At 43.4% G+C, this 230,686-nt stretch carries 180 protein-coding genes and 1 tRNA gene (1 of these 181 cut by a window edge); 123 read left to right on the top strand and 58 right to left on the bottom strand.

Features of this window, described 5'->3' with window-relative positions:
* The 4 genes in view from ABIE26_RS11170 to ABIE26_RS11155 are tightly spaced (at most 25 nt apart) and all read left to right on the top strand, a layout consistent with a single transcriptional unit that may run on beyond the window.
* Positions 1 to 3,064 carry the 3' portion of a SusC/RagA family TonB-linked outer membrane protein gene (locus ABIE26_RS11170; RefSeq protein WP_354375633.1) on the top strand. Its footprint begins 551 nt before the window's first position, so only the last 3,064 of its 3,615 coding nucleotides appear in the window; its start codon lies beyond the left edge, outside the window; the stop codon is at positions 3,062 to 3,064.
* 4 nt (positions 3,065 to 3,068) lie between these two features.
* The gene (locus ABIE26_RS11165) at positions 3,069 to 4,550 is read left to right on the top strand and encodes a RagB/SusD family nutrient uptake outer membrane protein (protein WP_310143031.1); all 1,482 of its coding nucleotides are present in this window, start codon (positions 3,069 to 3,071) and stop codon (positions 4,548 to 4,550) included.
* A 25-nt stretch (positions 4,551 to 4,575) separates the two neighbouring features.
* The gene (locus tag ABIE26_RS11160; protein ID WP_310143034.1) at positions 4,576 to 6,123 is read left to right on the top strand and encodes a TlpA disulfide reductase family protein; all 1,548 of its coding nucleotides are present in this window, start codon (positions 4,576 to 4,578) and stop codon (positions 6,121 to 6,123) included.
* A 10-nt stretch (positions 6,124 to 6,133) separates the two neighbouring features.
* Positions 6,134 to 8,065, top strand: coding sequence for a protein-disulfide reductase DsbD domain-containing protein (locus ABIE26_RS11155; protein WP_310143037.1), 1,932 nt, complete (start codon positions 6,134 to 6,136; stop codon positions 8,063 to 8,065).
* Positions 8,066 to 8,106: 41 nt separating this feature from the next.
* Here the strand turns inward: ABIE26_RS11155 and ABIE26_RS11150 are convergent, their stop codons facing one another.
* The 4 genes from ABIE26_RS11150 to ABIE26_RS11135 all read right to left on the bottom strand — a co-directional run bounded on the left by ABIE26_RS11150 (position 8,107) and on the right by ABIE26_RS11135 (position 13,454).
* The gene (locus ABIE26_RS11150; RefSeq protein WP_310143039.1) at positions 8,107 to 9,273 is read right to left on the bottom strand and encodes a PepSY-associated TM helix domain-containing protein; all 1,167 of its coding nucleotides are present in this window, start codon (positions 9,271 to 9,273) and stop codon (positions 8,107 to 8,109) included.
* Positions 9,274 to 9,279: 6 nt separating this feature from the next.
* Positions 9,280 to 11,751 carry a TonB-dependent receptor gene (locus ABIE26_RS11145; RefSeq protein ID WP_310143041.1) on the bottom strand — a complete coding sequence of 824 codons (2,472 nt, stop codon included), beginning with the start codon at positions 11,749 to 11,751 and terminating at the stop codon, positions 9,280 to 9,282.
* Positions 11,752 to 11,979: 228 nt separating this feature from the next.
* On the bottom strand, positions 11,980 to 12,726 hold the full coding sequence (locus tag ABIE26_RS11140) for a phosphatase PAP2 family protein (RefSeq protein ID WP_310143044.1): 747 nt from the start codon (positions 12,724 to 12,726) through the stop codon (positions 11,980 to 11,982).
* 266 nt (positions 12,727 to 12,992) lie between these two features.
* Positions 12,993 to 13,454, bottom strand: a complete 462-nt coding sequence (locus ABIE26_RS11135) for an SRPBCC family protein (protein WP_310143046.1) — start codon at positions 13,452 to 13,454, stop codon at positions 12,993 to 12,995.
* A 197-nt stretch (positions 13,455 to 13,651) separates the two neighbouring features.
* Here ABIE26_RS11135 and ABIE26_RS11130 point away from each other — a divergent pair, with 197 nt between their 5' ends.
* The 6 genes from ABIE26_RS11130 to ABIE26_RS11105 all read left to right on the top strand — a co-directional run bounded on the left by ABIE26_RS11130 (position 13,652) and on the right by ABIE26_RS11105 (position 17,615).
* The gene (locus tag ABIE26_RS11130; protein WP_310143049.1) at positions 13,652 to 13,993 is read left to right on the top strand and encodes a hypothetical protein; all 342 of its coding nucleotides are present in this window, start codon (positions 13,652 to 13,654) and stop codon (positions 13,991 to 13,993) included.
* Between the two features lie 75 nt (positions 13,994 to 14,068).
* Complete coding sequence (locus ABIE26_RS11125) at positions 14,069 to 14,662, top strand: GDSL-type esterase/lipase family protein (RefSeq protein WP_310143052.1); 594 nt, start codon at positions 14,069 to 14,071, stop codon at positions 14,660 to 14,662.
* 42 nt (positions 14,663 to 14,704) lie between these two features.
* Entirely contained in the window at positions 14,705 to 15,433 is a 729-nt protein-coding gene (locus ABIE26_RS11120; protein WP_310143054.1) for an esterase family protein, read from the top strand.
* Positions 15,434 to 15,476: 43 nt separating this feature from the next.
* On the top strand, positions 15,477 to 16,262 hold the full coding sequence (locus ABIE26_RS11115; RefSeq protein WP_310143057.1) for a polysaccharide deacetylase family protein: 786 nt from the start codon (positions 15,477 to 15,479) through the stop codon (positions 16,260 to 16,262).
* 67 nt (positions 16,263 to 16,329) lie between these two features.
* Entirely contained in the window at positions 16,330 to 16,770 is a 441-nt protein-coding gene (locus tag ABIE26_RS11110; RefSeq protein WP_310143059.1) for a hypothetical protein, read from the top strand.
* 158 nt (positions 16,771 to 16,928) lie between these two features.
* On the top strand, positions 16,929 to 17,615 hold the full coding sequence (locus ABIE26_RS11105) for a substrate-binding periplasmic protein (RefSeq protein WP_310143061.1): 687 nt from the start codon (positions 16,929 to 16,931) through the stop codon (positions 17,613 to 17,615).
* Here ABIE26_RS11105 and ABIE26_RS11100 read toward each other — a convergent pair.
* Positions 17,612 to 18,043: a hypothetical protein gene (locus ABIE26_RS11100; protein ID WP_310143064.1), complete on the bottom strand. Its 432-nt coding sequence runs from the start codon at positions 18,041 to 18,043 to the stop codon at positions 17,612 to 17,614. The genes ABIE26_RS11105 and ABIE26_RS11100 overlap by 4 nt on opposite strands.
* 284 nt (positions 18,044 to 18,327) lie before the next feature.
* Here ABIE26_RS11100 and sucD point away from each other — a divergent pair, with 284 nt between their 5' ends.
* From sucD to ABIE26_RS11050, 10 genes are all read left to right on the top strand, one after another.
* A complete protein-coding gene (sucD, locus tag ABIE26_RS11095) occupies positions 18,328 to 19,200 on the top strand; it encodes a succinate--CoA ligase subunit alpha (RefSeq protein WP_310143066.1) in 873 nt (290 codons plus the stop codon).
* Positions 19,201 to 19,367: 167 nt separating this feature from the next.
* Positions 19,368 to 19,862: a methionine-R-sulfoxide reductase gene (locus ABIE26_RS11090; protein ID WP_310143070.1), complete on the top strand. Its 495-nt coding sequence runs from the start codon at positions 19,368 to 19,370 to the stop codon at positions 19,860 to 19,862.
* Between the two features lie 109 nt (positions 19,863 to 19,971).
* A complete protein-coding gene (locus ABIE26_RS11085) occupies positions 19,972 to 20,409 on the top strand; it encodes a septal ring lytic transglycosylase RlpA family protein (protein ID WP_310143072.1) in 438 nt (145 codons plus the stop codon).
* Between the two features lie 385 nt (positions 20,410 to 20,794).
* Positions 20,795 to 21,769, top strand: a complete 975-nt coding sequence (locus tag ABIE26_RS11080; RefSeq protein ID WP_310143075.1) for a ribonucleoside-diphosphate reductase small subunit — start codon at positions 20,795 to 20,797, stop codon at positions 21,767 to 21,769.
* A gap of 134 nt (positions 21,770 to 21,903) precedes the next feature.
* Complete coding sequence (locus ABIE26_RS11075) at positions 21,904 to 24,282, top strand: ribonucleoside-diphosphate reductase subunit alpha (protein ID WP_310143076.1); 2,379 nt, start codon at positions 21,904 to 21,906, stop codon at positions 24,280 to 24,282.
* A gap of 98 nt (positions 24,283 to 24,380) precedes the next feature.
* The gene (locus ABIE26_RS11070; RefSeq protein ID WP_310143077.1) at positions 24,381 to 24,584 is read left to right on the top strand and encodes a cysteine-rich CWC family protein; all 204 of its coding nucleotides are present in this window, start codon (positions 24,381 to 24,383) and stop codon (positions 24,582 to 24,584) included.
* A gap of 47 nt (positions 24,585 to 24,631) precedes the next feature.
* Positions 24,632 to 25,507 (top strand): carbon-nitrogen hydrolase, encoded by an 876-nt coding sequence (locus ABIE26_RS11065; protein ID WP_310143079.1) that lies wholly within the window; start codon positions 24,632 to 24,634, stop codon positions 25,505 to 25,507.
* Between the two features lie 10 nt (positions 25,508 to 25,517).
* Positions 25,518 to 26,600: an agmatine deiminase family protein gene (locus ABIE26_RS11060; RefSeq protein ID WP_310143413.1), complete on the top strand. Its 1,083-nt coding sequence runs from the start codon at positions 25,518 to 25,520 to the stop codon at positions 26,598 to 26,600.
* Positions 26,601 to 26,624: 24 nt separating this feature from the next.
* Positions 26,625 to 27,368 carry a 3-oxoacyl-[acyl-carrier-protein] reductase gene (gene fabG, locus ABIE26_RS11055; RefSeq protein WP_310143081.1) on the top strand — a complete coding sequence of 248 codons (744 nt, stop codon included), beginning with the start codon at positions 26,625 to 26,627 and terminating at the stop codon, positions 27,366 to 27,368.
* 256 nt (positions 27,369 to 27,624) lie between these two features.
* Complete coding sequence (locus ABIE26_RS11050) at positions 27,625 to 28,929, top strand: DUF4998 domain-containing protein (RefSeq protein ID WP_310143082.1); 1,305 nt, start codon at positions 27,625 to 27,627, stop codon at positions 28,927 to 28,929.
* Positions 28,930 to 29,059: 130 nt separating this feature from the next.
* Here the strand turns inward: ABIE26_RS11050 and ABIE26_RS11045 are convergent, their stop codons facing one another.
* From ABIE26_RS11045 to ABIE26_RS11015, 7 genes are all read right to left on the bottom strand, one after another.
* Complete coding sequence (locus ABIE26_RS11045; RefSeq protein ID WP_310143084.1) at positions 29,060 to 31,342, bottom strand: TlpA family protein disulfide reductase; 2,283 nt, start codon at positions 31,340 to 31,342, stop codon at positions 29,060 to 29,062.
* 64 nt (positions 31,343 to 31,406) lie between these two features.
* Complete coding sequence (locus ABIE26_RS11040; RefSeq protein WP_310143086.1) at positions 31,407 to 32,651, bottom strand: M14 family zinc carboxypeptidase; 1,245 nt, start codon at positions 32,649 to 32,651, stop codon at positions 31,407 to 31,409.
* Between the two features lie 10 nt (positions 32,652 to 32,661).
* Positions 32,662 to 33,900, bottom strand: coding sequence for a M14-type cytosolic carboxypeptidase (locus tag ABIE26_RS11035; RefSeq protein WP_310143087.1), 1,239 nt, complete (start codon positions 33,898 to 33,900; stop codon positions 32,662 to 32,664).
* A gap of 24 nt (positions 33,901 to 33,924) precedes the next feature.
* Positions 33,925 to 34,695: an alpha/beta hydrolase gene (locus ABIE26_RS11030; RefSeq protein WP_310143091.1), complete on the bottom strand. Its 771-nt coding sequence runs from the start codon at positions 34,693 to 34,695 to the stop codon at positions 33,925 to 33,927.
* Positions 34,696 to 34,772: 77 nt separating this feature from the next.
* Entirely contained in the window at positions 34,773 to 35,360 is a 588-nt protein-coding gene (locus ABIE26_RS11025; RefSeq protein WP_310143092.1) for a Crp/Fnr family transcriptional regulator, read from the bottom strand.
* A 285-nt stretch (positions 35,361 to 35,645) separates the two neighbouring features.
* Positions 35,646 to 35,987 (bottom strand): hypothetical protein, encoded by a 342-nt coding sequence (locus ABIE26_RS11020; protein WP_310143093.1) that lies wholly within the window; start codon positions 35,985 to 35,987, stop codon positions 35,646 to 35,648.
* Positions 35,988 to 36,166: 179 nt separating this feature from the next.
* Entirely contained in the window at positions 36,167 to 36,901 is a 735-nt protein-coding gene (locus ABIE26_RS11015; protein ID WP_310143094.1) for a L,D-transpeptidase family protein, read from the bottom strand.
* A gap of 81 nt (positions 36,902 to 36,982) precedes the next feature.
* Here ABIE26_RS11015 and ABIE26_RS11010 point away from each other — a divergent pair, with 81 nt between their 5' ends.
* Positions 36,983 to 39,067, top strand: coding sequence for a hypothetical protein (locus ABIE26_RS11010; protein ID WP_310143096.1), 2,085 nt, complete (start codon positions 36,983 to 36,985; stop codon positions 39,065 to 39,067).
* A 12-nt stretch (positions 39,068 to 39,079) separates the two neighbouring features.
* Positions 39,080 to 39,691, top strand: coding sequence for a trimeric intracellular cation channel family protein (locus ABIE26_RS11005; protein WP_310143098.1), 612 nt, complete (start codon positions 39,080 to 39,082; stop codon positions 39,689 to 39,691).
* Here ABIE26_RS11005 and ABIE26_RS11000 read toward each other — a convergent pair.
* From ABIE26_RS11000 to carA, 7 genes are all read right to left on the bottom strand, one after another.
* The gene (locus ABIE26_RS11000; RefSeq protein WP_310143101.1) at positions 39,688 to 39,987 is read right to left on the bottom strand and encodes an FtsB family cell division protein; all 300 of its coding nucleotides are present in this window, start codon (positions 39,985 to 39,987) and stop codon (positions 39,688 to 39,690) included. The two genes, ABIE26_RS11005 and ABIE26_RS11000, sit on opposite strands and share 4 nt — an antisense overlap.
* 20 nt (positions 39,988 to 40,007) lie before the next feature.
* Positions 40,008 to 40,199 carry a hypothetical protein gene (locus ABIE26_RS10995; protein ID WP_310143103.1) on the bottom strand — a complete coding sequence of 64 codons (192 nt, stop codon included), beginning with the start codon at positions 40,197 to 40,199 and terminating at the stop codon, positions 40,008 to 40,010.
* A gap of 84 nt (positions 40,200 to 40,283) precedes the next feature.
* Complete coding sequence (eno, locus tag ABIE26_RS10990) at positions 40,284 to 41,579, bottom strand: phosphopyruvate hydratase (protein WP_084237568.1); 1,296 nt, start codon at positions 41,577 to 41,579, stop codon at positions 40,284 to 40,286.
* A gap of 148 nt (positions 41,580 to 41,727) precedes the next feature.
* Positions 41,728 to 42,420, bottom strand: a complete 693-nt coding sequence (gene aqpZ, locus ABIE26_RS10985) for an aquaporin Z (protein WP_310143106.1) — start codon at positions 42,418 to 42,420, stop codon at positions 41,728 to 41,730.
* A gap of 89 nt (positions 42,421 to 42,509) precedes the next feature.
* Positions 42,510 to 43,601 (bottom strand): ABC transporter permease, encoded by a 1,092-nt coding sequence (locus tag ABIE26_RS10980; RefSeq protein WP_310143108.1) that lies wholly within the window; start codon positions 43,599 to 43,601, stop codon positions 42,510 to 42,512.
* Between the two features lie 7 nt (positions 43,602 to 43,608).
* The gene (locus ABIE26_RS10975) at positions 43,609 to 44,379 is read right to left on the bottom strand and encodes an ABC transporter ATP-binding protein (RefSeq protein WP_310143111.1); all 771 of its coding nucleotides are present in this window, start codon (positions 44,377 to 44,379) and stop codon (positions 43,609 to 43,611) included.
* A gap of 97 nt (positions 44,380 to 44,476) precedes the next feature.
* Positions 44,477 to 45,589 (bottom strand): glutamine-hydrolyzing carbamoyl-phosphate synthase small subunit, encoded by a 1,113-nt coding sequence (gene carA, locus ABIE26_RS10970; protein ID WP_310143112.1) that lies wholly within the window; start codon positions 45,587 to 45,589, stop codon positions 44,477 to 44,479.
* Between the two features lie 20 nt (positions 45,590 to 45,609).
* Here carA and ABIE26_RS10965 point away from each other — a divergent pair, with 20 nt between their 5' ends.
* The 13 genes from ABIE26_RS10965 (at position 45,610) to ABIE26_RS10905 (ending at position 62,588) form a co-directional block, all read left to right on the top strand.
* A complete protein-coding gene (locus ABIE26_RS10965; RefSeq protein WP_310143114.1) occupies positions 45,610 to 45,777 on the top strand; it encodes a hypothetical protein in 168 nt (55 codons plus the stop codon).
* A gap of 96 nt (positions 45,778 to 45,873) precedes the next feature.
* Complete coding sequence (gene panB, locus ABIE26_RS10960; protein WP_310143115.1) at positions 45,874 to 46,689, top strand: 3-methyl-2-oxobutanoate hydroxymethyltransferase; 816 nt, start codon at positions 45,874 to 45,876, stop codon at positions 46,687 to 46,689.
* Positions 46,689 to 47,375 (top strand): RluA family pseudouridine synthase, encoded by a 687-nt coding sequence (locus tag ABIE26_RS10955; protein WP_310143117.1) that lies wholly within the window; start codon positions 46,689 to 46,691, stop codon positions 47,373 to 47,375. The genes panB and ABIE26_RS10955 overlap by 1 nt, the downstream gene beginning before the upstream one ends.
* Before the next feature lie 106 nt (positions 47,376 to 47,481).
* Complete coding sequence (locus ABIE26_RS10950; RefSeq protein WP_310143120.1) at positions 47,482 to 48,102, top strand: RNA polymerase sigma factor; 621 nt, start codon at positions 47,482 to 47,484, stop codon at positions 48,100 to 48,102.
* A gap of 160 nt (positions 48,103 to 48,262) precedes the next feature.
* Complete coding sequence (locus ABIE26_RS10945) at positions 48,263 to 49,453, top strand: FecR family protein (RefSeq protein WP_310143123.1); 1,191 nt, start codon at positions 48,263 to 48,265, stop codon at positions 49,451 to 49,453.
* Positions 49,454 to 49,646: 193 nt separating this feature from the next.
* Positions 49,647 to 53,042, top strand: coding sequence for a SusC/RagA family TonB-linked outer membrane protein (locus tag ABIE26_RS10940; protein WP_310143126.1), 3,396 nt, complete (start codon positions 49,647 to 49,649; stop codon positions 53,040 to 53,042).
* Between the two features lie 10 nt (positions 53,043 to 53,052).
* Positions 53,053 to 54,975: a RagB/SusD family nutrient uptake outer membrane protein gene (locus tag ABIE26_RS10935; RefSeq protein ID WP_310143128.1), complete on the top strand. Its 1,923-nt coding sequence runs from the start codon at positions 53,053 to 53,055 to the stop codon at positions 54,973 to 54,975.
* Between the two features lie 17 nt (positions 54,976 to 54,992).
* A complete protein-coding gene (locus ABIE26_RS10930) occupies positions 54,993 to 56,234 on the top strand; it encodes a DUF4959 domain-containing protein (RefSeq protein WP_310143131.1) in 1,242 nt (413 codons plus the stop codon).
* Positions 56,235 to 56,258: 24 nt separating this feature from the next.
* Positions 56,259 to 57,500, top strand: a complete 1,242-nt coding sequence (locus ABIE26_RS10925; protein WP_310143133.1) for a DUF4998 domain-containing protein — start codon at positions 56,259 to 56,261, stop codon at positions 57,498 to 57,500.
* Between the two features lie 95 nt (positions 57,501 to 57,595).
* Positions 57,596 to 59,272: a glycoside hydrolase family 28 protein gene (locus tag ABIE26_RS10920; RefSeq protein ID WP_310143135.1), complete on the top strand. Its 1,677-nt coding sequence runs from the start codon at positions 57,596 to 57,598 to the stop codon at positions 59,270 to 59,272.
* 29 nt (positions 59,273 to 59,301) lie between these two features.
* Positions 59,302 to 59,778: a hypothetical protein gene (locus tag ABIE26_RS10915; RefSeq protein WP_310143139.1), complete on the top strand. Its 477-nt coding sequence runs from the start codon at positions 59,302 to 59,304 to the stop codon at positions 59,776 to 59,778.
* Between the two features lie 55 nt (positions 59,779 to 59,833).
* The gene (locus ABIE26_RS10910) at positions 59,834 to 60,340 is read left to right on the top strand and encodes a hypothetical protein (protein ID WP_310143141.1); all 507 of its coding nucleotides are present in this window, start codon (positions 59,834 to 59,836) and stop codon (positions 60,338 to 60,340) included.
* On the top strand, positions 60,330 to 62,588 hold the full coding sequence (locus ABIE26_RS10905) for a carboxypeptidase-like regulatory domain-containing protein (RefSeq protein ID WP_310143143.1): 2,259 nt from the start codon (positions 60,330 to 60,332) through the stop codon (positions 62,586 to 62,588). Before ABIE26_RS10910 ends, ABIE26_RS10905 begins: the two co-directional genes overlap by 11 nt.
* A 4-nt stretch (positions 62,589 to 62,592) precedes the next feature.
* On the opposite strand, the gene ABIE26_RS10900 is transcribed toward ABIE26_RS10905, so the two are convergent.
* The 13 genes from ABIE26_RS10900 to ABIE26_RS10840 all read right to left on the bottom strand — a co-directional run bounded on the left by ABIE26_RS10900 (position 62,593) and on the right by ABIE26_RS10840 (position 78,666).
* A complete protein-coding gene (locus tag ABIE26_RS10900) occupies positions 62,593 to 63,084 on the bottom strand; it encodes a hypothetical protein (protein ID WP_310143146.1) in 492 nt (163 codons plus the stop codon).
* Between the two features lie 33 nt (positions 63,085 to 63,117).
* Positions 63,118 to 63,960: a bifunctional helix-turn-helix domain-containing protein/methylated-DNA--[protein]-cysteine S-methyltransferase gene (locus ABIE26_RS10895; protein WP_310143147.1), complete on the bottom strand. Its 843-nt coding sequence runs from the start codon at positions 63,958 to 63,960 to the stop codon at positions 63,118 to 63,120.
* A gap of 207 nt (positions 63,961 to 64,167) precedes the next feature.
* The gene (locus tag ABIE26_RS10890; RefSeq protein WP_310143149.1) at positions 64,168 to 66,483 is read right to left on the bottom strand and encodes a hypothetical protein; all 2,316 of its coding nucleotides are present in this window, start codon (positions 66,481 to 66,483) and stop codon (positions 64,168 to 64,170) included.
* Positions 66,413 to 67,459: a hypothetical protein gene (locus tag ABIE26_RS10885; protein WP_310143151.1), complete on the bottom strand. Its 1,047-nt coding sequence runs from the start codon at positions 67,457 to 67,459 to the stop codon at positions 66,413 to 66,415. Before ABIE26_RS10885 ends, ABIE26_RS10890 begins: the two co-directional genes overlap by 71 nt.
* Before the next feature lie 77 nt (positions 67,460 to 67,536).
* A complete protein-coding gene (locus ABIE26_RS10880) occupies positions 67,537 to 68,148 on the bottom strand; it encodes an ExbD/TolR family protein (protein WP_310143154.1) in 612 nt (203 codons plus the stop codon).
* 36 nt (positions 68,149 to 68,184) lie between these two features.
* Complete coding sequence (locus ABIE26_RS10875; RefSeq protein WP_310143156.1) at positions 68,185 to 68,763, bottom strand: NAD(P)H-dependent oxidoreductase; 579 nt, start codon at positions 68,761 to 68,763, stop codon at positions 68,185 to 68,187.
* 68 nt (positions 68,764 to 68,831) lie between these two features.
* Positions 68,832 to 69,398, bottom strand: a complete 567-nt coding sequence (locus ABIE26_RS10870) for a Crp/Fnr family transcriptional regulator (RefSeq protein ID WP_310143159.1) — start codon at positions 69,396 to 69,398, stop codon at positions 68,832 to 68,834.
* A 71-nt stretch (positions 69,399 to 69,469) separates the two neighbouring features.
* Positions 69,470 to 70,669 carry a TlpA disulfide reductase family protein gene (locus ABIE26_RS10865; RefSeq protein ID WP_310143162.1) on the bottom strand — a complete coding sequence of 400 codons (1,200 nt, stop codon included), beginning with the start codon at positions 70,667 to 70,669 and terminating at the stop codon, positions 69,470 to 69,472.
* A gap of 22 nt (positions 70,670 to 70,691) precedes the next feature.
* Positions 70,692 to 71,615 carry a DUF4465 domain-containing protein gene (locus tag ABIE26_RS10860; RefSeq protein ID WP_310143165.1) on the bottom strand — a complete coding sequence of 308 codons (924 nt, stop codon included), beginning with the start codon at positions 71,613 to 71,615 and terminating at the stop codon, positions 70,692 to 70,694.
* 7 nt (positions 71,616 to 71,622) lie between these two features.
* Complete coding sequence (locus ABIE26_RS10855) at positions 71,623 to 73,104, bottom strand: RagB/SusD family nutrient uptake outer membrane protein (protein WP_310143166.1); 1,482 nt, start codon at positions 73,102 to 73,104, stop codon at positions 71,623 to 71,625.
* 29 nt (positions 73,105 to 73,133) lie between these two features.
* The gene (locus tag ABIE26_RS10850; RefSeq protein WP_310143167.1) at positions 73,134 to 76,529 is read right to left on the bottom strand and encodes a SusC/RagA family TonB-linked outer membrane protein; all 3,396 of its coding nucleotides are present in this window, start codon (positions 76,527 to 76,529) and stop codon (positions 73,134 to 73,136) included.
* 314 nt (positions 76,530 to 76,843) lie between these two features.
* A complete protein-coding gene (locus ABIE26_RS10845) occupies positions 76,844 to 77,410 on the bottom strand; it encodes an RNA polymerase sigma factor (RefSeq protein WP_310143169.1) in 567 nt (188 codons plus the stop codon).
* Between the two features lie 56 nt (positions 77,411 to 77,466).
* Positions 77,467 to 78,666, bottom strand: a complete 1,200-nt coding sequence (locus ABIE26_RS10840) for a FecR domain-containing protein (RefSeq protein WP_310143172.1) — start codon at positions 78,664 to 78,666, stop codon at positions 77,467 to 77,469.
* Between the two features lie 187 nt (positions 78,667 to 78,853).
* Here ABIE26_RS10840 and ABIE26_RS10835 point away from each other — a divergent pair, with 187 nt between their 5' ends.
* The 8 genes from ABIE26_RS10835 (at position 78,854) to ABIE26_RS10800 (ending at position 91,084) form a co-directional block, all read left to right on the top strand.
* Positions 78,854 to 79,441: an HPP family protein gene (locus tag ABIE26_RS10835; protein ID WP_310143175.1), complete on the top strand. Its 588-nt coding sequence runs from the start codon at positions 78,854 to 78,856 to the stop codon at positions 79,439 to 79,441.
* 104 nt (positions 79,442 to 79,545) lie between these two features.
* On the top strand, positions 79,546 to 80,124 hold the full coding sequence (locus ABIE26_RS10830; RefSeq protein ID WP_310143178.1) for an RNA polymerase sigma-70 factor: 579 nt from the start codon (positions 79,546 to 79,548) through the stop codon (positions 80,122 to 80,124).
* 79 nt (positions 80,125 to 80,203) lie between these two features.
* Complete coding sequence (locus ABIE26_RS10825) at positions 80,204 to 81,343, top strand: FecR family protein (RefSeq protein WP_310143182.1); 1,140 nt, start codon at positions 80,204 to 80,206, stop codon at positions 81,341 to 81,343.
* Positions 81,344 to 81,571: 228 nt separating this feature from the next.
* On the top strand, positions 81,572 to 84,967 hold the full coding sequence (locus ABIE26_RS10820) for a SusC/RagA family TonB-linked outer membrane protein (protein WP_310143185.1): 3,396 nt from the start codon (positions 81,572 to 81,574) through the stop codon (positions 84,965 to 84,967).
* 17 nt (positions 84,968 to 84,984) lie between these two features.
* On the top strand, positions 84,985 to 86,421 hold the full coding sequence (locus ABIE26_RS10815; RefSeq protein ID WP_310143186.1) for a SusD/RagB family nutrient-binding outer membrane lipoprotein: 1,437 nt from the start codon (positions 84,985 to 84,987) through the stop codon (positions 86,419 to 86,421).
* Between the two features lie 12 nt (positions 86,422 to 86,433).
* Positions 86,434 to 87,720, top strand: a complete 1,287-nt coding sequence (locus tag ABIE26_RS10810) for a DUF5689 domain-containing protein (RefSeq protein WP_310143188.1) — start codon at positions 86,434 to 86,436, stop codon at positions 87,718 to 87,720.
* 12 nt (positions 87,721 to 87,732) lie between these two features.
* Positions 87,733 to 89,058 carry an IPT/TIG domain-containing protein gene (locus ABIE26_RS10805; protein WP_310143190.1) on the top strand — a complete coding sequence of 442 codons (1,326 nt, stop codon included), beginning with the start codon at positions 87,733 to 87,735 and terminating at the stop codon, positions 89,056 to 89,058.
* A 10-nt stretch (positions 89,059 to 89,068) separates the two neighbouring features.
* The gene (locus ABIE26_RS10800; protein ID WP_310143192.1) at positions 89,069 to 91,084 is read left to right on the top strand and encodes a TIM barrel protein; all 2,016 of its coding nucleotides are present in this window, start codon (positions 89,069 to 89,071) and stop codon (positions 91,082 to 91,084) included.
* Here the strand turns inward: ABIE26_RS10800 and ABIE26_RS10795 are convergent.
* Genes ABIE26_RS10795 through ABIE26_RS10780 form a run of 4 tightly spaced genes read right to left on the bottom strand, consistent with a single transcriptional unit; the run spans position 91,081 to position 95,036 of the window.
* Positions 91,081 to 91,827 carry a ThuA domain-containing protein gene (locus ABIE26_RS10795; protein ID WP_310143194.1) on the bottom strand — a complete coding sequence of 249 codons (747 nt, stop codon included), beginning with the start codon at positions 91,825 to 91,827 and terminating at the stop codon, positions 91,081 to 91,083. The two genes, ABIE26_RS10800 and ABIE26_RS10795, sit on opposite strands and share 4 nt — an antisense overlap.
* Positions 91,828 to 91,831: 4 nt before the next feature.
* Positions 91,832 to 92,212: a hypothetical protein gene (locus tag ABIE26_RS10790; protein WP_310143197.1), complete on the bottom strand. Its 381-nt coding sequence runs from the start codon at positions 92,210 to 92,212 to the stop codon at positions 91,832 to 91,834.
* 12 nt (positions 92,213 to 92,224) lie between these two features.
* On the bottom strand, positions 92,225 to 92,944 hold the full coding sequence (locus ABIE26_RS10785) for a serine hydrolase domain-containing protein (RefSeq protein ID WP_310143198.1): 720 nt from the start codon (positions 92,942 to 92,944) through the stop codon (positions 92,225 to 92,227).
* A 25-nt stretch (positions 92,945 to 92,969) separates the two neighbouring features.
* Positions 92,970 to 95,036 (bottom strand): TonB-dependent receptor, encoded by a 2,067-nt coding sequence (locus ABIE26_RS10780; protein ID WP_310143200.1) that lies wholly within the window; start codon positions 95,034 to 95,036, stop codon positions 92,970 to 92,972.
* A gap of 414 nt (positions 95,037 to 95,450) precedes the next feature.
* Between ABIE26_RS10780 and ABIE26_RS10775 the strand changes: the two genes are divergently transcribed.
* From ABIE26_RS10775 to ABIE26_RS10760, 4 genes are all read left to right on the top strand, one after another.
* A complete protein-coding gene (locus ABIE26_RS10775) occupies positions 95,451 to 95,846 on the top strand; it encodes a lipocalin family protein (RefSeq protein ID WP_084237533.1) in 396 nt (131 codons plus the stop codon).
* A gap of 186 nt (positions 95,847 to 96,032) precedes the next feature.
* A complete protein-coding gene (locus ABIE26_RS10770; RefSeq protein ID WP_310143204.1) occupies positions 96,033 to 97,214 on the top strand; it encodes a chloride channel protein in 1,182 nt (393 codons plus the stop codon).
* Between the two features lie 36 nt (positions 97,215 to 97,250).
* Positions 97,251 to 100,061, top strand: a complete 2,811-nt coding sequence (leuS, locus tag ABIE26_RS10765) for a leucine--tRNA ligase (protein WP_310143205.1) — start codon at positions 97,251 to 97,253, stop codon at positions 100,059 to 100,061.
* A gap of 228 nt (positions 100,062 to 100,289) precedes the next feature.
* Positions 100,290 to 102,731, top strand: coding sequence for an outer membrane beta-barrel family protein (locus ABIE26_RS10760; RefSeq protein WP_310143207.1), 2,442 nt, complete (start codon positions 100,290 to 100,292; stop codon positions 102,729 to 102,731).
* A gap of 3 nt (positions 102,732 to 102,734) precedes the next feature.
* Here the strand turns inward: ABIE26_RS10760 and ABIE26_RS10755 are convergent, their stop codons facing one another.
* Complete coding sequence (locus ABIE26_RS10755; protein WP_310143209.1) at positions 102,735 to 104,411, bottom strand: ABC transporter substrate-binding protein; 1,677 nt, start codon at positions 104,409 to 104,411, stop codon at positions 102,735 to 102,737.
* Here ABIE26_RS10755 and ABIE26_RS10750 point away from each other — a divergent pair, their 5' ends adjacent.
* On the top strand, positions 104,412 to 104,870 hold the full coding sequence (locus tag ABIE26_RS10750; protein WP_310143211.1) for a hypothetical protein: 459 nt from the start codon (positions 104,412 to 104,414) through the stop codon (positions 104,868 to 104,870). It abuts the gene before it with no gap.
* Here the strand turns inward: ABIE26_RS10750 and ABIE26_RS10745 are convergent.
* Entirely contained in the window at positions 104,857 to 105,378 is a 522-nt protein-coding gene (locus ABIE26_RS10745) for an NADPH-dependent FMN reductase (RefSeq protein ID WP_310143213.1), read from the bottom strand. The genes ABIE26_RS10750 and ABIE26_RS10745 overlap by 14 nt on opposite strands.
* 182 nt (positions 105,379 to 105,560) lie before the next feature.
* Between ABIE26_RS10745 and ABIE26_RS10740 the strand changes: the two genes are divergently transcribed.
* Genes ABIE26_RS10740 through lepB form a run of 5 tightly spaced genes read left to right on the top strand, consistent with a single transcriptional unit; the run spans position 105,561 to position 109,872 of the window.
* Positions 105,561 to 106,364, top strand: coding sequence for a ParA family protein (locus tag ABIE26_RS10740; RefSeq protein WP_310143215.1), 804 nt, complete (start codon positions 105,561 to 105,563; stop codon positions 106,362 to 106,364).
* Between the two features lie 10 nt (positions 106,365 to 106,374).
* Positions 106,375 to 107,295, top strand: a complete 921-nt coding sequence (locus tag ABIE26_RS10735) for a ParB/RepB/Spo0J family partition protein (protein ID WP_310143220.1) — start codon at positions 106,375 to 106,377, stop codon at positions 107,293 to 107,295.
* Entirely contained in the window at positions 107,295 to 107,906 is a 612-nt protein-coding gene (locus tag ABIE26_RS10730; RefSeq protein ID WP_310143223.1) for a DUF5683 domain-containing protein, read from the top strand. Before ABIE26_RS10735 ends, ABIE26_RS10730 begins: the two co-directional genes overlap by 1 nt.
* Before the next feature lie 10 nt (positions 107,907 to 107,916).
* A complete protein-coding gene (gene dapB / locus ABIE26_RS10725) occupies positions 107,917 to 108,657 on the top strand; it encodes a 4-hydroxy-tetrahydrodipicolinate reductase (RefSeq protein ID WP_310143225.1) in 741 nt (246 codons plus the stop codon).
* Between the two features lie 6 nt (positions 108,658 to 108,663).
* Complete coding sequence (gene lepB, locus ABIE26_RS10720) at positions 108,664 to 109,872, top strand: signal peptidase I (protein ID WP_310143227.1); 1,209 nt, start codon at positions 108,664 to 108,666, stop codon at positions 109,870 to 109,872.
* Here the strand turns inward: lepB and ABIE26_RS10715 are convergent.
* From ABIE26_RS10715 to rpmB, 7 genes are all read right to left on the bottom strand, one after another.
* The gene (locus ABIE26_RS10715; protein WP_310143230.1) at positions 109,869 to 110,954 is read right to left on the bottom strand and encodes an Ldh family oxidoreductase; all 1,086 of its coding nucleotides are present in this window, start codon (positions 110,952 to 110,954) and stop codon (positions 109,869 to 109,871) included. The two genes, lepB and ABIE26_RS10715, sit on opposite strands and share 4 nt — an antisense overlap.
* A 5-nt stretch (positions 110,955 to 110,959) precedes the next feature.
* Positions 110,960 to 112,546, bottom strand: a complete 1,587-nt coding sequence (bshC, locus tag ABIE26_RS10710; RefSeq protein WP_310143232.1) for a bacillithiol biosynthesis cysteine-adding enzyme BshC — start codon at positions 112,544 to 112,546, stop codon at positions 110,960 to 110,962.
* 46 nt (positions 112,547 to 112,592) lie between these two features.
* Entirely contained in the window at positions 112,593 to 113,927 is a 1,335-nt protein-coding gene (gene rimO / locus ABIE26_RS10705; RefSeq protein ID WP_310143234.1) for a 30S ribosomal protein S12 methylthiotransferase RimO, read from the bottom strand.
* 4 nt (positions 113,928 to 113,931) lie between these two features.
* The gene (gene ftsY / locus ABIE26_RS10700; protein ID WP_310143238.1) at positions 113,932 to 114,894 is read right to left on the bottom strand and encodes a signal recognition particle-docking protein FtsY; all 963 of its coding nucleotides are present in this window, start codon (positions 114,892 to 114,894) and stop codon (positions 113,932 to 113,934) included.
* Positions 114,895 to 114,966: 72 nt separating this feature from the next.
* Positions 114,967 to 115,125, bottom strand: coding sequence for a DUF4295 domain-containing protein (locus ABIE26_RS10695; protein ID WP_084237517.1), 159 nt, complete (start codon positions 115,123 to 115,125; stop codon positions 114,967 to 114,969).
* A 36-nt stretch (positions 115,126 to 115,161) separates the two neighbouring features.
* The gene (gene rpmG / locus ABIE26_RS10690; protein ID WP_015809322.1) at positions 115,162 to 115,344 is read right to left on the bottom strand and encodes a 50S ribosomal protein L33; all 183 of its coding nucleotides are present in this window, start codon (positions 115,342 to 115,344) and stop codon (positions 115,162 to 115,164) included.
* A gap of 40 nt (positions 115,345 to 115,384) precedes the next feature.
* A complete protein-coding gene (gene rpmB, locus ABIE26_RS10685) occupies positions 115,385 to 115,618 on the bottom strand; it encodes a 50S ribosomal protein L28 (RefSeq protein WP_084237516.1) in 234 nt (77 codons plus the stop codon).
* A gap of 376 nt (positions 115,619 to 115,994) precedes the next feature.
* Between rpmB and ABIE26_RS10680 the strand changes: the two genes are divergently transcribed.
* The gene (locus tag ABIE26_RS10680; RefSeq protein WP_310143256.1) at positions 115,995 to 116,435 is read left to right on the top strand and encodes a hypothetical protein; all 441 of its coding nucleotides are present in this window, start codon (positions 115,995 to 115,997) and stop codon (positions 116,433 to 116,435) included.
* A gap of 176 nt (positions 116,436 to 116,611) precedes the next feature.
* Positions 116,612 to 118,510 (top strand): acetate--CoA ligase, encoded by a 1,899-nt coding sequence (gene acs / locus ABIE26_RS10675; protein WP_310143259.1) that lies wholly within the window; start codon positions 116,612 to 116,614, stop codon positions 118,508 to 118,510.
* 42 nt (positions 118,511 to 118,552) lie between these two features.
* Here acs and ABIE26_RS10670 read toward each other — a convergent pair whose 3' ends face one another.
* Positions 118,553 to 120,964: a hypothetical protein gene (locus ABIE26_RS10670; RefSeq protein ID WP_310143261.1), complete on the bottom strand. Its 2,412-nt coding sequence runs from the start codon at positions 120,962 to 120,964 to the stop codon at positions 118,553 to 118,555.
* A 108-nt stretch (positions 120,965 to 121,072) separates the two neighbouring features.
* Positions 121,073 to 124,006, bottom strand: coding sequence for a M16 family metallopeptidase (locus tag ABIE26_RS10665; protein ID WP_310143264.1), 2,934 nt, complete (start codon positions 124,004 to 124,006; stop codon positions 121,073 to 121,075).
* A 211-nt stretch (positions 124,007 to 124,217) separates the two neighbouring features.
* Here ABIE26_RS10665 and surE point away from each other — a divergent pair, with 211 nt between their 5' ends.
* The 3 genes from surE to lpxB are packed head-to-tail and all read left to right on the top strand — an operon-like array spanning position 124,218 to position 126,451.
* A complete protein-coding gene (gene surE / locus ABIE26_RS10660; RefSeq protein ID WP_310143267.1) occupies positions 124,218 to 125,063 on the top strand; it encodes a 5'/3'-nucleotidase SurE in 846 nt (281 codons plus the stop codon).
* 2 nt (positions 125,064 to 125,065) lie between these two features.
* On the top strand, positions 125,066 to 125,341 hold the full coding sequence (locus tag ABIE26_RS10655; protein WP_310143269.1) for a stationary phase survival protein SurE: 276 nt from the start codon (positions 125,066 to 125,068) through the stop codon (positions 125,339 to 125,341).
* Complete coding sequence (gene lpxB / locus ABIE26_RS10650) at positions 125,342 to 126,451, top strand: lipid-A-disaccharide synthase (protein ID WP_310143271.1); 1,110 nt, start codon at positions 125,342 to 125,344, stop codon at positions 126,449 to 126,451.
* Here the strand turns inward: lpxB and ABIE26_RS10645 are convergent.
* Both ABIE26_RS10645 and ABIE26_RS10640 read right to left on the bottom strand, forming a co-directional pair.
* Positions 126,448 to 127,023: an acyl-CoA thioesterase gene (locus ABIE26_RS10645; protein WP_310143274.1), complete on the bottom strand. Its 576-nt coding sequence runs from the start codon at positions 127,021 to 127,023 to the stop codon at positions 126,448 to 126,450. The two genes, lpxB and ABIE26_RS10645, sit on opposite strands and share 4 nt — an antisense overlap.
* A 19-nt stretch (positions 127,024 to 127,042) precedes the next feature.
* Complete coding sequence (locus tag ABIE26_RS10640) at positions 127,043 to 128,665, bottom strand: Na+/H+ antiporter (RefSeq protein WP_310143276.1); 1,623 nt, start codon at positions 128,663 to 128,665, stop codon at positions 127,043 to 127,045.
* A gap of 131 nt (positions 128,666 to 128,796) precedes the next feature.
* On the opposite strand from ABIE26_RS10640, the gene ABIE26_RS10635 reads away from it, so the two are divergent.
* The 4 genes from ABIE26_RS10635 to ABIE26_RS10620 all read left to right on the top strand — a co-directional run bounded on the left by ABIE26_RS10635 (position 128,797) and on the right by ABIE26_RS10620 (position 135,041).
* Positions 128,797 to 129,195: a hypothetical protein gene (locus ABIE26_RS10635; RefSeq protein WP_310143278.1), complete on the top strand. Its 399-nt coding sequence runs from the start codon at positions 128,797 to 128,799 to the stop codon at positions 129,193 to 129,195.
* Positions 129,196 to 129,316: 121 nt separating this feature from the next.
* A complete protein-coding gene (locus ABIE26_RS10630) occupies positions 129,317 to 130,399 on the top strand; it encodes an efflux RND transporter periplasmic adaptor subunit (RefSeq protein WP_310143279.1) in 1,083 nt (360 codons plus the stop codon).
* A gap of 21 nt (positions 130,400 to 130,420) precedes the next feature.
* On the top strand, positions 130,421 to 133,612 hold the full coding sequence (locus ABIE26_RS10625) for an efflux RND transporter permease subunit (RefSeq protein WP_310143280.1): 3,192 nt from the start codon (positions 130,421 to 130,423) through the stop codon (positions 133,610 to 133,612).
* Positions 133,584 to 135,041 (top strand): TolC family protein, encoded by a 1,458-nt coding sequence (locus ABIE26_RS10620; protein WP_310143281.1) that lies wholly within the window; start codon positions 133,584 to 133,586, stop codon positions 135,039 to 135,041. Before ABIE26_RS10625 ends, ABIE26_RS10620 begins: the two co-directional genes overlap by 29 nt.
* A 59-nt stretch (positions 135,042 to 135,100) precedes the next feature.
* Here ABIE26_RS10620 and ABIE26_RS10615 read toward each other — a convergent pair whose 3' ends face one another.
* Both ABIE26_RS10615 and ABIE26_RS10610 read right to left on the bottom strand, forming a co-directional pair.
* The gene (locus ABIE26_RS10615; RefSeq protein WP_084237500.1) at positions 135,101 to 135,460 is read right to left on the bottom strand and encodes a response regulator transcription factor; all 360 of its coding nucleotides are present in this window, start codon (positions 135,458 to 135,460) and stop codon (positions 135,101 to 135,103) included.
* A gap of 70 nt (positions 135,461 to 135,530) precedes the next feature.
* Positions 135,531 to 136,841: a DUF3887 domain-containing protein gene (locus tag ABIE26_RS10610; RefSeq protein ID WP_310143283.1), complete on the bottom strand. Its 1,311-nt coding sequence runs from the start codon at positions 136,839 to 136,841 to the stop codon at positions 135,531 to 135,533.
* A 100-nt stretch (positions 136,842 to 136,941) separates the two neighbouring features.
* On the opposite strand from ABIE26_RS10610, the gene ABIE26_RS10605 reads away from it, so the two are divergent.
* Positions 136,942 to 137,015 (top strand) — tRNA-Ala (locus ABIE26_RS10605).
* 63 nt (positions 137,016 to 137,078) lie between these two features.
* Here ABIE26_RS10605 and ABIE26_RS10600 read toward each other — a convergent pair.
* Positions 137,079 to 137,846: a DeoR/GlpR family DNA-binding transcription regulator gene (locus ABIE26_RS10600; RefSeq protein ID WP_310143285.1), complete on the bottom strand. Its 768-nt coding sequence runs from the start codon at positions 137,844 to 137,846 to the stop codon at positions 137,079 to 137,081.
* Positions 137,847 to 138,123: 277 nt separating this feature from the next.
* On the opposite strand from ABIE26_RS10600, the gene ABIE26_RS10595 reads away from it, so the two are divergent.
* From ABIE26_RS10595 to ABIE26_RS10435, 33 genes are all read left to right on the top strand, one after another.
* On the top strand, positions 138,124 to 139,410 hold the full coding sequence (locus ABIE26_RS10595; RefSeq protein ID WP_310143286.1) for an MFS transporter: 1,287 nt from the start codon (positions 138,124 to 138,126) through the stop codon (positions 139,408 to 139,410).
* Between the two features lie 47 nt (positions 139,411 to 139,457).
* Positions 139,458 to 140,417, top strand: coding sequence for a 2-hydroxyacid dehydrogenase (locus ABIE26_RS10590; protein ID WP_310143287.1), 960 nt, complete (start codon positions 139,458 to 139,460; stop codon positions 140,415 to 140,417).
* 24 nt (positions 140,418 to 140,441) lie between these two features.
* Positions 140,442 to 141,890: an FGGY-family carbohydrate kinase gene (locus tag ABIE26_RS10585; RefSeq protein WP_310143288.1), complete on the top strand. Its 1,449-nt coding sequence runs from the start codon at positions 140,442 to 140,444 to the stop codon at positions 141,888 to 141,890.
* The gene (locus tag ABIE26_RS10580; protein WP_310143289.1) at positions 141,848 to 143,347 is read left to right on the top strand and encodes an FGGY-family carbohydrate kinase; all 1,500 of its coding nucleotides are present in this window, start codon (positions 141,848 to 141,850) and stop codon (positions 143,345 to 143,347) included. The genes ABIE26_RS10585 and ABIE26_RS10580 overlap by 43 nt, the downstream gene beginning before the upstream one ends.
* The gene (locus tag ABIE26_RS10575; protein ID WP_310143290.1) at positions 143,340 to 143,939 is read left to right on the top strand and encodes a histidine phosphatase family protein; all 600 of its coding nucleotides are present in this window, start codon (positions 143,340 to 143,342) and stop codon (positions 143,937 to 143,939) included. The genes ABIE26_RS10580 and ABIE26_RS10575 overlap by 8 nt, the downstream gene beginning before the upstream one ends.
* 296 nt (positions 143,940 to 144,235) lie before the next feature.
* Entirely contained in the window at positions 144,236 to 144,616 is a 381-nt protein-coding gene (locus ABIE26_RS10570; RefSeq protein ID WP_310143291.1) for a hypothetical protein, read from the top strand.
* A 76-nt stretch (positions 144,617 to 144,692) separates the two neighbouring features.
* Positions 144,693 to 149,021 carry a CusA/CzcA family heavy metal efflux RND transporter gene (locus ABIE26_RS10565; protein WP_310143293.1) on the top strand — a complete coding sequence of 1,443 codons (4,329 nt, stop codon included), beginning with the start codon at positions 144,693 to 144,695 and terminating at the stop codon, positions 149,019 to 149,021.
* A gap of 3 nt (positions 149,022 to 149,024) precedes the next feature.
* Positions 149,025 to 150,167 (top strand): efflux RND transporter periplasmic adaptor subunit, encoded by a 1,143-nt coding sequence (locus ABIE26_RS10560; RefSeq protein ID WP_310143294.1) that lies wholly within the window; start codon positions 149,025 to 149,027, stop codon positions 150,165 to 150,167.
* A 121-nt stretch (positions 150,168 to 150,288) separates the two neighbouring features.
* Positions 150,289 to 151,008, top strand: a complete 720-nt coding sequence (locus ABIE26_RS10555) for an NUMOD1 domain-containing DNA-binding protein (RefSeq protein WP_310143296.1) — start codon at positions 150,289 to 150,291, stop codon at positions 151,006 to 151,008.
* 68 nt (positions 151,009 to 151,076) lie between these two features.
* Positions 151,077 to 151,766 (top strand): DUF4377 domain-containing protein, encoded by a 690-nt coding sequence (locus ABIE26_RS10550; RefSeq protein WP_310143297.1) that lies wholly within the window; start codon positions 151,077 to 151,079, stop codon positions 151,764 to 151,766.
* Positions 151,767 to 152,046: 280 nt separating this feature from the next.
* A complete protein-coding gene (locus tag ABIE26_RS10545; RefSeq protein WP_310143298.1) occupies positions 152,047 to 155,145 on the top strand; it encodes a SusC/RagA family TonB-linked outer membrane protein in 3,099 nt (1,032 codons plus the stop codon).
* A 23-nt stretch (positions 155,146 to 155,168) separates the two neighbouring features.
* On the top strand, positions 155,169 to 156,740 hold the full coding sequence (locus ABIE26_RS10540) for a RagB/SusD family nutrient uptake outer membrane protein (RefSeq protein WP_310143300.1): 1,572 nt from the start codon (positions 155,169 to 155,171) through the stop codon (positions 156,738 to 156,740).
* 41 nt (positions 156,741 to 156,781) lie between these two features.
* The gene (locus ABIE26_RS10535; RefSeq protein ID WP_310143302.1) at positions 156,782 to 158,266 is read left to right on the top strand and encodes a glycosyl hydrolase family 39; all 1,485 of its coding nucleotides are present in this window, start codon (positions 156,782 to 156,784) and stop codon (positions 158,264 to 158,266) included.
* Between the two features lies 1 nt (position 158,267).
* Complete coding sequence (gene rhaM, locus ABIE26_RS10530) at positions 158,268 to 158,582, top strand: L-rhamnose mutarotase (protein WP_310143303.1); 315 nt, start codon at positions 158,268 to 158,270, stop codon at positions 158,580 to 158,582.
* A gap of 90 nt (positions 158,583 to 158,672) precedes the next feature.
* Positions 158,673 to 159,245 (top strand): RNA polymerase sigma-70 factor, encoded by a 573-nt coding sequence (locus ABIE26_RS10525; RefSeq protein ID WP_310143304.1) that lies wholly within the window; start codon positions 158,673 to 158,675, stop codon positions 159,243 to 159,245.
* Between the two features lie 107 nt (positions 159,246 to 159,352).
* Complete coding sequence (locus ABIE26_RS10520) at positions 159,353 to 160,480, top strand: FecR family protein (protein WP_310143306.1); 1,128 nt, start codon at positions 159,353 to 159,355, stop codon at positions 160,478 to 160,480.
* A gap of 157 nt (positions 160,481 to 160,637) precedes the next feature.
* On the top strand, positions 160,638 to 164,195 hold the full coding sequence (locus ABIE26_RS10515; RefSeq protein WP_310143307.1) for a TonB-dependent receptor: 3,558 nt from the start codon (positions 160,638 to 160,640) through the stop codon (positions 164,193 to 164,195).
* Positions 164,196 to 164,229: 34 nt separating this feature from the next.
* Positions 164,230 to 165,666 (top strand): RagB/SusD family nutrient uptake outer membrane protein, encoded by a 1,437-nt coding sequence (locus tag ABIE26_RS10510; RefSeq protein ID WP_310143309.1) that lies wholly within the window; start codon positions 164,230 to 164,232, stop codon positions 165,664 to 165,666.
* A 57-nt stretch (positions 165,667 to 165,723) separates the two neighbouring features.
* Positions 165,724 to 166,977, top strand: coding sequence for a TlpA disulfide reductase family protein (locus ABIE26_RS10505; protein WP_310143311.1), 1,254 nt, complete (start codon positions 165,724 to 165,726; stop codon positions 166,975 to 166,977).
* A gap of 13 nt (positions 166,978 to 166,990) precedes the next feature.
* On the top strand, positions 166,991 to 168,079 hold the full coding sequence (locus ABIE26_RS10500) for a TlpA disulfide reductase family protein (RefSeq protein ID WP_310143312.1): 1,089 nt from the start codon (positions 166,991 to 166,993) through the stop codon (positions 168,077 to 168,079).
* An 87-nt stretch (positions 168,080 to 168,166) separates the two neighbouring features.
* The gene (locus ABIE26_RS10495; RefSeq protein WP_310143313.1) at positions 168,167 to 169,243 is read left to right on the top strand and encodes a TlpA disulfide reductase family protein; all 1,077 of its coding nucleotides are present in this window, start codon (positions 168,167 to 168,169) and stop codon (positions 169,241 to 169,243) included.
* Positions 169,244 to 169,245: 2 nt separating this feature from the next.
* A complete protein-coding gene (locus tag ABIE26_RS10490; protein ID WP_310143315.1) occupies positions 169,246 to 170,337 on the top strand; it encodes a TlpA disulfide reductase family protein in 1,092 nt (363 codons plus the stop codon).
* Between the two features lie 96 nt (positions 170,338 to 170,433).
* Entirely contained in the window at positions 170,434 to 171,162 is a 729-nt protein-coding gene (locus ABIE26_RS10485) for a LytR/AlgR family response regulator transcription factor (protein ID WP_310143317.1), read from the top strand.
* 116 nt (positions 171,163 to 171,278) lie between these two features.
* On the top strand, positions 171,279 to 172,862 hold the full coding sequence (locus ABIE26_RS10480; RefSeq protein ID WP_310143319.1) for a cysteine peptidase family C39 domain-containing protein: 1,584 nt from the start codon (positions 171,279 to 171,281) through the stop codon (positions 172,860 to 172,862).
* Positions 172,863 to 172,993: 131 nt separating this feature from the next.
* Positions 172,994 to 173,224: a hypothetical protein gene (locus tag ABIE26_RS10475; RefSeq protein WP_310143320.1), complete on the top strand. Its 231-nt coding sequence runs from the start codon at positions 172,994 to 172,996 to the stop codon at positions 173,222 to 173,224.
* Between the two features lie 59 nt (positions 173,225 to 173,283).
* The gene (locus ABIE26_RS10470; RefSeq protein ID WP_310143322.1) at positions 173,284 to 174,483 is read left to right on the top strand and encodes a TlpA disulfide reductase family protein; all 1,200 of its coding nucleotides are present in this window, start codon (positions 173,284 to 173,286) and stop codon (positions 174,481 to 174,483) included.
* A 61-nt stretch (positions 174,484 to 174,544) separates the two neighbouring features.
* Positions 174,545 to 174,997, top strand: coding sequence for a protein-disulfide reductase DsbD domain-containing protein (locus tag ABIE26_RS10465; protein WP_310143323.1), 453 nt, complete (start codon positions 174,545 to 174,547; stop codon positions 174,995 to 174,997).
* Positions 174,998 to 175,154: 157 nt separating this feature from the next.
* Positions 175,155 to 176,372 (top strand): TlpA disulfide reductase family protein, encoded by a 1,218-nt coding sequence (locus ABIE26_RS10460; RefSeq protein ID WP_310143324.1) that lies wholly within the window; start codon positions 175,155 to 175,157, stop codon positions 176,370 to 176,372.
* Positions 176,373 to 176,510: 138 nt separating this feature from the next.
* Positions 176,511 to 177,086 carry an RNA polymerase sigma-70 factor gene (locus ABIE26_RS10455; RefSeq protein ID WP_310143326.1) on the top strand — a complete coding sequence of 192 codons (576 nt, stop codon included), beginning with the start codon at positions 176,511 to 176,513 and terminating at the stop codon, positions 177,084 to 177,086.
* A 62-nt stretch (positions 177,087 to 177,148) separates the two neighbouring features.
* Entirely contained in the window at positions 177,149 to 178,276 is a 1,128-nt protein-coding gene (locus ABIE26_RS10450) for a FecR family protein (protein WP_310143329.1), read from the top strand.
* 79 nt (positions 178,277 to 178,355) lie between these two features.
* Positions 178,356 to 179,861, top strand: coding sequence for a hypothetical protein (locus tag ABIE26_RS10445; protein ID WP_310143332.1), 1,506 nt, complete (start codon positions 178,356 to 178,358; stop codon positions 179,859 to 179,861).
* Entirely contained in the window at positions 179,861 to 180,361 is a 501-nt protein-coding gene (locus ABIE26_RS10440) for a protein-disulfide reductase DsbD domain-containing protein (protein WP_310143334.1), read from the top strand. Before ABIE26_RS10445 ends, ABIE26_RS10440 begins: the two co-directional genes overlap by 1 nt.
* Before the next feature lie 91 nt (positions 180,362 to 180,452).
* A complete protein-coding gene (locus ABIE26_RS10435; protein WP_310143335.1) occupies positions 180,453 to 181,175 on the top strand; it encodes an AAA family ATPase in 723 nt (240 codons plus the stop codon).
* Between the two features lie 423 nt (positions 181,176 to 181,598).
* Here the strand turns inward: ABIE26_RS10435 and ABIE26_RS10430 are convergent, their stop codons facing one another.
* Positions 181,599 to 182,618: a hypothetical protein gene (locus ABIE26_RS10430; protein ID WP_310143338.1), complete on the bottom strand. Its 1,020-nt coding sequence runs from the start codon at positions 182,616 to 182,618 to the stop codon at positions 181,599 to 181,601.
* 300 nt (positions 182,619 to 182,918) lie between these two features.
* Between ABIE26_RS10430 and ABIE26_RS10425 the strand changes: the two genes are divergently transcribed.
* From ABIE26_RS10425 to ABIE26_RS10340, 18 genes are all read left to right on the top strand, one after another.
* The gene (locus ABIE26_RS10425) at positions 182,919 to 183,749 is read left to right on the top strand and encodes a biotin/lipoyl-containing protein (RefSeq protein WP_310143340.1); all 831 of its coding nucleotides are present in this window, start codon (positions 182,919 to 182,921) and stop codon (positions 183,747 to 183,749) included.
* A gap of 98 nt (positions 183,750 to 183,847) precedes the next feature.
* Positions 183,848 to 184,429 carry an RNA polymerase sigma factor gene (locus ABIE26_RS10420; protein WP_310143343.1) on the top strand — a complete coding sequence of 194 codons (582 nt, stop codon included), beginning with the start codon at positions 183,848 to 183,850 and terminating at the stop codon, positions 184,427 to 184,429.
* Positions 184,430 to 184,507: 78 nt separating this feature from the next.
* The gene (locus ABIE26_RS10415; RefSeq protein WP_354375577.1) at positions 184,508 to 185,665 is read left to right on the top strand and encodes a FecR family protein; all 1,158 of its coding nucleotides are present in this window, start codon (positions 184,508 to 184,510) and stop codon (positions 185,663 to 185,665) included.
* A gap of 124 nt (positions 185,666 to 185,789) precedes the next feature.
* Positions 185,790 to 189,467 carry a SusC/RagA family TonB-linked outer membrane protein gene (locus tag ABIE26_RS10410; protein WP_310143346.1) on the top strand — a complete coding sequence of 1,226 codons (3,678 nt, stop codon included), beginning with the start codon at positions 185,790 to 185,792 and terminating at the stop codon, positions 189,465 to 189,467.
* Between the two features lie 11 nt (positions 189,468 to 189,478).
* Positions 189,479 to 191,062 (top strand): RagB/SusD family nutrient uptake outer membrane protein, encoded by a 1,584-nt coding sequence (locus tag ABIE26_RS10405; protein WP_310143347.1) that lies wholly within the window; start codon positions 189,479 to 189,481, stop codon positions 191,060 to 191,062.
* A 10-nt stretch (positions 191,063 to 191,072) separates the two neighbouring features.
* Positions 191,073 to 191,996, top strand: coding sequence for a hypothetical protein (locus ABIE26_RS10400; RefSeq protein ID WP_310143349.1), 924 nt, complete (start codon positions 191,073 to 191,075; stop codon positions 191,994 to 191,996).
* Positions 191,997 to 192,054: 58 nt separating this feature from the next.
* Positions 192,055 to 193,401: a TlpA family protein disulfide reductase gene (locus ABIE26_RS10395; protein WP_310143351.1), complete on the top strand. Its 1,347-nt coding sequence runs from the start codon at positions 192,055 to 192,057 to the stop codon at positions 193,399 to 193,401.
* 93 nt (positions 193,402 to 193,494) lie between these two features.
* A complete protein-coding gene (locus tag ABIE26_RS10390) occupies positions 193,495 to 194,586 on the top strand; it encodes a thioredoxin family protein (RefSeq protein WP_310143353.1) in 1,092 nt (363 codons plus the stop codon).
* A gap of 6 nt (positions 194,587 to 194,592) precedes the next feature.
* Positions 194,593 to 195,492 (top strand): S1 family peptidase, encoded by a 900-nt coding sequence (locus ABIE26_RS10385; RefSeq protein ID WP_310143354.1) that lies wholly within the window; start codon positions 194,593 to 194,595, stop codon positions 195,490 to 195,492.
* Between the two features lie 147 nt (positions 195,493 to 195,639).
* On the top strand, positions 195,640 to 196,239 hold the full coding sequence (locus ABIE26_RS10380) for an RNA polymerase sigma factor (RefSeq protein ID WP_310143355.1): 600 nt from the start codon (positions 195,640 to 195,642) through the stop codon (positions 196,237 to 196,239).
* A 102-nt stretch (positions 196,240 to 196,341) separates the two neighbouring features.
* Positions 196,342 to 197,502 (top strand): FecR family protein, encoded by a 1,161-nt coding sequence (locus ABIE26_RS10375; RefSeq protein ID WP_310143356.1) that lies wholly within the window; start codon positions 196,342 to 196,344, stop codon positions 197,500 to 197,502.
* A 227-nt stretch (positions 197,503 to 197,729) separates the two neighbouring features.
* Positions 197,730 to 201,281, top strand: a complete 3,552-nt coding sequence (locus ABIE26_RS10370) for a SusC/RagA family TonB-linked outer membrane protein (RefSeq protein ID WP_310143358.1) — start codon at positions 197,730 to 197,732, stop codon at positions 201,279 to 201,281.
* Between the two features lie 8 nt (positions 201,282 to 201,289).
* Positions 201,290 to 202,804, top strand: coding sequence for a RagB/SusD family nutrient uptake outer membrane protein (locus tag ABIE26_RS10365; protein ID WP_310143361.1), 1,515 nt, complete (start codon positions 201,290 to 201,292; stop codon positions 202,802 to 202,804).
* A 25-nt stretch (positions 202,805 to 202,829) separates the two neighbouring features.
* Positions 202,830 to 203,768: a hypothetical protein gene (locus tag ABIE26_RS10360; RefSeq protein WP_310143364.1), complete on the top strand. Its 939-nt coding sequence runs from the start codon at positions 202,830 to 202,832 to the stop codon at positions 203,766 to 203,768.
* 16 nt (positions 203,769 to 203,784) lie between these two features.
* The gene (locus ABIE26_RS10355) at positions 203,785 to 206,229 is read left to right on the top strand and encodes a zinc-dependent metalloprotease (RefSeq protein WP_310143366.1); all 2,445 of its coding nucleotides are present in this window, start codon (positions 203,785 to 203,787) and stop codon (positions 206,227 to 206,229) included.
* A 6-nt stretch (positions 206,230 to 206,235) separates the two neighbouring features.
* Positions 206,236 to 208,641, top strand: coding sequence for a zinc-dependent metalloprotease (locus ABIE26_RS10350; protein ID WP_310143367.1), 2,406 nt, complete (start codon positions 206,236 to 206,238; stop codon positions 208,639 to 208,641).
* Positions 208,642 to 208,645: 4 nt separating this feature from the next.
* Positions 208,646 to 209,767 carry a thioredoxin family protein gene (locus ABIE26_RS10345; protein WP_310143368.1) on the top strand — a complete coding sequence of 374 codons (1,122 nt, stop codon included), beginning with the start codon at positions 208,646 to 208,648 and terminating at the stop codon, positions 209,765 to 209,767.
* On the top strand, positions 209,760 to 211,967 hold the full coding sequence (locus tag ABIE26_RS10340; protein WP_310143369.1) for a S9 family peptidase: 2,208 nt from the start codon (positions 209,760 to 209,762) through the stop codon (positions 211,965 to 211,967). The genes ABIE26_RS10345 and ABIE26_RS10340 overlap by 8 nt, the downstream gene beginning before the upstream one ends.
* A 307-nt stretch (positions 211,968 to 212,274) precedes the next feature.
* On the opposite strand, the gene ABIE26_RS10335 is transcribed toward ABIE26_RS10340, so the two are convergent.
* Positions 212,275 to 212,928: a hypothetical protein gene (locus ABIE26_RS10335; RefSeq protein WP_310143370.1), complete on the bottom strand. Its 654-nt coding sequence runs from the start codon at positions 212,926 to 212,928 to the stop codon at positions 212,275 to 212,277.
* A 299-nt stretch (positions 212,929 to 213,227) separates the two neighbouring features.
* Here ABIE26_RS10335 and ABIE26_RS10330 point away from each other — a divergent pair, with 299 nt between their 5' ends.
* Together ABIE26_RS10330 and ABIE26_RS10325 are read left to right on the top strand one after the other, a co-directional pair.
* Positions 213,228 to 213,419 carry a hypothetical protein gene (locus tag ABIE26_RS10330; protein WP_310143372.1) on the top strand — a complete coding sequence of 64 codons (192 nt, stop codon included), beginning with the start codon at positions 213,228 to 213,230 and terminating at the stop codon, positions 213,417 to 213,419.
* A gap of 508 nt (positions 213,420 to 213,927) precedes the next feature.
* Positions 213,928 to 214,932 (top strand): hypothetical protein, encoded by a 1,005-nt coding sequence (locus tag ABIE26_RS10325; RefSeq protein ID WP_310143374.1) that lies wholly within the window; start codon positions 213,928 to 213,930, stop codon positions 214,930 to 214,932.
* Between the two features lie 23 nt (positions 214,933 to 214,955).
* Here ABIE26_RS10325 and ABIE26_RS10320 read toward each other — a convergent pair whose 3' ends face one another.
* Positions 214,956 to 216,095, bottom strand: coding sequence for a hypothetical protein (locus tag ABIE26_RS10320; RefSeq protein WP_310143376.1), 1,140 nt, complete (start codon positions 216,093 to 216,095; stop codon positions 214,956 to 214,958).
* Positions 216,096 to 216,246: 151 nt separating this feature from the next.
* On the opposite strand from ABIE26_RS10320, the gene ABIE26_RS10315 reads away from it, so the two are divergent.
* From ABIE26_RS10315 to ABIE26_RS10285, 7 genes are all read left to right on the top strand, one after another.
* On the top strand, positions 216,247 to 216,783 hold the full coding sequence (locus tag ABIE26_RS10315; RefSeq protein WP_310143378.1) for a GNAT family N-acetyltransferase: 537 nt from the start codon (positions 216,247 to 216,249) through the stop codon (positions 216,781 to 216,783).
* Positions 216,784 to 216,969: 186 nt separating this feature from the next.
* Positions 216,970 to 217,590 carry an RNA polymerase sigma factor gene (locus ABIE26_RS10310; protein WP_310143382.1) on the top strand — a complete coding sequence of 207 codons (621 nt, stop codon included), beginning with the start codon at positions 216,970 to 216,972 and terminating at the stop codon, positions 217,588 to 217,590.
* 52 nt (positions 217,591 to 217,642) lie between these two features.
* Positions 217,643 to 218,551 carry a FecR family protein gene (locus ABIE26_RS10305; RefSeq protein ID WP_310143385.1) on the top strand — a complete coding sequence of 303 codons (909 nt, stop codon included), beginning with the start codon at positions 217,643 to 217,645 and terminating at the stop codon, positions 218,549 to 218,551.
* 181 nt (positions 218,552 to 218,732) lie between these two features.
* Positions 218,733 to 221,867 (top strand): TonB-dependent receptor domain-containing protein, encoded by a 3,135-nt coding sequence (locus ABIE26_RS10300; protein ID WP_310143387.1) that lies wholly within the window; start codon positions 218,733 to 218,735, stop codon positions 221,865 to 221,867.
* Between the two features lie 8 nt (positions 221,868 to 221,875).
* A complete protein-coding gene (locus ABIE26_RS10295) occupies positions 221,876 to 223,309 on the top strand; it encodes a hypothetical protein (protein ID WP_310143388.1) in 1,434 nt (477 codons plus the stop codon).
* Between the two features lie 21 nt (positions 223,310 to 223,330).
* Positions 223,331 to 224,911 carry a calcineurin-like phosphoesterase family protein gene (locus ABIE26_RS10290; protein WP_310143391.1) on the top strand — a complete coding sequence of 527 codons (1,581 nt, stop codon included), beginning with the start codon at positions 223,331 to 223,333 and terminating at the stop codon, positions 224,909 to 224,911.
* Positions 224,911 to 226,254 (top strand): alkaline phosphatase family protein, encoded by a 1,344-nt coding sequence (locus tag ABIE26_RS10285; RefSeq protein WP_310143392.1) that lies wholly within the window; start codon positions 224,911 to 224,913, stop codon positions 226,252 to 226,254. Before ABIE26_RS10290 ends, ABIE26_RS10285 begins: the two co-directional genes overlap by 1 nt.
* Before the next feature lie 175 nt (positions 226,255 to 226,429).
* Here ABIE26_RS10285 and ABIE26_RS10280 read toward each other — a convergent pair whose 3' ends face one another.
* The 3 genes from ABIE26_RS10280 to ABIE26_RS10270 form a co-directional block, all read right to left on the bottom strand.
* On the bottom strand, positions 226,430 to 227,761 hold the full coding sequence (locus tag ABIE26_RS10280; protein ID WP_310143393.1) for a ComEC/Rec2 family competence protein: 1,332 nt from the start codon (positions 227,759 to 227,761) through the stop codon (positions 226,430 to 226,432).
* Between the two features lie 176 nt (positions 227,762 to 227,937).
* On the bottom strand, positions 227,938 to 228,894 hold the full coding sequence (locus ABIE26_RS10275; RefSeq protein ID WP_310143396.1) for a hypothetical protein: 957 nt from the start codon (positions 228,892 to 228,894) through the stop codon (positions 227,938 to 227,940).
* A gap of 207 nt (positions 228,895 to 229,101) precedes the next feature.
* Positions 229,102 to 230,259, bottom strand: coding sequence for a serine hydrolase domain-containing protein (locus ABIE26_RS10270; RefSeq protein ID WP_310143397.1), 1,158 nt, complete (start codon positions 230,257 to 230,259; stop codon positions 229,102 to 229,104).
* Positions 230,260 to 230,686: the final 427 nt, after the last annotated feature.

Raw genomic sequence — 230,686 nt, 5'->3', positions numbered from 1 at the left:
TTTTTTGGGTTACAAAACGCAGGAATATACTGTTGGGCAATCCAGAAATGTGACCATCAAAATGGAAGTCGGGACTTCCGACCTGGAGGAGGTGGCCGTGGTAAGCACAGGCTACCAGAGTTTGCCTAAAGAACGCGCTACTGGTGCTTTTAGCCAGGTTGACCGCGCAGCATTAGATCGTCGCCCGGTTTCTAATCTGTCTTCTGCCCTGCAAGGAATGGTAGCCGGTATGCAGGGCAAAGAAAACGAGGATGGCAGCATGAATTTCCTGATCCGTGGCAATGCTTCTTTATACGCCGACTCAAAACCTTTAATTGTGGTAGACGGTTTTCCCATTTCTTCAAGCGATTTTTCAGATATCAATCCGAATGATGTGGAATCCGTAACGGTTTTAAAAGATGCTGCTGCTGCATCTATTTGGGGGGCGCGTTCTGCAAATGGGGTTATTGTGGTGACCACCAAAAGGCTGAAAGCAAACAGTAAATTAAGGGTGGATGTAAATGCATTTACAAGGATATCCAACAGGGTTGACCTTGATCAGGTGCTTACCCAGGCCAATTCTGCAGACCATATTGCCTACGAGCGCAAGGCTTTTGACAACAAATGGGAGTTTTTCCCTTACGCGGGTTCTTTCTATTATGATGTATTGAATTCCCTTACACTGGCCCAGGAGTTATTGTATGCCAACAGGTATGGGAAAATGGATGCTGCTACCATGAATGCGGGACTGGATAGGTTAAGCACCATCAGCAACAGGCAACAGGTTCAGGACCTTTTAATGCAAAGGGCTGTTTTAAGCCAGTATAACCTGAATTTGCAAACAGGTACAGACCGTTCCAAAACCTACGCTTCTGTGATGTATGAAAAAGACAAGGGTTCCTATAAAAAGAACGACTACGATAGGTTTAACCTGAATTTCAACAATGATTTTAAACTGACTAATTTTCTGAGTTTCAACTTCGGGGCCAATCTTCAGTATAAAAAACAGCAAACCAGTGGTGCCACTATAGCGGAAATTGAGGGTTTGTCTCCTTATGAAGTACTTTTGAATCCGGATGGCAGTTATGGTACCAACTTAAAAGGATACAACCGGGAATTGCTGGGTACAATCCCGGCAGGTATCTTCCCGTATTCCGATTGGTCTTATAATCTTTTACAGGAAGTAAAGGGCCGAAACCTGAGTAGCGAGAATCTGAACGCAAGGGTTCAGGCGGGGCTTAACCTTAAGCTCATTAAAGGTTTGACTTTTGATGCCAAGTTCCAGTACGAACGGTCAAAGCTGGAATACAAGGATTATTATGATGAAAGTACCTTTTACGTGAGGAGCCTTGTGAACAGCATGACCGAGTACGATAATGATACCAAAGCCATCGGTAAATCCTATATTCCAAAAGGCGGTATTCTGAAACCAAGGAGCTTCAGCACCTATGATCCATCTGCAGATGTCAGTACATCTGATCTGGAAAGTTACCTGGTCAGGAACCAGCTTAATTTTGAGAAAAACCTGGGAGAAAAGCACAACATTTCCGCTATTGCCGGTATGGAATTGTCTAAATATACGACTACAACAAAGGCCAACCCATATGTTTATGGTTATTATCCGGACAAGCTGCAGTCTACTTTACCGCCATATGGTTATGGCAGTTCCCTTGATCAGCTTTCGGACTTTCTGGGAGGGGCACGTTCAACTACAGTTCCGGGTGGAGATTCAAGATTTGGATGGGGACGAGACAAGTACGTTTCTTTTTACAGCAATGCCTCTTATACCTACGACAACAAATATACCCTTAGCGGAAGCGTGAGAAGTGACGCCTCAAATTTCATAACAGATGACCCAAAATTGCGCTGGTCGCCATTATGGTCGGTAGGCGCAAAATGGAACCTGAAAAATGAAAGTTTCATAGACAATATTGCTGCTGTTGACCGCCTGGAGTTAAGGCTTACTTATGGTAAAAACGGAAACGTAGAAAAATCAACCTCTACTAAAGCCCTGTTAAGAGTAGGTGCCAGTCCAAACATAAATACAGGAACCATTACGGCAAGCATTTCCAGCAAAGGTAATCCTACACTGCGCTGGGAACGCACAACCACGACCAATCTGGGTATTGATTTTGCCTTGTTCAACAGCAGAATTTTCGGATCCATAGATTTATACAATAAGGTAGGGGAAGGTATCATAGGCAATATAGCCTTGCCATCTTATACAGGAACCACCACCCAAAGATTTAACAATGCCGGGATTAACAACAAAGGTATTGAGCTGACTTTGGGCGCAAACGTGAATATACCGAATACCCCGGTCCGTTATACCACATCCCTGACTTATGCCTACAACCGCAACAGGGTTACGAGTTTGTATAACCCTGGCTTGTATGTAGTGGATTACCTGGATCCTACACAATTTGTAGAGGGACGTCCGGTAAATGCTGTTTACTCGCTTACCTATAAGGGAATGGAAAATGGAATACCCCAGGTAGCTGGTCCAAACGGTGCTTCCTATTCTTTCAATGACGTGCAGTTGGTATACTATACACTGGGCTCTTTCCTGAACGAAAACAACTATGAGGGAACAGCTGTACCTCCGCATACTTTAGGCTGGGTAAATAACATTGAAGTTGCTGATTTTACACTGACGGCTATATTTAATGGGACATTTGGGGGCGTTTACCGCAATCCTACATTTAATTATTCATCAGGCTTGGTGGGTTCGGATAAAACATCTGTAAATAAATTTGTTCGCGATGTACTTACCGGCAGCCCGGATATTCCTGGCTTTGCAAGACAAAATGAGACCCAGCTTTATTTATGGGACCGTTATGTGCCTTATCTGAGCGGCCTGGTAGAAAGTTCATCCTATATAGAGTGCAAGGAACTTACACTGGGCTATACACTGGCCAGCAGATTAGCTAAAGCGATACAGGTAAGTAGTATTAAAGTTTTTGCACAAACCAGGAATCCGGGACTGATCTGGAAAGCCAACAGCAAGGGCTACAATCCTGATTGGCTTCCAGGTACAAACCGCCCTTTGCAAACCTATACATTTGGTGTAAACCTTCAATTTTAATGTTATGAAATTACTACAATCTTCATTTATACTTATGGCTGTGATCTCGCTGGCAGGATGTAAAAAATACCTTTCCGAGGAGCCTACAAAGCAAACCAGCATTCAAACTGTAGATCAGCTCGAAGCACTGGTAAACAATGCAGGAATATTTTCCGATGAAAATAATGCTACTGCGGCATATTCTACAGATGATTGTGAGATTACCAAAGAACTGTTTTCGAAAAACCCGGATGCGTTTGGCAACGACCTGCTTCAATACTATGTTTTTGGGGTAGAGGGAGTGGCCAATCAGTCTTCGGATCAGCTTTGGTCTGGTGAGTATGAAAAAATATTTGCCGCCAACCTTATCCTGGAGAACATTGACAAGGTAAAAGGCAGCGATGCCATCCGGAACCGGGTGAAAGCAGACGCCCATTTCATCCGGGCTTATTCCAACTGGGTACTGGTAAATAATTATTGTGCGCCTTATAGCCCGGCCAATCTGGGCAGCATGGGCCTGCCCCTGAAAAAGACGGTGGATTATGAAGAGTCCGGAAAGCGTGCAACATTGGGAGAGACCTATGATTTTATTCTGTCCGATATTGCTGAGGCCCAGAAAACAGCACCCGACGATGTAGCCTCACGACTGACCTGGCGGGCTAGCCAGAAAGCCATTTCTGCTTTTCTGAGCCGTTTTTATTTGTTTATTGGCGATTATGACAAGAGTCTGGCTGAAGCAGATAAAGCGCTTGCTTCGGCAAGTCGAAAACTGGTTGATTACAATACTCTGGCCGCAGGAAATCCGGAAACCTATCCTGTTGGCAATTCAATTGTTACGTTAAATTACCTGGAGACTAACGACTGGAATTCTTATAACGGTTCCAAATACCTGTACTGGGACGAATCTTATTATACAAGATATGTTTATAACCCCAACCAATGGTACGTGCCGAGTGCTGCCTTGCTTGCTTTGTACGACAAACAAAGTGACCTCCGGTATAAAGGTTTCATGATTCCGAATGGCGGTTTAAGAATGTCGGTAAGCGATCCTGCTACTTTCAGGTATACCGTTTTTTATGATGGGGCCAACCTTCCGGAAGGGCTTACGGTAGCGGAAGTATTGCTGAATAAAGCAGAGGTACTGGCACGTAAAGGTGACCTGACGGCAATGGATGCGGTGAACAGGATCAGGATGAAGCGTATGGTTACCGGTCAGTATACACCCTTAACGGCTGCAGGCAGAGACGATGCTATCAGGAAGGTGCTGGAAGAGCGTAGAAGAGAGCTGCCGTTTGTGATGCGCTGGTACGATATCCGCAGGTTCAGTGTAAACGATTATCCGGGAGATGACATTGCGGTAACCCGCGACTTCTTTAATGTAGGTACGGCCAGTGTAGATGTGAACTCGCCCAAAACGTACACACTCAATGCGAAAAGGTACCTGGTCCCGATTACAAATTTAGACATCAGGGCCAGCAAAGGACAGCTTGTCCAGAACCCTTACTAAATAAGACAACCTAAAAAATATAATTATGATTTTCTATAACATAAAACTTCGGGCGTTTGCAGCTGCGTTTACGATGCTGCTCAGCACCGGCCTTTTACAAAGCTATGCCCAGCACAAGGAAGCTGCGCAATTGGCCAGCCCCGCGAAACTGGCAAAATTAAAAGCAGCAGTTGAAGCTGCACCCAATAAATTAAGTGCCCACGACGCTTACCTGAAGGCTGCGGGGGCAGATAACCCTAAAGTGATTGCCCAATATGCGGCCTGGATGAAGAAATATCCAAAGTTGGCTACGGTGCCTTATGCAATTGCAAAAGCCTACCTGGATGAGGAAAGTCCTAAAGCCAAGCCTTACCTGTTAAAGGCTGTAGCTATTGACCCTAAATTTACAGAGGCCTGGGGCGGATTATGGATTGACGGGGAACGCTGGGGCGATTTTACGGTATCGCGTGGTTACCTGGCCAAAGCAGCAGCTTCAGATCCTTCAAATGCCCAGTATGCTTTTTATTATGCCTCTTCTTTTGATGGGATAGATGAAACAAAATGGAAAGAAATGAGCCTGGATGTAGCCAAACGTTTTCCCAATGACGAACGTGGTGCCCAGTCCTTGTACTGGCTGGCAGAACGTTCAAAGCGCAGCGCTGATAAGATGAAGTATTTTGAATTGCTGCACAACAGCTTTGCGCCGGGTAAGTTCAACTGGTCAGCGGGAGGTATGTTCTCCTACTTTAACATTCTGCTTTCAGAAAATCCGGAAAAAGCATTGGAACTGGCCCGGGAAATGGTAAAAACTGAAAAAGAAGAGAAAAAGGAATGGCCCGGTATGGTATTGCAGGCGCAGGCGGTGGCCAAAGCAAAAGTGCTTATGGACGAGAAAAAGGGCGCTGAGGCTTTCGCTGAACTGAAACAATTAAAAATGCCCAGGTACTCATCGTTTAAAACAGACCTGGAGTTGTTGAAAGCACAGGCAAATGATATCGCGGGCAATACAGCCGCTGCTTACGACAGCCTGATTGTGGTTTTTGCAAAAAGCCCATCTGCTGCATTAAGAACCGCAATAGGAAACTATGGCAATAAATTGGGAAAGAATACAACACAAACAGATGCTGATATCTGGGGGCGGTTAAATGCCAACGCACAAATTGCGACCCCATTTAATGGCTTAAAACGTTATCTGAGCCCGGGGACAGCCTCCCTTTCTGATTACAAAGGTAAAGTGGTGCTGCTAACCTACTGGTTTCCTGGCTGTGGACCATGCCGCGGAGAGTTTCCGCACTTTGAAAATGTGGTACGCAAATTTAAAGGCCAGAACCTGGAATACCTGGGCATCAACATTGTGTCTCAGCAGAACGACTATGTAGTGCCCTTTGTGAAGAGCAGCGGTTATAGTTTTACACCGCTGGAAGAGGTAGAAGGACGTGCAAAAGGAAATCTGGATAACCGCGATGCAGCGCCGATGAATTTCCTGATCGACAAGGAAGGTCGCCTGATCTTCTCGAATTTCAGGACGGATGGCAATAATGAAGAGGATCTGGAATTGATGATCAATTTATTACTCAACCCTAAACAAGCATAAACCATTACCGATGAAAAGAATAATATTTCAGATTGCACCGTTGCTTATGGCAGTATGCTGTTTTGTGCCTGTAATGGCTCAAAAAACTACTGGTTTAAACAAAGTCAGCGTTTTATATGTTGGTGGCTCCGCCAATTGGGAAAATGATGTTTTCAAAACCCCTGAAGATAAGGCAAAGGATGTGCTTCGACGTACAGCTTCATTTGAAGCCATGCTCAAACAATATTTCAGCAATGTAAAAGTAGTAGATGCCAAGGATTATAAACAGGAGATGTCCAATGCTTATGATGTAACGGTTATAGATGGCACCCCTAAACCAATAGCAGAGAAACAACTCATCAAAGATGCAAAGGGCAATGTCACCAAATACATTCCTCCTGCATACCTTACAGAAAGTTTTAACCGGCCTGTTGTTTTTATAGGCGAAACCGGGGAAAAGCTGGGCCGTACCATAGGCGTAAAAATGGATTGGTACTGCCTGTGCCTGGATGCTTATGCGCATAGTTTCCGCAAAGAGCATCCCATCTTTAAAGGGCCATTTCCGGTAAAAATGACCATTGAACAGAAGCCTACACCTGAAGATGCCTTTCATTATGCCTATTATTCTGATAAGCCTCTGCCCAAATTGCTGCCGATGTGGCGTGTGCAGACTAAAGGCTATGTAACCGATGAAGGTTTTAGAATAGGTATGGTTTCCAGACCATGGGGCTTTGAAGACTCTCCGGATGCGGAATCCATTTCAAGCGGAGTATGTGCCAAGACACTGGATGCTGTAGCTCTTGGCAGACATGGGAACTTCTTTCATTGGGGATTCGCGGCATCACCGGAATACATGTCGCCGGAGGCACAAAGTGTATTGGCAAATGCCATTGTCTACATCTCCGGGTTTAAGGACAAAGGCATTATTGCCCGCAAATATCAGGACAGGCGTGCCACCAAGGAATATCTGAAAGAGGTAAAATACCTGGCAACAAAAGAAGCATACGATAGTTTCGCAGAAATGGATGTTACGTTTAATCAGCAAATGCTGGCAGAAAAGAAGAAAGCAGAAGAAAAAAAGGCCAGGAATGAGAAGCTGAGCGAACGTGAAGAACAGAGCCTGAGTTACGAGACACAGCCAAAGCAGTCTTTCGAGGATTTTTTAAAAAGATATCAGAAAGACCTGTTTGATAAATTTGGCACCAATACCGCTGCTTACCTCAAATATTACGACGAAAACAAGGATTACTTTTATGCAGAGGATGCAATGTATGTGATGACGGTAGACGAAGATGTAAAAAGCCTGGGTATTCCCAATACAGATAAACGTTTACTGGAAAAATGCATCGCTATGCTGGAAAAAGGGCAGGATACAGAAAAGGCCAAACGTATTCTGGACCGCTATACCTTACTGGATTATAAAACAGCAGGAGAATGGAGAAACTGGTATGAAAAAAACAAAAGCAGGATTTTCTTTACTGAAACCGGAGGTTACTATTTTATGGTAAATAGTTACGATAAGAATACCGAGGGTAACAATTATAAAAAGAAACAGACCGAGGTATCTTATCAGCATATCAAACCGGCAGCAACAGACGACACCAATGCAGTAAGTGTGGCTGCGGGTATAGTAGAAAAGGGTGCAAATAAAGAAGTTGTGGTTAAAGTCAGGATTCATCCTGGCTACCACATCTATGCTTTTGTAGCAGATGTTGATCCATACATCCAAACTTCGTTAAAAATAAATCTTCCCGAAGGCTATACCAAGGTAGGCGATTTGAAAAAGCCTTCATTTAAGTACTTCAGCAATAGCGGCACCACTATCTATGAAGATGAGATCATGTTCAGGCAGGAGATCAGTGGCAGTGGAAAAGGAGAGCTGAGCTGTGCCATTTCTTACCAATGCTGCGATGCGCACATTTGCTTTCCTCCTGTTGATAAGGAATACAAAATGCAGTTATAGCGTGCAAATGAATTTACTTCTTTAGCGCCAAAAAAAATATACTATTTTACGTTGGTTCTTCCTTTTTTAGTCCTGTTTATCCACATGATCACTCCTGTAATTGGAAAGCTAAGGGTTACCAGGGCCAGAATGAAATTTATAATTTTAGTTGGCATGCCAAACAATTCACCGGTATGTATTGGTTTTATGTAAGATCGTATGCGCTGGCCTAGGTTTTTATCTGTAAATTTGAGCTGTCCGATTACAGCACCCGAATATTGGTCCACAAAATAGGTTTCCGATTTATTGTCCATACTGCCTTTTGGAAGCACATTTACAGCATAGATCCCCACTGAATCTTTTGGCGTACGTATATTATAGAATTCAACTGCCTTAAGGTCTATCATTTGTATTGCCTGGCCCATTGAAATTGCCTTTCTGCCCGGCTGATAAACAGAGGAAGGGGGTTCAGGACTTTCCATGCTGCTACCTGTGAGTGTGAAGATACCTTTATTAACCCAGTTAAATGCCATAACCAATCCAGTAAATATGATGACCAATAAAAATAACGAAGTGTAAAAACCCGTAACAATATGAAGATCATGATTAAGCCTTTTAAAACTACCATCAGTTTTAAACTTCAACCGCTGTATCAGTATTTTTTTGTTCTTGGGCCACCACAATACGATTCCTGTAAGGGTAATGATCAGGAAGGATAAAGTAGATAAACCAATTATAGTTTTACCAATACTGTTTTGCCCTCCCAGCAGAAATCTGTGGAGCATTTCCACTTTAAAGAAGAAAGATTCGCGCTTGTTGTATACGTCCAGCACCTGCCCGGTATATGGATTGATGTAAACGAAAAGGCCAGGCTTCCCTCCGCCTTTGGCTTTTTTTTCGTTTCCTTTTACGGCTTCTTTATCCCGTTGAGGGCCCATTCCCTTTTTTTCAGAAAGTACCATTGCAAATTCAACTGATCTTCGAGGGTCCGTGAATACCTTTACAGCGGAAAGTTTAGCTTTAGGTATGTTATCTTGCTTTAACTTTTTTAATAGGGTTTCAAGAGGCAATCTTTCATCCCCTGGTATTACTTCGTATCTTTTTGAATTGACCATATGGTCCAGTTCATCTTCGAAAACCATGATAGCCCCGGTTGCACAAGATAACATAATAACCAGGCCGGCAGCAAGGGCCAGATACAGATGGACATTTCGCAGAAAGATTTTCATACAGAATTAAAACTTGTAAGTTAAAGTTGTACTGAACTGCCTTGGTGCAATGGGGTTCACGCTGTAGTTTTCGTGAATAAAGTAATTTAATTCGTTGCTAATGTTCGATACTTTGCCCAGTATGCTGAATTTTTTATAAGTATAACCGGCAGATAAATCAAAGGTAGTAAAACCCTTTACAGGAATAATACCGCTTGACGATCCGGCTTTATTTGTGTTTCTTCCGCCATTACGGTCGCCGGTATAGAACGCCGATGCACCCAGTTTCAGTCCTTTTACAACGCCGTTCTGCACGGTATAAAATAAACTGGCATTAGCTGTGTTTTTGGTTGTTCCCACCAGGCGTTCACCTTCTACAATTCCGCTAACAGTTGTTGTTGCATTGGGGTTGGCAGGAGTAGGTGTAGGTATCACAGTAAGCGGCAGGGTCTCTGTATAGCGCATATAATTGTAACTATATCCGGCAATAAAGTTTAAGCCTTCTACAATTGTAGCCGTGATGTCTACCTCCACACCATCGCTTTGTGTTTTTCCTGTGAATTCTTTCAGGTTAGCATCGGCATTGCTGGAACCATCGGCTTTAAACAAAGCCTGCTGAGCAAACCTGTCGTTCCTGATTTGGTAAGCGGTTACATTAACAGATAACTTACCATCCATAAAATCATTCTTTATGCCGGCTTCATACTGATCGATGATAGAAGGGCCCATAGGCGCGTTTGTTGCGATATCTATGCCACTATTGGATGTGAAATTATTAGCATAGCTGGCATAAATTGAAGTGGATTTAAGGGGCTGATAAATTAAACCAAACTTTGGTGAGAAGGCCTTGTCAATTTTTAAGGCTGTAGTCCCTTTTGTTTCCTCTTGTGTAGCTAAGGTATTGATGGTGGTTACCGGGGTTTTCTGGAAGGTCCATCTGATCCCTGCCAAAACCTTAAATTTGTCTGTAAGACTGATCAAATCCTGTGCAAAACCACCAAACCTATATACAATGGCTTCCGTATTGGTAAGCAATGTAGTTTCTGGCTTTATAAAATTTGAAGATTTATTAAAGCTTGCGGGATCAAGCAGGTTTACCTGATCGTAATATTTTGTACTGCCTCCTAATAAGTTCGGATTGGTAAAACCACCTGTGATGATTTTCGACTGGTCGCCATCTCCACCAATTAAAAGCTGATGGCTGATGCCAAATGTTTTAAGATTTCCGGTTAAGTTAACCTGTTCATTGTAAGTTAGTTCTCTTGTTCTTGAACGCGTAAGTGCGCGGTTCCAGCTGCCATCGGTTGTAAACGGACGCTCGGATGAGAAATAATCGCGGATATAAGATTGAACTCCTGCAGTTACATTCAGTTTCCAGTTGTCGCTAAACTTCCGGTTTAAAACAGCTTGTAAAGTTCCGGTATTGGTTTTATTATAGGCCCAGGCAGTATTTACAAATGCATTCCGGCCAAGCGGCGAAACGGCATTGCCAACGGTACCGATTCCAAAATCTGGCGTAAAATTACTTTTAAGGTAATCGGCCTGTATCAGGATGTCCGTTTTTTCGCTGATTTTATACAATAGTGATGGATTAACATAAATTCTGTTGGATTGTACATGGTCCCTATAGCTGCCTGCTTTTTCATACGAACCAATCATTCGGTATGCTATGTTTTCAGAGAGGGGGCCATATACGTCAAATATCGGTTTATACATGTCATAGCTGCCTACACGCATAGATACCTCACCACCAGATTCGAATTTAGGTTTTTTTGTGACCATATTTACCACTGCCCCTCCTGTAACCCCACCATACAGCAATGCAGCACTACCTTTAAGCACTTCTACAGATTCGAGCGTACTGGCCTCAGGTATGCCACCTATAGAGGTTCTTGCCCCATTTTTAAATACATTATTGGCCCCAAGACTGTAGCCACGGGCATAAAAATTTTCACCTACGGAACCGCGGTTGGCGCCCATGGCAACACCGTTTACGTTTTTCATTACATCGCCTAAGCGATTAGCCTGTTGATCTGCTATGATCTGTGTGCCTATCACCTGTACTGCCTGGGGCAGATCGCGGGGGGCAATGGCCGTTTTACCAAGGCTAGCAGGCTTCTGATTCGGACTTTTGTAACCACTGATGGCCACTTCATCCAGTTGTGCTGAACTTTCAGACAGTATAAATTCTACGCTGGCGGTTTCGTTTTCAGTTACTGTTACTTTTTGCGATTGCACTTGTAAGCCTACAAATGAGGTTTTCAAAGTATAGGTGCCGTTTCTTAAATTGTTGAAGGAGAAAGTACCATCTTCGTCAGACAATGCTTTTCTGTTATTCTCCACAATAATAATGCTTACATAGGCTGCAGGCTTGCCATCATTGGACCTTACTTTTCCTTTAATACTTCCCCTTGCAGGAGCTGATGCCAGCTGCGCAGTAACAGATTGATTAAAAATGAGGGTAATACATAAAATTGTTGCAGCGTATAAATACTTCATCGGCTTTATTTAGATTAATTCCAGCGGCCGCAAATGTAATACGAGATATTTATATCGCAAAATTTATTTAGAATAAGTTTAAATAGTTTGCATCGGGAATTCCAGGTTTACTACAACTTATAGCTATGAAGTTTTGCGCCGGATGTGCGGATAAATCTGCGTCACCAGTTCTGGCTAATGGGAAGGCTTGGCCAAAAGCTGCAGAATTTTTCTGCCCGGTGGCTGAGGTTAGAAGGTACCATTAAACGAAAGGCTAAAACTACCTTGCTGATAAGAAGGCACAAGGCTGTAATGCTGCTCCCCCTTGCCCAAAACCAACCTTTTTAATTTTGGATAAAAGATATAAGCCAGTTTGGCAGACAGCATTCCAAATCCTGCTCCGGCGACTACGTCACTTAGCCAGTGCTTATTGTTATACATCCTTAATACCCCCGTTGCTGTAGCTACTGTATAGCCGGCATATCCGTACCAGGGTGATACATCTTTGTATTCCTGGTTTAAAAATTCAGCAGCTGCAAATGCATTTGCGGTATGCCCGGAAGGAAATGAGTTAAACCCGGAGTTATTAGGCCGCAGTCTGTGGGTCCAGCTTTTTAGGCCAGATACAGTACCTCCCATAATTGCTGTGGACAATAAATAGATGCCTGTTGCATCGGCCAAGTTGTTTTTGCCTTTTATACCGGCAAGGTGCAGGCCATATACAGCAAGTGCCGGGGCGAACTGTGCATAGTCATCCACATGTGCGGCAAATAAAGGATGGTCTTCCTGAAGTTCATCCCTTGTGGTTAAATCGAGGTCGCGTATGGCATTTTTACCTGCAAGCGATACCAGCCCATACCCAATAAATATTGTCGGAATTACAAATGCTGCAATTTTAGGTTTATAATTTGGGGTATCCTGGCTTTGTGCATTAGTAATAACAGGTGTACCGATATACAGAAATAACCAGGCTAAAAAAACTAGTCTTAATCTCATAGGATAAAATTTTCGTCTAATCTATCCTTCAATTATGAAGATAATCTGAATATTTCAACATTACGCATTTTGATAAGGAAAATAATACAGGATTAAGGTAAAATCAAGGTTCAATTTTCGGCCTCTTGCATACTTTGCTCGTACCTTGTGCATACCTTGTTCATAAAACGGGTACTTTTTACGAATAAAGTACGAACGAGGTGTTGAGCAGGTAATAACCAGGTGACTGGTTAACGCTTGGCTTTTCTTAATTAGTTGTCAGTTAATTATTCAGTTAGTTGATTGCCTTCTATTAATTTTTTAAGTAATTCGAGTGTGATGTTCCAGTAAAATGCCAGGTGCTGATAAATTGTTTCTGTAGGAAAGTTATTTAAAGTTAAGGTTAGCGTGGTTTTGCCGTCAAGAGCAGCTAGCAAAAAAGTGATAACCGTATAATTTTCGATGTGATCATGCAGCTTGGATAAAGAACTTAAATGGCTATACTGAAGTAAGCGTTCAGGCTCAAATTGCAAGACGGTCCCTTTATTTTCAAAACAATCTTTATACGACTCGGCGGCTACCAGCATGGTAATGGGACTACCTATTTTCCAGCTCGTTTTGATGTCAAGTGCTGAATCTGAGAGCCATTGCCTCATCAGGCCGGGCCTGGTAAGTACTTCCCAAAGCTTCGAGCGGCTGGCGTCGATGTGAATGGTCTTGGTAAATGTTTTTTCGTCTGATATTTGCATGCCACAGGATATGAAAATTTACCTGCTTTCATTTTTAAGGCTAAAAAAAAGCCATAAAAGCACAAGTGTGTCGTAACTTCTTTTAAATCTTGTCCTAAATTACACAATTGTACCATATTAAATATTTTTTCATTTGCCTGAACCCTGATCTGCTTTTGTATCGTATGTAAATATATAGACTCAAAATATAAATCAACATGAAGCAGGCAGTAACCCAAAAGCTGAGTGCGGGCAATGATTTCGATCTGTTTAGAACCATAATGGCACAGATTGAGGACGGCGGTTGTTTAACAGAACTGTTGAACTGGATGTTATACGATAAGTGCGAAGACCTGATGGAAGATGCAGAAATTTATGCTGCTCTACACCCCAAAGATGCCGGATCCTTTCTGTTGGAGCGAAGACTGGCCATTTATACCTTGCTGATAAATAAAACCAAAAGAAAACTTTACCCTAAACAGGAAGAGCAGATTTTGAGCATAGAAGAAAAGCTACTGCAGTTATGTGGGTTTTATACCAAACTGTACAATTCCTTGTAACACAAAAATTTAACATTAACATCATATCTCCACAATGTCGGATCTCATTATCTTTATCCTTACAGATTATGAAGGATGTTTTGGTATGAAGATGAAGTCAGACGACTTGAAAAAGAACGATTAGTCACCGGGCGAAACCCTGATGTTATTTTTTATGGCAGCTCCTCTATCAGGATGTGGAATAGCTTGAGCCACGATTTTAAGCATACCGAGGTGGTAAATCTGGGCTTTGGTGGCTCCACGCTGGCGGCATGTGTATGGTTTTTTGAAAGGGTGATGCTGCATTACAGCCCCCGCGCACTTGTGGTATACGCAGGTGACAATGACCTGGGAGATGGCCGGCACCCCGAAGAGATCTTCATCTTTTTTCAGCAGCTGATGCTCAAAGTTGCCAACCGTTTTGGTGAACTGCCCTGCTATTTTGTGTCACTGAAACCAAGCTTAAGCCGCTGGCATAAGGCCGATCAGTTACGTTATACCAATAACCTGATAGAAAGTGAGATCATTAAACTGAGCAACAACTGGAAATTTATTGATGTCTTTAAAAAGATGCTCGATAAATCCGGTCAGCCAGAAAGGTCTTATTTCATGGACGACCGCCTGCACCTGAGTGAAAAGGGCTATCAGTTGTGGGGAGATATTATTAATCAATTTTTAATGCACAGATAATATAGAAGATAGATATTTCTCTGCATAAGCGACGTACCTTAAATGAACAGAGAATATCACAAATGGTTTAGTAAAAGCTTACTACGCGAGATGGAGCTTTTGATATTTGGTTGGGGCGGGAGGGCCGTTCTGTTTTTTCCGACCCGTATGGCGCGTTTTTATGATTATGAGAACTGGGGCATTGTAGATGCCATGCGAAGCCAGATCGACGCTGGGCAGGTACAGTTGTTTTGTGTTGACAGCATTGATGGGGAAAGTTTTTATAACGAACAGCTACATCCCTATAACCGTTTGGAAAGGCACCTGCAATATGAAAGCTATCTTTTGAATGAAGTAGTACCGCTGATAAAAGCAAAAAACAATGGCGACTGGCTGGAAACTGCCGGATGCAGTATGGGGGCGTACCATGCCGTAAATCTGGCCATGAAATACCCCTGGCTGTTTAAAAAAACTGTGGGAATGAGCGGAAGGTACGATCTTACCTCCAGCCCGGGTGATTTTAAAGACCTGCTGGATGGTTACCGGAATGAAACCGTTTATTTAAATATGCCCGGACAATACATTTCTAATTTAACGGATCGTGATGTATTGGGTGCCCTGCGTAACCTAGAGGTGATCCTTGCCGTTGGTGAAACGGATCCGTTCTTACCGGGTAATAAGGAATTTAGTGCGTTATTAGGTAACAAAGGCATTCCTAACCAATTCCATCAATGGGAAAGCAATGCCCACCGACCGCATTACTGGCGGCGGATGGTTCCCCTTTATATATAAAAGGAGCAATAAATCAATTGATTTGATTAAATTGTAGCCTGTTATGACCCGGTTTAGTAAGTATATAGTTGTTTTTGTATGGATCTTAATGTCCTGTCCTCAGCAAACATGGGCACAGGCCCTGACAGATCGTGGTGCCATAATAAGGGGCAATACCTCCGCCAAAAAGCTTTCCCTTGTTTTTACTGGTGATGAATTTGGAGATGGGATCGGATTTATTGCAAAGACTTTAAAGAGGGAGCGGGTTCAGGGATCCTTTTTTCTGACAGGAAATTTTTACCGGGACGAAAGCTTTAAGCAGGGTGTACGACAACTGATACGGGATGGAAATTATCTGGGCAGCCACTCCGACAAACATTTGTTGTATTGCGATTGGGTTAAAAGAGATAGTCTGCTGGTCACAAAACAACAATTTGAGCAAGATCTGGAGGCAGCTTATGCTGAATTACAGCAGTTTGATATTGATAAAAAACAAGCGGTTTATTTTTTGCCCCCTTATGAATGGTATAACGAGCAGATTGCTTCCTGGACAAAAGAATTGGGCCTGCAGCTGGTTAATTTTACACCAGGCACCCGGTCGGCGGCCGACTATACCTATCCTGAAATGGGGCTCAGGTATGTGAATAGCGAGCAGATTATGCAATCTATTCTCGACTATGAACAAAAAGACAGGAGTGGATTAAACGGATTTATTCTGCTGGTACATATCGGAACCGACCCCAGAAGAAAGGATAAGTTTTACACGAGATTGCCGGAATTGATCACAACCTTAAAAAACAAAGGATACTCGTTTGTTAAAATTGACGACTTGTTAAAGACAGGCTTTTAGGGTTGGCAGGCATATTTACATTCTGCATTTATTTTTTTAAATTGCAGCCCTAGACAGAAATACCGTCATGAAGAAATATTTATTAATTGTATTGTTGCTAACCGGAATCAATGTGTGGTCAAAGGCCCAGCAAAATAAAATGCCCACAGCCCAGGAAATGACCTCGAAAAATGTGGACGAACTGGAAAAAAGATTGAAACTGAGCGGAACACAGAAAAGTGTAATCTATACCTACGTATTTGACATGTCTAAGCAGCAGCTGGAACTGATCAAAAGGCAACAGGCCGGTACTTCAAAGGAAGATGATGTGACCAAGTTCTACAAACTTCAGAACGATACAAACGATAATATTCGCAAAATTTTAAAAGGAGATCAGCTGCCGGAGTTTGAAAAAGTTCTAGAAGAGCGTTTAAGTGGGATAGATCCTAAGAAAAAAAAGAAAAAAGGCAAGCGTGGCGGTGAAGAAGAAGTAGTTTCAGATATTTCTGGCTTAAAAAGTAAGCCTTAACGGTTGATTTTTTAAGTTTTTATAAGAAGAATGAAAATTTGGAATAGAAATTCCTGGTGTTTTTTGAAAAACGTCGGGAATTTTTGCTTTTGGATGCTCATTTTTTCCTGCTTTTTTGAGATTTTTTGTTGTTATTTGTAGTTATAATCCTTTATTGTATGGTCAATAAAAAAGTACTGAAGGTTGGATTGGATTCTGCAGCGCCATTTCCGATGCATTCAGATTATAATTCTGAAAATTTTGAAGGATTTGAGGTTGATCTGCTTCGGGCCATTACCAGTCATCTGGATTTAGAAGTTGAATACGAAGTCTCTTTATGGTCGACCATTCTCGAAAAGCTATTTAAAGGAGAGCTTGACATTATCTGTTCTGCTGTAACCGTCACCGCTTCACGGCAGCATATTCTTGAATTCAGCAATCCCTATTTGTATTTCAGGTTATGTGCAGTGGTTGGTCAAAGCGATTCATTGAATGGCCTGCATCATTTTAAGAATAAGACCATTGGGGTAAGAGAGGCCACTGAAGCTGAAAAATATGTGCGTGAGCAGTTCCCGGCAAATAATATCGTATATGCAGTAACCAATAAGGAACTGTATAGAAAGCTGCAGGCAGGTAAAATAGATTTACTGGTCGACGATTCGCCCATAGCCGGCGGTTTCCTTCAAAAAAATAAAAAACTGAAAATAGGTATGTTCCTCCCTAAAACAGATTCGTCTTATGCAATAGCCATGAAAAAGGGCGATACCCAACTTAAAGCCCGGTTTAATGAGGTGTTAAGGTTACTTAAAGAGAACGGAACCTATCAGAATATCTACAAAAAGTGGTTTAGTGAAATCCAGTTTTAATCTTCAACTGCAATGATGCTGATGTCTTTTTCCAGTTTAATGGTGTGCAGGACTTTAGTTTTTTCGCTGTATACCACTACTTTATTCTCGTCCAGGTATTGCACCAGCCGGTAAGGCTCAGAGATCTGTATGTATCTCCATTGCGTATAGAACTGATCCTGCAATAATTTTTCTTCGGGCAGAAAAGTGATCAGGACCTCAATGTCGGTCACTTTACTGATAAAAAATCGGCTGCTGGTTTGAAGGACCTTTTGTGCACTTACCTCGCTATTGAACTCGGCTATTGCAATTTCCCGCAGTTCCTGTGAAGCCTTGCTGGGGTTGCGGTTAATTACCTCAACAATCAGGTTGTTTACCTCATCTTTCGTTTTCAGGAATTTACCGTTCCCTGTCTTTAATATTTTGAAACAGATTTTTAAAGGGTTCATTTTGGGTGTATATATCATTACTGCAAAGGAATCACAAGTTTAAGAAATTAATCGGGGTAAACGGCTTTCTACAGGCATTTATGTTTTTGCCATACTGAGTAGTTTTATTAGTTTTCGGATAGGGATTTTCTGTTATATATTGGTTGCGGCCATCTGACTTCTACCGGATACAAGGGTTGAAAAAACAATTGCAAATGAATAGCTGTAATAAATGTAATAAAATTAGGATTGCATTTGACAATGCATCTCAATTAGCTTAGCTTTGCACAAAAAATTAAAGATACATGAGTGTTTTAGTAAATAAAGATTCAAAAGTTATTGTTCAGGGTTTTACTGGAAATGAGGGTACTTATCATGCTTCTCAAATGATCGAGTACGGAACTAATGTTGTAGGTGGTGTAACACCGGGCAAAGGCGGACAAACTCATTTAGACAAACCGGTATTTAATACGGTAAAGGATGCGGTTGATAAAGCCGGCGCGAATGTATCTATTATTTTTGTTCCTCCAGCTTTTGCTGCAGATGCCATTATGGAAGCTGCAGAAGCCGGGATTAAAGTTATTGTTTGTATTACCGAGGGTATTCCTACCAAGGATATGATCCAGGTAAAAGAATATATCTCCGACAGGGATTGCCGTTTAATCGGACCTAACTGTCCGGGTGTGATCACAGCTGATGAAGCCAAAATTGGTATCATGCCAGGCTTTATCTTCAAAAAAGGTACAGTAGGTGTAGTGTCTAAATCTGGTACTTTAACTTACGAAGCTGTAGATCAGGTTGTGAAAGCAGGTTTGGGTATTACTACAGCAATCGGTATTGGTGGAGATCCGATCATCGGAACCACAACTAAAGAAGCTGTTGAGTTGCTGATGAACGATCCTGAAACTGAGGGTATCATCATGATTGGTGAGATTGGCGGTGGAATGGAAGCTGAAGCTGCACGCTGGATCAAAGAAAATGGAACTAAACCTGTAGTTGGCTTTATTGCCGGTCAGACTGCTCCGGCCGGACGTAGAATGGGACATGCTGGTGCTATTGTTGGCGGTGCAGACGATACTGCTGCTGCTAAAATGAAAATTATGGCCGAGTGCGGTATCCGTGTAGTAGAAAGCCCGGCAGAAATTGGTGCTGCGATGGCAGGACTTTTGAAAAAATAAATATTAAATAAGATCTTCTTGTATAATTTAAAAGCTCCCGTGAACTTTGTTCATCGGAGCTTTTTGCATTTCGTGGATTTATTACATTGCCATGATGTGAATTATGGGCCAGGTGCAAACCAAAACGACAATTGCGACGTATATTGTGTACACTAATATCATTAAAGATGAATACAAGGATCAGTAAAACATTTATGCTGTCGGGCTTTTTGGTCCTATTTAATCTGCTGGCCTGCGCCCAAAAGCCTAATCCTAAAGAGATCGTTAATCAAAACGCAGTAATAAAAAAGAAGAATATGGACTGGAATAAACTAACCAAAGAGGAAGAGGATGTAATTGTACGAAAAGGCACCGAATATCCGGGTACGGGTAAGCTGCTCAACAATAAAGAAAAAGGGACCTACACCTGCAGGCGTTGTGATGCGCCGCTTTACCGTTCAGAAACCAAATTTGAATCACATTGCGGATGGCCAAGTTTTGATGATGAGGTGAAGGGGGCTGTAGAAAGGATTCCTGATGCCGACGGAATGCGTACAGAAATTGTATGTGCAAACTGTAAAGCACATCTTGGGCATGTGTTTATTGGCGAAGGTTTTACAGATAAGAATACAAGGCATTGTGTGAACTCCATTTCCATGAACTTTGTGCCTGACAAGAAATAATATTCCTTTTAAGGAAGATTCATGTGTGCCCGGTGATAACTTGCCGGGCATTTCTTGTTTTTTAGGATTTAGTTTCCTTATGTTTGCCGGTTCACCAACTATAGTAAATATGAAGTATTGTTTATTGTTATGTGGTATGCTATTGTCTTTCCTGGGTTTTTCCCAGGACATTTCAGACGAAACCGCTTCAGTTGCGGTTGTCAGCAAGTCGGCAGAATCCACTTCCAATCGCTCTTCTAAATTAATCTCAAAAACGGTTTACGCAACATATTATGCCCGGAAGTTTGAAGGCCGCAAAACAACCAGCGGAATAAGGTATCGCAGGCACAAAATGACGGCTGCGCATATGAACCTTCCATTTGGGACTATAGTAACCGTTACAAACCCGGTAAACGGGGAGTCTGTAGAAGTTGAAGTAAATGACAGAGGGCCGCATTCCCGGAAAGTAAAAATTGATCTTTCTGAAGCCGCTGCTAAAGCCATCGGTATTTATGGAAAAGGGATCGCAAAAGTCGAGATCAGTTATTTACCCGAAGAAGACGACTAGCTTTTAACTTTAATGGCATTATAGTCAGTTTTTTAAATTTATTAACACACTTCGGTGTGTTTTTTTATTTCTTAAAAGAAATAAATACCAAATTTCAGGCGTAATTACTGTGTCAATTTATCTTTTTAGTGTTGATAAAAATGCCCCCTTGTTAACAACTATTGTTCACACTTCAGGCGCCGGGGGAGTATATTTGTTTACATAAAGTTCTTTAATAAATCACACACAGATTTTTAGTTAAAGTTTTAATATTTAGTTGCTTAAGGTTGCCGGAGAATTTATGTCTTTTTAAACTTTTTATAACTGAGTACGGATTGTTTGGCTACTGGATTTATTAAAGCTTTATCAATCAATTATACATTTTACCCTATTAAAATAGATGCTTATGCAAGAAGAAGAAGTATTATTAAAAGAAAACAAAGACAGGTTTGTTCTTTTGCCGATTAAATATCCTGAAATCTGGGAAATGTATAAGAAGACTGAAGCGAGTTTCTGGACTGCTGAGGAAATTGATCTGTCAGACGATCTGAAACACTGGGATAATCTGAACGATGGTGAGCGGCATTTTATCTCTCATATCCTGGCCTTCTTTTCAGCGAGTGATGGTATTGTAAATGAAAATCTTGCTGTAAACTTCATGAGCGAAGTACAGTTGCCGGAGGCAAGGTGCTTCTATGGGTTCCAGATCATGATGGAGAATATCCACTCTGAAACTTACGCATTACTTATTGATACCTATATTAAAGATCCTGATGAAAAAGACAGGCTGTTCCATGCGATAGAAACCGTTCCTTGTGTAAAGAAGAAAGCTGAATGGGCGTTACGCTGGATTGATAACGGTAATTTTGCTGAACGTCTGGTTGCCTTTGCTGCTGTAGAAGGCATCTTCTTTAGCGGAAGTTTCTGCTCCATCTTCTGGTTGAAAAAACGCGGATTGATGCCAGGATTGACATTTAGTAATGAGCTAATATCCAGAGATGAGGGTTCGCACTGTGAGTTTGCATGTTTATTGTACAGCATGCTTAAAAATAAATTAACCCAGGAACAGGTTCATGGCATCATTCGTGATGCAGTAGAAATAGAAAAAGAATTTGTTACTGATGCGTTACCGGTAGCCTTAATTGGTATGAATGCCAAGCTGATGTCTCAATACATAGAGTTTGTGGCCGACAGATGGTTACAGGAACTGGGTTATGCTAAAATATACAATGCAACCAATCCGTTCGACTTCATGGAGATGATCTCCCTGCAGGGAAAAACCAATTTCTTTGAAAAGAGGGTTGGTGATTACCAGAAGAGCGGTGTATTGACATCAACTGAGGATAAAGCTGCTGCTTTCTCATTGGATGACGATTTTTAGAGACAAAGGTTGCCGGTTGTAATGCCGGATACCGGTTAAAAAGAAATAAATAATTAACTGGTGCCTATGCTGGATTTTTATAACCACTCTCAGACGCGCTCAGGTTCAGTAAGCACTATAAATACCAGAAAAATATGTTTGTAATAAAAAGAGATGGCCGCAAAGAAGCGGTAAGATTTGATAAGATAACCGCTCGTATAGAGAAGTTATGCTATGGTTTTAATGCTGAACTGGTTGACCCGATAGATGTTGCCAAGAAGGTAATTGAAGGACTGTACGATGGTGTTACTACATCTGAACTGGATAATCTTGCAGCAGAAACAGCAGCTTCTTTAACTACAAAACATCCGGATTATGCTTTGCTGGCGTCACGTATTGCAGTGTCCAATCTTCATAAAAATACCACCAAGTCATTCTCCAAAACTATGGAAATGCTCTACAAATACGTAGATCCAAAAACGGAAAAATCAGCATCCCTGATTGCAGATGATGTTTGGGAGGTGATCGAAAAAAATGCGGATATCCTGGACAGTACCATCATCTATGACCGCGATTTTGGCTTTGATTATTTCGGTTTTAAAACCCTGGAAAAATCTTACCTGCTGAAGGTTGACGGACAGATTGTAGAGCGCCCGCAGCACTTATTTATGCGTGTTGCAGTTGGTATTCACAAAAATGATATCGACAGTGCCATTGAAACCTATAACCTGATGAGTGAGCGCTGGTTTACACATGCTACACCAACCCTGTTCAATGCCGCTACACCTAAACCGCAGATGTCTTCCTGCTTCTTGTTAACCATGCAGGACGATAGCATCGAAGGTATTTACGATACCCTGAAACAAACTGCTAAAATTTCCCAGAGTGCAGGTGGTATAGGTCTGAGCATCCATAACATCAGGGCTACAGGATCTTATATTGGTGGCACCAACGGTACAAGTAACGGTATTGTGCCCATGTTAAAGGTATTTAACGATACTGCCCGCTATGTAGACCAGGGCGGTGGTAAGCGTAAAGGTGCCTTTGCGATTTATCTTGAGCCTTGGCATGCCGATGTATTGAGCTTCCTTGACCTGCGTAAAAACCATGGTAAAGAGGAGTTGCGTGCACGCGACCTGTTTTATGCCTTGTGGGTTTGCGACCTGTTCATGAGACGAGTGGAAGAGAATGGCGACTGGAGTTTGTTCTGTCCGCATGAAGCACCAGGACTGGCCGATTGTTTTGGCGAAGAGTTTGATGCGCTGTATGAGCGTTATGAGAAAGAGGGAAGGGCACGTAAAACCATTAAAGCACAGGAATTGTGGTTTGCCATCCTGGATTCACAGATTGAAACCGGTACGCCGTACCTGTTGTATAAGGATGCCGCTAACAGCAAGTCTAACCAGCAAAACCTGGGTACCATAAAAAGCTCTAACCTTTGTACAGAAATTATAGAATATACCTCTAAAGATGAAGTTGCGGTTTGTAACCTGGCCTCACTGGCCTTGCCAAGATTCGTTATCAATGGTGAATTTGACCACCAGAAATTGTATGATGTAACTTACCAGGCTACAGTAAACCTGAACAAGATCATCGATTACAATTACTACCCGGTAGAAGAAGCCAGAAATTCAAATATGCGCCACAGACCAGTTGGTTTAGGTGTTCAGGGATTGGCTGATGCTTTCATCTTGATGCGTTTGCCTTTTGAAAGTGAAGGAGCGCGTATCCTGAACAAAGAGATCTTTGAAACCATTTACTTTGCTGCAATGACTGCTTCTCATGATCTTGCAGTTAAAAACGGCCCTTATGAAACCTTTAAAGGTTCTCCTTTATCGGAAGGAAAATTCCAGTTCGATCTTTGGAACGTAAAACCGGATAGCGGCAGATGGGATTGGGAATCTTTGCGTGAAAAAGTAGTAAAAGACGGTGTATACAACTCTTTACTGGTAGCACCAATGCCTACTGCTTCTACTTCACAGATTTTAGGTAACAACGAGTGCTTCGAGCCTTATACTTCTAACATCTACACCAGAAGGGTATTGAGCGGTGAATTCATTGTAGTGAACAAACACCTATTGAAAGATCTGGTAGCTTTAGGCTTATGGAGCCCTGCTATGAAAGACAGGATCATCCTTGCCAACGGATCTATTCAGGATATCGCTGAAATCCCTGATTATATCAAAGAATTGTATAAAACAGTTTGGGAGATCAAAATGCGCAGCATTATCGATATGGCAGCCGATAGGGGTGCCTATATCTGCCAGTCGCAATCCCTCAACCTGTTTATCAATGCCCCGAATACATCAAAACTGACTTCAATGCATTTCTATGCATGGAAAAAAGGTTTGAAAACCGGTATGTACTATCTGCGCACACAGGCAGCTTCGCAAGCAGTTAAATTTACTGTAGAGAACCAGGCAGGTAAAAACATGGAGCCGGTAATTCCGGAGCATATTGAACAAAGTGCCGAGGAAATTGTAGAAGGCCCGGTTTGTTCGATGGAAGAAGGCTGTATCAGCTGTTCAGGTTAATCATTCAGATTGAATATATCGCCAAAGGAGTAAGGAGCAATTCTTACTCCTTTTTTGTTGTATAAGCAGGCAGATGAAATCGTATCTTTGTAGCTGTAATGGCGAAACATGAAATTATACCTTGCGAACGTTGTAGTACTCCCATAGAGTGCAAGGCGAACTCCTACACCAAATGCCAGTGCAGTGTGGTTCAGTTAAACCTGAATGAAGTACAATACATCAGTGAGCTTTATGAGGGCTGTTTATGTGCTAAATGCCTGTTTGAGCTGCAACAAGAGTACAGGGAAAGTATTGCCTCCTGATTTATTTTTTTTGGCTAACTTTGCATCAAATTATTTGTTGATAAAGAATGGCTAAAGTACAGGTAGGACTGGTGCAGATGAGCTGCACCGCTGATAAACAGGAAAATTTAGATAAAGCGATTTTAAAAGTCAGGGAAGCTGCAGCAAAAGGTGCTCAGATTGTGTGCCTGCAGGAGCTTTTTACTTCGTTGTATTTTTGTGACGTTGAAGATTATGACAACTTCGATCTGGCCGAGGCCATTCCTGGTCCTTCAACAGATGCCTTGCAGGTTGTGGCCAAAGAACTTGGAGTTGTAATCATTGCTTCTTTATTCGAAAAACGTGCGGAAGGGTTATACCACAATACCACAGCCATATTGGATGCGGATGGTGCCTATCTGGGTAAATACCGCAAAATGCACATTCCTGACGATCCTGCATATTACGAAAAATTCTATTTTACCCCGGGCGACCTGGGTTATAAAGTGTTCCAGACCAAATTCGCAAAAATTGGTATCCTGATCTGCTGGGACCAATGGTATCCTGAAGCATCGCGGATTACGGCACTGATGGGTGCTGATATCCTGTTCTATCCAACGGCTATTGGCTGGGCCACAGACCAGGATGAGGAAACAAACAAAGATCAATATAATGCCTGGCAAACCATTCAGCGTTCGCATGCCGTTGCCAATGGTGTTCCGGTTGTAAGCGTTAACCGTGTAGGTTTTGAGCAGGATGGCGCCATGAAATTCTGGGGTGGCAGTTTTGCAGCCAATGCCCAGGGGAAAATACTCTATCTGGGGTCGCACGACAATGAGGAAACGGAAGTGGTTACATTAGACCTTTCTGAATCAGATTTCTTCCGCAGGCACTGGCCTTTCCTGAGGGACCGCAGGATAGATTCTTATCAGCCAATTACAAAAAGGTATATTGACGAAGATTAAGGTAGAGCGCATGTCATCTTTTAACGAAGTAATATTTAACAACAGTCCAAAAAAAACAGGATATAGTTTTCCTGCCGAATGGGCAAAGCACGAAGCAACATGGTTAAGCTGGCCGCATAAAGAAGCCTCCTGGCCTGGTAAAATTGAAACCATATATGCACCTTACTGTGAGTTTATAAAAATTGTTTCCGAAGGCGAAAAGGTCCGGATCAATATCAATGATGAAGAAACAAAGGCTTTCGCTATTTCCGAACTGAGAAAAGCAGGGGCTGACCTGGGGCAAATAGAATTCTATTTTAACCAGAGCAACGATGCATGGTGCAGGGATCACGGTCCCGCGTTTTTATTGAATGAGGCAGGTGATAAAAAAGTAATTGTAGACTGGGATTACAATGCCTGGGGCGGTAAATATCCTCCTTATGATCTGGACGATGTTATCCCTACCAAAATTGCAGAACATTTTAACTTGCCGGTGTATCATCCTGAAGTGATTATGGAAGGTGGTTCAGTTGAGTTCAATGGTGCAGGTACCATTTTGACGACTACAGCCTGCCTGTTGAACGAAAACAGGAACCCGCAGCTGACCAAAGAACAGATTGAGCATTACCTGCTGGAATTTTATGGTGCAGAACAGGTATTGTGGCTCGGAGATGGAATTGTGGGTGATGATACAGATGGCCATATCGATGACATTACCCGCTTTGTGAACGAGGATACTGTTTTAACGGTTGTAGAAAGTAATCCGCTGGACGAAAACTATTTGCTGTTGCAGGAAAACCTGGAGGCCCTGAAAGCGATGCGCTTACTGAACGGTAAAGCACTGAACATTGTGGAACTGCCGATGCCCTCACCGGTAATCCATGAAGATACCCGCCTGCCCGCTTCCTATGCAAATTTTTATATTGCAAATGCAGCTGTTGTAGTGCCTACATTCAGGGATGTGAACGATAAAAAGGCACTGGAAATTATTCAGGGTGTGTTTCCCGACAGGAAAGTTGTGGGGGTTGATTCGACAGATATCATCTGGGGTCTGGGCAGTTTTCATTGCCTGAGCCAGCAGGAACCTGCAATAAAGAAAATAACAGATCTATAACCAAACACTTATTAGAATAAACGAATGAAATTATTAGAAGGAAAAACGGCGCTGGTTACCGGTGCATCTAAAGGGATAGGCAGGAAGATTGCCGAAAAGTTTGCAGAACAGGGCGCAAATGTGGCCTTTACCTATTTATCTTCAGTTGAAAAAGGACAGGCTTTAGAGCAGGAATTGCAGAGCTTCGGTACTAAAGTTAAGGGGTACCGCTCTGATGCTTCTAAATTTGATGAAGCAGATCAGCTGATCAATGCTATCGTTGCCGATTTCGGTGCATTGGACATTGTGGTTAACAATGCGGGAATTACCAAAGACGGTTTGTTGATGCGCATGAGCGAAGAAAACTGGGACGACGTAATTAACGTAAACCTGAAATCTGTTTTTAACGTTTGTAAAGCAGCTTCTAAAGTGATGATGAAAGCACGTAAGGGTTCTATCATTAACATGAGCTCTGTAGTAGGTGTGCAGGGAAATAGCGGACAGGCCAACTATGCTGCTTCAAAAGCAGGGATTATTGGTTTCTCTAAATCACTGGCCAAAGAATTAGGCTCGCGTAACATCCGTACAAACGTAATTGCCCCGGGCTTTATCCGTACTGAAATGACCGATGTACTAGATCCTAAGCAGGTAGAGGGCTGGGTTGAAGGTATTCCATTGAAACGTGCCGGTGAAACAGAAGACGTAGCAAACGCCTGCGTGTTCCTGGCATCTGACATGAGCTCGTATATAACCGGGCAGGTACTGTCGGTTTGCGGCGGAATGCTGTAAGCGATTTTAAATATATGATATCAGCCGTCCGGATTTTCCGGGCGGCTTTTTTATTGGGCAAATTCAGGCCCTGAGATGGCCTCGGTTTACATTCGTGTAGTCGCTTTTTAATATCCATAGTGTTTGTATGCAAAAAACAATTTGCATTTGAACGTTCCGATATCCAGGGAACAATATGTACTGAAGTGCTTTTCCAAGCAGGGAATTTTCTCTTTCCATCCGTATTATCATAAAACCAGAATATTTTAACTTTACTATGAAGACAATCTATTTAAAATTAGTACTGCCAGTAGCCTTAATGAGCATGCTTGGTACCGGCTGCAAGAAAAAAAACATTCCTGTTGATGAAAACGGGAAACCCGAAAAAGTTGGCAACCTAACCAGCTACACCGGAAAAAACAGGATAAAATTGGGCTGGACTTTGCCGGGAAACGCCGATATCCAGAGATGCCGTGTGTATTGGAATGCTGAAAAAGAATCTGTAGAAGCGGCTGTAACGCCGGGTAGAAACCAGATGGAGGTAGTCATAAGTAATTTAGAGGAAGGAACCTACGATTTTACGGTATATGCCTATAATAATAAGGGGGATGTTTCTGATAAAGTCTTGGTAAAAGGGAAGGTGCTGGGAGAAACTTACGAAGAGGGTTTAAACAACAGGGAAATTAAAAGTACTGTATTTAATGAAGCTGAAGGTACTGTTGCAATTTCCTGGAACAGCGCTGCCACAGATTTAATTGGTACTGAAATAAAATATACAAACGCTGCAAATGTGGCACAGGCCGTAACTGTAACACCTTTTGTAAGCGCAACCACTTTAACTAATTTTAAAAAGTCGGGAGTGTTTGAGTACCGCACTTTATATAAGCCTATAGGTGCTATAGATACATTTTATACGGCTTATGAGCCTGTGGAAGCCAATCCGGCGCAGCCCGGGGGCGGAACGGCAACAGACGCTCCACTGGGGAGTGGGTGGGTAGAGTATGCCCCTTTACGTAAAATTCACCTTGATGATGCGGCCGGTTTGCAGATATTTAACTGGACAGCTTATAAGTCTGTTGGCAGCCCGATTTGTGCAGATTATAACTATCAAAGTGCCACCGGAGATGAAACCTTTCGCATTTTAACTACGCAGTCTAACCGTTCGGAGATCAGGATACACGATGATTATTCGACGGGGAGTCGGCAGTTTCAGGGCTATCTTACCATCTATTCCCCTCTAAATGATGAGAGCGTCATGCAGATATTCGGCAGTGTTGAAGGTGCTACGCAGATGATGATCAGGGGGTACGCAGCCTCTGGTGGATCGTTAAGGGGGCTTGGCCAGACCCTGGTGACGGATATTTACAATACAGAGGTAAGGGTAAATGTAATTCATCTACAGGAAGATAAAGGTGCAAAGATCATCATTTATATTAATGGGTTGAAAAAGGCAGAACTGGTTGACAATGAGGCGGTGACAAACTACATGAAATATGGCAATTATGGAACTATGAAAACCGGGCAGGCTGTCGTAAAATGGAGAAATGCAAAAGTGTTTAGAAACGGTACAGCGCCGTTATAACCTATGCTGCAGAAATTAATTTTTTTAAAACAGGCTTTGAGCGGGAGTTCAAGGCCTGTTCTTGTTTGTTGCCGTTTTATTGCAGTCAAAAATATTTAAGGTGAGGAAGGACTGGCCTGTTAAAGGGTTGCTAAAGATGTTTTTCCATCAGCTGTTTAAGTTCATGGTTTTCCATAAAGCCTAAACGCGGGTTTACAACCTTACCCTCCTTATTTACCAATACCATATGTGGGATGCCAGAAATTTTAAATTTATCGGCCAGATAACCCCATTCATCGTTATTTAGCCGGTAATGTTGACCCTTAATAGTAGGTACCATATTCTGATAGGTTGGCAGAGGGGAAGTTTCATTGGTAATGTAAACGAATGCTATATTACTGTCTTTCATTTCCTCCTTTAAAGGTTTTATCCGTGAAATCCCACCCAGGCAAGGACCGCACCAGGTAGCCCAGAAATCGACCAGGACCACTTTTCCGGCAAACTTGCTCATCATGTTATCGAATATTTTATCCGCTTCAACCTTTGGGGTCTCGTTAACAAAAAAGCCTCCTGCATTTTTGTTTAATTCGACCTGTTTTAGGGTTTCCGTATTTTTCAATATAACATAATCCTTTAAATAAGGGTGATCAATTTTTTTGATTACCGAAGCCAGTCTACCAGCACTGAGTGGGGTTAATTGTTCAATAATGGGCCTTGAAATGTCCTGTGCACTCAATAAGTCGATTAAAATGCCTTGTTTGATGCCGACAGCTGAATCTATGGCGTTGTAATAACTGTTTCTAAAAAAATCAGACACAAACGTATTGATAAACTCGCTATGGTCTGCAGCCCATTTTTTATGTATTCGTTTATTGGTACTATCGGTCAATAAAATTATTCCATCGTTGCTTATTATTTTTTCGAAAGCTTTGTCATTTTCGCTGGCTTGTTGGCCTTCTGATTTGAGTGCAGCCATCATTGCCTTGTAATTGTGGACATATCTTGTTTTTCTGAAACCAGGTATAAATTTGAACCTGTTTATGAAAGTGTTGTATGCGTTGGAAATTACATTCAGCTCATTGTTAAAATCACCGTCCCTAATAAAATTATAGTAGCCATCCGGATAATTCTCTATTTTAACTTTCACGGTATCTGGTAGTTTAAATACTTGTCTGCGGGCATGTTCGTAATTCCAATGGTATTCCATCATCCGGTTGGCATACTCAAAAACAATATCCTTCTTTTTCACCTGATAAGCCTTTGCCGGGATTTTGCCCAGTTTATTGATCGAATCTAACTTCACACTTTCGATAGATTGGAGGTCAAGCAGATGGGCCTTATAGTCATTAGGTTTCATGTCTGCCAGTTTTTTCCTCATTCTGACAAAGTCAAATTGGTCGATCCTGTTTAACTGCTTCAGGTGATGATTAAGTTGTGCCGCATTGCCGGCATACTTTACAGATCCGTTTCCAAGTATCACAAATAGCTCTTTGCCTGGTTCGAGGTAAAGGTCGTTTTCATCAGCTATATCCGATCTTAAAAACACCTTTTGAAGGTGACAAACTGGGATTTTCCGGTAAAAGTAACCATCAGGGGTTATGTGGATCAGGACATTTTCCTGAATACCAGTAATGATGTTGTCTATAGCCAGCGTCAATATTTTGGTGCCCAGCTTAGGTGAATAGTTTTTAATGTAACCGCTAAAAACAGCGCTGTCGTTTTTTAAAACAGGGAGTTTGTAAATCTCTTTATCTAAAATTTCCGCACAACTGTTTTTGTCACTGCTAAGGTTAGCGGTTAGTTTATTGACGGTTAGTTTTATTTCTTTATCGCCCGGCTTTTCAATGATAATCTGTTTGGTAGACTTGTTGTTGGCAATAGTCAGGATGTAGGTGTCGTTCTTTTTGGCAATTTCCTTATAGAACCAGACTTTTTTATCAAACACAACAGCCTTGCTGTAGAAAGCGATAGTTAAATCGCTGTTTTTCTTATTGTACCATTCTGTATATAGAAATGCTGGCAGTGGCGTTTGTTTTTGTACCAGTTCAATGTCGTAAATCTTCCAGCCCTCACTACCTTCCTCTCCATAATCTATGTTACTGGTTGTTGGATCTATTTTAGGGAAAACAAGCTCGTAGTTCACTTTTCCGCTTTCAGGGATAGTGTATTTTTTATTAAAAGGAATACCCTTTGTAGCTTTTATAAAAAGTTTGTCATTTGTACCGTTTGCCTGTATATAGGTGTTTTTTGGTATGCGTATCCAATTTCCTGCTTTATAAGTGGTCATAAAACTTACTACAGTTCCCGTATCGGTCAGGCTTACTTTAACAATTTTCAGGTTGCGGTTTTTGCCATCGAAACCAACTAGTGGGTTGACAATTGTTTTTTGTGCCAGACAGGCCATTGAAAGCAGTGCAAGTAGACAGGTTAACATGATGCTTTTAACCAGATTATTCAGGGGTTGAGCGGAAGGGTTCATAAATTTTATTCTTATGTTTTTAATAATTGTGCAGTAATTTCTCCATTACTTTTCCTAGTTTTTCTCCCACTATGGCGTAACCTGCAGGCGTTCCTTCGGGTATGTTCCATGGTGTTTCTACACAAAAAGCAATGGTATTTGGATTGGCATGGTCAAGCACCCAAACTTCGCTTACACGCTCTTCTACGTGGGGTAGGGCAGGTCTCTGGCCATTTAGGTTCTGTTTTATTTCTCCAAACTGTCCGATCATTAGCTGTATAAATTGTTGCTGCCTTGAAAATGCTTCAGCGCTCATGTAACTCTTATGTAAAACATACAGGGTTTGCTGTTTATTGCTTGCGGCCGGATTGTGGAAGTCGAGGAAAATACTTAACCTGTTTTTTCTGCTCAGCTCACGGATGTATTTTTGCGCTGAAGCGACTTCAGGCCAATGCGGGGTATCATTCCAGTCGCGATTGTGATCGTGTGGATGCGCATTTTTACCGCCGTCTCCTGTCGCCACATGGTCAACATCCATTAGCGGGACAATATAAATTTCTGTGTTTTGCCTTAGCCAGAGGGCCTGAGGATCACTTCCGGCCAGCCAATTTGCCAGGCCTACAGCTACCCATGAACCACCAACTTCCCATGCATGCTGGCGAGCCTGGATCCATATTGCCGGACGTTCAGGTCGTTTTTTTTCATCACCACAGATCCTCAATAACGGAACCCTTCGCCCTTCAAGTGATTTAGCCAGTGTAAGAGATTGGATGAAATCATGATCCTTAGCGAGCTGATCAACCAGATTTATCGCATCTGAAGGCGTAAAAGGAGGACCCCACGCTAACCACATTGTTGTAGCTGAAGGCCGGATATGATACCGCATGTATGTTTCGTGTTTTGCACCTGGAATGGAATGCTTCCATGTTTTGTTGTCGTCTGAACAGGCAACCCGTTCAGGCCATGTCCATGCCGGGGCCAGTTTTTTGCTTTGCCCATTAGAGCTGGCCTTAACAAGTGCTGCTGATGGGACCACTTCCAGAACTAACGGCCTGTTGAGATCTATCCCTTCTATCTTTAAATACCACCAGTTGGGCATCCCACGATCAGGTTTCCCGGCAGGGGTAATGCGTATGGTTTGGGTGATGGTATCAATTTTAAGGACTTTTGCTGAAGCATTCTCAAAGTTGGCAAATACCTTTAATTCCTGGGCAGTAGTATTTTCAGTTATCCATACTGCACTGAGCAGGGTGATCAATTTCTTAACAGTTGTTTTGATGTTCATAAAAACCATATCATTGCTGTGCCTGGTGCAAGAGCTTTTCAATTGCACTACCGAGTTTTTGTCCCACCAGGGCATAACCTGCAGGTGTACCCTCCGGTATATTCCAGGGTGTTTCTATGCAAAAGGCAATAGTATTCGCATTGGAATGTTCCAGTACCCAGGGAACACTAACGCGGTGAAACACTTCCGGGTTTTCGGCCGGAGGCTTTGCCGGGTTTTGCTTCAGTTCACCAAATTCTTCAGTCAACAGTGCTACAAAACGCAGTTTCCTTGCATCCGCATCTTTGGGCATATAAGGTTTTTCGATCACGTATGCGGTTTGTATTTTGTTGCCTGGAGCAGGGTTGTGCAGGTCTAGGAATAGGTTCATGCGCCCTTCTTTTGCTAATGCCAGGATTTGTTTTTGAGCAGCTGCAATTTCCGGGTAATGTGGTTTTTCGCTCCAATCCAGGTTATGGTCCTGAGGCTGTGAAAGTTTGCCCCCATCGCCTGTAGCAACGCGGTCTACATCCATAACGGGTACAAAATATATCTCGGCATTTTGTCTCAGCCATCTGGCCTGGGGCTGGTCACTTACCAGCCACTCTGTAATGCCAACACCAACCCATGATCCGCCGACCTCCCAGGCGTGATGCCTGGCATCAATCCACACAACCGGTCGTTGCAATGCTGGTTTACTACCTTCGCTGATCTTCAGGGCGGGAACTGGGCGGCCTTCCCTGGACAGCCCTAAAGTAAAGGCTTTAGCGTAACTGTGGGTTTTGGCCAGTTTGTCTGCAAATGTCTGTGCATCGGCCGGTGTAAAGGGTGGCCCCCATGCCAGCCATAAGTTAGCAGATCTGGATTTTATCCGGTAAGCCATTCTGTTTTCCTGCTTTTTTCCGGGGGAAGTTTGTGTCCAATGCTGCCGGTCTGTTGAGAGGGCGGCACAGGCAGGCCAGGTCCAACCCGGATTTACTTTTTTGCCCTGCCCGGTAAGTTCATCCATCACCAAATCATCCCGGGCCTCTACCTCCAGGATGATGGCTTTACTGGTATCTATCCCTTCTACTTTTAAATACCACCAGTTGGGCATACCACGTTTGGGATCGCCTGCGGGGGTAATGCGTATGGTTTGGGTTTGCGCATCCAGAAGCAATACCCTGGCCGAACCTCCTTCAAAATTACTTGAAACACGAAATGAGTTGTCAGAGATGATGCTGATATCTGAAAGACTTTCGGATAAATAAGCATTTGGAATAAAATACAAAGACAGTAATATCAGATTGGTTATCTATTCCCGGGTAATCCAATTGTGAATGTATTCGGCAACTTCTTCCCAGCCTTTCTGCCCTGCTATAAAATGGCTACGGCCTTTAAACTCTTTATAGTCTACTGTACTGCCGGTGTCTGTATACCGGCCTGCTATTTTTTTAGTGAGTTTAGGAGAAAATATGGTGTCCTGTTCTCCAGCGATAAACAATAAGGGCTGGTGGGGCTTATTGAAATCAACTTTGGCAAATGGTTTTAACAAAGTATCCCTGGCTATTTTCCTGCTTTCGGGTATTGCAATGTCGTCAAAAGCTTTGGTGTTTTCGGCCGCTGTCATGTTATTGAAAAAGGCTTTCTGGTACCAATATCTACTGCCCATAAAGGGAGAGTTCCCTTTAAAGAAATCGACTACCGGATAAACAATTTTGATGGTAGACCAGGGTGCCAGTACATTTTTTGGAGGAGCCCCGTCTATGCTTATGCCAGCTATGGCTTTATCTAATTCGATCAGTTTTTGAACAACCAGGCCAGCTAAGGAATGGCCTATCACAATAGGTTTTTCGGGCAGGGTGTCTATCAGTTTAATGATGTTGTTGACTACATCTTCAAAGCCTGTTTGTATAAGCTGCGGATGGATGTGGTTTCTTAATTCTTCCGGATTTCCTTCATGGCCAGGGTTGGCAGGCGTATAAACGGTGTATCCTTTTTGCTCAAAAAAGGTTTTCCAGGCGGCCCAGCTTGTGTTGTTAACAAACAGGCCGTGGATGAGGACGATGGTTTTTGACTGTATCATTTTCTTAATGTTTAAGGTTAACGATACAAAGTTGGGGAGTAAAGGGCAGGAAAAGTTTAACCCAGGTTAAAATCGTATTATCTGTGCGAAAGCCTTTTACGGATCCTGCTGAGTGAGGGCCCCTGAATGCCCAGGTAAGAAGAAATATGGTAGAGCGGAACTGCATTAAAGATATCGGGATGGTGTTTGATCAGGTTCAGGTAACGTTCTTCCGGCGTTTGGAAAAGAAAACTCTCGGTACGTGCCATGGCTACATTAAAGGCTTCCTGTGCCAGCAAACGGCCAAAACTTTCCCATTTGTGCGACTGCTGGTAAAGGCGAAGCAAATCGGCAATATGGATATGAACAACCCTTGCCGATGTTAGGGCTGTAGTATGATAATCGCAGGGAACCTGCTGTATGAAACTTTTGAAAGAAACCACAAACTGGTTTCCTGAGTACAGAAAAATGTTCTTTTCTTCGCCGGTTTTTGCATCGATGATGTACGACCGGAAAACTCCCTCAACTACAAAGCCCAGGTATTTGCAAACGGACTTTTGCTGGTTGTAAAAATCGCCCTTCTTGTAATCCATGATTTTCCAGTAGGGCAAGGAAAGCTCAAAATCCTGCCTGCTCATACCGGCAAATTGTTGCAATGCAAGGCCTAGTTTGTCCGTGAGGTTCATTTCATAAACTTAGATATTTCTGGTAGTTATTACAAATGACAAGCGAAGATGGATTTTTTAAGTTGAAACTATCTAAGACGATATACAAATGGAATAAACATAGGCTTTCTCCGGAAAAGTTGGACAGCAAACAGCTACAGTTAACTCGCCCATAGAATATGTGATAAACTTTGCAAAAATGATCTTTAGCAGATAAATGGCGATATGGTAAGTGGGAGTGATAGTGGTGGTGCAATACTTTGGTTTGAACGTTTTTCAGATGTTCAAACCAAAGTAAATTGAATATTAGTTATCGCAGGGAATAATGGTATCATAGTATGCGTAGGTATAATCCGGTTCGTCGGCATTTACGATAATTTCGACCACATCACCTGGAGACACGGTTAAATAGATATCCCGGGTTGATCCCATATACACATTGTTCACATACCATTGTACAGTGTCATCGGTGTCCAGGTCCCTGGCATGAAACAGTTCATCGCAGGCTGTCAGCTCGCCCGATGCATGAGAGCCGCTCGATATCCAGGCGCCCCAGGTGCTTCGTCCGTTTGTTTCGGGAGAAGTTGTGAAACTGGTAAGAAAGGTCATAAACATTAATGCAGCGGCCAATAACAATTTAGATTTCATAATCATTTAAATTAAGGGTTTATAAATTGGGTTGATTAATCAAAAGGCGGGAATCAAAGAGCGTAATTGTTTAACTCATTGAATCTCGGGATAATAGCCGTTTGATTTGTCACGAAAATTGCCAGATCAGTCAATGATCTTAGCATAGTCTGTCACTGCAAGGGGAAGAAAGCGCAATATCAATGGAACAGGTACCGGCCTGCCTTTATACTTACCTCTGGTAAAAGTTTGTGCTGCTCAAAATAAACATAACCACTTTGCAGATTCGCCCAGAGTCCTTTTTGCTGAGGAAAGCGCTGCAGTTGCTTATTCAGGTTTGAGTTTGTCATTTTAAACGGGAAGATGTGTACCGGTATTTTGAGCTGGCCTGCATTTTTTGCTTCCACAGCCAGTACATACACTTCTTTGATCTTCTCGTCGGTTAAAGGGATGCAGCCTACGGTAACACAGTTTCCATGAATGTAAATGTCGCCTCCGGTCTTTTCTTTTCCGCTTCTTAATCTATCGACTGCATTTGGATAATTAATGCCTAAAGAAAGGTAGAAATTACTCATGGGGTTAAAGGCGTTGATGTAGTAAAAGCCCTCAGGAGTTTGCAGATCGCCTTCCTTTACTTTAGGACCAAGGGTTCCGGAATGTGCACAAAAATCATAACTTTTAAACAGCCGGTAAGTTTTTTGCCGGTCTGTTTTTAGCCAAAGTTCCAGTTTGCCCTCCGCTTTATAGGCCGCCATGTACATTTCGAAAGTACTTGTTATACCAGCAACCTGCAATTCTTTTTGTAAAGCAGGCCATTTTCCTGCATAGGCTGTCCTGACCCGTTCAAATTTTAACTGTTCGGTTTTAAACCCCATCTGGGCCAATGCAGGTACGGTCATGGTAAGCAATAAAATAAGTTTGAAGAGGAATTTCATAGGTAAGCTTTGTGTCTTAAACAAACTTAGATAAAATGCTTCGCAGTTTATGCTAAAATTAGCATCTTTATCCAAATACCCATGAGTGATTCATTGACGATATATAGCCTGCTGACCTTATTTGGCTGCCTGGTGGCTGGAATTTTACTTGCCTGGTTATTGTATGGCAGTACCCTGCATCTCGGTAGGAAACTGCGCTATTTACTGGCAGCATTGCGTACTGTAGCCGTAACGGCTATCGGTTTTTTGCTTTTTTTCCCATTGATCAGGAGCGTTTCTTATATCCCCGAAAAACCCATTATCATCATTGGGCAGGACAACTCTTTGTCGGTAGGTAATATAGCGCCTGCAGGGTTCAGTAAAGCAAAATACGCGCAGGACATAAAACTGCTGGCCGATAAGCTATCCGAACAATATGAGGTCAAGCTTTATAGCTTTGCCGACAGTGTCAAAAATGGGTTTGATTTTTCGAATAAAGGTAAACTCAGCAATGCAGCTGGTTTCATCAGCAAACTGAATGATGAATACCTGAACCGGAATGTGGGGGCTGTAATTGTTGCTTCTGACGGTATTTTTAACCGTGGCGGAAGTCCGCTTTACGAACTGGATAAATTAAAAGCACCCGTTTATACCATTGCCCTTGGTGATACCATTCCCAAAAAAGACCTGCAGGTTGCCGGCCTGAGCCACAACAGCCTGGTATATTTGAACAATGAGTTTACTGCTGAGGTACAGGTTCAGGCCTTTGAAGCCAGGGGCGAGGAGACCGCGTTGTCGGTGCTGGAGAATGGGAAGAAGATTCATGAAGAAAGGGTACCCATCAATTCGGCTGCTTTTGTAAAAAATGTAACTGTAAAGCTTAAAGCAACTAAGCTGGGCTTGCAGAAATATACTGTACAGCTGAGCCCGCTAAGCCGGGAAGCTTCTGAAAAGAACAATACACAACACTTTTTTGTAGAGGTAATTGACGCCAGGCAAAAGGTACTCATTGCTGCTGCCGGGCCACACCCGGATATTGCTGCTTTAAAGCAGGCAATAGCCCTGAACAAAAATTTTGAAGTTAAGATTGCACTGGCTGAAGAATTGAATGGGGTTAATATAGCCGACTATGGCCTGGTTGTACTTTATCAGTTGCCATCTGTAATGTACGATGCTACCGCATTTATGAATAAACTCAAGCTGGGAAATGCAGCAGTTTGGTATATGGTGGGTGCACAAAGTAATTTAGCAGCCTTTAATCAGATACAGAGGCAGGTAAATCTGAGTGGACTTAATACTGTTCAGGAAAGCTATAGCCGCGTTAATTCCGGATTTACGGCATTTGATCTGGATCCGGTGACGGTAAAGCACATCGAGAGTTTTGATCCTTTAATTGCTCCATCTAATAAACCGTTGGTAAATGGAGAGGCAACTGTGGTGTTACAGCAGCGGATAGGGAAAATCAATACCGATTACCCGCAGTTGTTTTTTATGGCAGATAATGGGAAGAAAACCGGGTTTTTAATAGGAGAGGGCTTATGGAGATGGAGGCTTTCTGAAGTAGCGGAAGGACAACAGGACGCCATGGCCTTTAACAACCTGATCTCAAAAACAGTCCAGTACCTTTCTGTAAAAGATGACAAAAGGAAATTTAAGGTGTATACCTCAAAAAACACCTTTGACGAAAATGAGAGCATCATACTCAACGCGGTTTTGTATAACGATAGTTATGTTCCGGTGAATAAGCCGGATGTTGAGCTGGTGTTAAAAAATGATCAGGGCGCTGCGTATAAATTTTTGTTCTCCAGAACAGAGGCGGCTTATCAGCTGGATGCGGGCGCGCTCCCTCCGGGTAATTATACGTACACGGCCACTACAGTGCTTGGAGATAAGAAGCATACTGCACAAGGCATTTTTTATATAAACGCAATGGTGGCAGAATACCAGCAAACAGTGGCCAATCACCAGCTGTTAAGCACCATGTCTGTTCAAACCGGTGGAAAAATGTATATGCCAGCTGATCTGCTGAAATTACTGGATGACATCAAAGCAAATGATCAGATCAGGACTTTGAGCTATGAAGACCGCAAATACGAAGAATTGATTAACTTTAAGTGGCTGTTTGCACTCATTATGGGCTTGCTGGCCCTCGAATGGTTCTTCAGAAAAAGAAACGGCGAAATTTAAAGATTCCAGCTCATGCAGATAAGTACAATGGACACCATTGAAACCCTGGGGACTATCGCTTTTGCGATATCAGGTACCTTTGCGGCGATGCAAAGGAGGTTAGACCCATTTGGCGTACTGATTATCGCTTTTGTAACCTCAATTGGAGGGGGTACCGTGAGGGATCTTTTACTTGGAGATACCCCTGTTGCCTGGATGCGCGACGTAAACTATTGCCTGTTGATTTTGCTGACCTGCATTGCTACCATTTTTTTTAAGACGCACATTAAGAAATTTAAAGTCACACTTTTTCTTTTTGACTCCATGGGGCTGGGGCTGTTTACCATGCTCGGTATCCAGAAGGGAATGATGTTTGGCTTAAGCCCGGGGATATGCGTTGCGCTGGGCACCATTACCGGCTGTTTTGGAGGGGTGATCAGGGATACGCTTCTAAATACGATACCCCTTATTTTTCATAAAGAAGTATACGCTACTGCCTGTATTTTAGGCGGGGTTTTGTATTATTCCTTAAAGTATTTTGATGTAAAAGATGATGTGGCGACAATTGTCGTTATCGGGTTTATATTCGTACTAAGAATAATAGTGGTCCGCTATAAAGTTACCTTCCCTAAATTTACCTATTAGTCTTTAGGAGTTTCTTTAATGATGACAAATACGTCTTCGTTGTCCTTTTTCATGAAATATTTTTCACGTGCAAACTTCTCGGCCGTATTCAGATTGGTATTTAACTCGTTCAGGTCCTTTTTTACCTGCGAAATTTCTTTTACATAGAAGTCCTTTTCTTCCTGTAGCTTATTTACTTCAGACCTGAACTCGAACTGGGAAATCATATCGTTCTTATCGAAAAACAGCATCCATACTACAAAAGCAAGTACAGAAAGGAAGTATTTATTGCGGACAAGTTCTAATATGCGGTTCATAATTATTACAAAGTTATAAATTACAATGGTTTGTACAATTGCACCACAAAAACTATGCTCAATAGTATTGCTGTAGCAGCCCAGGCAAATGAAAGGGCGCTGACTTTTCTTTGCTTAAACCAGCCGGCAACAATAAATAACAGGGCGAGGGGTGGAAATACACTCATTAACGAGAATATTGCCGATGTTTCTTCCTTTTTGTTTTTTGTCATGATAGGCATTATTTATTGCAATATAACAAAAAAGTCCCGCAATTGCTTGCAGGACTTTTTTGTTATATTCAATTTAAGCACAGCTTATTTCTTAGCATATTTAAAGTTCTTGCCAATAAATTTTGCAGCAGCACCCAGTTCTTCTTCAATGCGCAGCAACTGATTGTATTTTGCAATCCTGTCTGAACGTGAAGCTGAGCCGGTTTTGATCTGACCACAGTTTAAAGCTACTGCTAAATCGGCGATGGTAACGTCTTCAGTTTCACCCGAACGGTGAGACATTACTGAAGTATAGCCATTTGTTTGTGCCAAAGTAACCGCGTTGATGGTTTCAGTTAATGAACCGATCTGGTTTACCTTTACAAGGATAGAATTGGCAGTATGGCTGTCGATACCTCTTTGTAAACGCTTAACATTGGTTACAAACAGATCATCCCCAACCAACTGTACCCGGTCGCCAATTTTATCAGTTAATAATTTCCAGCCATCCCAGTCATCTTCGCCCATACCATCTTCAATAGAAATGATCGGATATTTTTCTGTTAATGAAGCCAGGTAATCGGCCTGCTCTGCGCTTGTGCGGATGGCACCCTTATCGCCTTCAAATTTGGTATAGTCGTATTTGCCGTCTTTGTAAAATTCAGAAGCGGCACAGTCAAATGCCAGGCAGATCTGCTCACCTGGTTTGTAACCTGCTTTTTCAATGGCTTTAAGAATTGTCTCTACAGCATCTTCAGTCCCGTCAAAGGTTGGTGCGAAACCCCCTTCATCACCTACAGCGGTAGAAAGACCCCTGTCGTGCAGGATCTTTTTCAGGTTATGGAACACTTCAGTACCCCACCTTAATGCTTCAGAGAATGAGGAAGCGCCCACAGGCATAATCATAAATTCCTGGAAAGCAATAGGTGCATCAGAGTGTGAACCTCCGTTTACAATGTTCATCATTGGGATAGGAAGGGTATTTGCATTTACACCGCCGATGTAACGGTACAATGGCTGGCGGCTTTCCTGTGCTGCAGCTTTGGCAACCGCTAAAGAAACACCCAGGATAGCATTGGCTCCTAATTTTCCTTTATTTTCTGTTCCGTCGAGTTTGATCAACAGGTTGTCGATAGCATTTTGCTCAAATACATCTACACCTCTCAGTTCGGCTGCAATCTTATCGTTTACATTGGCTACAGCTTTTAATACACCTTTACCCATATATACGGCTTTGTCGTCGTCGCGAAGCTCCACCGCTTCGTGGATACCGGTAGAGGCACCAGAAGGTACCGCTGCACGGCCAAGGACACCATTTTCTGTAATTACGTCTACCTCAATGGTAGGATTGCCGCGGGAGTCGAGTATTTGCCGCGCATGAACATCGATAATTAAACTCATTTTTATTGGTTTTTATTAGTTTATAAGCCTTAGTGTATAAATTACAATTACTAAGAGGATATCCAAAGTTAAAATAAATTTTAAACTATCAGCAAAAAAGGCCGTAATTACTTACGGCCCTTTGTTTTAATCTTATTTTTTATCGTTGTTATGCGGTTTCAGAATCGGCAGAAAAGAGTGCTTTATAGACAATTCCGGCCAGGATAGCACCCACTATAGGCGCTACCCAGAACAACCAGAGCTGGCTAAGCGCTTCACCACCAACAAAGATGGCCTGGCTGGTGCTCCTTGCAGGGTTAACAGAGGTATTGGTTACCGGAATGCTGATCAAATGAATTAAGGTGAGGCAAAGGCCTATCGCCAATCCGGCAAAACCTTTTGGCGCCCGGTTGTCGGTAGCGCCCAGGATAACCAGTAAAAAGATAAAAGTCATGACCACCTCGCATACAAGGGCTGCAGTCATGCTGTATTTGCCGGGCGACAGATCGCCGTAACCATTGGTCGCAAAGCCTCCGATGGCACTTCCGTTGCCAGTCGCAATGACATAAAGGATACCTGCTGCGGCTATTCCACCCAACACCTGCGATATGATGTAGGGAATGAGGTCTTTGCCTTCAAATCTTCCGCCAATCCAAAGACCTATGGAAACGGCTGGATTAAGGTGCGCACCGGAAATGTGGCCCAGGCCATAGGCAATGGTAACTACTGTTAATCCGAATGCAAGCGCCACACCTAAAAAGCCGATGCCCGCTTCAGGATAATTACAGGCCAGGACAGCGCTGCCGCAACCGCCTAAAACCAACCAAAAGGTTCCAAAGAATTCTGCTGCTAGTTTTTTCATAGTTTTTAGTTTGTTTTTTCATTTAGTTGAATGAATTTAACAACAAATATTTAATATTCCTAATACGAAATTCTAGCAGAATCGGGGAGTTATTCCCATTTAAATACCTTAACAGCAACAGTGTAAATGCCGATACCCCAGATGATCATGATCAGGAGCTGATGTTTTACATCCCAAAGCCCGGCCCCTTCAAAAGCCACTTTTCTCATGGCATCGTTCAGATAGGTTAAAGGTAAGGCCCTGCTGATCGGCTGCAGCCAGCCAGGGAAGGCATCGATGGAAAAGAAAGTGCCCGACAACAAGAACTGCGGAAGCGTGATGATGTTAGAAATGGGAGGGATGGTACTTTCGCTCTTTGCAATTCCTGAAACCACAAAACCAAAACCCATAAAAACAATAAGGCCGATCACAGAGAGCAAAAGCATATTTAGTACCGTGACGACCCCATGTATCAATGTAAAATGAAAAAAGAAATGCCCTATCAGGATGATGAAAACTGCGCCAAGTAAAGCGAAGCCGATCCGGGCAAGCCCCTCACCAAAAACAATGCTGGACCTTTTAACAGGGGTAGCAAAAAAACGTTTGATCACCAGGTTTTGCCTTAAACTGAAAAATACAAAAGCTGTCCCGAATACACCGGTGCTTAACAGAGAGAAGCCTAGCTGTCCGGGTAAAATAAAATCTATAGTCCGATAAATCCTCCCCTGTACCGTACTTTCGCTAAGTTGGGCAACGGTTGGTTTTACATCCTTTGTGTTGAGTGTATACAGGAGGTTGGTCAGCACCGATTTGAGGATGCTGCCTTTGTCGACCGAAGCCGAAGTGTATTGTACATTGGCAATGTAAGCAGGTGTGCCGGCCTCGTTCTTTTTTACATTGATCAGGGCATCAATGTTCCCTTTTTCCAGGCCCTCCTTTATTTCTTTAGCGTCCTTGTCTTTAACCAGTTTGATTACGGGCATCTCTTCAAGGGCTTTGATAACCGGATTTTGAACATCTGAACCTGGTGCTACCGCCAGTTTCACTTTCACTCCTCCATTACCTAAAAAACCAAAAACAAGAATGAATATTAAAGGGAAGGCCAGCGTGAAAACAACTGCCGAAGGGCTCCGCATGATCGAACGGAAACTCGCTTTGGCAAGCGCTAGTGTGGCTTTGGTATTGCTATAAGGTTTGCTCATGTTTATTTTAATTGTCTTCCCGCCATTCTTTGCCGGTAAGGTTAATGAAAACATCTTCCAGATTGGCTTTTTTAACTTCTTTTTTCCTCTCGAACCCGCTGTTGACGAGGTTGTCTATCAGATTGTCTGGTGTATCCAGCGCAATGATTTCCCCGCGTTCTACAAAAGCCACGCGGTCGCACAATTGCTCGGCTTCGTCCATATAATGGGTAGTCAGTACTACCGTTGTCCCATTGTTTCTGATATCGATGATCAGGTCCCATAAATTACGGCGTGCCTGAGGATCCAGGCCTGTGGTTGGCTCATCCAGAAAAATAATCCTTGGAGAATTGAGCAAAGTGGTGGCAATAGAAAAGCGCTGTTTCTGGCCGCCAGACAGGGCTTTGTACTTTGCTTTTGCTTTATCCTGCAGGTTTACCTTTTCCAGCATTTCCATAGGGCGGATATTTACGCCATACAAACCGGCAAACAGTTCCATCAGTTCTACGAGGTTCAGGTTGGGATAGTAACCGGCGGCCTGCAGCTGCACCCCGATAATGCCTTTGATCTTGCCGGAATCTTTTTCTACAGTGTAACCGTCTACTATGATCTCTCCAGATGTTTTTTCACGCAAGGTTTCGATGATCTCCAGTGTTGTGGTTTTCCCGGCGCCATTGGGGCCTAAAAGGCCAAAAATCTCGTTTTCGTAAACGTCAAAGCTAATGCCCTGAACTGCCCTGAAATCGTCGTATTTCTTTACCAGGTTTTTGACACTGATAATGGCATTTTTCTTATCCATATGATAAATGTAAGAAGGTTTAGCCAAACAGAAAATGTTATCGGGCTAAACCTTCTAAAATGTCGGTGATATGATATATTGTTTCGGTAATTGTGGATTACCAGGTCAGTTCGCCTTTGATCATTCCGATAAAATCATCAAACAGGTAACGGGAATCGTGCGGACCTGGTGAGGATTCAGGGTGATATTGTACCGAAAATGCTTTTTTACCTTTTACACGGATACCTTCTATCGACTGGTCGTTTAAGTTGATGTGCGTAATTTCAACCTTATCTGAATTTCTTACTTCATCCGGAATGACACCAAAGCCATGGTTCTGGGAAGTTACTTCACAGTGGTTTTTGATGATGTTTTTAACCGGGTGGTTTAAACCACGGTGACCGTTAAACATTTTCATCGTTCCGATTCCGTTTGCTTCGGCAAGTAACTGGTGACCTAAACAGATGCCAAACATCGGTTTTTCGGAGGCCAGCACTTTTTTAACGGTTTCTATGGCATAAGGCATTGCCGAAGGATCGCCGGGGCCATTGGAGATGAAATAACCATCTGCACCCCATTTTTCCATTTCTTCGAAGCTGGTTTTTGCCGGGAAAACCTGTACATATACATCCCTGTCAGCAAAATTGCGCAGGATGTTCTTTTTAATGCCCAGGTCTAAAGCCGCAACTTTAATGCTGGCTTCAGGGGAACCATAGAAATAAGCCTCTTTGGTTGAAACCTGTGAAGACAGTTCCAGTCCGTCCATTGAAGGTACCTCAGCTAATTTTGCTTTCAATTCTTCAAGATCGGTAATTTCAGAAGAGATGATGGCATTCATCGCTCCTTTATGCCTGATGTGGCGTACCAATGCGCGGGTATCGATATCCGAAATCCCTACAATGTTTTCATTCTGAAAATAGTCCTGAATAGACTCCGATGCCTCCTTACGGCTGAAACCAATGTTGTAGTTTTTACAAACCAGGCCAGCTATTTTGATGCTGTCAGACTCAATTTCTTCTCTGTGTATACCATAATTTCCAATGTGTGCATTGGTGGTTACCATGATCTGACCGAAATAAGAAGGGTCAGTAAAAATTTCCTGATAGCCTGTCATTCCGGTATTAAAGCAGATCTCTCCGGTAGTTGTACCAATTTTTCCGGCTGCTTTACCGTAATATACGGTTCCATCGGCCAGTAACAGGATAGCAGGTAACTTGGTGTAGTTAGTCATTGTTGTGATAATGAAAAATTATGGGTGTAAAAAAAGAGAAAAATGGGGGTTTTGAAGCGGTTTTGATGCCGATTATGTTTTTAACAAATGTGCTGTTAATTAACCCCTTCATTTCGGGGTACAAAGATATGAGTTTAAGCGGTTTTATTCAAGATATTTTTTCAATTACCAAAGGCTTCTGTTCTTAACCCCGAAAAGATGGAAAGCTGGAATGTCACAAAAACAATAAAACAATCTTTATTTCAATTGTAAAAACTAATTTTGCTTCCATAAAAAATAAAGGCATGTCGGTAAATAAAGAAGTAAAGCGAATAACGACTCATATATTACAAGAGATGAAATTGCGTGGAGAGAAGATCTCTATGCTGACTGCATACGATTTTTCGATGGCTACCATTCTGGACGATGCAGGGCTGGATGTTTTATTGGTAGGCGATTCGGCTTCCAACGTTATGGCCGGACATGAAACCACACTTCCGATTACGCTCGACCAGATGATCTATCATGCCCAGTCGGTTGTAAGAGGGGCTGGCCGATCCTTTGTTGTGGTAGACCTGCCCTTTGGTTCTTATCAGGGCAATTCAAAAGAAGCCTTGAACTCGGCCATCCGGATCATGAAAGAGTCCGGTGCCCATGGCGTAAAACTGGAAGGTGGCACAGAGGTGGTAGATTCTATACAACGCATCATTACCGCAGGTATCCCTGTAATGGGCCACCTGGGCTTAACACCACAATCTATCTATAAATTTGGCACTTATACGGTAAGGGCAAAAGGCGAGGAAGAAGCAGAAAAGCTCAAAACTGATGCACTGGCCCTGGAGCAGGCCGGATGTTTTGCTATTGTGCTGGAAAAAATCCCTGCATTGCTGGGCAAAGAGGTGTCGGAAAGCCTGCATATCCCAACGATTGGTATTGGCGCAGGACCCGATTGTGACGGACAGGTATTGGTTGTTAACGATATGATAGGCCTGACCAAGGGCTTCAAACCACGTTTCCTGCGTCAATATCTGAATCTGTATGAGGGGATCAAGGAAGCGGCACAGTCTTACGTTAAAGACGTAAAAGGAAATGATTTTCCAAACGAAAAAGAACAATATTAATGCCGGTAACCGATAAAGATGTACTTTATGAAGACAACCACCTGATTGCGATCTGCAAAAAGGCTGGTGACATTGTACAGATTGATGAGACCGGCGATGAACCTTTGGATGAGCAGGTTAAAAAATACCTGGCCATAAAATACAATAAACCCAATAGTGCTTTTTTGGGGGTGGTTCACCGGCTCGACAGGCCTGTTAGCGGTGTTATTCTCTTTGCCAAAACCAGTAAGGCCCTGGAACGTATGAATGCAGTTTTTAAAAACAGGGAGGTTAAAAAGACCTATTGGGCCATAGTCCGGAAAAAACCTGACAAAGCTTCCGGTACCTTAATACACTGGCTGATCAAGAACCCACAAAAAAATGTGGTTACCCCCTATAATACAGAAGTTCCCGGCAGTCAGCGCTGCGAGCTGAGTTATAAATTGCTTGGAGAGCTTAATGGTTATTATTTAATTGAAGTGGACCCCTTAACCGGGCGCTCACACCAGATCCGGGTACAGTTGTCAACCATGGGCTGCCCCATTGTGGGCGATAATAAATATGGTTATCCCAGGGGCAGCCGTAAGGGGAGCATCTGTTTACATGCACGCAGGCTGCAATTTATCCACCCGGTTAAAAAAGAACCTGTAAATATTTTCGCCAGGCTGCCGGTAGATGGTTTCTGGGAAAAATTTGAAGGCTTTTAGCATGCCAAAATAATTTACTAATAAGCGCATTTAACAGAATTTTTTCTTTGCCGATACCCGTAAATTAGTTTTTAGTCAACCAAACTATAAACCAAACTAAATTACGATGCTGCGCTTTGAAGGCATAAACGCGATCAAAAAAAGCAAGGATGCATTATTGGTCCGTACGTTATTGATGAAAATCATGAATAATGACCATAGCGCTTTCCATGAACTTTATGATCACTTTAGTGCGCAACTGTATGCCAATATTCTGCGGATGGTGAGGGATAGTGAACTGGCCCGGGAGATACTTCAGGACGTTTTCATGAGGGTTTGGGAGAAACGGGAAAATTTAGATCCCGATAAGTCGTTCAACGCTTATTTACATCAGATTGGCAAAAATCTGGTGTATGACCATTTTCGTAAGCTGGCCCTCGATAGAAAACTGGAAAGCCAGTTTACGGAGGCCGATAGTGAAGCCTACAGTCATATTGAGGAACAACTTTTCTATAAGGAAAGCAACCAGCTTTTTTTAGCGGCGGTAGCCAAACTCTCCCCTCAGCGCAAGCAGGTGTTTACTTTATGCAAGCTTGAAGGCAAAAGCTACCATGAGGTTAGTAAGTTACTGCAGATCTCTACTTCTACCATCAGCGATCACCTGCTGAAATCCAATAAGTTTATCAAAGCCCAGATGCTGATTGCCGAATCAGTTTTGGTAATTTTTATGGGTTTTTTAGGTTTATAGTCTCCCTGCATTGGGATATTTACAGGGCTGAAAAAAAATAAAAAATATTTTAATCTGGAGCAGGGACTTTCTTCCGCCCGTCCGTATTATCTAAAAAAGGCAATTGAGCCAGGCCTGGAATTTACACAGGATGGCTGACAACCCGAAAGAGATTATACTTATGGAAAACCGGCAAGAGCTCATAAAATTATTTAAACGTTACCTGGCTAAGGAGTGCTCGGCGGAAGAAGAGGAAACTTTTCTATCGTTTTTGGAAGATAAAGCGTACGCGCCTTTGTTCAGGGAACTGATTGAGAAAGAATTGCAGGCAGAGGTTGATCCGGAGTTTAAGGAATTGCCCGAGGTTAAAGCAGAACTCCAGCGTGTAAAATTAAATCTCGTTCGTGAAATGGGGGAGCAGGAAGTTGATGAGCCTGTTTCAAAAAGCCGGCTCTGGTTAAAAGTGGCTGCAGTGCTGGTGTTATGCGCAGGGGTGGTGTTTTTTACTACACAGACAAAAAAAGGGGAGCTTCTTGCAGATGTTGCTCCTGGAGGGAACAAGGCAATACTCACGTTAGCAGATGGTTCGAAGATACTGTTGGATTCTGCAGTAAACGGTGAGGTAATTAAACAGTCGGGAGTTGTAGTTACCAAGGCGGCCGATGGGCAACTGGTTTATACTATACAGGAGCGGGGTGCAGATGGCGATCATAAAAAGAACCTGACAAACACGGTTTCCACACCAAGGGGCGGACAATACCAGGTTAATTTGCCTGATGGTACCAGGGTTTGGCTCAATGCAGCATCCGAATTGAAGTTCCCCTTAAGTTTTGCCGGATTAAAGGAACGCCGGGTAAGCCTTACAGGAGAAGCTTATTTTGAGGTTAAAAAGGATGCCGCCAAGCCATTTATTGTAGCGTCTGACCGGCAGGTTGTACAGGTGCTGGGTACACATTTTAACGTAAACTCCTATAAGGAGGATACAAATACCAAAACAACGCTTTTAGAAGGCGCTGTTAAGGTGCAGAGTTTAAAAGGGGGCAGTCCTGACGAGGCAATGTTAAAACCAGGTCAACAGGCCCGCATTGGTAACGCATCCAGTGCAATTAGTGTCGCAACTGTAGATCCTTTGGCAGAGATTGCCTGGAAAAAAGGGCAGTTCTTTTTTGAAAATGAACCTATTGAAAACATCATGAAAGAGGTGTCCAGGTGGTACGATGTAGATATTGTTTACAAAGACGATTTTGCCGGAAAAACTGTCTGGGGATCCGTAACCAGGTATGGAAATGTATCAAAAGTATTGTCGATACTGGAATTAACCGGAGGAATCCATTTTAAAATTGAGGGAAGGAGGATCATCGTGCACAAATAATTTTACTTAAAAGTGCCCGAAAAACCGTGACTCCGATTGCCGTCGAAGCCACGGATGATATCAGGCCTACAGTTAGATATTTTATACCAAATAACCATCATAACCAATAAACCCAATAACCAAATGTATGAATTTTTACGATCTATTTAGGTCTGAGCATTTTGTTTTCAGAGCTAATAAAACACTGCGTATTATGAAGTTGATTGTCATCATCATGTGTACACTATTAATGGAGGTTAGCGCTTCCGGACGGGCCCAGGAAATTACATTTTCGCAAAAGGCAACCTCTGTTACCACTGTATTTAAGGAAATTACCAGGCAAACCGGCTACCAGGTGGTTTGCGATGGGGAATTGATTAAAGCCGCCCGTGTGGTAGATGTAGATTTTAAGCAGGCCAGCCTGCAGGAAGTCCTGGACCAGTTTTTTCCGAAAAAAGCCATAAAATGGGCTATGGAAGATAAAACGCTGGTGATAAGGAAAGGACCGGAGGGCAATTTAAACCCCATCATTGCGCAGGGAAAACCTAAAGTCAGTGCGGCGGAAGTTAAAGCGCTGGTGAAAGAAATAAGAGGAACTGTAAGAGATACGGTTGGGCCATTGCCAGGTGTTTCAATTGCTGTTAAGGGAAAATCACAAATCGGAACCACGACAGATCTGAATGGTAAGTATATACTGGATGTGGTAGATGAAAATGCAATTGTTGTTTTCAGTATGGTTGGCTACGCCCCTCAGGAAATTCCGGTAAGGGGCAAAACGGTGATCAACGTCACCATGAAACCAACCAATAATCAGCTTGATGAAACCGTTATCGTTGCTTTTGGTAAACAAAAGAAAGAATCGGTTATTGCATCCATTACCTCCATTAACCCAGGCGAGTTAAAAGTGCCTTCCAGCAACCTTACCACTGCACTTGCGGGCCGTTTGGCAGGAATTATTGCCTACCAGCGAAGCGGTGAACCAGGAAGGGATGATGCTGAATTTTTTATCAGGGGAGCAACCACGTTCGGGTACAAAACATCACCATTGATTTTGATAGACAATATGGAGTATACCACTACAGATCTTGCCCGGCTGCAGGTAGATGATATTGAAAGCTTTTCTATTCTGAAAGATGCTGCTGCCAGTTCCTTATATGGGGCAAAAGGTGCAAATGGAGTAATCCTGATTACCACGAAACAAGGTAAGGAGGGGAAACCAAAAATTAATGCCAGGTTTGAAAATACGATCTCTCAGCCAACCCGTAATGTAGCGCTTGCAGATCCTGTTGATTATATGATCCTCCATAGTGAAGCGGCGCTGACCAGAAACCCTACTGCCGCAACCGTCTATACCCAGAGTCAGATCGACAATACCATTGCCGGAACAAATCCCATAGCCTTTCCAAAGGTAGACTGGCAGAAAGAACTGTTAAAGAAACAAACCGTTAATCAAAGGCTTAACATGAGCTTAAGCGGAGGTGGTCAGGTAGCCACTTATTATGTTGCCGGTACTTATAATCAGGATAACGGCCTGCTAAAAGTTGATCCCCGTAATAATTTCAACAACAATATTGACCTGAAATATTTTAACCTGAGGTCCAATGTAGTGGTAAACGTATCAAAAACAACCAAAATGACTGTTCGCCTGAATGGAGGTTTTGATGAGTACCAGGGGCCTATCGCCAATGGTGAAGATACCTATAAAGCGATCATGAGAACACCTCAGACCCAGTTTGTACCTTATTACCCAAATGAGGGTATTTATAAAAATGTAAACCACATTATGTTCGGGAATATCCAGAACGGTACCGCTAATAATCCGTATGCTGATCTGGTAAAAGGCTATAAGGAATATTCACGTTCGCTGATGGTAGCACAGCTGGAGTTTACCCAGGATATGTCTTTCTTAACGCCAGGACTATCCTTAAATGGAATGATGAATACCAACAGACGTTCTTTTTTTGATGTAGTACGTCAGTACCGCCCTTTCTGGTATGCTGTGAGTTCCTATGATAAGGTTGAAAATACGTACAGACTAGCTGCATTAAATCCTGAAGGAGGAACGAATTTCCTGGACTTTGTCCGCGGTGGGAACCAGACAGTAGCTTCTACTTTCCATTCGCAGCTTGCAGCCAACTGGAACAAGACCTTTAATACCAAACACAATGTGAGTTTAATGTCGGTGGTTGTTTTGAGGGGCGAGTCGCAAGGTAATGCAAGGACTTTACAGGAATCCCTGCCATCCAGAAATCTGGGTGTTTCAGGAAGGGCTACCTATAATTACGATAACCGCTATTTTGCTGAGTTTAACTATGCTTACAATGGCTCAGAGCGTTTTTCTACCTCAGAGCGTTTTGGTTTCTTCCCTACAATTGGCGGGGCCTGGGCCATTTCAAATGAAAAATTCTTTAAACCATTATTACCGGTTGTAAATAAACTCCGGATCCGTGGAAATATTGGCCTGGTAGGAAATGACGAGATCGGTAGCGATGCTGAGCGTTTCTTCTACCTATCGGAAGTAAACATGAATTCAGCGGTAACGGCAGCTAGTTTTGGGACCAATTCCGGAACCAGCAGGCCGGGAATTTCAGTGCTTAGGTACGAAAACCCCTATGTAACCTGGGAGACTTCAAAGAACTCTACATTTGGTCTGGAAGTCGGTTTATGGAATAAACTGGACGTTATTGCCGAATATTTTATAGACCATCGTTACAATATCTTAATGACCAGGGCCTCTATACCAGCTACCATGGGGCTACAGGCACCCATTAAGGCCAATGTTGGTGAAGTCCGCTCAAGGTCTTCTGAGATTCAGCTTACCTATAATGACCATATTGGAAAAGATTTCACCGTTCAGCTGAGAGGGAATTTTACGTACTCAAAAAATAAGTTTGAAGCTTTCGAAGAGCCGGATTATTCACAAAGCTGGCTGTTCAGGAAAGGGCACTCTACAAGTCAGCAATGGGGGTACATTGCGGAGCGACTGTTTGTAGATGATGAAGAGGTACGAAGCTCGCCCAACCAGAATTTTGGTGGTTTCCCGGTTATGGGTGGAGACATTAAGTACAGGGACGTAAATAACGACGGGCAGATCAACTCCCTGGATATGGTTCCGGTAGGTCACCCAACCACCCCTGAGATCATTTATGGCTTTGGGCCGGCAATGTCTTACAAGAATTTCGACTTTAATTTTTTCCTTCAGGGCTCGGCCAGATCGTCTTTCTGGATTGACGCTGCGGCCACGGCGCCATTTGTAGGCAACAATCAGCTGCTTAAGGCCTATGCCGATGATCACTGGTCGGAACAGAACAGAAATTTGTACGCTTTGTGGCCACGCTTGTCGCCAATTGCAAACGCCAATAGCAATGCAAGGAATACCTGGTTTATGCGCAATGGCGCGTTTTTAAGGCTCAAACAAGTGGAGGCCGGGTATACGCTTCCTAAAAAATTGCTGGACAGGATAAGGATAGCCAACCTTCGTATTTATGGCTCTGCAACCAATTTGTTTACGGTAAGCAAATTTAAAATGTGGGATGTCGAGATGGCTGGTAACGGACTTGGCTACCCGGTGCAGCGTGTAATTAATTTTGGTATTCAGCTAGGTCTTTAATCGCATTAACATGAAAAAAATTAAAATACTAATCATTGTGGCTCTCATGGGTGCTTTTGGCTCATGTAAGAAATATCTGGATGTGATCCCGGATGATGTCCCGACAATAGATCATGCATTTAGCCTGAGGACCTCTGCAGAAAAATTCCTTTATACCTGTTATTCTTATATGCCGGAAACAGGGAGCTTTAATACGAACCCGGCAATTCATACGGTAGATGAAGTGTGGAATCCGTCGCCTCAAATAGATATCAATGCGGATATGTTCAACATTGCAAAGGGGCTTCAGAACAGTACTACACCATTGGCCGACTACTGGACTGGTGGCGGAAGCGGGAAAAAACTCTGGCAGGGTATACGCGATTGCAATATCTTTCTTGACAATATAGACAAAACACCCGAGCTGGAGCAGTGGGAAAAAGAAAGATGGAAAGCCGAAGTTAAATTTCTGAAAGCTTATTATCATTTTTACCTGCTCAGGATGTATGGCCCTATCCCTATTGTGAGAGAAAATCTACCTTTGGGCGCCTCACCCGAAGAAGTAAAAGTTTACAGGGAACCTGTAGATGAGGTGGTGAAATATATCGTTGAGTTGCTGGATGAAGCAGCAAATACCTCAGATTTACCAGATATTCTGGTGGGAACAGAGTTAACTGAACTTGGACGGATTACACGATCTATAGTGCTTTCTTTCAAAGCGAGGGTTTTGGTTACTGCCGCAAGTCCTTTGTTTAATGGGAATCCGGAGTATTACGGGATAACTGATAAAAGAGGAGTTCACTTATTCAGTCAGTCGTACTCAGAGCAAAAGTGGAAGGATGCCGCAGAATCCTGTAAAACCGCTATTGAGTTCCTTCACGCAAACGGGTTTAAATTATACCATTTTACCCCGCCAATTTCCTATGTCATCAATGACACCATACAACGTGAACTGGACTTGCGCTGCGCGATAAGTGATAAGGAACGAAATACAGAAATGATTTGGGTAAATACTTCAAGCACTGCTACAGACATCCAGAGGATGGCAATGCCTCTGATTGCGCCCGGAACCAGCGGCTCAGGCCCAAAGGGAATGCTTGCACCACCCATTAGCTTTGTAAGTAAATTCTATACCAAACATGGAGTGCCGATTGAAGAAGATAAGGAGTGGGATTTTGCCGGCAGGTTCAATTTACAGGAATCTGGTTTTGACCATTTGTTTTACATTGGAAAAGGCGAAAGAACGGTTAAATTCCATTTCAACCGGGAGCCGCGTTTTTATGCCTATATAGGTTTTGACAGAGGCGTATGGTATGGAAACTGGATCAACAACTACAATAAAGAATCGTTGTATTTTGTTAAAGGACGTAAGTCTGAAACTGCGGCAAGACAAGGGATCAGTAACTACTCTATTACAGGATACACCGTTAAAAAACTGGTTAAAATAGAAACCCAGGCTGCAGCTGATGGAAATGTTACCGGGAATAATCAGGCGGCATATCCATGGCCGGAGATGAGGCTTTCTGATTTGTATTTAATGTACTCCGAAGCGCTAAACGAGATTGGCGGTTACAGTACTGACGCAACACACTGGATCAATCTGGTAAGGGAAAGAGCAGGATTGAATACTGTGGAAGACTCCTGGAGAGTTTACTCAAATAATCCAAATAAATATACTACCAAGGACGGCCTCAGAGAGATCATCCATCGCGAGCGTACCATAGAACTTGCATTCGAGGGGCATCGTTTTTGGGATCTGAGAAGATGGAAGAAGGCACATGTTGAACTGAACCAGGTCATCAGAGGCTGGGATATTACCCAGCAGGATCCGGAAGCTTATTACCGGGAGGTTGTGCTTTGGAACCAAAGATTTGCATTGAGGGATTACCTGATGCCGATTAAACTCTCAGAAACCCAGACCAATAATCACCTGCTTCAAAATCCAGGTTGGTAATACTTAAACTAAACGAGATGAAAAATATCAGAATAATTGTATTGTCCCTTATCAGCGTAGTTCTGTTTTCGTGTAAGGAAGACGCCCGGGACCCGCTTTATGCCGGAGAGAATCCACCACCACCAATTAGCAGTGCCAGGGTAGAGGCCATACCAGGAGGGGTTAAGGTAACTTATGATCTGCCCAATGATCCGGGCTTGTTATATGTTAAAGCGGAGTACGACTTAAAGGGTGTAAAAATGGAAGCCAAATCTTCCTATTACAAAAACTTTATTGTGGTTGAAGGATTTGGTGACACCCAGGAAAGGGATATCACCCTTTACGCCGTAAGCCGTTCAGAAAAACTTTCTACCCCGGTTACCATTAAGATAACCCCTTTACCGGCGCCTATTTACGATGTGTTTAACAGCCTGAATGTAAACGCCAGTTTCGGTGGGTTTACAATTGGCTTCGAGAACCCTGCAGCACTGGGCGGAGGCATAAACAGCAACATCACTATGGGGGTGGTAAAATGGGATGCCGGCTTAAAAGAATGGGTGCGGTTTGATAGTTTTTACAGCGGGTTGGCCAAAGGTCTGTTTTCTGTACGAAGACAGCCCCCTGTTGAAACTAAATTTGGCGTATTCTTAAAAGATCGCTGGGGCAATTATACCGATACGCTGGAAAAAGTAATGACACCCTGGCCAGAAGTGGAACTTGATCCGAAAAAGTTCAAAGATGCGAGAAAGAACCCCGTACCACAAAGAGCACCGTTCCCTGAACTTACAGGTATCGTAAAAGATGCAGAGCATGAAGGCAGTAATACATGGGATAGAATGTTTGATGGGGATTTAACTAACTTTTTCCATACCAAACAACGCTTCGATATGCCAATCTGGATGCCTGTTGACCTTGGGGTTACCGCAAAGTTAAGCCGTTATGTGTTATGGCAGCGTACGGGTGGTGGTGGTAGCGGATGGCCATTTACACATGGTAACCCACACGAATGGGAAATGTGGGGTACTACCAATATTGCAGATCCGAACAGCTGGATTAAATTAGATCATCAGGTAATGATTAAACCATCCGGCTCACCGGTTGGCGTAAATACAAATGATGACAAAGCTATTGCTGAAGCGGGTATGGAATACAATTTTGATCCAAACCTGCCTCCGGTAAGGTATGTTGCCTTTAAATTGATAGACAATTGGGCCTCGATCGGTGGTGCTACAGGGTTTATGCACATTTCTGAACTGAAATTCTTTGGCGAAATTAAATAGAAGTACTCATAAAAAAATGTAAATATGAAACAGTACATTAAATATTATTTCTTCATTTTACTTGCAGGAGCACTGATGGTTTCCTGCAGTAAGATGGATGAATCGTATAGTGAATTTCTGAAAGACGGAGAAAGACTATATACCGGTCGGCCGGACAGTTTGCTGGTTTCACCAGGAAAAGGTCGTCTGAAAGTAAGCTGGAAGCTGCCTGCCGACCCTAAGATTACAACCATCAAGTTATTATGGAACAAGGGTATTGACTCACTGATTATTCCTGTAAATAAAACTGGTGTAAAAATGGAGCAGATCATACCAGATTTGCCCGAGGGTATTTATTCATTTGAAATGAAGGCCTACGATAAAGATGGAAACCCTTCGATCAAATCTGAGGCCATAGGCGAGGTGTTTGGTGCTAATTACCAAAGTATCATAACAAACAGACCTGTGCAGAAGGCAATTCATAGAATTGTTGAAAATGCCATTACCCATGCGGTTATTTCTGAAGATGCTTATGTCCAATGGTTTGGAGCCAGCGGACAGGTGTCTGAAGTTGCTGTTGAATATACCGATAAAACCAATGCAAAAAGGGTGAGGAAAATAAGACAGATCCCGAACCCGATTAATCCGGAAAGAAGCACAATCTGGGCCGATACAACCAGGTTAACGGGCTATAAAGAAAATTCGGTGATCAGGTGGAGGACTTCTTATCTGCCAACTCCTTTGTCTATAGACACTTTTTTCACAGCCTGGAACGAAGTTATTGCTGAAAAGGTATTCGTAGATCCTAATTTTGAAGAACCGATCACTTTTCCCAACGAATACAGGCTGATAGCAAAGCACAGCAATAAACCCCTGGTTATAAAGACTGCCAACAACAGCAACAATACAGAGGTAGTGCAGAAAGCTGTACCGGCTACTGATCTGACATCAGTGTGGATCGTAAAACAGATCCCGGGAGAAAACAACACCACTAACAATACCATTACCAATAAATATAATGGGGCAAAGGATATGGCTGTTTCAGGGGGCTCGGTAGATGATGGGGCAAAGATTATTCAGTATACCAAGGCGGCCAATGGCACCAATGACACCTGGATTATCAAATCGGCAAATGTAAACAATACCCATTATTATATCCTTAACCTGAAAAGTGGTAAAGCGATTACGGTCACCGGGGCTGGCACAGGCGATAATGTGAATGCGGTGCAAATGCCGTATACCGGAGCAGATAACCAATTGTTTAAGTTTGTGCTGATTGCACCGTGATAAATTAATTTGTTTAATGCCTCTCAATTCTAAATCAATGGGGTGTAGATGATAAGTCAGCTTAAAATTTATACCCCTTTTTATCCGATTGAATTATGAAATTTCCAATTGTAGAAATAAACGATCATTTGTCACGTCGCGCGTGGCTGAGTAAAGTTTCTGTTCCGGCCATTGCTGTAGTTGGAGCAACAATGGTCAGTGCCAGGAATCCAGAGGCCGTTGCTGCTTCAGGTGTATTTGACATAAGGGATTATGGTGCAAAGGGAGACGGAAAAACCCTCAATACATCGGCAATACAGACTGCCATAGATGCCTGCAGCGGGGCAGGAGGAGGGAAAGTACTTATCCCCACCGGCACATTTTTATCGGGGACATTACAGTTAAAATCTGGTGTAACCCTTTATCTCTCGGCAGGAGGAAAGTTGCTTGGCAGCCCTAAAAGAGAGGATTATACAGCTGGAAAAGGCGTTCCTTCGGGTAATGGCAATATTGTATTCCTGTATGCTGTAAATGCAGAACGACTGAGCATTGAGGGGAAAGGTACCATTGACGGGAACGGACTTGCTTTTTATACAGGAAAAGGTGATAATACCGGTCCGGGCCAGAATGGTGTAGGAGGAAATTTCGACCGGCCGCACCTGCTTATTTTTTATCAATGCACAGAATTGCGCCTGCACGATGCGTTTTTACAGGCAAGTGCCTATCATTGTATCCGTTTGCTGCAATGCAGGCAGGTATACATTGATGGCGTCAGGATTTACAACCGGGTAAACAAAAATAACGATGGTTTTCATTTCAGCAGCTGTCAGTACGTACACATCAGCAACTGCGATGTGCAATGTCAGGATGACGCCTGTGCGCTGTTCGGCAGTAATAAATTTGTAACCGTCACCAATTGCAGTTTCAGCACACGCTGGTCTATCTTTCGTTTTGGAGGTGGGGAATCCCAGAATATTGCTATTTCCAATTGCCTGATCTATGATACTTACGGCTGTCCGATAAAGATCAGTGCTGGCCGGGCCAGCATAGAGAACTTTACTTTTTCCAATATCATCATGCGAAATGTAACCGGCCCTATAGGTATTGGCTTTAGCGGAACCGGGAATAACAATTCGGCCGCTGCAGGTTCTGCATCCAAGCCCTTTGTCCGAAATATATCATTCAACGGCATCAGGGCATCTGTGGTTGCGCTGCCGGTACCTCATCCGGATATTCATTTCGATCTGCATACCTGGGAGGGAGAAAAAAACTCCTGTATCACGCTGAATGGAATGGACGATCATTACCTGGAGAACATCAGTTTTACAGATGTACAGGTAACGTATGCTGGCGGAGGAACACTGGCACAGGCAAATAAAAGAGAGGTGCCTAAAGTTGCCGCCGAGTATTTTGGAGTTTGGGATACGGCACCCGGAGGACCTCCTGCTTACGGTCTCTATGCCAGGAATGTTAAAGGACTGACCTTGCAAAATGTTAGACTTGAATTTGAAAAGGAAGACAGCCGGCCTGCACTTGTATTGGATAATGTTCAGGATGCGGCGATCAACGGGCTGAATATAAGGGGCAGCATGGATGCCGAATCTTTACTGAGGATTACAAATTCTAAGGATATATTGTTTACCGCCACACGTATTTTAACCCCTTGTCAGGTACTGTTAAGCCTGGAAGGTCCCTCAAATGAAGGGATACAGTTTGATGGCGGAGATTTAAGAAAAGCAAAAAAACAGGTAGTTTATAGTGGAGGTGCAAATGACAAATCTTTGAAAATCTAATTAACCAAATCACACATAAAAACAAGTAAATGATGAAAAAGCAAGTCTTAATTTCAGTAATGCTGTTTTTTACAGCGCTTTCAACAATTTTAACACTCTCCGGATCGGCCAATGCACAGGTGATTTATGCCCGGGTAGAACTCGAAAACTTTGACAGAGTTACAGATTTCAATTTTGACAACGAAGAGGCTGACCTTTTTGTGAGGCTTTACTCCAATTCTGCATGTACTGTCCCTTACGTTGTACCGGCAGACATGCAAATTAATCTGCGGTACGATTACGCCTGGAACGATATTTACCAAACCGGGTCAAATTACTATTTTGGTTCCGCTGTTATACCGTCAGGGGAATCAGAAGTCTATCACAACAGGGTTGTTACAGATGGTAACGATTATTGGGGTGGGTACTGGCCAGGTTCGGAGCACATTTGGACACACACGATTCTAACTTATACGGTAACTTCGGGCGCAGGTTATTATGCTTCAGCGACAATAGAATATAGATAGTTATGATGTAATTACAAAGGGGCTGCTTTTGCTGCCCCTTGCTAATAAAAACTTTATGAAAGCAGGTATACCCTTATTGTTGCTATTCGCAACGATTGTCGCATGCTCATCTGTAAAAGATCAGAAAGTAAAAAGAATCATGAGACCCGAGGTTTTTAAAGGCGCCAACCTGTTGCTGATAGAGACTAAGCACCATACGAATCAGAATATCTATTTGCTGCAAAAAGAATTTACAAAAAGAGGATATCATGCAACAGTTAACCGGCAAAAGTTTATGGTGTCTACTACCGATTCTATCATAGAAAAAGGGACTGCCGTTTATCTTTTTAATGCTGTAGTAAAGGACAGTACTATTGAACTCAGTGGGAAATTCAATTTGAAGGTGGTTGCTTCTGCCTTTGGTGGTGCTGAACTGGTTTACAAATATGATATTGAATATACAGGCTCAAACGCGAACCTTTCAAAAAAGCTGTTTGCGCTATTAACCGATATAGCAAAAGATATAAATGGTAGGATCATTTATGTAAATGACAAGGAGAAAAAAAGAGGGTATGTGTTTTAAACTGCTGATGCTGTTTTGTTTTTTGAGCATTTCCGCCAGTGGGCAATCGGTAGGCGAACCTATGATCCACGATGTAAAGCAGATCAAGGCAGTAGTGGATTCGGCCAGGAAAAACAAGCCCCAGGAAAGATTGTACCTTCATCTCGATAAATTCAATTATCTTTCTGCAGATACCATCTGGTTCAAAGCTTATTTGCTGGAGGGGCCGTATTTAATGCCTTCTACAAAAAGCGGGATATTTTATGTAGAACTGGTTGATGAACTCAGCAATGTGATCAGCCGGATGAAATTTCCTGTGAGGTATGGATTAGGTTGGGGTAATATCGGCCTGGCGGAAAAAGATCTTCCTACAGGTCATTACGTACTGCGGGCCTATACCAACTGGATGCTCAATTTTGGAGAAGAGGCAGTTTATACTACAAGTATTTACATCAGCAATATGGGTAGCGTCGCTACAAAAAGAGCTTTTAATTCAGGGAAAAAGGAGCGGTCTTCAATGGTTAAGCCAAATGAGGGACCGTACTTAACGATCAGAAATCCTGTTGATCAGCCTTCTGTTGAGGTCACCATTGCTGTACAGGACGAACCTAAGTACACATCGGAATGTTACCTGGTGGGACAATCCAGAGGTGTTGTCTGTTACGCCGTTCCAGTTAACTTTAATAAGGGAAAAATGGTAGCAAACATCATGAAAGAAATATTTCCAACTGGTATTGCGCGCTTTACCTTGCTTGATAAAAAATTCAAGCCATTGAAAGAACAACTGACTTATATCGATCATCACGATCAGCTGAAGATGAGGATCAGCACTCTAAACGACAAGCATAAAACTCAAGACAGTATTGCATTGAATATTCGGGTTACTGATCAGGAGGGTAAACCTGTCGAAGGCAGTTTTTCGTTAGCTATAACCGATGACACTGGTGTAAAGCTAAAATCTGAAACAAAACAAAGCAATATTGTTGAATATATGCTGAAGAATGCAGAATTAAACAGGCAGAGTGATGACAGTCTGGAATTTGCAAAGGAATGGGTGGGCTATAACTGGAAAGATATATTAAACACTGCTCCTCAAAAGTATAAGGCAGAGCCCGAATTCCTGATCACAGGAAGGGTGAATTCAACATTTAAAGGATTGGCGCAGGCAAAAGTAAGCTTGTTTTCACAAAAGCCATTGCTAATCCGGGACACCGTTGCAGCGGCCGATGGCCGGTTTATCTTTAGGAATCTACCCGTTGCAGATACTACCGTTTATAAAATACAAGCAACTAATAAGAGAGGTGGAAATTTTCTGGTTACCCTTGAAGTAGACGAATGGATACCCCCGGTGTTTAAACCGTTTTCGCGGAACGATTTTGTAGAGACAGATCTGCAGGACACTGCCTTTGCTAAGGTGGTGAAAAATAGTATTGCATCGAGAAAGCAACAAGAACAGCTAAACGGTAAAATGCTCAACGAAGTTAATATAGCAGCAAAGAAAATAGTACGGGGCTCCTATAACTTAAATGGTCCGGGGGGAGCCGATCAGATCATCAGCGAAAATGAACTCCAAAAGGAAGGGAAGAAGACACTTTACGATCTGTTGTTCCAAAAAGTGTCCGGATTGAAAATCGGCAGTTACGTGTTTCCGCCTTCAAAAATCAGGAAGTTTGGAATGATGATCAACGGACAGTTAATGAAAGTGGTTATTGATGGGGTGGATGCAGACCTGACCTATCATTATTATCAGATTATGGATACAGCCGACGATGAAAGGGAAGGCATGCAGGAAAGGTACCAGTTTCTAAAAACCAACCTGGAGTATTTTACAGCGGAAGATATTACAGGAATAGAAGTGATGTATAATAGCCAATTCAATATGAATTACAATAAAAAATTTCTGAGTACAAACGAACTGATGTTTAATAAAGGCGGAGGCTTAACCGGAGTAGGCGGGGTATCAGGAATTGATTATGCTTATGTTGAAGTTACTACCCGAAGTAAAAAGGGGCCGTTCATGAAACCTACACCCGGTACTTATTTGTATAAGCCACTACCCTTTTCTTTACCCCTTAAATTTCAATCTTCCGGATATGGCGGCACAATTCATTGGGAACCCAATATTGTGACCAATGAAAAAGGAGAAGCTGTTGTTTCTTTCCGTGCCGGGGCGTTGCCTGCCACTTACACCATTGTTATGGAAGGCAGTGACATGAACGGACAGCTGGGCTCGGTTATCAAGCCTGCTTTTATCACAATAACCCAATAACCTGTTACTTACAATCCGTTTTTGTAAATACAATGCCTTGCCCGAATTTCAGTGCAGAACGATCTTTAAACATCATTTTGCCGTTTTTTTCAATTACCTCGCCGGTGCCTTCATAAATTTTGCCATCGTCTTTTTTTACAAAAACAACTTCCCGTACCGAACGCATGCCTTCCGAATCGAAAATGTATTCTGCTACGATGGTATCGCCCCTCAGTTCACCGGTAATTTTACCTTTGTTGTTGTCTTTCTCAAACAATTTATAGTTCAGGTCTCCGGTCAGCTCATCTCCGTCAATATCCAGTTTCAACGATGCGGTATCCCCTTTCCCCGTGTAAGCATAACAGGTACTGCTTTTTTTAGGATTAGCCGAAGTAAAGGTGGTGTCCACTGCAATCACCTTAGCCGGACTGTCCGACGTAATCTTTTTCCTGTTTTCACTGTTGCAGGAAAGTATAACAAGCGCAAATAATGCCAGTATAAAAGTAAATGGTTTCATGTCTGTACAACAAGCAGGCTGATCCGATTGTTTTTAGGAACCAATTTTTGCCGCCTCCCAGCCAATCATTGCGGTTTTACGGGTGCTGCCCCAATGGTATTCCCCAAAATCACCGGTCGACCTGATTACCCTGTGGCATGGAATCAAAAAGGCTACGGGGTTATCTCCAACTGCCGAGCCTACAGCTCTGCCTGCCTTTGCGTTATCCATCTCAGTAGCAATATTGCCATAAGTGACCAGTTTACCCATTGGAATTTTGATAAGGGTTTCCCATACTTTAAGCTGAAAAGGCGTTCCCTTTAAATGCAGTTTGATTTCCGAAAGCCGCTGCCAGTCCTGTGTAAAAATGTACAGGGCATTTTGCTGTATCATATCCAGCATTTGCCTGTACTGCGCATTGGGGAAGCTTTTTTGTAGTTCTTCGAAAGCCCGCACCTCATCTTCTGCAAAAGCCATATAACAAATGCCCTTAGGGGTAGCGGCAACAATCAGCGATCCAAAAGGGCTTTCTGCAAAACTGTAATTGATCTGCAGCTGCTCACCGCCATTTTTGTATTCGCCCGGTGTCATGCCTTCAATATTAATGAAAAGGTCGTGGAGCCGACTGGTACCCGATAAGCCGGTTTCGTAAGCCGCATCAAATAAAGTGGCCTGTTTATCTTTCAAAATGCCTTTGGCATATTCTACACTCAGGTACTGAAGAAATTTTTTTGGTGTTACGCCTGCCCACTCCTTAAACATCCTTTGGAAGTGAAAGGGGCTCAGGTGTACATGCTCAGCAATAGCCTCCAAAGAAGGCTGGGCTTTAAAGTTTGCTTTTAAATAACCAATTGCTGATGCAATCCTGTCGTAGTCAATTTTATTTAACGTTTCCATGATCTGAAATTTGGTACAACAAAATTACTACGGCAAAAGAAGGTATAAAACCCGGAACTTGCGGTGTTAGGTTTGACAGCATCTTTAAAAGGGTGGTAAAAAAGAAGCGGGAATGACCATACCGATACATTCCCGCTCATCTAAATTAACGCTCTCATATACATAGACGCTCTATTCTCTCAAATATTGTGTAGGGCATCAAATATTTTAATATTTTTTGTCGTAGCTTCTGAAATACCCGCATTCCTGTATGGCCTCGCGATAAAACCGGGTATCACTGTACTGTTGTTTTAGAGCTGCAAAATGTTTACCGAAAAATACCTCGTTGATGTCAGTATTCCAGTAATTCGCATCTTTTTTCTCCGGATTGATGTACCCCCGGTTATAACTTTCATTGCGTTCGCACTTTGCGGCCATAAAAGTATATCTCGCTTTTAGCTCCTTATTCTGTGTCGCATTGGCTGCCATCAGGTAGTACTTTTCTGCAATTTTATTGGAAAGCAGCATGGGCTTAAAAACCTCAGGAATGTCAAAGGCAGTTGCCCCATCCGCACTCATGATTCCTGTTTGATAAAACGACCGGGCATTGCCATAAAAGGTGAGGTTATAAAAGGCATTGGCCAGCAGATAGGCATTGCCGGAAATATTTTTACCGGCTTTTATATCTGCTTTCATCTTTTGCATGGTCCTCAGCACGTCAATATCCCGTAGTTTTTTGGTCTGCTTCATGGCATGGTCGCAATCGTGGCAATCGTTTAAACGCATGTTAAAAGGATTGGCAGGAAACGCTCCGCCCTCATTGCCTATTTTATCTAAAATGGCTATGGCCTCATCAAGTTTATCCTGGTAGGTCAGGACCAGCGACTGGTGAACATACAGATCGTTCAGGTCATAAGGATAATAACGCAGCATGGCCTGTTCAAATGCAGTTTTATCCGGCTTCTGCAAAAAGCTTTTCATCCGCTCAATGTTCTGGTTACTGGCATAAAACTCATGGTAGTTTTTAAAGGCATTTGATTTGACCAAATCGCCCTGCCTTTTATACAGATCGGCAATATCGCTGATGCTTTCCTGTAAGGCGCGGGCAAATCTCAGTGAAGGAATGGTGTCCTTGCCCTTGTTCAGGTCTGAAAACCAGTTTAAGGGTTCGGTCATCTTTACCTCTGTAGCCGCGTCAATTTTTTTCAGTCCCTTTACAAATAAGGTCCAGTCCAGTATTTTGTATTGCGCCATCAGCAGCTTATTCCCCGCTGGAATTTGTTTTTTGGCCTTTTCATAAAATTTTGTGGCCTCAATATTATTTCCGTCCATAAAATTGAGGTAACCTGCAGCAAGGTTCCAGAAGTAAGGTTTTGCTGTATTGTATTTCAACGCAATGCCGCTTACCAGTGCTATATTTTGTTTTAAAACCCTTTTCACGGCAGTATCCGGATTGCTCTGATAGGAACCATTGACATCGTATTCGCTGATGTTAATGATCCTGGACAACAACAAATCCAGTTTCTCCGATTTAGGGTCCAGCTTCACAATTTCATTGATAGCGCGCTGCGGATCATAATGGATGCCCAGCAAATGCCATAGGGTAACCTTTTCGGCCGAAGTTCTGGCCAGTCCGAGCGTTTTTTGCCAGTCGGCTTCCTCCAGTGGGCGAAAGCTCCACTCGCTGGGAATCTTGGCCTCATGGGAATAGTCGTAACACAAGCTGTTCAGGTAATTGGATAAGGCATAATTTCCATGTTTATAATGCCAGCCGGCCACATAGCCCAGCGCCCTGTAATACATCATGTTTTTAGGAAAAGCACTTTTAAAATCGTCAAAAGTTTTTAACGTTTTCGAGGCATCAGCAGAAAGTGTGGAGTCATTTCTTTCACTGAAGTGATAGTACCGCACCAGCTGAAACCAAACACGTTGTTTAATGAACTTATCTTTCGTTGCTTTGAAATGCTGTTGCAAAGTTTGCTCCATTTGAGAGGGTGCCTCTATTTTAGGCTGGGCTTCCCAGGAATAAACAATATCGGTTGCTGCAAAACTTTCGCAGGACTTGGCCAGCTGCAGGTAGTCAAAAAACGCATGCACTTTCTTTTTGTTGAGCTGCAAAGATTTCAGTTGAGGTGCATTTTTTGGCAATTCATTGCTTTTCCCTTTAAGGTTGTTGTATACCGAGTCAATGCCTTTTGCAGATGCTTTGAAAAGCAGGTATTCAAGGGCAGGTTTCTCCAGAATTTGATCAAAATAGGCATACCAGTCGTCGGTTACAGCGGCATTGTAGCGACTGGTATTGCTTTCATAAGGCGACCCGTAGCCTCCGCCATAATAGGAAATGTATTCCGTATAAAAGAAAGGCGTATAGTCCTTTGAAACAAAAGCCTCAGGACTAAAACTGGAATATTCATAGTCGAAGCCGTAGTCGGCACAGGCCCATACCACACCGCCCAGGGTCAGACTGGATAAACTAAAAATAAGCAGAAATTTCTTTGAAATCCGCTGCTTTAAACGCTGATAAATTGAGGTTGCCAAGTTCATAATAGATGATTGTTCTTTTGTCTTTTTTATTTAAATGGGCTGCCAGTTGTTTTGCCGCCTCGTCTAAAGTCTCTTTATTGCTTTCTTCCAGTTTAAAAATGTCGCCGGCCTTTATATAGATACCCACGGTAAAAAAGCTGTTTGTTGCCACATATACATCCTTCTGTGCTGTTTGCTTAAAGTTAGCGGTATTATTCAATTCATTTCTCCCTATTTTTCCGTATACCTGGATAATTTTGCCGTCCCTGATCTGCAAAGACCAGGAAAATACAGGTAAGGCAATATCTAATGGCAAAAGGTAATTAGGTAAACTGCCAATGTAAGCTGCAGCGTCCTTGGGGTTGTAAATTGAATTGGGGGCTTTGAGATCTGCTGATAATTTTCCCATGTTGTAAAACATCAGTACGCCCCGGTCAACTGGTGGCACACCCGTTTTGAACTGGTATTTCACCTGATGTAGCCTGATGGTGCTTTCCAGTGCTTTCCCGCTGGTGTGTTTTAATGATTTCAGGAAACTGAAATAACTTTCTTTGGTGCCCAATGTCCAGTCGCAATCAATTTGTATGGCCTGGTAAACAATCCCCTGTTTCTGAGCCAGTTTTTTTATGAGGGTATTGCTCTTTACAGCTAAGCTGTCAATACCATCTTTTCCCAGCCTTTCAAAAGTCTGGTTGGTGATAAATATCACCGGAACAATGTTTTGAAGAGAAGGACTTTTGTTGAAGCGAACAATGGCCTCAGGATAGGGGTGTCCTGTTCCGGCATCCCATTTAATGTCAAAAAAACGAACGTAAAGTTTACTGCTCCCCGAAGTCTTTAAAAGGGAAGTTTGTGTTTCATCAGGTTTAAAGTTCTGTTTCCAGTAATAAAATGCCGTACTTGCTGCACTGTTTTTTTTACAGGAACCACAACATACCGTCAATAAAACCAGACAGGTGATTGCGTAAAAGCGTATGCAGAGCGAAATATTGGCCATATACCCATCTGCTCAATAATTCCGCCAAAGTTTGCTGAAAATAAAAAAGGGGCCGTGTATGCCCAGATTCTCCCGGCTTACGGAGTAGCTTCTGCATTGGTCAACAGGCTAAATTTATTAATTTTCTGTTTTTGCAGGACGTCGATGATCCTTTTAACGGAAGGATATTCTTCTTCCGCATCTCCTTTAATACTGACCCTCATGGCAGTCGAATGCAATTCGGCAACGGCTTGTCTGGAATGCAATATCCAATCGGCAAGCTGGTTATTTGCTGAATCAGCAGGGATTCCGGTTTCCAGGCCTGAAGCAGTCCGTTTTGTGCCATCCATCATGACATACGCTTTGAGGCTTTGAACAGGCACACCGAAAGAACCGAGTACACTGAATCTCTTTTTCTCCTCAGCGCTAAACGCTATTTTATATTGTTTGCCCATCTTTTCCAGCATGGCAATCTTAATGTCCTGGCCAGTTGCCTCAAAGAAAACCTTTCCTTTTCCAATCGTCAGGATCGCAATGTCCTTGTCTGGCACCTTGATTTTATAAGTAGAAGTTGGGATTTTCACATCCAATGGATCTGGTTGTTTCGCTGTGGCAGTTAAAATAAAAAAGGTGAGGAGCAGGAAGGAGACATCTGTCATGGCCGTCATATCAATGGTCAAGGCCTTTCTTTGGACTTTTACTCTGGGCATACTGATAAATTTAGGAGTGGATAAAATGGAATTGAATTAGCGTTGTTGCAGACCTAAGTTGTAAATCTGGTTGATCCACTTTTGTCTTTTTTCTGGTGTAGCGGTTTTGACGATGCCTACATAGGTCACCTTTACGGGTTTTATCCCGCAGAATTCCAGCGTGCTTTTTTTCAATTGATTGACGCTTGGCCTGCCGTACATCAACCGGTAATACCATCCCGGCTGATCCAGAGTAGTGATGATCCGCGCAGTTTTGCCTTTCAGCAGTTTGTCCCACCAGATGGAATTTTCCCGGTATTGATAGGTAAGCCCCGGCAGAAACAAGCGGTCTATAAACCCTTTCATGATGGCCGGCATGCCGCCCCACCAAACCGGATGAATCCAAACGAGGTGATCTGCGGCTTTTATCTGCTCCAGACTATCCAGCAAATCCGGTTCTAAACCCATTCGTTTGGTATAGCCAAATTGTAAGTTTGGGTTAAATTGAAGCGCGCCGACATGGATAACAGATACAGTAGCGCCTGATTTTACCGCGCCGTCTTCATAAGCTGTTGCCAGTGCCTGATTGAAACTTTCCTTATTGGGATGTCCGTTTATGATAAGAATTTTGGTCATTTTGTCCTGATGCTAATTTGTTCGGGACAAAGGTATCTCCAGGCAGATTGTGGCTACAGGACATTTGTCTATAAAACCACCTCTCTTCTTAAGCGGCTGAGGTGCCTTGGCGTGATACCGAGATAGGAGGCGAGGTATTGTAAAGGAATCTGCTGAACATATACAGGCTGGTTTTCCAGAAGATCCATATATCTTTTCTTCGCTTTTTCTTTCTGGAAAAGGAATAATCTCTTTTCCAGTTCCAAATACTGTTGCTCGGCAATCATCCTGAGAAATCTGGTCCAGTTCAGGCTGGATTGAGCGAACTGATCCAGGTCGGTCTTCTGGATAACCAGCAACTCCGCTGCGGCCACGGCCTGAATATTTTCCAAAGTGGGCAATCCGGTAATAAATGATGAATATGCGGTTGTTAGGGTATTTGGAAAAGTGATACAATAAGTGATTTCCTCTCCGGATTCCGGACTAAAGAAAGACCTCAGTATACCAGTTTTAAGAAAGGCAACCTCCTTACACAACTGACCTTCCTGAATTAAGAAATCACCTTTCTTAACGGACCTTAATGTAGTCTTTTCTTCAAAAGCGGCAATCTCTGCCGGAGTAAAAATGTCAAATGAATTTAGAAAGGTGTGAATCATCGGGTTAAAAATTTAAAACAACAGCCCGCTATGATGCCGGGCTGTTGAACAATATGTCGCGAAAATAATAATTAAAATTTAGCGCCAAATTTGTTGCCGTACAATTCGATCAGTTTTTTGTCCATCCATAATCCCCGCATGTTCCGGGTGATGATTTCCCCTTCGGGGCCAATCAATACACAGGTGGGGATGCCGTTAAAATTATAGATTTTAGAAAAGTCGCCCGTAAAGGCTTTCAGGTCAGAAACCTGCAGCCAGCTCATCTGTTCGTCGGCAATTGCTTTTAACCATTTGGCCTTGTCGTCATCCATAGAAATGCTGATCACTTCAAAACCAGCAGGATGATACAGTTCATATGCTTCTTTCAAGTGGGGGATGTCGGCCCGGCAAGGCCCGCACCATGAAGCCCAGAATTCAAGCAGGGTGTACTTTCCTTTTCCAACATGGTCTGATAATTTTACCGGATTGCCATCTTTATCGTTAAATGCAAAATCAACAAACTTTGAGCCTACAGCCGTCTTTTTTACAACTGCAGCTTTTTCTATCAGGCTTTTACCTCCTGCCGATGCTTTTAATTCAGGCGACAATGAGGCCAGGGTTTGATCTATCTCGCTCGCGGTAAAAGTGCCGATATTCTTCCTGGCTACATACAAGGCAACAGGGTTGGCGTTGTTCTGTTTGATGAAATTACTTACATAACCCAGCAAAACGGCCTTTGTAGCGTCAATGGCTTCCACCAGTTTTATGCCTTCAGCTATCGGGCCCTTCTGTTTGTCTTTCCCTGGGTTCAGATACTTAATGTAAGCATCAAAAGCTGTGCTGTTTTGCTTCTTCAAAGGCTCATAGCCGTTAATGTATTTTACAAAAAGCTCATGTGTGGCCGAACCTTTTACTTTGACCTTATCGTAAGGGTAACCACCTGTATAATTCAGTTCAAGCTCCGTTGCATTGCTATCAAGCGGAGCAGATACGCTGATTTTTTTATTTTCTACAAATAGGGGGATTGCTGATCCGAACCGTTGTTTAGGCTGTTTCCCAAAAACAATGGTATAAAACTGTGGATAGGCCACGTTGCCCTTAAATTCGAATGTTCCGTTTTTGACCATAGTACTGTCCTGTATTTTACCAGGATTATCTTCGGCTCTCAGGTATACTTTCTGTCCTTCGGTAGCTCCGGTAACATTTCCGTTGATGGTAAAGCCGGTCTGGCTATAGCCCTGTTTTGCTGCAAGCGCCAGTAACAAAACAAATGTAAATGATATTCTTTTCATTGTTATCTCTGTTTTTTGGTTTTTATTTTCTCAATCGTATTCCGTCAAGGCAAAAATAAGGTGCTATATTGGCATTAATTGTACCGTTGTAGGAGTTAGAGAGGCTGAACACCACCTTTGTTACAGCACCCAGACTGCTCAGGTCCATTTTCGACCAGTCTGGTGCAATATAGCTGGCTGTCGGATTGGCAGGATCAGCATTGGGGCGTATGGCCAGCCAGTAATCTACTGTTCCTGTAGCCGAACTGCCATTGTAGCCTTTAGCCGTCAGTTTAATGTACCCGGTATTGAGTTTGATCATGTTCTGCCCGCCCGGACCAGGCAAGGTAAACCTACCATATAAGAGGGTAGAAGGATTGGCAATATTGATATTCTTTACCTTTGTTCCGGTGATGGAGTAAGCCTGGGTAACCGGATCCAAGGTGCCCGAAAAAATAGAACCATAACTTTCCAACAGAAAGTTGTAGGTCGTATTGGCTACCAGCACATGCTCAACCACAGCTGCTTTTTCAAGTGTAAATGCAGCATCTTCGTCTTTTACAGATGCCACCAGGAAGTTGTTGGTCTGATTAGGGACAGTAGTATAAACGCTGTAGATGCAGGAGTCGACACGGGATTTGGTTCCGGCCGGAGTAAGTCCGCCCGGAGGAGGAAAATCAGGGCTCAGTCCCCATGGATAGGAACGCCAGTTTTTATTGGACAGGGCAAACCCTGTAAAAGTACCATCAGGATTATTTTTTACATTGAAAGTAACCACACCAGATTTGTCATTGCCCGATTTAAACGGAGCTGTGGGTACCCTGAATGTAAAATCAGCCAGCTGCTGATCTTCAAAAGTGATGTCTTCCGGATAAGGGACCAGAACTTTACTGTCCTTTTCACAAGCGTAGAAAACAGTGCTGCCCAATGTCAGCAGCAGCATCGCGATATATTTATTTATGCTCATAACTATACTATTTTAAATCAGGGTTCTGCACCATTAATGGATTGTTTACAATCTCAGCATCTGGGATGGGCCTGCATATTTTATTTTCCTCCAGGATCTTTCCATTTTTCAGGGAAACAATCCAGGGTTGTCCGTTGGTCTTAAAACGCAATGCAGCAAAAAACTCACTCCCGTTTTCCAGAAAGGTTTCTGTAACGATCTCTTTAAAGATCATATCCATAAGCTGGTCTGCATTGGCCGGGTTTAAGGCTGGCAATACCGGTGTAACCCGTTTTGACCTCATTTCGTTGATGGGAGCAATGGCCTGGGCCGGTGTGGCTCCGGTACGGGCCAGCAATTCGGCTTTCATCAGGTACAGTTCCGGGTAGCGGAAATAGTAGGCCGCATACTTTTCGTCGGGCGGACTGGCAACCTGGCCGGCATAGCGACCTAGTCTGGCTACTTTTTTAAAGGTATAGCGCATGCTGGCATCCCAGGTTTCAGCACCACGCACCGGACCCGTAACCACCGGCCATCTTGGGTCTGCGCTGAACCAATCGAATCCGCCAACCAGGCCAGCTGTTGCTACTCCACCTATGGGCAGCGGAAGTTTGGTGCCGCCGATCTGCGAGAGGTAATAGGTATAGTAGTAGCCACCTTTTGAGGATCGGGTGCCATCATCTTCCAGGTATCGCACAAAAAGGTTCTCTTTGGAATCCCAGGAATTGGCATAAACATCTGCCAGGTTGGCCTCCATAGCAAAAGAGGCAGGATGATTGGCCAGAACATCGTTTACCAGTCCAAGTGCCGATTGCAGATCTGCACTGATGTTCTTATAGCCCGCACGGTAAAGGAGCAGCTTAGCCTTCAGTGCTTTGGCGAACTGTTTGGATACATAACGAGGACTGCTGAAATCTGAAAGGTTTGCAATGGCAAAGTCGAGGTCATCATAGATCTTTTTATAACTTTCACCTACATTTATTCTGGCTTTTCTAATGTTGTCCAGGCTTGCTACTTCATCCCTGTACAATAATCCATAAGGATCTGTATCGTCTGCCCACCAGTGGGTATAGTTCCACAGGATATTGGCATTCACCCAGGCGCGTAAGCAGCGGCCTTCAGCAATAAGCACATTTTTATCATTGGCGTTGACAGCCGCATCGGGCAATTTGCTGACACCCGAAATGGCAAAGTTTGCTGCATTCAGGCTTTTGTAAAAAGCTGTCCAGGAGGCAGCTCCGATATTGGTCTGGTTGTAAGACATGTCATATTCCCGGGTGCTAAAGCGTACAAAGCCAGCTTTCGACGCCTGTGCCACGTATAATGCGCCAGACCAGTCGTCATTCTGGAAGCTGGCATATATTCCACCTATCGCAGCCTTGGCAGTAGCCATGTCCTTAATCGCATTGGCATCCGTAAGGTTATGAATGGGTTGTATATCCAGGTAATCCTTGCAGGACAGGATAGAGATACTACCAAATAGCAGGAGGGTATATATGATCTTTTTCATGTTTGTGCGGTTTTTGTGATTCATGACCATTATTTGAAGGTGAATTTAACGCCCAGGTTATAGATCCTGGCCGACGGATAATAACTGTTGTCTACCCCCATTCCGGTGCCTATGGCACTGCTCGACCAGTTACCCTGAGGGTCAAAACCTGGATATTTGGTAAGTGTAAACAGATTGGAGGCCTGGAAAGTAAAATTAATTCCCTGTATCAGCTTGTTTTTAAAGATATGCTCCGGCAGGCGGTAGCTGATGTTCAGTGCATTCAGGCGAATATAAGAGGCATCATATAAAAAGGCATCTGAAAAGGTACCGTTATCCCCATCCCCATAATGTGTCATCCTTGGTATGCTTGCCTCATACGGACTTAAAAGGGTAGCGCTTTTTCCTGCAATCAGGTTACTGTGGTTATAGTTACCTACATAACCCACATCGTCCAGCGGCATTTTCCAAAGTCTCATGTTTCCGTACGAGTAAGTAAAAGTGGTATTTACCATAAAATTCTTATAGTACAGGGTCATTCCAAAGCCTCCGTACATCTTTGCATCGGCACTGCCCAGTTTTACTTTATCCTCGTCGGTAATTGCCCCGTCCCCGTTCTGATCTATAAAGTAAAGGTCACCTACGTTTTCGGTGTTCGTACGGTAATATGCCTTTGCTCCTGTAGCTGGATCAGATTTTTGCAATGCAATAATTTCTTCCGGTGTTACAAAGAGCCGGCGTGCGGTCTGGAAGCCAAACCATTCCCCGGTACGGTCGCCTTCTTTCACGGTCATATATGGCGTATAATTGTCGGGGAAATTCAGTTCTTTGGTAATGCCGTTGATCTTAAGGATGTGGTTTACATTCCTGGATGCATTGAAGTCAACGGTAAAGGTCAGGTCGTTTTTACGGATTACGTCCACCTTAATGTCAAATTCAACGCCTTTGTTTTTGACTGAGGCCACATTGGCGCTGATATTGGTTAATGACGAACTTGGCGGCAGGGGAAGATTATAGATCAGATGGTCTGTATTTTTCTGGTATACACCAAAAGTACCCCTGATCCTGTCGTTCCAAAGGCCAAAATCGATACCCGCGTCTTTCATCAGGGTCTGCTCCCATTGCAGCCGGTAGTTGCCAATAGAACTTGGTGCCATAGCAGGGCTTTCGTTATACCTCGATGAACCTACACGGGTAATCCAGTCATAATCGCCCAGGTTTTGGGAACCGGCTTTACCAATGGATGCCCTGATCTTTATGTAGTTGATGATTTTTCTGAGCCCTGCGCCTTTCATAAAATTTTCTTCTGTAAGCAGCCAGGCGACAGCTCCTGAAGGGAAAGTACCCCAGCGCTTACCCGGTCCGAAACGTGATGAACCGTCTCTCCTGATGGTACCCGAGATGATATAGCGGTCATTGTATTTGTAATGCGCCCTTGCAAATTCCGAGATCAGTGCATTCTCTGTAAATGTTTCTTTCAAGGCACCACGCGTGGCTCCCGAAGTAAAATCGTTCAGGATATCATCATCCGGGAAATTGGTGGCATTCATTTCGTAGGTAAGGCCATTGTTTTTTTCCATAGAATAGCCCACAAGGGCTGTAATGTCGTGCTTACCAAAGTTTTTGGCATAGGTAAGTGTGTTTTCCCATACATTGGTCTGTATTTTAGGGTTGATCCATGTGCGTTCTCCTGTGGCATTAAAAGTGCTCCCTTTGCGCATATAGGTAAGGCTTTGGGAGTTGTTGTAATTGGCCGTAAAGGCTGTCTTGATTACGAGTTCTTTCAGGATGGCATATTCCAGGTAGCCGGTACCATTAAAAATCTGGCCGTTACCGGCTTGGGTATTCAGCAGGGTGGTGTATGGGTTTTCCGTATAAGGGTCTCGCGTGAAAAGTGAGCCGTCAGGGTTATACGGAGGAATGTCAGGACGGATCTGCTTCAACACCGTTAGCATATAATCTTTATCGTCGGTTTTGCGCGAGGAGCCGCTGAGGTTCAGGCCAAACTTCAGCCCCTTGCGGATATTGGCTTCCAGGTTGATCCGGCCGCCATAGACCCTGCTGCTCCCCGTCTTTACAATTCCCTCATTATTGGTGTTGTTTAACGAAACATAGTAGGCAATGTTCTCTGTACCGCCCCGCAGTGAAATGTCGTGCTGCTGGGTAAGCGGGTTTTGGGTCATTTCTTTAAGCCAGTTCGTGCTCCCTTCGTAATACGCTCCCGGAAGTATTTTGAAGGAATTCCGGTTAAATTCGCTGGTGTTCAGGTTCAGAAAGGCCTGTTCATCAAGGTATAAACGGGTAAAATAGTCCATGGCACCCGCCCTATAGGCTTCTTCCCTGGCAGCAGCATCTGCAAAACGGATGTATTCCGGCGCTTCCATATACTTATAACCGTTGAAATCCTGCCGCATGTAACCCAGGCGACTGGAAATTTCAATGGTCGGTTTTTGGCCGGTAATCCCCCGTTTGGTGGTTACAATCACCACGCCGTTTGCCGCCCTTGAACCGTACAATGCTGTTGCAGAGGCATCCTTTAAAATGTCTACGCTTTCCACATCGTTCAGGTTCAGGTTATACAAGGAATTTTGAATGTTCCCCGTAGTTGATGTTGAATAATCCGGTACGCCATCGATTACCCATAGCGGCTGGTTGTTACCCGACAGGGAGGATGCACCTCTGATTACAACACTGATAGGTGAGGTAGGAGAGGCCGATTGTATGGCAACATTTACGCCAGAGGCCCTGCCCTGGATCAGGCTTTGAATGGTTGCACCCATTGGTGCATTTTTAACATCCTTTTCGCCCAGGCGTGCTACAGATCCGGTAACGTCTTTCACCTTGGAAGTTCCGTATGCTGTCACTACAATCTGTTCCAGGCTGGGAATATCCAGCTCCATAGAAACGTTAAAGTTTGTCCGGTAGCCCAGTTTCAGCTCGCGTGTTTTATAACCAATGAAGGTATATACCAAGGTAGCATTTTCTTTTACATTACGCAATATAAATTCTCCGGTATTGCTGCTGATGCTGCGGTTGCCGGTACCTTTTTCGGTAATGGTAACACCTGCCAGCGGATTTCCTTTTTCATCAGTCACTTTTCCCCTGATATCCGTAGCCTGCAGAATTTCTACAAAACGCTGGATGAATGTTCTTGGCCGGTCTTTGATCACCACGGTCATCTCTTCCAGCACATAAGTCAAAGGCTGTTCAGAGAAGCACAAGGCAAGAGCTTCTTCAAGCGTTACATTTTTTACATATATGCTAACTGGTTTTGCTGCCTTAAGCGATCGGGCATTCACAATAAAATCGTAACCACTCTGCTTTCTGATTTGTGCTACGATTTTTTCGAGAGAGGCGTTCGATTCATTTAATGTTATTCTTTGGGCAAAACCTGCTGCGCTGACCTGTAAAAGAAAGGTGGTCATTATGATGATGGTTAACTTCATAATACGCAATATTTGGTTCGGTCTGCTGGCGCATAGCTCAGACCTGAATGAATGGTAAAATTTCATACATTTGTTTGGGTTTTGGGTTGTTGATAATTGTTGTTTCCGCAATAAATTAAGATGTAACCCAGGCTTTTCCAGGTTCGGCTCCAATCCGGGCCTGGTTTTTTTGGATTACAGTTAAGTAGCTTTAAGTCATAACTGTGGTTCTCCTTTCTTTGGTTTTGTTTAGTGGTTCTTCATACTTCTTTTGGCAAGCAGTATAATAGTATGTCGGCACAGAAATGGCCAGGTAGTAGAAAAAAGAATAAAAATTAAAAGAATAGGGAAACAATTAATTTTCCAAGCTTCATTTTCAGTATTTTAATAGAATTATTGATCTGTTTTTTGACCGTTTTTTCGGATATATTGTATTTCTCAGCAATCTGTTTTTGAGATAAATTTGCTTTTCTGCTCGACTCAAATACCTGCCGCATTTTTGAGGGCAGCAGTTCAATTTCCTTTTCTACCAGTCTGGCAAGTTCTTTTTCCCTGATGTAATTATCAGTAAGGTATTCCCCCTGATCTATAAAATCCTGCAAAGATTCAACATAACCGTTTTTTACTTTTCGGTGCGAAAACAGATCGAATACCTTATACCTAACCGCAGAATACAGGTAGGCTGACACGGTCTTATTTATCGTCACACTATCCCTGGTGAGCAGGGATAGAAATACTTCCTGAACAATGTCATTTGCATCTTCGTTATCTTCAGTGAGTTTAAAGGCGTAGATGTACAGAAGACTTCCGTACCGTTTATAGATCTCGCCAAACGCGTTCTTTTCACCGGCATGGAGTAAATTCAGTAAGTGGCTATCTGGAAGTCTGCTATAATCCGACATTGTCTTATCCCCTCAAGCGAATATAACAATAATTCATAAAGAATTAATAGCCGGCATTAGTTCATGATCAGGATTTTTCTCCCCTCTACCTTAAAGTGCAGATCTCCGGTCTCTTCCAGTATTTTTAATACACTGGAGATATTTTTGGAACGCGATACGATACCAACAAAAGAGACATTTACTGGCTTGCCCTCAAAGCTAATGTCCACGTCATACCATCTGGATAAGTCTTTAATGATGGTTTCAATGGGCTCCTCCCTGAAAATGAACAGGCCATTTTTCCAGGCCATTTCGCTTTCCAGATCAGGGCTAGCCACTATAGGAGTAGCCTGCGAAGCGCTGACTTTTGATTGTTGTCCGGGTTTCAGCAATCTGGAGTTTCCTGAAGATTTTTGTAAAACATTGACACTGCCTTCCAGCAGGGTTGTTTTGGTCACCGCTTCGTCGCTGTAACTGCTGATGTTAAAATGGGTGCCTAAAACTTCCACTTCCTGTTTGTCGGTAACCACGATAAAGGGCACCCGCTCTGTCTTGCGGCCCGAACTTTCTGATGGAGAATTTATTTTTGCTATTTCAAAATACGCTTCACCAGTAAGCTCAACTTTACGCACACCGGCATTAAAATCTATAGGATATTTTAGGGAGGATTCTGCATTTAACCATACTTTTGATCCGTCGGGCAGAGTGATCTGGTACTGACCCCCACGCGGAGTGCTGATCGTGTTCATTAATGTAAGCCCTTTTAAATGAGGCCGACCGTCAGATGCGGCATCAACATTGTAAACCAATTGTCCGTCCTGGGTTTTGGTAACCGTTATGCCGGCCTGTTTGGCCAGGTTCCCATTGGCTGCATCTGTTAATGATATTCTCGAACCATCTGCCAGGGTCAGTGTAGCCTTATTGCCCCCGGGAACAAAATCCTGTCCGCTCTTTGCCAGCTGTGCGGCAATAGAGTTGTCCGATAGTTTACCCTGTATAAAAAACAACCCGGCAGATAAGGCGATCAGAATGGTGGCAGCGATGGCAAGGTAACGATAGGGCCTATTTTTTAATTCAAGGTTTTTACCCGTACCCGCCTTTGTGCTGATGCCTTTCCATATGCTTTTATAAGCCGATTCTACCTGTATGGCCTTTGCGTTAAAGGTTTTTCCTTCCAGTTCTTTGAGCTGCCAGCTTTCTACAATGGCCTGTTCTTCTTCGTTACAGGTGCCCTGAAGGTATTTTTCTAATAATTCTTTTGCGATATATTTGGTCATAATCTTTAAACCATGTCATCCCTGGTTTAATAATATGTCGGTTCAGAGGCGTCCAGGTAGCAGTAAAATATAAAGAAATTTTAGCAATGCAAAATTTTATCTCAATAAGCATCAATTCATTGGTTTAAATAAAATTCTAGTATATTACTAGATTTAATCCTATTTTTGCGGCGAAATTTGAAACTACATGCCGGGAAGAATCATTAAAAAGCAGTACAGAAAAGCCAGGTACATCCTCTATCGTGAAACCTTAATTGATACCAAAGAACATGTACTGACCTTTCTGGGCTCTTTTACCGGTATTGCATTGATTGGCTTGCTGAACAGCAAATACCTGGTTGCAAGTGATAACCTTTTCCTGATCGGCTCCTTTGGTGCTTCATCTGTGTTGGTCTACGGCATCATCAATAGCCCCCTGGCCCAGCCCCGTAACCTTATCGGTGGTCATGTCATATCCGCGCTTATTGGTGTTACCGTTTTTAAACTTTTTTCTACCGAGATCTGGCTGGCCTGCGCCCTGGCGGTTTCATTAGCTATAGTTGCCATGCAGGTTACCAAGACCCTGCACCCTCCGGGTGGTGCAACGGCATTGATAGCCGTTACCGGAGGTAAAAAAATTGAAGCCATGGGTTATATGTATGTATTGTCGCCCGTCTTATCCGGCGTACTGATCCTGCTGGCTGTTGCCCTGGTGTTTAATAATTTAAGGCACAGAAAGTACCCTTCAACGCCAATACTTAAACGACGAAAAACAGTTCGGAACACCCATAAATAGCACATTTATATTTTTAACATTACGGTAATACAATATAAATCTTAAATTGAAAAAAAACTGCTATCATTGGCAATCTGTATTTGTGTTCAATTTTGGGTTTATTCATGACAGACTATAGCAAACTTACTGATCTCGAACTGGCGACTTTATTAAACGAAAGCGATGAACTTGCCTACACCGAGATTTATAATCGCTATAAAGGTGTTTTGTACCTGCATGCCTACAGCAGATTAAAGAATGTAGAAGAAGTGAACGACATGATACAGGAACTTTTTGCAAAGCTGTGGGACAAGCGCAAAACATTGATTTTGAAGACCAATCTTTCCAATTACCTTTACACGGCAGTAAGGAACAGGGTAATCGATTTCATTGCCCATAAAAAGATCGAATCAGATTACATTTCCGGTTTCCAGCAATTCATCAACCAGGGAGAAGCGGTTACAGACCACCTGCTGAGGGAAAAGGAACTGTCCCGGATCATTGAAGATGAAATACAATCCCTGCCCTCAAAAATGAGGCAGGTGTTTGAACTCAGCCGCAAACAGAACCACTCACATCGGGAAATTGCTTATGCGCTTACTTTATCTGAAAAAACCGTTAAAAAACACGTCAACAATGCCTTGAAGATCCTGCGCGTAAAGCTGGGGAGCCTGATTGTGCTGATGTTGATTTTGCTTCATTGATTTTTTTATTTTTTTTTACGCCCAGCGCGCCGGCTGACCGTCTATACATCATCGCACTACATAAATGTGTGTTTTGATTATGGAAAACAGTAAAGCTAAAGATTTATTGAAAAGGTATTCGGAAGGAAAATGCAGTCCTGAGGAAGCAGCTTTGGTGGAAACCTACTATAATCAATTCAATGCCCGGGCAGGTTCGGAATTAACCGGCGAGACATTGGAAAAAAACCTGGACCTGGTATGGGATAACCTCAGCACCCGCCACAAAAGGAACAACCATAAACTATGGTACGGTTTGGCCGCGGCAGTAGCATTGATCACTGTTTCTGCAGGGTTGTTTTTTGCTTTGCAGTTGCAGCATACCAAAAAACCTTCTGCCGTGCTTTTGGCTGATCTGAACAGCATTGCCCCGGGTACAGCAAATGCGGTACTTACCCTGGCTGATGGCAGTAAGATTTCATTGGACAGTGCCTCAAGGGGACGTATTGCGATGCAGGGCGATGTTGCCCTTAGTCGTGGTGCGGATAACAAACTGGTATATACCCATGGCGGGGATGTAAGCAACCCAAGCATGCTCAATACCATTGAAACGCCCAAAAAAGCGGAATTTCAGCTCAATTTACCCGATGGCACTAAAGTTTGGCTTAATGCGTCGTCCTCTTTAAGTTATCCTGTCGCTTTTTCAGGGAAAGAAAGATCAGTTATACTTACTGGTGAAGCTTACTTTGAGGTTGCGCATAACAAAACCATGCCATTTAAGGTACGGACGGGCACACAGGAACTGGAGGTGTTGGGTACCCATTTTAACGTAAACGCTTACGGAGAAGGCAGGGGCATCAGGACAACACTTCTGGAAGGAAGTGTAAGGCTGAAGCAAATTGGAAGTACGGACACAAAATTGTTAAAACCGGGTCAGATGGCGGTGCTCCGCGGAGAAACTTTTGAAGTGGGGCCTGCAGACACCGAGTCGGAAATCGCCTGGAAAACCGGCTATTTCATCTTTAATGAGGAAGAGATCCAGTTTGTGATGCAGAAAATATCGAGATGGTATGATGTAAATGTAACCTACAGTCCGGGCCTTCTGGAGAAGAAACTCAAATTCGGTGGTATTGTATCCAGAAACCGGAACCTGGCGGTGGTACTGAAAACAATGGAACGCACGGGTAAAGTGCGGTTCAGGCTTGAGGGTGAAAAAAACATAGTTGTACTGCCAAATAATTAAATATAAACCAGCTAACAGAAAAGAAAAGATATGAAGACCTGATCCTTACATAAGGGGCCATAATTAAGGCCAGAAGTGCTGGAAACACTCCTGACCGGAAGTTTGGAACCTTTAATAAAAACTTTCGAAGAACTCATTAACAGTTTAACCAAACCAGATCAAATGTATAAAACTTATACCAGAAATGTATTTAAACCCCCGGGTTGTCTTTACAAATTTTTATGCTTTATGAAACTCAGTATTGCTGTCTTACTGATAGGGATGATGCAGGCCAGCGCAGCATCGTTTGCCCAAAAGATTACCATTAGCAGGAAAAACACTGCGCTGCAGCCGGTTTTTAACGAAATAGCGAAGCAGAGCGGCTATGACTTCTTTTATGATGCCCATACACTTAAGGATGCAAAACGCATCAGCATAGATGTCAGGGGCGTTACTATTGAAGAGGCCCTGAAAATCTGTATGGAAGGACAAGCGCTTTTCTATACGATAGAGCACAAAGTCGTTGTTGTAAGAAAAAGGGAAAGCCCCGCAAAAAGTCAGGCCGCCCTTACCATAAGAGGAACGGTTGCAGACGAGAGCGGACAGCCGCTGATCGGGGCCTCAGTGTTGGTGAAAAACACAAAAAATGCAGCAGTAACCAATGCCAAGGGGGATTTCGAACTGAAAAATGTAGCTGCAGATGCCATTCTTGTTGTTTCTTATACCGGGTACCTGAGCCAGGAAGTTCCCCTGAACAATAAAAATAACATCAGGATCATTCTTAAGGAAGACAACCAGGCCCTGAATGAAGTGGTGGTTACCGCGCTGGGCATAAAAAGAGAAGAAAAAGCCCTGGGCTATGCCATCACAAAAGTAAAGGGAGAAGACCTGATGGATGCGGTTTCCAACAACTGGACGGATGCGCTTTCGGGTAAGATCGCGGGATTGAATATGATCAAATCCGGTGGGGGACCTGCAGGCTCAAACAAGATCATTCTGCGTGGCGAAAGCTCATTGAGCGGCGACAATTCAGCCCTCATTGTAATAGATGGGGTTATTGTCAGCTCCAAAATCACAGAGGGGAATGGCGCTTACCTGGGGTCTGAGTCGCCCGTAGATTTCGGAAACGGGATCAGCGATCTGAACCCTGAAGACATTGATAACATTACTGTGTTAAAAGGACCCGGGGCTTCTGCATTGTACGGCTACAGAGGTGCAAACGGAGCAATCATCATCACCACTAAGTCTGGGAAACCCATGCAAAAAGGATTGGGCATTTCCTTCAATTCCAATGCAACACTGGCTACCATCAACAGATGGCCGGATTATCAGTATGAGTATGGGCAGGGCGCTGCAGGGCAGGACACCTGGTATTCTTATCTGGCAACAGAAGATGGGGCAAGTACCAGGAGTACCGGTTCTGCCTGGGGTGTAAAATTTGACGGACAGGAATACTACCAGTACGATCCTGTGACCAATACCCGGGGAACGGAACGTACCCCCTGGATACCTTACAAGAACAACAGAAAAGACTTTTTTGAAACAGCCGCAACATTCACCAATAGCCTTTCCATCAGTGGTGGCAATGCAAAAACCAATGCCAGGCTTAACTTTACCAATCTGAAAAATACCTGGATCGTTCCCAATACCGGCTACGACAGGAACACAATTGCACTTTCGGTAAGCCAGAAAGTGAGCGATAAACTGACGATCGCCTCCAAGCTGAATTTCAACAACAAGTACAGTAAAAATCTGCCATCAACCGGGTATAACAATCAGACGATCATGTACTCCATGATTTCACTGGTGCCAAATGCCGACATCAACTGGTATAAAAACTATTGGGTGCCAGGATCAGAAGGAATTACCCAGATCAGCCCCTTTAGCAGTAACGTCGATAATCCCTACCTGCAGGCCTATGAAATGCTGAACGGTTCGAGAAGAAACCAGCTGGTGGGCAATGTTACTGCTACCTACGATTTTACCAAAGAGCTGAGTTTAATGGTCCGGTCGTCTATGGACTGGTCGGGCGAAGCACGTTCGCAGCAAAGGCCAAAGGATACGGAACGTTTCAAAGACGGAATGTACCGTACCCAGGATATTTTTCAGCAGGAAGTGAACAGTGATTTTCTGCTGACCTATAAGCCAGAAATACATAAAAGCTTTGATGCCAACTTCTCTTTTGGGGGAAGCGCAATGAAGAACAACTATAAAATGGTAGAGATGCGCGCCGATCGCCTGCGGTACCCGCAGATTTTTACCTTCGCCAACAGTAAAGACCTGGTCATCCCCATTACCAGGAGAAGCGACTATGCTGTAAACAGTTTATACGGACTCGCACAATTTGGTTATAAGGATAAGCTTTACCTGGATTTTACTTTAAGGAACGACTGGAGCAGTTTGCTGGCAACTTCAAATTCCATTGAAAATGTTTCTTTTATGTACCCTTCTGTCAATTTAAGCGCGGTACTTTCTGAGGTTTTTACGCTGCCGGCGCAGGTTTCTTTTTTAAAGCTGAGGGCCTCTTTTGCTGAAGTTGGCGGCTCGGGGGTAACCCCATACCTGACCGGGTACGACTATAACCCTACAGAATTTCCTTCGGGGGCTGCCAATCCGGTTGCTATTGCCAACGGCAATCTTAAACCGGAAAGGTCGCGGACACTCGAAACCGGTATAGATGCAAGGTTTTTTAAAAGCAGGCTGGGTATAGATTTCAGCTTTTACCACAGCAATGTGAGGGACCAGATCCTGAGGACCCCGATAGACAGGGCTTCAGGCTGGTCGAGTATCATCCTGAATTCCGGACTTGTCAGAAACCAGGGCGTAGAAGCCCAGGTCAACGGAATTCCCGTAAAAACAAAATCGTTTACCTGGAATGTTTTTGGCACATTTGCTGCGAACCGCAATACCGTAGTTTCGCTGGCCGACAGCATCAATACCTATATTATGCAAAGCGGACCAAGGGGTACCATGGAAGCCAGGGTTGGCAAAAGAATGGGCGACCTCTACGGCCTGGGCTACCAGCGTTCGCCCGATGGACAGATCGTTTACAATAGCCAGGGTTATCCCGTCCTTACCCAGGAAACCATGTACCTGGGCAGGGCTACCCCAGATTTTACCGCAAGTTTTGGAAGTGATTTCAGGTACAGACAGTTCAGGGCCAAATTCCTGATCGACGGACAGTATGGTGCAGTAGCTTATTCTCATAGTCATGTTGCCCTGGCCATAGCCGGCAAGCTGAAAAAGACCCTGCCAGGCCGGTACAATGGCATCATCGGAAATGGGGTTCAGCAAAATGCGGATGGTACCTATCGCCCCAACGATGTGATCGCTACCAATATTTCGGCCTATTACAATGAGCATTTTAAGGGAGATAATGTAGAGGCCAATGTATTCAGTACAGACTACATTAAGCTAAGGGAAGCCAGGGTAGATTATGTTCTACCTGCAAAGATGCTGAAAAAACTAGGGCTGCAGACTGCAATGATCGGGGTATATGGCCGCGATTTGTTCATGATCAGCGGCTGGCCGGCATTTGACCCGGAATTTGGTACACTTGGCAGCAGTGACATTCAGCGTGGCTTCGAAATCGGCCAGTTTCCTTCCACCCGAAGCTTTGGGCTCAACCTCTCATTTAGTTTTTAAGATAAACATCAGGAAAGATGAAAAAGATCATAACAACAGTCCTGCTTGCAGTTACATTGGTTTCCTGCACCAAGGAATTTAAAGAAATCAATACCAGTAAAAACGGGGTTAAAAATACAACCCCTGAAACATTGTTTACCTCCGCCCTGCACGATGTAATTACCCGCAACCTGAACAGGGCCATGCGGCTTACCAATGAATTGATGCAGGTGCATGTAACCACTTCAGATGCCGATGAGATCCACCGTTATGTGATCCGCCCGCTCGAATCCGATTATATGTGGAACAACTGGTACCTGCAGCTCACCAATTTCAAAGACATGTACAAAGGCGCTTCGGTAATCAAGAGCAATAATTATATGGGAATTGCATTGATTATGGACGTGTGGGTAAGTTCCCTGATTACCGATACCTATGGTGATGTACCTTACTCGCAGGCCAATCAGGGAAAGGAGCAAGGCATATTGCAACCTAAGTTTGACAGTCAGCAAAGCATTTATGCGAGCCTGTTCAGCAAGCTGGAAGAAGCAAATACCAGGCTGAAAGCCGCTACCGAGATTCCTGATGCAGAAAAAGGACTGGAGCCACTCTATAACGGTGATATGGTAAAATGGAGAAAATTTGGGAACAGCCTGTACCTTCGTTTACTGATGCGGACTTCGGGCCGGACTGAACTGAACGCTGCCGCCAAGATCACAGAAATCGTAGATACGAGGAAGGCAGAGTACCCGATTTTTGCCAGTAATGATGATTCAGCCATTCTACGCTTTCAAAGCACCCCACCATTGGTTTCAGAATTTTACAATTATCGCGACCTGGATTTTAACAGTGGAAGCGGTTTGGGAGAATTCTTCATCAACAACCTGAACAACTGGGAAGATCCGCGCCTGGAAAAATGGGCCACCAAGTTTGAAAACTCCTACCAGGGGATTAAAAGCGGCTATCCGGTTGGTCAGGTGCCTGCAGTGAAATCCCGCTACAGCATCGCCTTAAAAAATGAGCCCCTGCTGGGCAACATTATGAACTATGCCGAACTTCAGTTTATCCTGGCCGAAGCTTCAGTAAGGGGGCTGGTATCGGGAGCGGCACAGACCTATTATGAAAACGGCGTAAAAGCCGCAATCACCATGTGGGGCTATACTGTTCCTGCTGATTACCTGACAGCAACCACAGCAAAATGGGACCCGACAAACAATGCGTACCAGATGACGGAGAAAATCATGCTGCAAAAATATTATGCCTTGTTTTTCACTGATTTTCAGCAATGGTTTGAATACCGGAGAACAGGCTTCCCTATTCTTCCAAAAGGAGAGGGGCTGCAAAACGGCGGACAGATGCCTTCCAGGTTAAAGTACCCGGTTAATGTGCAGTCATTAAACAGTGCCAATTATAAAGACGCCGTTGCCAATATGGGCGGTGACGATTTGAATGTTAAAGTTTGGTGGAACAAATAAGCTTGATATCGCATGAAAAGAATTGAATATAAAATACTGGGCCTGCTGGTGGCAATAATTATACTGGCAGGCTGCGAAAAGGAAAATACGGCAGCAGGTCTGATCAGCCCCGTTGTGGGCGTGGATTTTATCCGCAACCTTTATAATGGTGATGACGTCAGCCTGAAAAGTGATGTTGTGATGGGAGCAACCCAGGTTGCAGGTATTGTCATTTCAGATGCCGCTTCATTGAATGTAGCTCCTGGTGAATTGCTGATCCAGAATGTCTCGAAAAATAAACTCGCCGGAATTTCACTGGATTTCGGAACGGCCAGCCTGAATTCCTATAAACCCGGCGACTCGGTTAAAGTTGACCTGAGTGGTGCCACACTTGTTCGCCGTAAAGGTAAACTCCAGATCAGCGGGCTGAACCCTGCCGGAATTACCAAAGTAAAATCTGGTGTGGAGACCATTGCAAGGACCATTGCACTCAGTGACCTGTTTTCCAATTTCCAGGCTTACGAAAGTACGCTGATCAGGATCAATAATGCAGGTATTATGCCTGTTCCGGTAGCAGGTGATACCTTTGAAGGGGATAAGCTGCTGGACGACGGTACGGGGGGCAGCATTTACCTGAGTACCCAAAGTACAGCATCGTTTGCCGCTGAAAGCCTGCCTATGAATGCTACATTTGTGGGGATTGCAACCTACTTCAATGCAACTAAAGACAGCAATATCGGTGCAAAACAATTGCTCAGGATGCGCAATGAGAATGATGTAAGCAATGCCAGTGGTACCATATATGCAAAATTCCCGGAAGATTTTGAGGCACCTGCAGCATCAGAAAAAGCAATTTTTGACATGCCCGCCACGGGCAACAATGTTGTCCTGAAGTCCGGCAGCTGGAACCTGCACCAGTGTATCTTCGGTGCGGTACGGAACAGCGACAGGTTTGATCCGAGAGGTAACCAGTGTATCCGCATGCAGAAAAACCTGAGTGTCCCTGCGTTTTTACAGATGAATTTCGACCTGCCGAATGGGGCCTCCAAAGTTACGCTGGTATACGGGGCGTATGGTACTGAGCCTTCTTCAACCTGGAGGCTGGAATACTCCCAGGATGCCGGCGCAAGCTGGAAAGCTGCAGGGGAAGATGTTTCAGATGCTTCGGCTGTGGCCAAAAGCGTAACTTTTAACCTGAACATTAAAGGGAATGTGCGGTTCAGGGTGAATAAGCTGGGGCTTGGTGTATCCAATGTACCCTTTTTGCTCAACGGACTGCTCAATATAGATTCATTTACAGTTTATCAAAACATTGATTAATATTCAACAGATATGATAAAGAAATTGCTTTACATAACATCGATGACCATGCTGCTTTTTACGGCTTGCAGCAAAGAAGAGCAGGCCATTCCGCTCAATCCGGTTATCAAATCCATTTTACCTGCACAGGGCCCGGCAAAAACAATTGTTACCATAAAAGGTAAGCGTTTCAGCACCAGCCCCGATGGTAACATCGTGAAATTTGCAGGAATAAATGCCCGTGTAATATCGGCTACAGATACCTTACTGCAGGTTGAAGCGCCTGAAGATGGCGGAACGGGCAGCATAACGGTTGGTGTGATGGGCAGGACGTCGAAAGGACCTGTGTTTTCCTATGGCGAGATTGCAATTGAATACATCAACAGTACCTATTCTGGTGCAGCAGCCGGTGATGCCGTTGGTTCCCTTGATGAGGCCAGGTTCAGAAGTCCGGAAGGACTGATCATGGACAGCAAGGGAAACCTAATTGTGGCCGACAGGGGCAATAACCGCATTAAAATGATCACACCTGCCGGACAGGTTTCTGTAATCGCGGGATCAGGTGTGGCCGGAGCTGTGGACGGTGCTGCAGATGTAGCCCAGTTTCGTAACCCCTATAAGGTTGGGATAGATAAAGATGACAATATATACGTGGCAGATAACGGAAATCACCGCATCCGGAAAATTGCAGCCGGTACCGGAGTGGTCACAACTATTGCAGGAAGTTCGGCCGGATTCCTGGACGGGGTAGGTACAGCTGCCCGCTTTAACGGACCTATTGCCATCGCTACCGACCTTAACGGGAACATCTATGTAGCCGACAACAATAACCATGCAGTCCGTAAAATTGCACCAAATGGCCTGGTCACCACCATTGGTGGAAATGGTACTACCGGGTATAGTGACGGTACATGGCCAAATGTACGTTTTGCAAACCCCTCCGGACTTGCTGTTGATGCCAATGGCGATGTACTGGTGGCCGACAGGAAAAATAACCGGATCCGAAAAATAACGGTAAATACCGGTGTGGTAACTACCATTGCGGGTACTGGTGTACGGGAATCTATAGACGGGAACGGATTAAAATCGGCATTTTCTGAACCATTCGGTATATCCATTGACACCAAAGGCAATTATTATATCGCTGATCTGACCAGTCATATGCTGCGGCTGATGCGGCCTTCGGGAGATGTGATCACCCTCGGGGGCGATGGTACGGCCGGATTTCTGGATGGTGGTAAAACAGGTTCCAAATACAACCAGCCTACCGATGCAGTAGCCGATCGTAACGGAATCATTTTTGTGGCCGATCTTTCCAATGCACGCATCCGTAAAATAACTCCGGGCAATCCACTTTAAACCATACCCTATGAGAATCAATTTACAACTGCTTATTTTACTGGTACTCCTTTTGTTCAGTGAGACCGCAGGAGCCAGGCAGCAGCCTAAACGCCTGAAACTGGGCTATTCCATAGCCATTACCGCCATCACACCGGAGAAAATGGCCTATGCCAGATCAGCCGGAATAGATTACATAGAAGTATCCATGAACCCTTTGGTTGGCAAAAACCGTGAATTTAAACTTACAGATGTGCAACTACTGGCGAGGGCAAAGCAGGCAAAAAAAGCAGCCAACGATGCCGGGATCAGGATCTGGTCTGTGCATATGCCCTATGCAAAAGATGTAGATCTTTCGTTGCTGAAAGAAGAGGAACGCCTACAGGTAGTGGCCTTGCATCAGAAAGTACTGACTTACTGCAAAATCCTTCAGCCTGAAATTGTACTCTTCCATCCCAGTTATTACCTGGGCTTAAATGAAAGGGAAATGCGCATCAAACAGCTGGTAAAATCTGTAGCAACACTGAACCTGACCGTTAAACAGATCGGTTCCACTATGGTTGTGGAGAACATGCTGGGCTTTGAACTCCTGGCCGATGCAAAGCGGGAAAGACCCCTGTGCCGTACCGTGGAGGAAACCAGCCAGATCATGGATCTGCTGCCTGTTGATGTATATTCAGCTATCGACATGAACCACATTAAGCATCCCGAAAACCTCATACTGGCTATGGGTAAACGCCTGCGCAGTGTGCATATTGCCGATGGCACAGGGAAGCAGGAAAATCACTATTTCCCATGTTCAGGTCAGGGACAAAACAACTGGGTAGCGATACTTAAGGCCCTGGACCAGGTCGGTTATACCGGGCCGTTCATGTACGAAAGTGCTTATAAGGATGTGAAGGACATGAAGCCCTGTTATGAAAGTCTGTACCAGAATCTGCTGCAGTCAGATAAGACCGACTCCATCCTGATTGCCAAGAATTTTCCTTTACTGCTTCAATTGGAAAAGAACGGCCCCGCCGGTAAAGCGTTGCTTAAAAACAAGCAGATCCAAAAGATCCTGACCGCACAACGCAAGCGGGTACAACAGGCAATCCATAGCTGTAAAATGGCTTCCTGCTATGCCGAAGCCATAAAGTGGGACCGAAAGGAAATCAATGAAATTGGCAACGAACTGATCAGACTAAAAATCAAGGGGCTGGACAGGGATACCGTGGTTTTAAGGAAATCCTGGAACAACTGTGCCCTGGCAATTAACCGGATTTTTGATGTATACATTTCTTCCAAAGCGCCCCGGTACCCAAAAATTGACTCTATCAGTTTTAAACGCGGAGACAGCCTTTTTCTTGCACAAGTGCAGCAGCTGCTGAAACATAAAATTGCAGGGGATAAGCAATTGGCATTTTTTGAGCTGCCACTTCGCGGTGCCATTGATATTTTGAAACTAAACGGGAGGGATGAGGCCGCACGCTACGAACCCCTGAATTCCGGCCTTAATGCTGCACCTTTCCGAAAAGCAGGCCTTACCGATTGGAAAGCTTTCAAATACAGCATGATCCTGGTGCCTGGTTTAGGTCCCGAAGTACCAGGGATGGCCTTAGATCCGAATGGTGCCAAACGTTGCGAGGCCGCTGTGCTGCGTTACAAGCAAGGGCTGGCACCTTTTATTGTAGTTTCGGGCGGACAGGTACATCCCTTCAGAACGCCATTCAACGAAGCTGTTGAAATGAAAAAATATCTGGTAGAAAAATTAGGTATCCCCGAAGATGTGGTGTTTATTGAGCCGCATGCCAGGCATACCACCACCAATATCCGCAATGCCAGCCGCATGATCTTCCGTTTTGGTATGCCTGCAGATAAGCCGGTGCTGATTGTTACCGACACAAGCCAGAGTAAGTATATTGTTGAACGGATGGGGAAAACTGCCATGAGAGACCTGGGGTATCTGCCTTATAAAGATCTGGCAGCGCTGGGGCCCGAAGACACTGTTTTTTATCCGGTCGCACAGTCGCAGGAACCTGATCCTTTTGATCCGCTGGATCCTTAGAGGACAGTTTCCATTTTTTTAACACCCATTGCGTATTGTATGCCGCCAAGTATGTGTTTTAAAAAGAGTGGGTCTGTATAAGATTCTTCAACATGGCCAAGTGCAGTATAAAAGGACCTGCCGCCATCAAAATCATGATACCAGGACATGGGGTGATTGTCGCCATTCGCCCCACCCTTATAACTGCTTTCATCAATTTTTATCAGCACTTTAAGATCCGGATTTATCGCTTTAAAGTTGTACCATTCGTCTTTTCTTTTCCAGGCTTCCGGCAGATGTCTGGTAGCAATGGTTTTGGTGTTGATCACATTTAAGGTAGCTACCTGCTGGGCGGGGTGACTGATAAACCAGGCTCCGGCCAGTTTGCCGTACCAGGGCCAGCCGTATTCGGTATCAGTAGCGGCATGGATACCGGCATATCCGCCTCCTGCTTTAATGTATTGTTCAAAAGCGGCCTGCTGGCCTTCATCAAAAACATCACCGGTTGTGCTCAGAAAAACAACCGCTGCATATTTTTTTAAATTTTTTAGCGTAAACAAAGCTGCGTTTTTTGTGGTGTCTACCTCAAAATCGTTTTCCCTGCCCAATTGTTGAATAGCTGCAATTCCTGCAGGAATAGATTGGTGATAAAAACCTGCCGTCTTTGAAAAAACCAGTATCCTCTTCTTTTTGGCTGTTGCAGGCAACGTGAAGATCAATATAAGAAAGGCAACTGTCAGGCATCGGGCAAAGGTATTTGACATGGCTTCAATAGTTTGAAGCTAATGTAGTAAATATTTTCTGCCAGTCGGCCTTTCCCCTGCTTTTTCCAAGCCTTACAATAATCATGTTTTTTGAAGGGTTTACATATACATATTGCCCAAGAATTCCGGCTGCCATAAAATCGCCTGTTTTACTGGGCAGCCACCATTGCTGCTGGTAATACCAGGCGCTTCCATTACTGGTATCCACACTGGTCGATTCCTTTACCCAGCTAGCCGGAACAAGCTGTTTGCCGTTCCAGTTTCCTTTGTTTAAATAGAGGCGGCCAATCTTTGCAAAATCGTAGGCCCTGGCGTTGATGCAGCAAAATGTTTTTTCCAGCCCGTTTTTTTGCCTGTCTATGCTCCAGCTTGCATCGTATTCCATACCCAGGGGCTGCTATAATTTTTCCTGCAGGTATTGTGTCACCGTCTTGTTCTTTAACGCCCTTTCCAACACAAGTCCCAGCAATTGGGTATTTCCGCTAACATATTCAAACTGCTGCCCCGGTCCCCGTTTTAAAGTCATTTTGGCAATGGCCTTTCTCAGGTTGGTTCCATAATAAAATGTAGCTACTTCCGAAAAAGGGTTTACATAACCCTCCCTGAATTTAATTCCAGAGGTCATTTGCAGCAGGTGTTTGATGGTCACTTTTTCGAAGCCGTTTTTCTGCAGCTCGGGCAGGTATGCAGTGACAGGTTCAGCAGTAGATTTGATCAGTCCGTCTGCTATTGCACAGCCGATCAGTATAGAGGTGACAGACTTGGCCATAGAGAACGAAGGAACAATAGAGGTCTTATCGTATCCTTTAAAGTACTTTTCGTATTTGATGGTATCATTTTGTATAATGAGGAAAGCCACCGTTTTATGGGCTTCCATATAGCTGTCGAAAGGAATTCCGGTTCCATCTGTTGCACTGATATTTGCAGGTGTTCTCTGCTGCGCGGAAACATGAAAACTGAATTTCAGGCTGTCGTTGTGCAGCGTCCGTGCAGGAAACTTTTTGTAATCCTTAATGTCCGCAAAATTGTAAAATACAAATCTGGATATTTTGCAGGAACCTAAAAGACCAATGCTTAACGCTGCGAGCAGCAGATATGGGAAGTGCCGGGTTTTCATCTTTTTTATTCTTGAGATTTAATTTCTACAGTTTATTTAGTCTTAGCGCCACTCCCCCGTAAAAATTCCGCGTAGCGGCAGCATTAAAATACCTGCCGCCAAAGGCGTTCAGATCGTTGCCCAGGCTATACTTTTGGTTCAATATATTGTCTGCACCTGCAAAAATCTCTAAAGGAACACGGCCAATGCGCAAATTCTTCCAGCCGATTTTAGTCTGCAGGATATGGTATTTTTTAGCGTATGCCGTATTGGCGTCATTTAACGGAATGCGGGAAGTGAAGCTGTGCTGTAAAAAGAGATAAAAATCTTTGGGGAATTGTATATCTGCACTGCTCACACACATGGTTTTAGGTACCCCGGTAAGGTGGTTGCCCGAAAAATCATCGGTTTTATCTATGTAGTCTTCAAATTTAAAGTGGCTCAGTGTATAGGCGTTGCGCAGTTGAACTCCCCTGATTAGCTTGCTGGCATTCATCTTTACCAACCAGAAAGATAGTGCCGTCTCCAGTCCCCATTGCCTGGTGCCCCCTGCATTGATAAAGAACTCTGCATTGTTTTCATCCAGACGCCTTACTATGGCATTGTTCAGCTGATAATAAAACCCGGTTACCTCAATAAACAGACGGTTGTCGGGTAGCTGGTACCTGATGCCGCCTTCATAATTCCATCCGTATTCGGGCTGCAGGTCAACATTGATCACATTGTTCGAAGCCCTGATCTCGCTGATGCTGGGCGGCGAATACCCCTTACTTACAGAAGCTTTTAAAGCAATATCCGGACTAGCCATGTAGGAAACTGCAAGTCTTGGCATCAATTGCACATCAAACCTGTTGGTACGCGCTGCAATAGCTATCGGTACAATACTTTCATAGGCATATTTATACAAATTGGCACTGGCTGAAAGTTCAAACAGCCATTTGTTCAGCACATCAATGCTCAGATGAGCGAAAGCAAAATTTGCACCTGCTTTTAATTGATCAGAGGCCATAAGGTTGCCGGGCGTACCAAAGTCATTACCATAGTTGTCAATGTCGGAAGATGTGCGCATGCTTTCGGCACCCAAATTAAATTTCAGGCTGAGGTCTGTATACTTTTTTCCGTATTCCAGATAAGAGCGCAGGCCAAGAGTAAATTCTTTACGCTTCTCGTAATTGCTGATGAAAGGGTTTTTAAAATCCGTATAAGAAGAAAATACAGCTACCACGTGTTTCAGGTAATCCGTGATCTGCCAGTTGTGGGAAATCCCGCCATAAAGGGTTTTACTGTAAATACCAGCTTTTTGCTCTATAGCACTTTTAGCAGCACCGGCTGCAGGTCTCGATAGTTTTGGGTTTTGCAGGTATTGTGCTTCTGTAAGGCCGCCTGGAGTATTGTAATGCAGGTCGGAGTAAAAGATCAGGGCTTTTAATGCCACATTTTTTGCGTAGTCCCATTTTTGCAGGGTTTGAAAATATTTGCGGTCCATGGCGCTGTGGTCGCGGTAACCATCGCTGCGCTGATAGGCCTGGGTAAGGTTGAAGCTGTATTTATGGAACTGTTTGCTGAGGCTCAGATCTTCCCTGAACGCACCAAACGAACCTCCTTCAATTTTTAAAGCCAATGCTGTACTGTCGGGCGTTGCGCCCTGTGGCTGCACCAAGATCACGCCGCCTGAATTCGCCCCGAATATACTGCTGTGCGGGCCTTTTAATACCTGGATCCCGGTGGCTGCAGCAACATCGAGCGCATTGAAATAACTGCCTCCGCCTGCGTCGGTAAGCGGGAAGTCGTCGACATAGATTTTAATGTTCCTGATGCCGAAAGGAGAACGTAATAAGCTGCCCCGGATGGAAAGCCGGTAACTCCCTGGAGATCGTTCCTCCATACGTACTCCCGAAATGGTGTTTATAGCCGATACAAATGAATTTGATGGTTGCCTGCTGAGTACAGCCTGGTCTATTGTTCCGACACTGCCGGTAGACCGCATGAGCGGCTGGGCAGAAAAATAAGGATGGATGACTACTTCTTTAAGTCTTTTTGTGGTGTCTTGTTTATCTTGTGCAAGGCCCGAAAAGCAAAACGCAATCAGACAGGCCGTAAAAAATGTTTTCATCTGGAACAAAGCTAAAATTTAAGCGTTAATTTTTATAGGTTAAATCTGGCTATTTACTATTCCGTTTAAGCATCCATACTGCTATCGGACAGTGTTGAAGCTGTGTTGTACCTGCACTTTTGTTTTTTAGTAGACCTTTTCGTCCTTTTTAGATTCCTGCTAAATCCTTTCCTGATCATTTTGACCTAGAAAGGACCTAGGAAAGACCTAGAAAGGACCTGGCAAAGATTTAAAAATATAAGACTCATATCGTACACAGGCAAAAGCTTTTCTGGGCAGAGCGCAGCTGCTTAATCCAGAGGATTCATCTTTGGAATAAAATTTGTGTAACATTTTTGTACCAAAAGAAGATTACCTGCGTTAAGTTGTAAATAATCATATCAGAAAAAAATAATCACCCAAAAAAATGCAATTATGAAAAAACAAATTACTTTAGCCGCTACGCTATTATTGATGGTTATTGGCTTTTCCAGCTGTCAGAAAGAGGAACAGACGAGTTTGAAAAAAGACATTATCGGCACCTGGAAAGTAGCAAAAATAGAAACAACCGTACAGGGCTCGGCAACCGAAACCTATACAGGTGTTGCGTCGGATACCTTTGAATTCCGGAATAATGAGCAGGATGAGGTAATTGTAAATTTAAAATCCCAGAGTTTTATCGGCACCTATGTAGTGATGGAAGGTAAAGCGCTTAACCTGAGTTATGGTGGCAAGTTGTATACGACCACGGTGACTACCGTTACGGGCAATAAACTGGAGTTTTCAGGCAGCGTTGATAAAAGCAGTATCAAATTCTATCTGACAAGATAATTACGGGCACACTATTAAACCTGAGGGCTGTCTGGTTTTTGCCAGGCAGCTTTTTTTGAGCAAATTTAAATTCGGCTATATTTGCCCTCAGACCTGTTGGAAAATTAACAGGCAGGGCCGGTAGGTATGGTTAAACACACAACGTCATTTTCTTTTCCGTATTTATTTAAATGGCTTGTTCTTGTCTTGATTGCAGGTACTGCTGCCGGAACCTTGTCGGCTTTGTTCTTATCAAGCCTGAACCTGGTTACGGATTTCAGGAACCAGCACCATTGGCTGATTTACTTTTTACCGGTCGCTGGTTTTATTGTCGGCCTGCTGTACCATTATACCGGCAAGGGGGTAGAACGGGGCAACAATCTGCTATTTGATACCGTACATAACCCGAAAGACATCATTCCCCTTAAAATGGTACCCTTGGTGCTTGGCGGAACGCTGCTGACCCATCTTTTTGGGGGCTCGGCAGGTAGGGAAGGCACGGCTTTACAGATGGCGGGTGCCGCTGCCGATCAGTTGCATAAACCTTTCAGGCTGAATGCTGCCGATCGTACCATCTTGCTCATTTCGGGTTTAAGTGCAGGCTTTGCCTCCGTTTTTGGTACACCCCTGGCTAGTATCGTTTTTAGTATTGAAGTGCTTTTGCTGGCAAAAATACCCTACAAGGCCCTATTGCCAGCCACAGCAAGTGCTTATATGGGAGCCTGGGTGACCAGCTTATGGGGTGTTGGGCATACGCATTATCACATTCCGGAAGTTTTGCCCCTCTCGGTAAAAGGCCTAGCCTACAGCGGTATTGCCGGCATTGCATTCGGGCTGGCTGCCATTGTGTTTGTCCGCCTGACAGAGGGCCTGTCCCATATCTTTAAAAAAATTGACTATATGCCGCTACGCCCTTTGGCAGGTGGTATTGTGCTGGTATTGTTATTTTTAATACCAGGGACGTATAAGTTTGCGGGTTTAGGCATCCCAACAATTGTGGAGTCCTTTAGCACAGCGAGCCATCCTCAGGATTTTGCCCTTAAAATCCTGTTTACGGCCATCACGCTTGGGGCCGGTTTCAAAGGGGGGGAGGTAACCCCGCTTTTCTTTATCGGGGCAACGCTCGGTAGTGCTCTATCTGTATTCCTTCCATTGCCGCTGGGTTTATTGGCAGGGATGGGCTTTGTAGCTGTTTTTGCCGGTGCGGCCAAAACGCCTTTGGCCTGTTGTGTAATGGCAATGGAACTGTTTGGACTTTCATGTGGGTTATATGCTGCCATCGCCTGTGTAGTGGCTTACCTCATCTCGGGCCGGCACAGCATCTACAACGCAGCTGAAAATAAAACCCCCAAACACTTATTGTTTGGTAAAATCAGGAATGTGTTTTAATTTCTTTATTTTCGCGCTATAAAAGGAATAGCATTAATGGATTACCAATTTAAAGAAATAGAGCAGAAGTGGCAAAAGTTCTGGGCTCAGCATTCAACGTTTAAAGCAGAAAAAAATACTGCAAAACCTAAGTTTTATGTACTGGATATGTTTCCCTATCCTTCGGGAGCGGGCTTACACGTTGGACATCCGCTGGGCTATATTGCTTCTGATATATTTTCCAGGTATAAGCGGTTAAAGGGCTTTAATGTGCTGCATCCTATGGGCTACGATTCTTTCGGGTTACCGGCAGAGCAATATGCCATTCAAACCGGGCAGCATCCGGCTTTAACTACTGAAGCCAACATCAATACCTACCGCAAACAACTGGATGGGATCGGCTTTTCTTTTGACTGGAGCAGGGAACTGCGTACCAGCGATCCTGAATATTACAAATGGACACAGTGGATCTTTATGCAGCTGTTCAATTCATGGTATAACCTGGAAACAGACCGTGCAGAAGACATGACCACTTTGATAGAAAAATTTAATGCTGCCGGCAGCGCCGACGTAAAGGCTGTTTGTGATGAGGACACAAAAAGCTTTATGCCGAGCGACTGGGCCGCCATGACCGATGAAGAAAAACAGGAAGAACTTTTAAAATACCGCCTGACCTATTTAAAGGAAAGTACGGTAAACTGGTGCGCTGCCCTGGGTACGGTACTGGCCAATGATGAGGTGAAAGATGGCTTTTCGGAACGCGGCGGCCACCCTGTGGAACAAAAGAAAATGATGCAATGGAGCATGCGCATTTCTGCTTACGCAGAGCGTTTGCTGCAAGGCTTAAATACAATAGACTGGCCTGAGCCGGTGAAAGAGATGCAGCGCAATTGGATCGGTAAAAGTGTTGGGGCGAGTGTAAAGTTTAAAATTGAAGCTGCAGAAACGAAAAACCTGCCTTTGAATGTAGATTCGATAGAGGTTTTTACCACCAGGGTGGATACTATTTTTGGGGTTTCTTATCTGGTGCTGGCACCGGAACATGAACTGGTTGCGGTGCTGACCACCGCTGAGCAGCAGGCAGATATCGACAAGTATATTGCGCAGACGAAGAAAAAATCGGAGCTTGACCGTATGGCCGATACCAAAACAGTATCGGGTGCATTTACCGGCAGCTATGTGATTAACCCGGTTAGCGGTGAGCGGATCCAGTTGTGGATTGCTGATTATGTGCTTGCAGGTTATGGAACCGGAGCGGTAATGGGGGTGCCGAGCGGCGACCAGCGCGACTGGCTGTTTGCCCGTCATTTTAACCTGCCGGTGGTCCAGATCCTGGATGCGCAGCAGGATATTGAGCATCAGGCAGATGCCACCAAAGAAGGAAAGTACATCAATTCCGGTTTCATTAACGGAATGAACTATAACGAGGCTGTGGCTACACTGAATGCATGGCTGGAAGAAAAAGAAGTAGGGAAAGCAAAAGTGAACTACCGCATGCGTGATGCTATTTTTGGCAGGCAGCGCTATTGGGGAGAACCTATTCCGGTATATTTTAAAGATGGACTGCCGTATCTGATCAAAGAAGAAGAACTTCCGCTGATGCTGCCGGAGATTGATAAGTACCTGCCAACAGAAACCGGTGAGCCGCCATTGGGAAGGGCCGAGGACTGGAAATATGAAGACGAGTACGAGTATGAGCTGAGCACCATGCCGGGATGGGCAGGGTCGAGCTGGTACTGGTACCGCTATATGGATGCCAGGAACGACTCAGACTTTGCTTCAAAAGAAGCTATTACTTACTGGAAAGATGTTGACTTGTATATAGGTGGCGCTGAGCATGCAACCGGGCACCTGTTGTACAGCCGTTTCTGGAACAAGTTCCTGAAAGACCTGGGCTATGTGCAGGAGGAAGAACCTTTCAAAAAACTGATAAACCAGGGCATGATACAAGGGCGGAGCAGTTTCGTATACCGGGTTATTGACGAAACAGGCAGAGGCACCAATACTTTGGTTTCTTACGGCTTAAGAAAAGACTATAAAACATCGGCGCTGCATGTAGATGTAAATATTGTTGACAACGACATATTGAACATTGAGCAATTTAAATTGTTCAGGCCTGAGTTTGCGGATGCAGAATTTATCCTCGAAAATGGCAAATACATTTGCGGTGTAGAGGTAGAAAAGATGTCTAAATCTAAATTCAATGTGGTAAACCCTGATGTGCTGATTGAAAGTTATGGTGCCGATACCTTGCGCATGTACGAGATGTTTTTAGGTCCGCTGGAGCAAAGTAAACCATGGAATACCAATGGTATTGAAGGGGTGTTTAAATTCCTGCGCAAATTCTGGCGTTTGTTCCATAACGAAAACTGGGATTTCCATGTAAGTGATTCTGTCCCTGCAAAGGCCGAATTGAAAGCCCTGCATAAGATCATTAAAAAAGTACAGGACGATATTGAGCGGTTTTCGTTCAATACCTCTGTTTCCAGTTTTATGATTGCTGTGAATGAGCTTACCGAACTGAAATGTAAAAACCGCCAGGTGCTGGAAGACCTGGTTGTGGTGCTTTCGCCCTATGCACCGCACATTTGCGAAGAGCTGTGGGCATTGCTGGGGCATGAGGAGGGCAGCTTGTCGTATACCGCTTATCCGACCTTTAATCCGGAATACCTGGTAGAAGACGAGTTCAGTTATCCGATTTCGGTAAATGGAAAAACGCGCATGAACCTGAATATTGCGCTCACCTTGCAGCCTAAAGAAGTAGAAGCCCTGGTGCTGGCCAATGATGATATTCAGAAATACCTGGAGGGAAAGACACCTAAGAAGGTGATTGTTGTTCCCGGAAGGATTGTAAATATTGTAATATAGAAAATAACCGTTCTCTTTCTGAGAAGGTATTTTTGCCGTTAAAGGAGAACCTGGGCCTTTGCTTAGCACGGACCCAGGTTCTCTTACTTTCTTAGGGTTGGTTAGTTTCTTGGAGTTAGTTAAATTTTCAGGTAAAGCATCTTATAGTTTTTGGTGTTTGCACAAATTAATGAGCCGATCTGTAACAATTGCCCACTTTTGTATACTAATTAACGTAAAAAGACTCAAATGAAATCAATTCTGATCTTGCTCATAGGTTTAGGGATAACCCTTAACAGCTATGCGCAATTTTCTCTGGGCGGAGGAACCGCCAAACCAGTGGTAACAGGACGCATTACTGCTGTAATTCTGGACTCACTCACAAAAAAACCGATAGATTATGCCAGTGTATCCCTGATAAAAACAAAAGACAGTAAGTCTGTAAACGGAGGGGTAACGGACGCAAAAGGAAAAGTAGTGCTGCAGAACGTTGCCCCGGATGAATATAAACTCTCGGTTGGTTTTATGGGCTATAGATCGAAAAGCATTGCTGTTAAAACCAGTCCGGAGAGACCAGACCACAATGCGGGGGTAATTTACATCAGTCCTGCCGCCGGCAATTTAAAGGAAGTAGAAATATCAGGGCAGAAGGCTCTGATAGAAAATAAAGTAGATAAGCTGGTGTACAATGCGGAGCAGGACATTACCAATGCCGGGGGAGACGCTACTGATGTGATGCGTAAAGTGCCTATGTTATCTGTTGACATCAACGGAAATGTACAGCTGCGGGGCGCCGCTGTAAGGGTGCTGATTAACGGGAAACCTTCCGGAACAATGGCCAACAGCGTGGCCGATGCCCTGAAAATGATCCCTGCGGAGCAGATCAAAAGTGTGGAAGTGATTACGAGCCCTTCTGCCAAATACGACGCCGAGGGATCGGGCGGGATCATCAACATCATCACCAAAAAGAAAACTGCAGAGGGCATCAGTGGAAATTTAAATGCAACGGCAGGAACACGCTCAAACAATGGTACCTTTAGTTTAAGCGCCAAAACCGGGCGTTTGTCTGTAAACGGGAGTGCAGGTTTGAACCAGGCATATCCACAAAACTCTAAAGTGGTAACGTTTAACAGTGTTACAGAAAAAGGAGTGACCAGTGAGGTATTGCAGAATGGTTATTCCAAATGGTCGAGGGTAGGCTATAATGGTAGTTTCGGGGTGGATTATGATGTAAATGCCTATAATAACTTTAGTACAACGGTAAAGATAAACCGGTTTTCGAATGGCGGTCCGGGCAGCTCTGAAATCCTGAGGGATGGTGTTGCCTCTACCAATTTCAGAGATATGGACATGAGTTTCAACAACCTGGACTGGAACGTCGATTACAGGAAAACAAGCAAGAAGGAAGGAGAGGAGTTCAGTGTTTCCGCACAGTTGTCGACCGGCCGTAATGGCAGCGATTTTACAAACAGATTTGTGGCAGAAGGGATACCGGAGGTCATACTGACCGGACACAATACCGGAAAAAACAATGAGTACACTGTTCAGAGTGACTATACTTATCCTTTTAGCAAAACGACCACTCTGGAAACAGGGATTAAAGGGATCTTCAGGAACATCATCAGTGATTATGATCAGGCCCAGCAGGACTTCGATTACGACCAGAATGTTGCTGCAGCATATGGGGTAATGGGTTTTAAGTTGACCAAAAGAATATCGGTTAAAGCAGGACTGAGGGCTGAATACACCAAAATTGGCGGACTGGCAGGAAACACCTTTAATTTTGATAATGATTACTTTAACCTTTTTCCGAGCATGGTCATTTCGCAGACCCTGAAAGGAATGAGTACGGTTAAACTGAGTTACAACCGCAGGGTGCAGCGCCCAAGCTTATTTTACCTGAACCCTTTTAGAAACAAAAGCGATGTGTTTAATCCTATAGAAGGAAACCCTGGGTTGTCGCCCGAGCTTTCTGACAATATAGAAATGGGCTATTCTACGTTTATCAAAGGATCAGTAGTCAATGTTTCTGCATTTTACAGGAATACTAAAAACATTATAGAGAGTTTTATCCGGCCCATTGAAGAAGATGGTGAAACCAGAAACCTGACTACCTATAAGAATGTGGGTACCAGTCAGTCGTACGGTTTGAATGTTTTTGGTTCTTACAATCCAAAGCCAAAATGGACTTTAATGGCGAATCTGGGCTTTAATACTTATGAGATCAGCAATTCGGAAAGTAATTTAAATACGGGTACATTTTTAAATTACACTGCTTTTGCACGCTCTGCCTATGCCCTTCCGGGAGGATGGAGCACGGAGTTGTGGGGTGTGATCAATGCGCCTAAACGAACCTCTCAGGGTAAAACAGACATGATGTATTTCTACGGCGGTGCTGTGAAAAAGGAGATCCTGAAGAAAAAAGCGACGATAGGCTTAAATGTGCTGAACCCTTTTAACCGTGATTTAAACATCAAGACCAATAATGCCACTGTAAACTCTGTTCAGCGGACAGACATCCATTATCCTTTGCGCTCGTTCGGACTGAATTTCAGCTATAACTTCGGGAAAATGGATTTCAACGCCAAACCTAAGAAGAAGAAAGGGGTGAACAACGACGACTTGAAAAAAGAAGAGCAACAAGGCGGACAAGGTGGCCAGGGCGGTGGCTTAGGTGGCGGCCAGCAGTAGTGATTATTCTTTTTTTACCGTTTTGAGTACCATCAGGTTCAGGGCATTAAGTGAGAAACCGCTGATGTTATTTTGGGTCATGATGAGGGATTGGTCGTATAAAATAGGCACTACATTGGCGTATTCGACAATCATCTTATCCATTTTCTGGTACAACAGATAGCGTTTTTTATTGTCGCGTTCGTAATAACTCTTTTCAAACAGGCGGTCGAACTCCTGATTGAAATAACCAGTATAATTTGGCCCGTTGGGTACTTTGTTGCGGGAATAGAACATCGCCATGTAGTTTTCACCATCTGGGTAGTCGGCAATCCATGAGCCCCTGAAAAAATTGACCCCATTTTTAGAGATCAGGTCGCGCAGACTGGCATTCGGACTCACATCTACTCTGGTGTTGATTCCTATTGCAGCCAGCTCGCCCTGGATGAACTCTATCAGGTCTTTATAGGTGGTGGAAGTACTGAGTGTAAGCTGTGGTAAGCCTTTACCATTAGGGAAACCTGCTTCGGCCAGCAGCTTTGCCGCTTTTTGCGGTTCATAGTGGTAACCTTTAACTGCAGTACTGTCGAATCCCGGCATACCCTGCGGAATAAAGCCTGAAGTGGCAGGTACACCAATGCTGTTTCTTAAATATTTGATCAGTTTGGGTTTATCAATGGCGTAATTGATAGCCTGCCGTATCTTTTGATATTTCAAAGGAGAGTTTTTTGCGATGACCTTGCTGGTATCTACCAATATGCCCAGGTATTCTGTACAGAGGTAAGCGCCTTTTCTGAGTTGAAATTTGCCTTTATACTTACTGGTCATTTTGCCGCTTTTGGTTAATATATCATCGCGGTAGCTGCCATCAACTTTGTCAAAATAGTCGAGTTCCTTTTTGATGAAATTCATAAAAGCACTTTGTTTATCGCTGATGAAGGTTACTTTCACCGCATCGAGGTAGGGCAGCTGCTGCTTGCCTTCCTTTTCCCAATAATGTTCGTTTTTCAGCAATACCAGTATTTCATCCTCTTTCCAGTATTTGAATTTAAAAGGCCCGGTACCTATAGGATGGCTCCTGAAATCTTTGCCATAGTGTTCCACGATTTCTTGTGGTACTACCGAGCAGTACTGGGTGGTAAGCAGGTTCATGAAGGCGGGAAAGGGCTTGGTTAGCTTTACCTGAAAGGTGCTGTCGTTTAGCGCGATAAAACTATTCCTGTCTTTTATCTTGTCGCTGAAGATCCAGCCACCCGATGAGGCTACTTTTGGATCTATGAGCCGGTAAAAGCTATAACAGAAATCGCGGGCAACCACCCTGGGCCCTTTTCCGCCAGGGAAGAGAGGATGATCGTGGAAATAAACATCGCTGCGAAGGTTAAAGGTATAGGTAAGGCCGTCGTCTGCAATCTGCCAGGTTTTGGCAATACAGGGTATGGTGTTCAATGCACTGTCTACCTGAACCAGGCCGTTAAAAATCTGATTGATCATCCAGATCGCATTTTGGTTGCGGGCAAAGGCGGGGTCGAGCGAGGTTACATTCTGATCGAGGTTCATGTTAAAAACCTTTTTTCCGGTATCGGAAGAGTTGTTTTTACAGGCTGCGAATGCCAGAATGAACAGTGCAGAAAAAATATTGTTTATAATACGGCGCATCGGTTCAGGAATAGTAATTTTGTACAAAGTAATAAATATATTCATATGTCTTTTTTAAATGCGGTTATAAATAAAGTTAAGGATGAGGCCCTGCGGGAGCAGCTTCAGGAACGTGTAGATATAATTCAGCATAAAATAAAGTTCATGGACAGGGTACCTGTTGCCTGCCTGGATGCTGGCAATAAGGTCAATTATGCACTCGAAGAAGTAATAGTGGATGCGGGAGGATTACTGCATGACTTTATAGATACCGCAAAAGTGGTGATTTATATGGAAAAGGGGCGTACTATGCTGGAATTGATGGGGATTGTTCCACCATTGCTTGGAAAGACCTGGCCTGCAGTTGCCTATAACAGGGTTTACCTGATGAACGGGCAGGATCTTGATTTTGATGATCCGGAAGACCTGGTTGCTTTGCTTGAGGACATTGCAGAAATGCTGCACCCGGGATCTTTTGTGTTTGGCAATGAGGGGATTGACTGGCTAAGCTTTAAAACGCAATAAATTTATCCATCTGCTGGCCGGTAAACTTCAGGGTATCTTCTTTAAATAAATCACCGTTTTCATTAAGCTCGGTTTTAATGGCTGCTATGTGTATCCTTAATGGAAGTACGTTCAGGTGCAGGTAGCTACATACACCACCAAAATGATCTATGCCTCTGATGTTGCCATATTTGCCGGAAGATAAACCCACCAGAGCTGCTTTTTTATCGTAAAAACTTTCCGGAAAATTACAGGCATCGATAAAGGTTTTCAGAACCCCCGGGAAGCTGCCGTTATACTCAGGAATTACAAAAAGAAATTTGCTGGTTTGGGTAATCAGATCCTGTATGGTTTCAAAGGAAGCACTCCTTTTTCCATAAAGATCTGTTGAGATCAGGTTTTCAGGTAATTCTTCGAGGTTAAACAATGTGGTCTGTAACCCTTTTTCTGCCAGTGTTTTCTGATAATATTGTGCCAGTTTTAAGGTGTTGCTGCCCGGTCTGTTTGTGCCCGATATGATGGTTACCATGTAATAATTGTTAATAAGATGTGTAAAACACTTAAGCCATTAGTACTAACTTTGCCATTTAGTTTGTATCTTAGCTAATCGTTAAAATATGCCTGAATCATTACAAAAATAGCATTTTTTATAGATTTACTTCAATGTAAATTAAGCCCTAATAAATAAGTGGTAAATTATTAAAAAGATAAATGAGTAAAATTATTGCATTGGCAAACCAGAAGGGTGGAGTAGGTAAAACAACCTCATCTATAAACTTAGCCGCAAGTTTAGCCGTACTGGAATACAGGACGTTACTGGTTGACGCAGATCCTCAGGCAAACTCTACATCTGGTATTGGTTTTGACCCGAGAAATATCAAAAACAGCATCTACGAATGTATCATTAACGATATTGAGCCTACAGATGCTATACAAAAAACAGAGACACCAAACCTGGACCTGTTGCCTGCACATATAGACCTGGTTGGAGCGGAGATCGAAATGATCAACCTGACCAACAGGGAGTATAAGATGAAGGCTGTCCTGGAGAAGGTTAAAGACCAGTATGATTTCATCATTATCGACTGCTCTCCATCCCTGGGTTTAATTACCATTAACGCGCTTACGGCCGCGGATTCGGTCATTATTCCGGTGCAATGCGAGTATTTTGCGTTGGAAGGTTTAGGTAAATTGCTGAACACAATTAAAATAGTCCAAAACCGTTTAAATCCTGAACTGGAAATTGAAGGTATTTTGCTGACTATGTATGATGTACGTTTGCGCTTGTCTAATCAGGTGGTTGAAGAGGTGAAAACGCATTTTCAGGAATTGGTTTTTGAAACCATTATTCAAAGAAATACCCGCTTAAGTGAAGCGCCAAGTTATGGTGTTTCAGTAATTATGCATGATGCAAATTGCAAGGGCGCAATCAATTATCTGAACCTGGCCCGTGAAATTGTCCGTAAAAACGGAATGGTCACAGAAGTACAGGATGTAAATACGGCAACTCTATAATTATTTTTTAATGACATCTTTTCAGCGAAAAACAGGTTTAGGTAAAGGATTAAGTGCGCTTTTAGATGATAGCGAATCGGTTAATCCGCCTAAGAACAATGGCGTTAACCCGGTAAGCGAAACCAGACAGCAGGAACCTGCCAGTAACATTGGGTTCATCAACATCAGCGAAATTGAGACTAATCCTTTTCAGCCCCGTACCGAATTTGATCAGGTAGCTTTAAACGAGTTGTCAGAATCTATTAAGGTGCAGGGACTCATACAACCTATTACCGTTAGAAAACAGGCTGCCAATAAATACCAGCTCATTTCCGGTGAACGGAGATTGAGAGCTTCCAAACTGGCCGGGCTGACACAAATACCTGCTTATGTACGTAGTGCCGATGACCAGCAGATGCTGGAAATGGCCTTGATTGAGAACATACAACGTGAAAATTTAAACGCTATAGAGGTCGCCCTTAGTTTTCAGCGTATGCTGGATGAGTGTAATCTGAAACAGGAGCAATTGGGTGAACGGGTAGGTAAAAACCGCACTACGGTAACCAATTACCTGCGTTTGCTGAAACTACCGCCAGCCATTCAGATTTCTATCCGCGATCAGAAAATCTCTATGGGACATGCCCGCGCACTGATCAATGTAGAGCAAGCAGATAAGCAGCTTTTTATTCATCAGGAGATCATTGATAAGGGGCTTTCTGTAAGGAAGGTTGAAGAACTCGTAAGAAGTATCAATAGTGTTGAGGTAAAGCCTAAGTTCCAGCTTAAATCTAAAGCTGTACCCGCCGAATATCAGAAACTACAGAAAGACCTGGCCTCCAAATTTGCTACTAAAGTGAAACTGAAAGTAGGCGAAAATGGCAAGGGTGCCATCGAAATTCCATTCATGTCTGATGATGACCTGAACCGGATCTTAGAGTTATTGGACTGGTAATGTATAAGCTTTTCCTGTTGCCGGCCTTACTTTTTTTTGCTGCTTTTACAGGAAAGGCACAGCAGGTTACGCCGCTAAAAAAGGACAGCACTACGGTTAAGACGGCTACTGTTGACAGCGTAAAACCCTATATCAATGTGGGTAAAATTGCCGGGCGAAGGGCTGCCATCCGCTCGGCCATGCTGCCTGGACTGGGACAGATCAGAAATGGTTTGACCATCTACCGGGGCTTGAAGGTGGCCGGTATCTATACCGGGGCCACATTGCTTACCATCTCTTATATAGACAATTCCAAAAAGTACAATCTTTTTGTTGATGAACTGAAATACAGGGCTGAGAATCCCGGACAAACACAATTGTATCCAAGTACACCTGACGACCGTCTGATCCAGGCAAAAGATATTTACAGAAGGAACAAACAGGTAATTATTTTTTCGTATGTTGGTCTGTACCTGCTCAATATCATAGAAGCTTATATCGATGCACGTCTTGCCAATTTTGATGTAGGCGATGTGGCCAGTATAAAGATAAGGCCGGATATGATCAATACGGGTTATACGTACGGGATGAACAGTGCGGCACCAGGAATTAAGATTGCAATTAGCTTTTAAAATAAACAAGATGAAGATAGCTTTACTCGGTTATGGTAAAATGGGACAGATCATTGAACGTTTTGCCCTTGAAAGAGGCCATGAAGTGGTCCTGAAAATCAGTATCGATAATACAGAAGATTTAACCACCTCGAACCTTGCCAAGGCTGATGTGGCTATAGATTTTAGTGCGCCAGATGCTGCGCTAAGTAATATTTACGCTTGCTTTGACGCCAATGTTCCGGTGGTTGTAGGTACTACCGGATGGTACGGCCAATTGCAGGAGGTAAAAAATGAATGCCTGAGCCGTAACAACAGCCTGCTTTATGGGTCAAACTTCAGCATAGGCGTGAACCTTTTCTTTCATATCAATAAGGTGATGGCAAAACTGATGAACGATTACCCGGCTTATGAAGTGCAGGTAGAGGAGATTCACCATACCCAGAAACTGGACTCGCCAAGCGGAACGGCAATGACCATTGCCGAAGGGATTATTGAGCAGATGGATAGGAAAACCGAGTGGGTGAACGAACTGGTAGGTACCCAGTTTGATGATATAGTGAAAAAAGACCAGTTGCTGATCGAGTCGCTTAGGATTGAAAATGTACCGGGTACACATACGGTCCTTTACAGTTCGGAGGTCGATGAAATTGAGTTGAAACACACTGCCCATAACCGCGCTGGCTTTGCGCTGGGTGCAGTGGTTGCAGCAGAGTGGTTACAAAATAAACAGGGCTTTTATAACATAGCCGATATATTTAATTTTAAATAACAGTATATGAGTTGGAAATTCTGGCAAAAATCTAATCAGGAAGACAGCAATAAGCCGAAAAAGAAGAAATCAAGAGGCCGTGAATGGGTAGACGCCATTATTTTTGCTGTAGTTGCGGCTACCATTATCAGGGTTTTCTTTATCGAAGCTTATACCATTCCAACCGCTTCTATGGAGCGTTCTTTATTGGTGGGCGATTTTCTTTTTGTGAGCAAAATGAACTATGGTGCAAGAATACCGATGACACCCGTAGCCTTTCCTTTTGCGCACCACACCATGCCTGTTACCGGTACCAAGGCCTATTGGGAAGGCGTACAATGGAAATACCGCAGGTTGCCTGGTTTATCAGATATCAAAAGAAATGATGTAGTAGTTTTTAATTACCCCCAGGGCGATACAGTTGCTTTGGAGCAGCAGGATGTGGATTACTATCAGATGGTAAGGGCTGAAGGCTGGAAAGAAATCAATACAAGATATACGATTGTCAGCCGGCCGGTTGACAAGAGAGAAAATTACATCAAGCGCTGTATAGGTATAGCAGGTGATACCGTAAGCATGAAGAATGGATTGGTTTCTGTAAATGGAAAGCCCGAAAAATTAAAGCCTACAGGTGAGATCAGCTATGAGGTCGTGTTTAAAACCGCTGATGTGAACCCTACGGTTTTTGAGGACCTTGGTTTTAATATTTCTGAGGACATCCGAAGTTCCATGACCCCGAAAGTATATATCTTTAACGGTACAGCACCTATGATGGCAGAAGTGAAGAAACTGGATTTTGTTCAATCTGTAAAGGAATTTACTGCTGCGGATAATATTCGCGAGGGTGATGTTTTTCCTTATGATAAGAACCGGAACTGGAATGTAGACAATTTCGGGCCGATCATTATCCCCAAAAAAGGCTGGACGGTGAAGCTGGATAGCGTTACAATGCCACTTTATGAAAGAAGTATCCGTATTTATGAAGGCAACAAGGTAGAAAAGGCTGCTACAGGGTGGCTGATCAATGATAAGCCGGCTGATAGTTATACTTTTAAAATGGACTACTACTGGATGATGGGTGACAACAGGCACAGGTCGGCCGACTCCCGTTACTGGGGTTTTGTTCCGGAAGATCACATTGTGGGTAAAGCGCTGTTCATCTGGATGAGTTACGATACCAATGCTTCTTTCTTTAAGAAAATAAGATGGGGCAGGTTACTGAGGGGAATTCACTAGGATAAACCTTCAATTCCAAGTTTAGCAGCAAGCTCACTTAAATCATTTACAACGGCATCTATTAAAGGGATGCCGTTTTTTTTACGCTCATTTTCAAAGTTATATTCTGGTTCTCCCGGTATGATGACCTGTTTTTCAGGATCAATGGTCTTAGCCGTTTTGAAACGTGTGATCCAGTTGTCTAGGTGATCCTTAAATTCCTGCGCAGGTCTGAAGCCATCTACACGCATGGCACCCAGAAAATGGCCTATACCTTCACCGACTGGGTCGGTTGGCGGGTCGAGGAACGCTACAAAAGGAGGGACCCAGGGGCCATAATTGGCGCCTGACAGGACTGCAGAAAGGATATCTACCGTTGCACCAAGTCCGTAGCCTTTGTGGCTGCCGTGGTCTTTATCACTGCCGAGGGGTAGTAAAGAACCGCCTTCTTTCAGCTGGTTCGGATTTACAGAAGTTTTTCCTGCTGCATCCTGCACCCAACCCTCAGGAACAGATTGATTTGACCGCTGGGCAATTTCCAGTTTTCCATTTGCAGCGGCAGCAGTGGCCATATCCACTACAACTGCAGGATATTTTCCGGCCGGAAAAGCATAGCACATGGGATTGGTACCTAATAACCTTTCATTAGCATAAGTAGGAGCTACCAGCGGGCTTGCATTGGTCATGCTGATGCCAATCATATCCTGTTCAACGGCTATTAACGAGTGGTAGCCTGCTATCCCAAAATGGTTGGAATTTTTAACGGAAACCCAGCCACTGCCATAGGTTTTTGCCTTTTCTATGGCTATGTTCATAGCAAATGGTGCTACTACAAGGCCTAAACCCCCATCGCCGTCCACAGTTGCGGTAGTAGCGGTTTCATGTACTACTTTTATAAGGGGCTGTGCATTGATGCGTTTCTTTTCCCATAACCTGACGTATCCACTCAGGCGAGCAACCCCATGGGAATCAATGCCTCGCAAATCGGAACGCAGTAAAACATCGGCAGCAAGACGGGCATCAGTTTGCGGACAGCCTATTGTTAAAAATACGTTTTCTGTAAATCTGCGCAGCTGCTGTTCGCTAAAAGTATAAAAAGTCATGTTAATCAGGCAAATAATACGGTAAACTGATGATCCAGAGGTTTAAAATGATTGATCAGTGATTCAATAAAGTCGTCGCCATAGGCAACATACATGGGGGCAATATTTAGCACCCTTTCCTGCAGTACGCCTGAGGGGAAAAGTTTAAGCTTTAAGTTCTCCAGCTGTGCAAGAGATGTTTTGTGTTTACGTTTTTCAGCTCTCAGCATTTTTTGCTCCAGGTTGGCAACCAGCTTTAAGGCCCTGGTTTTGGCGGCATCGGCCGATTGAGAGAGACTTTTGTCAATCTTATAGGCATTGAGCTTAATCTGGTCAAAAACTGCTCTTATGGCACGTTCTTCATCATCCAGCGAAAGCTGCAGATTCACATGAGCCTTTACCCAGTCACTTTTGAGGGTTTCGGTAGGACTAAAGAGCTGTTTGTGGCTGATGCCCAAAATCTGCATCCGGGTTTCACTACGCTGGTCGATAACCATCGCAGAATTTCTTAGCAACAGTACCGGGAAGCCGATCTGATAATAGTCGAAATTAGCTTTTAACTGCAGCCAGTAGGTCACTTCTGCTCCTCCGCCAATGTAAGCGAGGTTCGGAAGGATCACTTCCTGGTATACCGGGCGCATCACTACATTGGGGCTAAACCGCTCCGGATAGTTTGTGATCTCGGTTTTAAGCTCAGTTTCGCTAAAAGCAATGGCTGTATTCATTACCTTGTACCGACCATCTTCTTGAACTATACGTTCCCGCAGGCCCTCCGTCATGTAAAAGAAATTGATTTCCCTTGGGTTTACCTGGGGCTTATGGCCAAGTGCTTCGAGCCGGGCGTTGCTTTGGCTGATAAATTTGAAACTGTTTTGTTCGGTAATGTCCTGACAGATGATTTCGGAGAATTGCTTTTTCAGTTCACGATCATCGGCATCTATACAAACCAGACCGTATTTCCCGAAGAGGGCGTTGACAAGGTCGCGTGTCGCATCGCTCAGTTTTTTATGGCGGCTATAGGCATTGCTAACCAATTCGGCAAGCCAGTGACCATTTTCGCTGATGCCAAGATAGCCTTTGTAAGCAATCAGGGTATCTGCAATGTCAGCAGTATCCAGCCTTCCTGTTGCACCTGCAGCCTGCTTGCTCCAGGTTAAGGTCTTATCTTCAATTTTAATGTGGTTGATTTCTTCAAAGTCGTGGTCTTCGGTAGCCATCCAGTAAACAGGGACAAAATTATACTCCGGAAACTTATCCTTTAGTTCTTTTGCCAGGTTTATTGCGGTTACAATTTTGTAAATAAAATACAGTGGGCCGGTAAATATGTTCAGCTGATGGCCTGTAGTGATGGTAAAGGTTTTTTCGTCTTGCAGCAGGCTGATGTTTTCAGCAACAGGGGGCGGCGTTTTGACCGATGCATATTGCTGTTGAAGGGTTTTTACAAGGACGGTTCTATCGCCACTGAAGTTCCGGTTTTTAATGACCTCATTAAAGCCATTAAAATCCGGGCTGTATTTATAAAAGCTTTTTAACTGATCTTTTCCGCTGATGTAATCCAGTACAACTGCCGAGAAAGCATTGGTTTCCTGATAAGAGATGTATTTAGCCTGCATTGCCACGAATTTAAGTTAATAAACCATAATTCTTAATTTGCGGCTTTTATTTTACAATCTGTCCATATAGATCGAAATCTTCCGCACGGTCGATTTTTACTTTGACAAAACTGCCATTGGCGGCATAGCCTGTACTGGCGTCAATCAGAACTTCGTTGTCTACTTCGGGAGAATCAAATTCTGTACGTCCGATAAAGAAATCACCTTCTTTTCGGTCGACCAGCACTTTATAGGTTTTTCCTACTTTTTCCTGATTAATGTCATACGAGATTCCCTGCTGTAATTCCATAATGGCATCCACACGTTCTTGTTTCACTGCTTCAGGAACGTCATCAACCAGGCTGTGCGCATGGGTTTTTTCCTCGTGCGAATAAGTAAAGCAGCCCAATCTGTCGAAACGGGTTTCTTCCACCCAATCCATCATTTCTTCAAAATCCTGTTCTGTCTCGCCAGGGTAACCGCAAATTAGGGTGGTACGCATAGCGATGCCGGGCACTTTATCTCTGATCTGGTTTACGATGTCGATGGTTTTTTGTTTGGTGATACCACGACGCATAGATTTCAGCATGTTATCTGTAATATGCTGTAAAGGCATATCCAGATATTTGCAGATGTTTTCGCGCTCGTTCATGGCATCCAGAATTTCCATCGGGAAGCCCGAAGGGTAGGCATATTGAAGCCTGATCCACTCAATTCCGTTTACATCAGACAGTCTGCGCAGCAGTTCATCAAGGTTACGCTTTCCGTAAATGTCCAGGCCATAGTAGGTGAGGTCCTGGGCAATCAGGATCAGTTCTTTCGTTCCGCCGGCGGCCAGTATTTTAGCTTCATTTATCAGTTCCTGCATATCGCGCGAAACATGTTTGCCACGCATTAAGGGAATGGCACAGAAAGAGCAGGGGCGGTTACAGCCCTCGGCTATTTTAAAATAGGCAAAGTGCGAAGGGGTGGTTAACAAACGTTCCCCAATCAATTCGTGTTTATAATTGGCACCCAGTGAGTGTAACAGATTGTTAAGATCGTTGGTGCCAAAAAATGCATCAACATTGGTGATCTCGGCCTCGAGCTCAGGTTTATAACGTTCAGAAAGGCATCCGGTAACAATTACTTTTCCTACTTTTCCTTCATCTTTGAGTTGACTGTATTGCAGTATGGTATCAATAGATTCCTGTTTGGCATTGTCTATAAATCCACAGGTATTGATGACAACGATGTCATCTTTGCCTACTTTATTGGCTTCATGGACCACATCCATACTGTTTCCACGCAATTGCCCCATCAACACCTCAGAATCATAGGTGTTTTTGGAACAGCCCAGGGTGATGACATTGATTTTAGGTTTTTTAACGGGTATAATGGTGGATTTTATTTTAGTATTCATATAGTTATTTAAACAGACTGTCTACGAAAGCCTTTTTATCAAATAATTGCAGGTCGTTCATGCCTTCGCCAACACCTATATATTTTACAGGTATTTTAAACTGATCGGAGATCCCGATCACTACGCCTCCTTTTGCTGTTCCGTCTAGTTTTGTAATGGCCAGAGCATTCACATCGGTAGCTTCTGTGAACTGTTTGCATTGCTCGAAAGCATTTTGTCCGGTTGAACCATCCAGCACCAGCAATATTTCATGTGGTGCGGAAGGAATTACCTTTTGCATTACGTTTTTAACTTTTCCCAGTTCATTCATGAGCCCAACTTTGTTATGCAAACGGCCGGCGGTATCAATAATAACCACGTCTTCGCCATTGGCAACTGCCGACTGGAGGGTGTCGTAGGCAACTGAGGCAGGGTCTGAGCCCATAGCCTGGGCAACTACACGCACGCCAACCCGCTCGCCCCAGAGTTTGATCTGTTCTACTGCAGCAGCTCTGAAAGTATCAGCTGCACCCAATACCACTTTAAGGTTTTCGGCTTTCAGCTTGTGGGCAAGTTTACCAATGGTGGTGGTTTTGCCTACACCATTTACTCCTACCACCATAATTACGTAAGGCTTATGCTGTCCGTATTCAAACTGGCGGAAATCGTTGCTGTTGTTTTCGGCCAGCAGGAGCTGGATTTCATCACGTAACAGATGGTTCAGTTCTGAAGTGGACAGGTATTTGTCTTTAGCCACCCGCTGCTCTATGCGGTCGATGATCTTTAATGTTGTGCTTACCCCTACATCAGAGGTAACCAGTACTTCTTCGAGGTTGTCGAGCACATCATCATCAATGGTAGATTTACCGGCAACAGCCTTGGTGATTTTGCTAAAAAAACCTTCTTTTGTTTTTTCTAATCCCTTATCCAGAGCCTCTTGTGCTTCAGGTGCGGTTTCTTTTTTCTTGAAAAAATCGAATAAGCCCATACGAATGTATAACAAAACAAAAAAAGCCCTCCCGGGAAAAAGGGACGGCTTTAATATTATTAAATATTAAAATTATTTTTTAGATGCAGTGATAGCATCCTGAACGTGATCGTTGTGAACAATAACTTCTTTGAAAGAATAAGCACCTTTAGGTGATTTAGTCATTGTAATAACTTTTGAATATTCTTTTCCTTTACCCGTTTTAAGGGTTGCAACTACCTTCTTTGCCATGATTTAATGGATTGTATTTAGTTAGTACTAAATGTATTACTTAATTTCTTTGTGTACCGTTACTTTTCTCAATACAGGGTTGAATTTTTTCAATTCCAAACGCTCAGTAGTGTTTTTACGGTTTTTAGTAGAGATATATCTAGACATACCAGGCATGCCGCTAGTTTTATGCTCTGTACACTCTAGAATAACTTGTACTCTGTTACCTTTTTTTGCCATTTTATTAGTCTTAAGGTTGATTCACATCAACCAGTGTTATTTACAAATATCCTTTTTTAACGAAACGGTTGATCGCTTCAGTAATACCAATTTTATTGATGGTTTTGATCGCTGAAGTAGATACTTTCAGTGTTATCCAACGATCTTCTTCAGGAATATAAAATTTCTGAAGTTGTAAGTTGGGATAAAACTTACGCTTAGTTTTAACGTTTGAGTGAGAAACATTAAAACCTGTCATCGCCATTTTTCCGGTTAAATCACAAACTCTTGACATGCCTTTATTTATATGTTAATTATACTTTCTTATTTTTTTAAGAGTTTGCAAATATCAGTATAATATTTGTAATGGTCAAGGGAGGTTTAAAATATTTTTAATTTATTTTCAATGAGATAGTGAAAATAAACCGTTCTCTTCAGGCGCAGAAACGGCGAAGCCCTCTTGAAGGCTAATGACAATAGATACTACTGGAAAAAACCTTTGGCTGAAAAAGCCAAAATTTTCCAATGCGCTTTCTGAGAAGGTATATTTTTTGTTATTGGTGCAAACAGACAGTTATTTTTACATTTTGCATTTAATTATTTACTTTCGTACTAACTAATTAAATATTAATAATTTAACTGTATGAAGGCGCTTTCCTATTACATTTTTTATGGAAACAGGTTTGAGTATCAACATTACCCGGCTGGAACAATATAACCGGGACACAAAATTACACACAAGTTTATGGAGCCGCCTCGTATGGCTGATTGATGGTGACGAAATTATTTTTATCCGATCCGGATATGCTTTTGATACCGAAAAATTCATAGGGGAGGGCTGGGTGCTGTTGTTCAATCAGTTCTTTCTGACGGGTTTTCTGGAGCGCTACCCCGATAGTTATAACAGTGGCTTAATTGCTAACCGGACAAATGGAATGGCCACTGTTCCCCTAACACCCGCATTAAAGATGGAGATGAATGACCTTGCGCTTTTACTGAACCATGCCCAGGACCAGAAGCAGGCTGAGATGTATCTGCAATCTTATGCCGACCTCATTCTGCTCAATGCAAACCATGCGCATGCGAAGCTGGAGAAACAAATGGAGAAATGAGTTTATCCCGTTTCAGTATTGCGACTAAAAAATGCCATTTTGATTTATGTTTACGTAACCGTTTTTTGAATGTTTCAATTATTTTGGCATTTTATGATGTAAAATATACACTAAAAGTTTTGATAGCTTTTTAATAAAGTTATATTTGACCTTTAGTATCTGAAACAAATTAAACCATGCAAATTAAATCTTTTGACGAGTATCAAAAAACGTATCAGTATAGTGTAGATTACCCTGAACAATTTTGGGAAGGGATAGCCAATAACTTTCAATGGAGAAAGAAATGGAACAAAGTATTGTCCTGGAACTTCTCTGAGCCAAATATCAAATGGTTTGAAGGGGCTAAGTTGAATATTACTGAAAACTGTTTGGACCGTCATCTTGCGGAGAATGGAGATAAACCGGCCATTATCTGGGAACCAAATGACCCTCAGAAAGAGAGTATTACATTAAGTTACAAAATATTGCACGAGCAGGTTTGCCGCTTTGGGAATGTGCTGAAAAAGAATGGCGTTAAAAAGGGCGACCGGGTATGTATCTATATGCCAATGGTGCCTGAGCTTGCAGTGGCCGTATTGGCCTGTGCACGTATTGGTGCAATACATTCAGTGGTGTTCGGTGGGTTTTCGGCCAAATCTATTGCAGACCGTATCAATGATGCAGAATGTAAAGTAGTGATTACTGCCGATGGTGCATTCAGAGGAAATAAGCAGATCCAGTTAAAAGAAGTTATAGATGATGCCCTGATCGGTTGTCCGACGGTAGAGAAAGTGATCGTACTTACCCATACCCGCATGGCTGTATCTATGCTCAAGGGCCGGGATGTATGGTGGGAAGATGAAATTAAACTGGTAGACACCAATTGCCCTGCTGAGGAAATGGATGCGGAAGACTTGTTGTTTATTTTATATACTTCAGGTTCTACAGGTAAGCCAAAAGGTGTCGTACATACCATCGGCGGCTACATGGTGTATGCAGGTTATACCTTTTCAAATGTGTTCAATTACCAGCCGGATGAAGTGTTTTTCTGTACAGCCGATATCGGCTGGATCACAGGCCACTCTTATATCGTATACGGGCCGCTTTCTCAGGGTGCAACTACATTGATGTTTGAAGGGATCCCTACCTATCCTGATGCTTCGCGCATGTGGCAGGTGGTTGAAAAACATAAAGTAAACATTTTATATACTGCGCCTACAGCCATCCGTTCGCTGATGAGTTTTGGCGAAGAGCCGCTTAAGGGTATAGACCTAAGCACACTAAGGGTTCTTGGTTCTGTAGGAGAGCCCATAAACGAAGAGGCCTGGCATTGGTTTGATGAAAATATCGGCAAGAGCAAATGCCCTATTGTAGATACCTGGTGGCAAACAGAAACAGGCGGAATCATGATTTCACCGATTGCTTATGTGACACCTACCAAGCCTAGTTTTGCCACCTTGCCTTTGCCAGGTATACAGCCGATTCTGGTTGATGAGCAGGGCAGAGAAATAGAAGGTAACGGCGTGAATGGCAATTTGTGCATCAAATTCCCGTGGCCGGGTATGCTGCGTACTACTTATGGTGATCACGAACGTTGTAAGCTTACTTATTTCTCTACTTATAAAGACCTTTATTTTACCGGAGATGGCTGCTTAAGAGATGAAGATGGTTATTACCGGATTACCGGAAGGGTGGATGATGTGATCAATGTATCCGGTCACAGGATAGGAACAGCTGAAGTAGAAAATGCAATAAATATGCATGCCGGGGTGGTAGAGAGCGCTGTGGTCGGCTATCCGCATGATGTAAAAGGGCAGGGGATCTATGCCTTTGTGATCAACCCCAATGTGCACAATGATGAAGACCTTACCCGTAAAGATATATTGCAGACCGTAACCCGTGTAATCGGCGCAATTGCCAAACCGGATAAGATCCTGTTTGTGTCTGGTTTGCCTAAAACACGGTCCGGTAAAATTATGCGCCGTATCCTGAGGAAGATTGCCGAAGGGGAAACTTCCCAGATTGGTGATACCTCTACTTTATTAGACCCAACGGTAGTAACGGAAATCATAGAAAAGTCCGGACAATTAAAATAATGTCCTGCAAAATATCAGAGCCCTCGTATAACGGGGGCTTTTTTATTTGGCCTTGACTTCGATGGTGTATTGACCGTACAAAACATCTGTAGTGGACATGCCCTGCACCACTATCCTGAATTTTCCGGTGATATCTCCGGTATAAAATACGAGTTCCTTTGCTTCTTTTCCTATGATCAGTCCGTGGTTCCAATACAGGGTAGATTCAAAAGCTGGTTCCAGGGGTTCAGTATGAGGATCAACGTAGAATTCTTTTTTTGTATAAATTCCGGGTAGGGGCATAATGAAGCGTCTTCGCTCTTCGTCTTTGCAGAGCTGATATACAATAATGCCTCCGCCCAATCCATCTGTGTACGTTTGTCCGGGTATGGGGTGCCTATTGCCAGGGTCGCTGAGATGGTTGCGGCAATTGAGGATATTGAACCTGCATACATAGTCTCCGCATTCATTTGCACCATGCTTATAATTTAGCGTCTGGTCTCCGCCAGCTCTGATCTCTACTTCACGCAGGCGATTCACCTTTTCGTTTGATTTGAGCGTAAGTTCTGTGTTATTTTGGATGGTTGAAGGAATAATTGTTCTTTGAGGCGCAATCAGTTTTGTATAATCTTTGTTGAGTTTAATAAAAGGGTCGTTCAGCTGCATTCCATAAGTGTCCTGGTTTTTTCCCATAACGATGGCCTGTATTTTTGAGCCTGGGGCAACCAGCAGTTCAGAATTGTCGAACTGTACGTCGCCTTTGAGATCACTCTTTTTAAAGGTTAATCTGCCGGCACTCATGATGCCCAATTCTACTGCCGACTTCAGGGCCTTATCATGCCTTCTGATCTGAATTCTAAGCGGAAGCGCATCATAGGTTTTGAGTGTGTCGGCCGGGCTGGCCTGCAAAATATGCTGCCAATTGTATCTTCTCCAGCCTTTTACCAACAGGATATCTTCCAGATACTGTCGATTTGCTATTCCTCGCCTATCGGGTGCCGCAGGTAAATCGGTTAGCTCACTGCTCAGTTTTGTATAGCTTTCAATATCGGTGGTTATGGAAGGAGGTAGCCGGTTTTCCTGCACGCAGGCAATGGAAACCAGGGCTATCGTGTCGGGCTGATTCAGGTTAAGCCATAGCTTTACCTTTTCACGCTGGCCATAGCTTTGCCTGTCGGTGCTAACCTGAACTTTCTGTTTGTTTTGGTAGTGGGCATAAAACAATCGTTCAGCAAGTGGCCTGCCCAGACTGTCGGATAGGGTAAGTGTTTTTAAGCCCGGGGGAACATCTCCGAGAGGGATTTTAATATTGCTTGGCGTATTGCCGATGGGCAGCTCATTGTAAACATAGGTAGCCCTGAAATCGTGCAGGCGCAAAGCCACCTTGCCTGGGTTCGTGCTGGTGAGCCGGAACACAAGTGTGTCGGTAGGAATACCAGTGCTGAAGCTTATGCTCAGGCCATTTTCTACAGCCTTGGGAATTACATAGTTGCTGTCGGCAAAAGCGCTATGAAGGAGTTTGATCCGGTAAGTAATGTCCTTCTGAGGTACCAATATAAATTTACCAACGCCGTAGCTGTTCGTCTCAATGGTATCTACAAGCTCAGCCCCGGCATACAACAGAGCCTTTGATGTAACCACTGCTCCCTGCTGGTCTTTCAGTTCCCAGGCTACTTTACATGGCAGGTTAAAGACCAGGTTGCCCCCTTCGGGGTAAAACCCCACATGTGCCCTTCTTTTGGTTACAGGCAGCGGGAGGTTAAGGTAGCTGCTGTCTTTTCCATACTTTAATTTGGTGTAAACATTTGGGTCGGTGAGGTTCTCTGTTTCAGGAATATCCATGATGAATTCACCTGAGGCATTGGTTGCCGCCTTTTTGTGCAATTGTCCGTAATTATAGCTGATGGCAACGGGCTTGGGCAGAAAACGGGCTTCCCTGGAAAGTACAGAAACCAGTACTTTGTGTGGGGATTTTCCCGGGACGCCGGCTTGAAGTAATTTCAGGCTTGCCTTAAACGAAGGCTCAATGTTGGTCTTGATGATAAGCGGTTGTGCAAAACTCAGCTCAGGTATTCCACGGCTTACACGATTGGTGGTTACCTGAAAATGGTAATTGCCTGTGAGCATAGAATCCGGGAGTATCATGCTTCCAAAAGCGAGGCCGTTGATGATCTGGTATTTCTCCTGGACGATAACAACACTGTCAATTGCCCTGACTAATGCTACCGATAGCAATTCATGAAGTCTGACCTCTGAAGGTCTTAGGTTAAGCAGGTAGCCTGTAAACCAGACGGTCTCGTTATTGGTGTAAACTGTTTTATCAAAGTGGACAAATAACTTTGAGCCGGGTTCTTTGTAAGCGTAATACTGCATTTGGTCTGAAAGAGCGGTTTGCTGCGCCCATTGTGCGTTCAAATGAGTAGGTAATAGTGCCAGCAGCACAAGCGAAAGGAGTAGAGCCAGGGTTTTCCGCATCAGCTTAAAGTTAATGCTTAGCAGGTAATTATACAAGTTGTGGGCTGCAAAATAAAAATGCGCATCTGATACTCATCAGATGCGCATTTTTAACTTTATAGTGTTTTATTAGTATCCAAAAATCTGTTCCAGTGTCAGTTTATTTACTGCGCCAAATTTTTGCATGTCTTCCATTTTTACCTTTTTTTCGGATGCAACGATGCAATAATTGTAGGTTTTATTTGCTACGTTATTTGCATGGAAGGATTTGATATCGCCAAAGGTTAGGGGTTTTAAGCCTGCATATTCGTCCATTCTCGAATCGTGGTCGAAGCCCAGTTTCTTGTCGGAAAAATAAGCGCCAAGGATGCCGGTTTTCGTAATTCTGCTGGTTTCAATGCCATTCAGGGCATTGTATTTTGAAGCTTCGAAAGCCTTTTCGTTTTGGGGCAGATCATTTAACAATTCATTCATCCCATTAACGGCGTCATTCATCTTATCTGCCTGACTGCCTACATAGGCTACCATTGTGTATTGCTTTTCTTTCTTGTCCGGGGAAGAAAACACGGCGAAAGTTGAATAGGCCAGGGCTTTGGATTCGCGGATGGTTTGGAAGACCACAGATCCCATGCCACCACCAAAATAGCTGTTGAAAAGGGTTACTTTTGGCGACCACCCGGCATTGTATAGTCCGCCGTTGCGTACCCAGCGGATTTCAGATTGCACCATGTCATAATCTGCAAAATAAACCTGGTTGCTGGTATTGGTAGCATAGGCAAAGGTTTTTGCCGGTGCTGCAGGAGTAAAATCCTTAGGCAGCTTGTGAAGCTTAGCTATAGCTGCAGTAAAATCATTCAGTGTTTTTGGTCCGTAATAAGTAATGGTATGTTTGTAATTGCTGATGTTGTGCAGGATATCCAGCAGTTGTGCTGAAGTAATGTTTTTGATCTCTTCGTTGCTCAGCGTATAATTGAAAGGATTGCTGGCGCCATACTGGGCATAAGCGGTTAAGCCATTCATAATTGCATCTTTGCTGGCCTTATTGTTTTCCCTTGATTTCAGGATCCGTGCTTTTAAGCCTTCCAATGCTTTTTCGTCGGCTTTGCAATTGGCAAAAATATGCTCGACCAGGCTTACTGCTTTTTCAAAGTTTTCCTGTAATCCGCTTACACTGATGGTGGCGATTTCGTTACTTACGCTAAAGCTATAGTTGCAGGCAATGTTATAAAACTCTTTGCTGATCTGCTCTGCCGAATATTTGTCGGTGCTCAAAAAGCTCAGGTATTGCGCTGCATAGGGCTGCAGCCTGTTGTTCCATGCACCCATATCAAAACGGTACGACAGGCTGAAAATGCTGTTGTCTGTATTCTGAACAGCAATGATGTCTGCTATTCCGGTTTTGCCAAAATTCAGGTCTTTTTTATAGTCCAGGAATTTTGGGGAAATTGGTTTAACCGGCTGCGCAAGCAGGTTTTTAGCGAAATCAGAAACCTGTCCTGCATTGGTATTTACAGGGGTAATAGCCGGTTTGTCAACCTTCACAATGTTTTTGTCTTCGCCTTTATGTTTGTAGGCTACAACATAGTTGTCTTTAAAGAACTGGTTGGCAAAATCAACGATTTGTTTCTTGGTTACTTTTGCCATGGCGTCCGGACCGTTCAATGATTTGTTCCAGTTCTGGCCACGGTTTAAAATAAACTCATTGGTAAGCGCTTCTACGCGGAAAGTATTGTTGTCAAATGATTCCAGTAAGCCCAGCTTGCTGTTCGCTACTGTAGCTTTGATGAGGCTTTCATCAAAATTTCCTTTTTTAAGGATGCTGACCTGCTCCAGCAAAAGTTGTTGTGCCTGTTCAAGGGACTGACCTTGTTTAGGTTGGGCCATGAGGGTAAAAATGCCATAGTCTTTCATTTGCTGGTATCCTGCTCCTGCACTTAACACCATTTGTTTTTTGTTCAGGTTGATGTCCAGCAGACCTGCCTTTCCATTCGAAAGAATACTGGAGATCAGGTCAAGCAGCATGCTTTGGTCTGTGCTTTCGGCATAACCCCTGTAAGATAGCCTTACGCTTTCTGCACTTGGTCCATAGATGTCAATTTTTTGTATACTGCTCAGCGGTTTTTCAGGTGCAGGGTTATACAGCTCAAAAGGTTTGGCTTTCATATAGGCGAAAGACTTGTCTACCTTTTTGATCATTTCATCGGGATTAAAATCTCCGGAAAATGCAATCACCATATTGTTTGGAACGTAATACTTGTTATAGTACTTCCTGATTTCTACCAATGAAGGATTTTTAAGGTGTTCGATGGTACCGATGGTAGTTTGCTGGCCGTAGTTATGGGTTGGGAACAGCAGGGCAGAAGTCTGCTCATTGATCTTCCAGGAATCGTTGTCGAGACCACGGTTCTTTTCTTCGTAAACCGCTTCCAGCTCAGTGTGGAAAATACGGAAAACGGGAGCGCGGAAACGTTCGGCCTGCAGCGCCAGGAACTGGTCTACTGCATTTGATGGGAAATCCTCCTTGTAAACGGTCTCTTCGTACCAGGTATGTGCATTGGTGGAATTGCCACCCAGCGATTTCATCATTTTGTCGTATTCGTTGGCAATAGAAAAATTGGAAGCCTCGCCCGATAGCTTATCTATCTGCGTATAGATGTCTTTGCGTTTGGCAGCATCGGTTGTACCCCGGTATTGCTCATACAGGGATTCAATTTTATCCAGTAAAGGTTTTTCCTTTGCATAATCCATAGTACCAAACTTGTCGGTTCCCTTGAAGAGCATGTGTTCCAGATAATGCGCAAGTCCGGTGGCTGTTTTTGGGTCGGTATTGCTACCTGCCCTTACAGCAAGGCGAAAATCGATTACAGGCTCTTTGGTGTTTGGCGATAAAATAACTGTAAGGCCGTTCTTTAATGTGTAGAAACGGGCTTTGGTAGGGTCATTGGTAACGTATTTATACGTATACCCGCCGGCAGACGCCGTTTTCCATTGGTAGACAGATTGTGCCATTAAGCCTGAACCTGTTATGAGAAAACAGACAAGCAGCAATAATTTGTTTTTCATGAGTAATATCATTTGTTTTTTTATGGTTGTGAACCTGTTATGGGAATAGGACAGATTCAGCATTAATAAGTTACAGCCAAATATAAGCCGAATGCTGAATTTTATGCCCTAATTCTTGTACTTTTACTGCTACAAATGTTGTACGGGGCATTGTATGCTAAAATGGGTGATTTTAGCATATTGCCGGTTCAGCAGATCTAATCAATTTACGATGAAGAAGCATTCAAAACCAAGTATTTTAGTAGTTAACGATGATGGCATTACCGCACCGGGCATCAAAAACCTGATCGATGTAATGCTGGAGATAGGAAATGTGGTGGTAGTGGCACCAGACGGGCCGCAATCGGGTATGGGACATGCCATTACTATCGGAAAACCACTTCGCTTTGATGCTGTGGACCTTTATCCCGGGGTAGAAATGTACAAATGCTCTGGCACGCCCGTTGATTGTGTAAAGCTGGCCGTTAACAAGATTTTTAAGGGTAAAAAGCCTGATCTGTGTGTGTCTGGCATTAATCATGGCCTGAACAATTCTATTAATGTTATTTATTCAGGAACCATGTCGGCCGCTGTAGAGGGCGCTATAGAAAATATTCCCTCTGTTGGCTTTTCGCTGGATGACTTTTCGCAGCAGGCAGATTTTAGTCATTGTAAAAAATTCATCAAAACCATTGCATTACAGGTGCTGGAACATGGTTTGCCACCTGCCACGCTGCTCAATGTCAATTTTCCGCAGGGAGCCGATTTAAAGGGGATCAAGATCTGCAGGCAGGCCAATGCCAAGTGGGCAGAGGAGTTTGACGAACGGAAAGATCCTTATGAAAGACCCTATTACTGGCTTACCGGAGTGTTTCAAAACTACGATAAAGGAGAGGATACTGATGTATGGGCATTGGAAAATGGTTTTGTGTCGGTAGTACCAGTGCAGTTTGATTTAACGGCCCACCATGCTATTCCCGTATTGAACACCTGGAGTTTTGATGTTCCGGGAATTTCACCTGTATCTCCGGCCCAGCCTAAACATACACCGGTGCCAGACGGATCATCATTGGGGTAATTATGCAGGAAAGACTTAGCCGTATCAAAAACTCTGCATTTACCGGCTTGGGCATAGGTCTGGTTGTTCCGGGTGTATTGCTGAGCCTGGTATGGTACCTGATGCATCGGTTTGCCTTTCTGGCCAAGGCCGATTTGCTGCTCATCGGATGCATTGCGGTAAACGCACTTTTAATGCATTATTTTTTTAAACTGAACAAGGAAAACATAGGCAGAGGCATTATCAGTGCAACTTTTCTGTGGGCATTTGCTTTCTTTTTTTACAAAATCAACAGGTAAATGAAGTACTATTTAGTCGCAGGAGAAGCCTCAGGAGATCTGCATGGTGCCAATTTAATGAAGGCATTAAAGAGGCTTGACGCTGAGTCCGAGTTCAGGTATTTCGGAGGCGATAGAATGAAAGCGCAAAGCGGAATACTGGATAAGCATTACTCGGAAATGGCCTTTATGGGCTTTACGGAGGTGTTGTTGAATCTGCGCACCATTTTTAAGAACCTTAAGACCTGTAAGACCGCAATCATGGAATATAAACCGGATGTACTGGTCCTGATTGATTTCCCTGGTTTCAACCTTAAGGTTGCAGAATTTGCCAAAGCCAATGGTATTAAGGTTTGTTATTACATTTCGCCTAAAGTATGGGCCTGGAACCAGAAAAGGGTACTCAAAATAAAGCGGATTGTAGATAAACTGTTCTGCATCCTTCCTTTTGAAGTAGATTTTTACCGCGACTGGGGCATGGAAGTAGATTATGTAGGCAATCCTTTGCTGGATGAAATTGCGCTTTTCAAGCCAGATCCGGCATTCAGAGAGAAATACCAGCTTCAAAAAGAAGTGATTGCCCTGCTTCCTGGCAGTCGCAAACAGGAAATAGAACGTTTGCTGCCTGATATGCTGAGCGTGACTGCAAATTTTCCTGATTATCATTTTGTGGTGGCTGCGGCTCCGAGTTTTGATGAAGCTTATTACAGGCAGTTTATCAAATCTGATAATGTGACCCTTGTTTTTGCACAAACCTATAACTTATTGAATGTGGCCCGGGCAGCAATTGTTGCATCTGGTACGGCAACCCTGGAAACCGCCTTGTTCCATGTACCGCAGGTGGTGGTATATCGGGGGGGAAGTATCTCTGTGGCCATAGCGCGTATGCTGGTTAAGATCAGATTTATATCCCTGGTAAACCTGATTATGGACAGGGAGGTAGTTAAAGAACTGATCCAGAACGACTGCAATGCCAGCAATATCAGGGATACGCTTAAGCCACTTTTACAAGGGGAAGTGAGGGAAAAAATGCTGGGCGACTATAACGTACTGTCGGAAAAAATGGGTGCTGCAGGGGCATCTGAACGTACTGCAAGCCTGATTGTCGATTACTTAAAAGAAAAGGGCTAACCGGAAATCCTGCAACGCTCTCCGGCAAGTAGATGCATACATTGTTCGTCCTTTTCGGGGATGTTTACGGCTTCCAGTTCTTTGCGGTAATTGCCCCGGATCTCTTTACGGCTTTTTGCTTCAATAAAACGTCTCAGCTGCTCCCTGTTTTCCAATATCAGTCCCGGAACCTGTACAGGGTTATTGAAATCATCTTTAGCTACCATTGTAAAATAACAGGTGTTGGTATGTTTTACCTGGTTGGTTTTCACATTTTCCGAAATTACACGAATGCCCACAACAACTGAGGTGTTTCCAACGTAATTGATGGAGGCCATCAGAGACACCAGCTCCCCTACTTCTACAGGGGCCAAAAAATTTACCGTATCAATGGAAGCGGTTACACAATAATTACCGGCATGCTTGGCTGCGCATACATAGGCAATCTTGTCCATCAGTGAAAGCAGGATACCCCCATGGATTTTTCCTCCGAAATTGGCGTAGGCGGGGATCATGAGCTCGGTAAGTACCGTTTGCGAAAAACTTACCGGTTTGTAATCCTCGGTATCCTGTTGAGCTGGTGTGCCTGTCATAGTTCGTTTGTTAATAGGTCTAGTGTTTATTTAACCTTGATTCCTCCAGGTCAAGGTTGTCTTCCATATTCCTCAACACCTCGTGGTCGTATTTTTTTGTGGCTTTGAGGCGTTTCAGACCTTTTCTCCTCAGATCAATCAGTTCCAGCATAATTTCACGGTACAATTTTCTTACCGAGGTAACCTCTTCTTTTTGCGATTGTTCCAGAAGTGTCCGCTCTGTGGCCCTTATACTTCTTTCCAGTTGTTCTTTGATGCGTGCGATGGTTTCAAACTGGCTCATCTCATTGCTGTAATTCTCTTCCAGGTAACCGACGCATTCCCTGGCCAGCTGCAAACGGATAGCTTCTATCTGTTCATCTTCGGGTACAAGCTCGTCCACTTCCTCCACTTTCAGCATACGGAGAAATATGGGAAGAGTGAGCCCTTGAAATACCAGGGTAATTAATATCACCACAAAGGTGATGAACAGGATCATATTGCGGTGTGGAAAAGCTTCGCCATTATTTAAGGTCAGCGGTATGGCCAGGGCAGAAGCCAGTGAAACTACGCCCCGCATGCCGGCCCAGCCCACAATGAAGGGCAATTTTAATCCAGGGCTACGCTCTTTCTTTCGGATGCGCGGGATTAAAAAGCGTGGTATAAAGGCCGATGCGTATACCAGGATAATCCTGGTAACGATCACAATGGCACTGATCATCAAGGCATATTTGATGGCTTCTTCCATAGAATAACCTTCAAGTCCGGCTACAATTACAGGCAGCTCCAGTCCGATAAGGATAAAAACAAAACCATTGAGCAGAAAGCCCAGTGTAGCCCAGACTTCCTTTGCCTGTATGCGTGTATGGTAATTTAAAAAATCTGCAGAGCGAAAGGAGAGGAACAATCCGCCACTAACTACAGCAAGTACACCCGACCATTGAAATTCCTCAGCAACAATGTACATCAGGTATGGGGCTATCAGGGTGATGGGAGTGGTAATGCTCGACGATTTCGCCCAGTATCTCAATACAAAATAAAGTATATGGGCAATCACAAGGCCCACAACCACGCCCATTACAGCAAGGATAATGAAATTGCTTACTGCTTTTTGAAATACAAACTGCCCGGTTAGGATGGCAGCCAGGGCAAACCTGAATACAGTTAATGAGGCTGCATCATTCACCAGGCTTTCACCTTCCAGTATGGTGAGCCCTCTTTTGGGCATGCTTACCCCTTTTAATACCGAGGTTGCAGCTACTGCATCCGGAGGTGAAATGATCCCGCCCAGTAAAAAGCCGAAAGCAAGTGTAAAACCCGGGATAATGCTTGCCGAAAAATAAGCGATGGCCAGTGAGGTCATCAGGACCAGGGCAAAACCTAAAGAAAAAATAGATCGCCGCCATTTCCAGAAATCGTTCCAGGAAGTATACCAGGCTGCTTCAAACAGCAGGGGTGGGAGAAAAATTAGAAACACGATGTCGGGATTGATGTTGATTACCGGCATACCGGGAATAAAGCCAATAGCCAGTCCGCCTATAACCAGGAAAATCGGGTAAGAGATCTTCCAGCGCTGGCTCAGCAAAAAAAGCAGTGCCATAGCAAAGAACAGCGCAAGAATTAAAAGGAGGTTGGCGTGTACTGTGTGCTCATCGTGTACCATAGGCTAAAAATAGAAATTTTGCTTAAAAAGGAGGTGCAGAATGCCCAATTAAAATTATTGACAAAATTCTGACGGTTTAAAGGTGGAAATTCATTTTAACTTTCAGGTCTAATATTATTTTTGCGGCCAATATGAGACCTGTAGTGTTATTCTTGTTGTTCCTGTGCTTCTTACTGTTAAGGGGGCATGCTGAACTTTATGCAGGCGGGCATCACAGCAGTAGCCATTCTACAGTACAAAGGGCTGAAAAATCCACTTTACCAAGATTCGGGAATATCAGGGATTTTGCACAGGTTAGACACAGCAGTTTCAACGAAAAAAAAGAGGACTTCATTAGCGTTGAAGATGAAGACGAGGAATTGGATTCGGGCAGGAAATTTCTGTTTCAAGCAAAGTACTTCATTACGCTGGCCTGTGTGTCCGTTTTATTTTTCTTCTACAATTATTTCAAAAACCGTTTGCCATTCTGCAAACACCTGTCTTATACCAGCTCTCCCAAATACATTCTTCAAAGGGTATTGAGGTTATGATCTTTCTGGTTTTCAGCTAACACCTGGGCTTTAGTCCTTTGCTGCAGGCTGAAATAAATCCCCTTCAAAAAAGGAATCCCTGATTCCAGATCATCGAATTAATCATTACCATTTCATAAACATGAAGAAAATTATAGTACTCATGAGCCTGTGTGCTTTATTGTGCCATGCAGGCTGCGTGTCTAAAAAAGAAAAAGAAGAAGAAGTCAGCGCATATGCTGTAACCAGTCCGCTAAGGATTGATACCTCGTTTACCAAAGAATATGTTTCACAGATCAGATCGGTCCGTAACATAGAAATCAGAGCGCAGGAAAAAGGATATTTACAAAATATCTATGTAGATGAAGGACAGTATGTTCATGCAGGACAGTCGTTGTTCAGAATCATGCCGCAGTTGTATCAGGCAGAGTTATTAAAAGCCAAAGCTGAAGTAGAACAGGCCAGTATTGAGCTGAGAAATTCCAGCACACTGGCAGACAACAACATTGTTGCTAAAAATGAAAAGGCAATGGCAAAAGCAAAGCTGGATGCGGCAAACGCGGAAATGAAGCTGGCTCAGATCCATCTGTCCTTTACCGATATCAAGGCCCCGTTCTCCGGGGTAATCAACAGAATTCCTTTAAAACTGGGAAGCCTTGTAGATGAAGGCGATTTATTGACCTCCTTATCTGATAATGCCAATGTTTACAGTTATTTTAATGTTTCCGAACCAGAATATTTAAGTTACCAGATGCATGCTGCCGACAGGGGAAGTAAGGAAGTAACCTTGATTATGGCCAATGGCGAAGCACTTCCTCAAAAAGGAGAGATCCAGACCATTGAAGGTGAATTTGACAATGAAACCGGAAATATTGCTTTCAGGGCGAAGTTTCCGAATCCTGATAAATTACTCAGAAACGGAGAAACGGGAAAAGTACGAATGACCTTGCCGCTTAAAAATGCATTGATCATTCCTCAAAAAGCAACCTATGAAATTCAGGATCAGAAATATGTTTTTGTGGTGGATAAAAATGGGGTGGCAAGATCTAAAAATATAGCGGTAGCTTATGAGCTGCCGGATTTATATGTATTGGCATCAGGGCTCTCTGCAGAAGATAAAATTCTTCTGGAAGGCGTACAAAAGGTAAAAGATGACCAGAAAGTACGGACGAAGTTCCAGGATCCCGGAAAAGTTATTCAATCCTTGAAATTAAAAGCAGAATAGTGTTCTTTAAAATGAAGTAATATGTTTAAGAAATTCATTCGCAGACCTGTTCTGTCCATCGTAATCTCATTGATTATCGTATTTATGGGGATTCTGTCGCTGGTAAAACTCCCGGTAACACAGTTCCCTTCTATTTCCCCTCCTAAAGTAAACATTACTGCGGAATACCCGGGCGCCAACAATGAATTGTTGATTAAATCTGTGGTTATTCCCCTGGAAAGAGGTTTAAACGGGGTGCCGGGGATGAAGTATATGACCTCTGACGCAGGAAACGACGGGGAAGCTTCTATTCAGGTTGTATTTGATCTGGGTACAGACCCTAATGTGGCAGCTGTAAACGTTCAGAACCGGGTATCCTCGGTGGTGAATAAATTACCGCCCCTGGTTGTTCGTGAAGGTGTGAAAATTACCCGTGAAGAGCCAAATATGTTGATGTACATCAACCTGTACAGTGATGATCCTAAGGCCGATCAGAAATTTCTTTTCAACTATGCAGATATCAATGTGATGTCTGAGTTGAGAAGGGTAAGTGGGGTGGGGTTTGCCGATATCCTGGGTACCCGTGAATATGCCATGCGTATATGGCTAAAGCCCGATAGGCTCACCGCTTACAGCATTTCAGCTGATGAGGTGATGGAGGCTTTAAATCAGCAGAGTTTAGAAGCTTCTCCGGGGAAAACCGGTGAAAGTTCAGGAAAACGTTCGCAATCATTTGAGTATATTTTGAAGTATCCGGGTCGTTTCAATAATGAAAAAGACTATGGAAATATTATCCTGAAAGCCAAATCAGCTGGTGAGTTTGTCAGGCTGAAAGATGTGGCTGATATAGAATTCGGTTCATCGATGTATGATATTTATTCAACATTGAACGGAAAGCCTTCAGCTGCAATCACCGTAAAACAGTCTTACGGTTCCAATGCAAGTGATGTGATCAAAAACGTAAAAACACTGATGGCTGATCTTCAGAAAAACACTTTCCCCAAAGGAATGCATTACGACATCAGCTATGACGTTTCCAGATTTCTGGATGCATCCATTGAAAAGGTTGTTCATACCTTGTTTGAAGCTTTTATTCTGGTAGCTGTGGTCGTATTCCTTTTCCTGGGCGACTGGCGTTCAACATTGATTCCTGCTTTAGCAGTTCCGGTTTCGTTGGTAGGAACATTTGCCGTGATGTCTGCTTTCGGAATCACATTAAATATGATCTCTCTTTTTGCGCTGGTAATGGCAATTGGGGTCGTCGTTGATGATGCAATTGTGGTAATTGAAGCTGTGCATGCCAAGATGGAAGAAAAGCACCTGTCTCCTTTAAAAGCAACTGAAGAAGCCATGCATGAAATCAGTGGCGCAATTATCGCAATTACCCTGGTAATGGCATCTGTATTTATCCCGATTGCATTTATGTCGGGCCCTGTTGGGTTTTTTTATCGCCAGTTTTCCATTACTATGGCCTCTGCAATTATTCTTTCGGGAGTTGTGGCCCTGACATTAACTCCGGCGTTATGTGCCCTGATCCTGAAAAACAATCACGGGAAAGCTAAAAAAAGAACGCCAATCCTTGTGTTCCTCGATAAATTCAATAGCATGTTCAACAGAGGGGCCGGAAGATATGAGCAATTTTTAAATAAGGCAGTTACTAAAAAGGCGGTAACATTACCCTTATTACTGGCTTTTTGTGCATGTACATTCTTTTTAAGCAATTCCCTTCCTTCCGGATTCATTCCCAGTGAGGACCAGGGGATGATCTATGCCATCATCCAGACGCCTCCGGGATCCACACTGGAAAGGACCAATCAGATTGCAAAAGAGTTACTGAGGGAATCAGAAGACATCGATGGGGTGCAGTCTGTGTCTTCACTGGCAGGCTACGAAATTTTAACGGAAGGTACAGGATCAAACTCAGGGACCTGTTTGATCAACCTCAAAAGCTGGGCAGAACGTAAAGAATCTGCAGCCGAGATCATAGAAAAGCTTGAACAAAAAGCTAAAAATATTCCGGGGGGCAATATAGAGTTTTTCCAGCCGCCCTCCATTCCTGGATACGGTGCCGCAGGAGGTTTTGAGCTTCGCTTGCTGGATAAAGCAGGAAGTGGAGATTATCAGAAAATGGAGAAGGTAAGTAATGACTTTGTAAAAGAGCTGAAAAAACGGCCCGAGCTGGGTTCTGCATTTACATTCTATTCTGCAAGTTTCCCGCAGTATATGCTAAGGGTAGATAATGATCTTGCGGAGCAGAAGGGTGTCACCACAGAAAATGCGATGGATAACCTTTCTACATTGATTGGTTCAAATTATGAAACAAGTTTTATCCGTTTCGACAGGCCTTACAAAGTAATTGTGCAGGCTGGGCCACAATATCGTGCACTGCCAGGTGACCTGCTCAAGCTGTACGTGAAAAATAATAAAGACCAGATGGTGCCCTATTCAGATTTTATGAAACTTGAAAAGGTATATGGTTTATCTGAAATCACCAGGCATAATATGTATAATTCTGCCGAGGTAAGTGGTACACCAGCTCCGGGTTACAGTAGCGGACAGGCCATTAAAGCAATTCAGGAGGTAGCGGATAAAACACTTCCGAGAGGGTTTGGTATCGACTGGGCAGGTATTTCAAAAGATGAAGTAAGCCGGGGGAATGAAGCCATATTTATATTTCTCGTATGTCTGGGGTTCGTTTACCTGATTCTTTCTGCACAATATGAAAGCTTTATTCTCCCCTTACCAGTAATTCTTTCTTTGCCTATGGGAATTTTTGGTGCATTCCTGAGTTTAAAATTATTAGGGCTGGAAAACAACATTTATGCACAGGTAGCGATGGTCATGCTCATCGGGCTTTTAGGTAAAAATGCGGTATTGATAGTGGAATTTGCGGTTCAGAAGAAAGCGGAAGAAGGCATTCCGGTGGCCAGAGCTGCGATAGAAGGAGCGGTTATCCGTTTCCGCCCTATTTTGATGACTTCCTTTGCATTTATTGCAGGTTTAATTCCATTGGTAATGGCAACAGGGCCGGGTGCTGTAGGGAACAGGACCATTGGTACGGCAGCTGCAGGAGGGATGCTGATAGGAACCATTTTCGGGCTGATGATTATTCCAGGACTGTATTATATTTTCGGAACAATTGCAGACAAATCGAGGCTGGCGAGATATGAAGAAGAAAGTCCGTTAACAGAACAAACTGAACCTTATGAACATGATGGAAAATTTGAAGACTAGAAAAATAATTTTAGCCATTGCGCTATCACTTGTTCTGGCAGGCTGTAAAGCGCCAATGGCGACTGTGGTAAGAGATACTGTAAAGGAAAACCTTCCTCAGAACTTTAATCAGGAAGGGCAGCAGGATGCCAATGCAAATAGTGGAACGACTCCGTGGAGACAGTTTTTTACTGATCCGAACCTGGTAAGTTTAATTGAAACAGCGCTGAAAAACAATCAGGAACTACTCATTACGCTGCAGGAAATCGAGATTGCCAAAAGTGGGGTTCTTTATAAAAAAGGAAAATTAAGCCCTACGGTGGCTGCGAAACTAGGAGCAGGGGTAAATAAAGCCGGTCGTTATACCAGCGAAGGAGCAGGAGATGCCACTACGGATATTGAACCCGGAAAAGAAATGCCAGACCCGCTTGGAAATTTTGAAGGTGGGTTAATGGCGAACTGGGAAATCGACATCTGGAAAAAATTAAGAACAGAAAAGGAAGCTGCTGTTGCCCATTATCTGTCTACAGTGGAAGGGAAAAACTTTGTGCTTTCGAATCTTATTGAAGAAGTGGCCGATAGTTATTATGAATTACTGGCACTCGATAACCAGCTGGATATTATGCAGCAGTATATCAAACTTCAGGAAAGGGCCCTGGAAATTTCTAAAATCCAGAAACAGACGGCTGCAGCTACAGAGCTGGCCGTAAAGAAGTTTGAGGCAGAACTGGCAAAATCTAAGGCCTCGGCCTATACCATTCGTCAGGAAATTACTGAAAAGGAAAATGGGATCAATGTTCTTCTGGGAAGATACCCCCAGCCTATTGTAAGAATGAAGGAAAGCTTTATGTCTACCATTCCGCAGACATTTTATACCGGGATTCCATCGCAGCTGCTGGCTAACCGTCCGGACATTAAGCAGGCTGAGCTGGAACTAAAATCTTCAAAGCTTGATGTGGAAGCGGCAAGAAAAGAATTTTATCCTTCACTGGAAATTTCTGCAACATTGGGTTTGGAAGCGTTTAAGCCATCTTACCTGGTGAAAATGCCTGAATCTATAGCTTATAACCTTGTCGGAGAATTGGCAGGACCGCTGATCAACAAAAGTGCGATAAAAGCTAATTTTCAGACAGCGGATGCCAAACAACTCCAGTCATTGTATGAATATGATAAGACGGTATTGAATGCCTATCTGGATGTTGCGAACCTGATGTCTAAAGTAAAGAATATAGATCAGTATTATCAGCTGAAAGCTGAAGAAACGCATGCGTTAGATCAGTCGATCGATATCGCCAATCAGTTATTTAAAAATTCAAGAGCAGATTACCTTGAGGTTCTTTTGAATCAAAGGGATGCCCTTGATGCTAAAATGGAATTGATTGAAGCTAAACAAAAACAACTGAGCACAGTTGTGGATATTTATAAAAGTTTAGGCGGTGGCTGGAAGTAATTAAAAAGCCCCCGGAAAGTGTCTAACTTTTTGGGGGCTTTTTTTAATAAGTTGTGGCCTTAATTTAATAGGTTTTTGATCCTTTTTACAATGTAATCAATATCAAAAGGCTTGCTTACATAATCATTGGCTCCGGCGGCAAGGCTCTTCTCCTTGTTCTTGTCGTTTGCCGACATCACAATGATTGGAATATGTTTGGTAAAATGGTCGGTCTTAAGGTCTGTACAAATATCTGTACCATCTCCGTCGGGCAGCATTACATCTAAAATAAACAAATCCGGTACGGAATCTTTCAGTTTACTTTTCAGTTCACTAAATGATGATGAAAGCTGTAATTCATAACCTTCGTCCTTTAATAAAACCCCGATAATGTATCGGATATCTTCGTCATCTTCAAGTACATGTATTCTTTTGATCATAATTAACTTTGTTTAATGTTTAATCAGATCATTTCAACAGCAACAATTTTGCCATAAATTCAATTTTTTATCATTTGGCTTTTATCCAGGCCGTAATATCGTCAACAAGCATTGAAGATACACTTGCCGGAACCTCGTATTGCTGGATTGTTCCTTTCTCCTTTTGCGGGCTTAACATATGGTTAAGATCGGGATACAATTTAAGTGTTGCATTCTTTTTCTTACCAAGAGCAGTATTCCATAAATTATAATCGGTTACTGAAACCTGAAAATCGTAACCGCCCTGTACGATAAGGATACGCTGTTTCAGTTTTTTTGCCGTTTCAACCTGGTTGTAACTGTTCAAGTCTGCCCAATAAGCGGCAGGCAACCCCAGCAAAGCCGAGTCTGCTTTCATGGTCCCGAGTTTGGTGATCCGGGTTTTATCCAGTTCCTTCACTACGCTATCCAGCATTTTTTTTCCAGCCATACTTGTATCTTTTGCAAGGCTGAACATGTATTTATTTTGTTCAACAATAATATCGGTTAAGGTACGGGCTGGTGCCGCTGCCAGTATAATTCCGTTTAAATCCGGGGTCAACAAAGCCATACGTGGTGCCAGCATACCCCCCAGGCTATGGCCAAACAGGTATAATTGTTTTTTATTTGCTTCAGGTATTGTTCTTGCGAGGGTCAGGGCAGCCAGGGCATCATCCATAACTTCTTCCTTTACGGTAAAGGGACCGGAAAAATCGCCGGGATATACTTTCGTTCTTTTTACGTAGCGGATACTGGCAATTCCCTTGGCAGCAAGCCCCAATGCAAGGTCTTTCAATGGCTTATTCGGTCCGAAGGTTTCGTCCATATCCTGGGGGCCAGATCCATGTACCAGCACTACAAGTGGAAAACCGGTTCCCTTTTTAGGGCTGGTCAGCATGCCAACCAGGTTGTGTTTTGCAGTTTTAACGTAAATTTCCTTTTCCTTGTACAATGTGGTATCGGCGTATGCCGGCAGAGTGTAGTTAGCAGAACTCTTTGGTTGAAGAAAAAGTCCGACGATCTTTTCAGCTTTGTTGAATGCAAGCAGGAAATTCTGGGTATCATTGGTAAATTTTACTTCTACCACAACAGTATAAAAATCACCCTCAGTTTTACTGTTAATCACATCTGCACTTTCCATTTTGCCTAGCTTTTCTCCAAGCTTGGCCCAAAGTTCCTTCATATTGGTTTCGGTAACCTTAGCCTGAAAAGTGGGGTCGAAATAGCCATAGGCGTCTGTAAACTTATCTTCTGAAAATAGCTTAAACAGATCCTGCGATCGTCCGAGCAGATTTAAGATCCCCTGAGAAAAGGAGGCGAATGAAATTAAAAGGGCAACAAACAATAAAATTATTTTCTTCATGTAACTTGAATATGGTTCAAAACCAAAGTTAGCATCATATTTTAATATTTATTTGCATTACACAAACTAATTGCTATTTTTGCCACCTCAATAGCCAAACGGGGGATTAGCTCAGCTGGCTAGAGCGCTTGCCTGGCAGGCAAGAGGTCAGCGGTTCGACTCCGCTATTCTCCACGAAAAAGCCGTTTTCTTTTTGAAAACGGCTTTTTTAATGCAAATCTTTATTGAGCGGAATTTTTATTGCGCAATGATAACTTTCACGCCTTTTTCTTCAATCATTTTGACGGTCTGAGGGGATACCTTATTATCGGTAACCACGTAGTGTACCTGATCAAATCCGCATACTTTTCCCAGTCCCCGGCGGTCAAATTTAGTACTGTCTGCCAGGATAACCAGCGTCTGGGCGGTATCTATCATTTTCTGATTGAGTGTTGCTTCGGCGATGTTGGTAATAGAAAAACCGAAATCAAGATCAATGCCATCTACACCAAGAAAGAGTACACCACATGAAATTTCGGCGAGGATCTTTTCTGCATGTGCCCCAGCAACAGAAGAAGAGTTCGGGCGGATTAGCCCACCCAGCTGCAAAACTTCAACGTTGGGGCGGTTGCTCAACTCCAGGCCAACTTTTAGGGCAGGTGTAATTACAGTTAAATGTTTGTTTGGGTGTAAACAGCGGGCGAGTTCAAAAACTGTAGTGCCCGAACCGATACTAATGGAATCACTTTCTCCAATAATCGCTATTGCAGCTTTTGCTATTTTCTGCTTTTCTTCGGAATTGATGAATTCTTTTTCATTGATGGTCCGTTCTGTTGCATAAGGATTATTGACTGAGCCTCCGCCCCGGGTACGGAATAACAGATTTTTATCTTCAAGGAGTTTCAAATCCTTTCTTATTGTTACACCCGAAACTTTCATCAGGTTAATGAGTTCAATAATATTTACTTTGCCGTTTTTCTTCAGCTGTTGAATGATAAATTCATGTCGCTCGGTGATGTTCTTCATTTGTTTAGGGCTTTAAGCGCTGTTTTTAATCGTTAATACTACGAAATATTCATAATACTACTGATAATTTTCCAAATATACTAAACTAAAATAATTCACAATTCATTAATATCAGATCAGGCTGGGATTGATATTGAAGTTTTATTATTGCTTAATAAGTATTTATTTGTCTTTTATTTTGTTTTATTATGTTTAATTTCATTTATTTGATAAAAGAAAGGTAGCTAAGTGAAAACGCAATGAATTGAAACATGTAAACAAATAACCAAATATATAAATGAAACAAGAATTAAACTCAGACAATTCCCTGCTTGGCAGGGCTGGTATCCCGAAGCAGTTGGCTTGGGGTTACCTGGGGATCCTCATCTTTATGATGGGTGATGGTGTGGAACAGGGTTGGCTTAGTCCGTATTTAATAGGACGCGGAATGACTATTCAGCAATCTGCCTCCTTATTTACCGTATATGGAATTACCATTGCCATCTCGTCCTGGTTCTCCGGGGTGCTGGCCGAAGGTTTTGGTCCGAAAAAGACCATGCTGATGGGCTTGCTTTTATACATTATTGGAACGGCTGGTTTTGTAGGTTATGGTTTGCCTGATCTGAACTTTGGCGTTATGCTGGTGACTTATGCAGTGAGGGGTTTTGGTTATCCGCTGTTTGCCTATTCCTTTCTTGTCTGGATTACCTATCGTAGTCCGGGTAAAAAACTGGGCTCGGCTGTAGGCTGGTTCTGGTTTGTTTTTACAGGTGGTTTGAATGTCTTTGGTGCATACTATTCCAGTTGGGCAATCGAGCATCTGGGTTATTTGGATACGTTATGGAGTTCCATTTTCTGGGTTTTAGTGGGCGCATTTTTTGCGCTGGTATTGAATAAAGATAAGTTTGAAACTTCAGCGGGGAAAAACAGGTCTTCGAAAGCGGAAGAACTGGCCAAGGGCTTGATCATTATGAAGGAAGAACCTAAGGTTTTACTAGGGGGGATTGTCCGTATCATCAATACAACTGCACAATTTGCATTCCCGGTGTTTTTGCCAACCTATATGGCGGCACATGGTTTTACCACAACAGAATGGCTGCAGATCTGGGGTACGATATTTACCGCAAACATTGCTTTTAATTTAATTTTTGGCTTCGTTGGAGATGGTCTCGGCTGGCGCAACACGGTAATGTGGTTTGGTGGCATTGGCTGTGCAGTTACCACATTGTTGTTCTATTACTCGCCGGTTATGTTTGGTGGCAGTTTCTGGATGGTGATGTTCTGCGGTATTTTATGGGGCGCGCTGCTTGCCGGTTATGTGCCTTTATCGGCCCTGGTGCCTTCTTTGGTTAAAAAGGATAAGGGTGCTGCCATGGCTGTGCTTAACCTTGGTGCCGGGCTGGCGGTATTTGTGGGGCCTGCCATCGTCGGGATCTTTATTGGTAGTCTGGGCAACACTGGTGTAGTTTGGATACTTGCCGGCTTGTATGTGCTGAGCGCCATTCTTACCCGTTTTATCACTTTACCTAATAATGCAAAAACAGCACATGCTGCGGATCCGCTGGTTGCTGTTTCTGCAACATAAAATGAAATACAACACACAATAGCATTTAATCACAATAGTAAAAGAATATGAGGATACTGATTACGGCCCCTTATCATGAGCGGGGACAGGAGGTTTTGGCAAATACATTAGGCGAGGTCATTTATCGCCCATGGAAGGATCTTGGCCGTGCATTTCATGAAGATGAACTGATTGCCTTGTTAAAGGAAACAAAGGCAGAAGCGTTAATTACCGAACACGACCATGTTACAGCGAAAGTGATACAGGCGAACCCGCAGCTGCAGTTTATTGGGGTATGCAGGGGAACCCCATCCAATGTTGCCGTGGAAACAGCTAAAGAAATGGGGATTCCCGTATTTCATACTCCTGCCCGAAATGCACAGGCGGTAGCCGAACTATTCCTGGCAACGGTGATTGACCTGATGAGGAACACCTATGCAGGCGTAGCCTGGTTGAAAGGGAAAAACTGGACCGATGATGCACATACTTCCTATTTACAGTTTAAAGGAAATGAACTGGCAGGGAAAACCATAGGTATGGTTGGCTTTGGCGCAGTAGGCCAGCGTATAGCCAGTATGGTAGAGAACTTTCCATGCTACATTAAATTTTATGATCCATATCTTGAGGTGTTTGATGCGAAGTATACCAAGACCTCCCTGGAAGATATATTCGAAAGTTGTGATATTGTTTCCATTCATTTGCCGGTAACACCATCTACCATTGGTATGATAGATAAAAGCCTGATCGCGAAAATGAAGCCTGAGGCTATATTTGTAAATACGGCACGGGCCAGTGTGGTGAAACGCGATGACCTGCTGGAGGCTTTGGAACATAACCGCATCAGGGGAGCAGTGCTGGATGTATTTGATCATGAACCCCCGGACGAGAAAGATTACAGGATCATTAATCTGCCCAATGTACTTGCAACGCCGCATATTGCAGGCGCAACACATGAGGTGGAAGATCACCATGTGGAAATCATGAACAGCAGGATTATGAAGTGGTTTGCACAGGAAAAAGTAAATTAGGTGAGCGTTAATGAAGATTTAGACATGACAAATCAGGAAGCATATATTGTAATAGATATCGGTACAGGGAATGTACGTGTGGCTGTAGCTTCAACTTCGGGTGAAATCCTGGGGATTGAGAGAGAGAACCTGCAGAACCATAAAGACCATCAGTATCCTGAAGCTTTGTATTTTGATCCGGATGCTTTATGGCAGCAGATCATCCGCCTGGCAAAAAAAGCACTAAGTGCTGCTCCCGGTGTTAAGGTATTGGCACTAACTGCTACCAGTCAGCGGGAAGGGATTGTTCTTCTTGGAAAACAGGGCGAATCGCTTATCGGTTTGCCTAATATTGACCATAGGGGCAGGGAATGGGACAGCATGATTGCTGATAAAAGTGCAGTTTACCAACTTACGGGCCGTTATCCTACTTCCTTGTTTTCGGCCTTGAAAATCGTAGGCATACAACACAGAAGGCCAGAGATCTGGAAGGAGTTCAAGACATTTTTAAGTATCAGCGACTGGGTAGAATATAAATTAAGCGGAGTGGTTCATTATGAACATTCTCAAGCTTCGGAAACCCTGTTGTACGATGTAGCAAAACAGGAATGGTCGGATGAATTGTGTGCCGTTTTTCAGATTGATCCGGCCGTTTTGCCAGAACTTACTTTGTCTGGCACCTCACTTGGCGTCATTTTGCCGGCAGAGGCGCAGGCTTTTGGGATTGATGCGGAGGCAAAGATAATTGTGGGCGGTGCGGATACGCAGCTGGCCATCATTAGTACACAGCCACTGGAGAACGATGTAGTGATTGTATCGGGTACCACAACTCCAATCATCAAAATTACCGGCGAATACATTACAGATGAACAGGAACGGACCTGGACCAGCAGGCATACAGATGAACATAGTTTTATTCTTGAGGCCAATGCAGGTGTAACTGGTTTGAACTATCAGCGTTTAAAAGAAATTTTTTATCCCGTTGAGGCGTATGAAGTGATTGAAAGGGAATTGCAGGAAGTGAACCATTTTCAATGCATCGCTTCGCTGGGGTCGTTGGTGGCCGACGAAAAGAAACCCCTTACCCGGGGCGGATTCATTTTTGACGCGCCCGTTTCTCATTTGCTTACCAGGGGTAGTTTTGTATGGGCTACGCTGTGGGATATCGCCTGCAGCATCAGCGAAAACTATAAGAGTCTTTGCGGGGTAACCACACACGAGCAGGATTACATCTGGGCTTGTGGTGGAGGTGTGCAAAGTGCTACGCTAAGGCAGTTTATTGCCAATTTGCTGCAAAAAAGAGTAATCATTCGCAACAGTTACAGGCAGTCCTCGGTAGTTGGAGGGGTGTACATTTGCAACAAAGCTTTAGGTAGGGAGGCCATAGCCCCATATATACTCGAAGAGACCATTCCCCAGCAAAATGAGGAGCATGCAAGGCTATATCAGGAATGGAAAAAAACAAGGGCTTCATTTATACAAATATCCGGTTAATCATGGGGCCTTATTTTATTGGAGTAGATATTGGAACGCAGGGCGCCAGGGTGGTGTTGCTGGATGTAAAAGGGGAGGTTGCGGCCAGTGCCGGACAGGTGTTTCCGCTGAATGAAGCTTCAAGGGAGGAGCAGTCGCCCGAAGCATGGTGGGCGGCCTTTGTTGCTTCCTTAAAAGAATTAAAGGAGCAAGCCGCGGGGCTCGATTTTAATGAAGTAAAAGCCATGGCCGTTACTTCTACTTCTGGTACTGTAATCCCACTGGATGCGCGGAATCAGCCCTTGCACAATGCCATCATGTACAGCGATAAACGTTCGGCTAAACAGGCGGCAGTATGTACGGCTGCTGCCATAAAATACCACAACAAGGGTTTTACGGCTTTCAATACCTCAAGTGCGCTGGCAAAAATGGTCTGGTTTGGTGATACTTATCCGGAAAAGGCGGCAAAGATCAGCAAGTGGATCCATGCCGCTGATTACATCACCGGAAAACTGAGCGGGCGCTGGGGGCTTACAGATTATACCAATGCTTTTAAAACGGGCTACGATGTAAGTAATTATGAATGGCCTGAATATTTATACACGCATTTGCCATTGAAGAAAGCCTGGCTGCCGGAAGTTTTCCCTTCGGGAACGGTGATCGGCACTTTGGATGAGCGGGTGGCAGAGGTACTTGGCCTGCCGGCAAGCATCCGGGTTACGGTGGGTATTACAGATGGTTGTGCATCGCAGATTGCATCGGGTGCTGTAAAACCTGGAGAGTGGAACACTACCATTGGTACAACTATGGTCATTAAAGGTGTTACCAAAAAGCAGATTGTAGATGAAGAAGGGCGGATTTATAGTCATAGGCATCCTGCGGGTTACTGGATGCCGGGCGGGGCAAGCAATACCGGGGCCGACTGGGTAACCAATGAATTTGGTGATAACCTTGAGGCATTAAGCAAAGCTGCAGAGAAGCTGGTGCCCACTGATCTGATCTCTTATCCCTTGCGGCAGCATGGCGAACGGTTCCCCATGGTAGCGCCGGATGCGGTTGGTTTTGAGCAGGAAGGATTGTCGATGGCCGAGCGTTTTACGGCCAATATGGAAGGAGTTGCTTACCTGGAGCGCTTTTCTTTTGAATTGATACAGGGCTTCACCCAGGAAAAGATCAATGCTGTTTTTACCGCCGGGGGTGGTAGTAACAGTGATGTCTGGCTGAAGATCCGCAGCAATGTGCTGAACCTGCCGATCTTTAAAATGAAAGAGGTTTCGGGTGCTGTTGGTGCTGCAATTCTGGCTGCCTCAAACACCCATTTCCGTTCTCTTGCCGAGGCTGTAGCAGCACTTACAACCATTGAAAAGGAAGTGCATCCCGAACCTGAACTTGCGGCGGTATACGAGAAAAACTACCATAGGTTTTTAAACCTGCTATTGGAAAAAGGATATATTAAAAAAGGAGAAATACATGCTTAATGTTTATTTGCTTCGCCATGGCGAAACAAAATACAATGCCGATGGGAACCGCTATTGCGGTCGTACAGATATAGAACTGACTGAAAAAGGAATAGGGCAGGCTAACCTGGTGAACAGCCAGCTGCAGGGAATGGTATTTGACGCGGTATATGCTTCTCCCTTAAAAAGAGCTTTGTATACAGCCGAGATTGCATCGGGGACTAAAACCGTGAAAACCGATGAGCGGTTAATTGAAGTTGATTTTGGAGGCTGGGAAGGAAAAACAAAAGAGGAGTTCATCAGTGAAAATGCGGTTTTGTGGAACAACTGGATGAAAGACCCTGCAACTGCAAAGGCCGGTGGAACAGGAGAGAGTGCAGCTGAAGTGGTGCAGCGTGTTGATGATTTTTACCAGGAGATGCTGCGCAAACACCCTTCAGGAAATATTCTGGTTGTTGGGCATAATGGCATTAACCGCCTCTACCTGGCGCATAAACTGGGCATGCCTTTGAAACACTATCGGCGTATTGTTCAGGAAAACTCTTCTATAACACTGTTTAGCCTGGATGAAAAGGGTGAGTTGAACCTGAAATTGCTGAACAGCAGGATTTAATCATTTTATAGTGAAAAAATAACCGTTCTCTTCTGAGGCTGGAATAAATGAGATTTTTTTGTCAAAAATCTCAATGAATCCTATGCCTCCTCAGAGAAGGTAATTTTTTTCTAAAACAAACGGGCTAAGCATTATGCATAGCCCGTTTGTGTTTTATTTGGGCTTGTTCGCTCGTTTGTATTAGCATTAGAGATAGAAGAAAGCTTTGGTCAGCCAGAATGAGGTAGAAGTTTTTTTGGCTTTTCATTTTTATGAGGATTCTTGCTTCAAACAGCTTTTTGACTTAAATTTGGGCATTGAAAAAGCAAATCATCCTTTTTATACTTTCAGTTTATGTTATTTCCGGCACAGCGCTTAGAGAGGTAACCAAACTTCCTGTGCTTTTTCAGCATTTTTATGAGCATAAGGTAATTGACTGTGAAATTACTTTTACCGAATATCTTTGCGATCATTACAATTCCACACCACATTCTGATAACGATGAGGAACGGGACAACCAGCTCCCTTTTAAAACATCAGATTTGAATGTTTTGAAAATGCCGGCTATTCCCGAAGAAGAATCTGGTTATCTGCTAAGACTGGTCAGGACAATCGTTGCTGACGACACTTTCCTTTACAAGGAGAATTTTATTTCTGCGCCCGATTGCGGTCAGGTTTGGCAGCCTCCAAGAGCATGATCAATCTTAGTATTTAGGACAGGCCGCCTAAGGTCTGTCCGTATCTATTTCAGGAATTGATCAAATCAAATTTTTCATGCTTAATAAAATCATTGGGTTTTCTGTTAAGAATAAACTCGTTGTTGCGTTGTTTACCATCGCGCTCATTATATATGGGGTTTTCGAACTCTTTAAACTTCCTATAGATGCTGTACCAGACATTACAAATAACCAGGTGCAGATCATCACCGTAGCTCCTTCTTATGGTGCCACCGATATCGAGCGCCTGGTTACCTTTCCGGTAGAACAGGCCAGCAGCAATATTGCAGGTATTAAAGAAATCAGAAGCTACAGCCGCTTTGGCTTGTCGCTGGTTACACTTGTTTTTAACGACGATGTAGATATTTACTGGGCCCGGCAGCAGGTGTCGGAGCGGCTGGTTGTGGTGCAGGAATCTATTCCCGATGGGATTGGTAAACCCGAAATGGGCCCAATTTCTACCGGACTTGGCGAGATCTATCAGTATGTGGTAAAACCGAAAAAAGGTTATGAAACCAGGTACGACATTACAGAACTCCGGACGATACAGGACTGGATCGTTCGCCGGCAGTTGCTGGGGGTAAAAGGAGTAGCCGAGGTGAGCAGCTTCGGTGGTAAACTGAAACAATACCAGGTTGCCATCAATCCCGGTAAACTGCAGGCCCATGAGGTTACCATTGCTGATGTATTCAACGCGCTGGAAAGCAACAATCAGAATACCGGAGGTTCTTACATTGAAAAACAGTCTACCGTGCTTTATATCAGAAGTGAAGGGCTGATCGGGAATAAGGAAGACATAGAAAATGTGGTGATCAGGAACAATAAAGGCAATGGTCCTTTACTGATCCGGGATGTGGCAGAAGTAAACATTGGTGCTGCTACCAGGTATGGGGCGCTTACCTATAACGATGAGGGAGAGGTTTCGGGCGCTATTGTAATGATGCTGAAAGGTGCCAATAGCAATGTGGTGATCGAAAGCATAAAAAGTAAAATAGCCGAGATTCAGCAAACATTACCGGAAGGTGTGCTTATAGAGCCCTTTCTGGACCGTACCGATATGGTGAGCAATGCGATCAGCACTGTTCAGACCAATTTACTGGAAGGGGCCTTGATTGTGGTTTTTGTGCTTGTACTATTTCTGGGGAATTTCAGGGCTGGTTTCCTGGTCGCTTCAGTGATTCCCCTGTCGATGTTGTTCGCTGTCATTATGATGAACCTCTTTGGCGTAAGCGGTAACCTGATGAGTCTCGGCGCGCTGGATTTTGGCCTCATTGTGGATGGCGCGGTAATTATTGTAGAAGCGGTAATGCACCAGCTTAGCCATAGCCGGAAGTTTGCCGGACTGACCATGTTGTCTCAGCACGATATGGATAAAGAGGTGAAAAGCGCCTCTTCCAAAATGATGAACAGCGCGGTATTCGGGCAAATTATTATTCTGATTGTTTACCTGCCCATTTTTAGCTTACAGGGTATTGAGGGAAAGATGTTTAAGCCCATGGCGCAGACGGTTGCTTTTGCATTGCTGGGTGCATTTATACTTTCCCTTACCTATATTCCTATGCTCAGCAGTATTTTTCTGAGCCGGAAGATCAAGCTGCAGCAAAATTTTTCAGATCGTGTAATGGCGAAAATTGAAACCGGTTATAAAGCAATGCTGACGAAGGCTTTGAAAATGCCTAAGGCCATTATAGGTACTGTAGTTGTGTTGTTTGTAGTGGCTGTATTTCTGCTTAGCCGTTTGGGCGGCGAGTTTATCCCTTCTATAGAGGAAGGTGATTATGCCGTGGAAACCCGCGTACTTTCGGGAAGTAACCTGAATACGACGATCGAAAATGTGCAGAAAGTAGCGGGGATCCTTAAATCCAGGTTTCCTGAGGTTAAAAATATTGTGACCAAGATAGGAAGCAGTGAAGTGCCGACAGAGCCCCTGCCTATGGATATGGGCGATATGATCATTAATTTAAAGCCTAAAGCCGAATGGGTTTCAGCCCGATCCTTTGATGAGCTGTCGGAAAAAATGGCGGCAGCAGCCGCTGAGGTGCCTGGTGTAACAACCAGCTTCCAGTTTCCGGTGCAGATGCGTTTTAATGAGCTGATGACCGGGGCAAGGCAGGATGTGGTTTGCAAGATATTTGGGGAGGACTTTGATACGCTTGGTGTTTATGCCAAACAACTTGGAAATATTGTGAAAGAAGTAGAGGGGACTACGGAGTTGTATGTTGAGCAGATCACCGGAATACCGCAAATTGTGATTAAATACAATCGTGGAACCCTTGCGCAGTATGGATTGAATATTTCAGATGTTAACCGGAATATCAATGCAGCCTTTGCCGGGCAGAGTACGGGGCTGGTCTTTGAGGGTGAAAAACGTTTCGATCTGGTGGTCAGACTTCAGAATGAACAGCGGCAGGACATAAAGGATGTGCAGAACCTGCTGGTCCCTACGCCGGCTGGTACCCAGATTCCGCTGAGCCAGGTTGCGGTTGTGGAGCTCGTAGACAGTCCAAGTCAGATTCAGCGCGAAGATACCAGGAGAAGGATATTGGTTGGGTTCAACGTAAATGGCCGTGATGTGGAAAGTATTGTAGAAGAATTGCAGGAGAAAGTAAATGCCAGAATTAAACTGCCGGCGGGCTATACGGTAAGCTATGGAGGTTCTTTTGAAAACCTGAACGAAGCTAAATCGCGTTTGTCGGTAGCGGTGCCCGTATCTCTGCTGTTGATCTTCCTGCTCTTGTATTTTGCATTCAATTCCATCAAATACGGGCTGCTCATTTATACCGCTATCCCACTTTCTGCCATCGGGGGGATTTTTCTGCTGGCACTACGGGGAATGCCTTTTAGCATCAGCGCGGGGGTGGGCTTTATAGCGCTTTTTGGTATTGCGGTATTGAACGGCATTGTGCTGGTTGCAGAGTTCAACAGGATTAAAACTAACGGAGAGACAGATATGAAAATTATTGTAACACAGGGTACCGTAACCCGGTTAAGACCGGTATTGATGACAGCCTTTGTGGCTTCACTGGGCTTTTTGCCTATGGCATTGAGTAATGGGGCCGGGGCATCTGTGCAACGGCCTTTGGCCACAGTGGTTATCGGTGGGCTCATGATCGCTACCTTATTGACTTTATTTGTGTTGCCGATCCTTTATATCGCTTTTGAAAAAGGCATCAGGCCCAAAAAAGGAAAACGCGTTGCCGCTATGCTGTTGCTGATGTTCGCTTGTTTTTCAGCCAAGGCCCAAAAAACAATTGGTATTGAAGAGGCGGTTGATATTGCGGTAAAAAACAACCTCCTGATCCAAAACCGGCAATTGAGGGCTGAACAGGCGAAGATGTTGATCAAAACCGGGGTTAACTTGCCAAAAACTACTGTTAGTGCTGAGTATGGCAATTTCAACAGTCCGTTGAGTGACGACCGGATTTCGGTAAGCCAGGGTTTTAGCCTGCCCATGGTATATCGTCGGCAGGGCCGGCAGCTTCATGAAGAATGGCAGGCAGCATTGCTGGAGGTAGACCTGAAAGCGGCAGAGGTTAGGGAGCTCACCAGGTTAATCTGTTACGATCTTTTGCTGCTTTATCAGAAAGCAGAATTGCTCCATAAAATGGATTCCACCTATACGGCATTCTTACGTGTTGCTGCGCTGAGGTTAAAGGCTGGGGAAAGCAATATGCTGGAAAAGGCAAGCGCTGAAAACCAGCTCATTCAATTGAAGATCCAGCAAAAATACCTGAAGCAGGAAGAAGAACAGCTGCAGCAGGAGCTGATGTTATTGCTGAATACCAATGAACGGCGAAGACCTGTGGCAGGAAGTTTTAAGATTGCCAGGCCATCAGGAGACAGTGTTATGCTGTCGGCCCATCCGGCTTTGAAGTGGCAGCAGCAACAGGAAAAAGCAGCAGATGCCACATTACGGTTAGAAAAATCTAAACTGCTTCCTGATATCACTATTGGCTATAACAATATGAGCCTCCGGGACGGTATTAACTACGATAGGACCAGCCGCTTTCAGTCTTTCCAGCTCGGATTGGAAATCCCTGTTTTTATGGGCGCACAAAGGGCAAAAATAAAGTCTGCAAAATCACTTCAGGCCATTGCCAAAAACGAGAGCGATTACAAAGCAAAACAGCTGTATACAGAATTTTCCGGGACCTTAAGTCGGGTTGAGCAATACAACGCAGTGGTGCAGGAATTTGAGAAAGGGGCTTTGAAGAATGCGGAAGACATTACCCGGACACTCAGCAAACAACTGCAAAACGGAGAAATCAATTACCTGGAATGGACGGTGCTGAACCAGCAATCGCTGACTGTACAGCTCGACTATTTCGAGGCCGTAAAAAAACTAAACCAAAGCATTATTCATTTAGATTACCTTTTATCCAGATAACACATGAAACTGAAAATAGTCACACCTTATAGCATAGTAATCCTGGCAGTCAGCCTGTTTAATGCCTGCAGCAATAATAATGCAGAGCAGCAATCGGCAGAGAAGGCTGCAAATACCAACGAAACGCTGGTGCAGTTAACAGAAGCACAGGCTAAAAATATTGGCCTTCAGACCGGAGCGGTAAGCTTGAAAAATATCAGCAGCAGTCTTAAGCTTAGCGGACAGATAGATGTGCCGCCACAAAATCTGGTTTCGGTCAGTATTCCTTTAGGTGGGTACCTGAAATCTACGCAAATGTTGCCGGGTACCCAGGTACGCAAAGGTCAGCTCCTGGCCATTATGGAAGATCCGCAGTACATACAGCTGCAGCAGGACTATCTGAATGCAAAAAATAAACTGGCTTATGCCGGTAAGGAATATGCGCGCCAGAAGGAACTGAACAGCAGTAAAGCCAGTAGCGATAAAGTATTACAGCAGTCGGAAAGTGAATTCAGGAGTCTAAATATAGAATTGAAAGCACTGGCAGCAAAACTGAGCCTGATCGGCATTAACCCACAGCGGCTTACTGAAAATTCCATCTCACGAAGCATAGGTGTTCATTCTCCGATTAACGGATACATCAGCAGGGTAAATGTTAATATTGGCAAGTACGTTACTCCCTCTGATGTGATCTTTGAACTGGTAAACCCTACAGACATTCATCTGAACCTGATGGTGTATGAAAAGGACCTGAGCAAAATCGCGATCGGACAAAAGGTGATAGTCTACAGCAACGCCAGACCAGATCAGAAATATGATACAAAGATCATTCTCTTAAGTCACTCGTTAAATGAGAACAGAATTGCCGAAGTGCATTGTCAGTTTGAAAAATACGACAAACGGCTGGTCCCTGGCATGTATATGAATGCTGAAATCCAGCTGGACAACAATCAGGGAAAGGTGCTGCCTGATGATGCCATTGTTGGTTTTGAAAACAAAGATTATGTATTTGTGCAGGAGGGTAGCCGTAGTTTCAGGATGACCCCTGTTCAAAAGGGACAATCGGAAAATGGTCTGACGGTGGTAGGGGATGGCTTAGAGGGAAAAAGAATTGTAACTACAGGAGCTTACTCATTGCTGATGAAACTAAAAAATACTGCTGAGTAATCGATTATGTTATTTATTCAATCTTATTTATATTTACATGTAAAACAGGTGCCATTGTAGCCGCTCTCTTGTCATCCCAACGGTAAACAAAGGCCAGTATTTTGGTTTAAAATAAATTGGAATGAACTCAGGAATGTATCAGCGGGTTATTAGCAGGTATTCGTTAAGCGGTCAGCGACTGGAAACCTACCCCAATGCGAAGGTTGCTGCGGCGGCAATGGATAGTGATCAGACTTATATTTCAAGGGCGGCCCGGGAAAACAATGCAGTATTTACTGCTTGTGGTTATATATGGCGGCGCGGAGCTGCTGCAGAAATTGATGTCAGGCCTTTGCTGAAGAAAGACTGGCATGGTCCCTCACCTATTGCTGCAAAAATACATACCATTGGGCAGTACGACCTTGAAGGTAACCTGGTAGGTACTCATGTAAATACCAAAGAAGCTGCGAAGGCTGTTGGCGTGCATTATAATGGTATTCGTGACGTGATTAAGGGCAGGGGGATGACTTATGGGGGCTTTATTTGGAGCAAGACCATCAAAAAGAAAATTCCTGTAAATCCAAGAATTACCGAAAAAATCGCCGGTGTATCACAGTATGATATGGACGGTCGTTGGGTCCGCTCTTTTAAAAATTGTTACGAAGCAGCCAGGCTCACAGGAATAGATAATGGGCATATCCACCATGCCTTAAATGGTGATATCCTGAATGCGGGCGGCTATTTGTGGCGTAAAGGTCAGCAATTGCGTTTGAATATCAATGAATTGCGTCGGCATCCGGCCTATAAAGGATCGAAACTGGAACGGCATATGAAAATAAAAAGAGAAAAAGCTTTAAAGTAATTGTGCTCTTTTATGGAAAGCAAACCTTTTCTGCATCCTACTGTTATTACACACAAAAATGAAATAACATGTTGAAAAGTATCTGTTCGAAATTAATGCTCATTATAGTTTTGGTAACCGGAATCTCTTTGACCAGCAAAGCTGATCTGATCCGCCTGGTGGTTAAAGAAGACCGGGCCAGCTGTACCGGTGTGGCACCTATGACCTGCATGCAGGTGAAATATAAAAACAGCAAAAGCTGGGAATTATTTTACGATGCTATTAATGGATTTAAATATCAGCCAGGTTATCGTTACGTCATCCTGGTAGACCGTACCAAAAGAAAAAATGTTCCGGCCGATGCTTCTGCTTATGAATACAGACTGAAAAAAATCCTTAAAAAGCAGAAGATGAAAGTGAATGCCGGTAACAGCGCCTGGGACTTTGTCTTGAAACACAAATGGAAACTGATCCAGATGAACGGGGCTACACAGACAGCATCGCCTGTTTATATGGTTTTTGACAAAGATAAAAACCGTGTGCATGGTTCATCGGCTTGCAATACTTTTATGGGCGGGTTTGAAAAAACGACAAACAGTATCACCTTTAAACAACTTGCCGGAACCCTTATGGCCTGCGATGAAGCCAGGAACAAGATTGAAGGAGAGTTTTTACAGCTGATGAATGGCGGAGCTTTCAGGTATGATGTTGCCGATCAGACGCTGAACCTGTACCGTGGCAATAAACTGGTGCTGATGTTTGGCATGGCACCATTGTAACAAAAATAAAATAATTTGAAAGCGGTGGCCTGGGTATTTTTCCCAGGCCATTTTTTGTGTTTATACTTTTGTTTTCATAAGTTATTTCACTTTAAGTATGCTTTTTGCCCCTATCTGGCATGTTTTTAATTTATTAAAAATATGTTCTTTTTATTTTATTTAACTGATAATATAGGTTTAATATTCTTTTAATATGTTATAAATACTTTCGTAACCATGACAGTACATAACAGTTCTTCGGCTGTTAAGGGATAATTTAGGTTAACCAAGTATAGAAATTATGAGAAAACACTTTTACAAAACACGTTTAATGCTTTCAGCGCTCTTGCTGTTGTTCCTGTATTCGGGGCTGGTTTTTTCGCAGGAAAAAACAGGTGTCATTAAGGGAAGGATAATCGATGATTCAGGAGCTTTACCAGCAGCATCGGTTTTGATAAAAGGAACCAAAAATGGTACAACTGCAGATGCGGACGGCAATTTTACCCTAAGGGTTGCTGAGGGTACTTACAGTCTTTCGATCAGTTATATCGGCTACAATCCCGCGGAAAGAGCTGGTGTTAACGTAACAGCAGGTAAGGAAACTGTTGTTGACTTTAAGCTATCCTCTAACGTACAACTGAAGGAAGTTGTGGTGAGTTATGGCAAACAAAAAGCAAGGGAGGTCACTGGTGCTGTTGCTCAGATTAATGCTGCGGAACTTCAGGATATGCCGGTTGGGCAGTTTGCACAGCAACTGCAGGGCCGGGTAGCAGGGGTGCAGGTTGCACAGAGTAGCGGGCAACCGGGCAGGGGCATGGAATTCCGCATTCGCGGGGCTGCATCTCTTTTTCTTACCAATCAGCCTTTATTCGTGATTGATGGGCTGCCGGTTACCGGTAGCATCAACAACATTAACCCCTCAGAGATCGAGAGTTTTACGGTGCTAAAGGATGCTTCTTCCACAGCCCTGTATGGGTCGAGGGCTGCCAACGGGGTGGTGCTGATCACTACAAAACACGCCAAACCCGGTGATGCAAAAATTGAGTTCAGCAGCAACTATGGTATTCAGAAAATCCCTTCTAATAAGGTGCCAAGAATGATGAATGCCCGGGAGTTTGCTACCTTTATGAAGGAGCGTTATGAGGATCAGAAGATATTTCAGCCCAGTTATGTGGTACCCGCCGATCAGCTTGCAGCTTATGCTAACCCTGATCAGTATGGCGAGGGTACAAACTGGTTTGACGTACTGACACGATCGGCCCCAATACAGAGTTACGACCTTACCATACAGTCGGCAAATAACAAGTCTTCATCTACCGTGGTTGCTGGCTACCAATCGCAGGAGGGCGTGATCATCAATACCGGGACCAGGTTGTTCAGCCTGCGCCTGAACCAGGATATTAGTCTGAGCAACAATAAACTGAAAATGGGTTTTAACCTGGCACCAAGTTATCGTCGTGACCATAATAACCGCCTGGCTACAGATGGTGTAAACGGATTTTTTGAAAAGGTACTGGAGGCCAGCCCACTCTTTCCGGCGGTAAACCCCGACGGGAGCATGCCAAAACTGGTCAATTCACCGGGAATGGTTTCCTATATCAATCCTTATGCGCAGTTTACAATGTCTAAAGACGATTACAAAACCACAAGGATACTTGGAAACGCATTTTTAAATTATGAGTTTTTAAAGGGACTAAGCCTGAAAACCAATCTTGCTGCCGATAAAGGGGCAGAAACCCGGGAACAGTTTACCCCATCGTTTATCAATACAAACTCGATTGCCAGTGGACTGAGCAGTTCTGTAGATAATTTTTCGTGGACGGCAGAAGCAAACCTGCATTATGCGGCTACACTTGGCAAAGACCATAACATTGAAGCACTTGCCGGTTACTCGGCACAGAAGTTTGAGCAGAACAGCAATTCAGTTTCGGGAACTGGTTTCCCAAGCGATGATGTACCCTATCTGAGTGCGGCTACTTCCATTACCGCAGGCAGCAGCAATGCTACGGCTTACTCTTTATTGTCGGCCATTGCCAGGCTAAACTACAATTATAAAGGTCGTTATCTGTTACAGGGTGCAATCAGGAGTGATGGCTCGTCCCGTTTTGGAAAGGACCGCAAATATGGTTATTTCCCTTCTGTATCGGCAGGGTGGATCATCAGCGATGAAGCCTTTATGCAAAAGCTTAAGTTTGTGGATTTTCTGAAAATCCGGACCAGTTACGGCATTACGGGAAACAACGGATTTGGGAACTTTGATGCCATTGCCAAAATGGGAGAGTTCAATTACATTCTGAACGGGGCTTTGGTTTCTGGAAATACCATCAATACACTCGGAAATTCAGAGCTGCGCTGGGAGCGGAACAAACAATTTGATGTAGGGTTTGAACTGGGGTTGCTGAACAACAGGATATCCATTAACTACGATTACTACCATAAAATAACAGATGGTATGATTCAGGACAGGCCAATACCAAGGGCTTCAGGTTTCCAGACCATTAAATATAACATCGGCGAGTTTGAGTTCTGGGGACATGAGATTGCTGTGAATACCAGTAACCTGACGGGGGCATTGAAATGGAATTCAGGGTTTAACATTTCCTTTGAACGGAACATTATCAATTCCCTGGTTTCACCAGGATTTATACGACGGAACAATACGGTAACCTCCGATTATTACCGCAACCAGGTGGGACACCGTTTGGGCGAATTTTACGGTTTTATATTTGAAGGCCTTTATAAAGATGCGGCCGACCTGGCCAATTCTCCTAAATATGGCGCAGCATCCAATATCGGTACGATCAAAATGAGAGATGTATCGGGACCTGATGGCGTGCCCGACGGGATAATCAGTGACGAGTACGACCGCACATTTATCGGTGATCCAACACCGGATTTCAGTTTCGGTATCAGCAACAGCTTCCGGTACAAGAATTTTGATCTGAACATCATGATGTCAGGCGCTGTAGGCGGAGACATCCTTGGGCCGGCAAAATGGGCATATCTTGCAAACATGGATGGTTCAAGGCTTCCATTGGCGGCTATAAAAGACAGGTGGAGATCGGAGCAGAACCCGGGATCAGGTGTGTATCCAAGCACAAGGATTGGTACTACGGCAATAGGTCGCCAGGTAAACAGTCAGTGGGTAGAGAATGGCTCCTATTTAACGGCCAGGAACATAACACTGGGCTATACGGTTCCGCTGAAAGGTAACCTGTTGCTCAAAACCTTAAGGGTGTATGCTTCGGTACAGCAGGCCTTCACCATCACCGGTTACTCGGGTTTCAGTCCGGAGATCAACCTTTCGGGAACAGATGCAACAGCAGGGATCGGGATAGATGAAAATGCGTACCCTATTCCGAGAACATTCTCCATCGGTATTTCAACAACATTTAAATAGTCCCCAAGAAAAAATATACAGAGATGAAAAGTTTATTTATATATACCAAACGGCTCTTTTTGATGTTCTCTTTGATGCTGGCTTTAGTGCTGGCCTCCTGCAAGAAGAGCTTTATCGAACTGAGCCCTGAAGATTCCTATTCTCCGGAAACTTTTTATAAGACCGAGGCTCAGTTCAGGCAGGCCGTTATCGCAGCTTATGTGCCGCTGAGGGACCTGATGAACCAGGATTTCTATGTTTCGGAAATGCGATCCGACAATACACACTATCAGCCTTACCCAAGCAACAGGGGTACCGCTTACCTGTTTAAGGAAAACATTGACGATTTCATGGATGGACCTACCAATGCCAATACAAACACAGTTTATTTTGCCTGCTATTCCGGCATATCCAAAGCCAATATTGTGATAGAGCGTTTGAAAGAGGCAGATATTCCTGAGGCAGCAAGAAATGATATCGAGGGGCAGGCCAGGTTTTTAAGGGCTTTTAATTATTTTAAGCTGGTGCGTCTGTTTGCCGGGGTGCCCTTATATCTGAAAGAAGTGAAGAAGGCTGATGATGCTTTTCTCCCACGCTCCACGGTAGAGGAAGTGTATACCCAGATTACCACCGATGTGAAAGAGGCGATTACCAAACTGGCTGCGCCTGCCAAATTCCCGCAAAGCGGCCAGGCGACTAAAGGTGCAGCTACCATGCTGTATGCTGAGGTGCTGATGACGCAGAAAAAATTTGCGGAGGCAGAGACCGTGTTAAGTACTATGGCTGCTATGGGATATGGATTACAGACCAATTATGCAGATGCTTTTTTACCGGCAAATAAGAACAGTAAGGAGTCTGTTTTTGAGGTGCAATACCTGGAAGGCACGGCCCTGGGTACAGCGCCGAGTAATTTCATATACCAGTTTTTACCGCGCACTACTACAACTACATTAATAACAGGTACAGCTACCAACAATAGCGCAACAGGTGGCTGGAATACCCCTTCGAAGGATATGATAGACGCCTATGAAGCTGGTGATAGCCGCAAAGATGCCTCGATTGCTGTTGCTGAAGGCACGTACAATGGCAGCGATTTGTTGGTCGTTTCTGCAAACAAGAGTATTCTTAACTATGTACCTGCTGCTGGTAAAATTGGTATTCCTTACATTAAAAAATATTTACATACGCCGCATCCGGCCCCTAACAATACCAATGATAACTGGCCGATATACCGCTATGCAGACGCCTTGCTGTTACTGGCAGAAGCCTTGAATGAAAATGGGAAATCCGGTCTGGCCCTGGCGCCATTAAACACTGTAAGGGCAAGAGCTTTTGGAAATACCACGCATAACATTACCACTACAGATCCGGCGGCACTTCGTGACATTATAGCGCATGAAAGAAGGGTAGAGCTGGCGTTTGAAAACCATCGCTGGCATGACCTGGTGCGTACCGGCAAAGCTGTGCAGGTAATGACCGCACATGGTGCCCAGATGAAACAACTGTACAATTACCTTTCTCCGGCTTCCTATAACATTACACCGGCAAAACTGTTGTACCCTATTCCGCAGTCGGAACGCGAAATCAATCCTGAGCTGACCCAAAATCCATTGTAATTTTCAGGGGGCTTCTCAGCCCCCTAATTAACTAACCAGATATGTATCCTAAACCAAACCCGACCTTTTTCCTGGTCATTATATTCGCAGTTGTGCTGTCCTTTAAAAAGCTTGCTGCACAGGAAAAACCCCTTACCATAAACTGGAACAATACGCTTGCGGTTTCCAAAACCATACCAACCTTGCAGGTGGTATACAACCCTATGCTGCGTGCAAATTCGCCCATTCATAAGGCCAGCTTTGAGGCTTTAAAAAATATCAGCGCCGATTATGTGCGTTATGTGCCCTGGTTTCCGTATCCAAAGGCGGCAGTTGCCGAATTAAAGGCCCCCACGGCTACAGAAACCTTCTGGGATTTTCAGTATGCCGATCCGGCGCTTACAGATTTTATGGAGGCGACGAAGGGGCACCCTCCTGTCATCAACTTCAGTACCATTCCGGTATGGATGTTCAAAACAGCTAAGCCAGTAGTTTACCCTACTGATCCGGACCTGCCTTTCTGGGAATACAACCAGGGCAAGGAACTTCGCGATTCTACAGGTAAAGAAGTTGCAGGTTATTTTGCAAGGGTATTTAGCTGGTATACCAAAGGAGGTTTTACCGACGAACTGGGTAAATTCCATAAATCGGGGCACCACTATAAATTCCCTTACTGGGAAGTGTTGAACGAGCCTGATCTGGAACACCGGATGTCACCGCAACTTTATACCAGAATTTATGATGCAGTGGTTCTGGAGCTTAAAAAGATCTCGCCCGAAACAAAATTTGTAGGCATCTCCGTTGCCCTGGAAACCGATCCGCAGTGGTTTGAGTATTTCCTTAATCCGGTCAATCATAAACCCGGCGTGCCTTTGGATGGTATTTCCTATCATTTTTATGGTCGGCCGGCTTCTTTGGACCAGCAGATCGACAGCTACCAGTACTCCTTTTTCGATCAGGCCAATGGATTTCTGGATCGTGTACGCTATATCGAAAATATCCGGAAGCGTTTGTCGCCAAATACTTTTACCCATATCAATGAAATCGGTACCATTCTGCAGAACAGGGATTATAAAGGAGTGATTCCGGATGGATACTGGAACCTGTCTGGCGCTATGTTTGCCTATCTTTATGTAGAACTTAGTAAAATAGGGATTGAGGTAGCGGGAGAATCACAATTGGTAGGTTATCCCACTCAGTTTCCTGATGTGACGATGATCAATTGGAAAACAGGAAAGCCCAATGCCAGGTACTGGGTTTTGAAGCTGATCAAAGATAATTTTGGCCCGGGCGATAAGCTGGTGCCGGCAAATTCAAATCATCCTGATGTTGTAGCCCAGGCATTTATCACGGCAGGTGGTAAAAAACTATTGCTCATCAACAAAACCAATAAGACCATTAACCTGAAACTCCCGGTTATGCAAGGGGCAACATTACAAACCGTTGATGTAAACACCGGTGACAATCCTATAGCAAATGCTGAAGTTAAACCCGGTGCCTTTATGGTTAAGCCTTTTGCGGTAACCGTTATCAAAATAAAAGAATGATATGGAGCGGCTGGCTTTTAAGATGACTTTGCTGCCGGGATGTGCAGCGGCATATAAAAAACGCCATGAGGAAATATGGCCGGAAATATCCGCTTTATTAAAGACAGCAGGGGTAAGCGATTATTCCATTTACCTGGATGTGCAAACGGATACGCTTTTTGCAACGATGAAAATTGCAGATAGAAGGATGCTGGATGCCCTGGCTGACGAAAAGGTAATGCGCCAATGGTGGAATTACATGAGCGATATGGTGTTGAGCAATGCAGATGGAATACCTGTTTTAACAAACCTGACAGAATTGTTTCATTTGTCCTGAGGGCTTGCAGGGCCGGATTTAGAAAATAAATCCGGCACCATTGTTTTCCTGAGGTTAATTTTACGTAAATTTACCTCAGGGGAATCAAAGATGACTGCATATCACTCAATGTCTGATGTTGAACTTACCGGGCTTTTAAGGTCGGGAGATAATGCTGCGTTTACTGAGATTTATAACCGTTATCACGCAGCCTTATATATTCATGCATTTAACAAGCTTCGTAACCGGGAAGAGAGCCGTGATATTGTGCACGATCTTTTTGGCAGTTTGTGGAACAATCGTGCCAATCTGGTGGTAAAAACCACCTTGTCGGCCTATCTTTATACTGCAGTCCGTTACAAAATATTTGATTTTATTTCGCACAGGGATGTAGAATCCAGGTATATCTCTTCCATTGGCGAATTTGTAGAGAAGGGCGATTACATTACAGATCATCTGGTAAGAGAGAAAGAACTCACAGCGCTTATTGAAAAAGAGATTGCAGCGCTTCCCCCAAAAATGCGTGAAGTATTTGAACTGAGCCGTAAGGCAAACCTAAGCCATAAAGAAATAGCCGAGCAGCTAAACCTTTCTGAAAAAACGGTCAAAAAACAAGTAAACAATTCTCTCAAAATACTGCGTACAAAGCTCGGATCGGCCATATTTACCGCATTTATTCTTTAGCAGGTTGACGTTCAGAAAAATATTTTATTTTTTTTCATTTTTATCTACGCCCAGGGTTAGGCCTGGCCGACTCTAGTTATAAATCAGCGAAAAGAGATTGAGCAGCAATGGAACGTAAAGAAGTCATATTATTATTAAATAAATACAAAGCAGGAACCTGTAGTAAAGAAGAACAGGCTTTGCTGGAGAGCTGGTACCTGCAGCATGATGTGAATGCTATTGCTGAAATTAGCCCTGAAGAATTGAGCCAGGATCTTTTGCTGATGCGCAATGGACTTCCGTTGCAGCAGCCGGTTAGGCCAGGGTTCAGTACCTGGTCTTTTATTGGTGTTGCTGCGGCAGTGCTATTGGTAGTAAGTGTAGGGTTGGTCTTTTTTATCGGTAACGGTAATTTCAAAAATCCTTTTGGCGGCCCTGCATACGCGAATGATGTGCCGCCAGGAAAAAGCACCGCCATGCTTACCCTTGCCAATGGGGAAACGATAGGTTTGAGTGAGGCGAAAAGTGGGATTGTGATTGATGCTTCCAAATTGGCGTATAACGATGGCAGTTCGATTTCTATTCCCAATGAAGACAAAACAGTAGAGATGACTATGCGTACTCCGGCCGGTGGTACCTATCAGGTTATACTGCCCGACGGCAGTAAAGTCTGGCTTAATTCTGGCAGTAGCCTGAAATTCCCTCAGGTATTTAAAGCAGGGGAACGCCGGGTAGAGCTGACAGGGGAAGCGTATTTTGAAGTCGCAAAAAATAAAGAGCATCCTTTTGTTGTAAAAAGCCGGAATCAGCAGGTAACGGTTTTGGGAACGCATTTCAATATCAGTGCTTACGAAAATGATAACCTGACTAAAACTACGTTGCTGGAAGGCGCTGTACTGGTAGCATTGGATAACCTGCAAAAACGCAATGATGACAGTGGTTATACTGTGTTGAGTCCGGGTAAACAAGCGATCAGCAATGGCCGTAATCTTGATGTAAAGAATGCAGATCTGGACGAGGCCGTATCCTGGAAAAATGGTTATTTCCGTTTTAACGATGAAAAATTAAACAGTGTGATGCAGAAAATTGCCCGCTGGTATAACATTGAAGTGATCTATAAAGATAAACCAACAGAAGAAGGGTTTACCGGAACCATTTCAAGGGCATCCAACATCAGTGAGGTGCTGAGTATGCTGGAAAGGACCAAAACCGTTCGTTTTGAAATTGAAGGAAGGAGGGTGATGGTAATGAATTAAACTTTTACTACCTGAACCCTTAAAAAAGGTTACCCCGGCTTCGGAACCAGGATAACCCAATAAGCGGTTTACATCAATAATCTAAACTATCAACTAAGCGACAGGCCCGTCCATCTTCGAAAATGAAGGCCAGCCGTTTTTAAACCATGCTAAGCAAATGTACAATTTTTACACAAAAAGGTTGATACAGCTTTTTGGCTGTATTTCCAAAATCCAGTTGATGATGAACCTGGCCTTACGCCAGGTAAATAGAACCGGAAAAAGAGAATGGATTATGCGAGTTAACCTGACCACTTTACTCTTAATCACAGTTATCCTGCAGGTAAGTGCAGGCAGTTATGCGCAAAAAATTACCTTATCGGAAAAAAATGCGCCCATTAAGTCTGTGTTAGACAAAATCAGGACCCAGAGCGGGTACGATTTTTTATTTACCACCACCAATTTAAGGAATGCAAACCCGGTTACCATACAGGTAAAGGACGTTGACCTGAAGGAAGTATTAAAGCAGGTTTTTGAGGACCAGCCCTTTGATTATTCGGTAGCCAACAATTCGGTAGTAGTTTCCAGGAAGGAGACTTCCTTTCTGGAAAAGCTTAAGAACGCTTTTTCTGCTGTTGACGTTCGCGGCCGTGTGCTGGATGAAAACGGGAAAGCGATGGCGGGGGTGAGTGTCAAATTGAAAGGGACCTCCACAAGGTCAACTTCATCTAATGAACAAGGCTTTTTCAGTCTTTCTGTTCCGGATAATGCGGTGCTGGTATTCTCTTACGTAGGTTATGTTACCCGGGAGATGTTAGCCAGTCCGACCATGGTTGTGGTGATGCAGCAGGGACAGAACAAGTTGGAAGAAACCGTAATCGTTGGTTACGGAACATTAAAGAGAAAAGATCTGGTTGGATCTGTTGCCGTTGTGGATATGAAAGAAGTACGCGATGTACCTTTTGCAACGATTGACCAGGCACTCACCGGTAAGGCCGCGGGTGTGCAGGTAGTACAGGCTGATGGCTCGCCAGGTGGTGTAGCCAAGATCAGGGTCCGTGGAGGAACTTCATTGATGGGTGGGAACGATCCTTTGTATATCATTGATGGTGTGCAGGTACAGGTACAAAACCGTTTTCAGCAAACCGCTTCTGATATTGTAAGCCCTGTAGATCGTGGTGGCCAGGATGATCCGAACACCACAGTAGCAGGATCCTTTGCCCGCGGGTTGAATAGCCTGGGCGGATTGAACATCAATGATATAGAAACGATAAACATCTTGAAAGATGCTTCTGCTACAGCAATTTATGGTTCAAGAGGTGCCAACGGGGTGGTGATCATCACCACTAAAAAGGGGAAAACCAATCAGAGACCGACATTTGAACTGAATTTGTACCATGGCCTCAGCCTGGCTGAGAATGAAAAGGTCCTTAACCGCGATCAGTACATTACGATAGTTAAAGAGGCTGCTAAAAACCTGAACCAGGTAAGGGCACTCGCAGGCGAAACCCCTGATGGTTTGGCCACAACAATCGTTAACGATCCAAACTATTTCGGCGCAGCCAATACCAACTGGATGGACCTGGTAACACGTACCGGAACAACGCAAAATGCGGACCTTTCTGTAAGGGGTGGCGGAACAGGTACACGTTATTACACGTCGTTAACCTATAACAAAAATGAAGGTGCGGTGCGTGGTACAGATTACAGGCGTATAGCTGGTAAGGTAAGTCTGGACAATGACATCACCAGCAGGTTCAGGGTGAACACCAATCTGGATTATGGTTTTACCAGCAATAATATCACCAACGGACTTTATACACAGGCCCTTTATGCCCCTCCAACCTTTGATCCCTATAACAGTGATGGCAGTGTGAAAATTTTTGATCCTGAAACGATCGGGGCCTATGCTTATCAAGGCTTCCAAAATCCATTGCTGCTTACCAAGGGAATCAACCGATCCAACTCCATATTTGCGATAGGCAGTATAGCTGCTGAATATGATATCCTGAAGGATCTGAAATTCAGAAGTTCTGTGGCTGTAAATTACAACAACTACAGGCAAACCAATTTCATCCCAAGTACAGTTTCGGTAGCTACACCTAATGGATCCGGTAGTTCGGGCAATGGAACAGCCACCCAGGCGCAGGCAGAGCAGGTGAATACCTTTATCCAGAATTATCTTACCTGGGACAGGAGTTTTAATGATAAACACAGTCTTAACGTGATATTGGGTACCGACTGGCAGATCACCAAAGCAAATGCTTTTTCTGCCAGTGGTCAGGGATTTCCAGATGATACCTACCTGAATAACCTTTCATCTGCGGCTGTAACCCTTCCTTCAACGGGTACTTCTGACCAGAGTTCATTGCTCAGTTTTTATTTAAGGGCAAATTACAGCTTTATGGACAAGTATATGATCTCCTTTACCGGAAGGTCGGATGCTTCGTCTAAATTTCCTAAGGCCAACCGTGTAGGTTACTTTCCTTCCGGTGGTTTGGGCTGGCGCATCTCACAGGAAAATTTCCTCAGGAAGGTGAAATGGATCAATGAAATAAAGTTAAGAGCAAGTATGGGCTATACCGGAACGCAGAACATTGCAGATAACCTTTTTTATACCTTGTATTCGCCTGTTTCTTATGCCGGGTTAAATGGTCTTTCTCCTACGCAATTGGGTAATCCGCGTTTAAAATGGGAATCAACCCTGCAAAAAGATGCCGGTTTAGAATTTGAATTCTTTGGCTCCCGCCTGCGTGGAGAGATTGGATACTATGAAAAAACCACATCTGGAATTTTATTCCCGACTGCAGTGGCTGGTACGAGCGGTTTTGAACAGGTAACTGCAAATATTGCTAAAATCCGCAACAGGGGGCTAGAACTCATGATAGGTGGAGATTTTATCAGGAATAAAAATTTCCAGTGGTCTGGTACTTTGAATATAGCGGGCAACCGATCTAAAGTCCTGGCCCTTTCTGGCGATATAGAAGATCCGGCAAATCCAGGTGTTTACAGGTTTGGCAATACTGTGTTAAAAATAGGTGAACCCGTGGGCTTGCTTTATGGAAGGGTATTCAAAAAAATTCTGGCTACACAAGCAGAAGTGGATGCTTATAGTCAATCAAGCCCCGGATACTATCCTTACCTGGGCATTGGTGATGCAAGTTACGAAGTAGTAGAAAATTATATGGGGTATCAGGGATTTACTTATTTCAAAGACGACATTATCGGCAAGGCAGAACCTAAGTACTATGGCGGATATACCAACCGCTTAAGCTATAAATCCTTTTCATTAACTACGCTGACTACATTTTCTTATGGTAACGACATTTATTACCTGGCCGACATCCGGAACCGAGACGTTGCGGAGCGGACAAATAAAGGTATTCGGATACTGGACAGGTGGACTCCGGAAAACCCAACTGCCACCAGGCCGCGGCTTATCATGGGCGAAAGTTCATATGCCTATGCAGCAAGCGACAATGTTTACGATGCTTCGTTCATTAAGCTGAAATCGGTGACCCTGGCTTACCAGTTCCCTAAAAGTTTTACCGACAGGCTTAAAATCAATAGCGTATCGGCTTATGTATCAGGAACCAATTTGCTGAGCATAACAAATTATCCGGGTGTTGATCCTGAAGTAAGTAACGACCCCTACAGTTTAATTGGCGGATACAGCGATGCCGGAGGCTATCCTTTTGTCAGACAATTTAGTTTTGGATTAAGGATAGGCTTGTAAGAGATACAATTAGAACAACATAGACATAAAGGACATGAAAACATTATATAAAATACTGGCTGTAGTTGTGGTAATTACCGCTGGTTATGGATGTGAAAAGGAACTGAGTGCACCACCCAAAAATGCAAAAGTGGAGGGGAATACAATTATTGACGCACCTACTTCTCAAATTGCATTAAACGGTGCCTATTATAACTTTGCCAATGCTACAAATATTAAAACTGGATGGCAGTGGCATCAAATTCTTCCGTCAACATTTGCAGGGTATATAGGCTATGGATATGGTGCGGGTTCCAACGAAAGCAATATTACTACTGGTAATTCCGGTATGTATTGGGAAGAGTCTTACCGTGCATTAAATGCAGCGAATGGTGTAATTGCAGGTGTTACCGCACTCCCTGATGCTGCTTTCAACGGAAACCGGAAAAAAGAAGTCCTTGCTGAAGCGAAATTTATCAGGGCCTATGCCCATTTTAAGATACTCAGCTATTATGCAGAGTGGTATAAGATCAATAGCACACAGGGTGTATTGCTTCGTGATGAGTTGTCTACGCTTACCAACATCTTAAAAAAACGCAGTACGGTAAAAGAAAGTTACGACTTTATCCTTGCAGATCTGGATGAAGTTATTGCCAATGGGCCGGCTGCAAATCCTAATCATTACGCTACCAAATGGGCGGCAATGGCTTTAAAAATGCGCGTGCTGATTAACCGTGGTGGTACAGGAGATTATACAGCTGTTATCCAGCTGGCAGACAATATTACGCAAAACAGTCCTTATGTATTGGAAGCCAGTCAGCAGAATTTATTCCGCGTGGCAGGCCTGACCAGCAAGGAAGTGATTTTGGGGGTTAAACCACAGGCGCTGCAGACATCAGATCCTTATAGCAAAACCCGGCAATATTACCCCGGAGCATCATCATTGTATGTTGCCAAGCAGGCTTTAAAAGACCTTTTTGCAGGAGATCCAAGGCAAAGCTGGGTAGTAGGGCCTGCAACTCCTTACCAGCAATATTCACCGAATACCTATTATTTTGCTAAATATGTGGAAACAGGTACAGTCCCAACTGTTGTAACCGAAACCGATTATGTGTTGCGTTTGACTGAAGTTTATCTGCTAAAGGCCGAGGCAATAGTACGTTCTGGCGGAAGTCTTGCTGATGCAAGAACATTGGTGCACACCATCCAGCAAAAAGGTGGTTTAACACCGGCCAATGCACCTTATGCTGCGGTTGATGCTGCGGCTACGCCCGCAGACCTTCTTGTTCAGATTTACAGGGAAACATCCAGAAGTATGGTGGGGGAAGATGGCAGTGAATGGATGGCCTTGCTGCGTTTGCCATTTGAAACGGTTAAGGTATTGAGACCTACAATTACAAGTCAGATTCAGTACATCATTCCTGTTCCGCAAACCGAGTTTGTATACAACCCTCAGTTTGGTGAACAAAACACAGGGTACAGCACAAATTAAACTTTTTAGAATAGCCGGGACAAAGTCCCGGCTTATTCGTTATACCACTAATAATTTATGATGAAAGTAAAACATATCTTAATCCTTGCAACGCTGCTGTGCAGTGTTACAGATTCATTTGCTCAAAACAAGTCCGGTGTTAAGGCAAATGGTATTGGTTCATCCCAACAGAAAAACACTTTTGTACTCGCAGGAAAAATAAAAGGAATGCAAAGTGGCAGGCTTAGGTTATCCTATGAATCGGGCGGAAAATACCTGCTGGACAGTACATTGGTCAAAAACGGGACTTTTATGTTCAAAGGTAAAATTTCCGGACCTGTTATGGCTTCTATTGAAAGCAGTAAAGCCGGCATGATGATGGATGACCCCAATAGGGGTGGCTTTTTTATTGAACCCGGAAACCTTAGCATAGAAATTACTGCCGGTGATTTTAAAAATCTGAGATTAAAAGGCTCCAAAACCCAGGACGAAATGGCCGCGCTCGAACTAAAAAAGAAAAAGTATACAGACCAGATGCGCGTATTATCTGTGGCTTACGATAAAGCCAATATGGCTTATATAAATGCGCGGAAAGCTAAGAAAACTGAAGCAGAGCTTGAGGTATTAAAAGAAGCTGCAAATGCAGCAAAAGATAAAATGGACCCCTTGTACGAGGAAATTGGACGTATAGATATGGAGTTCATAAAAACACATCCGGATTCCTATTACACCGCATATGCTTTGCGCTGGAAGGTTTCCTCACTGCCTCTGGCAGAATCAAAAGCATTGTACGCTGAATTATCAGACCGGGTAAAGCAAAGCAGTTACGGTAAAGAGATTGCCAAAGAGATCAAAAGCCTGGAAGGTGGATCGCCAGGTAGTGTAGCCTCCGTATTCAGTTCAACTGACATCAACGGACAACCACTGGGCCTGGCCGATTTTAAAGGTAAAAAATATGTGTTGCTCGATTTCTGGGCCAGCTGGTGTGTGCCTTGCCGTAAAGGTAATCCACATCTGTTGTCATTATATAGCAAATACAAAGATAAAGGTCTGGAGATTATTGGGGTATCTGACGATGATGGCAACCATGAAGCCTGGAAAAAAGCAGTAGAAAAAGACAATATTGGTGTATGGAAACACGTGTTGAGGGGTTTAAAAAGAGTAGGCAATACTTATGATAAGTCGGAAGATATTAGCGAGCCTTACGCCATCCATACCTTGCCAACCAAGATCCTGATCGACAAAAACGGAATGATCATTGGCCGTTATGGCGGTGGAGGCGAAAACGATGAGGCTATGGATAAAAAACTGGCCGAGATTTTTAACAACTAAAACTGAATATGAAATGATGAAGCACAACTTTTTATCGGTCATTTTGCTGATAGCCCTGCCAATTGTGGTGAATGCACAAAACACAGATTTTACACTGAACGGCCAGATTAAAGGTATTCGCGGTGGTGTGGTTGAAATAAATCGCTATGATTCAAAAACGCGGACTTCAAGTCCGGTTACTACTGCAAAACTGATTAACGGCAAGTTTGTGGCAAAAGGTAAAGTAAATGGACCCCAAATGTTAGGTTTGGTTGTAAAACCAGGTAACTGGGGGACACAGGTATTTATTGATGGAGGAAATGCCTTTGTTCAAATGGATACCATAGGTTCAGAACATTACGATTATACAGCATATGGAATGGATAAAGGTGCCCGATTGAAAGCGGTTAAAGTATCTGGATCGGCGGGGCATGCTGATTACATGCAATATGAAAAGGCCATTTCGGCTGAAAAAAACAGGAGTAAGATCAATGAAACCCAGCTGGGCTTCATCAAGCCCTATATCAATCAGAAACCGTCCTCAGTAGCAGGTGTTTATATGTTGAGTCAACATTACATGTTCAATTCGCAAATGCCGCTTACCGAGCTTGAAGGTATGCTGGCCAAGTTTAAAGGAGCGGCCGCACAATCTTTGTATTATGGCAATCTTCAGCAGGAGGTAGCAGAGCGTAAGGCAATTCTTCCCGGTAACCTGGCGGAGGACTTTACCTTGTTAAAGCCTGATAGCACTGAGTTTACACTTTCTTCAACACGTGGAAAATATGTGATGCTTGATTTTTGGGCCAGCTGGTGCAAACCTTGCCGGGAGGCAATTCCACATTGGAAAGAAGTTTATGCCAGATATAAAGACAAAGGCTTTGAAATAGTAGGTATTACAAATGATAACAGGTGGAACCTTTGGAAAAAAGCTATGGAAGAGGAAAAGATGGACTGGATACAGGTTGCCGACGATTTCCCTGTTAAAAATATGCCAGCGAGAATAGCCAGCAGGTTTAAATCCCCAACCATACCGCAATATGTTCTGTTGGACAAGGAAGGTCGTATTTTGGTGGTTACCAATCATAAAGAAGACATAGACCGTAAATTAAATGAGCTGTTTTAGAAGTTTCATCTACACCCTGACCCCATGATGGCCGACTTTAAAATAGAACCTAACCAGCTAACTAATTGAACCATAAATAAAAGAACTATGAAAACACTTAAAAATTTGGCAGTAGCAGCGTTGATATGTACGGCAGGTACTGCCTTTGCGCAGCAAGCTACAGTAAAAGGCAACATTAAAGGACTGGGCGATGCCGAACTGAATTTCCATTATTATGAAGGCAATGAACCCAAAACCAGTAATGTAAAAGTTACCGGCGATAAATTTACCTGGACAGCGCCTATGGCCGATCCGCAGAAAATTACGGTCATGTTTCCGAAAAGGGCAGTCTGGCTATTTGTTGAGCCCGGAAATATGGAATTAACAGGTAGTGCTGATTCGCTAAATAAGGTTAAACTGACCGGTTCTAAAATCCAGAACGAAGCAGATGCTTACGAAAAGTTGCTGGCCCCTATTTCGGCAAAGCAGGATCCGCTATACAAAAAGTATGGTAAAGTAAGCAAAGAAGAGCAGCTGGCACTGGAACAACAACTGGACGACATCAGGATGGAAAAGCGTGCGGTAGCCAACAAATACATTGCAGAACACCCTGAAAGTGCCTTTAGCCTTAGTCTGGTAACAGACCGTGCCGCAATGGGCGAGTATAAAGACATTCAGGCAGCATATGACAAGCTGGGCAAGAACGTAAAAAACAGCCCGGAGGGCAAGCGCCTTACAGAACGTTTGGCCATACTTAAACGCAGTGCCATTGGTACACCAATGCTAAATTTTACACAGAACGATACCGAAGGAAAACCGGTTAGTTTTGCCGCTTTCAAAGGTAAATATGTGCTGGTTGATTTCTGGGCCAGCTGGTGCGGACCATGCCGTGCAGAAAACCCGAACGTGTTAAAAGCATACAATAAATATAAAGACAAAAATTTCACTGTAGTGGGCATTTCATTGGATGATAAAGGTGAAAACTGGAAAAAAGCCATCAAAGACGATGGTATGCCATGGACGCAGCTTTCTGACCTGAAAGGATGGAAAAATGAGGTTTCCGAATATTATGGGATCAGGGGAATTCCGAGCACTTTACTGGTAGACCCTAATGGGAATATCATTGCTAAAGATCTGAGAGGGGAAATCCTCAATAAAAAACTGGAAGAGATTTTTAATAACTAGATATGAAACAGTTAATCAAAATCACATTAAGCTTTGTACTGCTTGGCAGCTTCAGTGCTATGGCGCAGGATTTTACACTAAATGGTAGCATTAAAAATTTTAGTGGATCATCTGTACAACTCCATATTACTAAAGACCATATGGGTGCGCCCGAGGCCATAACCATACCAGTTCAAAAAGGGAAATTCAGTTATAAAGGGAAAGCATTGCGCTCTCCCTATTTTGCCAGTTTGGCCATCGAACCGCAGAAGCAAATTCAGTTTGTACTTTACAACGAACCTGTGAGGATAGAAGCAGATGCCAATGATTTGAAGTCAGCAAAACTATCAGGAGGCAAACAAATTGAACAATACAATCAATATCGGCAGACGCTGGGGGCTTTGGAAACTGAAATCAGGGAGATCTATACGAAATTGCGGCCCCTGGATAAGGAATCTGCAGCAGCTGTTGCACTGAGAGAGAAAAACAATGCCTTGAACAAGGAAAGCGAAGCGCTGGCAACTAAATTCATAGCGCAGCATCCCGGCTCTGGGGTTTCTCCCTTTTTACTATGGGCAAACCGTTTAGACATGACTACTGAAGTGAAGTTGTACAGCAGCTTAGATTCTAACCTGCTGGCAGATAACTCGTATTTTAAATTCATCACGCCATCCATGGTTGGTCAGCGGAATACTGCAATCGGTAAAATGGTTCCTGCAATGAAGCAGGCCGATACCCTGGGCAATATGGTATCGTTAAGGGATTTTAAAGGAAAGTATTTGCTGATTGATTTCTGGGCATCCTGGTGTGTACCTTGCCGTGCCGCCAATCCGGGTATGGTAAAGCTTTACAATCATTATAAGTCTAAGAACTTTACCGTTCTGGGGATTTCTTTAGATAAGAACGATAAGTCCAAATGGACGGATGCGATCAGAAAAGACGGGTTGACCTGGAATCATATATCAGACCTGAAAGGCTGGGACAATGAAATTTCGCGTGCTTTTGGGGTAAACAGTATTCCTGCCACAGTCCTTGTTGATCCTAATGGCGTAATCATTGCACGAAACCTGTCGGAAAAAGAGCTGGAGACTTTACTGGAAGAAAAGTTGAAGTAATTCCCAGGATATTGAGTCAAATTTTTAAGACATAAGGTAAACGGCTGGCCTGAAAGCCGGTCGTTTTAGCCTCTTTACTAACTAAACGTTCTGGAAATGACCACTTGTTATGTTATTGACGATGAAAAATTTAGTATAAATGAAATAACGGGGATGGTCGAAAAGACACCCGGTCTTAAGTTGATAGGAAGTAGTGTAGATCCTATTCTTGGTTTGCAAGAAATTCTGGAAAACCAAACTCCGGATATAATCTTCCTCGATGTTGAAATGCCCAATATTTCAGGGTTGGAATTAATGCAAATGATGCCTGGGAATGTTATGGTGATTTTAACTACTGCTCACGCCAAATATGCTGTTGACGCATTTGATAAAGATGTTGTCGATTACCTTTTTAAACCCTTTAATTATAGTCGTTTCATTAAGGCCGTAGAGAAAGCGAAATTAATGATGGGATTGAGACGACCAAACAGCGTTCAGAGAAATGATGAGATTTTTGTAAATACTGGAAAGAAGGGAAACTTCTCACGGATCAGAATTTCGGAAATAGTATGTATCAAGGCAATAGATGATGTCGTCTCAATACACACGAGCTGCGGTGTTCACTTTTCACACATTAGGTTAAAAGAAATTGAACAAAGTTTGCCTCCTGAAATTTTTATCCGAATACACAGAGCATTTATTATTAGTGTCAATTATGTTAAGGAGATTAACGGTTCTAAAGTGACGATGTTGGATAACTCCTCGTTTCCCTTAGGCGATTTGTATAAAAATGATTTCCTAGCTAGAATTGAAAAAAAAATTGTCAAAACCTATCGTGGGCACTAATATTTAAGGCTTTACCTTCAGAATGTGGTTGTTAACAATAACAAATAGCCGTTTTGCAAGCAAATTCTTTGTATGACTTGATGTTGGTTAACTTGTAATAACCAAACATTCAGACTATGCTCTTATCTCCCTTTTCAAAAAAAGAAAACGCCGTTGCTGTACTTCATGCACTGGTAAAAAGATTAAATGTCCGTGTAAGTTATGAGACCATTAAATCGGCATTGCATGAACATCCGGATTATTCGAGTTTACTTGCACTTAGTGATTGCCTGACCGAATGGAAAATTCCCAACAGTGCCTATCAGATTGATAAAAAGGATTACAATCCGGCCGATCTTTCCTTTCCGCTGATTGCACACCTTCAGAAAACAGGGCAGTTTATCCTGATCAATAACATCAATAACGGATCTGTAAACTATACCGACGAGAAAAAAAGCAACGCCAGCATGTCTGAGCAGGACTTTCTTGCCCAATGGGGAGGAGTGATCTTATATGCCGAAGCAAGCGCAGAAAGTGGGGAGGCCGACTATAAAGCACAGTCTTTTAAAGGTTTTTTAAACGGCTTGCGCATCCCTGCACTGGTTGTTGCCATTTTAAGCTGCATCGTCTATGTCTTTTTCCAGTACAGCTTCAGCTGGGTGTTTACAGCTTTAACTGTACTTAGTTTGGCAGGCCTTACGGTAAGTACTTTATTGCTGATCTATAGTGTCAATGCCAGCAATCCTTTTGTACAAAACCTCTGCAGTCTGGGCAAAAAAAACGATTGTAATGCCATTTTAAAATCCAAAGAAGCCAAGGTTACCGACTGGCTAAGCTGGAGTGAAGTAGGCTTTTTCTACTTTGCAGGCTCCTTGCTGAGTTTGTTATTCGTAAATAATGCGGTTCCCTATTTAGCCATTTTAAATTTATGCTGCCTGCCTTATACTTTCTGGTCGCTCTGGTACCAGTATAAAGCCAAAAACTGGTGTGTATTGTGCTGTACGGTGCAGGCTTTGCTTTGGCTGCAGTTTATCGTTTTCGCAACAGGCACAGGATACACAGTGCCAGCTTTGGAAGTAACTACAATTGTAGCTATGCTGTTCAGTTTTGCAATCCCGGTTGTGATATGGGCATTTGTAAAGCCCTTTATGCTGAAAGCCGAGCAACTGGCTCCTTTAAAACAGCAGCTGAAAAAATTCAAATACAACAGTGACCTGTTCAACCAGGTATTGACCAATCAACCGCGTTTTTCGGTCCCTAATGACATTATGCCTATTGTATTGGGTAATGCTGAAGCAGAAAACATCATCACCATGGTCAGCAACCCCTTCTGCGGGCCATGTGCAGCAACTCATAAAATGTTAGATAGCTGGTTAAATGTGCGTGACGATATTCAGGTAAAAATTATTTTCAGCACAGCAAATCATGATGATGACCCGAAAACTAAAGTCGCAAGGCATATGACAGCTTTAAGTCTAATGGATGAAAGGAGCGAAGTTGAAAAAGCATTGAATGACTGGTATGGTCGCACCAAAAAAAATTACAATGTTTGGTCGAAAGACTATCCACTTGATATTAATGATAATATTGAAGCTGTTGTTAAAAAACAAAAGGAATGGTGTGAAGTGGCAGAAATAAGTTTTACTCCAACCATTTTTGTTAACGGGTATAAGTTGCCAGATCCATATCGATTAGACGATGTTAAATATCTCCTTTCTTAAACTTTTTTGCGCGCGAAACGAATTGTTGAGTTGCAACGACACAGTTCGGAATGACCAGCATTGAGGTCATAAAAAACATGTCGCAGACGTAACTCATGCGGAATAGAGTTGCAAGACCTAAGAATAAACTCATGAAAAAGTTAAATTTAAGTGCATCAGGATTTACTGGTGGAAGCTTGCTAAGCAGATCGGAAATGAAAAAAATTGCTGGAGGATCGGGTAATTCTATCAATGCAATTTGTCTTGAATCCTGCCTGCCACATCCGATAGAAGAAAAAGATAGGTGTATAGGAAATTGCCCGGTTTGTTTCCGGGTGACAATTGAACAAGGTTTTATATGTATTTCGGAAGTTCCTGAATAAAAATTAACTATGATTACACCGTATATGTTAACATATATGGTGTATCTTTTCATTTGATTATGAAGGTTATAACTATAATTACTTGCTTGTTTTTTATTCCATTGTTTGTTAAATCGCAATCAAAGGAGGTAAAACAGTTCATTTTGGAAGGCCAATTGCATGGAAGGGACTCTGGTTTTATTTGGCTGAGGTATTGGGATAAAGGTGGAAAGGAAATCCGTGATACAACTTACCTCCAGGATGGTAAATTTGCATTCAAAGGAAGGGCGGAGGAGCCTACATTAGTTACTCTTATAGGGAATATAACTGGCAAATACTTTGATGCTGACGATCCAAATTTGACTGAGATTTTCATTGAGCCAAAGAAAATGTTTGTGGAACTACATCAAAACAACTTCAAAACAGCGAAGGTAACTGGTGCATTAACCCAAGATCAATTGTCTGCTCTGGATAGGCAAAAATTAATTAAACGAAAGAAATTTGATTCGCTCTCTGTTCTATATAAAACGCTGGTTTTGCATAAAACAAAAGGCGATAGTACCGTGGAATTAAGCGCTATTAAATCTGAGTTATCGTCAGGTGCTAAAAAGTATATATCTGAAAGTAAGAACATGGATTTGGATTTTATAAAATCTCACCCCGATTCTTATCTAAGTCCATATTTGCTGTACAACCTGTTATTAGCAAAGGCTGTGTCATTACCGGAGTCAGCAGTATTTTTTAACTCATTTACCGAGCGAATTAAAAGCAGCCAGTTTGGTGCTGCGGTTCAGAAGAGGATTTCAAATGTTGAGCAGCCGAGAGTAGGCGTACCAGCTTATGCCTTTAAAAGGACAGATTACAAAGGGAAACTAATTCATCTCAAAGATTTTAAAGGAAGGTATGTATTACTGGATTTCTGGGCGAGCTGGTGCGTTCCCTGTAGGCAGTTCTTTCCAGAGTTAAAGCGTATATTTGCAGAATATGAGCCAAAAGGATTAAGTATTATCAGCGTTTCTTCTGATGAGAAAAAAAACAATTGGATAAATGCAATAAAGAAGGATGATATAGGTTCTTGGGTGCATATACTATCTTATGACAATGCGCCAGAATTATTAGGTCATGAATCAGAAAATAATCTATTGATAAGATATAATGTCAGGGCTATCCCTGTACTCATCCTGATCGATCCTGAAGGCAAAATTGTTGGCAGATATATTGGCGAAGGAAAGAACGGTGACGAAAAAGATCTTTTTCAGAAGCTAGCTGAGATTCTTTGATCTAAATACTATCGATAACAAAAAATCGTTATTTTAGCTAAATAATAAACTGATAAAACGAATGAAAAAACTGATCATGGCCCTACTGCTGCTTACTTCGGTACAGTTGGTAAAGGCCCAAATGGTAGATCCGGTAAAATGGAGCTATGCAGCAAAAAAAGTAAGCGCAACAGAAGCTGTTGTGTACCTTAAAGCAACTATTGAAGAGGGCTGGCACCTGTATTCGCAGGATATTGCCGATGGTGGCCCTACCAAAACCGTATTTACTTTTGCCCCTTCGGCTCAGTATGCACTTGTTGGAAAAACCCTGGAATCTAAACCGATTGTAAAGTTTGAAAAGATGTTCGACATGCAGGTGAAATATTTTGAAAAAACGGCTGTTTTTCAACAAAAGGTAAAGTTGAAATCTAAAAACCAGACCACGGTTAAGGGAAGCGTTAACTTTGGTGCCTGCGATGACACCAGTTGCATACCACCAAAGGATGTACAATTTAGCGTAACCATTAAATCGTAAAAACGGAAAAAAATTGAAAAAGCCGGATACAATCTTTATCCGGCTTTTTTGCAGGCCCTAAAACCTTTTTTCAGTTTCTTGTAGTCTCTAACCTGCTCAGTGTTGTCTTTATTGTATAAGGCTGATTTGCCTTACTAACAAAAAACATAAAAAAACAATGAGACTATTAAAAACATTAACTACAGCTGCTGTACTTTGTATAGCCGGAGCAGCTTTGGGGCAGCAGGCAAAGGTAAAGGGCTTGCAAACAACTGTAAAAGCCCTATCGGGTTTTGATTATGAAATTTCCGGAAAGTTTCCGGGTGCAGAAAAAATCCTGCTATCGGGAGATAGATACGGAGGCGTATTGCTAGACAGTGCACAAAATCCCGATGGAAGTTTTGTCTTTAAAGGAAAGGCAAAAACTGTTTCGCTTGGCGCGCTCATCGTTGAAAACAAGAAAAAAATGTTTAGTGAATATTTCCCTGTGTTTATTGAACCCGGTAAAATAAAGGTAAAGCTGTATGAAGGAGGAAAACAGATAGAGGCTAAGGGAAGCACCAACAACGACATCATGACTGTAGTGGAAGCTGAAAATAAAGCCTTTTGGTTTGACCTTTCCAGCATTTACGACTCGCTGAACTATGCTTCTATGCGGATGTCGCAAATACGTAAGGCAGATGTAGTGGACAAAGATTCTATAGCCTATTATGAAAGCCTGTACAAAAGAATGGGAGCCGCCGCGGCCCCATATATTGCAGCACGCAATGAAAAATTAAAAGTAGCATTTAAAAAATACCCCAAAACTTATTTTACAGCCTATAATGCCCTGAATTCAGGTGTTTTTGATGAGACCACCTTAAAAAGCATGTATGCGGGTTTTGACGATAAGATAAAGAAAAGCGCCATAGGCAAAGAATGGGATACGCAGCTGTTTAATGTGAAAAAGATAACCGATGGGGTTACAGCCCCCGAATTTGCTGTGCCGGATGCCGAAGGCAAACAGGTTAGGCTGAGTGATTTCAAAGGTAAATATGTACTGCTTGATTTCTGGGCTACCTGGTGCGGCCCATGCCGCGCAGGTAACCCGCATTTGATTTCTGTTTACAAGAAGTACAAAGATCAGGGCCTGGAGTTTATCGGCATTTCTGATGACGACAACAACATAGCCGGCTGGAAAAAAGCAATCAAAGACGATGGGATTGGACTCTGGCCGCAGGTGCTCAGAAACCGGGGTAAACAAAATGACAAGGGCGAGAGTATAGACCTTTCCGGTTTATACGAAGTAGGGGGCTATCCTACCAAGATCCTGATTGACAAAGAAGGCAAAATTGTGCATCAGTTTGCTGACGATGCCGAACTGGATGCGATGTTGAGCCAGATCTTCAGACAATAAACGATTTAAAAATATATCAGCTCCTGGTAGCGGGTATCTGATCAAAAGAATGGGCCGGATAACAGACTTATCCGGCTATCTTTTTGATGGGGTAAAAATAATTCCCTATTATTGGCACTGTTAAACCGAGAGGCCTGAATGAAACAATTGATTCATAAAAGTGATGAAGAACTGCTGCAGGTTTTGCAGCAGGGCAACAGGCAGGCCTACGAAGTAATTTATGACCGTTACTGGCAGATCCTTTTCCGGTTTGCGCGCAAGATGATGCAGGACGAAAGTGCTGCAAAAGATGTAGTGCAGGATGTTTTTACCACCTTGTGGATCAAATCTGCAGAGAAGAATATCAGGCCCCCGCTGGCTGCCTTTCTTTATACACTTATCCGAAACAAAATTCTCGACAGGATAAAACATTCCAAAGTAGAGGCGAAGTATCTTGATTCCCTAAAGCAGGTCATGAGCCTTAGCGAGGCGCTGCCCGACAGGATGTATATTGAAAAAGAACTTTACGATCAGATAGAAAAAGAAATCAGCCAATTGCCCGAAAAAATGCGGATCATTTTTGAAAAGAGCCGCAAGGAATATAAATCCAACCAGGAAATTGCCGAAGAACTTTCCATTTCAAATAAGACCGTCAGGAACCAGCTCAGCAATGCTGTTCGTATCCTTAGGAACAAGTTTGGGGATTCAGCACATATCTTTTTAACTTTTTTTTAGGATAACCGGGACTTTCTTCCGGTGTGTTCGTTATACCATTTAATTAATGGCATAATAAGCGAATGGAAGAAAAGTACCTGCGGGAAAAGGAATTGCTGGAACGTTACAGGAAAGGGTTGTGCAGTCCGGCTGAGCAGCTGCTGGTAGACAACTGGTTTAACCAACAGGCCCGGGCCATGGACAACGATACTAGCCCCGTAGCTGCGGATATACGGAATGAGATCTGGAAAAAACTCCCGGTGGCGGCTAAACAGACCACTGTTAAGCTATGGCCCCGTATTGCAGTGGCTGCATCTGTGGCATTGATACTGATTGCTGCTCTGCTGTTTTACAACACACCTTATTCCACAAAATTTACTTACAAAAACGAGGTGCCGCCAGGAAAAACGGGTGCAATGCTGACACTTGCCGACGGTCGAAAAATAGTGCTGAACGATGCTGCAAGCGGGCAGCTTGCCGAAGAAGCCGGTATAAGCATCAGCAAATCGGCAAATGGGCAACTGGTGTATAGGCTTACTGAATCTCCCAGGGGCGATGAACAAAATAAAATCAATACCATAAGTACTGCCATAGGCGAAACTTATCAGGTTCAATTATCCGATAGTTCGAAGGTATGGTTAAATGCGGGCTCTGCTTTAACCTTTGCATCTCATTTGGACCATAGAGGAAAACGCAGGGTTAAACTAAAAGGAGAGGGTTATTTTGAAGTGGCAAAAAATAAAATGCATCCTTTCATTGTTGAAACCGAAGGACAGGAAATTGAGGTGCTGGGTACTCATTTTAATGTAAACAGCTACAAAAATGAAGGCAGTGTTAAAACGACCCTTGTTGAAGGAAGTGTACGGGTGCGGCAAACCGCGGCTGCCAGGAATGAAGTGGTCTTAAAACCTGGCCAGCAGGCAACGAACAACCTCAAAGACTTAAAGGTTAGCGCTGTTGACGCAAAGGAAGTATTGGACTGGAAGAATGATGGCTTTGCTTTCAACGAGGGCGATTTTGCAGCTGCGATGCGAAAGATAGCGAGATGGTATAACGTAGAGATTATCTATGACCCTGCAGCTACTAAAAAAATGGAAATCGGTGGTTTTATTTCCCGGAAAAATAACCTGTCTGTGGTTTTGAAATTTATAGAATCAACCGGACAGGTCAGGTTTACAGTTGAAGGAAGGAGGGTTTTAGTAAAAAATTAGCATTGAAAGAACTTTAACCTACACCCAGGCCACAGCCTGGCCGACTCTATAGATAGAACTTAATTATGATGAAAATAAGATGAACAGAATTTTAAAATTAATGATGCTGGCCCTGCTTGTATGTGCAGCGCCACTCTACGCACAGCAGCGCTCGCTAAGCCCGGTAAAAGTACTCTTTGTAGGTTACGACCCGGCCAAGCCCATGCCGGAAGCCAAACGGTCGTATCCGGGAATGATGGCTGAAAAGGAATTCAAAGCCGAATATCCTTTACGCATGCCCGCTTTTAAGGCATTGCTGGGTCAGTATTTTGCGGAGGTAAAAACCGTCGATTGCCGCGACTGGAAACCGGCCGATTCAGAACCTTATGATGTAACCATCTTTGATTTTGCAACTACCGCTTTAGAGCCCGCAAAACAGGAAAAAGATGAAAAGGGAAACATGAAATATATATCTGCCCGGTATTTGCCGGATAATTTTTCCAAACCGGTTATTTTTATGGCCAGTACCGCCGACGAAATGGGACGCAGGATAGGACTTAAGCTGGACTGGTTGTGCCTTTGCCTGGATGCCGATGCACATCATCTGAATGCAAACCATGCCATCTTTAAAGGCCCCCTGGAAAAGGTAGTGCCAACCATGCAGAACAAAAAAACACCGGATGGGGTATTTCATTACACTACGGGAGCTGGCATTCCAAAAGAAATCCCAATGTGGAGGGTGCAAAAAGAGGGTTATCTGGATGGTACCGGGGCACGTATAGGCCTGGTATCTCGTGGGAACAGGTTTACAGAATCGCCAGATGCGGAAATGATCTCAAGTGGGGTATGCCAGAAAGATGTGGGTGCAGTAGCCCTGGGCAGGCATGGTAACTTCTTTTTGTGGGGCTTTGGCGCATCACCCGCCGATATGACTGAAGAAGCAAAGAAAGTATTTGTAAATGCAGTGGCCTATATGAAACAATTTAATGGCAGAACACCTATTGCCAGGAAATATAACGACCGCATGGCCACTACCAATGATGTAAAAGAAATCATAGACAATGCCTCAAAGGAAAGCTACGATGATTACGTGACCCAGATAAAATCCTTTAATGAAGCAAATGCAAAACAAAATAAAAAACTGAACGATAAAAAAGCAGCAGGTGAAAAGCTGACGCGCGAAGAAGAGGAATCCCTGCAGTATATTGGTCACCCGCAGGAAATAGAATCATGGGATAGCTATTTGAAAGGCAGAATGGGGAAATATGCGGCCAAATTTAGTACGGATGCAGTAGCTTTTCAAAAATACATGACTGCCAATCTGCCTTATATATACTGCAATCCAGATGGCTTCTATGATTATACGATCGACGAGGATGTACAGCAGATCGGTATCTCCAATCATAGCATCAAACTGCTTGATGCCTGCATTGCTATGCTCAAAAAAGGGGAAAAAACAGAGCTGGCTTTAAGGGTTCTGAAAAAATACACGGGCGAAAACTTTACTACTGCAAAGGAATGGGGAAGCTGGCTTTCCAGAAACAGGAGCAAACTGTTTTTCTCAGAAACAAATGGCTATAGGTTTATGATCAATACTTACAGTTAATGAAAAAGCTGATCGGATTTTTAATGATCTTCTCACTGGCCGGACTGTGCGCAAATGCACAGTCGGCCTTTGATAAAAAAATTGCAGCAGCGGTGAAGCAGCTGGAATGTACAGCGCCCGACCAGGAGGTTCCGGTTACGCTGAATGCTAAACTGCTGACCGAGCAGGACAGCATGGCGGTAATTGTAAAAGTAAAAATGGCCGCTGGCTGGCATATTTACCAATATGTACCTTCTACTATGCCTTATATCCCTATTGAGCATGTTTTAAAGCTGCCAGAAGGTCTGGAACCCGCAGGTAAATGGGAGCGGAGTAAGCCTTCTCCTTCTGCCAACGATCCTGGTGTGCTGATTTATGAAAACGAAGCAGTGTTTATACACAAGCTGTTCCGCAAGGCGAAAACCACAGGTATTATTCAGGCAGGTTTGTATTACCAGACCTGTGATTTGCGTCAGTGCCTGCCCCCGGTTGAAAAGGTATTTGACCTGCCTAATCCATGAGCGTAACATCTGGGCCCCTGCTTTTGCTAAAACTGGTCTACCGTGGTGATGAAAAGATAAGGTACCTTTGTGTGGCAATAGATAGAAGGAAATGAACATATACGACCTGGTAATCAACGATAAGGAGAAGGTTACTTTAAATGATATCATCCTGGAGGAAAACAACAGGCAAAAGTTTGTGCAACTCATTAAGGAACACGCCTATATTGAAGAATTAAGCCGTTACGGACTGCCCGTAAACAACAAAATATTGCTTCAGGGCAGTTCGGGTTGCGGCAAAACGATGACTGCAAAGGCCATTGCAAACGCCTTGGGAAAGAACATTCTGATACTTAATTTAAGTAATGTGGTTTGTTCGCGTATTGGTGAAACTTCGCAAAACATCAAACAGGTATTTGATCAGGCTGCCAGGGAAAAAGCCGTTTTGTTCCTGGATGAGTTTGACCAGATCGGAAAGGCTAGGGGTAGCGACGATAAAGATGTTGGCGAAATGAGAAGATTGGTAAATACCCTGATCCAGCTGATCGATTATTACCCTGAAAGCGCCTTGTTGTTATGTGCTACCAATCATCCCGAGATTATTGATACTGCATTGTTAAGACGGTTTCAGCTGCGTGTAAACTTTGAAATGCCCGCATCCGAAACTCTGGATGCCTATTACGATAAGCTTTTATCCCGGTTTCCGGAGGAATTGCAACATATAGAACGTAAATACAACATTTCCTACGCAGAAGCCAGAGACCATACATTTACTTTAGTAAAAGGAGCATTGATCAAAGAATTGGAGGAAAAGGAAAAAGGCGTAGAAGCATGAGCTAATACGCCTTTTTGTACAGCATGAAAGTATGCTCAGCTTATTTCCCGGAGTTTAAAGGGATTTTGTTCAGAAGGCCTGTGATTGGCCCCTTCACACCTATTTTGCGGTTAAAGAAAACAGAGACCAAAACAAGAATGATAAGACATGCCAAAGTAAGCATATAGCTAAATCTGATCAATACCTTACACCAGCTTATTGCAAAGAACCTAAGAGGCGAAGCGCTGATGAAAGTTTTGGGGAAATATCTGAAATAAGATCAGGTTGGTGGCGTGTTCTTGGGCACAACCTTATGATTACCACACACCAATTATCGGGCAAATCAAAGCCTGATCAAGGATTGCTTGGGATTTTGTTCGGAAAAGCGCTGCTTTACCCGAAGGAATCCCAAGCCAGTTCCGAAGCAATTCTTGAATGATTAGTTTATTTACCGAGATCAATTTCATCTTCAAATCTATTTCCATTTCTTGTACCAATGGCCTCTATTTCTTCGATTGTAAGGCCGGTACCCTTAGCAATATCAGCTATTGCCACACCCATGTTTTTAAAGTTACGGGCAATTTCAATAGCTTCTTCATGGCGGCCTATGGCTTCTCCTTCAGCCCTTCCTTTCTCGATACCCTCATTTTTTGCTCTATCCATTAATATTTCTTTGACGCCCATTGGTGTTGTTCTTCCTGTTAATAATTCTACTTCTTGTTCAAATTTAGCCATCATTTCACGGTTTTCAAAATTTACATAATAAGCAAGAAAGTCCATGATTTTAATATGTTTGGACTTGCCTACTTTTCTTTTTATCAGTTCTTTGGTCAGATCGAGTTTGATTTGCTTTAAATCCTCGTCATCTACATTTTTATTTTTCAGTGCCATCAGTACCACCAGGGCAACCACTGCAAAAGGGTTTGCATTGGAGCGTAAGGTCTGTTCATCCTGATCTAAGACTTTATAGGTATTAAACTCATATTTTATCTTGGTGCCCAGAAATTCCTCGTTGTAAAATTTAGGGTGAAAATTTTTGTCATCGTCAATTAATACAGCAAATGCACTGATCGAAACATTATGCTTGTCTTTTGCTCTGTAGAAATACCTGAACATCCGGGCGCGTAAATCTTCATGGCCTTTGTGGCCTTGTATTTCCACGTGTATCAGTACGAATTTAGGCTCGCCGTTTTTTAAATGCACTTTAACCAATTTATCTACAAAGCGTACCCCTGCAGCTCCTTCTTCGGGTGGAAATAAGCGATTGAACTCTTTATCCAGAAATTCGAATTTCTTTTTCATGTCAAACAGTTCATCTGCATTGGGGAAAAAAAACCGTAAAAAATCATCAAATACATCTTCTAAGATTCCTTTCCAGAGTTCGTCGTCCCGTTTTCTTGGTTTTGAATATTGCGATGTACTTTCTTTTATAAGAGAGGTTAGAGGGTCAGTTTGTTCCAGCATTGTAGTTAGTTTGATGTCTCAAACCTAAGCCCTTGTTTTTCAGTTAGCAAAACTATTTTCATTTCCGGAACACGTCCGGAAATGGGTGTGTTTTTTAGAATCGGATTTTGTTTGAGGGAATTTTAGACGGCCAAACCGAATAATATTTTTTTTTGCCTTTTCAATGATAGCTATTGCCTTTCGGCCGATTCGCGATTTAAATCAAGGAGGGTTAGGTAGCAACAATAGTTTTATCAGAACATTTGCTGTGCATATGATTACAGACTGGCAAATAATCTCTATTTTCGATTAGCCAATGTTATGCAAGATTATTATAAAATACATGCTGATGCACTTCAGTACTTCAAAAAGGAAGTACGAAACGCCTTTGCTGCTATCTGCAGCGACTTCGGCTTAAGGGAAGAAAAGGTGATCCTGAGGGATACAGATAATTTATTTCAGGTAACGTTTTCCAGTAGTGCAATACGTATTGTGGTAAAAGGTATTAACTGGGGCATGAATATAGCTATCGATTTTGGACTTAATACCAAGGGGAGTAACTTATATAGCATTTTGCAACTGATAAAAGAACGAAAACCTGAAATACCGGTTGCTGGCAATCAGATTGATCAACTTTTCGGATATGCACATTACCTTGGTACTTATGCCGTAGATATTCTGCGGGGTGAAACCACCTTTTTTTATGAGCAGGAAGCTTTGAAAAAGCAGGAGCAGGAAAATGCCCGGAAAGTCATGGAGGCCGAAGCTGCCAGGAAACTTGCTGAAGGTTATTTAAAAATTGATACGCCCACTAAAGAGCTGATCTGGCGAAAGCCCCGTCCATTGCTAACAACTTATAATAGTACTAAAGATAAATTTCCGAATAGCTTTGAAGTGGTATTCAATCCCGGTGATTTATTGGGTTACTCGCAATATGGAGAAGCTATCATTAGTGATTGGAAAATAGATCTGGGTGAGATCGTTAGGAAAGATGAAGTAATTTGTGAAATAAGTACCGACAAAGTTTCAGTTGAAGTTGTTGCGCCCCATACTGGTCGGCTTATTTGGTTACTGGAAGAAGGTATTGCACTTGAATCTTCAACTTGTATTGCGTTATGCGATCCAGAGGCTGTTATTACAGATAAGATATGAGGAAAACTGCTACCGCCTGAAGTCCCGCTCGCTAAGATTTTAATAGCTGCATCTATGAACTTTTTATTACATTCACATTCAGAAAAAATTAGAGGAAAATGTCTTTCAGTGATGAACAGCAGCTTTTGGTGGATTTGCGGGCAGGAGATGCCAATGCATTTCATAGCATTTACGAGATTTATGCCCCTCGTTTAACGTCAAAACTGATTCAGCTTTTAAGATCCGAAGAATTAGCTGAAGATGTACTGCAGGATATTTTTACTAAAATATGGGAAATCCGTAAAACCATAGATCCGGGACAAAATTTTGCTGCATTCCTGTATAAGATGGCTGCTAATCGTTCAAAAAATGTTTTCCGAAGAAATGTATACGATGAATTGATGCGCAATGAAATGGGGCAGGATACGGGGTACAATCCCATTGAAGACGCCATGAATGAACTGGAAGCAAAAAAAATGCTTGATGCAGCATTGGATAAACTGACTCCGCGCCAACGTGAAGTCTACACGCTGCATAAACTGGAAGGGCTTAGCTATCAGGAAATCAGCGAGCGCTTAAAAATTAGCTCATCAGCTATCAATCATCACATACAGGAGGCGGGTAAAAAATTAAGAATGGCATTAAAAGATTATCATTTTGATATTTTAATCCTCTTATTGTCAGTGTTATTGAAAAAATAATTTTTTCAGGGGTGCTAATTTTTGTCTTTCGTGTGTATTTAATGGTATAGGGCGCAAAAAGGGCAGCTACATTGGTTAATGGGACAAGACAATAATATACAGATACTATTCAGGAAATATATTGAGATGACACTCAATCGGGAGGAGTTGGCCCAATTGAATGATATCCTGAGTAGAGAAGACAGCCAGGAATATTTCGATGAATTGATGCAGGAACATTTTCAGAGTTATTTAAAGAATACTGCTGAATTGGAATTAAAAGCACAGGTTATCCAAAGGCGTGCCTGGGAAAAGATAGAAAAAAATATTCCTCAAGTGCAAAAACCTAAACGCTATCTTTTTGGATGGTCTAGGATTGCGGCTGCAGCTGCACTGTTTTTTATCATTTCTGTAACCATATATTTTTTTAACCAGCAAACTTCGGTTAGCACAGATCAATATGTGCATAGTCATGACATCAGACCAGGAACCAGTCGTGCTACATTAATTGCCTCAAACGGAACCAGATTTGAGTTGGATGGTTCCAAACAGGAAATTGTTGTGGACCATTCTTCTGTTCATTATACAGACGGAGAAAAGCTTGCGTATGCGGAGCCAGGCCAGAACATTACTTTGAATACGCCTAAAGGTGGGGAGTACCGTGTGGTTTTAAGTGATGGCACTAAAGTATGGTTAAATGCTGCTTCTTCTTTATCCTATCCGACAAGTTTTACAGGTAAAGAGCGGATCGTAAAACTCGAAGGTGAGGCATATTTCGAGGTGGCCCATAATCCCAGACATCCCTTCATTGTAAGTACCGGGGAACAACAGGTCAAAGTGTTGGGAACGAGTTTCAATGTTAATGCCTACCAAAATGAGCACAGAACCGTTACAACTTTACTTAACGGAAGTGTTCAGTTGAGCAGCTCCGGGGCTGCTTCTACCACACAGCTGCATCCTGGTGAGCAGGCCATATTTGATCGGTCCGGCTTCGAGGTGGACAAGGTTGATGCTGCGCTTTATGCGGCCTGGAAGGATGGTGAATTCCGCTTTAAAGCCACACCGCTGATTGAGGCCCTCCGGCAGGTGGAGCGCTGGTACGATCTGGAAATCGACTATACAGGAATTCCGGCTGGTATACAGATTCATGCATCAATAAGCAGACATAAACAATTATCCACCGTCTTACATGCGCTCGAAAAAATAAGTGATTTAAAATTTATCGTTAAAGGGAGGAGAGTAGAACTTATGCAGTAAAATATTTACTTTAATCGTTCGGAGCAGCACTTAAAATAGCTGAAGGTGGGGTAACACCTCCAGCTGGGGCAGTTCCGATATTTAAAATTATCTAAACAATCAAACAACTAACCACTACAAATTTATGAACTATTTCCTTTTCCACAAGGACGAGGGGAGGTGTGCAGCACCCAGAGAGCAATTAAAACTAACTACCCTGAGCACATTACCCATATTGATAAAGTTTTTACTTGTTTTATCTGTCTTCCTTTCACTCCAGTTGTTCAACGAACTGAAGGCACAGACGGTTTCGCTTGACCTTAAGAATGCATCCTTTGTAAAAGCAACGGAAGCCATCAGCAAGCAGACCAAATATGATTTTTCTTACAATGACCGGATCCTGAAGAAAACAAAGCCCGTCACTTTGAAATTGACGAATGAGCCATTGGCCAGTGCTTTGAAAAAGCTCTTTGCTACGCAGCCATTGAGTTACGAAATCAAGGATGGTGTGATCATCATTTACGATAACAAGTCGGACCTGGTTTCACCTTCAACTGGTTTCGATAGCCCGGTTACAGGTAAAGTTACCACCGGAGATGGTAAAGCGCTGGATGGTGCTACCATCAAGGTAAAAGGAAGCGATTACAGCACCCGGACAGACAAGAATGGAAATTTCGTGATTCCCGGTAAGTATGCCAATGAAACCCTGGAGATCCGTATGATTGGTTATGCTACACTTGAAATAGGAGCTCAGCGCGCCCGCGTGGTAACGCTGAACATGCAGGCCTCAGAACTGAACGAAGTGAATGTCGTGGTTAAAACCGGTTATCAGGACATTGACCGCAGAAAATTGACCAGTGCAGTAACAACCATCAAAATGGACGACATCCTGACCCCAGGCATCAACACCATAGACAAACTATTGGAAGGCAGGGTACCCGGAATGATCTTAATGCAAAATTCAGGACAAGTTGGTGCCGCTCCAAAGATGAGAATTCGCGGAACCTCTACCATTCTGGGCAACCGGGAACCGCTTTGGGTTCTGGATGGTATTGTATTAACAGATCCTGTCAATGTAGATCCTGCCCAGATCAATGACCTGGATTTTGTAAACTTATTGGGTAATGCCATTTCCGGTCTTAATCCGGAAGACATTGAACAGATTGACGTGTTGAAAGATGCATCAGCCACTGCCCTATATGGTGCAAAGGCAGGAAATGGAGTAATTGTCATTACAACCAAAAAAGGTAAAATAGGCAAACCTATGATTTCCTATTCTATGACTTCGGGTTTTGCGCGTCGGCCCAGATATTCTGATCGCGGGATGTACATGATGAATTCAGCCGAGCGGATGGATGTTTCCAAAGAAATGGTGGAGCGTAAGATGCAGTACAATAGTGTTACGCAATGGGCAGGTTACGAGGCAATCTTGCAGGACTACTATGCTGGCGGGGTTAGTTATGATGAGTTCAAACGCCAGAGTGATTATTATGCGGGTATAAATACCGACTGGATGGGCTTGCTTACCAGAGATGCTTTCTCGCAAACCCATACCCTTAGTCTATCAGGCGGCTCTCCGGATGTTAAATATTATTCTTCTATTGGCTACCAGAATGAAAACGGGGTTATCAAAGGAGAGAATAATAAGCGGTACTCTGCAATGCTGAATATCACAGCAGATTACAAAAAGTTCATGGCGCAGATCTCTTTCACGGGTAATTATTCGATCAGAAATTATGCCCCTGCTGATTTGGGTATCATGAATTACGCTTACAACACCAGCCGGACCATTCCAGCTTATAATCCAGATGGAAGCTTGTTCTACTACCCGCGTACAAATACCTTTAATTTGAATTACAATTACAATATCCTGAATGAGCGCGATAACAGTAATGACCAGTCTGAAGGAATCGGTGCCAATATAAAGGGAGTGCTCAGGTACAGGGCTTTTAAGGGCTTCGATGTAGAGGGGATTTTTGCTTATGGCATTACCAACACCAACCGTGAATTGTATTATACCAAAAATTCCTACTATATTTTCAAATTGAGGTCTGATCAAACTGCGAGAAACGACATGGCTCCAATAGGCGGGGAGTTGACCAAAAATGAAACCAGAAACAACAATTATACCGCACGTTTACAATCCAATTATACGACCACTCTTGGAGAGGCAGGTAAGCATGTGCTGACTTTCGCAGCAGGTATCGAAGCCAAGTCCTCAGAATATAAAGGTTTCAACATCGCCAGAAGGGGATATTTTCCGGAGATGGGAGGCTACTTCGATTACATACCGTCTGCAACCTATACCGGATATTACCAACAATGGATGCAGGATAAACTTGCGTTAGGTACTTTTGACCGTACCTTAACTAATGAACTGGCCTGGTATGGTACCGGAGGTTACTCCTGGGACAACCGTTACATGCTCAATGTTCACATCAGGGGAGAACAATCCAATCTTTTTGGCAGAAGATCCAATAATAGCTTTCTGCCGATTTGGGCTGTTTCCGGACGTTGGAACATGAAAAATGACATTGTTCAGGACGTTTCATGGGTGAATGACCTGGCCCTGAAAGGTTCGTGGGGATGGCAGGGCAATATGCTGCCAGGCCAGGGCGCCAACATGGTCATCCAGCAGCAACCGGTAACCAATGGTTACTACAATTCCCAATATTCTACCATTAAAAATTTTCCTAACCCGGATCTCAGATGGGAGCGTACCGCCTCATCAAACGCGGAACTTGAATTCTCCTTGTTTGGAGCAAAACTCAATGGTTCTGTCGGTTTTTTCTACAAAAAGACTAAAGATGCCTTCCTGAACAAAGTGGTTTCTGAAATCAATGGCGTACAAACGTATGTGATCAACAGTGGCACCCTGGAAAATAAAGGAGTTGAATTAACCTTTAGAATTACGGCCATTGACGATGCCGGCCTGAATAAAGCCCGCCGTGGATTTGTATGGAGGTTTGATCCCCAATTGGGACAGGTATTGAACAAAGTACTGAATCGTGTAATTAACAACCGGAATAATGTCTTGCTCGACAATGTCACTTACAACAATTTCCTGGACGGATCAATACAGCTTGCAGGCAAACCGATCAATACCTTTTATTCTTATAAATTTAAAGGCTTAAGCCCTGTAGACGGATCGCCTATTTTCTATGGTGCAGAAGCTGAACTGGCAGACCAATACCGCAACCAGTACTCCCAAATGAAGAAGGAAGACGTATACCTGGCCGTAATGAGCGAGTCCGGTCGCAGGGAACCTTTCATCCAGGGAGGTATCTCCAACTATTTCGGATACCGTAATTTTGGTCTGTCTTTCAATGTGACTTATTCATTGGGTAACAAGATCCGGATGCTGAAAATTGCTTCTGGATACGGTACAAATATTGCCTATCCGCAACAAAATCTGCGTAAGGAGTTTGTTTACAGGTGGCGCCGCCCTGGCGACGAAGCTTATACCAATATCCCAGGGCTTCAGGCAGATAATTTAGTCAATCAACCCTGGTGGTCCGTTTATCCTGCCTCACAGTATCAATTTGCAGGTAGTGTGTACGACATGTACGATAACTCAGATATCAGATTGGTGAGCGGCGACCATGTCAAGCTTCAGTCCGCTTCATTCAGGTATAACGTACCCGAAGCCTTTGCGAAGAAATTGGGATTGGGTACTGCTTACTTAAGCATCACTGGCACCAACCTATTCATTTTGAGCAATAAAATGCTCAAAGGTCAGGATCCTTCACAATCTGGTTCCGCACCCAATATCAATCTGTCTGTGAGACCAACTTATACAGGTAGTATCAATGTATCATTTTAAATTATAGGGACATGAAAAAAAATATTTTTATGCTTTTAGCCTTTGTGCTGTTGATGAGCTCGTGTAAAAAATTCCTGGAGGAATATTCCCGGGATCTAAAATATGCGGAAACCACAGATGACTTAAATAGACTAATGATCGGGGAGGCTTTTCTTCCCAGCTATTCATTTGGCGTTTCAAGTCAGTCTACAATCACGACACTCAATGCAGAATCCGGACTCCTGGCACCCTGGCTGCACGTCATGGACGACGACAGTGAACTATCACTTGCAGACTACGTAGAGCCAGCTGAACAAACCCCCCGGCATATGCTCTCTGGCTTTCACAATTGGGCCCAGGCCCCGAATGTCAATATTTTAAAACTCATCTGGGAAGAAACCTTTTGGAGAAAAGTCTACAAAAGGATCGGGGCATTAAATGCCATCATCTTTGAGGCAGAGAACCTGGCGGGCAAGAATCCAGAGGACCTAACCCTGAAGCACATCAGGGGCGAAGCATTCTTCCTGCGTGCTTATTATTACTTTGTACTTCAGAATATCTATGGTTCCCCTTACCGGAAAAGTACAGCAATGACCGATGAGGGCGTGCCGTTGAAAATTTCTGAAAAAATCCAGGATGAGTATTTCAAACGCAGCAACAATGAATCGGTCTACCAGCAGATCATCTCAGACCTGGAGCAGGCCGCAATCTTCCTGCAGGGATACAATCCGGCAACGAAGATTCGTGTAGGAATTGCTACAGTAAAAGCCCTTCAAAGCCGGGTTTATTTGTACACAGAGCAATATGACAAAGCATTGGAAGTTACCAGCGATTATGACAACCTGGGTTATAGTTTAATAGATCTGAATCAATACGCTGACAATACCAATTTCACCTACCGTGGTTCTACAGAGTCTATTTTTACAATGGGGCCCAACTCTGTACCCGCTGTATTTCTGACAGACTCTACCAATACTTTTAATGGCAATGACAACAGGGCTTCCTCATTTAAGGTTTCCAATGGTTTAGCTGAGGCCTACACAACCGATGACATGCGGCGCACTGCTTTCTTTAGGAGAACAGCTAAAAGTAAGGCCTGGCTACCAGGAAAGTACCGTACTTTTCAAACCTTCAACGATCCGGTTCAGGTTTCCTGCATCTTCTCCTTCCGTTATGCCGAAATCTTACTTAACCGTGCAGAAGCCTTTGCTATGATAGGTTCCGATGCGGAAGCAAGAACCGAAATACAGAAACTCCGTATTAAAAGGCTGAGAAATGCAAGCCTGGCTCAGCTTCCACAATCCAATGAGGCTTTGGTATTGTTCATTAGAGAGGAACGCCGTCGTGAACTGTGCTTTGAAGGGCATCGTTGGTTTGATCTGAGGAGATATGCCGTCAATTCCAGATACCCTCTGCCATCCGGTTTTAGCATTAAGCATCCTAACTATACTTACGATGCGCAGACGAAGACCTATACACCAGCCGGGAGCTACGTCCTGGATTCCTTTGCGCAAGATGCCGCAGCCTGGCAAGTGCCCATTCCAGACTATGCCATCGATTTCAACAGGGGCTCGCTAACCAATCCTGTCCGGCCCATACGCAGTGTTCAACCTTAAAACTTAACACATGAAAAGCAAACTATATATTGCAATTCTGGTGCTTTCAATAGGTATGATTGCATGCAGAAAGGAAGAAACTACCGTTTTTCCTGACTATGATAAAAACTGGCTGGTTGTGGAAGACAATCCAGCTGATGCCACTACTCACGCCAGGTTTGAGTTCTATAAAGAAACGGGTATCCCATTTTACATCAATGATACCATTGGCACCCAACAGAGGAAAGACCTGTTTGGAAAGGAATTTACTTATTATGAGGTTTTGTCCAAAAACTACGCTCTTGGAGTTGAACAGGTAGGGGCACCACCTCTGGTACAGAATTTTAAATACTGTACTAAGCCAGATGTGCCAGCTGCCCTGGCTTATTTGAGATCCGACATCATGCCTTTGCTGCCAAAAAATGTCCACGTACCCAGTATCTTGTTATTGGAATCTTTTAGCAGCAATGCCTTCGGTACTTATGCCTTTAAAGCCTTCAATACCGTTTTGATTGGCGAAGCTTCGAAGATTCCCGGCATGAACGCGGCAACCAAAGCCCGTTTCAAAGCGGCAATCATGCGGGCCATGATTACCAATACGGTCCTGAGCGGAAAGTACAATGATATCCTGGATAGATTTTATGGTGTGAGCCGCAGGTTTGTTACCACACGCGACATCTATTACATGGGAACCTGGCAATTCTCCCAATTTGTTACGGGTTTGCCAGCAGGAACCGTGGCTACGCTACAGACGTTGGGTTTCATTTCCAACGATCCAAGAAATGCCTCTTACACGCCCTATACGACCTGGATAGATGTGTCCATTTATTTAGAGGCAGCCTTTGCGAATACTGATGCGCAATTCAGACAGCTTTATGGCAGTTATCCGAATATCATGACTAAGTATGGATACATCCGTCAGATCCTGGCAGATATGAATATCCCTGTGCAATAACCCAATCAATTAACTAACGGGGCATAGCCAAACAGCTATGCCTATATTAAATCATAGAATGAAAAAAACAAGTATTTTATTAGCGATGCTGGCCATGTCGGCATCGTCCTGGGCTCAGAATGCCGTATTGAAAGGCAAGTTTCGTTATGAGATGCCCAACCATCAGAATGCCAGCAGTATATTTTTTACCAAAGCTGAGAATGGAGACCTCTCTGTAATAGCTGAGCCCGCAACTGATAAAGCCGATGGGGCGTTCCGTACAGCAGTGACACCGGCAGACCAGAATACCATCCGCTTTATAGGAGCTTTTGACGAACATTATCCTGTTTATCTGCGTAAAGGTGAAGAGCTAACTGTAGAGGCCGCCGACGGACTGGTTACCTATGCTGGAAAACTAAGTAAGGAAAATAAAGTGTTTTCTGATTGGTACAAAATGACTGCTCCGATCCGTAAGTATGGCTACACTAAAAATGCACGCCTGCTCCCTACGGATAGGCTGGCGAAACTGCTGGATTCTTTGGCAGGGCCAGTTGAAAACTTCGTAAAAAACATCAACACTGGAAATGCTGTCTTTGATAAGGAAGCAAAACATATGCTGCCTTACAGCTATAAATTTGATTTGGTGATGCCATTTGCCATGGGCGTTGGTTTCGAAAATAAAAGTAAATACCCTGTAAAGTATGTCAATTGGTTCAAAAACGAGAATTTTTCTGATAAAGGTTTATGGGACTTGCCATTTGCTTTTAGGTACATGCAATATTTCGCCTTTGCCAAACACATCATTTACAATCAGGAACAAGGTATTTCCGGAGAGATGCTGCCTCCGGAAATCAGTGACAAAAGTCTGAGGGCCAATTATATCCTGGCCTATGCGGAAAAGGGTGCATCACAAGACAGGGTTGCCTTTCTTAAAAAATATGAAGGTGATATGCTGAACGACGAGCAGCGCACTAAAATGAAAATGTTTAAGGTACGTGCTGGTGTTCAGGTTGCCGGAGGTGATTGGATTGATTTCAGCTATCCAGACCGCAATGGTAAAATGCACAAATTATCGGATAACCTGGGCAAGGTAGTATTGATTGACGTTTGGGCAACCTGGTGCAAGCCTTGTTTAGCAGAACAACCCGCTCTGGAAGCCCTGGAAAAATCTTTTGAAGGAAAGGATGTAGTGTTTATCAGTCTGTCTATCGACACCGATAAAGCCAAATGGAAACAAATGATAGAAGAGGAGAAGCTGTCCGGGTTGCACTTGTATTCCAATAATCAAGGTGCATTTCTAAAGGATTATGAAGTGGAAAGTGTTCCACGCTTCATCTTATTCGACAAGAATGGAAAAACTGTAAGTTTTAATGCAGCAAGGCCTTCGGATCCCAAATTGAAGGAGCTGATTACTTCTAAACTATAATTTATATAAAATGAAACCACCATGAGTCTAAACACCCAATGGGATAAATAAACTCATGGTGGCTTCCTAGCCGTTAGAAACAAACATATACTGATGAAAAAACTGATCAAAACTGTAATTTTTGGACTGGCCTTATTTTTTAGCCAGCAAATTTTAGCACAGGGCATTAATTTTGAAGCCATAACGCTCAAAGAAGCGATGGCAAAAGCTTCAGATCCGGCAAATAAGAGACTTATTTTAATGGATTGTTATACGACCTGGTGCATTCCTTGTGTACAAATGGCCCGAGAAGAATTTCCTAAAAAAATAGCGGGCGATTACTTTAACCCAAAATTTGTTTCTGTGAAGTTTGACATGGAAAAAGGAGAAGGGAAGGAACTGGCCAAGAAATACGGTGTCAAAGCGTATCCTACCTTTTTGCTTTTAGATGCCCAGGGAAATGAACTAAATAGGGTAGTAGGTAAAGCTACAGCCGAAGAGTTTATTGAGAAGGTGAAAACGGCCCTCGATCCTAAAAATTCAGTGCAAGGTATAAAAGCTGCTTATGAGGCCAATAAGAGCTTTACTACCGGTAAGCCCTACGCGCTGGCCCTTTATCAGAATGCTAAAGACCCATCTCCGGTGCTCGACGAGCTTTTTAATAGTTCAATGGATTATGAGCGTTTTAGCCCTGATTATCTTGAACTTGCATTGGGAACAGTAAAGTTTGGCAGTCCATTTTTCCGAAAACTGATGATGTACAAGTCGAACCTGGATCTGGCTATGGGTACTGAGGTCATCAACAGGATCATATTTGATAAAGTGCGTAAAGACATGTATTGTATTGCCATGGAAAATGGGGCAAAATACAGTGTATTTTATACACCAGAAGAAGTTGAAGATGTTGCTTACACTGTAGGATTATTGAAATTGAGACCAGACATGGTTGAAAGGCACATCATTAATGCAGCTTTGTATGTTAGTAAGAAGGACATTGACGGACTGATTGCCTATTACAACCGATATATCTGGAACATCCCCTCCAACGATGTGTTTAGGGGAATCTTAGACGGCGTCCTTTCCCGTCAGGCTGATAAAGCTACCGAAAGTCAAAAACAAGCCATTAAGGCCTTCTTCGAAAAATCAGGTAAGTTTTTTGAGAAAGAAGGTAAGAGAAACCTGTCTATGGCAGAATTAATCAAATAAATGAAAATGAAAAATTTCTCCAGCACCAGGTTTGTCAAGATCCTGGTGCTTTCCATAAGCTTGTCGCTGGTATCAAGCCTTTCCATTGCACAAAGCTTTACCAACGATGCGAAATTGCAGGAACGTTATCAGAAATCCATTGATTCAGTTTTGGCTAAAACCAACACTATTTCAGCAGAGGAGAGCCAAAAATCGCTTTTGGACACACTTAACAAAGTCAATCTCAATCTGGTTAAACCTTCAAAAAAAAAATTAGTGCCCAGCGATATATATGAGTATGTTAAACGTGCGACGGTAATTACTGCCTGCGCCTATTTATGCCCGAGATGCAGCCATACGCATTTGAGCGAATCTTCGGGTTACCTTATAGACGCTAAAGGCATTATGGTTACCAATTATCATGTGATGGCACAATACGCCTTCATGAAAGATGGCAATAAACCTGTAGGTTTTTTTGCCAGACTGGCCGATGGGCGGACGTATGCAGTTAAAGCGATATTGGCTGCATCTAAAAAAAATGATCTGGCTGTTCTGCAACTGGAAACCAACGGTGCAGCGAATTTACCGGTCTTACCTTTAGCGCATTCGGCAAAGGTTGGCGACCATGTCTATGTAGTAGGGCATCCTAAAGGAATGCATTATTTCTTTTCACAGGGTAATGTGACCAACAAATACTTTGAAAATGCCGGAGATCCCAATAATAAGTTTTTCCGGGAAATGATGACTATTTCTGCAGATTATGCAACTGGTTCCAGTGGTGGTCCGGTAGTAGATGTACATGGCAATGTTGTTGGAACAGTTTCCAATACGAACATGTTGATGCACAGCGATGCCAATCCGAGTGTACAAATGGTAGTAAAAAATACAGTACCAGTAGAATCTTTGTGGAAGCTGATCAGTAAATAAAGAAATGACATTAACAAAATCGGCATGTGGACACACCCGGTCGGCCATATGTCTCCGGATGGAGGGTATGCCTTTTTTCCTGTTAAAAATGAAGAAACGTCAATAAATAATTAACTTAGGTGCCTGGAACCCGAAATAACAAAACAAATGTTAACAGGCAGGAACTTATCGGAACAAGAACTTATCGGGCGCTTACAGGCCGGAGATGAGGCCGCCTTTAATGCTTTGTACCAGTTGCACAGCAAAATGCTGTTTAACAATATCTTCCACCTGGTTAAAGACCGCGAAGTGGCAAAGGAGCTGCTACAGGACCTTTATATGAAAATATGGGAAAACCGTGCCGGGTTAGATAAAGAAAAATCTTTTAAATCGTACCTCTTTACTATAGCTACACATAGGGTATACGACTATTTCAGAAGGGTTTCCTTAGATAAACGTATGAAGGTACACTTGATTGCCCTGGCCTCTGAAAGTTACCTGCGGACTGATGATACGCTGCAGTTAAAGGAGGTCAATGATGGGATTATGACCGCGATAAATTCTCTGCCGCCGCAGAGCAGGGCAGTGTATAAACTAGGCAAACTGGAAGGGAAAAGCCACGAAGAGATCAGCGCGGTTTTAGGTATTTCCGTTTCCACGGTAAATAACCATATGGTTAAAGCGAACAAAGCAGTAAAAGCCTTTTTGCTTAAAAACACTAAGATGGCACTTTTGCTGATCAGCTATGCACTGGTGAATCATAAATAGAAAATTATTTGATTGATTATCAGTTTCTTGTATATTTTCTTTAAAAGTGACTAGTTGTTAAAATCTTTCTATCCGTATTAGCTTCATCTTACACAGGAAAAAATGGGGCAACCAAAGGATTTATTGCAAAGGTTCAGAAACAATGAATGTACTTCTGATGAGATAGAGGATTTACTGCAGCAGTTTGCAGTGGGTAAGGATGTGCATTTGTTAAAGGAACAGATAGCAGAAAATTTGCTGCTGGAATACAGGGAAACTGAAGATACAGCAGCGGAGGCAAATACTCAGTCAGTAAGCGAAGTGTATGCACGGTTGTACAAGGATATCACAAAACAAGGTTCAGTTGTTCCATTACCGTCTGGAAGGGTAATTAATTACCGCGCCCTGATGGGCGTTGCGGCGGCCATTTTTGCCGTTGCTTTTGGCCTTTGGTTCTTTATTGCTCCCGGCCATCCCGAAAAACAAATTGTACCGGGTAAAAATACAGCAGTGCTTACGCTTAGTAATGGTACAGCTATAAATTTAAGTGAGTCCAAAAGCGGCATTGTTGTAAATGCAGGCCAGGTTAAGTATAACGATGGGTCTTACCTGTTGGCAGATGGGCTTTCTACGAAAAGCGCCGAAGGTGCCAGGAGTTTTACTTTGAAGACGCCACGTGGGGGTACTTACCAGGTGCGTTTGCCTGATGGAACAGATGTCTGGCTAAATGCCGCTTCAAGTTTAAGCTATAGTGCCGGTCTTAAGGAGCAGGGCGCAAGAAGGGTTAAGCTGGAAGGCGAGGGCTACTTTGAAGTAGCAAAAGATAAAAAACATCCTTTTATTGTAGAAAGTTCCGGCCAGAAGGTAGAGGTTTTGGGCACACATTTTAATGTTAAGAATTATAAAGACGAACCAGGTGCACGTACCACCTTGCTGGAGGGCAGTGTAAAAGTGATATCAGGTTCAGATGTTAAAACTTTAGTTCCGGGGCAGCAGGCAAGAATTACAGGAAATGTGATTAAGGTGTTTGCTGTAAATGCGAGCGATGTAGTGGCCTGGAAGAATGGGAACTTTCAATTTAGTGAGGAAAATATCCAAACGGTGATGCTTGCCATAAGCCGGTGGTATGACGTTGAGGTTATTTACCAGGGGCCTGTTACAAAGGAGAGTTTTGGAGGCGAAATTTCGAGAGCTAAACCAATTACAGAAGTTTTGGCTTCGCTAGAGGAAACCGGAAGCGTACATTTTAAAATTGAGGGAAGGAGGGTGTTTGTTATGCCGTAATTTTACTTAATAACGCCCGGTAAATACAAACCGGGAGTGAGTCGAAGCACTCCCGGCTAAAGAATGGGCCAAACTATAGCTTAAATCGTTTAAATCAACTAAATCACTAACCCAAACTTACATGCAGGTGCTTTTAAGCATGGTGCATGCTTTTCAAATATATGAAATATTACAAATTATTAAAGGATAGGCCATTGGCATGTCCCTTAAGCCTTATAGTCCGAATAATGAAACTTACATTTATTCTGCTTCTGGTGTTTGTTTTGCAGTTAAAAGCAAACAGTTTTGGCCAGGTTGTAACGATTTCCAGAACCAATGCCAGTCTTATAGAGATTTTTAAAGAGATCAGAACCCAGACTGGTTACGATTTTGTTTACACCTCATCGCAAATCAAAAATGCCAACCCGGTTAGTATCCACGTTAAAGAAGCCAACCTTAAAGATGTGCTCGCACTTTGTTTTAAAGGGCAGCCGCTAAACTATGCTTTAAAAAACAAAATGATTGTTGTAAAGCAAAGGCCTGAAGGGGATACTGCTGATGCAACTAAAAACACCAAACCCATGGCCAGACTGGTAACAGGAACAGTGCGTGATAAAGATAAAAGGCCTATTCCGGGGGTAAATGTGTTGTCAAAAGAATTGAATGTAAGAACAACGACTGATAAAGAGGGGCGTTACAGGATCGATGTAGCAGATCAGGCGCCTGCCACACTGGTGTTCTCTTACATAGGGATGGTAACCCGGGAGATTATTTATAAAGGTGAGCCGGTGCTTGATGTGACTTTGCAGGAGTCTGTAAAGGAAATGGAAGAAATGGTGATCACGGGTTACCAGATTTTAAAAAAGAGCGATGTTGTAGGTTCTACGGCAACGATAAATGCCAAGGACTTGTATCTGAATGGGGTTAACACACTTGAGCAGGCCCTTCAGGGTAAAATAGCAGGTTTGGTGGTTACCAATACCAGCGGTTTAACCGGTACAAAGCAGTCGGTTCGCGTTAGGGGAACATCTACCCTGGCTGGCTCACAGGAGCCAATATGGGTGGTAGATGGGGTGATACAGGAAGAACCATTGCCATTTAAGGCGCAGGAACTGAATGTAAACGGTGACATCACTTCCGACAATTTTGATGTGATCCGGAACTTCGTTGGCAATTCTATACGTTGGTTGAATCCGATGGATATAGAAGACATTACCGTATTGAAAGATGCTTCTGCTACGGCAATATATGGCATCAGGGCTGGTAATGGGGTAATCGTCATCACCACAAAAAAAGGAAGGGTTGGGCCGCCGGCCATCAGTTATTCAACAAACTTTAGTGCAACAGAAAAAGTAACTGCCAACAAACTTAACCTAATGAACTCTAAAGAGCGGGTAGCTGTGTCACGTGAAATTTTTACGAGTGGGCTCACTTCTACTTTTGTGAACAGTACCATTGGGTATGCTGGTGCGTTAAACGATTACCTTTATAAAAAAACCATCACTGCCGATGAGTTCAATGCGCGTGTAGCCGACATGGAGACAGCCAATACAGACTGGTTTGACCTGCTTTATCGCGTTCCTATCAGTACCGGACATAACTTAAGTATCTCCGGCGGAAACTCAACTACACGTTATTACAGTTCATTAGGCTATAACAATGCGGTTGGAACTGCCAGAGGAAATAACACTACCGGAATTACGGGTAATTTTTCTATAGGCGCACAGCTCTCGCCGAGATTCAATATCGATGCAAGGTTATCGGCCTCTAAAAATACAACCAGCGGATTTTACCAGATGGATACTTATAACTACGCCAAAAACACCAATAGGGCCATTAGAGCGTATAATCCGGATGGAAGCCTGAGTTTTTATCCAAATGCCTCTGGTTACAATTACAATGTGCTTAACGAACGTGACAATACGGGCAATTCCAATAAAGTATTATCTGCAAATACCAGTATCAATTTAAACTACAAGGTGATTGAAGGCCTGGCTTTGCAAAGTTTATTTAGTTACAACAGCACTTCTACTGTCGGGGAATCGTATGCTACAGAACGGTCTGAGTACATTGCCAGGGAGTACCGCTTCAATAACTACGGTTCATTTAAGCCTAATGAAGCCGGTTATAAACAAAGTAAATTGCCAGTTGGCGGGGAATATAACCTGAGCCAGGCCAATAGTAATGTTTGGAGCTGGAGAAACAGCATCTCCTATAATAAACTTTTTGGTAAAAAACATTCCATATCCCTGATGTTTGGACATGAGCTTAACAGCACTAAATATGTTGGCTACTCCAATACCACTTTAGGCTACCTGAGAGACCGGGGCAAATCATTCGCAACGCTACCGGCTACTACAATCCAGGCAGGTAATGTAACCCAGGTAAGCGATTACCCGACCAAGTTTACGGCAAAAATAACTGATCGGCTTGCCAACACCATGGGGCTGTATTTCACTTCAAGTTACAGCTACGACAGCCGCTATGTGATGAACTTTAGCGTTCGTAATGACCGCTCCAACCGTTTCGGCCAGTTTGCCAACGAAAAATTCAACCCCGTATGGGCTGGTGGTTTAAAATGGAATGTGGCCAACGAACCGTGGTTTGAAAAAACTTACTGGTTATCAAACCTAAGCCTGAGCGGAACTTTTGGTTACCAGAGAAACATTGCTACCAATGTGAGCCCGGATTTGATTGTTAAGATCCCAACTGGTGCTTTGTCAAGCAGCATAGAGGCAAATACCGGAGATAATTTATTAACTATTGGTAGTCTGCCCTATGGCGATTTACGTTGGGAACAAAATGCAAGCATGAACCTTGGTCTTGATTTTGGTCTTTTTAACAATAAAATAGCCGGTTCATTTCAGTACTACAACAAACGCGGAAGGGAACTTGTAACCAGTTTAGCCGTACCCCTGGAATATGGGGTTACGAATATGCTCGTGAATGGTGGGGCCATGCGTAACGAAGGTTACGAGGTCTCGGCCAGTTTTGTTCCGGTACGCACAAAGGATTTTACCTGGAATGTAACCCTCAATACCTCAAAAAATTTAAATACCGTTACCAAGGTCAGCCCGCAACTCGTTAACTGGAGAACTGCCGTTAGTGGTACCCTAAATGTTGTTGGCCGGCCGGCCTCCGGTTTCTATGCCTTCAGATATTTGGGTATTGACCCTGCAAATGGGTACCCTAAATTTGATTTGTCTGTTGATCCGGATGCAAACCCTAAAGATCCCACTTCCTATATGACTTATGCCGGAAAGTTTGATCCGGATTTCACATCAGGGTTAGGGCTTAGTTTTCGGTACAAAATGTTAAGTCTAAGCTCGAGCTTTTACCTGCAGATGGGCGGTAAGAAATTCCTTGCCCCGCTGTACAACCTCACGAACAACCTTCCTACAGAGTACCAGAATTTGTCACGTCAGTTGCTCGACAGATGGACACCGGCCAATACCAGTGGCAGCGTTCCGGCATTACCCGACAGTTCTGTGCCTTTTGTCACTTTGCCGGGCAGGGCAGGCCTTGGAGGTATTGCACCTACAGTATTTGACATGTACAATTTCAGTACGGAGCGTTTAGTGAGTGCATCAACGCTGCGTTGCAACAACATCAGCCTCAGTTATACGCTGCCGGCCTCGCTCATCAAAAGATTGAAATCAAAAAATATCTATATGGGGGCGGGCGTTAGCAATGTTTTCGCTATCAACAGCAAAGATTTTCGGGGCTTGGACCCTGAGGTCGCTACTGGCCAGCAACCCAGAACAAGAACATATACCCTTAATCTAAACTTAAGTTTATAATGAAAGATATGAAAAGACTTATGATATTTTCCCTTGTTTTACTGACAGCAGTATTGGGAAGTTGCAAAAAGTTTCTTGCGGAGTATAGCCAGGATGAGATGAGACCCTCAACCACGGAAGACTTGGCGGCAATCATGTATAGTGAGGCCTATCCTTATAGTGGAAGTTTTGACAATCTGGACTTATTAACAGATGACGTGCAAAGCAATGGCCTGGCTAATTCGGCAGGTGTGCCGGTTGCCGCGTACGTTACTCCCCTGGAAAACGGAACCCCGCAGTTTACTTTTAATCCAATGATGTTTGATGCCAATAACACCATTCCAAAAGGGGCTAACCTTTACGAGACTTATTATTCCAAGATTAAAGGTTGCAACGTGGTAATGGATAATCTTGACAAGGTTTCCGGTTCAGAACAAACAAAAAATGCTATTCTTGGCCAATGCCTGTTCCTGCGTGCATTTTATCATTTTAGGCTGGTCTTATTGTATAGTTTACCTTATACCGCTCCTGGTGTAGATCCTGATCGTAGCCTTGGTATACCCCTGATCCTGACCAGCCAGGTAAGGGATGGGGGAATTGTCCGTCCGACGCTGAAACAAACCTATGACCAGATTGAACAGGATTTACTCAGGGCCGCAACGTTGTTGAAAGCGAATTACATGCAAACCAGTAATTTCCGTGCGGGCGCGCCCGCAGTGCATGCTTGTCTTACCCGGTTTTATTTGCTGAGGAACCTGGAAACAGATCTGGACAAAGTGATTGAGTATGCCGGCAAAACTTTTGAAGACCGCAGCAGTTTAACTCCGCTTACTACCTTCTTCACCTCAGCAAACTCAATTTCGGGCACTGGAATATACGATGGTGCCAATACGGAAGTGCTCTGGGTATACGGTGGTAACTCCAGAACAGACTTTACGTACTTTGCCGCATTAACCGGCGGTGCCGTGCCGCCTTTTGCAGTGTCGTCAAATCTGACATCAACCTACGAACAAGGGCCTAATACATCCAATTATGGAGACCTGAGGTATCAGATGTACTTTACCAAATATACAAACGGCGGAAATGTGCCCTATGCCAGTGCCAAATCAACAGCCAATGCCGCTGGTTCGGGTAGTAAAGGCTTTCGCCTTGCAGAGGTTTATTTAAACCGGGCAGAAGCACTGATCAGGCGCTTCATCAAAACGGGAAATGTTGCAGATCGTACGCAGGCACTTGTTGATTTGAATTACCTGAGAGTGAACCGTTATGACACCCGGAATACACCTTATGTTCCGGTTAACATCCAGGAAGGCAATGCACTGTTTACCTTCTACCAGCAGGAACGCAGACGTGAACTGGCTCTTGAGGACGGATTCAGATGGCAGGATATACGCAGATGGGCAATTCCTGTAACGCATAATTATAAAGGGGCAGATGGTCAGAGTACAGTCTATAATCTGCCGGCCAATAGCCCGTTGTATGCGCTGCCGATACCATTCAATGCCCTGATAAATAATCCTGACCTCGAGCAAAACCCGAGATAACATCATTAACTTAAATCTGAATACAATGAAACGACATATTACAGGCCTCCTTGTTCTCAGCGTAACACTTACTTTCATCTCCTGCAAAAAATCGGAAGAGGCATTAACGCCTTCAGGTTCCGACGAAACCTACAAGGTACCACAGGGAAATAATGATTACGATCAGACAATAGTAGATTACTATAATAAATATGGAACCTATATGCTTTACCAGTTTACAGACAAGGATGTTTACTGGACACCTACCGGCTGGAAAAAGCCATTGTTGGTTAGCGGAAGCTGGACAGCTGGTGTAGAGACAGAAGGGGCCGACCCGGCTTACATTAATGCGCAACTGAACCTGATTAAAAATAAATGGTTTGGCTTTTATACCGATAAGTTCCTTAAAAAGTTCTTGCCGGTAAAGATCATGCTTTGCAAAAAAGTAGATTCAGTAGGAAATACCCTCATTTTTACCCCCGTGTTTACAACCGTAAAGTCGACTAAAAAAGTGGCGGCCAACTACAATTATGATAACATACAGCTCAATTATGGCGACGCAACGGTAAACTCCATGACTGCTGCTGAGCAACGGCTTTTTATTTATAAGACAAACCTCATTTTCATGCAGAGCATTTACGCAAGGGGATTAAGCGCGCCCACTTCCGAATTTGCGAACAGTGCAGATTACAATACTGCGATGACCACCTATGCCCAGGCTTACGGAAAAGGCATCATCATAGGCTATTCCGGCATTTCTGCGCAGTTAGACTGGAATGCCTATATCACGGCTATGGTTACCTATTCTACGGTCCAGCTCAATGCCTCAGTAGCCAATACGGATAGTACTCCTGCCGGCATACTTAATGCTACAAAAGATCCTTCCGGTCAGATCAAAAAACGGTACAATATTGTCCGGAATTATTTTATCAATGAATACGGTGTGGATCTGCAGGTTATCGGCAATGCCACAAGAGGCCTATAAATACCAACAACATAACATGAAAGTGATCAAATTCTTTTTATTCAGTTTATACGTTTTAGTTGCGGCTGTGCCTGGTGTACGGGCACAGTCAGAAACAAAGGTGCCAGACATCGGCACCTTTGTTAAACCAACAGCAAAGACCTACAAGGGGATGTTTAATGTTTACCAGCAGGATAATAAATACTACCTGGAAATCCCTGATCAGTTGCTGGGCAGGGATATTTTGACCAGTATTACCATTATCAGTGGATCGGCACAACGTAAAAGAAATCCTGCGATGCGTTATGGTTATGCGGGAGATGCCGTAAACGACCGGGTGATCCGGTTTACCAAAGGATTAAAGGGAAAGCTAAATCTGCTCATTCCCGAATACCTGCAGGCATCCGATACCACGGGTATGTACTTTAATGTGGTCCAATCCAGGTTAATGCCAAGTTTGTTAGCCTTTGATATTGTAGCGGCAGGAAGCGCAAGTTCGGTTATCGACATTACCGCCATGTTTGCCGGAGACAATGATTTTTTTTCTCTGAAAGGGGCTGCGGTCGAATTAAAATTAGGCGCCTATGAACCGCAGAAATCGAAAATCCTTGGCTTGCGGGCGTTCGACAACAATATCGTATTCCGATCAATAAAGAGCTATGCCGAGGGCACCGCAACACCGGGGGCAGCTCCGGCTCCGGGAACAACACCTAAACAACCCGAATCCAATCCTACCATGTGGGAAGTAGGGGCTTCCTGGTTTTTATTGCCAGAAGTGCCTATGGCGCATCGTTATGGGGATAAAAGGGTTGGCTACTTCCTTACCGGCCTGAAAAATTACGATTTTAACCCTGAAGAAAATGAGTTTATTAGCCTGGCCAACCGCTGGCGTATTGAACCTAAGCCCGAAGACCTGCAACGTTTTAAAAATGGCGAACTTGTTGAACCCGCCAAGCCCATCGTATTTTACATTGACCGGAATACGCCGGCCTACCTGGTCCCTTATTTCATTGAGGGCGTAAATGCCTGGCGCAAAAGCTTTGAAAAAATCGGCTTTAAAAATGCGATTACAGGTAAATTGGCTCCTACTGCTGCAGAAGATCCAGAATACAGTATGGAAGATGCGCGGTATTCCCTTATCTCGTATAAGCCTTCAGAAATGGCCAATGCCTATGGCCCACAAATTGTTGACCCCCGTTCAGGAGAAATCATCAGTTCGCATATTGCGGTTTTTCACAATATACAGGATTTGCTCCAGCGCTGGTATTTTTCTATGTGTGCGGTTACCGATCCTGCGGCGCGTAAATTGCCCATGAGCCAATCGTTAATGGGGACCCTGATGAAAAATGTAATTACCCATGAGGTGGGCCACACCCTGGGCCTCAGGCATAATTTTATAGGAAGTGCTTCTTATTCGGTGGACAGTATTCGTAAGCGGGATTTTGTGCGCAGGCACAGTTTTGGCCCTTCTATTATGGACTATATGCGGTACAACTACGTGGCACAGCCCCAGGACAAAATGGAGGCGGCAGATCTGCAGCCGATGGTGGGCGTATATGATGATTTTGCGATAGAATGGGGATACAGGTACTTACCCGGAAAATCCCCAAAGGATATCGCTAATGAGCTGAGCCTTTGGGTTTCCGAAAAAAGAAAGGATCCCAGGTTTTTGTACGTAGACGAGGGTGAAAAGCACGATCCAAGAGTACAAAGCGAAGATGTTGGTGATAACAGCATGAGGGCCAATGCGCTTGGGGTTGAAAACCTGAAGAAAACCATGGCCAGCCTGAAGAGCTGGGGTGAAGCGGAAGACGATGATTATTATACCTTAAAGTCTATGTACCGTGCGGTAAAAGGCAGGTACTATCAATATTTGCAACACGTAGTTAAGAACATTGGTGGCGTTTCTATTGATAATCCTTTGCGCAGTGAAGATAGAAGTAACTATACACCCGTAAGCCGTGCCCAACAAAAAGAGGCTATGGCCTATTTGATCGAATATATGTTTACCGAGCCAAAATGGTTGTATCCGGAGGATATTATGCTGAAGACGAATGCCAGCTTTGAAAGAGAAGTGGAGGATGGCTACAACGACCTGCTGGGCAAGATTACTGCAAAATACTATCAAATGGTTAATGCCGAGAATATCTCTGGCAGCAAAGGCTACAGTGCAAATGAATTTTTAACCGATATGCAGCAGGCCATTTTTAAAAAACTGGACGATGGGCAGCCCATATCCCGGTACGACCGAATGCTGCAGCGTACGTTTTTAAACAGTTTGCTGATGCATGCGTTCAAACCTGCTACTTTTCCTAACAATATTGCCTTTACGATGACCAAAATACTTGATCTCACTGCGAAACAGGCTGAAGAAGGCGCCAGAAAACAAACTGATTTTCTTTCCAAAAGCCACCTGGTTTCGTTAACAGACATTATCAAAGTATGGAATACCGGAGTAACTGATGCTTACCTAACCAAATAAACTACAATGACGAAATACATATTTTTTATAGTGCTGGCCGGTTTGTTGGCCAGCAATGGTTCCCATGCGCAGTTGCCTGCGAAAACTGATAAAGCTGTAACTACACCAACAGTTGAAAGCGCACCAGCGGATGAACCAAAGCCTTTCGATAAATTTTTTAAGCCTGCTATGAAGGTTACGCCTGGCGTTTTCCCTGTTTACCAGGATGGCAATAAATACTTCCTGGAGCTTTCAGCAGCCCTGTTAAACAGCGATGTACTGATTCTCGGCGATGTAGCCCGTGGCTATGCCAGTAACATTTCACGTTCTTCGGGCGTGGTCCGTTTTAGCCTGGGCAGTGGCAACGTACTTAATGTAACCAGGGCAGTTTACAAAGAGGCCAGTTCGCCCGACTTTAACGGGGGGATTGAAGAACTTGTACAAAAGTCTAACCTGGAGCCGGTGAGTTTTGTGGTCCCTATTATTGCATTGGGAAAAACAAAAGGCAGTTACCTGGTAGACATTACCAAACAACTGATGGACGGTGGTGATTTTTTCTCTTTTAAAGAGGTGAGCAGTCTGAGCAGCCCGGACCCTTCGCGCTCGAGTGTACAAAAGGTGACTGCTGCCGGTGATGCCGTGGTGTTCAGTGTGCTTCGTACCCAAACCGTACCCGGACAAAGCGTTAATGGCAGCAAACCTATTGATAGGGCAATGGCCTATGTACTGAACCTGGTGATACAGCGCCTGCCTTCCAGGCCAATGCCCGTGCGTGAGGCAGATGCGAGGATTGGCTTTAACAATGTCAATTACAATGATTTTGGAAAAAGCCCTTACGGGGTAAGAAATGTAAAGGTTATTACCAAATGGAACCTTGAACCTAAAAGTGCTGATTACAAAAAATATGCTTCAGGAAAATTGGTAGATCCTTTAAAACCAATTCAGGTATTTATCGATCCTGCAACACCTACTGTTTTTGTCCCTTACCTTAAAAAAGCCGTTGAGCAATGGAATGTAGCTTTCCGCGCTGCGGGATTCAGCAATGCGCTGGTTATAGCTTCCGGTAATCAGGAAAACTGGTTGTCATATGGTAAAATTCTCATTAACTGGGGTAATGCATCGAGGGGAACAGTGACCAATACGGTTGTTGACCCCAGAACAGGGGAGATCCTGGCAGGAAAGATAAATATAGATGTGAACGTTAGCGATGAGCTTTTGGCCTCTTATTTTGCGAAATGTGGTTTTAAAGACCCCCGGATCATGAAAGACCTGTACAATCCTGAAGTGAGGGGAGAAATTATGGAATGGAAAGTAGCGCAGGGGCTAGGTGAACTGCTGGGAATGGTACCCAACCTTAGGGGTAGTGCTGCCTATACGATTAGCCAGCTCCGTTCTGGCAGTTGGCTCAATGCGCACAGCATCAGCGCTTCTGTAACCGACGATACCCAGTTTAATTTTGTTGTACAACCAGAAGACCAGGTAGAAACAAGAAATTTGATGCCCCGGGTGTCAGTTTACGATAAAATGGCCATTGGCTGGGGCTATCGTATTTTTTCTGATCGCCTGGCAGAAAAAAAGGCGACGGGTGCATTGAAAATTAACAATGCGGAGCTGCTATTTCTGGATGAAAACAACAGCGATCCTTTTACCCGAAAGGGCGACTTATCTAACGATCATTTAGCGGCCTCGGAATTGGGAATGAAAAATATTCAGCGCTATTACCCCCAACTGGAGCAGCTCACAGCGGCTATGGCGGGCGGAGACGAAGAGTGGAAAAAGTTTAAGCTGATTGCTAAGGCGTACCAAATCAGCTACCAGTTATATACCGATAATGTGCTGAGCTATATTGGCGGTAAATCTGTACGTCCGGTACTTCGGAATTACAACGAACAAGGTACTGTTTATACCCCTAAAGCAGATCAGAAAAAGGCAATGCTATTGTTGAATACCTGGCTTTTTGAAGGTGCACCGGACTGGATGCAAAGCAAAAGAATGAACCTGCTGAACGAGGAGTCGGAAACCATTAAAATGGGCAAAAGCGCTCAGGACGCTTTACGGAAATTTATTACTCCTGAGTTGCTCAACAACCTGATCCAGGCAGAATATGCGCTGGGCAAAGCAGCTTATACGGTAAGTGACCTTTTTGATGACATTGATCATTATATTTTCAGGGATTTTAACACCACCGAACCAGTAAACGATACCAGAATGCTGCTGCAGATGAATTTTATTTATGATCTCACTGCTGCTGTGAAGAAAAATGACATTACCGCCGGGCTAAGCGAATCCAGCCAGGTGCTGCATTTGTATTTCATCAGGACCATGAAACAGCTGGGGGAGCTGGCGGCGAAGCATCAGGACGCAGCAGCGCGGGAAAAGTACCAGATGATCAAACAGAAAATTGAACGTGATTTCGGTCAGAAAGTAAGCTAGAACTATGAAAAAAATGATATTGGCGGCTGCACTACTGTGGTGCAGCGTGTCTTATGCGCAAAACAGATCAATAAACTTTGAAACCACATCCCTAAAAGAGGCCTTTAAACTGGCTAAGGAGCGTGGTAAAATGATCTTTGTTGACTGTTACACTGTATGGTGTGTACCTTGTAAAGGGATGGAAAAACTGGTATTTAGCCAGGACAGTGTGGCCGATTTTTTTAACAGCCATTTCATCAATGTTAAGCTTGATATGGAAAAGGGGGAGGGGCCTGCGGCATTGAAAACTTATAGTATAGGTGCCTTTCCTACCTATCTGCTATTTGATAGAGAGGGGAAAGAAATATATAAGTTTGTTGGGGGGATGCCAGCCAATGAGTTTATGGCAAAGATCAGAATAGGTATGAACCCTGAAAATGAAGCAGCTACAAGAGAAAAACGTTATGCAGCCGGAGACAGGGACCATGCGCTGTTAAGAGGCCTCATAGTGCAGAGATTCAGGCAGAAAGATGCAGCGGCGGGGACGGCACTTGCCAGGGAATACTACAACATGCTTAGCCCGGCAGAAAAGACCAGGCCAGAAAACTGGTTTTTGTTTGGAGAAGGTTATGATTCCAGGTATATGTCTGAAATTGGAAGCATCAACTTTAATTACCTGTTAGAAAATTACGCGGCATTTGTAGCTGCCAATGGAAAGGAAAAGGTAGATGCCAAAATCAATTATGTGTTTACCTGGCTGGCAAAGAATTGCCTGGCCTCCTATTATTTTAAGAATCACCCTTTCGATCGTGCAGAGTTTGAAAAATTTAAGCAACAAATTCAATCCAGCCAGGTTCCGGGCAAAAAAGAATTACTGGTGCTGGTTGATATTGCGATAGGCGCGGGCGAAAAGAATCCAGGAAAAGTAGGGAAACTACTGGCGCGTTATGTTGATGGCTTTTCTGCCCAAAGCCAGAGTGTAGTGATAGACTATACCAGTTTTTGTACTGCGCTGGGCCGCAGTTACCCCTATATTCAAGAAATTTCCCAAAAAATTAAAAAGACTTCAAAAAATGACATTCTGATCAGATTCTGTGAAGATTATGCAAGCCGTGTTGTCGCAAAAAAGAATGGCAAAAATGAATAGGTTAATGCTACTTGCAGGTGTACTGTTACCCTTCTCGATATGGGCACAGACTCCCGACTTTCAGGCTGCAGATCGTTTTGATGCGCCTAATCTGCAAAAGCAGATCGGCACCCAGCAGATCATCCCTTTTTATCTAAAAAAATCGAATGCATTCTGGTTTCGGGTGGATAGGCCGGAAGCAGGCCCTGAGTATTATTTAGTTGAACCGTTTAAAAAGAAAAAGACCCAATTGTTTGACAAAAAGGCTATAGCCGGGCAGTTGGAAAAAATTATCCAGAAAGCCCCCGAACAGTCTGCCATTGTTTACAAGCCTGAGTTTTCTGAAGATGAACAATCTGTGGAGGTGGCCTATAAAGGAAAAATTTACGGGTATGCGTACCTTGATAAAAAACTGTTTGTGCAGCCAAAAAAGCAAGTTCAGAAACGCCGGGTGTACCATACCGGCAACATGTCGCGCGATAAAAAGTGGTTACTGTATGCCCGTCACCATAATTTATACCTGAAAAGCATGACCGACTCTTCGGAACGTGCCTTATCTTCTGATGGTGCTGCTTACCACTCCTTTTCCATCAATGAAGAAGATGAGTTTTCCAAAGTCAACTCTGCAACGGATGCTGTCTGGACACCTGATTCCAAAGCTTTTTACATATTACGGAAAGATACCCGAAAAGTGCAGACCATGACCGTTATCAGTTCTGTTAGCAGTACCATCAGGCCCTATGTTAACAACTATAAATATGAACTTCCCGGCGATGAATACGTGACGCAGTACGAACTTTTTCTGGGAAGTCCTGAAGCCAGCGGTTTAACTAAGGTAAATATCCAGCGCTGGCCAGACCAGGAAGTAGAAATTTTACCCAACCAGACGAGCAATAAGGAAATTTTTCTTTTGCGAAAAAAGCGAAGCAGGGATGAAATGGAACTTTGTGCAGTCAATATCAGCACTGGCTTGCTGCGCGTAGTGATCCATGAATTGAGTAAGCCTATGATCAACCGGGACCTTTTTCAGGTTTACCTGGTTAATGCTGGGAAGGATATCCTCTGGTGGAGTGACCGTACTGGCTGGGGGCAATACTATCATTACGACCAGACAGGCCGTCTGTTAAATGCCATTACAAAAGGGAACTGGACTGCAGGGAAGGTAATGGCAATTGATACGGCCAGGCGAACAATGTTTTTCTACGGTTACGGAAAGGAAAAGGAGCGGAATCCCAATTATGCTTTTTTATATAAGGCCGGGTTTGATGGCGGAAACCCGGAGCTGCTGACTCCGGATAATGCCAATCATAACGTATCATTCTCTCCATTTAAAGATTATTTTCTAGATCAATATTCCAGAATTGATCTGGAACCTGTAAGCGTGCTGCGGAGCAGGAACGGTAAACTTCTGCAGGAAATCTACAGGCCAGAATTTGGTCGGTTATACGCCTACGGCTGGAAGCGGCCGGAGATGTTTACTGTAAAGGCTAAAGATGGCGTAACCGATCTTTACGGGTTGATGTGGAAGCCTTTTAACTTTGATCCTGCTAAGAAATATCCGATCATTTCCCAGGTATATCCTGGACCTTTTACAGAAACAGTATGGAATGATTTCACGGTAACAGACCGGTACAATAATACCTCATTGGCACAGGTCGGATTTATTGTAGTAGTTATGGGCCATCGGGGAAGTTCACCTTACCGGAACGCCGAATACTACAAATTTGGACATGGCAACTTGCGGGATTATGCGCTGGAAGATGATAAATATGGACTGGAACAGCTTGGCGCACGTTATCACTTCATAGACTTGAACAGAGTGGGTATTTTCGGCCATTCGGGAGGTGGGATGATGTCTGCAGCGGCTATATGCACCTATCCTGACTTTTATAAGGTTGCTGTTTCTTCGTCGGGTAACCACGACAACAGGATCTATAACCGCACCTGGGCTGAAACTTACCAGGGTTTTGATGGGCCAGTTGCAATAAACCAGAGCCTGGCCAAAAACCTGAAAGGGCATTTGTTGCTGGTTACCGGAGAATCCGACCCGAATGTAAACCCTGCAGGAACTTACCGAATGGCAGATGCATTGATCAAAGCAAATAAGTATTTTGATTTACTGGTTTTGCCAGGGCAGAGCCATACTTACGAAGAACCCTATAAAACCTATTTTCAACGACGGCTCAGACGGTATTTTTCGACTTACCTTTTATCGTTATAAGTTTTTGGCTATCTATACACATATATTGTTCAACCAAATAATTGGGAATGTCTGTTTGAGAACTTACCGAAAGATATTTGCCTGCTAAAAACTATCTCATATCTATCGGGGCCACCTCAGCTGGTATTCCATAGCCAGGTTGCAGTAATAATTCACAAGAAGCTTACAAGGTTGTCGCACTAAAACTGAAAGCAATAACCTAACAAAATGAGCAGGCAGCGAAACTGCCTGCTGGAAAAAGCTTAACTTAATCATTAAACCGGTAACAGGATTTACAGATCAGTTTTTAAACCAATGAATGGAAATCCTAAAAGCGGATGGAAACCAGGTAGTTTTTAGTGAGGTCGACAACAGGTTTTTGCTGGTTCATTGCTTTTTTGGCAAAGCCTTTGGCCGCCGCTGGTGTAACATTACCAGCAATGGTCAATACGGTTTGTGCAGGATTGCTGATTTCTGCATAATACGCGTTTACATCAGCAAGGGTTAATTTAGCTATACTGCCTTCGTTAACCGCTTCTGGGAAATACTTATCCTGTGCGTTGATGTGTGCCATAACATTTGCTTTTGCTATATCAAGATCTGCCTGGTCAAATGTTGGGGCATTAATATAGGCATACATGGTTTGCAAAGCAGTTTCAAAATTGTTGCTATGCGTTGCAAGGTTAATGCCTTTGTGGCTATAGCTTAAGCCGGCATTTAGGGCGGTTAATTGCTGGTTTAATAAAGCGGTGAAAACTTCCTGAACGGTAGCTTTTGCAGGTGTGTAAGCATTAGCTGCCTCAAAGCTAAGGTTTGCAAATACTTTAGGAGTGCCTTCGTTGTGCGCAATAATAATGGTAGTTCCATTTTTTAAAGTATAGCTTACGGGGTTTTTCATGACCGAAGGTTGAGCATAGCCAAATGAGATGCCAAATACCATTGCAAGAGTGATTACAGTTGTGATTGTTTTTAAAGTGTTCATAATAAGGATGTTTTAAATTTTGTAATTTGATTAACGATGACCCAAAACTATGGCGATGGGCCAGACCCTGAAATGAAGAATAGGCAGAAAGGCAAATTGGCCCGATAAAAAGGAAGATGCGGACTGTGAGAAATTTGGCTAAATTGATAAAGTGAATAAAAAGAGCTGAAGGCTGGTTAGCCCCTTCAACCGTCTGATCTCTCCTTTAATTTCAACGGACAACCAGAGTGGAAACGCTGGAAAGATAGCGAGGTAGGAAAACACTGGTAAATAATCTCTATCTTCGATTAGCCAATGTTATGCAAGATTATTATAAACTACATGCTGATGAACTTCAGTACTTTAAAAAAGAAGTACGAAAAGCTTTTGCTGCTATCTGCAACGACTTCGGCTTAAGGGAAGAAAAGGTGATCCTGACGGATACAGATAATTTATTTCAGGTAACGCCGAATCTGCTATTACAGATAAGATATGAGGAAAACTGTATTTAGGTTTTGGCTGGTTAATCTTCTGCTCATTATTGTGCTGTTTATGCTGTACAGAGTTGTTATTGCTGAATTACAGCCTGCTGATACCACGCTTTTGGAAAGGTTTTTTAATATAATGGACATATTGCTGAACCTTGGTTTTTCATTGATCTATCTTGTTGTAATGGTTGCTGGTTCTTTCTCTGTTTTTCTAAATCTAATTGAAAAGATTAGGCATAGTTATTTTTTGTCTTTTTTAACGTTTTCAGGAATTCCGTTATTTTGCGTTGTTTTTTTGGCTGTAAATGTTTCGATAGATATTTACCGATATAATCTTGCACCTGCTCCACTAATAACACTGTTGTGCTTCTCCATTACTTATTTAGTATGCGCTGTTATAACATTTTTAATATTCAGAAAAAAAGTAAAATTATAAACCTTTTCAACTGTAAATTGCTAACTATAAACCATTAAACAAAGGTTTAAGTTAGCAATCTGGATATGCTTTTACTGAAAATACCGAACTATACCTATGAAACTAGAACTGATACAAAAGATTGATATACCTTTTAATGAAGACAGGCAATATTACCGGCTGATGCTGCTGAAGAGCGGGACAGTAGTTGCCCTTTATTCGGATGAAAATGAGGGATGTTATTACCTGGACTGGTTTACGAATTCCGATCTTGTACAGATCCGGATAGCTGATTTTACTTATGATGTGTTTGATCCTCCGGCACTGTTTCAGTTTTCCGGTTATGTTGGAATATATGCCAGTTCCGGGAATATACTCTTGCTCTTTACAGAAGAAGAGAAATCTAAACCGATTAAGATTTTTATTTCCAATCAGCTTCCCGCTATTCAATATCCTGGATTTAAAAAAGAGTTGAGCAATTATGTTTATGCGGGCAGTACGGATTCAAATACCATTCCTTTCCTGTTGAAAGATAGCGGTTTGCTACCGGTTTATTTTGCCCAGCTGGAGATTGATGTAGCAGCGCATTCAGCAATATGGACAAAGCTGAACTACTGGAACAATAGCCAGAAGATCGTTGCCGACAAGAATATATTGGAAAAACCGGCCAAAAAACCTTTTACAATCTTGCATACGTTGAATAAAAATAATCAAACCTATGTTTTTGGAATCGGGGACAGAGATGGTGGTTATCTTAAATATGGGATGGATTACTCCGATCTTTGCCTCCTGGATGGAGATGGAACAGTAAAAGATACCTTGTTTAGTCTGGGAAGAATTTATAAGGACAGTAAAAAAGGTGGGAAGGAATGCCTGTTCAGCTCTTCAGCGGAATATGCGATGCTTACGCCTGCTTTTAATTCTGATGACTGGAAAGGCCGCCAGAAGTTACTGGATATAAACAGCCGGGAGTTGATTGAAGTAGAATTGCCCAAAGGCCTGTCAGATTTTAAGATTATTGATCATCATCAGGACATTTTTTTGCTGATTGATGGGCTGAGAAACCAGATCATTACTGAGATGACGACTGTCATTTGCTGTCGTTTGAAGTCCAGTAACTAGTTAACTGAGTTAAATTGCTGTTTTTAGCTTTCAAATCGCGATTTAAACGGTTCTGTTGATGGAAGAATGTCGTTAAGAATTTCTAGCATAAAATCATAGGTTTTTACTTCGTATTTTAGTGTTTTACTTTCAATTTCAGAACACACAACATTGAAATTATTTTTATTTTCATATTCACATTTTTGATTTTTGGTTGTTACAAAAACAACATTATCCTTAATTTCTAATTGCTGAATTTCATAGTATTTCCAATCCGGAACAGCATCTACAATTACAAATTTTTCATCCACAATTTCGGGATGTGGAGCTAAATTATCACTACTTTGAAATCCTCCTGTTGCATCAAGTTCTTGTACAAGAGCAAGTATTCCAGAACCTTTAGTGAACATATTGATGATTTTGTTTTTTTTGTCGTAGTTCAGTGTTTTTAAATGAGTTAAAACACCTTTGCTCAGTTCTATCTCAATGTTGCAGAAATCGGGTTCGGGAAGATTTGTAAAAGGATTTTTTTGGCTTATACTCCAAATTGTTTTCAACAAAACTTTGTCAATGGCCTTTTGTGCTTTAAGGTTAATTGTTTTAAAAGCCCCTGCCGTAAGCACGTCAAATGATAGTTCCGAATAATCGTGATTGCTTTTTAAATTAAATATCGGAATACCATAAGTTTCTCCATACGGGTTTTCTACAAACTCAAAACAAGATTTCTTTTTCTTATATTCTAAAACAACACCACTGTTTGAAGTAGAACCAATGTATATTCTGAAAGTATCTAAAAAATGCGGATTGTGTTTTATGTGAAAAATATTTGTTTTTATGTTTTTAGCTTTAGCTTTTTCAAGCCCAAATTCAAAAGCAGTGCTTAAAATAAAATCTGTTAATTCAACCGTATATCCGTTGTAGATAAATCCCCAGAGAAATTCTGGATCTTCATTTTCTTCTTTGAAAGTAGATAGAGATTTAAAAATCCATTTTATGTTTTTGGAAATTTCTTTTTGCTGATGATTAGCTTTAGATAACAATTCCACATACTTATCTAAGTCCGCAGAACATTCTTCGATATTTTGATCAGTAAAATATCGTTCAGGTTCTTTTGTATTCTCGAGGTCTGAATACATTTGGCTTATTATCTTTTGTTTCTCGTTTTTTATGTTGTCAAAATTCATCGTTATCTTATTCAAGGACAGTATTTCTAAGGGAGTTGTCTTCTACTAACATAGGAAGAATTTTGGATGATATGGAGAGCAGGTATGTCAAAGTTGAAAAAGTCCTGTAAAGAGAAGGTTTAGAATTATAAATTTATCCCAAAGGAATTTGATGAATACGAACGAATATTTGATAAGAAGATCAAAAATTGAAGATCTTGATGGAATTTTTGATTTATACAAAACTGTTAGCAAGACAATCGGAGGTTTGGCCAGAGCAGAAAATGAAATTACAATGGATTACATTAGAGACTTCACTGAGAAGTCTTTGGAGCGGGGTGTCCAATTCGTCATGGTAGATGAACTTAATGATAACAGGATCGTTGCAGAAATCCACTGTTATAAATTAGCACCGGTTGTTTTTGGACATATTTTGGGTGAATTGACCATTTCAGTTGACTCACTTTATCAGGGAAAAGGTTTGGGAAGAAAACTTTTTCAGGCACTCCTTGATTTTGTATCAGCACATAGAAATGATATTCTTAGGGTTGAATTAATTGCGCGGGAATCTAATTCAAGAGCAATAAGTTTATATGAAAGCCTTGGATTTGTTAAAGAAGGAAGGATGCTGCACCGGATACGCTCAAATGCAGAGTTCTTTGAAGCAGATATTCCAATGGCCTGGTTTAATCCAAATTTCAACAAATAACTTATTAAAAGGGGAGAAGGTCTTATTCTTGCAATCCGGTAAGGAGTAAAAGCTGGCAGTGTCTTGTACAGAAATAGCTATACAGGCAAGCCGGATTTAAATGACCCGCTATTAACTCCGCACAACTTTAACATTAATCTCGCTTAATGTACAGTTTATAATGCGTGAATACATTTGTGTCAGATTATGAAAGAATTATCTGACAGGGATTTAATTGCGCTTCTCCACTTAAATGATCATGAGGCCTTCGCAGAACTGACGCGAAGGTATTGGCAGGATCTTTTTAAGCATGTCTGTTCAAAAATCAGAAATACTGAAGAAGCACAGGACATCATTCAGGAGATCTTTTTAAGTGTCTGGAAGAACCGCTCGGATATCCGTTGTGATGACCAGGGACGTCTGTCCTCCTACCTCTACAGATCGGCTAAATATGCTTCTATCAATTATTTCAGCAGATCGGGGATTGCACTTAGAGGTGTGGAGGTATTGGAAGAGATGCTCGCTTATCCTGCTGCTGTAAAGTCTGACGAAGGATTGTTAATGAAGGAATTACACCGTGTCGTCGATGCCGAATTGAGCGGCTTGCCTGACCGCTTGCAACTACCTTACCGACTTAGCCGGGAGCAACATTTATCCATCCGTGAAATTGCCCTGCGGTTATCGGTTTCAGAACAGACCGTAAAGAACAATATTACAGATGTCCTCAATAGGATCAGGTTCAGATTAGGTAAATACAATTCAGACCCAAATATCATTTTCATCATTGCATCACTTACTGTGCTGAGTAACTATGATTTGATGTTTTGATAACAATCTCTTAAAGTACTACCTGGCCTGTTCTGTGATGTGTAGTATAGGGATGGTAGAAAATAAAAGAGAAAAGGAACTCAAAAAAATCCTGAAGAGATATGTAAATGATCAGGCTAGCTCAACTGAGGTGGACGCTGTCAATCATTGGTACGACACACTTGAAGTTTCGAATCCGAACACACGGGATATAAGTCAAAGCCGAAAGCCAAAAGTAATACCGCTGCACATCTGGGCGCCGGCGGTCTGTATTTGCATGATGACTGTTTTTGCCGGCTGGTTTTACTTCAGCGCAGATCCGGTTCAGACAACAGAAAGGCTGATCCGCACCTCTGCTGCCGAACGTAAGGAAGTAACACTGACAGATGGGACGGTGGTGGTGCTGAATACCGGAACTGAATTGCTGGTTTCCGGAAATTATAATAATGAAGAAAGAAGAGTTGTTCTAAAAGGCGAGGCTTATTTCAGGGTAGCTAAAAATCCCCGCAAGCCATTTTTCATTCAATCCGGCCAGCTTTGTACGCAGGTATTGGGAACGTCTTTTAATATCAGTGCTTATCCCAGCAGGGAGAGGATAAAGGTTTCCGTGCTGACTGGCCTGGTGAGGGTGACGCAAACGAAGGACAAAGCAGAAATGGTGCTGGCAGACCATATGGTTGCCAACCAGACCATCAGCTTTTTTAAAAAGACAGGGAAATTTGAACGGAATACCGAGGATGCCATGCTGATCACTTCCTGGAAGGACAACAAGCTGTACATTGACAATGCTTCAATACCGGATATTGCCGAACAACTGAAAGGCTTCTATAACCTGGATGTGAAAGACCTTAGCTATGCCAACAGCGAGGACAGATATACCATTCGCTTCAACAAGGAATCTATGAAATCTGTATTAGAGATATTGACCCAGCTTACCAAAAGAGAGTTTGGTTATAGCAACAAACAAATCACCATTAAATAAGACGATATGTAAAAGAAAGGACAAAAAAACCGGATATGCGCTAACATCTCCGGTTTCAGGCGATGTGCTGTAGCAGCGCACCGGTATTTCAATGAATTCGTAAAACATTAAAAACAAAACAAATATGCAAAAATTTTACCCGGGTTGCAAATACCCGTTATGGTCCTTATTTAACCTAAAAATGAAGTTAACGATAGCCCTTCTGTTTTTTTCTAACCTGCTCATCTATGCAGGTCCGATCTCAGGACAGTCCATGCATGAGGTAAGGATCAATCTGTCTGCCAGGGAAATGCCAATTAAGGATGTCATAGGCATAATTGAAAAGCAAAGTAATTTTGTCATCGGCTACAAAAACATAGAAGCCATGCAACACAGGAAAATTACCATTAATGCAAAAGGAAAATCTGTTGCCGCAATCTTAAGCGAGGTAATGGGCGCGGTAAACATTGAGGTCAAACAAATCAGCGACAAGTATATCATCATCAATCCGATCAGAAACCTGATACCTACCATAGTATCCGGGGTCATAAAAGACAAAAGAACCGGTGAAACGATTCCCGGGGTCAGCGTAAAGGTAAAGGGCACTGTCATTGGTACGCAGACCGATATTGATGGTACTTACAGTCTTTCTGTTAAAGAAGATAAAGCTGCTTTTACGCTTGTAATTTCCTATATCGGTTATAAAACCCAGGAATTCAACATCGCGCGCGCTGCTGCCACGATCAGTCAGAATGTGCAGCTGGAAGAAGATCATTTGGGGCTGGATGAAGTCGTGGTTACCGGTCAGGGTATTGCCGTCAGCAAACGTCGTCTTTCTACCAATGTGGTCAGCATCAGCGGTGCGGATATCGAAAAGACCCCCGGTAGCCGTATAGATCAGTTGTTACAGGCCAAACTGCCTAATGCACAGATCAGACTGACTGGCGGACAAGCTGGTTCTACTTCTATCATACGTGCAAGAGGTGTGGTTTCTGCATTCATGAATTCTACACCTGTAATTTACGTGGATGGGGTGCGGATGGATAATCTGAATACACCTGCTACATTGGCCGGTGGTTCGGCCTCTGGAGCGGGGGTGAGTGCACTTGCAGATATCCCCATGGACAACATCGAGAAGATAGAATATATCAATGGTGGTGCGGCCACAACCTTATATGGTTCGGATGCAGCAAACGGGGTGATCCAGATCATCACCAAAAAAGGCGGATCGGAACGTACAGCCATTACGCTAAATGCAGAAGCCGGACCTGAAGTGTCGACAGATGATTTTCTACATTTCAAGAGAACAACGGACATGCTTTTTGAAAGCGGAACTTTCCAGAAGTATAATGTCGGCATCAGTGGCAGCAAAGGCGGTCTCGGCTACAGCTTCACCGGTGGTTACCTCAACAGCTCCGGTGTGCAGATTATGAAACAGAATGCCAATAAGCGCATCGATATGCGTTCGGGTTTCAGGGCAAATATTGGTGATAAGGTGACCTATGAAAGTAGCTTTACTTTTGTTAACAACAGTTTCAAGCGTAGTAGAAATGGTAACCAGGGAGGGTATACCGGACTTTGGTTCCTGGAGAGCGGAGCATCAAAAAATAGTGGGCCAGTTAAAAATCCATTGATCGATGATTTAAGTGAAGCTGATTTTCAGTCATTGAAAGATTATGTGAGGGAAGCTGAACGCCTGCAGGACAATGAAATTGTGGTGAACCGTTTCCAGACTTCGCAGACTTTCAACTATCGTCCGATCGAAAACCTGGCAATTAAGGCTGTCGGTGGTATTGATTATCGTAACACCAGAAATAAGATAATTACCACCAACCAGTATATCACACATACCACCGGAAATGTAAGCACGGCTGGCGGAACCATCAGCAATGCAGACAGAAAATACTGGGGCTTAACCCTGGAATTAAATGGTCAGCATAAGGCTGAACTGGGGGATTTCTCTTTTGTCACAACCTTTGGAGGCCAGCTTTTTCGTAATGAGGACCGTCAGGTGGCGTATAACGGCACCAATGTGAGAGACGGCATGCGGGACATCAGAAAAGTTGGTGCTACTACTTCCAATGAGGTATTTACAGAGGTCGTCAACTACGGGGTGTATTTACAGGAAAATTTTGGTTTCAGGAATAAATTTTTTATTGATCTTGGTTTACGTGGAGATGGGAACAGTGCTTTTGGAAAGGATGTGGGCGTACAATATTATCCGAAAGTTGGGTTTGCCTATATCCCTACAGCAGAACCCTGGTTCACTGCTGCGCTTCCAATGATTTCCTCGGCGAAGTTGAGAGGAAGTTATGGTCTGGCAGGTAATTTTCCTCCGGCGTTCAGAAATGAGCGGATAATAGACTTCTCCAGTTACCTGGGCGCACTCGGCGCTGCCTTTGGTACACCAAAAGTTGATCTGAGACCTGAAAAAACGGGCACTTTAGAGGCTGGCCTGGATCTTGGGCTTTTACAGGACCGCCTGGTATTATCAGCCGGATTTTATCATAGCATTACAAAAGATGCATTATTTACAGTACCAGCTACCCCGTCTACAGGTGAAATTGCCACAATCAGGAATGTGGGCAAAATTCTCAACCGCGGCCTGGAGTTTAGCATCAATGGTACTCCTTTAAAAACAAAAGACATGTCATTGTCCCTGAATTTGTCGGCAAATACCTCTTACAACAGGGTTTTGAGCTCAATGGGCAGTCCCCCTTTCAATTTGAACGGCTTCAGCGAGCGTACGATTCAGACAGTAGTCCAGGAAGGCTTTCCTGTTGGTTTCATTCGTGCAGGTTCTGGTACTTTTGGCGCTGATGGGGTAATGAATTCGACGACACCTTTGCAATACCTTGGGACAACTATTCCCGACCTGTATGGCAGCATGGGCCTAAACTTCCAATTTAAGGATTTCAACCTGTTCGCTAATGCGGACTACCAGTCGGGAGCCTATGCAAGTAATTGGGACAAACAGTTTCGCTTCAACTATGGAGCCGGCAATGAAGGAATCCCTCAGGGTGAGATCGATAAGAATGGCAGGACAAACTGGTTGAACTTTACCAACATGTTCGTAGAGAAAACAGATTTTATAAAAGTGAGGACTATCGGTGCAAGCTATCTCTTCCATGGACCTAAGCTGGGTAAGGCGATCAGGAACCTGACCATAGGGTTCAGCGTTGTCAATCCTTTAAATTTTGCTTCTTCTGCTTTTGATCCGGAAAATACTACAAGCGGTAGTGCGCAGGGACAAGGTGGCGCAACCACAGGTGGTGTTTCTTACGCTACCTATTCTGCACCCCGTCAATTTTTAGGTTCTGTTAAAGTTAATTTCTAATGTTCACAATGATGAAAAAAAATATAATTTATCCCCTGGTGGTAATGGTAATGGTGCTGGGCAGCTGCGAATTGGTAGAGGTGGAAAACCCTAATGTTGGTGAAGACCGTTTTCTGGGTTCCGGGAACTCCTCAGTGGAATGGACTGACGGCATGCGCCGGCAAATGAGTGTGATGGTTGGCTCCAATACGGAATTTACGGAATTGGTGTCCGATAATTATTTCAATAATTATACTTCCAGCAGCAAGGTGTTTGACATTCCTCAGATCAATTTCTTTGATCAGGATGTTGCTAACCTGCAGGCCGGCATTCATCGTACGATGGAGATGTGTGACTATGGGCTGACTAAGGTTTTTCCTGCCGATGCCAGTTCGACTCCTGCGCAAAAAGCTGAACTGTTGATGTATAAAGCGTACACCCATCTTTTGAGTGCCGACCTTTTTGTTGGCATGCCTGCCAGGCCGCTAGGAGAGGTGCTTTCTCCAGATGCACACCGCAATGCAGCCATTACCCTGCTCAACGAAGCACAGTCTTTGTTCACTGCGGCTAACGACCGACTGGTTTGTGCACTTTTGAGGAGCCGTGCTTATTATGGCATGGGTAACGCACAACAGGCGCTTACAGAAGCAACTACTGCACTCCAAAATCCGTTGTTACTGCGACAGGTAATGTATGGGACGACCAATGGACCTGCTAATAATTTCCAGGGCAACATCTATACTACAAGTGGCAATAATCCTTTTGCGCCGCTTCCGAGACTGGATTTCCTGGATCCTAAGTATTTTAATACCAATGCAACTGCTGCACTGGATCAAAAACCCATTGCTATCGCAAAAGCAGAAGAGGCCTACCTGATCCTTGCCGAAGTTATGGCTTCGGCGAATAACCTGAGTGGTGCCCGGACTGCCTTGAAAGCGATGCTGACAGAATGTGTATCAAAAAGGATGACAACCAGTATCAGCGACAAGGCTGAAACACGCAATGGAGGTAATAAGGTATATCCTTTAACGGCCATGAAGGTGAAGTTCGATGCAGCTTCTTCTGAAAAAGAAGGGTACATCTACAACAGGCAGGCTGGCAATATTACGGCTTATCAGGTTTCCGGAACAAAAGTCACCGCTGCTGAGATCGATGCGGCAAATACACAAGACGATCTTTTGTACCTGATATATCTGATGAGACAAGAGATCTTCATCGCCGAAGGCAGGCGCATGACGGATCTGGGTATCCGCTTCCCGGTTTCCGAACGTGAGCAACTGGGGAATAGCAATGTGACCCAGGCACATAGCCAGGCTGTTATTCCTGCTTTCATTCCCAAAAACAGGGAAATGGATGATTTTGAGATCAACACAGCCACAGGCGTTGTGACTATGAAACACGATATGAACAAGGTCTTGATACAGCACAAAACGGCGGCAGGTATCATGCCTTTCATCAATTAAGATTCTAACTATTTTTTAATCATGAAAAGTTTAAAATTAATGGCATTGGCCACCCTCTTCAGCACGGGGCTACATGCACAGGACAGGGTAAAAGGCTTCGTTTATCATGATGTCAACAACAATGGCAGAAGAGACGGTAAGGAAACAGGGATTTCGAAGGTCGCGGTAAGTAATGGGGTTCAGGTGACCTTAACAGATGAAAAGGGCTGGTATGAATTGCCAGTAGGAAAGGACAACGGCATTTTTGTCATCAAACCCAGGGGCTATAAAGTACCCCTGAATCGAGATAATTTACCAAAGTTCTATTATCTGCATAAACCACAGGGTTCTCCGGCTACATTGGAGTTTAAGGGAGTAAAGCCTACAGGCCCACTGCCTGAATCTGTAGATTTTGCTTTATTACCACAACAGGAGACTGATGATTATACAGCTTTAATTTTTGGCGACCCTCAGCCTTACACGGCTCGTGAGCTGGAATTTTTCGAGAAAGGGATCATCCGGGAAGTAGCAGGAATTAAAGGAGTGGCCTTCGGCTTAAGTCTGGGTGACCTGGTGGGTAACGACCTGAACTTACACCAGCCTTACATCAAAGCAGTCAAAAAAATTGGATTGCCCTGGTATAACCTGATTGGTAATCATGATATGAATTTTGATGTCAAGACCGATTCTTTATCAGATGAAACTTACGAAGCGAATTTCGGTCCGGCTAATTATGCCTTCAACTATGGAAAGGTCCATTACATCATTCTTGATGATGTTCTATACCCTAATCCCCGTTCAGGAAAAGGTTATCTGGGTGGTTTCCGTAAGGATCAACTGGATTTTGTAGAAAATGACTTAAAATTTGTAGATAAAGACAAACTGGTTGTACTTGCGTTTCACATTCCTTTAGAACATCGCAACGGCGATACATTTCGTAGTGAAGACCGTCAACGATTGTTCGACCTTTTAAAGGATTTTCCAAATACGCTTTCATTGTCTGCCCATATGCATACGCAATCGCAAATTTTCTATGGTACAGCAGAAGGTTGGAGACAGGAGCAACCGCATCACGAATACAACGCAGGGACTACTTCCGGCGATTGGTACTCCGGTCAGCTGAACGAACAAGGTGTTCCTGCTGCAACCATGCGCGACGGCACACCTAAAGGTTACGCATTCATTCATTTCAAAGGAAGTCAATATGTGATCGATTACAAAGTGGCTGGTAAGGATAAATCTTACCAGATTGAGGTATTTCATCCGAAAGTGGTTGGTCATGGGAAAAACACCAGGGCTGGTATTTATGCGAATTTCTTCATGGGGCATCAAACAAATCTTGTGGAGTGTAGGATTGATGATGGCAAATGGCAAAAAATGACCCCGGTAAGTGCCGCTGATCCCGCTTACCTGGCAGAATTGCACCCCTGGGACACCTCTGAAGAATTGCTTGCTGGCAGAAGGCCTACCAATGCAACAGACAGTCCACATTTGTGGAGAACAGCAATTGCAACTGACCTGCCGATCGGCACTCACAGCATAGAAGTGCGTGCAAAGGATCGTTATGGGCGCATACATACCCAGAAAAGTACTTACAGAATTGAAAAAGCTAAAGAATTGTAATGAAAACCAATTTTATAAAAGAAATACTGCTGGTTGTTTTGACTGCATTGATCCTGCCGGCATTTTCTCAGACATCCAAACATGTTATATTGATCAGCATTGATGGCTTTAGACCGGATTTTTATCTGGATAACAGCTGGCCTGCACCAAACTTACAGGCTATGGTGAAGGAAGGGGCACATTCGAAAGGAGTGAGGGGTATTTTTCCAAGCGTGACTTATCCTTCACACACCACGCTGATCACAGGTGCGCTCCCGGTACATCATGGCATCACTTACAATACCATGCCGAATGAAAAAGGAGTATACGAGTGGACGACTGACAGCCGCAAGATTAAGTCGGAAACGCTATGGCAAGCCGTGAGAAAAGCGGGAATGAAGTCGGCATCTGTTTCCTGGCCAATCTCCGTTGGTGCCGAAATTGACTACAATCTCCCTGAAATCTGGTCGTCCAGTGATATGTCTGACCGCAGATCAGCCATCAGGGAATTTGCAACACCAAAGGGGTTTTTCTCGGAAATTGAAGAATATGCCATCGGTAAGGCAGAGATCAATGATTTGAACTTGCAATACTTAACCATGGATGAAAACAACAGCCGTATGGCCGCGTATATCATACGTAAATACAAGCCCGAATTTCTAAGTATTCACATCGTAGGCGTTGACGGTGCCCAGCATAAAGAGGGGCGTAGGGGTAAAGGCGTGTTAAAGGCCCTGGCTTCTGCGGATCATGCGGTAGCCAACATTCTGGATGCCCTGATCAAAGCCGGTATAAAGGACAGTACTACCGTAATTGTAACCGGCGATCATGGTTTTGTAGACATCAATAGGGTGCTTGCACCAAATGTGTGGCTTAAGGAACTTGGTATTGACAGTGAGGTTGGTGTTGAAGAACCTGTAGCTAAATTTCAGGCAGCGGGCGGTGCAGCATTTTTCCACCTGAAAAACCAGAAAGACACAACACTACTGGTTAAAGTGCGTAAAAAACTGGCTGAACTTTCTGATGAGTACAAATCGCTTTTCCGAATTGTGGAGCGTGCCGAACTGGATAAAATAGGGGCTGATCCACATGCAAGTTTCGCGTTGGCTCCAGTTAAAGGGGTGTACATCCAGGACAAGGACTCGGGGCCTGTACTCGGCCCAACCAAAGGCGGGGCACATGGCTATTTTCCTGATATTCCTGAAATCCAAACCGGTTTTATAGCAGTGGGACCCGGCATCGATCAAGGATCAGTTGTTGAAGGGGTTTCTCTTGAAGATATAGCACCTACCGCTGCTGCACTTTTAGGTATCAGGTTTAACGCACCAGACGGTAAAGTGCTGAAGGTGCTGGTAAAAAACTAGGTGTTGATTACTTAGTGGGGAAGAACCCAAAAGTCCCTGCCCCCCTCTTAACTTAACAGAATTGGAAAGATCTCCGGCTTAAGCCGGAGATCTTTTTTTGTCTTCTAATAACATGGGTTTACAGTTTTTGAGATAAATTTATTTCAAAAATGAATGAGCATATTCTAAAATTTACTTAGGGATTTAATTGCCATTCATAGAGATTCCAGACATCGTTTTTCCCTTGAATGCTCTCCAGCATTTGGGCCATGATCATGCGTGTACCATCACAGCGAAGGTTGATCATCCCATAGCGGATTGTTGATGTATTTATATCAGTAGACCTGGCCAGTTCTGTAGAGAATACTAAGGGGCATTTTGAGCGGGAGTATTTGCCTGAACAGCCTACTGCATCCGCTCGTGGGTGGGCATACGTATTGTTGTCGCCCGAGGAAATGACCGTAGCCAGGGGATTCACTTTCGCCATGAAATCAATTGTGAACTCAGAAGCTCCGTGATGGCAGGATTTGGCTACATCAACCTCAAATGGATTCTCCGCTCCATAGTGGCTAAGCAAATGTTCTTCTGCCGGTATATTCAGATCTCCGCCGAATAAAAGGGTTCGTGTACCATAGGTTAACTTTAACACCAGACTGTGACCGTTTACTGTATGGCTTTCAGAGTCACTGCCTTCCGGGTTCGGGAAAAAATCGAAAGCCAGCTCGCCGCTTAACCGGGTTGGTATCGGGCCCAGTACATCAATTGCAAATGGCTGCCCGTTGATTTCCCGGGTCGGGAAAGTGTCTTTGTGATCCAGTCGTTTGAAATCCTGTAATCTGCCCTCAATCTTTGCGGTGTTAACTGCATTTAAAAAGCGTTGTTGAAGCTCCTGCATACCGCCATGATCCTTCAGCCGGTTCAGGTCTTCCAGTGTGTTGAAGGTTGTTACAAGGTAAGGCTTACTGTCTTTTTTTATCTTTTTCCCCAGCGTGGTATTGTATTCCGGAGGTCGTTTCGCTTTGTCACTGTCGAACTTGGCGATACCATTGTGGTAAATGGTTCCGAAGCTAAAGTTATCGTCATTCAGGATCGGTATCAGCCCTTCATAATGGTCTTTGTCGAAATGGCTGATAAACACCAAGTCAAAATGGGTTTTCTGGCCATTGTTGTAGGCAAATTTATACTGGTAATAACGCAGGTAACGGAACAGGTTGGTTCCCGGCCCGCCATCGATCAGCATTTTTATGCCTGCCTGATCACCTCCAACTTCTATTAAAGCACCATCGCCCTGACCCACATCTGCATAAAATACTTTCAGGCCCGGTTGATTGATCAGGTGTTTTTTCTGCAGCCAGCCCTCTGTATCAAAAGCGAAGACCTTTTGCCATTTTTCTGTTTCATCGGGGAGTAGTTTGACAAAGGACCCCATAAGAATGCGGTTGATTTTTCCCTGTTTCTTTTCGCCTTTTTCGATGGTAGAGTAGATGTCTGCGTAGAGACTGCCGATAGCTTTGTACTGATCTGCCATAATGATAGTAGATTGAGGGTTAATTGAACTAGTTAGCTTTGTATGAAGATACTGATTCTTAATTGTAAATTAAACAAAAGAGTAAATTGTTATGGGATAGTTATCCTCTACCCAATTCATTTAAAATATCATCAAAGGCTTTTGCCTAGCTAGGTAAAAGTAACTGGAGTTTGTGTTTAAAGCGCCTCGATTTCTTTGATTGTAAGCTTAGTCAGCTTTGAAATGGTTTCGACTGGAAATTTATCTTTTTTCATTTCACTGGCAATTTCCACAGCTTCATCGTGGCGGCCTTTGGCCTCGCCTTTTTGAAGGCCCTCGGCCTCTCTTTTCTGTAGTAAATATTCTTCAGTTCCCATAGGGGTAGTTCTTCCGGTTAATGCTTGAAGTTCTCTATCAAAAGTAATCATCATTTTAGGGTTTTCAAAATTCATATAGTACTTAATAAAATTCATAATGCCTTTGTGTTTAACTACATCAAGTTTTCTTTTTGTCAGCTCTCGGTTCAGTTCGTGTTTTATGGCTTTTAATTCCAGGTCGGTTACCTTCTTTTTTCTAATGGCCGATAGCGCGGCGAGGATAACAACAGCAAATGGGTTAGGGTTAGCTTGTAAGACGGCTTCCTGCTGATCCAGTATTGAATAAACGTTGTATTCGTAAGTCAGTTTAGTACCTAAGAATGCATCAACATAAGGTTTAGGCCTGAATTTTTTATTGCTCCCCGTTATAATGGCAAGGGCGGTAATCGATACATTGTACTTTTCCTTCATTAGGTACCAGTACCGGATCATCCTGGAACTAAAGTCTGCCTTGCCACGCTGATTTTGGACCTCCACATGCACTGCGATCCATTTTTCAGTTCCATCTTTTAGATAAACCTTAATCAGTTTATCTACATACCGTACTGTTGCCGCATTTTCTTCGTACGGGAAGAAAGGGTCAAATTCTTTGTCCAGGTACTCACATTTTCTGCTAAAATCAAAAAGGGCATCCGCTTCTGGAAAGAAAAACCGCAGGAAGTCTTCAGATACGTCCTCAACAATTGCCTTCCACAAGAAATCATCTCTGCGGCGCGGCTTTCTTCTGGCTTTTCTTTTCTGTTGCTTTGGTTTAGCAATGCTGCTGGTTAATTCCAATTTTATAGGTTTTATAATGGCAAACCTAAGCCCTTGTTTCTCAGTTAACAAAACTATTTTCATTTCCGGAACCTGTCCGGAAATGACTATGTTTTTTAGAATAGGATTTTGTTTGAGGGAGTTTTGGATAAGCAAACAGAATAATGTTTGGCAGCGTGAAAATTATCTGAATCTTGCAGAATTGGATGCTCAAAAAACTAATTATTTCTAACGTTTTGCTTGTTTCTCGTTCCAGGGAATGTAGTTTTCCCAGTACCACGGTGTATAAATATCACCAATGGCATAAGCCAGCAGATCACGAAAGATACTTTCCCCATTGTCGGAGTTTGTCATGATCACAATAGCTGTTTTTTTCTCTGGAAAAGCAATTGAGTAATGGCCCCAGCCCCGGTCATTGCCTTCTTTGAAAAAGCCCCGGCCATAAGGCGTCTGGATGATTCCGAAACCCAGGCCGTAGGCAAGCTCTATATTATCGTTCAGCGTACTGTCTTTCCAGGATAATGGCCCGAATTGTTTAATAGAACGTATCCTGATCTGCGGGCTGGTCATTTCTTTCCACTGTACAGGTTTTAAGCCTTTGCCCTGCAACAGGGCGGTATAAAACCTGATGTAATCGTCCAATGTAGTGACCATAGATCCGGCCGCATTAGCATCAGTACGCCGGGGGAAATCAATGGTATTGCCATCGGCATCATGGCCAACCACCAGTTCATCTTCGAAAGCCGGTTGCCACTTATAGCTTGTATTAAACATTTTTAAGGGATTAAATACCCTTTGCTGGGCCAGCGTTTCAAGATCTGTATGCGTTATTTCCTGAATAACCACCTGCAGCAGGTACATTCCTTCACCAGAATAGCTTACCCTGCTTCCTGGTTTAAACTTGATGCGGAGTTTTTTATCGGGTTCAAACCAGCGGAAATTAGGAAAACCGGTAGTATGGCTTAAACACATCCGTGCAGTAATTTTTTCGTACCGTTTATCAGCTTGCAGATCACGGTAGTCCTTTAATTTTCCAGGAAACGTATACGAGAGTAAGGGCCTGGGTAAATACTGCACCAATGGTTTATCAAGGTTCAGGATGCCTTCGCCAACCAGTTGCATAACAAGGTATGCAAAAACCGCTTTGCTAAAAGATGCACCGTAAAGGTAGGCGTTGGGTGTCAGCCTTTTTTTGTCAGGTAAATTGGCATAACCAAACGTTTTGGAATAAACCGGTTTATTGTTATTAAAAACGGCAATACCAAGGCCGGTAACCTTTGCAGTATCCATAAGCTGCCGGATATATGTAGTAAGTTCGCTTTCACTAACGTGCTTCGTGTCCAGGCGTTTAATGGTTTGCGCCGGGGAAGCTAAAGCCAGTAACATTACAGGCAAAAGCAAAATTGAACAGTGAGCGAGAACAGTTTTCATCATGGGGCCTTGAATTTGCTATGACATGAAATAGGATAATAAAAAACAATCGAGCGCTGATTATTGTTTAATTTTTTGAGCCAATTATATTCTGAATTGTTCTTATCATTCAAAAGCATTGTATGCTTAGGTATTGGTGCAATAGCGATAAATAAATCACTATTTCTTAATTAAACTGTTATGGCAAAGTATTCAGAAAAAGCATCTGAGAAAGTAGAAAAAACGATGCATGAAATGAAAGAGGGTAAAAGCTAGAGACACGGTTTATTTTACACTCCCAGGGAAAGAATTTCTTCTTTTGTTAGCTTGGTCAATTTGATTATTTCTTCAATTGCATAACCTTCAGCAATCATTTCATGGGCCAGTTCAACTGATCTTTCAT

Source organism: Pedobacter africanus (assembly GCF_040548825.1).
Lineage (GTDB): Bacteria > Bacteroidota > Bacteroidia > Sphingobacteriales > Sphingobacteriaceae > Pedobacter > Pedobacter africanus_A.
The sequence above is the reverse complement of the archived record's forward strand: the minus strand, read 5'-3'. Positions and strand labels throughout refer to the sequence as shown.

What these genes read in the sequence shown, in the direction of transcription:
- ABIE26_RS11165 (WP_310143031.1), top strand. Translation starts at nt 3,069, where the DNA reads ATGAAATTACTACAATCTTCATTTATACTTATGGCTGTGATCTCGCTG.
- ABIE26_RS11160 (WP_310143034.1), top strand. Translation starts at nt 4,576, where the DNA reads ATGATTTTCTATAACATAAAACTTCGGGCGTTTGCAGCTGCGTTTACG.
- ABIE26_RS11155 (WP_310143037.1), top strand. Translation starts at nt 6,134, where the DNA reads ATGAAAAGAATAATATTTCAGATTGCACCGTTGCTTATGGCAGTATGC.
- ABIE26_RS11150 (WP_310143039.1), bottom strand. Translation starts at nt 9,273, where the DNA reads ATGAAAATCTTTCTGCGAAATGTCCATCTGTATCTGGCCCTTGCTGCC.
- ABIE26_RS11145 (WP_310143041.1), bottom strand. Translation starts at nt 11,751, where the DNA reads ATGAAGTATTTATACGCTGCAACAATTTTATGTATTACCCTCATTTTT.
- ABIE26_RS11140 (WP_310143044.1), bottom strand. Translation starts at nt 12,726, where the DNA reads ATGAGATTAAGACTAGTTTTTTTAGCCTGGTTATTTCTGTATATCGGT.
- ABIE26_RS11135 (WP_310143046.1), bottom strand. Translation starts at nt 13,454, where the DNA reads ATGCAAATATCAGACGAAAAAACATTTACCAAGACCATTCACATCGAC.
- ABIE26_RS11130 (WP_310143049.1), top strand. Translation starts at nt 13,652, where the DNA reads ATGAAGCAGGCAGTAACCCAAAAGCTGAGTGCGGGCAATGATTTCGAT.
- ABIE26_RS11125 (WP_310143052.1), top strand. Translation starts at nt 14,069, where the DNA reads ATGTTTTGGTATGAAGATGAAGTCAGACGACTTGAAAAAGAACGATTA.
- ABIE26_RS11120 (WP_310143054.1), top strand. Translation starts at nt 14,705, where the DNA reads ATGAACAGAGAATATCACAAATGGTTTAGTAAAAGCTTACTACGCGAG.
- ABIE26_RS11115 (WP_310143057.1), top strand. Translation starts at nt 15,477, where the DNA reads ATGACCCGGTTTAGTAAGTATATAGTTGTTTTTGTATGGATCTTAATG.
- ABIE26_RS11110 (WP_310143059.1), top strand. Translation starts at nt 16,330, where the DNA reads ATGAAGAAATATTTATTAATTGTATTGTTGCTAACCGGAATCAATGTG.
- ABIE26_RS11105 (WP_310143061.1), top strand. Translation starts at nt 16,929, where the DNA reads ATGGTCAATAAAAAAGTACTGAAGGTTGGATTGGATTCTGCAGCGCCA.
- ABIE26_RS11100 (WP_310143064.1), bottom strand. Translation starts at nt 18,043, where the DNA reads ATGAACCCTTTAAAAATCTGTTTCAAAATATTAAAGACAGGGAACGGT.
- sucD (WP_310143066.1), top strand. Translation starts at nt 18,328, where the DNA reads ATGAGTGTTTTAGTAAATAAAGATTCAAAAGTTATTGTTCAGGGTTTT.
- ABIE26_RS11090 (WP_310143070.1), top strand. Translation starts at nt 19,368, where the DNA reads ATGAATACAAGGATCAGTAAAACATTTATGCTGTCGGGCTTTTTGGTC.
- ABIE26_RS11085 (WP_310143072.1), top strand. Translation starts at nt 19,972, where the DNA reads ATGAAGTATTGTTTATTGTTATGTGGTATGCTATTGTCTTTCCTGGGT.
- ABIE26_RS11080 (WP_310143075.1), top strand. Translation starts at nt 20,795, where the DNA reads ATGCAAGAAGAAGAAGTATTATTAAAAGAAAACAAAGACAGGTTTGTT.
- ABIE26_RS11075 (WP_310143076.1), top strand. Translation starts at nt 21,904, where the DNA reads ATGTTTGTAATAAAAAGAGATGGCCGCAAAGAAGCGGTAAGATTTGAT.
- ABIE26_RS11070 (WP_310143077.1), top strand. Translation starts at nt 24,381, where the DNA reads ATGGCGAAACATGAAATTATACCTTGCGAACGTTGTAGTACTCCCATA.
- ABIE26_RS11065 (WP_310143079.1), top strand. Translation starts at nt 24,632, where the DNA reads ATGGCTAAAGTACAGGTAGGACTGGTGCAGATGAGCTGCACCGCTGAT.
- ABIE26_RS11060 (WP_310143413.1), top strand. Translation starts at nt 25,518, where the DNA reads ATGTCATCTTTTAACGAAGTAATATTTAACAACAGTCCAAAAAAAACA.
- fabG (WP_310143081.1), top strand. Translation starts at nt 26,625, where the DNA reads ATGAAATTATTAGAAGGAAAAACGGCGCTGGTTACCGGTGCATCTAAA.
- ABIE26_RS11050 (WP_310143082.1), top strand. Translation starts at nt 27,625, where the DNA reads ATGAAGACAATCTATTTAAAATTAGTACTGCCAGTAGCCTTAATGAGC.
- ABIE26_RS11045 (WP_310143084.1), bottom strand. Translation starts at nt 31,342, where the DNA reads ATGTTAACCTGTCTACTTGCACTGCTTTCAATGGCCTGTCTGGCACAA.
- ABIE26_RS11040 (WP_310143086.1), bottom strand. Translation starts at nt 32,651, where the DNA reads ATGAACATCAAAACAACTGTTAAGAAATTGATCACCCTGCTCAGTGCA.
- ABIE26_RS11030 (WP_310143091.1), bottom strand. Translation starts at nt 34,695, where the DNA reads ATGATACAGTCAAAAACCATCGTCCTCATCCACGGCCTGTTTGTTAAC.
- ABIE26_RS11025 (WP_310143092.1), bottom strand. Translation starts at nt 35,360, where the DNA reads ATGAACCTCACGGACAAACTAGGCCTTGCATTGCAACAATTTGCCGGT.
- ABIE26_RS11020 (WP_310143093.1), bottom strand. Translation starts at nt 35,987, where the DNA reads ATGAAATCTAAATTGTTATTGGCCGCTGCATTAATGTTTATGACCTTT.
- ABIE26_RS11015 (WP_310143094.1), bottom strand. Translation starts at nt 36,901, where the DNA reads ATGAAATTCCTCTTCAAACTTATTTTATTGCTTACCATGACCGTACCT.
- ABIE26_RS11010 (WP_310143096.1), top strand. Translation starts at nt 36,983, where the DNA reads ATGAGTGATTCATTGACGATATATAGCCTGCTGACCTTATTTGGCTGC.
- ABIE26_RS11005 (WP_310143098.1), top strand. Translation starts at nt 39,080, where the DNA reads ATGCAGATAAGTACAATGGACACCATTGAAACCCTGGGGACTATCGCT.
- ABIE26_RS11000 (WP_310143101.1), bottom strand. Translation starts at nt 39,987, where the DNA reads ATGAACCGCATATTAGAACTTGTCCGCAATAAATACTTCCTTTCTGTA.
- ABIE26_RS10995 (WP_310143103.1), bottom strand. Translation starts at nt 40,199, where the DNA reads ATGACAAAAAACAAAAAGGAAGAAACATCGGCAATATTCTCGTTAATG.
- eno (WP_084237568.1), bottom strand. Translation starts at nt 41,579, where the DNA reads ATGAGTTTAATTATCGATGTTCATGCGCGGCAAATACTCGACTCCCGC.
- aqpZ (WP_310143106.1), bottom strand. Translation starts at nt 42,420, where the DNA reads ATGAAAAAACTAGCAGCAGAATTCTTTGGAACCTTTTGGTTGGTTTTA.
- ABIE26_RS10980 (WP_310143108.1), bottom strand. Translation starts at nt 43,601, where the DNA reads ATGAGCAAACCTTATAGCAATACCAAAGCCACACTAGCGCTTGCCAAA.
- ABIE26_RS10975 (WP_310143111.1), bottom strand. Translation starts at nt 44,379, where the DNA reads ATGGATAAGAAAAATGCCATTATCAGTGTCAAAAACCTGGTAAAGAAA.
- carA (WP_310143112.1), bottom strand. Translation starts at nt 45,589, where the DNA reads ATGACTAACTACACCAAGTTACCTGCTATCCTGTTACTGGCCGATGGA.
- ABIE26_RS10965 (WP_310143114.1), top strand. Translation starts at nt 45,610, where the DNA reads ATGGGTGTAAAAAAAGAGAAAAATGGGGGTTTTGAAGCGGTTTTGATG.
- panB (WP_310143115.1), top strand. Translation starts at nt 45,874, where the DNA reads ATGTCGGTAAATAAAGAAGTAAAGCGAATAACGACTCATATATTACAA.
- ABIE26_RS10955 (WP_310143117.1), top strand. Translation starts at nt 46,689, where the DNA reads ATGCCGGTAACCGATAAAGATGTACTTTATGAAGACAACCACCTGATT.
- ABIE26_RS10950 (WP_310143120.1), top strand. Translation starts at nt 47,482, where the DNA reads ATGCTGCGCTTTGAAGGCATAAACGCGATCAAAAAAAGCAAGGATGCA.
- ABIE26_RS10945 (WP_310143123.1), top strand. Translation starts at nt 48,263, where the DNA reads ATGGAAAACCGGCAAGAGCTCATAAAATTATTTAAACGTTACCTGGCT.
- ABIE26_RS10940 (WP_310143126.1), top strand. Translation starts at nt 49,647, where the DNA reads ATGAAGTTGATTGTCATCATCATGTGTACACTATTAATGGAGGTTAGC.
- ABIE26_RS10935 (WP_310143128.1), top strand. Translation starts at nt 53,053, where the DNA reads ATGAAAAAAATTAAAATACTAATCATTGTGGCTCTCATGGGTGCTTTT.
- ABIE26_RS10930 (WP_310143131.1), top strand. Translation starts at nt 54,993, where the DNA reads ATGAAAAATATCAGAATAATTGTATTGTCCCTTATCAGCGTAGTTCTG.
- ABIE26_RS10925 (WP_310143133.1), top strand. Translation starts at nt 56,259, where the DNA reads ATGAAACAGTACATTAAATATTATTTCTTCATTTTACTTGCAGGAGCA.
- ABIE26_RS10920 (WP_310143135.1), top strand. Translation starts at nt 57,596, where the DNA reads ATGAAATTTCCAATTGTAGAAATAAACGATCATTTGTCACGTCGCGCG.
- ABIE26_RS10915 (WP_310143139.1), top strand. Translation starts at nt 59,302, where the DNA reads ATGATGAAAAAGCAAGTCTTAATTTCAGTAATGCTGTTTTTTACAGCG.
- ABIE26_RS10910 (WP_310143141.1), top strand. Translation starts at nt 59,834, where the DNA reads ATGAAAGCAGGTATACCCTTATTGTTGCTATTCGCAACGATTGTCGCA.
- ABIE26_RS10905 (WP_310143143.1), top strand. Translation starts at nt 60,330, where the DNA reads ATGTGTTTTAAACTGCTGATGCTGTTTTGTTTTTTGAGCATTTCCGCC.
- ABIE26_RS10900 (WP_310143146.1), bottom strand. Translation starts at nt 63,084, where the DNA reads ATGAAACCATTTACTTTTATACTGGCATTATTTGCGCTTGTTATACTT.
- ABIE26_RS10895 (WP_310143147.1), bottom strand. Translation starts at nt 63,960, where the DNA reads ATGGAAACGTTAAATAAAATTGACTACGACAGGATTGCATCAGCAATT.
- ABIE26_RS10890 (WP_310143149.1), bottom strand. Translation starts at nt 66,483, where the DNA reads ATGAACTTGGCAACCTCAATTTATCAGCGTTTAAAGCAGCGGATTTCA.
- ABIE26_RS10885 (WP_310143151.1), bottom strand. Translation starts at nt 67,459, where the DNA reads ATGGCCAATATTTCGCTCTGCATACGCTTTTACGCAATCACCTGTCTG.
- ABIE26_RS10880 (WP_310143154.1), bottom strand. Translation starts at nt 68,148, where the DNA reads ATGCCCAGAGTAAAAGTCCAAAGAAAGGCCTTGACCATTGATATGACG.
- ABIE26_RS10875 (WP_310143156.1), bottom strand. Translation starts at nt 68,763, where the DNA reads ATGACCAAAATTCTTATCATAAACGGACATCCCAATAAGGAAAGTTTC.
- ABIE26_RS10870 (WP_310143159.1), bottom strand. Translation starts at nt 69,398, where the DNA reads ATGATTCACACCTTTCTAAATTCATTTGACATTTTTACTCCGGCAGAG.
- ABIE26_RS10865 (WP_310143162.1), bottom strand. Translation starts at nt 70,669, where the DNA reads ATGAAAAGAATATCATTTACATTTGTTTTGTTACTGGCGCTTGCAGCA.
- ABIE26_RS10860 (WP_310143165.1), bottom strand. Translation starts at nt 71,615, where the DNA reads ATGAGCATAAATAAATATATCGCGATGCTGCTGCTGACATTGGGCAGC.
- ABIE26_RS10855 (WP_310143166.1), bottom strand. Translation starts at nt 73,104, where the DNA reads ATGAAAAAGATCATATATACCCTCCTGCTATTTGGTAGTATCTCTATC.
- ABIE26_RS10850 (WP_310143167.1), bottom strand. Translation starts at nt 76,529, where the DNA reads ATGAAGTTAACCATCATCATAATGACCACCTTTCTTTTACAGGTCAGC.
- ABIE26_RS10845 (WP_310143169.1), bottom strand. Translation starts at nt 77,410, where the DNA reads ATGTCGGATTATAGCAGACTTCCAGATAGCCACTTACTGAATTTACTC.
- ABIE26_RS10840 (WP_310143172.1), bottom strand. Translation starts at nt 78,666, where the DNA reads ATGACCAAATATATCGCAAAAGAATTATTAGAAAAATACCTTCAGGGC.
- ABIE26_RS10835 (WP_310143175.1), top strand. Translation starts at nt 78,854, where the DNA reads ATGCCGGGAAGAATCATTAAAAAGCAGTACAGAAAAGCCAGGTACATC.
- ABIE26_RS10830 (WP_310143178.1), top strand. Translation starts at nt 79,546, where the DNA reads ATGACAGACTATAGCAAACTTACTGATCTCGAACTGGCGACTTTATTA.
- ABIE26_RS10825 (WP_310143182.1), top strand. Translation starts at nt 80,204, where the DNA reads ATGGAAAACAGTAAAGCTAAAGATTTATTGAAAAGGTATTCGGAAGGA.
- ABIE26_RS10820 (WP_310143185.1), top strand. Translation starts at nt 81,572, where the DNA reads ATGAAACTCAGTATTGCTGTCTTACTGATAGGGATGATGCAGGCCAGC.
- ABIE26_RS10815 (WP_310143186.1), top strand. Translation starts at nt 84,985, where the DNA reads ATGAAAAAGATCATAACAACAGTCCTGCTTGCAGTTACATTGGTTTCC.
- ABIE26_RS10810 (WP_310143188.1), top strand. Translation starts at nt 86,434, where the DNA reads ATGAAAAGAATTGAATATAAAATACTGGGCCTGCTGGTGGCAATAATT.
- ABIE26_RS10805 (WP_310143190.1), top strand. Translation starts at nt 87,733, where the DNA reads ATGATAAAGAAATTGCTTTACATAACATCGATGACCATGCTGCTTTTT.
- ABIE26_RS10800 (WP_310143192.1), top strand. Translation starts at nt 89,069, where the DNA reads ATGAGAATCAATTTACAACTGCTTATTTTACTGGTACTCCTTTTGTTC.
- ABIE26_RS10795 (WP_310143194.1), bottom strand. Translation starts at nt 91,827, where the DNA reads ATGTCAAATACCTTTGCCCGATGCCTGACAGTTGCCTTTCTTATATTG.
- ABIE26_RS10790 (WP_310143197.1), bottom strand. Translation starts at nt 92,212, where the DNA reads ATGGAATACGATGCAAGCTGGAGCATAGACAGGCAAAAAAACGGGCTG.
- ABIE26_RS10785 (WP_310143198.1), bottom strand. Translation starts at nt 92,944, where the DNA reads ATGAAAACCCGGCACTTCCCATATCTGCTGCTCGCAGCGTTAAGCATT.
- ABIE26_RS10780 (WP_310143200.1), bottom strand. Translation starts at nt 95,036, where the DNA reads ATGAAAACATTTTTTACGGCCTGTCTGATTGCGTTTTGCTTTTCGGGC.
- ABIE26_RS10775 (WP_084237533.1), top strand. Translation starts at nt 95,451, where the DNA reads ATGAAAAAACAAATTACTTTAGCCGCTACGCTATTATTGATGGTTATT.
- leuS (WP_310143205.1), top strand. Translation starts at nt 97,251, where the DNA reads ATGGATTACCAATTTAAAGAAATAGAGCAGAAGTGGCAAAAGTTCTGG.
- ABIE26_RS10760 (WP_310143207.1), top strand. Translation starts at nt 100,290, where the DNA reads ATGAAATCAATTCTGATCTTGCTCATAGGTTTAGGGATAACCCTTAAC.
- ABIE26_RS10755 (WP_310143209.1), bottom strand. Translation starts at nt 104,411, where the DNA reads ATGAATATATTTATTACTTTGTACAAAATTACTATTCCTGAACCGATG.
- ABIE26_RS10750 (WP_310143211.1), top strand. Translation starts at nt 104,412, where the DNA reads ATGTCTTTTTTAAATGCGGTTATAAATAAAGTTAAGGATGAGGCCCTG.
- ABIE26_RS10745 (WP_310143213.1), bottom strand. Translation starts at nt 105,378, where the DNA reads ATGGTAACCATCATATCGGGCACAAACAGACCGGGCAGCAACACCTTA.
- ABIE26_RS10740 (WP_310143215.1), top strand. Translation starts at nt 105,561, where the DNA reads ATGAGTAAAATTATTGCATTGGCAAACCAGAAGGGTGGAGTAGGTAAA.
- ABIE26_RS10735 (WP_310143220.1), top strand. Translation starts at nt 106,375, where the DNA reads ATGACATCTTTTCAGCGAAAAACAGGTTTAGGTAAAGGATTAAGTGCG.
- ABIE26_RS10730 (WP_310143223.1), top strand. Translation starts at nt 107,295, where the DNA reads ATGTATAAGCTTTTCCTGTTGCCGGCCTTACTTTTTTTTGCTGCTTTT.
- dapB (WP_310143225.1), top strand. Translation starts at nt 107,917, where the DNA reads ATGAAGATAGCTTTACTCGGTTATGGTAAAATGGGACAGATCATTGAA.
- lepB (WP_310143227.1), top strand. Translation starts at nt 108,664, where the DNA reads ATGAGTTGGAAATTCTGGCAAAAATCTAATCAGGAAGACAGCAATAAG.
- ABIE26_RS10715 (WP_310143230.1), bottom strand. Translation starts at nt 110,954, where the DNA reads ATGACTTTTTATACTTTTAGCGAACAGCAGCTGCGCAGATTTACAGAA.
- bshC (WP_310143232.1), bottom strand. Translation starts at nt 112,546, where the DNA reads ATGCAGGCTAAATACATCTCTTATCAGGAAACCAATGCTTTCTCGGCA.
- rimO (WP_310143234.1), bottom strand. Translation starts at nt 113,927, where the DNA reads ATGAATACTAAAATAAAATCCACCATTATACCCGTTAAAAAACCTAAA.
- ftsY (WP_310143238.1), bottom strand. Translation starts at nt 114,894, where the DNA reads ATGGGCTTATTCGATTTTTTCAAGAAAAAAGAAACCGCACCTGAAGCA.
- ABIE26_RS10695 (WP_084237517.1), bottom strand. Translation starts at nt 115,125, where the DNA reads ATGGCAAAGAAGGTAGTTGCAACCCTTAAAACGGGTAAAGGAAAAGAA.
- rpmG (WP_015809322.1), bottom strand. Translation starts at nt 115,344, where the DNA reads ATGGCAAAAAAAGGTAACAGAGTACAAGTTATTCTAGAGTGTACAGAG.
- rpmB (WP_084237516.1), bottom strand. Translation starts at nt 115,618, where the DNA reads ATGTCAAGAGTTTGTGATTTAACCGGAAAAATGGCGATGACAGGTTTT.
- ABIE26_RS10680 (WP_310143256.1), top strand. Translation starts at nt 115,995, where the DNA reads ATGGAAACAGGTTTGAGTATCAACATTACCCGGCTGGAACAATATAAC.
- acs (WP_310143259.1), top strand. Translation starts at nt 116,612, where the DNA reads ATGCAAATTAAATCTTTTGACGAGTATCAAAAAACGTATCAGTATAGT.
- ABIE26_RS10670 (WP_310143261.1), bottom strand. Translation starts at nt 120,964, where the DNA reads ATGCGGAAAACCCTGGCTCTACTCCTTTCGCTTGTGCTGCTGGCACTA.
- ABIE26_RS10665 (WP_310143264.1), bottom strand. Translation starts at nt 124,006, where the DNA reads ATGAAAAACAAATTATTGCTGCTTGTCTGTTTTCTCATAACAGGTTCA.
- surE (WP_310143267.1), top strand. Translation starts at nt 124,218, where the DNA reads ATGAAGAAGCATTCAAAACCAAGTATTTTAGTAGTTAACGATGATGGC.
- ABIE26_RS10655 (WP_310143269.1), top strand. Translation starts at nt 125,066, where the DNA reads ATGCAGGAAAGACTTAGCCGTATCAAAAACTCTGCATTTACCGGCTTG.
- lpxB (WP_310143271.1), top strand. Translation starts at nt 125,342, where the DNA reads ATGAAGTACTATTTAGTCGCAGGAGAAGCCTCAGGAGATCTGCATGGT.
- ABIE26_RS10645 (WP_310143274.1), bottom strand. Translation starts at nt 127,023, where the DNA reads ATGACAGGCACACCAGCTCAACAGGATACCGAGGATTACAAACCGGTA.
- ABIE26_RS10640 (WP_310143276.1), bottom strand. Translation starts at nt 128,665, where the DNA reads ATGGTACACGATGAGCACACAGTACACGCCAACCTCCTTTTAATTCTT.
- ABIE26_RS10635 (WP_310143278.1), top strand. Translation starts at nt 128,797, where the DNA reads ATGAGACCTGTAGTGTTATTCTTGTTGTTCCTGTGCTTCTTACTGTTA.
- ABIE26_RS10630 (WP_310143279.1), top strand. Translation starts at nt 129,317, where the DNA reads ATGAAGAAAATTATAGTACTCATGAGCCTGTGTGCTTTATTGTGCCAT.
- ABIE26_RS10625 (WP_310143280.1), top strand. Translation starts at nt 130,421, where the DNA reads ATGTTTAAGAAATTCATTCGCAGACCTGTTCTGTCCATCGTAATCTCA.
- ABIE26_RS10620 (WP_310143281.1), top strand. Translation starts at nt 133,584, where the DNA reads ATGAACATGATGGAAAATTTGAAGACTAGAAAAATAATTTTAGCCATT.
- ABIE26_RS10615 (WP_084237500.1), bottom strand. Translation starts at nt 135,460, where the DNA reads ATGATCAAAAGAATACATGTACTTGAAGATGACGAAGATATCCGATAC.
- ABIE26_RS10610 (WP_310143283.1), bottom strand. Translation starts at nt 136,841, where the DNA reads ATGAAGAAAATAATTTTATTGTTTGTTGCCCTTTTAATTTCATTCGCC.
- ABIE26_RS10600 (WP_310143285.1), bottom strand. Translation starts at nt 137,846, where the DNA reads ATGAAGAACATCACCGAGCGACATGAATTTATCATTCAACAGCTGAAG.
- ABIE26_RS10595 (WP_310143286.1), top strand. Translation starts at nt 138,124, where the DNA reads ATGAAACAAGAATTAAACTCAGACAATTCCCTGCTTGGCAGGGCTGGT.
- ABIE26_RS10590 (WP_310143287.1), top strand. Translation starts at nt 139,458, where the DNA reads ATGAGGATACTGATTACGGCCCCTTATCATGAGCGGGGACAGGAGGTT.
- ABIE26_RS10585 (WP_310143288.1), top strand. Translation starts at nt 140,442, where the DNA reads ATGACAAATCAGGAAGCATATATTGTAATAGATATCGGTACAGGGAAT.
- ABIE26_RS10580 (WP_310143289.1), top strand. Translation starts at nt 141,848, where the DNA reads ATGGAAAAAAACAAGGGCTTCATTTATACAAATATCCGGTTAATCATG.
- ABIE26_RS10575 (WP_310143290.1), top strand. Translation starts at nt 143,340, where the DNA reads ATGCTTAATGTTTATTTGCTTCGCCATGGCGAAACAAAATACAATGCC.
- ABIE26_RS10565 (WP_310143293.1), top strand. Translation starts at nt 144,693, where the DNA reads ATGCTTAATAAAATCATTGGGTTTTCTGTTAAGAATAAACTCGTTGTT.
- ABIE26_RS10560 (WP_310143294.1), top strand. Translation starts at nt 149,025, where the DNA reads ATGAAACTGAAAATAGTCACACCTTATAGCATAGTAATCCTGGCAGTC.
- ABIE26_RS10555 (WP_310143296.1), top strand. Translation starts at nt 150,289, where the DNA reads ATGAACTCAGGAATGTATCAGCGGGTTATTAGCAGGTATTCGTTAAGC.
- ABIE26_RS10550 (WP_310143297.1), top strand. Translation starts at nt 151,077, where the DNA reads ATGTTGAAAAGTATCTGTTCGAAATTAATGCTCATTATAGTTTTGGTA.
- ABIE26_RS10545 (WP_310143298.1), top strand. Translation starts at nt 152,047, where the DNA reads ATGAGAAAACACTTTTACAAAACACGTTTAATGCTTTCAGCGCTCTTG.
- ABIE26_RS10540 (WP_310143300.1), top strand. Translation starts at nt 155,169, where the DNA reads ATGAAAAGTTTATTTATATATACCAAACGGCTCTTTTTGATGTTCTCT.
- ABIE26_RS10535 (WP_310143302.1), top strand. Translation starts at nt 156,782, where the DNA reads ATGTATCCTAAACCAAACCCGACCTTTTTCCTGGTCATTATATTCGCA.
- rhaM (WP_310143303.1), top strand. Translation starts at nt 158,268, where the DNA reads ATGGAGCGGCTGGCTTTTAAGATGACTTTGCTGCCGGGATGTGCAGCG.
- ABIE26_RS10525 (WP_310143304.1), top strand. Translation starts at nt 158,673, where the DNA reads ATGACTGCATATCACTCAATGTCTGATGTTGAACTTACCGGGCTTTTA.
- ABIE26_RS10520 (WP_310143306.1), top strand. Translation starts at nt 159,353, where the DNA reads ATGGAACGTAAAGAAGTCATATTATTATTAAATAAATACAAAGCAGGA.
- ABIE26_RS10515 (WP_310143307.1), top strand. Translation starts at nt 160,638, where the DNA reads ATGTACAATTTTTACACAAAAAGGTTGATACAGCTTTTTGGCTGTATT.
- ABIE26_RS10510 (WP_310143309.1), top strand. Translation starts at nt 164,230, where the DNA reads ATGAAAACATTATATAAAATACTGGCTGTAGTTGTGGTAATTACCGCT.
- ABIE26_RS10505 (WP_310143311.1), top strand. Translation starts at nt 165,724, where the DNA reads ATGATGAAAGTAAAACATATCTTAATCCTTGCAACGCTGCTGTGCAGT.
- ABIE26_RS10500 (WP_310143312.1), top strand. Translation starts at nt 166,991, where the DNA reads ATGATGAAGCACAACTTTTTATCGGTCATTTTGCTGATAGCCCTGCCA.
- ABIE26_RS10495 (WP_310143313.1), top strand. Translation starts at nt 168,167, where the DNA reads ATGAAAACACTTAAAAATTTGGCAGTAGCAGCGTTGATATGTACGGCA.
- ABIE26_RS10490 (WP_310143315.1), top strand. Translation starts at nt 169,246, where the DNA reads ATGAAACAGTTAATCAAAATCACATTAAGCTTTGTACTGCTTGGCAGC.
- ABIE26_RS10485 (WP_310143317.1), top strand. Translation starts at nt 170,434, where the DNA reads ATGACCACTTGTTATGTTATTGACGATGAAAAATTTAGTATAAATGAA.
- ABIE26_RS10480 (WP_310143319.1), top strand. Translation starts at nt 171,279, where the DNA reads ATGCTCTTATCTCCCTTTTCAAAAAAAGAAAACGCCGTTGCTGTACTT.
- ABIE26_RS10475 (WP_310143320.1), top strand. Translation starts at nt 172,994, where the DNA reads ATGAAAAAGTTAAATTTAAGTGCATCAGGATTTACTGGTGGAAGCTTG.
- ABIE26_RS10470 (WP_310143322.1), top strand. Translation starts at nt 173,284, where the DNA reads ATGAAGGTTATAACTATAATTACTTGCTTGTTTTTTATTCCATTGTTT.
- ABIE26_RS10465 (WP_310143323.1), top strand. Translation starts at nt 174,545, where the DNA reads ATGAAAAAACTGATCATGGCCCTACTGCTGCTTACTTCGGTACAGTTG.
- ABIE26_RS10460 (WP_310143324.1), top strand. Translation starts at nt 175,155, where the DNA reads ATGAGACTATTAAAAACATTAACTACAGCTGCTGTACTTTGTATAGCC.
- ABIE26_RS10455 (WP_310143326.1), top strand. Translation starts at nt 176,511, where the DNA reads ATGAAACAATTGATTCATAAAAGTGATGAAGAACTGCTGCAGGTTTTG.
- ABIE26_RS10450 (WP_310143329.1), top strand. Translation starts at nt 177,149, where the DNA reads ATGGAAGAAAAGTACCTGCGGGAAAAGGAATTGCTGGAACGTTACAGG.
- ABIE26_RS10445 (WP_310143332.1), top strand. Translation starts at nt 178,356, where the DNA reads ATGAACAGAATTTTAAAATTAATGATGCTGGCCCTGCTTGTATGTGCA.
- ABIE26_RS10440 (WP_310143334.1), top strand. Translation starts at nt 179,861, where the DNA reads ATGAAAAAGCTGATCGGATTTTTAATGATCTTCTCACTGGCCGGACTG.
- ABIE26_RS10435 (WP_310143335.1), top strand. Translation starts at nt 180,453, where the DNA reads ATGAACATATACGACCTGGTAATCAACGATAAGGAGAAGGTTACTTTA.
- ABIE26_RS10430 (WP_310143338.1), bottom strand. Translation starts at nt 182,618, where the DNA reads ATGCTGGAACAAACTGACCCTCTAACCTCTCTTATAAAAGAAAGTACA.
- ABIE26_RS10425 (WP_310143340.1), top strand. Translation starts at nt 182,919, where the DNA reads ATGCAAGATTATTATAAAATACATGCTGATGCACTTCAGTACTTCAAA.
- ABIE26_RS10420 (WP_310143343.1), top strand. Translation starts at nt 183,848, where the DNA reads ATGTCTTTCAGTGATGAACAGCAGCTTTTGGTGGATTTGCGGGCAGGA.
- ABIE26_RS10415 (WP_354375577.1), top strand. Translation starts at nt 184,508, where the DNA reads ATGGGACAAGACAATAATATACAGATACTATTCAGGAAATATATTGAG.
- ABIE26_RS10410 (WP_310143346.1), top strand. Translation starts at nt 185,790, where the DNA reads ATGAACTATTTCCTTTTCCACAAGGACGAGGGGAGGTGTGCAGCACCC.
- ABIE26_RS10405 (WP_310143347.1), top strand. Translation starts at nt 189,479, where the DNA reads ATGAAAAAAAATATTTTTATGCTTTTAGCCTTTGTGCTGTTGATGAGC.
- ABIE26_RS10400 (WP_310143349.1), top strand. Translation starts at nt 191,073, where the DNA reads ATGAAAAGCAAACTATATATTGCAATTCTGGTGCTTTCAATAGGTATG.
- ABIE26_RS10395 (WP_310143351.1), top strand. Translation starts at nt 192,055, where the DNA reads ATGAAAAAAACAAGTATTTTATTAGCGATGCTGGCCATGTCGGCATCG.
- ABIE26_RS10390 (WP_310143353.1), top strand. Translation starts at nt 193,495, where the DNA reads ATGAAAAAACTGATCAAAACTGTAATTTTTGGACTGGCCTTATTTTTT.
- ABIE26_RS10385 (WP_310143354.1), top strand. Translation starts at nt 194,593, where the DNA reads ATGAAAAATTTCTCCAGCACCAGGTTTGTCAAGATCCTGGTGCTTTCC.
- ABIE26_RS10380 (WP_310143355.1), top strand. Translation starts at nt 195,640, where the DNA reads ATGTTAACAGGCAGGAACTTATCGGAACAAGAACTTATCGGGCGCTTA.
- ABIE26_RS10375 (WP_310143356.1), top strand. Translation starts at nt 196,342, where the DNA reads ATGGGGCAACCAAAGGATTTATTGCAAAGGTTCAGAAACAATGAATGT.
- ABIE26_RS10370 (WP_310143358.1), top strand. Translation starts at nt 197,730, where the DNA reads ATGAAACTTACATTTATTCTGCTTCTGGTGTTTGTTTTGCAGTTAAAA.
- ABIE26_RS10365 (WP_310143361.1), top strand. Translation starts at nt 201,290, where the DNA reads ATGAAAAGACTTATGATATTTTCCCTTGTTTTACTGACAGCAGTATTG.
- ABIE26_RS10360 (WP_310143364.1), top strand. Translation starts at nt 202,830, where the DNA reads ATGAAACGACATATTACAGGCCTCCTTGTTCTCAGCGTAACACTTACT.
- ABIE26_RS10355 (WP_310143366.1), top strand. Translation starts at nt 203,785, where the DNA reads ATGAAAGTGATCAAATTCTTTTTATTCAGTTTATACGTTTTAGTTGCG.
- ABIE26_RS10350 (WP_310143367.1), top strand. Translation starts at nt 206,236, where the DNA reads ATGACGAAATACATATTTTTTATAGTGCTGGCCGGTTTGTTGGCCAGC.
- ABIE26_RS10345 (WP_310143368.1), top strand. Translation starts at nt 208,646, where the DNA reads ATGAAAAAAATGATATTGGCGGCTGCACTACTGTGGTGCAGCGTGTCT.
- ABIE26_RS10340 (WP_310143369.1), top strand. Translation starts at nt 209,760, where the DNA reads ATGAATAGGTTAATGCTACTTGCAGGTGTACTGTTACCCTTCTCGATA.
- ABIE26_RS10335 (WP_310143370.1), bottom strand. Translation starts at nt 212,928, where the DNA reads ATGAACACTTTAAAAACAATCACAACTGTAATCACTCTTGCAATGGTA.
- ABIE26_RS10330 (WP_310143372.1), top strand. Translation starts at nt 213,228, where the DNA reads ATGCAAGATTATTATAAACTACATGCTGATGAACTTCAGTACTTTAAA.
- ABIE26_RS10325 (WP_310143374.1), top strand. Translation starts at nt 213,928, where the DNA reads ATGAAACTAGAACTGATACAAAAGATTGATATACCTTTTAATGAAGAC.
- ABIE26_RS10320 (WP_310143376.1), bottom strand. Translation starts at nt 216,095, where the DNA reads ATGAATTTTGACAACATAAAAAACGAGAAACAAAAGATAATAAGCCAA.
- ABIE26_RS10315 (WP_310143378.1), top strand. Translation starts at nt 216,247, where the DNA reads ATGAATACGAACGAATATTTGATAAGAAGATCAAAAATTGAAGATCTT.
- ABIE26_RS10310 (WP_310143382.1), top strand. Translation starts at nt 216,970, where the DNA reads ATGAAAGAATTATCTGACAGGGATTTAATTGCGCTTCTCCACTTAAAT.
- ABIE26_RS10305 (WP_310143385.1), top strand. Translation starts at nt 217,643, where the DNA reads ATGGTAGAAAATAAAAGAGAAAAGGAACTCAAAAAAATCCTGAAGAGA.
- ABIE26_RS10300 (WP_310143387.1), top strand. Translation starts at nt 218,733, where the DNA reads ATGAAGTTAACGATAGCCCTTCTGTTTTTTTCTAACCTGCTCATCTAT.
- ABIE26_RS10295 (WP_310143388.1), top strand. Translation starts at nt 221,876, where the DNA reads ATGATGAAAAAAAATATAATTTATCCCCTGGTGGTAATGGTAATGGTG.
- ABIE26_RS10290 (WP_310143391.1), top strand. Translation starts at nt 223,331, where the DNA reads ATGAAAAGTTTAAAATTAATGGCATTGGCCACCCTCTTCAGCACGGGG.
- ABIE26_RS10285 (WP_310143392.1), top strand. Translation starts at nt 224,911, where the DNA reads ATGAAAACCAATTTTATAAAAGAAATACTGCTGGTTGTTTTGACTGCA.
- ABIE26_RS10280 (WP_310143393.1), bottom strand. Translation starts at nt 227,761, where the DNA reads ATGGCAGATCAGTACAAAGCTATCGGCAGTCTCTACGCAGACATCTAC.
- ABIE26_RS10270 (WP_310143397.1), bottom strand. Translation starts at nt 230,259, where the DNA reads ATGTTACTGGCTTTAGCTTCCCCGGCGCAAACCATTAAACGCCTGGAC.